The 222,833-nt window shown below is 73.3% G+C and carries 221 protein-coding genes, 1 tRNA gene, 3 pseudogenes and 1 riboswitch (1 of these 226 running past the window's edge); of the genes and pseudogenes, 129 read left to right on the top strand and 96 right to left on the bottom strand.

All coding sequences use genetic code 11. The features are described 5' to 3' along the window. The 3 genes from ACU436_RS27525 to ACU436_RS27515 form a co-directional block, all read left to right on the top strand. Positions 1 to 949 carry the final stretch of a fumarate reductase/succinate dehydrogenase flavoprotein subunit gene (locus ACU436_RS27525; RefSeq protein ID WP_459029860.1) on the top strand. It extends 965 nt beyond the left edge of the window, so only the last 949 of its 1,914 coding nucleotides appear in the window; its start codon lies beyond the left edge, outside the window; its stop codon occupies positions 947 to 949. Further along, complete coding sequence (locus ACU436_RS27520) at positions 946 to 1,701, top strand: succinate dehydrogenase/fumarate reductase iron-sulfur subunit (RefSeq protein ID WP_459029859.1); 756 nt, start codon at positions 946 to 948, stop codon at positions 1,699 to 1,701. The genes ACU436_RS27525 and ACU436_RS27520 overlap by 4 nt, the downstream gene beginning before the upstream one ends. A gap of 98 nt (positions 1,702 to 1,799) precedes the next feature. Beyond that, positions 1,800 to 2,168, top strand: coding sequence for a hypothetical protein (locus ACU436_RS27515; RefSeq protein WP_459029858.1), 369 nt, complete (start codon positions 1,800 to 1,802; stop codon positions 2,166 to 2,168). Between the two features lie 24 nt (positions 2,169 to 2,192). Here ACU436_RS27515 and ACU436_RS27510 read toward each other — a convergent pair whose 3' ends face one another. The 3 genes from ACU436_RS27510 to ACU436_RS27500 are packed head-to-tail and all read right to left on the bottom strand — an operon-like array spanning position 2,193 to position 4,947. Next, positions 2,193 to 3,347, bottom strand: coding sequence for an MFS transporter (locus ACU436_RS27510; protein WP_459029857.1), 1,155 nt, complete (start codon positions 3,345 to 3,347; stop codon positions 2,193 to 2,195). Beyond that, positions 3,338 to 3,532: a hypothetical protein gene (locus ACU436_RS27505; protein WP_459029856.1), complete on the bottom strand. Its 195-nt coding sequence runs from the start codon at positions 3,530 to 3,532 to the stop codon at positions 3,338 to 3,340. Before ACU436_RS27505 ends, ACU436_RS27510 begins: the two co-directional genes overlap by 10 nt. Before the next feature lie 17 nt (positions 3,533 to 3,549). Next, positions 3,550 to 4,947, bottom strand: a complete 1,398-nt coding sequence (locus ACU436_RS27500) for a sulfatase family protein (protein ID WP_459029855.1) — start codon at positions 4,945 to 4,947, stop codon at positions 3,550 to 3,552. A gap of 48 nt (positions 4,948 to 4,995) precedes the next feature. On the opposite strand from ACU436_RS27500, the gene ACU436_RS27495 reads away from it, so the two are divergent. Next, entirely contained in the window at positions 4,996 to 5,736 is a 741-nt protein-coding gene (locus tag ACU436_RS27495) for a FadR/GntR family transcriptional regulator (RefSeq protein WP_459029854.1), read from the top strand. Here ACU436_RS27495 and ACU436_RS27490 read toward each other — a convergent pair. Then, a complete protein-coding gene (locus ACU436_RS27490; protein WP_459029853.1) occupies positions 5,725 to 5,958 on the bottom strand; it encodes a hypothetical protein in 234 nt (77 codons plus the stop codon). The genes ACU436_RS27495 and ACU436_RS27490 overlap by 12 nt on opposite strands. Positions 5,959 to 6,020: 62 nt before the next feature. Here ACU436_RS27490 and ACU436_RS27485 point away from each other — a divergent pair, with 62 nt between their 5' ends. Then, positions 6,021 to 7,997, top strand: a complete 1,977-nt coding sequence (locus tag ACU436_RS27485; protein ID WP_459029852.1) for a S9 family peptidase — start codon at positions 6,021 to 6,023, stop codon at positions 7,995 to 7,997. A 13-nt stretch (positions 7,998 to 8,010) separates the two neighbouring features. Here ACU436_RS27485 and ACU436_RS27480 read toward each other — a convergent pair whose 3' ends face one another. From ACU436_RS27480 to ACU436_RS27465, 4 genes are all read right to left on the bottom strand, one after another. Beyond that, positions 8,011 to 8,910 carry an amino acid ABC transporter permease gene (locus tag ACU436_RS27480; RefSeq protein ID WP_459029851.1) on the bottom strand — a complete coding sequence of 300 codons (900 nt, stop codon included), beginning with the start codon at positions 8,908 to 8,910 and terminating at the stop codon, positions 8,011 to 8,013. Beyond that, the gene (locus tag ACU436_RS27475) at positions 8,907 to 9,557 is read right to left on the bottom strand and encodes an amino acid ABC transporter permease (protein WP_459029850.1); all 651 of its coding nucleotides are present in this window, start codon (positions 9,555 to 9,557) and stop codon (positions 8,907 to 8,909) included. Before ACU436_RS27475 ends, ACU436_RS27480 begins: the two co-directional genes overlap by 4 nt. 101 nt (positions 9,558 to 9,658) lie before the next feature. After that, positions 9,659 to 10,549, bottom strand: a complete 891-nt coding sequence (locus tag ACU436_RS27470; RefSeq protein WP_459029849.1) for a glutamate ABC transporter substrate-binding protein — start codon at positions 10,547 to 10,549, stop codon at positions 9,659 to 9,661. Between the two features lie 23 nt (positions 10,550 to 10,572). Further along, on the bottom strand, positions 10,573 to 11,301 hold the full coding sequence (locus ACU436_RS27465) for an amino acid ABC transporter ATP-binding protein (protein ID WP_459029998.1): 729 nt from the start codon (positions 11,299 to 11,301) through the stop codon (positions 10,573 to 10,575). 136 nt (positions 11,302 to 11,437) lie between these two features. On the opposite strand from ACU436_RS27465, the gene ACU436_RS27460 reads away from it, so the two are divergent. Both ACU436_RS27460 and ACU436_RS27455 read left to right on the top strand, forming a co-directional pair. After that, a complete protein-coding gene (locus ACU436_RS27460) occupies positions 11,438 to 12,124 on the top strand; it encodes a response regulator transcription factor (protein WP_459029848.1) in 687 nt (228 codons plus the stop codon). A gap of 8 nt (positions 12,125 to 12,132) precedes the next feature. Further along, positions 12,133 to 13,575 carry a sensor histidine kinase gene (locus ACU436_RS27455; RefSeq protein ID WP_459029847.1) on the top strand — a complete coding sequence of 481 codons (1,443 nt, stop codon included), beginning with the start codon at positions 12,133 to 12,135 and terminating at the stop codon, positions 13,573 to 13,575. Here ACU436_RS27455 and ACU436_RS27450 read toward each other — a convergent pair. Further along, on the bottom strand, positions 13,553 to 14,467 hold the full coding sequence (locus ACU436_RS27450) for a hypothetical protein (protein ID WP_459029846.1): 915 nt from the start codon (positions 14,465 to 14,467) through the stop codon (positions 13,553 to 13,555). The genes ACU436_RS27455 and ACU436_RS27450 overlap by 23 nt on opposite strands. 84 nt (positions 14,468 to 14,551) lie before the next feature. Between ACU436_RS27450 and ACU436_RS27445 the strand changes: the two genes are divergently transcribed. Then, on the top strand, positions 14,552 to 15,250 hold the full coding sequence (locus ACU436_RS27445; protein ID WP_459029845.1) for a TetR/AcrR family transcriptional regulator: 699 nt from the start codon (positions 14,552 to 14,554) through the stop codon (positions 15,248 to 15,250). Here ACU436_RS27445 and ACU436_RS27440 read toward each other — a convergent pair whose 3' ends face one another. Next, complete coding sequence (locus ACU436_RS27440) at positions 15,251 to 16,225, bottom strand: TAXI family TRAP transporter solute-binding subunit (RefSeq protein WP_459029844.1); 975 nt, start codon at positions 16,223 to 16,225, stop codon at positions 15,251 to 15,253. It lies immediately after the preceding gene. 65 nt (positions 16,226 to 16,290) lie between these two features. Between ACU436_RS27440 and miaB the strand changes: the two genes are divergently transcribed. Continuing rightward, positions 16,291 to 17,763, top strand: a complete 1,473-nt coding sequence (gene miaB, locus ACU436_RS27435) for a tRNA (N6-isopentenyl adenosine(37)-C2)-methylthiotransferase MiaB (RefSeq protein WP_459029843.1) — start codon at positions 16,291 to 16,293, stop codon at positions 17,761 to 17,763. Further along, the gene (locus tag ACU436_RS27430) at positions 17,760 to 18,242 is read left to right on the top strand and encodes an Rv2732c family membrane protein (protein WP_459029842.1); all 483 of its coding nucleotides are present in this window, start codon (positions 17,760 to 17,762) and stop codon (positions 18,240 to 18,242) included. The genes miaB and ACU436_RS27430 overlap by 4 nt, the downstream gene beginning before the upstream one ends. A 92-nt stretch (positions 18,243 to 18,334) precedes the next feature. On the opposite strand, the gene ACU436_RS27425 is transcribed toward ACU436_RS27430, so the two are convergent. Beyond that, positions 18,335 to 19,612: a DUF349 domain-containing protein gene (locus tag ACU436_RS27425; protein WP_459029997.1), complete on the bottom strand. Its 1,278-nt coding sequence runs from the start codon at positions 19,610 to 19,612 to the stop codon at positions 18,335 to 18,337. A 710-nt stretch (positions 19,613 to 20,322) separates the two neighbouring features. Here ACU436_RS27425 and miaA point away from each other — a divergent pair. Both miaA and dapF read left to right on the top strand, forming a co-directional pair. Next, positions 20,323 to 21,231: a tRNA (adenosine(37)-N6)-dimethylallyltransferase MiaA gene (gene miaA / locus ACU436_RS27420; RefSeq protein WP_459029841.1), complete on the top strand. Its 909-nt coding sequence runs from the start codon at positions 20,323 to 20,325 to the stop codon at positions 21,229 to 21,231. A 78-nt stretch (positions 21,232 to 21,309) separates the two neighbouring features. Beyond that, positions 21,310 to 22,134, top strand: a complete 825-nt coding sequence (gene dapF, locus ACU436_RS27415; protein ID WP_459029840.1) for a diaminopimelate epimerase — start codon at positions 21,310 to 21,312, stop codon at positions 22,132 to 22,134. Here dapF and ACU436_RS27410 read toward each other — a convergent pair. Beyond that, positions 22,125 to 23,285, bottom strand: a complete 1,161-nt coding sequence (locus tag ACU436_RS27410; protein ID WP_459029839.1) for an MFS transporter — start codon at positions 23,283 to 23,285, stop codon at positions 22,125 to 22,127. The genes dapF and ACU436_RS27410 overlap by 10 nt on opposite strands. A 120-nt stretch (positions 23,286 to 23,405) precedes the next feature. On the opposite strand from ACU436_RS27410, the gene ACU436_RS27405 reads away from it, so the two are divergent. The 4 genes from ACU436_RS27405 to ACU436_RS27390 are packed head-to-tail and all read left to right on the top strand — an operon-like array spanning position 23,406 to position 27,612. After that, positions 23,406 to 23,912, top strand: coding sequence for an ArsR/SmtB family transcription factor (locus ACU436_RS27405; RefSeq protein WP_459029838.1), 507 nt, complete (start codon positions 23,406 to 23,408; stop codon positions 23,910 to 23,912). Beyond that, a complete protein-coding gene (locus ACU436_RS27400; protein ID WP_459029837.1) occupies positions 23,912 to 25,153 on the top strand; it encodes an FAD-dependent oxidoreductase in 1,242 nt (413 codons plus the stop codon). Before ACU436_RS27405 ends, ACU436_RS27400 begins: the two co-directional genes overlap by 1 nt. A 21-nt stretch (positions 25,154 to 25,174) precedes the next feature. Next, a complete protein-coding gene (gene hflX / locus ACU436_RS27395) occupies positions 25,175 to 26,626 on the top strand; it encodes a GTPase HflX (RefSeq protein ID WP_459029836.1) in 1,452 nt (483 codons plus the stop codon). A gap of 38 nt (positions 26,627 to 26,664) precedes the next feature. Further along, positions 26,665 to 27,612, top strand: coding sequence for a hypothetical protein (locus tag ACU436_RS27390; protein WP_459029835.1), 948 nt, complete (start codon positions 26,665 to 26,667; stop codon positions 27,610 to 27,612). Positions 27,613 to 28,513: 901 nt separating this feature from the next. Here the strand turns inward: ACU436_RS27390 and lexA are convergent. Beyond that, positions 28,514 to 29,251, bottom strand: coding sequence for a transcriptional repressor LexA (gene lexA / locus ACU436_RS27385; protein ID WP_459029834.1), 738 nt, complete (start codon positions 29,249 to 29,251; stop codon positions 28,514 to 28,516). 212 nt (positions 29,252 to 29,463) lie between these two features. Between lexA and ACU436_RS27380 the strand changes: the two genes are divergently transcribed. The 12 genes from ACU436_RS27380 (at position 29,464) to ACU436_RS27325 (ending at position 43,416) form a co-directional block, all read left to right on the top strand. Then, positions 29,464 to 30,069 (top strand): hypothetical protein, encoded by a 606-nt coding sequence (locus ACU436_RS27380; protein WP_459029833.1) that lies wholly within the window; start codon positions 29,464 to 29,466, stop codon positions 30,067 to 30,069. A 158-nt stretch (positions 30,070 to 30,227) separates the two neighbouring features. Beyond that, the gene (gene nrdR / locus ACU436_RS27375; RefSeq protein ID WP_459029832.1) at positions 30,228 to 30,692 is read left to right on the top strand and encodes a transcriptional regulator NrdR; all 465 of its coding nucleotides are present in this window, start codon (positions 30,228 to 30,230) and stop codon (positions 30,690 to 30,692) included. Positions 30,693 to 30,860: 168 nt separating this feature from the next. Then, a complete protein-coding gene (locus tag ACU436_RS27370; protein WP_459029831.1) occupies positions 30,861 to 33,707 on the top strand; it encodes a vitamin B12-dependent ribonucleotide reductase in 2,847 nt (948 codons plus the stop codon). 149 nt (positions 33,708 to 33,856) lie between these two features. Beyond that, positions 33,857 to 34,108 (top strand): type II toxin-antitoxin system Phd/YefM family antitoxin, encoded by a 252-nt coding sequence (locus tag ACU436_RS27365; protein WP_459029830.1) that lies wholly within the window; start codon positions 33,857 to 33,859, stop codon positions 34,106 to 34,108. A gap of 3 nt (positions 34,109 to 34,111) precedes the next feature. Further along, the gene (locus ACU436_RS27360) at positions 34,112 to 34,531 is read left to right on the top strand and encodes a PIN domain-containing protein (RefSeq protein ID WP_459029829.1); all 420 of its coding nucleotides are present in this window, start codon (positions 34,112 to 34,114) and stop codon (positions 34,529 to 34,531) included. A 28-nt stretch (positions 34,532 to 34,559) separates the two neighbouring features. Further along, a complete protein-coding gene (locus ACU436_RS27355; RefSeq protein ID WP_459029828.1) occupies positions 34,560 to 35,264 on the top strand; it encodes a class I SAM-dependent methyltransferase in 705 nt (234 codons plus the stop codon). 1,332 nt (positions 35,265 to 36,596) lie between these two features. Next, positions 36,597 to 37,358 carry an SDR family oxidoreductase gene (locus ACU436_RS27350; RefSeq protein ID WP_459029827.1) on the top strand — a complete coding sequence of 254 codons (762 nt, stop codon included), beginning with the start codon at positions 36,597 to 36,599 and terminating at the stop codon, positions 37,356 to 37,358. Further along, on the top strand, positions 37,349 to 37,795 hold the full coding sequence (locus ACU436_RS27345; protein WP_459029826.1) for a hypothetical protein: 447 nt from the start codon (positions 37,349 to 37,351) through the stop codon (positions 37,793 to 37,795). Before ACU436_RS27350 ends, ACU436_RS27345 begins: the two co-directional genes overlap by 10 nt. 1,346 nt (positions 37,796 to 39,141) lie before the next feature. After that, positions 39,142 to 40,182, top strand: a complete 1,041-nt coding sequence (locus tag ACU436_RS27340; RefSeq protein ID WP_459029825.1) for an MBL fold metallo-hydrolase — start codon at positions 39,142 to 39,144, stop codon at positions 40,180 to 40,182. A gap of 80 nt (positions 40,183 to 40,262) precedes the next feature. Then, entirely contained in the window at positions 40,263 to 41,162 is a 900-nt protein-coding gene (locus tag ACU436_RS27335; RefSeq protein ID WP_459029824.1) for a hypothetical protein, read from the top strand. A 167-nt stretch (positions 41,163 to 41,329) separates the two neighbouring features. Next, positions 41,330 to 41,818 carry a DUF3145 domain-containing protein gene (locus tag ACU436_RS27330; protein ID WP_459029823.1) on the top strand — a complete coding sequence of 163 codons (489 nt, stop codon included), beginning with the start codon at positions 41,330 to 41,332 and terminating at the stop codon, positions 41,816 to 41,818. Positions 41,819 to 41,952: 134 nt separating this feature from the next. Continuing rightward, on the top strand, positions 41,953 to 43,416 hold the full coding sequence (locus ACU436_RS27325; RefSeq protein WP_459029822.1) for a peptide MFS transporter: 1,464 nt from the start codon (positions 41,953 to 41,955) through the stop codon (positions 43,414 to 43,416). Between the two features lie 13 nt (positions 43,417 to 43,429). On the opposite strand, the gene ACU436_RS27320 is transcribed toward ACU436_RS27325, so the two are convergent. Genes ACU436_RS27320 through ACU436_RS27310 form a run of 3 tightly spaced genes read right to left on the bottom strand, consistent with a single transcriptional unit; the run spans position 43,430 to position 45,504 of the window. Then, positions 43,430 to 44,095: a response regulator transcription factor gene (locus ACU436_RS27320; protein WP_459029821.1), complete on the bottom strand. Its 666-nt coding sequence runs from the start codon at positions 44,093 to 44,095 to the stop codon at positions 43,430 to 43,432. Next, positions 44,092 to 45,264, bottom strand: a complete 1,173-nt coding sequence (locus tag ACU436_RS27315) for a sensor histidine kinase (RefSeq protein WP_459029820.1) — start codon at positions 45,262 to 45,264, stop codon at positions 44,092 to 44,094. Before ACU436_RS27315 ends, ACU436_RS27320 begins: the two co-directional genes overlap by 4 nt. Before the next feature lie 9 nt (positions 45,265 to 45,273). After that, the gene (locus ACU436_RS27310) at positions 45,274 to 45,504 is read right to left on the bottom strand and encodes a hypothetical protein (RefSeq protein WP_459029819.1); all 231 of its coding nucleotides are present in this window, start codon (positions 45,502 to 45,504) and stop codon (positions 45,274 to 45,276) included. 161 nt (positions 45,505 to 45,665) lie between these two features. Between ACU436_RS27310 and ACU436_RS27305 the strand changes: the two genes are divergently transcribed. Next, positions 45,666 to 46,190: a hypothetical protein gene (locus tag ACU436_RS27305; protein WP_459029818.1), complete on the top strand. Its 525-nt coding sequence runs from the start codon at positions 45,666 to 45,668 to the stop codon at positions 46,188 to 46,190. Between the two features lie 14 nt (positions 46,191 to 46,204). Here ACU436_RS27305 and ACU436_RS27300 read toward each other — a convergent pair whose 3' ends face one another. From ACU436_RS27300 to aceE, 7 genes are all read right to left on the bottom strand, one after another. Beyond that, positions 46,205 to 47,440 (bottom strand): beta-ketoacyl-[acyl-carrier-protein] synthase family protein, encoded by a 1,236-nt coding sequence (locus ACU436_RS27300; protein WP_459029817.1) that lies wholly within the window; start codon positions 47,438 to 47,440, stop codon positions 46,205 to 46,207. 27 nt (positions 47,441 to 47,467) lie between these two features. Then, the gene (locus ACU436_RS27295; protein WP_459029816.1) at positions 47,468 to 47,710 is read right to left on the bottom strand and encodes an acyl carrier protein; all 243 of its coding nucleotides are present in this window, start codon (positions 47,708 to 47,710) and stop codon (positions 47,468 to 47,470) included. Positions 47,711 to 47,755: 45 nt separating this feature from the next. Next, positions 47,756 to 48,751: a beta-ketoacyl-ACP synthase III gene (locus tag ACU436_RS27290; protein ID WP_459029815.1), complete on the bottom strand. Its 996-nt coding sequence runs from the start codon at positions 48,749 to 48,751 to the stop codon at positions 47,756 to 47,758. After that, positions 48,748 to 49,680: an ACP S-malonyltransferase gene (locus tag ACU436_RS27285; RefSeq protein ID WP_459029814.1), complete on the bottom strand. Its 933-nt coding sequence runs from the start codon at positions 49,678 to 49,680 to the stop codon at positions 48,748 to 48,750. The genes ACU436_RS27290 and ACU436_RS27285 overlap by 4 nt, the downstream gene beginning before the upstream one ends. Positions 49,681 to 49,832: 152 nt before the next feature. Further along, a complete protein-coding gene (locus ACU436_RS27280; RefSeq protein WP_459029813.1) occupies positions 49,833 to 51,098 on the bottom strand; it encodes a PucR family transcriptional regulator in 1,266 nt (421 codons plus the stop codon). 118 nt (positions 51,099 to 51,216) lie between these two features. Next, positions 51,217 to 51,423 (bottom strand): cold-shock protein, encoded by a 207-nt coding sequence (locus ACU436_RS27275; protein ID WP_343941531.1) that lies wholly within the window; start codon positions 51,421 to 51,423, stop codon positions 51,217 to 51,219. A 191-nt stretch (positions 51,424 to 51,614) separates the two neighbouring features. Next, complete coding sequence (gene aceE / locus ACU436_RS27270) at positions 51,615 to 54,398, bottom strand: pyruvate dehydrogenase (acetyl-transferring), homodimeric type (protein ID WP_459029812.1); 2,784 nt, start codon at positions 54,396 to 54,398, stop codon at positions 51,615 to 51,617. Between the two features lie 195 nt (positions 54,399 to 54,593). On the opposite strand from aceE, the gene ACU436_RS27265 reads away from it, so the two are divergent. Beyond that, positions 54,594 to 55,028, top strand: a complete 435-nt coding sequence (locus tag ACU436_RS27265; protein ID WP_459029811.1) for a DUF3052 domain-containing protein — start codon at positions 54,594 to 54,596, stop codon at positions 55,026 to 55,028. A gap of 36 nt (positions 55,029 to 55,064) precedes the next feature. On the opposite strand, the gene ACU436_RS27260 is transcribed toward ACU436_RS27265, so the two are convergent. Beyond that, on the bottom strand, positions 55,065 to 56,648 hold the full coding sequence (locus ACU436_RS27260; protein ID WP_459029810.1) for a phospholipase D family protein: 1,584 nt from the start codon (positions 56,646 to 56,648) through the stop codon (positions 55,065 to 55,067). Between the two features lie 84 nt (positions 56,649 to 56,732). Here ACU436_RS27260 and ACU436_RS27255 point away from each other — a divergent pair, with 84 nt between their 5' ends. Together ACU436_RS27255 and ACU436_RS27250 are read left to right on the top strand one after the other, a co-directional pair. Continuing rightward, complete coding sequence (locus ACU436_RS27255; protein ID WP_459029809.1) at positions 56,733 to 57,194, top strand: peroxiredoxin; 462 nt, start codon at positions 56,733 to 56,735, stop codon at positions 57,192 to 57,194. Between the two features lie 7 nt (positions 57,195 to 57,201). Then, positions 57,202 to 57,273, top strand: a tRNA-Val gene (locus ACU436_RS27250). A gap of 366 nt (positions 57,274 to 57,639) precedes the next feature. Here ACU436_RS27250 and ACU436_RS27245 read toward each other — a convergent pair. The 4 genes from ACU436_RS27245 to ACU436_RS27230 all read right to left on the bottom strand — a co-directional run bounded on the left by ACU436_RS27245 (position 57,640) and on the right by ACU436_RS27230 (position 60,683). Continuing rightward, positions 57,640 to 58,287: a nucleotidyl transferase AbiEii/AbiGii toxin family protein gene (locus ACU436_RS27245; protein ID WP_459029808.1), complete on the bottom strand. Its 648-nt coding sequence runs from the start codon at positions 58,285 to 58,287 to the stop codon at positions 57,640 to 57,642. 3 nt (positions 58,288 to 58,290) lie between these two features. Next, the gene (locus ACU436_RS27240) at positions 58,291 to 58,632 is read right to left on the bottom strand and encodes a hypothetical protein (RefSeq protein ID WP_459029807.1); all 342 of its coding nucleotides are present in this window, start codon (positions 58,630 to 58,632) and stop codon (positions 58,291 to 58,293) included. A 303-nt stretch (positions 58,633 to 58,935) separates the two neighbouring features. Then, positions 58,936 to 59,658 carry a hypothetical protein gene (locus ACU436_RS27235; protein WP_459029806.1) on the bottom strand — a complete coding sequence of 241 codons (723 nt, stop codon included), beginning with the start codon at positions 59,656 to 59,658 and terminating at the stop codon, positions 58,936 to 58,938. Between the two features lie 74 nt (positions 59,659 to 59,732). Next, entirely contained in the window at positions 59,733 to 60,683 is a 951-nt protein-coding gene (locus tag ACU436_RS27230; protein WP_459029805.1) for a helix-turn-helix domain-containing protein, read from the bottom strand. A gap of 71 nt (positions 60,684 to 60,754) precedes the next feature. Here ACU436_RS27230 and ACU436_RS27225 point away from each other — a divergent pair, with 71 nt between their 5' ends. Continuing rightward, on the top strand, positions 60,755 to 61,579 hold the full coding sequence (locus ACU436_RS27225) for an alpha/beta fold hydrolase (RefSeq protein WP_459029804.1): 825 nt from the start codon (positions 60,755 to 60,757) through the stop codon (positions 61,577 to 61,579). Positions 61,580 to 61,616: 37 nt separating this feature from the next. Here ACU436_RS27225 and ACU436_RS27220 read toward each other — a convergent pair whose 3' ends face one another. Then, complete coding sequence (locus ACU436_RS27220) at positions 61,617 to 61,934, bottom strand: thiamine pyrophosphate-dependent enzyme (RefSeq protein ID WP_459029803.1); 318 nt, start codon at positions 61,932 to 61,934, stop codon at positions 61,617 to 61,619. Between the two features lie 35 nt (positions 61,935 to 61,969). Here ACU436_RS27220 and ACU436_RS27215 point away from each other — a divergent pair, with 35 nt between their 5' ends. Both ACU436_RS27215 and ACU436_RS27210 read left to right on the top strand, forming a co-directional pair. After that, on the top strand, positions 61,970 to 62,479 hold the full coding sequence (locus ACU436_RS27215; protein WP_459029802.1) for a hypothetical protein: 510 nt from the start codon (positions 61,970 to 61,972) through the stop codon (positions 62,477 to 62,479). Between the two features lie 3 nt (positions 62,480 to 62,482). Beyond that, complete coding sequence (locus tag ACU436_RS27210; protein WP_459029801.1) at positions 62,483 to 62,836, top strand: hypothetical protein; 354 nt, start codon at positions 62,483 to 62,485, stop codon at positions 62,834 to 62,836. 22 nt (positions 62,837 to 62,858) lie between these two features. On the opposite strand, the gene poxB is transcribed toward ACU436_RS27210, so the two are convergent. Together poxB and ACU436_RS27200 are read right to left on the bottom strand one after the other, a co-directional pair. After that, positions 62,859 to 64,580 carry a ubiquinone-dependent pyruvate dehydrogenase gene (poxB, locus tag ACU436_RS27205; protein ID WP_459029800.1) on the bottom strand — a complete coding sequence of 574 codons (1,722 nt, stop codon included), beginning with the start codon at positions 64,578 to 64,580 and terminating at the stop codon, positions 62,859 to 62,861. Positions 64,581 to 64,589: 9 nt separating this feature from the next. Then, positions 64,590 to 65,753 (bottom strand): PucR family transcriptional regulator, encoded by a 1,164-nt coding sequence (locus ACU436_RS27200; protein ID WP_459029799.1) that lies wholly within the window; start codon positions 65,751 to 65,753, stop codon positions 64,590 to 64,592. A gap of 195 nt (positions 65,754 to 65,948) precedes the next feature. Between ACU436_RS27200 and ACU436_RS27195 the strand changes: the two are divergent. Then, positions 65,949 to 67,208: pseudogene (locus ACU436_RS27195) on the top strand (salicylate synthase); the annotation flags it as partial. Positions 67,209 to 67,259: 51 nt separating this feature from the next. Here ACU436_RS27195 and ACU436_RS27190 read toward each other — a convergent pair. The 6 genes from ACU436_RS27190 to ACU436_RS27165 all read right to left on the bottom strand — a co-directional run bounded on the left by ACU436_RS27190 (position 67,260) and on the right by ACU436_RS27165 (position 73,997). Then, on the bottom strand, positions 67,260 to 67,898 hold the full coding sequence (locus ACU436_RS27190) for a Sua5/YciO/YrdC/YwlC family protein (RefSeq protein ID WP_459029798.1): 639 nt from the start codon (positions 67,896 to 67,898) through the stop codon (positions 67,260 to 67,262). Continuing rightward, a complete protein-coding gene (locus ACU436_RS27185; RefSeq protein WP_459029797.1) occupies positions 67,895 to 68,365 on the bottom strand; it encodes a hypothetical protein in 471 nt (156 codons plus the stop codon). Before ACU436_RS27185 ends, ACU436_RS27190 begins: the two co-directional genes overlap by 4 nt. A gap of 216 nt (positions 68,366 to 68,581) precedes the next feature. Further along, positions 68,582 to 69,604: an ABC transporter substrate-binding protein gene (locus tag ACU436_RS27180; protein ID WP_459029796.1), complete on the bottom strand. Its 1,023-nt coding sequence runs from the start codon at positions 69,602 to 69,604 to the stop codon at positions 68,582 to 68,584. A 216-nt stretch (positions 69,605 to 69,820) separates the two neighbouring features. Beyond that, positions 69,821 to 71,026 carry a serine hydrolase domain-containing protein gene (locus tag ACU436_RS27175; protein ID WP_459029795.1) on the bottom strand — a complete coding sequence of 402 codons (1,206 nt, stop codon included), beginning with the start codon at positions 71,024 to 71,026 and terminating at the stop codon, positions 69,821 to 69,823. Between the two features lie 76 nt (positions 71,027 to 71,102). Beyond that, positions 71,103 to 73,283 (bottom strand): FUSC family protein, encoded by a 2,181-nt coding sequence (locus ACU436_RS27170; RefSeq protein ID WP_459029794.1) that lies wholly within the window; start codon positions 73,281 to 73,283, stop codon positions 71,103 to 71,105. A 72-nt stretch (positions 73,284 to 73,355) separates the two neighbouring features. Further along, complete coding sequence (locus tag ACU436_RS27165) at positions 73,356 to 73,997, bottom strand: NADPH-dependent F420 reductase (RefSeq protein ID WP_459029793.1); 642 nt, start codon at positions 73,995 to 73,997, stop codon at positions 73,356 to 73,358. 77 nt (positions 73,998 to 74,074) lie between these two features. On the opposite strand from ACU436_RS27165, the gene ACU436_RS27160 reads away from it, so the two are divergent. After that, entirely contained in the window at positions 74,075 to 74,470 is a 396-nt protein-coding gene (locus tag ACU436_RS27160) for a winged helix-turn-helix transcriptional regulator (protein WP_459029792.1), read from the top strand. Between the two features lie 164 nt (positions 74,471 to 74,634). Here the strand turns inward: ACU436_RS27160 and ACU436_RS27155 are convergent, their stop codons facing one another. Continuing rightward, positions 74,635 to 76,551 carry a primary-amine oxidase gene (locus tag ACU436_RS27155; protein ID WP_459029791.1) on the bottom strand — a complete coding sequence of 639 codons (1,917 nt, stop codon included), beginning with the start codon at positions 76,549 to 76,551 and terminating at the stop codon, positions 74,635 to 74,637. A 237-nt stretch (positions 76,552 to 76,788) separates the two neighbouring features. Continuing rightward, positions 76,789 to 77,055 carry a hypothetical protein gene (locus ACU436_RS27150; protein ID WP_459029790.1) on the bottom strand — a complete coding sequence of 89 codons (267 nt, stop codon included), beginning with the start codon at positions 77,053 to 77,055 and terminating at the stop codon, positions 76,789 to 76,791. Between the two features lie 93 nt (positions 77,056 to 77,148). Between ACU436_RS27150 and ACU436_RS27145 the strand changes: the two genes are divergently transcribed. Then, positions 77,149 to 77,388, top strand: a complete 240-nt coding sequence (locus ACU436_RS27145; protein WP_459029789.1) for a DUF397 domain-containing protein — start codon at positions 77,149 to 77,151, stop codon at positions 77,386 to 77,388. Between the two features lie 24 nt (positions 77,389 to 77,412). On the opposite strand, the gene ACU436_RS27140 is transcribed toward ACU436_RS27145, so the two are convergent. After that, positions 77,413 to 78,219: an SAM-dependent methyltransferase gene (locus tag ACU436_RS27140; RefSeq protein WP_459029788.1), complete on the bottom strand. Its 807-nt coding sequence runs from the start codon at positions 78,217 to 78,219 to the stop codon at positions 77,413 to 77,415. 131 nt (positions 78,220 to 78,350) lie between these two features. Between ACU436_RS27140 and ACU436_RS27135 the strand changes: the two genes are divergently transcribed. After that, positions 78,351 to 78,863, top strand: coding sequence for a mycothiol transferase (locus ACU436_RS27135; RefSeq protein ID WP_459029787.1), 513 nt, complete (start codon positions 78,351 to 78,353; stop codon positions 78,861 to 78,863). On the opposite strand, the gene ACU436_RS27130 is transcribed toward ACU436_RS27135, so the two are convergent. From ACU436_RS27130 to ACU436_RS27115, 4 genes are read right to left on the bottom strand one after another with little or no spacing between them, the layout of a single operon-like run. Beyond that, entirely contained in the window at positions 78,860 to 80,164 is a 1,305-nt protein-coding gene (locus ACU436_RS27130; protein ID WP_459029996.1) for a TRAP transporter large permease, read from the bottom strand. The genes ACU436_RS27135 and ACU436_RS27130 overlap by 4 nt on opposite strands. Further along, complete coding sequence (locus ACU436_RS27125) at positions 80,164 to 80,688, bottom strand: TRAP transporter small permease (protein WP_459029786.1); 525 nt, start codon at positions 80,686 to 80,688, stop codon at positions 80,164 to 80,166. Before ACU436_RS27125 ends, ACU436_RS27130 begins: the two co-directional genes overlap by 1 nt. Before the next feature lie 9 nt (positions 80,689 to 80,697). Next, complete coding sequence (locus ACU436_RS27120) at positions 80,698 to 81,720, bottom strand: TRAP transporter substrate-binding protein (RefSeq protein ID WP_459029785.1); 1,023 nt, start codon at positions 81,718 to 81,720, stop codon at positions 80,698 to 80,700. After that, positions 81,717 to 82,736: an LLM class flavin-dependent oxidoreductase gene (locus ACU436_RS27115; protein WP_459029784.1), complete on the bottom strand. Its 1,020-nt coding sequence runs from the start codon at positions 82,734 to 82,736 to the stop codon at positions 81,717 to 81,719. The genes ACU436_RS27120 and ACU436_RS27115 overlap by 4 nt, the downstream gene beginning before the upstream one ends. A gap of 337 nt (positions 82,737 to 83,073) precedes the next feature. On the opposite strand from ACU436_RS27115, the gene ACU436_RS27110 reads away from it, so the two are divergent. The 4 genes from ACU436_RS27110 to ACU436_RS27095 are packed head-to-tail and all read left to right on the top strand — an operon-like array spanning position 83,074 to position 87,071. Further along, positions 83,074 to 84,036, top strand: coding sequence for a carbohydrate ABC transporter permease (locus tag ACU436_RS27110; RefSeq protein ID WP_459029783.1), 963 nt, complete (start codon positions 83,074 to 83,076; stop codon positions 84,034 to 84,036). Then, the gene (locus tag ACU436_RS27105; RefSeq protein WP_459029782.1) at positions 84,033 to 84,890 is read left to right on the top strand and encodes a carbohydrate ABC transporter permease; all 858 of its coding nucleotides are present in this window, start codon (positions 84,033 to 84,035) and stop codon (positions 84,888 to 84,890) included. The genes ACU436_RS27110 and ACU436_RS27105 overlap by 4 nt, the downstream gene beginning before the upstream one ends. 26 nt (positions 84,891 to 84,916) lie before the next feature. Next, complete coding sequence (locus tag ACU436_RS27100) at positions 84,917 to 86,266, top strand: ABC transporter substrate-binding protein (RefSeq protein ID WP_459029781.1); 1,350 nt, start codon at positions 84,917 to 84,919, stop codon at positions 86,264 to 86,266. Continuing rightward, on the top strand, positions 86,238 to 87,071 hold the full coding sequence (locus ACU436_RS27095) for a glycerophosphodiester phosphodiesterase (RefSeq protein ID WP_459029780.1): 834 nt from the start codon (positions 86,238 to 86,240) through the stop codon (positions 87,069 to 87,071). The genes ACU436_RS27100 and ACU436_RS27095 overlap by 29 nt, the downstream gene beginning before the upstream one ends. 553 nt (positions 87,072 to 87,624) lie before the next feature. Here the strand turns inward: ACU436_RS27095 and ACU436_RS27090 are convergent. Next, positions 87,625 to 88,377, bottom strand: coding sequence for a Clp protease N-terminal domain-containing protein (locus ACU436_RS27090; protein WP_459029779.1), 753 nt, complete (start codon positions 88,375 to 88,377; stop codon positions 87,625 to 87,627). A 92-nt stretch (positions 88,378 to 88,469) separates the two neighbouring features. On the opposite strand from ACU436_RS27090, the gene ACU436_RS27085 reads away from it, so the two are divergent. Next, complete coding sequence (locus tag ACU436_RS27085) at positions 88,470 to 88,781, top strand: hypothetical protein (protein ID WP_459029778.1); 312 nt, start codon at positions 88,470 to 88,472, stop codon at positions 88,779 to 88,781. On the opposite strand, the gene ACU436_RS27080 is transcribed toward ACU436_RS27085, so the two are convergent. Together ACU436_RS27080 and ACU436_RS27075 are read right to left on the bottom strand one after the other, a co-directional pair. Next, the gene (locus ACU436_RS27080) at positions 88,762 to 90,834 is read right to left on the bottom strand and encodes a xanthine dehydrogenase family protein molybdopterin-binding subunit (RefSeq protein ID WP_459029777.1); all 2,073 of its coding nucleotides are present in this window, start codon (positions 90,832 to 90,834) and stop codon (positions 88,762 to 88,764) included. The two genes, ACU436_RS27085 and ACU436_RS27080, sit on opposite strands and share 20 nt — an antisense overlap. After that, complete coding sequence (locus ACU436_RS27075; RefSeq protein ID WP_459029776.1) at positions 90,831 to 92,195, bottom strand: 2Fe-2S iron-sulfur cluster-binding protein; 1,365 nt, start codon at positions 92,193 to 92,195, stop codon at positions 90,831 to 90,833. The genes ACU436_RS27080 and ACU436_RS27075 overlap by 4 nt, the downstream gene beginning before the upstream one ends. Before the next feature lie 154 nt (positions 92,196 to 92,349). On the opposite strand from ACU436_RS27075, the gene ACU436_RS27070 reads away from it, so the two are divergent. Genes ACU436_RS27070 through ACU436_RS27055 form a run of 4 tightly spaced genes read left to right on the top strand, consistent with a single transcriptional unit; the run spans position 92,350 to position 96,987 of the window. After that, positions 92,350 to 93,582: an amino acid ABC transporter substrate-binding protein gene (locus ACU436_RS27070; RefSeq protein ID WP_459029775.1), complete on the top strand. Its 1,233-nt coding sequence runs from the start codon at positions 92,350 to 92,352 to the stop codon at positions 93,580 to 93,582. Continuing rightward, entirely contained in the window at positions 93,582 to 94,460 is an 879-nt protein-coding gene (locus ACU436_RS27065; RefSeq protein WP_459029774.1) for a branched-chain amino acid ABC transporter permease, read from the top strand. The genes ACU436_RS27070 and ACU436_RS27065 overlap by 1 nt, the downstream gene beginning before the upstream one ends. Further along, on the top strand, positions 94,457 to 96,241 hold the full coding sequence (locus tag ACU436_RS27060) for a branched-chain amino acid ABC transporter ATP-binding protein/permease (protein WP_459029773.1): 1,785 nt from the start codon (positions 94,457 to 94,459) through the stop codon (positions 96,239 to 96,241). Before ACU436_RS27065 ends, ACU436_RS27060 begins: the two co-directional genes overlap by 4 nt. Next, the gene (locus tag ACU436_RS27055) at positions 96,238 to 96,987 is read left to right on the top strand and encodes an ABC transporter ATP-binding protein (RefSeq protein WP_459029772.1); all 750 of its coding nucleotides are present in this window, start codon (positions 96,238 to 96,240) and stop codon (positions 96,985 to 96,987) included. Before ACU436_RS27060 ends, ACU436_RS27055 begins: the two co-directional genes overlap by 4 nt. Positions 96,988 to 97,076: 89 nt before the next feature. Here ACU436_RS27055 and ACU436_RS27050 read toward each other — a convergent pair whose 3' ends face one another. Further along, positions 97,077 to 98,090: a LacI family DNA-binding transcriptional regulator gene (locus tag ACU436_RS27050; protein ID WP_459029771.1), complete on the bottom strand. Its 1,014-nt coding sequence runs from the start codon at positions 98,088 to 98,090 to the stop codon at positions 97,077 to 97,079. Positions 98,091 to 98,201: 111 nt separating this feature from the next. Between ACU436_RS27050 and ACU436_RS27045 the strand changes: the two genes are divergently transcribed. Further along, on the top strand, positions 98,202 to 99,143 hold the full coding sequence (locus tag ACU436_RS27045; protein ID WP_459029770.1) for an NAD(P)-dependent oxidoreductase: 942 nt from the start codon (positions 98,202 to 98,204) through the stop codon (positions 99,141 to 99,143). Continuing rightward, complete coding sequence (locus ACU436_RS27040; RefSeq protein ID WP_459029769.1) at positions 99,140 to 100,378, top strand: M24 family metallopeptidase; 1,239 nt, start codon at positions 99,140 to 99,142, stop codon at positions 100,376 to 100,378. The genes ACU436_RS27045 and ACU436_RS27040 overlap by 4 nt, the downstream gene beginning before the upstream one ends. A 17-nt stretch (positions 100,379 to 100,395) precedes the next feature. On the opposite strand, the gene ACU436_RS27035 is transcribed toward ACU436_RS27040, so the two are convergent. Beyond that, the gene (locus tag ACU436_RS27035; RefSeq protein ID WP_459029768.1) at positions 100,396 to 101,163 is read right to left on the bottom strand and encodes an AraC family transcriptional regulator; all 768 of its coding nucleotides are present in this window, start codon (positions 101,161 to 101,163) and stop codon (positions 100,396 to 100,398) included. Between the two features lie 61 nt (positions 101,164 to 101,224). Between ACU436_RS27035 and ACU436_RS27030 the strand changes: the two genes are divergently transcribed. Then, the gene (locus ACU436_RS27030; RefSeq protein WP_459029995.1) at positions 101,225 to 101,785 is read left to right on the top strand and encodes a class I SAM-dependent methyltransferase; all 561 of its coding nucleotides are present in this window, start codon (positions 101,225 to 101,227) and stop codon (positions 101,783 to 101,785) included. Here ACU436_RS27030 and ACU436_RS27025 read toward each other — a convergent pair. From ACU436_RS27025 to ACU436_RS27015, 3 genes are read right to left on the bottom strand one after another with little or no spacing between them, the layout of a single operon-like run. Further along, positions 101,782 to 102,387: a response regulator transcription factor gene (locus ACU436_RS27025; protein WP_459029767.1), complete on the bottom strand. Its 606-nt coding sequence runs from the start codon at positions 102,385 to 102,387 to the stop codon at positions 101,782 to 101,784. The genes ACU436_RS27030 and ACU436_RS27025 overlap by 4 nt on opposite strands. After that, positions 102,384 to 103,562, bottom strand: a complete 1,179-nt coding sequence (locus tag ACU436_RS27020) for a sensor histidine kinase (protein WP_459029766.1) — start codon at positions 103,560 to 103,562, stop codon at positions 102,384 to 102,386. The genes ACU436_RS27025 and ACU436_RS27020 overlap by 4 nt, the downstream gene beginning before the upstream one ends. A gap of 54 nt (positions 103,563 to 103,616) precedes the next feature. Further along, positions 103,617 to 103,844 carry a hypothetical protein gene (locus tag ACU436_RS27015; protein ID WP_459029765.1) on the bottom strand — a complete coding sequence of 76 codons (228 nt, stop codon included), beginning with the start codon at positions 103,842 to 103,844 and terminating at the stop codon, positions 103,617 to 103,619. A 23-nt stretch (positions 103,845 to 103,867) separates the two neighbouring features. Here ACU436_RS27015 and ACU436_RS27010 point away from each other — a divergent pair, with 23 nt between their 5' ends. Both ACU436_RS27010 and ACU436_RS27005 read left to right on the top strand, forming a co-directional pair. Continuing rightward, positions 103,868 to 104,602: a DUF1990 family protein gene (locus tag ACU436_RS27010; protein WP_459029764.1), complete on the top strand. Its 735-nt coding sequence runs from the start codon at positions 103,868 to 103,870 to the stop codon at positions 104,600 to 104,602. A gap of 45 nt (positions 104,603 to 104,647) precedes the next feature. Continuing rightward, positions 104,648 to 104,920 carry a hypothetical protein gene (locus ACU436_RS27005; RefSeq protein ID WP_459029763.1) on the top strand — a complete coding sequence of 91 codons (273 nt, stop codon included), beginning with the start codon at positions 104,648 to 104,650 and terminating at the stop codon, positions 104,918 to 104,920. A gap of 6 nt (positions 104,921 to 104,926) precedes the next feature. Here the strand turns inward: ACU436_RS27005 and ACU436_RS27000 are convergent, their stop codons facing one another. Both ACU436_RS27000 and ACU436_RS26995 read right to left on the bottom strand, forming a co-directional pair. Next, positions 104,927 to 105,340 carry an SsgA family sporulation/cell division regulator gene (locus tag ACU436_RS27000; RefSeq protein ID WP_459029762.1) on the bottom strand — a complete coding sequence of 138 codons (414 nt, stop codon included), beginning with the start codon at positions 105,338 to 105,340 and terminating at the stop codon, positions 104,927 to 104,929. Between the two features lie 167 nt (positions 105,341 to 105,507). Continuing rightward, positions 105,508 to 105,963: a hypothetical protein gene (locus ACU436_RS26995; RefSeq protein WP_459029761.1), complete on the bottom strand. Its 456-nt coding sequence runs from the start codon at positions 105,961 to 105,963 to the stop codon at positions 105,508 to 105,510. A 169-nt stretch (positions 105,964 to 106,132) separates the two neighbouring features. Here ACU436_RS26995 and ACU436_RS26990 point away from each other — a divergent pair, with 169 nt between their 5' ends. The 3 genes from ACU436_RS26990 (at position 106,133) to ACU436_RS26980 (ending at position 109,161) form a co-directional block, all read left to right on the top strand. Then, on the top strand, positions 106,133 to 107,818 hold the full coding sequence (locus ACU436_RS26990) for an AMP-binding protein (RefSeq protein ID WP_459029760.1): 1,686 nt from the start codon (positions 106,133 to 106,135) through the stop codon (positions 107,816 to 107,818). A 152-nt stretch (positions 107,819 to 107,970) separates the two neighbouring features. Then, complete coding sequence (locus ACU436_RS26985; protein WP_459029759.1) at positions 107,971 to 108,198, top strand: hypothetical protein; 228 nt, start codon at positions 107,971 to 107,973, stop codon at positions 108,196 to 108,198. Next, positions 108,199 to 109,161: a cobalamin biosynthesis protein gene (locus tag ACU436_RS26980; RefSeq protein ID WP_459029758.1), complete on the top strand. Its 963-nt coding sequence runs from the start codon at positions 108,199 to 108,201 to the stop codon at positions 109,159 to 109,161. Positions 109,162 to 109,309: 148 nt separating this feature from the next. Here the strand turns inward: ACU436_RS26980 and ACU436_RS26975 are convergent, their stop codons facing one another. After that, positions 109,310 to 109,903 carry a transcriptional regulator gene (locus ACU436_RS26975; protein ID WP_459029757.1) on the bottom strand — a complete coding sequence of 198 codons (594 nt, stop codon included), beginning with the start codon at positions 109,901 to 109,903 and terminating at the stop codon, positions 109,310 to 109,312. Further along, the gene (locus tag ACU436_RS26970) at positions 109,903 to 110,736 is read right to left on the bottom strand and encodes an SURF1 family cytochrome oxidase biogenesis protein (RefSeq protein ID WP_459029756.1); all 834 of its coding nucleotides are present in this window, start codon (positions 110,734 to 110,736) and stop codon (positions 109,903 to 109,905) included. The genes ACU436_RS26975 and ACU436_RS26970 overlap by 1 nt, the downstream gene beginning before the upstream one ends. A 149-nt stretch (positions 110,737 to 110,885) precedes the next feature. Here ACU436_RS26970 and ACU436_RS26965 point away from each other — a divergent pair, with 149 nt between their 5' ends. The 3 genes from ACU436_RS26965 (at position 110,886) to cobO (ending at position 115,128) form a co-directional block, all read left to right on the top strand. After that, entirely contained in the window at positions 110,886 to 112,442 is a 1,557-nt protein-coding gene (locus ACU436_RS26965; RefSeq protein WP_459029755.1) for a cobyric acid synthase, read from the top strand. Between the two features lie 73 nt (positions 112,443 to 112,515). Beyond that, a complete protein-coding gene (locus ACU436_RS26960) occupies positions 112,516 to 114,504 on the top strand; it encodes a putative cobaltochelatase (RefSeq protein WP_459029754.1) in 1,989 nt (662 codons plus the stop codon). Positions 114,505 to 114,513: 9 nt separating this feature from the next. Further along, on the top strand, positions 114,514 to 115,128 hold the full coding sequence (cobO, locus tag ACU436_RS26955) for a cob(I)yrinic acid a,c-diamide adenosyltransferase (RefSeq protein WP_459029753.1): 615 nt from the start codon (positions 114,514 to 114,516) through the stop codon (positions 115,126 to 115,128). A 3-nt stretch (positions 115,129 to 115,131) separates the two neighbouring features. Here the strand turns inward: cobO and ACU436_RS26950 are convergent, their stop codons facing one another. Continuing rightward, positions 115,132 to 115,407 carry a GNAT family N-acetyltransferase gene (locus ACU436_RS26950; protein ID WP_459029752.1) on the bottom strand — a complete coding sequence of 92 codons (276 nt, stop codon included), beginning with the start codon at positions 115,405 to 115,407 and terminating at the stop codon, positions 115,132 to 115,134. 62 nt (positions 115,408 to 115,469) lie between these two features. Here ACU436_RS26950 and ACU436_RS26945 point away from each other — a divergent pair, with 62 nt between their 5' ends. The 3 genes from ACU436_RS26945 to ACU436_RS26935 are packed head-to-tail and all read left to right on the top strand — an operon-like array spanning position 115,470 to position 118,861. Next, entirely contained in the window at positions 115,470 to 116,441 is a 972-nt protein-coding gene (locus tag ACU436_RS26945; RefSeq protein ID WP_459029751.1) for an aldo/keto reductase, read from the top strand. Beyond that, a complete protein-coding gene (locus ACU436_RS26940) occupies positions 116,438 to 117,802 on the top strand; it encodes a cobyrinate a,c-diamide synthase (protein WP_459029750.1) in 1,365 nt (454 codons plus the stop codon). The genes ACU436_RS26945 and ACU436_RS26940 overlap by 4 nt, the downstream gene beginning before the upstream one ends. 24 nt (positions 117,803 to 117,826) lie before the next feature. Then, positions 117,827 to 118,861, top strand: coding sequence for a patatin-like phospholipase family protein (locus ACU436_RS26935; protein WP_459029749.1), 1,035 nt, complete (start codon positions 117,827 to 117,829; stop codon positions 118,859 to 118,861). Positions 118,862 to 118,878: 17 nt separating this feature from the next. On the opposite strand, the gene ACU436_RS26930 is transcribed toward ACU436_RS26935, so the two are convergent. Continuing rightward, entirely contained in the window at positions 118,879 to 120,129 is a 1,251-nt protein-coding gene (locus ACU436_RS26930; protein ID WP_459029748.1) for an FAD-dependent monooxygenase, read from the bottom strand. Positions 120,130 to 120,213: 84 nt separating this feature from the next. On the opposite strand from ACU436_RS26930, the gene ACU436_RS26925 reads away from it, so the two are divergent. From ACU436_RS26925 to ACU436_RS26855, 15 genes are all read left to right on the top strand, one after another. Continuing rightward, a complete protein-coding gene (locus ACU436_RS26925; protein WP_459029747.1) occupies positions 120,214 to 120,750 on the top strand; it encodes a TetR/AcrR family transcriptional regulator in 537 nt (178 codons plus the stop codon). A gap of 67 nt (positions 120,751 to 120,817) precedes the next feature. Further along, complete coding sequence (gene cobM / locus ACU436_RS26920) at positions 120,818 to 121,642, top strand: precorrin-4 C(11)-methyltransferase (protein WP_459029746.1); 825 nt, start codon at positions 120,818 to 120,820, stop codon at positions 121,640 to 121,642. A 20-nt stretch (positions 121,643 to 121,662) separates the two neighbouring features. Continuing rightward, positions 121,663 to 122,838 (top strand): precorrin-6y C5,15-methyltransferase (decarboxylating) subunit CbiE, encoded by a 1,176-nt coding sequence (gene cbiE / locus ACU436_RS26915; protein WP_459029745.1) that lies wholly within the window; start codon positions 121,663 to 121,665, stop codon positions 122,836 to 122,838. Then, complete coding sequence (cobJ, locus tag ACU436_RS26910; protein WP_459029744.1) at positions 122,835 to 124,559, top strand: precorrin-3B C(17)-methyltransferase; 1,725 nt, start codon at positions 122,835 to 122,837, stop codon at positions 124,557 to 124,559. The genes cbiE and cobJ overlap by 4 nt, the downstream gene beginning before the upstream one ends. Before the next feature lie 27 nt (positions 124,560 to 124,586). Beyond that, positions 124,587 to 124,793 carry a ribbon-helix-helix protein, CopG family gene (locus ACU436_RS26905; RefSeq protein WP_459029743.1) on the top strand — a complete coding sequence of 69 codons (207 nt, stop codon included), beginning with the start codon at positions 124,587 to 124,589 and terminating at the stop codon, positions 124,791 to 124,793. Then, complete coding sequence (locus tag ACU436_RS26900) at positions 124,790 to 125,170, top strand: type II toxin-antitoxin system death-on-curing family toxin (protein WP_459029742.1); 381 nt, start codon at positions 124,790 to 124,792, stop codon at positions 125,168 to 125,170. Before ACU436_RS26905 ends, ACU436_RS26900 begins: the two co-directional genes overlap by 4 nt. Before the next feature lie 188 nt (positions 125,171 to 125,358). Then, a complete protein-coding gene (locus tag ACU436_RS26895) occupies positions 125,359 to 125,952 on the top strand; it encodes a precorrin-8X methylmutase (protein WP_459029741.1) in 594 nt (197 codons plus the stop codon). A 1-nt stretch (position 125,953) separates the two neighbouring features. After that, on the top strand, positions 125,954 to 126,841 hold the full coding sequence (locus ACU436_RS26890) for a sirohydrochlorin chelatase (protein ID WP_459029740.1): 888 nt from the start codon (positions 125,954 to 125,956) through the stop codon (positions 126,839 to 126,841). Continuing rightward, positions 126,841 to 128,070: a uroporphyrinogen-III C-methyltransferase gene (gene cobA, locus ACU436_RS26885; RefSeq protein ID WP_459029994.1), complete on the top strand. Its 1,230-nt coding sequence runs from the start codon at positions 126,841 to 126,843 to the stop codon at positions 128,068 to 128,070. The genes ACU436_RS26890 and cobA overlap by 1 nt, the downstream gene beginning before the upstream one ends. A 6-nt stretch (positions 128,071 to 128,076) precedes the next feature. After that, on the top strand, positions 128,077 to 128,655 hold the full coding sequence (locus ACU436_RS26880; protein ID WP_459029739.1) for a cyclodeaminase/cyclohydrolase family protein: 579 nt from the start codon (positions 128,077 to 128,079) through the stop codon (positions 128,653 to 128,655). An 85-nt stretch (positions 128,656 to 128,740) separates the two neighbouring features. Further along, the gene (locus ACU436_RS26875) at positions 128,741 to 129,529 is read left to right on the top strand and encodes an alpha/beta fold hydrolase (protein ID WP_459029738.1); all 789 of its coding nucleotides are present in this window, start codon (positions 128,741 to 128,743) and stop codon (positions 129,527 to 129,529) included. Beyond that, a complete protein-coding gene (locus ACU436_RS26870; RefSeq protein ID WP_459029737.1) occupies positions 129,526 to 130,737 on the top strand; it encodes an LLM class flavin-dependent oxidoreductase in 1,212 nt (403 codons plus the stop codon). The genes ACU436_RS26875 and ACU436_RS26870 overlap by 4 nt, the downstream gene beginning before the upstream one ends. A 28-nt stretch (positions 130,738 to 130,765) precedes the next feature. After that, positions 130,766 to 130,951, top strand: a complete 186-nt coding sequence (locus ACU436_RS26865) for a 2-hydroxymuconate tautomerase family protein (protein WP_459029736.1) — start codon at positions 130,766 to 130,768, stop codon at positions 130,949 to 130,951. Positions 130,952 to 130,955: 4 nt separating this feature from the next. Then, positions 130,956 to 131,729: an SDR family NAD(P)-dependent oxidoreductase gene (locus ACU436_RS26860; RefSeq protein ID WP_459029735.1), complete on the top strand. Its 774-nt coding sequence runs from the start codon at positions 130,956 to 130,958 to the stop codon at positions 131,727 to 131,729. Positions 131,730 to 131,782: 53 nt separating this feature from the next. Beyond that, a complete protein-coding gene (locus ACU436_RS26855) occupies positions 131,783 to 132,529 on the top strand; it encodes a FadR/GntR family transcriptional regulator (RefSeq protein WP_459029734.1) in 747 nt (248 codons plus the stop codon). A gap of 20 nt (positions 132,530 to 132,549) precedes the next feature. Here the strand turns inward: ACU436_RS26855 and ACU436_RS26850 are convergent, their stop codons facing one another. Beyond that, positions 132,550 to 133,239 carry a GntR family transcriptional regulator gene (locus ACU436_RS26850; RefSeq protein WP_459029733.1) on the bottom strand — a complete coding sequence of 230 codons (690 nt, stop codon included), beginning with the start codon at positions 133,237 to 133,239 and terminating at the stop codon, positions 132,550 to 132,552. A gap of 109 nt (positions 133,240 to 133,348) precedes the next feature. Here ACU436_RS26850 and ACU436_RS26845 point away from each other — a divergent pair, with 109 nt between their 5' ends. From ACU436_RS26845 to cobT, 14 genes are all read left to right on the top strand, one after another. After that, positions 133,349 to 134,836: an aldehyde dehydrogenase gene (locus ACU436_RS26845; RefSeq protein WP_459029732.1), complete on the top strand. Its 1,488-nt coding sequence runs from the start codon at positions 133,349 to 133,351 to the stop codon at positions 134,834 to 134,836. Beyond that, complete coding sequence (locus tag ACU436_RS26840) at positions 134,833 to 135,681, top strand: FAD:protein FMN transferase (protein ID WP_459029731.1); 849 nt, start codon at positions 134,833 to 134,835, stop codon at positions 135,679 to 135,681. Before ACU436_RS26845 ends, ACU436_RS26840 begins: the two co-directional genes overlap by 4 nt. After that, positions 135,674 to 136,201: a flavin reductase family protein gene (locus ACU436_RS26835; protein WP_459029730.1), complete on the top strand. Its 528-nt coding sequence runs from the start codon at positions 135,674 to 135,676 to the stop codon at positions 136,199 to 136,201. The genes ACU436_RS26840 and ACU436_RS26835 overlap by 8 nt, the downstream gene beginning before the upstream one ends. A gap of 16 nt (positions 136,202 to 136,217) precedes the next feature. After that, positions 136,218 to 137,282 (top strand): ABC transporter substrate-binding protein, encoded by a 1,065-nt coding sequence (locus ACU436_RS26830; protein WP_459029729.1) that lies wholly within the window; start codon positions 136,218 to 136,220, stop codon positions 137,280 to 137,282. Positions 137,283 to 137,312: 30 nt separating this feature from the next. Further along, entirely contained in the window at positions 137,313 to 138,155 is an 843-nt protein-coding gene (locus tag ACU436_RS26825) for an ABC transporter ATP-binding protein (protein WP_459029728.1), read from the top strand. Then, positions 138,152 to 139,006 (top strand): ABC transporter permease, encoded by an 855-nt coding sequence (locus tag ACU436_RS26820; protein ID WP_459029727.1) that lies wholly within the window; start codon positions 138,152 to 138,154, stop codon positions 139,004 to 139,006. The genes ACU436_RS26825 and ACU436_RS26820 overlap by 4 nt, the downstream gene beginning before the upstream one ends. 25 nt (positions 139,007 to 139,031) lie before the next feature. Continuing rightward, positions 139,032 to 139,907 carry an alpha/beta fold hydrolase gene (locus ACU436_RS26815; protein WP_459029726.1) on the top strand — a complete coding sequence of 292 codons (876 nt, stop codon included), beginning with the start codon at positions 139,032 to 139,034 and terminating at the stop codon, positions 139,905 to 139,907. Beyond that, the gene (locus ACU436_RS26810; protein WP_459029725.1) at positions 139,907 to 141,283 is read left to right on the top strand and encodes an FAD-dependent oxidoreductase; all 1,377 of its coding nucleotides are present in this window, start codon (positions 139,907 to 139,909) and stop codon (positions 141,281 to 141,283) included. The genes ACU436_RS26815 and ACU436_RS26810 overlap by 1 nt, the downstream gene beginning before the upstream one ends. Beyond that, entirely contained in the window at positions 141,276 to 141,866 is a 591-nt protein-coding gene (locus ACU436_RS26805; RefSeq protein WP_459029724.1) for a carboxymuconolactone decarboxylase family protein, read from the top strand. Before ACU436_RS26810 ends, ACU436_RS26805 begins: the two co-directional genes overlap by 8 nt. Next, on the top strand, positions 141,863 to 142,711 hold the full coding sequence (locus ACU436_RS26800; protein ID WP_459029723.1) for an SDR family NAD(P)-dependent oxidoreductase: 849 nt from the start codon (positions 141,863 to 141,865) through the stop codon (positions 142,709 to 142,711). Before ACU436_RS26805 ends, ACU436_RS26800 begins: the two co-directional genes overlap by 4 nt. Before the next feature lie 153 nt (positions 142,712 to 142,864). After that, a complete protein-coding gene (locus ACU436_RS26795) occupies positions 142,865 to 143,281 on the top strand; it encodes a hypothetical protein (protein ID WP_459029722.1) in 417 nt (138 codons plus the stop codon). Continuing rightward, positions 143,277 to 143,413: riboswitch (cobalamin riboswitch) on the top strand. It overlaps the preceding gene by 5 nt. 34 nt (positions 143,414 to 143,447) lie before the next feature. Continuing rightward, positions 143,448 to 147,137 (top strand): cobaltochelatase subunit CobN, encoded by a 3,690-nt coding sequence (cobN, locus tag ACU436_RS26790; RefSeq protein ID WP_459029721.1) that lies wholly within the window; start codon positions 143,448 to 143,450, stop codon positions 147,135 to 147,137. Beyond that, positions 147,134 to 147,868 (top strand): precorrin-2 C(20)-methyltransferase, encoded by a 735-nt coding sequence (gene cobI / locus ACU436_RS26785; RefSeq protein ID WP_459029720.1) that lies wholly within the window; start codon positions 147,134 to 147,136, stop codon positions 147,866 to 147,868. Before cobN ends, cobI begins: the two co-directional genes overlap by 4 nt. Positions 147,869 to 147,882: 14 nt before the next feature. Then, positions 147,883 to 148,944: a nicotinate-nucleotide--dimethylbenzimidazole phosphoribosyltransferase gene (cobT, locus tag ACU436_RS26780; protein ID WP_459029719.1), complete on the top strand. Its 1,062-nt coding sequence runs from the start codon at positions 147,883 to 147,885 to the stop codon at positions 148,942 to 148,944. A gap of 83 nt (positions 148,945 to 149,027) precedes the next feature. On the opposite strand, the gene ACU436_RS26775 is transcribed toward cobT, so the two are convergent. Both ACU436_RS26775 and ACU436_RS26770 read right to left on the bottom strand, forming a co-directional pair. Beyond that, positions 149,028 to 149,747 carry a DUF998 domain-containing protein gene (locus tag ACU436_RS26775; RefSeq protein ID WP_459029718.1) on the bottom strand — a complete coding sequence of 240 codons (720 nt, stop codon included), beginning with the start codon at positions 149,745 to 149,747 and terminating at the stop codon, positions 149,028 to 149,030. Positions 149,748 to 149,823: 76 nt separating this feature from the next. Then, positions 149,824 to 150,327: a DsbA family protein gene (locus tag ACU436_RS26770; protein WP_459029993.1), complete on the bottom strand. Its 504-nt coding sequence runs from the start codon at positions 150,325 to 150,327 to the stop codon at positions 149,824 to 149,826. A gap of 96 nt (positions 150,328 to 150,423) precedes the next feature. Here ACU436_RS26770 and nhaA point away from each other — a divergent pair, with 96 nt between their 5' ends. After that, entirely contained in the window at positions 150,424 to 151,764 is a 1,341-nt protein-coding gene (gene nhaA, locus ACU436_RS26765) for a Na+/H+ antiporter NhaA (protein WP_459029717.1), read from the top strand. Positions 151,765 to 151,834: 70 nt separating this feature from the next. On the opposite strand, the gene ACU436_RS26760 is transcribed toward nhaA, so the two are convergent. Further along, on the bottom strand, positions 151,835 to 153,151 hold the full coding sequence (locus ACU436_RS26760; RefSeq protein WP_459029716.1) for a DNA polymerase IV: 1,317 nt from the start codon (positions 153,149 to 153,151) through the stop codon (positions 151,835 to 151,837). A 54-nt stretch (positions 153,152 to 153,205) separates the two neighbouring features. Here ACU436_RS26760 and ACU436_RS26755 point away from each other — a divergent pair, with 54 nt between their 5' ends. Beyond that, positions 153,206 to 153,856, top strand: coding sequence for a pyridoxamine 5'-phosphate oxidase family protein (locus ACU436_RS26755; protein WP_459029715.1), 651 nt, complete (start codon positions 153,206 to 153,208; stop codon positions 153,854 to 153,856). Here the strand turns inward: ACU436_RS26755 and ACU436_RS26750 are convergent. Together ACU436_RS26750 and ACU436_RS26745 are read right to left on the bottom strand one after the other, a co-directional pair. Continuing rightward, positions 153,844 to 154,509 (bottom strand): 4'-phosphopantetheinyl transferase family protein, encoded by a 666-nt coding sequence (locus tag ACU436_RS26750; protein ID WP_459029714.1) that lies wholly within the window; start codon positions 154,507 to 154,509, stop codon positions 153,844 to 153,846. The genes ACU436_RS26755 and ACU436_RS26750 overlap by 13 nt on opposite strands. Positions 154,510 to 154,522: 13 nt before the next feature. After that, complete coding sequence (locus ACU436_RS26745) at positions 154,523 to 155,314, bottom strand: SAM-dependent methyltransferase (protein ID WP_459029713.1); 792 nt, start codon at positions 155,312 to 155,314, stop codon at positions 154,523 to 154,525. Positions 155,315 to 155,458: 144 nt separating this feature from the next. Between ACU436_RS26745 and ACU436_RS26740 the strand changes: the two genes are divergently transcribed. From ACU436_RS26740 to ACU436_RS26730, 3 genes are read left to right on the top strand one after another with little or no spacing between them, the layout of a single operon-like run. Then, positions 155,459 to 155,836, top strand: a complete 378-nt coding sequence (locus tag ACU436_RS26740) for a nuclear transport factor 2 family protein (RefSeq protein WP_459029712.1) — start codon at positions 155,459 to 155,461, stop codon at positions 155,834 to 155,836. A gap of 17 nt (positions 155,837 to 155,853) precedes the next feature. Next, complete coding sequence (locus ACU436_RS26735) at positions 155,854 to 156,246, top strand: PPOX class F420-dependent oxidoreductase (RefSeq protein WP_459029711.1); 393 nt, start codon at positions 155,854 to 155,856, stop codon at positions 156,244 to 156,246. Between the two features lie 19 nt (positions 156,247 to 156,265). After that, positions 156,266 to 157,357, top strand: a complete 1,092-nt coding sequence (locus ACU436_RS26730; RefSeq protein WP_459029710.1) for a hypothetical protein — start codon at positions 156,266 to 156,268, stop codon at positions 157,355 to 157,357. A 297-nt stretch (positions 157,358 to 157,654) separates the two neighbouring features. On the opposite strand, the gene ACU436_RS26725 is transcribed toward ACU436_RS26730, so the two are convergent. The 5 genes from ACU436_RS26725 to ACU436_RS26705 all read right to left on the bottom strand — a co-directional run bounded on the left by ACU436_RS26725 (position 157,655) and on the right by ACU436_RS26705 (position 164,894). Then, positions 157,655 to 157,999, bottom strand: coding sequence for a cupin domain-containing protein (locus ACU436_RS26725; RefSeq protein WP_459029709.1), 345 nt, complete (start codon positions 157,997 to 157,999; stop codon positions 157,655 to 157,657). Continuing rightward, on the bottom strand, positions 157,999 to 158,727 hold the full coding sequence (gene narI / locus ACU436_RS26720) for a respiratory nitrate reductase subunit gamma (protein ID WP_459029708.1): 729 nt from the start codon (positions 158,725 to 158,727) through the stop codon (positions 157,999 to 158,001). Before narI ends, ACU436_RS26725 begins: the two co-directional genes overlap by 1 nt. Next, positions 158,724 to 159,344 carry a nitrate reductase molybdenum cofactor assembly chaperone gene (narJ, locus tag ACU436_RS26715; RefSeq protein WP_459029707.1) on the bottom strand — a complete coding sequence of 207 codons (621 nt, stop codon included), beginning with the start codon at positions 159,342 to 159,344 and terminating at the stop codon, positions 158,724 to 158,726. The genes narI and narJ overlap by 4 nt, the downstream gene beginning before the upstream one ends. Next, complete coding sequence (gene narH / locus ACU436_RS26710) at positions 159,341 to 161,008, bottom strand: nitrate reductase subunit beta (RefSeq protein ID WP_459029706.1); 1,668 nt, start codon at positions 161,006 to 161,008, stop codon at positions 159,341 to 159,343. Before narH ends, narJ begins: the two co-directional genes overlap by 4 nt. Positions 161,009 to 161,132: 124 nt before the next feature. Continuing rightward, a complete protein-coding gene (locus ACU436_RS26705) occupies positions 161,133 to 164,894 on the bottom strand; it encodes a nitrate reductase subunit alpha (RefSeq protein ID WP_459029705.1) in 3,762 nt (1,253 codons plus the stop codon). Positions 164,895 to 165,016: 122 nt separating this feature from the next. Between ACU436_RS26705 and ACU436_RS26700 the strand changes: the two genes are divergently transcribed. Both ACU436_RS26700 and ACU436_RS26695 read left to right on the top strand, forming a co-directional pair. Then, on the top strand, positions 165,017 to 166,204 hold the full coding sequence (locus ACU436_RS26700; protein WP_459029704.1) for an MFS transporter: 1,188 nt from the start codon (positions 165,017 to 165,019) through the stop codon (positions 166,202 to 166,204). Between the two features lie 164 nt (positions 166,205 to 166,368). Continuing rightward, positions 166,369 to 166,812 (top strand): hypothetical protein, encoded by a 444-nt coding sequence (locus ACU436_RS26695; protein WP_459029703.1) that lies wholly within the window; start codon positions 166,369 to 166,371, stop codon positions 166,810 to 166,812. A 74-nt stretch (positions 166,813 to 166,886) separates the two neighbouring features. Here ACU436_RS26695 and ACU436_RS26690 read toward each other — a convergent pair whose 3' ends face one another. Continuing rightward, positions 166,887 to 167,231, bottom strand: a complete 345-nt coding sequence (locus tag ACU436_RS26690; protein ID WP_459029702.1) for a DUF6223 family protein — start codon at positions 167,229 to 167,231, stop codon at positions 166,887 to 166,889. Positions 167,232 to 167,479: 248 nt separating this feature from the next. On the opposite strand from ACU436_RS26690, the gene ACU436_RS26685 reads away from it, so the two are divergent. Together ACU436_RS26685 and ACU436_RS26680 are read left to right on the top strand one after the other, a co-directional pair. Next, complete coding sequence (locus tag ACU436_RS26685) at positions 167,480 to 168,631, top strand: sensor histidine kinase (RefSeq protein ID WP_459029701.1); 1,152 nt, start codon at positions 167,480 to 167,482, stop codon at positions 168,629 to 168,631. Positions 168,632 to 168,639: 8 nt separating this feature from the next. Then, entirely contained in the window at positions 168,640 to 169,317 is a 678-nt protein-coding gene (locus tag ACU436_RS26680) for a response regulator (RefSeq protein WP_459029700.1), read from the top strand. Positions 169,318 to 169,321: 4 nt separating this feature from the next. On the opposite strand, the gene ACU436_RS26675 is transcribed toward ACU436_RS26680, so the two are convergent. The 3 genes from ACU436_RS26675 to modA form a co-directional block, all read right to left on the bottom strand. After that, entirely contained in the window at positions 169,322 to 169,813 is a 492-nt protein-coding gene (locus ACU436_RS26675; protein WP_459029699.1) for a hypothetical protein, read from the bottom strand. Positions 169,814 to 169,891: 78 nt separating this feature from the next. Further along, positions 169,892 to 170,443 carry a hypothetical protein gene (locus tag ACU436_RS26670; protein WP_459029698.1) on the bottom strand — a complete coding sequence of 184 codons (552 nt, stop codon included), beginning with the start codon at positions 170,441 to 170,443 and terminating at the stop codon, positions 169,892 to 169,894. Next, positions 170,440 to 171,234, bottom strand: a complete 795-nt coding sequence (gene modA / locus ACU436_RS26665; RefSeq protein WP_459029697.1) for a molybdate ABC transporter substrate-binding protein — start codon at positions 171,232 to 171,234, stop codon at positions 170,440 to 170,442. The genes ACU436_RS26670 and modA overlap by 4 nt, the downstream gene beginning before the upstream one ends. A 165-nt stretch (positions 171,235 to 171,399) precedes the next feature. On the opposite strand from modA, the gene mgrA reads away from it, so the two are divergent. After that, positions 171,400 to 172,443 (top strand): L-glyceraldehyde 3-phosphate reductase, encoded by a 1,044-nt coding sequence (gene mgrA / locus ACU436_RS26660; protein WP_459029696.1) that lies wholly within the window; start codon positions 171,400 to 171,402, stop codon positions 172,441 to 172,443. A 158-nt stretch (positions 172,444 to 172,601) separates the two neighbouring features. Further along, the gene (locus ACU436_RS26655; protein ID WP_459029695.1) at positions 172,602 to 173,678 is read left to right on the top strand and encodes a permease; all 1,077 of its coding nucleotides are present in this window, start codon (positions 172,602 to 172,604) and stop codon (positions 173,676 to 173,678) included. Between the two features lie 183 nt (positions 173,679 to 173,861). On the opposite strand, the gene ACU436_RS26650 is transcribed toward ACU436_RS26655, so the two are convergent. Both ACU436_RS26650 and ACU436_RS26645 read right to left on the bottom strand, forming a co-directional pair. Next, complete coding sequence (locus ACU436_RS26650; protein ID WP_459029694.1) at positions 173,862 to 174,776, bottom strand: alpha/beta fold hydrolase; 915 nt, start codon at positions 174,774 to 174,776, stop codon at positions 173,862 to 173,864. After that, a complete protein-coding gene (locus ACU436_RS26645; protein ID WP_459029693.1) occupies positions 174,773 to 175,375 on the bottom strand; it encodes a TetR/AcrR family transcriptional regulator in 603 nt (200 codons plus the stop codon). The genes ACU436_RS26650 and ACU436_RS26645 overlap by 4 nt, the downstream gene beginning before the upstream one ends. Before the next feature lie 174 nt (positions 175,376 to 175,549). On the opposite strand from ACU436_RS26645, the gene ACU436_RS26640 reads away from it, so the two are divergent. Next, positions 175,550 to 176,707 (top strand): acyl-CoA dehydrogenase family protein, encoded by a 1,158-nt coding sequence (locus ACU436_RS26640; protein ID WP_459029692.1) that lies wholly within the window; start codon positions 175,550 to 175,552, stop codon positions 176,705 to 176,707. On the opposite strand, the gene ACU436_RS26635 is transcribed toward ACU436_RS26640, so the two are convergent. Continuing rightward, the gene (locus ACU436_RS26635) at positions 176,702 to 177,532 is read right to left on the bottom strand and encodes a helix-turn-helix domain-containing protein (protein ID WP_459029691.1); all 831 of its coding nucleotides are present in this window, start codon (positions 177,530 to 177,532) and stop codon (positions 176,702 to 176,704) included. The two genes, ACU436_RS26640 and ACU436_RS26635, sit on opposite strands and share 6 nt — an antisense overlap. 111 nt (positions 177,533 to 177,643) lie before the next feature. Here ACU436_RS26635 and ACU436_RS26630 point away from each other — a divergent pair, with 111 nt between their 5' ends. Together ACU436_RS26630 and ACU436_RS26625 are read left to right on the top strand one after the other, a co-directional pair. Beyond that, positions 177,644 to 178,819: a CynX/NimT family MFS transporter gene (locus tag ACU436_RS26630; protein WP_459029690.1), complete on the top strand. Its 1,176-nt coding sequence runs from the start codon at positions 177,644 to 177,646 to the stop codon at positions 178,817 to 178,819. 6 nt (positions 178,820 to 178,825) lie between these two features. After that, on the top strand, positions 178,826 to 179,656 hold the full coding sequence (locus ACU436_RS26625) for a sugar nucleotide-binding protein (protein WP_459029689.1): 831 nt from the start codon (positions 178,826 to 178,828) through the stop codon (positions 179,654 to 179,656). A gap of 145 nt (positions 179,657 to 179,801) precedes the next feature. On the opposite strand, the gene ACU436_RS26620 is transcribed toward ACU436_RS26625, so the two are convergent. Next, positions 179,802 to 180,017 carry a hypothetical protein gene (locus ACU436_RS26620; protein ID WP_459029688.1) on the bottom strand — a complete coding sequence of 72 codons (216 nt, stop codon included), beginning with the start codon at positions 180,015 to 180,017 and terminating at the stop codon, positions 179,802 to 179,804. Positions 180,018 to 180,403: 386 nt separating this feature from the next. On the opposite strand from ACU436_RS26620, the gene ACU436_RS26615 reads away from it, so the two are divergent. From ACU436_RS26615 to ACU436_RS26590, 6 genes are all read left to right on the top strand, one after another. Further along, positions 180,404 to 181,537: an NAD(P)/FAD-dependent oxidoreductase gene (locus tag ACU436_RS26615; protein ID WP_459029687.1), complete on the top strand. Its 1,134-nt coding sequence runs from the start codon at positions 180,404 to 180,406 to the stop codon at positions 181,535 to 181,537. A 51-nt stretch (positions 181,538 to 181,588) separates the two neighbouring features. Continuing rightward, complete coding sequence (gene pcaB / locus ACU436_RS26610; protein ID WP_459029686.1) at positions 181,589 to 182,716, top strand: 3-carboxy-cis,cis-muconate cycloisomerase; 1,128 nt, start codon at positions 181,589 to 181,591, stop codon at positions 182,714 to 182,716. Positions 182,717 to 182,750: 34 nt separating this feature from the next. Then, the gene (locus ACU436_RS26605) at positions 182,751 to 183,806 is read left to right on the top strand and encodes a winged helix DNA-binding domain-containing protein (protein ID WP_459029685.1); all 1,056 of its coding nucleotides are present in this window, start codon (positions 182,751 to 182,753) and stop codon (positions 183,804 to 183,806) included. Between the two features lie 246 nt (positions 183,807 to 184,052). Continuing rightward, complete coding sequence (locus tag ACU436_RS26600; RefSeq protein WP_459029684.1) at positions 184,053 to 185,018, top strand: GlxA family transcriptional regulator; 966 nt, start codon at positions 184,053 to 184,055, stop codon at positions 185,016 to 185,018. A gap of 149 nt (positions 185,019 to 185,167) precedes the next feature. Beyond that, on the top strand, positions 185,168 to 186,520 hold the full coding sequence (locus tag ACU436_RS26595) for an FAD-dependent oxidoreductase (RefSeq protein WP_459029683.1): 1,353 nt from the start codon (positions 185,168 to 185,170) through the stop codon (positions 186,518 to 186,520). A gap of 12 nt (positions 186,521 to 186,532) precedes the next feature. Further along, entirely contained in the window at positions 186,533 to 187,252 is a 720-nt protein-coding gene (locus ACU436_RS26590; RefSeq protein WP_459029682.1) for a DUF2293 domain-containing protein, read from the top strand. 47 nt (positions 187,253 to 187,299) lie between these two features. Here the strand turns inward: ACU436_RS26590 and ACU436_RS26585 are convergent, their stop codons facing one another. Both ACU436_RS26585 and ACU436_RS26580 read right to left on the bottom strand, forming a co-directional pair. Continuing rightward, positions 187,300 to 188,151, bottom strand: coding sequence for an LLM class flavin-dependent oxidoreductase (locus tag ACU436_RS26585; protein WP_459029681.1), 852 nt, complete (start codon positions 188,149 to 188,151; stop codon positions 187,300 to 187,302). Positions 188,152 to 188,182: 31 nt separating this feature from the next. Beyond that, a complete protein-coding gene (locus ACU436_RS26580) occupies positions 188,183 to 188,566 on the bottom strand; it encodes a nuclear transport factor 2 family protein (protein ID WP_459029680.1) in 384 nt (127 codons plus the stop codon). A 73-nt stretch (positions 188,567 to 188,639) separates the two neighbouring features. On the opposite strand from ACU436_RS26580, the gene ACU436_RS26575 reads away from it, so the two are divergent. Further along, positions 188,640 to 189,077, top strand: coding sequence for a MarR family winged helix-turn-helix transcriptional regulator (locus ACU436_RS26575; protein ID WP_459029679.1), 438 nt, complete (start codon positions 188,640 to 188,642; stop codon positions 189,075 to 189,077). Between the two features lies 1 nt (position 189,078). On the opposite strand, the gene ACU436_RS26570 is transcribed toward ACU436_RS26575, so the two are convergent. From ACU436_RS26570 to ACU436_RS26540, 7 genes are all read right to left on the bottom strand, one after another. Beyond that, a complete protein-coding gene (locus ACU436_RS26570; RefSeq protein ID WP_459029678.1) occupies positions 189,079 to 189,354 on the bottom strand; it encodes a hypothetical protein in 276 nt (91 codons plus the stop codon). A 189-nt stretch (positions 189,355 to 189,543) separates the two neighbouring features. Further along, a complete protein-coding gene (locus ACU436_RS26565) occupies positions 189,544 to 190,611 on the bottom strand; it encodes a LacI family DNA-binding transcriptional regulator (RefSeq protein ID WP_459029677.1) in 1,068 nt (355 codons plus the stop codon). Positions 190,612 to 190,657: 46 nt separating this feature from the next. Continuing rightward, a complete protein-coding gene (locus ACU436_RS26560; RefSeq protein WP_459029676.1) occupies positions 190,658 to 191,548 on the bottom strand; it encodes a carbohydrate ABC transporter permease in 891 nt (296 codons plus the stop codon). Next, a complete protein-coding gene (locus ACU436_RS26555) occupies positions 191,548 to 192,459 on the bottom strand; it encodes a carbohydrate ABC transporter permease (protein WP_459029675.1) in 912 nt (303 codons plus the stop codon). Before ACU436_RS26555 ends, ACU436_RS26560 begins: the two co-directional genes overlap by 1 nt. After that, entirely contained in the window at positions 192,456 to 193,730 is a 1,275-nt protein-coding gene (locus tag ACU436_RS26550) for an ABC transporter substrate-binding protein (RefSeq protein WP_459029674.1), read from the bottom strand. The genes ACU436_RS26555 and ACU436_RS26550 overlap by 4 nt, the downstream gene beginning before the upstream one ends. Then, positions 193,727 to 195,232 (bottom strand): sulfatase-like hydrolase/transferase, encoded by a 1,506-nt coding sequence (locus tag ACU436_RS26545; protein WP_459029673.1) that lies wholly within the window; start codon positions 195,230 to 195,232, stop codon positions 193,727 to 193,729. The genes ACU436_RS26550 and ACU436_RS26545 overlap by 4 nt, the downstream gene beginning before the upstream one ends. Positions 195,233 to 195,754: 522 nt before the next feature. Beyond that, complete coding sequence (locus ACU436_RS26540) at positions 195,755 to 197,506, bottom strand: sigma-54-dependent Fis family transcriptional regulator (protein WP_459029672.1); 1,752 nt, start codon at positions 197,504 to 197,506, stop codon at positions 195,755 to 195,757. 140 nt (positions 197,507 to 197,646) lie between these two features. Between ACU436_RS26540 and ACU436_RS26535 the strand changes: the two genes are divergently transcribed. After that, on the top strand, positions 197,647 to 199,152 hold the full coding sequence (locus tag ACU436_RS26535; protein ID WP_459029671.1) for a flavin-containing monooxygenase: 1,506 nt from the start codon (positions 197,647 to 197,649) through the stop codon (positions 199,150 to 199,152). Positions 199,153 to 199,162: 10 nt separating this feature from the next. Continuing rightward, a complete protein-coding gene (locus tag ACU436_RS26530) occupies positions 199,163 to 199,978 on the top strand; it encodes an alpha/beta fold hydrolase (RefSeq protein WP_459029670.1) in 816 nt (271 codons plus the stop codon). A gap of 216 nt (positions 199,979 to 200,194) precedes the next feature. On the opposite strand, the gene ACU436_RS26525 is transcribed toward ACU436_RS26530, so the two are convergent. Then, complete coding sequence (locus ACU436_RS26525) at positions 200,195 to 201,244, bottom strand: LacI family DNA-binding transcriptional regulator (RefSeq protein ID WP_459029669.1); 1,050 nt, start codon at positions 201,242 to 201,244, stop codon at positions 200,195 to 200,197. Positions 201,245 to 201,347: 103 nt separating this feature from the next. Here ACU436_RS26525 and ACU436_RS26520 point away from each other — a divergent pair, with 103 nt between their 5' ends. The 10 genes from ACU436_RS26520 (at position 201,348) to ACU436_RS26475 (ending at position 212,825) form a co-directional block, all read left to right on the top strand. Beyond that, the gene (locus ACU436_RS26520) at positions 201,348 to 202,832 is read left to right on the top strand and encodes an ABC transporter substrate-binding protein (protein WP_459029668.1); all 1,485 of its coding nucleotides are present in this window, start codon (positions 201,348 to 201,350) and stop codon (positions 202,830 to 202,832) included. Next, positions 202,829 to 203,752: a carbohydrate ABC transporter permease gene (locus ACU436_RS26515; protein ID WP_459029667.1), complete on the top strand. Its 924-nt coding sequence runs from the start codon at positions 202,829 to 202,831 to the stop codon at positions 203,750 to 203,752. The genes ACU436_RS26520 and ACU436_RS26515 overlap by 4 nt, the downstream gene beginning before the upstream one ends. Beyond that, positions 203,749 to 204,642, top strand: coding sequence for a carbohydrate ABC transporter permease (locus tag ACU436_RS26510; protein ID WP_459029666.1), 894 nt, complete (start codon positions 203,749 to 203,751; stop codon positions 204,640 to 204,642). Before ACU436_RS26515 ends, ACU436_RS26510 begins: the two co-directional genes overlap by 4 nt. Next, on the top strand, positions 204,639 to 206,066 hold the full coding sequence (locus tag ACU436_RS26505) for a sulfatase-like hydrolase/transferase (protein ID WP_459029665.1): 1,428 nt from the start codon (positions 204,639 to 204,641) through the stop codon (positions 206,064 to 206,066). Before ACU436_RS26510 ends, ACU436_RS26505 begins: the two co-directional genes overlap by 4 nt. Continuing rightward, a complete protein-coding gene (locus tag ACU436_RS26500; protein ID WP_459029664.1) occupies positions 206,063 to 207,904 on the top strand; it encodes a glycoside hydrolase family 2 protein in 1,842 nt (613 codons plus the stop codon). Before ACU436_RS26505 ends, ACU436_RS26500 begins: the two co-directional genes overlap by 4 nt. Before the next feature lie 304 nt (positions 207,905 to 208,208). Next, positions 208,209 to 208,907, top strand: coding sequence for a hypothetical protein (locus tag ACU436_RS26495; protein WP_459029663.1), 699 nt, complete (start codon positions 208,209 to 208,211; stop codon positions 208,905 to 208,907). Beyond that, complete coding sequence (locus ACU436_RS26490; protein ID WP_459029662.1) at positions 208,904 to 210,052, top strand: S8 family peptidase; 1,149 nt, start codon at positions 208,904 to 208,906, stop codon at positions 210,050 to 210,052. Before ACU436_RS26495 ends, ACU436_RS26490 begins: the two co-directional genes overlap by 4 nt. Before the next feature lie 81 nt (positions 210,053 to 210,133). Beyond that, positions 210,134 to 211,399, top strand: a complete 1,266-nt coding sequence (locus ACU436_RS26485; RefSeq protein ID WP_459029661.1) for an LLM class flavin-dependent oxidoreductase — start codon at positions 210,134 to 210,136, stop codon at positions 211,397 to 211,399. Beyond that, entirely contained in the window at positions 211,396 to 212,184 is a 789-nt protein-coding gene (locus ACU436_RS26480; RefSeq protein ID WP_459029660.1) for an alpha/beta fold hydrolase, read from the top strand. The genes ACU436_RS26485 and ACU436_RS26480 overlap by 4 nt, the downstream gene beginning before the upstream one ends. 230 nt (positions 212,185 to 212,414) lie before the next feature. After that, entirely contained in the window at positions 212,415 to 212,825 is a 411-nt protein-coding gene (locus tag ACU436_RS26475) for a hypothetical protein (RefSeq protein ID WP_459029659.1), read from the top strand. Here ACU436_RS26475 and ACU436_RS26470 read toward each other — a convergent pair. From ACU436_RS26470 to ACU436_RS26460, 3 genes are read right to left on the bottom strand one after another with little or no spacing between them, the layout of a single operon-like run. Next, on the bottom strand, positions 212,822 to 213,628 hold the full coding sequence (locus ACU436_RS26470) for an ABC transporter permease (protein WP_459029658.1): 807 nt from the start codon (positions 213,626 to 213,628) through the stop codon (positions 212,822 to 212,824). The genes ACU436_RS26475 and ACU436_RS26470 overlap by 4 nt on opposite strands. After that, positions 213,588 to 214,394: an ATP-binding cassette domain-containing protein gene (locus ACU436_RS26465; RefSeq protein ID WP_459029657.1), complete on the bottom strand. Its 807-nt coding sequence runs from the start codon at positions 214,392 to 214,394 to the stop codon at positions 213,588 to 213,590. The genes ACU436_RS26470 and ACU436_RS26465 overlap by 41 nt, the downstream gene beginning before the upstream one ends. Further along, positions 214,391 to 214,879, bottom strand: a complete 489-nt coding sequence (locus tag ACU436_RS26460; protein WP_459029656.1) for a MarR family winged helix-turn-helix transcriptional regulator — start codon at positions 214,877 to 214,879, stop codon at positions 214,391 to 214,393. Before ACU436_RS26460 ends, ACU436_RS26465 begins: the two co-directional genes overlap by 4 nt. 71 nt (positions 214,880 to 214,950) lie before the next feature. Here ACU436_RS26460 and ACU436_RS26455 point away from each other — a divergent pair, with 71 nt between their 5' ends. Then, positions 214,951 to 215,802, top strand: coding sequence for an NAD-dependent epimerase/dehydratase family protein (locus ACU436_RS26455; protein ID WP_459029655.1), 852 nt, complete (start codon positions 214,951 to 214,953; stop codon positions 215,800 to 215,802). Here ACU436_RS26455 and ACU436_RS26450 read toward each other — a convergent pair. From ACU436_RS26450 to ACU436_RS26430, 5 genes and pseudogenes are all read right to left on the bottom strand, one after another. After that, positions 215,786 to 216,835 carry an MFS transporter gene (locus ACU436_RS26450; protein WP_459029654.1) on the bottom strand — a complete coding sequence of 350 codons (1,050 nt, stop codon included), beginning with the start codon at positions 216,833 to 216,835 and terminating at the stop codon, positions 215,786 to 215,788. The two genes, ACU436_RS26455 and ACU436_RS26450, sit on opposite strands and share 17 nt — an antisense overlap. Continuing rightward, positions 216,748 to 216,984: pseudogene (locus ACU436_RS26445) on the bottom strand (MFS transporter); the annotation flags it as partial. The gene ACU436_RS26450 and the pseudogene ACU436_RS26445, both read right to left, overlap by 88 nt. A gap of 38 nt (positions 216,985 to 217,022) precedes the next feature. Continuing rightward, positions 217,023 to 217,202 (bottom strand): hypothetical protein, encoded by a 180-nt coding sequence (locus ACU436_RS26440; RefSeq protein ID WP_459029653.1) that lies wholly within the window; start codon positions 217,200 to 217,202, stop codon positions 217,023 to 217,025. 70 nt (positions 217,203 to 217,272) lie between these two features. Next, the gene (locus ACU436_RS26435; protein WP_459029652.1) at positions 217,273 to 218,295 is read right to left on the bottom strand and encodes a TIGR03617 family F420-dependent LLM class oxidoreductase; all 1,023 of its coding nucleotides are present in this window, start codon (positions 218,293 to 218,295) and stop codon (positions 217,273 to 217,275) included. Positions 218,296 to 218,330: 35 nt separating this feature from the next. Beyond that, positions 218,331 to 218,681: an STAS domain-containing protein gene (locus ACU436_RS26430; RefSeq protein ID WP_459029651.1), complete on the bottom strand. Its 351-nt coding sequence runs from the start codon at positions 218,679 to 218,681 to the stop codon at positions 218,331 to 218,333. A gap of 217 nt (positions 218,682 to 218,898) precedes the next feature. On the opposite strand from ACU436_RS26430, the gene ACU436_RS26425 reads away from it, so the two are divergent. The 4 genes from ACU436_RS26425 (at position 218,899) to ACU436_RS26410 (ending at position 222,471) form a co-directional block, all read left to right on the top strand. Then, complete coding sequence (locus ACU436_RS26425; protein WP_459029650.1) at positions 218,899 to 219,963, top strand: Scr1 family TA system antitoxin-like transcriptional regulator; 1,065 nt, start codon at positions 218,899 to 218,901, stop codon at positions 219,961 to 219,963. After that, entirely contained in the window at positions 219,960 to 220,169 is a 210-nt protein-coding gene (locus tag ACU436_RS26420; RefSeq protein WP_459029649.1) for a DUF397 domain-containing protein, read from the top strand. The genes ACU436_RS26425 and ACU436_RS26420 overlap by 4 nt, the downstream gene beginning before the upstream one ends. Before the next feature lie 21 nt (positions 220,170 to 220,190). Beyond that, positions 220,191 to 221,330, top strand: coding sequence for a glycosyltransferase 87 family protein (locus ACU436_RS26415; RefSeq protein ID WP_459029648.1), 1,140 nt, complete (start codon positions 220,191 to 220,193; stop codon positions 221,328 to 221,330). Positions 221,331 to 221,541: 211 nt separating this feature from the next. Then, positions 221,542 to 222,471, top strand: a complete 930-nt coding sequence (locus ACU436_RS26410) for a hypothetical protein (protein WP_459029647.1) — start codon at positions 221,542 to 221,544, stop codon at positions 222,469 to 222,471. A 146-nt stretch (positions 222,472 to 222,617) separates the two neighbouring features. Here the strand turns inward: ACU436_RS26410 and ACU436_RS26405 are convergent. Next, a pseudogene (locus ACU436_RS26405) lies at positions 222,618 to 222,833 on the bottom strand (cytochrome b); the annotation flags it as partial.

The raw sequence follows: 222,833 nt of genomic DNA, 5'->3' as shown, positions 1-222,833 counted from the left end.
GCGTGACGAGGTCGCGCGCGCGATCAACTCCGAGGTCAAGGAGGGGCGGGGGAGCCCTCACGGCGGCGTGTTCCTCGACATCGCGTCCCGGCTGTCGCCGGAGGAGATCCAGAAGCGGCTGCCGTCGATGCACCACCAGTTCAAGGAGCTGGCCGACGTCGACATCACCAAGGAGCCGATGGAGGTCGGCCCCACCTGCCACTACGTGATGGGTGGCGTCGAGGTCGACCCGGCCACGGCGATGTCGAAGGTGCCGGGGCTGTTCGCCGCGGGTGAGGTCGCGGGTGGCATGCACGGCTCCAACCGGCTCGGCGGCAACTCGCTGTCGGACCTGCTGGTGTTCGGCCGCCGCGCCGGCTCGGGCGCCGCCGGGTACGTCGACTCGCTCGCCGGGGTGCGCCCCGCCGTGCGGATCGACGACGTGACGACGGCCCAGGAGCGTGCGCTGCTGCCGTTCTCCAGCTCCACCGAGGGCGGGGAGAACCCGTTCGTCGTGCAGCTGGAGCTGCAGAAGACGATGAACGAGCTCGTCGGCATCATCCGCAAGGCCGAGGAGATGGAGCAGGCGCTCAAGGCGCTCCAGGAGATCGCGACGAAGGCGCGGACGGTGTCCGTGGAGGGCGGCCGCGCGTTCAACCCGGGCTGGCACCTCGCCCTGGACCTGCGCAACATGCTGCTGGTCTCGCTGTGCGTGGCGAAGGCGGCGCTGGAGCGGCAGGAGAGCCGCGGCGGGCACACCCGCGACGACTTCCCCGTGATGGACTCCGACTGGCGGCACCTGCTGCTCGTGCTGTCGGCGAACGGCGAGGACGACGTGAACCTGGTGCGCCAGGAGCAGGTGCCGATGCGGCCGGAGCTGCTGGATCTGTTCGAGCTGGACGAGCTGAAGAAGTACTACACCGGCGAGGAGCTCGGCGGACACCGCGCCGAGGCAGGGGAGAAGGCATGAGTTACGACGCGCACTTCCGGGTGTGGCGGGGGGACGACGAGAAGGGTGAGCTCGTCGACTACCCGGTGGCGGTGAACGAGGGCGAGGTCGTCCTCGACATCATCCACCGGCTGCAGCAGACCCAGGCCCAGGACCTCGCCGTGCGCTGGAACTGCAAGGCCGGCAAGTGCGGATCGTGCAGCGCGGAGATCAACGGCCGGCCCCGGCTGATGTGCATGACCCGGATGTCGACGTTCACCGAGGACGAGGTCATCACGGTCACGCCGCTGCGGACCTTCCCGGTGATCCGGGACCTCGTCACCGACGTGTCGTTCAACTACACGAAGGCCCGCGAGATCCCCAGCTTCGCGCCCCCGCCGGACCTCGAGCCGGGCGAGTACCGGATGCAGCAGGTCGACGTGGAGCGGAGCCAGGAGTTCCGCAAGTGCATCGAGTGCTACCTGTGCCAGAACACCTGCCACGTGGTGCGCGACCACGAGGAGAACAAGGAGAACTTCGCCGGTCCGCGCTACCTGATGCGCGTGGCGGAGCTCGACATGCACCCCCTCGACGCCGCCGACCGCAAGGAGGCGGCGCAGGAGGAGCACGGCCTCGGCTACTGCAACATCACCAAGTGCTGCACCGAGGTCTGCCCCGAGCACATCAAGATCACCGACAACGCCCTCATCCCGCTCAAGGAGCGGGTGGTGGACCGCAAGTACGACCCGGTGGTCTGGCTGGGCAAGAAGATCTTCAAGCGCGCGGGGGCCTGAGGAGCGCGCCGGGCCGTCGGGCGCGCGCTGCCGGCGGGTTGTGGACAACTCCTGCCGAGCACGCCCGGCGGCCCACCCGTGCTCGCTACTCTGCTCGCATGGGGTCGATGGAGGAGCTCGAAGGGCGTGTCACCGCCCTCGAAGGGCAGATGCGGTCCGTTCGCCAGGACGCTGCGTCGGCCCGCGTGCTGGCCGGAGGCGCGGACCGCGACGTGGCCGCGCTCACCACGCGGATGGACGCGCAGACGCGGTTGATGCAGGCCCTGCGCGAGACGCAGGTCGAGGACCACGCCGCGATCGCCGGGCTGAAGGGCGACGTCGCGGGCCTGAAGGGCGATGTCGCGGATCTGAAGAGAGGGCAGGCCGGCCTCGAACACGGACAGGCCAACCTCGTACGCGGCCAGGAGATCATCATCGACCTCCTGCGGCGGAGGAACGGCGGAGGCCCATCGGCCTCGGCGGAGTGAGAGGCGCGGCGACCCGAGCCCGACTCAGCTCCTGATCGGCAGCGGCTCGACCCGCCCGACCAGGAACACGAGCGCGACGACCCCGATCACCAGGACGCCGCCCATGAGGACGAGCGGGGCGACGAACGAGCCGCTGGCCTCGTAGATGAACCCGATGACGGCGGGCACGGTCGCGCCGCCGATGAGGCCGCCCGCGCGCATCAGGCCGGAGAGCGAGATCGCGTTCGCGGGCGTGGGCGAGATCTCCAGCGGGAGTGAGTAGAGCGCGCCGGTGCAGAAGGCGACCCCGGCCGAGGAGACGCTCAGCAGGACCATGGCGAGCACGGGGCTGGCCGTCAACGCCGCCGCGGCGATCGTCGTTCCCGCGAGCAGCCCGCCGGCGATGGGGACCTTCCGCGCGATCGTGGGGTCGACACCGCGGCGGATCAGGTGGTCGGAGAGCCAGCCGCCGAGCAGGTCGCCGACGATGGCCACCAGGCCCGGTACGGCGCCGAAGATGCCGAGTTCCAGCAGGGTGAACCCGCGCTCCTCGACGAGGTAGGACGGGTACCACGTGATGAAGAAGAAGATCGTGGACGTCCGGCAGAACATCACCACGAGCAGGCCCCACACCGTCCGGTAGCGGAAGAGGTCGAGCCAGCGGACCGCCTCCTGCCCGCCCTCGTGCCCCGGACCGGATCCGGTGACGCCGTGCGCCCCGCCGTCCTCGATGTGCCGCAGCTCCTCCGTGCTCACCTTCGGGTGCTGCCGCGGGCTGCGGTAGAACCACAGCCAGAAGAACGCGAACAGCAGCCCGGCGAGACCGGTGGCGACGAACGACCCGCGCCAGCCGAAGCCGGCGATGAGCGCGGTGACGACGGGGATCGAGATCGCCGCACCGAACTCGGACCCGACCTCGTAGGTCCCGATGGCCAGCGCGCGTTCCCGCCGGGGGAACCAGTGCGAGGTGGCCTTGAGGGCGCACGAGGCCTGGGGTGCCTCCCCGACCGCCATCGCGATCCGCACCGCGAACAGCGACGCCGCGCCGCGCACGAGGGCCGTGGCCGAGGTGAAGATGCACCACGCGACCGCCGATCCGAAGTACAGCAGGCGCGGGCTCCCGAGCTTGTCGACGAGCCAGCCCGAGACCGGGTGCATGAAGATCAGGACGAACGCGTAGGAGCCCAGGATCAGGCCCATCGCGAGGGCGAAATGTCCAGTTCGTCCTGCAGGAACGGAGCCGCGACGCCGAGGTTGGATCGGTCGACCCAGGCGACCATCGCGCCGACGAGGAGGACGATCGGAAGGCGCCACCGGATGTTGCGCCGGAGTGCGGAACGGATTCCCGGGCGAGTCGTGGTGTCGCCGCTGACGTCACTGCTCATGGTGGTTCGGCTCCTCGTCATTCCAGGAATGCGGGCTGCACGTGGTACTCGTGGTCCGGAATTCGAGGGAGCCAGTGCGTGGTCCACCGGTCCTCGATCCCCGCACGCCACTCCTCGGCGCGGGCCCGGAGCTCCGCGACGAGGTCGGGGTGTCGGCCCGCGAGGTTGGTGCGCTCTCCGACGTCGGAGTCGAGGTCGGAGAGGAAGACCGCGTCCTGGGGGCCTTCGTGCTCGACGAGCCGGCCGTTCAGCACGAGCTTCCAGTTCGCGGAGCGGATCGCGGTCTGGTCGCCCTGCTCCCACATGATCGCGTCGTGGGGCGAGCGTTCACCGCGGGCGAGCATCCCCATGATGTCGCGGCCGTCGACGTCGTAGCCGTCCAGCGGGACGTCGGCCGCCGTGAGGAACGTGGGGAAGATGTCCATGGCGGCGGCGGGCCGGTCGATGACCTGGCCGGGCGGGATCTGCTCGGGCCACGAGACGATCCCGGGCACCCGGATCCCGCCTTCGAAGAGGCTGAACTTGTGCCCCTTCAGCGCACCGGCCGAGCCCCCGTAGTACGGCTCATGGCTGCCGTCGAGCCAGTTGCGCACCTCGCGGGAGGGGCCGTTGTCGGTCATGAACAGGCACATCGTGTTCTCGCGCTGCCCCTGGCGGTCGAGCTCGTCGAGGACGAGCCCGACGCCGTCGTCCATCGCGCTGATCATCGCCGCCATGATCTGCCGCTGCCAGGGAAGATCGGGGAAGCGGTCCTTGTAGTGCTGCGGCGCGTGCATCGGGTAGTGCGGGGCGTTGAACGGGACGTAGAGGAAGAACGGGCGGTCGTCGTGCGCGCTCTTCCGCACGAAGTCCACCGCGTTCTCGGCGATGAGCTCGGTCAGGTACCGGCCGTCGCGGTAGACCTCCTCGCCGGCCTGCCACAGGTCGTGGGTTGGCGTGCCGCGCCGACGCTCGCCCTGCACGATCGTCTCTCGCTTGTCCCCGCCGTAGTAGATGTGCGAGTAGTAGTCCACCGACCCGGCGTGGAACCCGAACGTGTCGTCGAACCCGTGGTCCTGCGGCCGGCAGCCGGGCGCCCCGCCGAGGTGCCACTTACCGCTCCAGCCGGTGCGGTAGCCCTCGGCGCGCAGCGCACTCGCGAGGGTGGGCACCTCGGTCCGCAGACCCGGTGTGGTGCGGAAGCCGGAGAGGATGCTGCGGACGCCGGCGTTGCCCGGGTACCTGCCGGTGAGCAGGCTCGCACGCGACGGCGAGCAGACAGGGGAGTTCGAGTACCAGCTGGTCAGGCGTGCCCCCGACGCGGCCAGTGCGTCCAGCCGGGGTGTCCGCACATCGGTGGACCCCATGCACGAGAGGTCGCCGTAGCCCTGGTCGTCGCTGACGAAGACGACCAGGTTCGGTCGGTTGATCTGCACGGCCGGCACGCTAACATCGAATCATACGATGATTCAAGGATTGGTCTAATGGTCGACGTGCACGACCCCCTCTCGCGCGGAGCGCGCCCGCACACGACCCACGCGCACGTCGTGGACCACCTCGGGCTGCGCATCCTGTCCGGTGAGGTGCGGCCGGGAACCGCCCTGCCGGTCGAGGCGGATCTGGCACAGGAGCTCGGCGTGAGCCGCGGTGCGCTGCGCGAGGCGGTCCGGGTCCTCGTCGCCAAGGGCCTGCTCGAGGTCCGGCCGCGGACCGGCACCCGCGTCCGGGCGCGGGAGGACTGGAACTTCCTCGACCGCGACGTCCTGCGGTGGCAGCAGCAGACGGATCAGAACCGGCTCCTGCGGAACCTGACCGAGTTGCGGCACGCGGTCGAGCCCGAGGCGGCGCGGCAGGCCGCCGCTCGCGCAGGCGACGACGAGCTGGCCGAGCTCCGCGAGGCGTACGGCGCGATGGAGGCCGCGGTCGCCGACGCGGACGTCGACCGCTTCAACGCCGCCGACCTCGCCTTCCACCGGGCACTGCTCCGGGCGAGCGGCAACGACCTGTTCGGATCACTTGAGCAGGCGATCGAGGTGTCGCTGCGCGAGAGCTTCATCGCGCTGTCGGCCAAGCCGGGCGCGTCGAAGGCCGTACTCCCGCTGCACCGCGCGGTGCTCGACGCCGTCAGCGCCCGGGACCCAGACCTCGCCGCGGTGGCCGCCCACCGCGTGGTCTACGGCGGTCGCGATTCGGCACCGGTGCTTCCGCCGGCCTCAACCGAGTGAGCGCCGCAGCTCCTCCAGCTTCGCCTTCGCCGCGTCCGCGCGCTCGGCCTCCTGCTCCTCCAGGCTCCGGCCGGCTGCGGTGCCCTCCGCGAGCTCGGTGGCCCCCAGCGAGGTGGCGTAGCGGCCCTCGATCTTGTCGCGGACGTAGTCCAGGCTCGGCACGCCGTGCTCGTCGTAGTCGGGTGCGGGTGGTGCGGGTGGTGCGGGGTCCGGCTCGGTCACGGCGGTTCCTCTCGCTCGGATTCCCTTGCCGCCCACGCTACGCCGGCGACTAACGTGACGGCGTGACGATCTCCGAGCGGCCCTACGGGTCGTGGCCCACCCCCATCACGTCCGAGCTGGTCACGGCGGCGGCGGTGCGGTTGGGGGAGGTGCGCGTCGACGGCGCCGACGTGGTGTGGGCCGAGGGCAGGCCGGCCGAGGGGGGTCGCACGCAGCTGGTGCGTCGGGCCCCCGACGGCGCCACCGCCGACCTGCTGCCGGACGGGCGGAACGCGCGCACTGCGGTGCACGAGTACGGCGGCGCGGCGTGGTGGGTGCGCGACGGCGTCGTCTGGTTCGCCGACTGGGCCGACCAGCGGCTGTACCGGCTGGCCCCCGGCGGCGAGCCGGAGCCGATCACGCCGGAGCCCGCGGCGCCGCGGGCGGACCGCTACGCCGACGGTGACGTCGCCCCGGACGGCGCCACGATCGTCTGCGTGCGGGAGCGCCACACCGGGCCGTCCGCCGCGGACGTGCGCAACGAGGTGGTCCGGCTGGCCGCGCACGCCGGGTCGGAGCACACCATGTCGGAGCCGGAGGTGCTCGTGAGCGGCCCGGACTTCGTGGCCGCGCCCCGGCTGAGCCCCGACGGCACCACGCTGGCGTGGCTGCAGTGGGACCACCCGTCGATGCCGTGGGACGACACGCAGCTCGTCGTGCGCGACCTGGAGTCCGGCGAGGAGACGGTGGTGGCCGGCGGGCGGGGGGAGTCGGTCCTGGAGCCCCGCTTCGAGGCGGACGGGTCGCTGCTCTTCCTGTCCGACCGCACGGACTGGTGGAACCTGTACCGGTTCATCCCGGGCGCCGACATCGTCCCCGTCGTGCGCCTCGACGCCGAGATCGGCGAGCCGGCCTGGGTGTTCGGCTCGGCCCGCTACGTCCGGCTCGGCGACGGCCGCGTCGTGTTCGCGCGGTGGCGCGATGGCCGGGACGGGCTCGCGGTCCGCCAGGTCGACGGCACCCTCGTCGACCTGGAGCTGCCGTTCTCGGCGATCGCGGCCGTGCGCGCGGCCGGCCCGGAGGCGGTGGTCGTGGTGGCGGGCAGCCCCACCGCCGAGCTCGGCGTGCACCGGGTCGACGTCACCACCTGCGCGGTCGAGACCCTGCGGCCGCCGCGGGACCTCGGCCTGGAGCCGGCGCAGATCTCGGTGCCCGAGCACATCACGTTCGACTCGGTGGACGGCTCCGGCGAGCGCCGGCGGGCGCACGCGCAGTTCTACGCGCCGGCGTCGGCCGGCTCGTGCGGCCCGGAGAACGAGCTCCCGCCGCTGCTGGTGCAGATCCACGGCGGGCCAACCGGGGCCGCCACGCCGGTGCTGAGCACCAGCGTGCAGTACTGGACCAGCCGCGGGTTCGCCGTCGTCGACGTGAACTACGGCGGCTCCACCGGGTACGGCCGCGCCTACCGGGAGGAACTGCTGGGGGAGTGGGGCGTCATCGACGTGGCCGACTGCCTCGCGGCCGCCCGGCGGCTCGCCGCGCAGCAGCGCGCCGACGGCGAGCGGCTGTGCATCCGGGGTGGCTCGGCGGGCGGGTTCACCACGCTCGCGGCCCTCGCCCGGGAGGACACCCCGTTCGCCGCGGGCGCCGACCACTTCGGCGTCGCCGACCTGGAGGCCCTCGCCGCCGAGACCCACAAGTTCGAGAGCCGCTACCTCGACCGCCTGGTCGGCCCGTACCCGAAGGCCCGCGACGTCTACGTGGAGCGCTCGCCGATCCACCACGTCGAGCGCTTCACGCGGCCCCTGATCGTGCTGCAGGGCGCGGAGGACGAGGTCGTGCCGCCGAACCAGAGCGAGATGATCGTCGACGAGCTGCGCGCCCGCGGCACGCCGGTGGCGTACCTGCTGTTCGAGGGCGAGCAGCACGGGTTCCGCCGGGCGGAGAACATCCGCCGGGCCCTCGACTCGGAGCTCTCGTTCTACGCCCAGGTGCTGGGGTTCGAGCTTCCCGCCGACGAAGGCATCGAGCCCGTCGCGGTGGAGAACCTCGGCCGCTGACCCGCCTGGAGGGTCAGCCTCCCGCGCCCACCTGACCTGCAGCGACGGGAACGGCGGCCGCCGGCTCGGCAGGTGTCTTCCGGGCACGTGAGAGCCGGCGCTCCATGTACTCGGCGAGCTTGCCGAGCGAGTAGTTGATGACGATGAAGATCAGGGCGACCACGAAGTACATCTGGAGCGGGTTCCGCGTCGTCTGAACGATGATCTGGGACTCGCGCAGCAGCTCGGGGTAGCTGATGATGAACCCGAGGGCGGTGTCCTTGAGGATCACCACGAGCTGGCTGATCAGGGCGGGGAGCATCGTGCGGAACGCCTGGGGCAGCAGGATGAGGCGCAGGCCCTGCGAGCGGGTGAGACCGATCGCGGATGCCGCCTCGGCCTGGCCGCGCGGGAGTGAGTTGACACCGGCGCGGATGATCTCACCGATGATCACCATGTTGTACAACGTCAGGCCGATGACGAGGTAGAACAGGGTGTTGGTCTCCCGGCTCGCGCCCGGGAGCTCCACCCCGATCTCCGGCAGGGCACGTGCCGCGAAGAAGATCAGGACGACGACCGGGAGGCCGCGCAGGAGCTCGACCACGCCCACGACGAGCCATCGGTACGAGGGCGCGCTCACGAGTCGGGTGACCGCGATCAGGGTGCCGAGGACCAGCGATGCGATGACCGCGAGCGCCGCAGCGGCCAACGTGTTGCGCAGGCCGAGCCCGATGAGCAGCGCCCACACCTGCGGCATCGCCTCGTTGGTCGGGTCGACCAGCGGGCCCCACTTCTCGGCGGTGAACTGGCCCTGGGCGGCCAGGCGCTGGATGACGACGGCGGCGATGGCCAGCAGGACGAGCGCGGCGACGACCGTGCCGATCAGGGTACGCCTGCGGGCCCGGGGCCCGGGGACGTCGTACAAAGCGCTCATCGAGCGATGGCCACCTTCCGTTCCAGGTAACCGAGCAGCAGACCGGCCGGGATCGTCAGGACGAGGTAGCCGAGTGCCACCCCCGTCAACACGGGAATGGCGGCCTCGCCCAGCGAGCCCGTCAGCTGGACGCCGACGGAGTACAGGTCCCCGCCCACCCCGACAGCACCGACGATCGCGGAGTTTTTGATCATCGCGATGAAGACGTTCCCCAGTGGTGGGACGACCGTGCGGAACGCCTGGGGAAGCACCACCTCGCCCAGGGTCTGGCCGAACGTCAACCCGATCGAGCGGGCCGCCTCGGCCTGACCCGCGCCAACGGAGTTGATGCCGCTGCGCAGCGCCTCACACACGAACGCCGAGGTGTAGAGCGCGAGCCCGACGACCCCGAACCAGAAGAACGGGGCATTGATCGCGATCTCCGGGAGCCCGAACGCGATCATGAACAGCACCACCGAGAGCGGGGTGTTGCGGATCGCGGTCACCCAGCCGGTGCCGACGGCCCGCAGGGGCGGGACGGGGGAGACCCGGAAGCCGGCCATGATCGTGCCGAGCACGAGCGCTCCGATACCGGAGTACAGCGAGATCTGCAGGGTCGTGAGCACTCCCCGCCAGTAGAGCCCGGCGTTCTCCACGAGCACGTCCACCGCGGCGCCACCCCTCTCCGATTGACGGCAGCAGGTCGAACGAGGCCGGGATGCCGACCCGGGACCTCGGCCCGGTCGGCACCCCGACGGTCACGCCTCGATCAGGCGCAGGTGCTGAGCTGCGGCAGGCTGGGCGTGGTCACCTCGGCGATCTGGCCCGCGGTCGACTCCCAGGCCTTGGCGTAGTCGCCGCCCGTCTGGGCCTCCTGCAGCGTCTGGTTGACGAACTCGCAGAACGCGACGTCACCCTTCTTGATGCCGATGCCGTACGGCTCCTTCGTGAACGTGTCACCGGCCAGCTTGAACGCGCCCTCGGAGTCGGCGACGAAGCCGAGCAGGATGACGTTGTCGGTGGTGACGGCGTCGACCTGGTTGGTGCGCAGCGCGTCGGCGCACTTGGAGTAGACGTCGAACAGGGTCAGCTGGCTCTGGTCGACGTACTTCAGGATCTCCTGGGACGGCGTCGACCCGGACACCGAGCAGACCCGCGTGCCCGCTGCGCGCAGCGAGTCGGGCCCGGTCACGGTCGTGTCGTCGCTGCGCACCATCAGCGCCTGCCCGGCCTCGTAGTACGGCCCGGCGAAGCTGACCCGCTCCTTGCGGGCGTCGTTGATGGTGTAGGTGGCCACCACCATGTCGACCCGGTCCTGCTCGATGACCTCCTCGCGGGTGGCCGACGGCGTCTCCACCCACTCGATGCTGTCCTCGGAGATGCCGAGCTTCGACGCGATGATCTTGGCGATCTCGACGTCGAAGCCGGCCGGCTTGCCGTCGAGGCCCTGCAGGCCGAACCCGGGCTGGTCGAACTTGGTGCCGATGGTGATGGAGCCCTGCGAGGCGAGGGTCGCCATCGTCGTGCCCTCTTGGAACGCCGGGGCCGCGTCCGTGCCCCCGCCGGCGGTGTCGGAGCTCTCGCCACCACCGCCACAAGCCGTCATGGTGAGGGCCGCCACCGCGGCGACCGCGGTGACGGTGAGCTGGCGTAGTCGCATGAACACTCCCGGAGTCGGTGAGATCAGTGGGTGAGGATCTTGCCAAGGAAGTCCTTGGCGCGATCCGATCGGGGTTTGGTGAAGAACTCGTCCGGCACGGCGTCCTCGACGATCTCGCCGTCGGCCATGAACACGACGCGGTTGGCCGCACGCCGGGCGAAGCCCATCTCGTGAGTGATCACGAGCATCGTCATGCCCTCCTTCGCCAGGGTGATCATCACGTCGAGGACCTCCTGGACCATCTCGGGGTCCAGGGCCGACGTGGGCTCGTCGAACAGCATGACCTTGGGCTTCATGGCGAGGGCGCGGGCGATCGCGGCGCGCTGCTGCTGCCCACCGGACAGCTGGGCCGGGTACTTGTCCTTCTGGTTGGCGATGCCGACGCGTTCGAGCAGCGCCAGGCCGGCCTTCTCGGCCTCACCCTTCGCCATCCTGCGCACCTTGAGCGGGCCGAGCGTGACGTTCTCGAGGATCGTCTTGTGCGCGAACAGGTTGAAGCTCTGGAACACCATGCCGACGTCGGCGCGCAGCCCGGCGAGGGCCTTGCCCTCCGCGGGCAGCGCCTTCCCGTCGACCTCGATCGTGCCGCTGTCGATCGGCTCGAGTCGGTTGATCGTGCGGCAGAGCGTGGACTTGCCGGACCCGGACGGGCCGAGCACCACGACGACCTGGCCGGCCGCGACCTCCAGGTCGATGTCGCGCAGGACGTGCAGCTCGCCGAAGTGCTTGTCGACGGACGCCATCCGGATCATGGGAGTGTCGGTCACGATGCAGTGCCTCCGGGCATGGCGGGACGCTAGGGCGCGGTGATGTGTCCAGTCCAGCACCTTGAGCAAGCCATAGGGTTGCGCTCCGATAACGCTCTTGGGCTCGGGGAGGATGGAGAACGTGCACATCCTGCTGGTCGAGGACGACGACCGGGTGGCGGCCGCGTTGCGTCCCGCCCTGCACCGCCACGGGATGACGACGACCCGGCTGGCCACGGGGCGGGCCGCGCCGGACCACCTGGCCGACGTCGACGTGGTGCTGCTCGACCTCGGACTGCCCGACGTCGACGGGGTCGACGTGTGCCGGGCGATCCGGGAGCGGAGCGACGTGCCGGTGATCGTCGTGTCGGCCCGGGGCGAGGTGGACGACCGCATCCTGGGCCTGCACTCCGGTGCCGACGACTACCTCGTGAAGCCCTACGACATCGGTGAGCTCGTCGCCCGCGTGCACGCGGTGTACCGGCGTCGCAGGCTCGCGACCCCGGCCGGCCCGGAGGACGTGGTCGAGGTCGGTGCCGTGCGGGTCGACCTGCACACGCACGAGGTCACCGTCGGCGGCCGGGCGGTCAACCTGACCCGCAAGGAGTTCCAGGTGCTCGCCCTGCTCGCCACCACGGGCGGCGCGGTGTGCACCCGCAGCCGCATCGTCGCCGAGGTGTGGGGCCGGTCGTGGGCCGGCGCCAACCGCACGCTCGACGTGCACGTGGCCACGTTGCGCACCAAGCTCGGCAACCCGGAGTACGTGCAGACCGTCCGCGGCGTGGGGTACCGGCTCGGCGGCCCGGCCGCCGGCCCGGCCCCGGAGTAGGCCCGGTCATGGCCGCCCGCCTGCTGGTGATCGTGCTGTTCCTGGTGGGGCTGCTCGCCGCCGGGCTCGGCGTGCCGCTGGCGCTGTCCTACGCGCAGGCCCGCCAGCTCGCGATGTTCACCGACCGCCTCACCGACACGATCTTCTACGCCTCCGTCGCCGAGCGGCCGATCAGGCAGGCCGACACCACGGGACTCGCGGTCGAGCTCGAGCGTTACGAGGAGGTCTACGGCGTCGCGGTCCTCGTGCTCGACGAGGACGGTGCGTTGCTGGCGACCTCGCGGCAGCCCCCGCCGACCCTCGACGCGAACGCGCAGGAGCGGGTGGAGCTCGCGCTCGCCAACCGCCGCTCCGAGGTCTACCCGCTGCTCCTGCCGTGGGACGAGCGCCCGCTGGTGCTCGCCGAGCCGGTGCTGGTGGACACCGAGGTGCGCGGCGTGGCCGTCACGATCTCGCCGACCGACACGCTGCGCGCCGAGGAGCTGCGGGTGTGGTCGCTGGTCGTCGCGGCCGGCCTGGCCGCGCTGGCGCTCGGCGTCGTCGTCGCGCTGCCGATCGTCCGTTGGATCCTGCGCCCGGTCCGGCGCCTCGACGAGGGCACCGGCCGCGTCGCCGCCGCCGTGCTGGCCGGGGCCGACCCGGAACCGGTGGCCGACGGGTCGGGGCCCCCGGAGCTGCGGCAGCTGTCGGTCTCGTTCGACCGGATGACCGAGACCGTGGCGCAGGCCTACGGCGCCCAGCGCGCGTTCGTCGCCGATGCGAGCCACCAGCTGCGCAACCCGCTCACGGCGCTGCGGCTGCGCCTGTCCAACCTCGACGGGCACGTCGACTCCGTCGCGGCCGAGGACCACGCGGCCGCGCTGGAGGAGGCCGAGCGGCTGTCCATGCTGCTCGACGGGCTGCTGGCGCTCGCGAGGGCCGAGCGCACCACCCCACCCGTCGTCGCGGACGTCGACGCCGGCGTGGAGGACCGCCTCGACGCGTGGCGTCCGCTCGCCGAGCACATGGACCTGGAGCTGGTGCGCGGCGGCCCGGCCGGCCTGCAGGTGGTGGCGCCGGAGGGTGCGATCGAGACCGTGCTGGACGCCGTGCTGGACAACGCGGTCAAGTTCGCCCCGCCGGGCAGCGCGGTCACCGTGCGCACGGCCTCCGTCGACGGGCGGGTGGAGATCGCGGTGCGTGACGCCGGGCCCGGGATGGCCCCCGAGGAGCTCGAACGCGCCACCGGGCGGTTCTGGCGCAGCCCGGGCCAGAGCAACACCGAGGGTTCGGGTCTCGGGCTCGCGATCGCCGCCCGCACGCTGGAGGTCTCGGGCGGCGAGCTGGTGCTCGAGCTGCCTTCGGGTGGTGGCCTGCAGGTGGTGGCGAGGTTCCCCCGGCCCGCCGAGGAGGAGGGTGGCGAGGACCCCGAGTTGCAGCAAGGTGGCTTTACTGCAACGGAGCCGCAGTAAAGCCACCTTGCTGCAACCGCCGGGGGAGTGCCGCGCGCAGGACGCCCGCGAGCGCCGCGGCGGTGCCCAGCAGCAGGACGCCGAGGACGGCGAGCGTGAGGGCGTCGGGTGCGAGCAGCGGCTGCCCGCGCAGCGCCTGCCAGGTGATCAGCAGGACGAGGCCGGCGTAGGCGGCCGCGACGATCCGGACGATGTGCACGCGGGCGGTCACGTCGAGCCGGCCCGGCTCCGACGCCGCGAGGCCTGCGGCGAGGAGCGGCAGCAGTTGCAGGGCGTGCATGCCGGCGAAGTGGCCGATGCGCAGGTCGCCGCCGGTGGTGCTCCAGCCGACGAGGAACAGGCCGGGCCCGCCGTCCGGCACGCCCACGGCGTGGCCGCCGTTCGCCGTCATGAGGAACCCCACCGACATGCCGAGCAGACTGACGAGCAACCCGAGCCGCACCGCCGACGCCGTGACCCGGTCGCCGGTCCGCTCGCGCAGGAACCGCAGGGCGATGGCCACCGTCACCAGGTAGAGCAGGGTGATCGTCGCGCCCATGATCGCGAACAGCACCGCGTCGAAGGCGGTGTCGTCGTTGAAGTGGCTGCGCACGCCGCGGGCGGCCTGACCCACGATGATCAGCTGTTCGAGCCCGAAGCCGGCGACGATCAACCAACCGGTGCGGCGCAGGCCGCCCCCGGGCAGCCGGGAGAGCATCCACGCCAGCGCGGCGGCGAACAGCATGATCGAGAGGGAGAACTTGAGGGGTTTGAGCCAGAGCGGGGCACCGAGCAGCACGCGCTGGTCGACGAGAGCGAGGACCACCGTCAGGACCGAGAGAGCCGCCATCGTGATCGTCAGGCCGTAGAGGCCGGGATGCCCGCGCCGGGCGTCCGCGAGAACCGTCCGCATCACCACTCCTGACTGACAGTGTTAGTCTTTGCGAGCGGCGCCAGTATTGCGGCGCCTACCTAACAGTGTCAAGGAGAACTGTCGGTGTCAGTTGAAGGTTCGGTGCGGGAGCGGCGGCGGGCCGAGACCGTGCAGGAGATCAAGGCGGCCGCGCTCGAGCAGCTGGCCGAGGGCGGCCCCGGCGGCCTGTCGCTGCGGGGCGTCGCGCGGGCGGTCGGGATGACGGTGCAGTCGCTGTACCACTACTTCGACAGCCGCGACGAGCTGCTCACCGCGCTGGTGATCGACGGCCACCGGGAGCTGGCCGCCGCCGTCGCCGATGCCACCGAGGCCACCCGCGGCCGGCCACAGCCGGAACGGTTGTTCGCGGCCTCCAACGCCTACCGGCGCTGGGCCCTCGCGAACCGCCCGGCGTTCCTGCTGCTCTACGGCACCCCGGTGCCCGGGTACGAGCCGCCACCGCGCGAGCAGGTGATCGGCGCGGCGGTCAGCCTGGCCGAGCCGTTCCTCGACGTCGTGTTCGACGGCTGGACCGCCGAGCAGCTCGCCGGGGTGCCCCTGCAGCCGGGCGCGGAGCGGCTCGCGGAGGCGGACCCGACCAAGGTGCCGTTGCCGCCCGGTGCGCTGGCCCTGTTCTACGAGCTGCGCGCCCAGATGCACGGGCTCGTGATGCTCGAGCTGGTCGGCCACCTGGCCCCGATGAACGACCACGGTGAGGACCTGTTCCGCGGAATGATCAGCCGTTCGGCCGCGGAGCTGGCGGCGTTGCGCGCCAGTTGCTGATCACGGGTCCTTCTCGCCGCGGAAGAAGCGCTCCGCGCCGGGGTGCAGCGGCACCGGCTGCGTCCCGATCGCGGCCCGCAGGTCGATCGTGAGCGCCGCCGGGCTCACGGCAGCCAGCTGCTCCTGGGCCGCGAAGAGGCCCGTCACCAGCGCGTTCGCCACGTCGTCCGGCATCTCCGCCCGGACGATCAGGAAGTTGCGCACGAGGAGCGTGGTGATCGGTCCGGGAATGCCGTAGGTCTGGGCGGGCACGGTGCCCGCGGCGTACTCCGGGTACGTGGCCCGCACCGGGACGATCAGGTCCTCGAGGTTCAGCAGGCGGATCGGCAGCGTCTGCGCGAGCGTGGTGACGCCGCGCGTGGGCAGGCCGCCGGACCAGAAGAACGCGTCGATCTCGCCCTCCTCCACGGCGGCGACCGAATCGTTGATGCCGAGCCGCATCGCCTGGAAGTCCGTGGCCGGGGAGAGCCCGGCCACGGCGAGCAGCCGTTCGGCGATCACCTGCACGCCCGAGTCCGGTGCGCCGACGGACACGCGGGCGCCACGCAGATCGGCGAGCTGCCTGGCCGGCGACGACGCGGGCACCACGACGTGGACCACGTCGTCGTAGATGCGGGCGAGCGCCCGCAGCGACCGCGGATCGTCCGCGGGCACGCGGGGGAGCCGGTCGGCCGCCGTGTCGACCTGGCTGAACACCACGTCGGCCGCGCGGGCGGCGAGCCGGTCGAGGTTGTCCACCGACCCCGCCGTGGCCAGGACGGCCGGGCGGGCGTCGAGATCGAGCTGCGCGCGCCACGCGTCGGCGAGCGAGTTGCCGAGGTTGTAGTAGACGCCCTGGGTGCCGCCGGTCGCGAGGGTGAGCCGGACGCCCGCGAACCGCGAGGAACAGCCCGACACCCCGATCATGCCGAGCGCGGCGGCGCCGGACAGCAGGCCCCGGAGGACCGTGCGGCGATCCGGTGCGCTCCTCGGCATGGCCGGCATCCTGCCGTGCCGAGCCGGTGCGGTCGACCGGGCGGTCACGGCCTACCCTCGAACCCGTGACCCGCAGCTACACCATCCGCACCTACGGGTGTCAGATGAACGTGCACGACTCCGAGCGGATGGCCGGGCTGCTCGAGGCGGCGGGCTACGAGCGGTCGGCATCCGACGAGGCGGACGTCGTCGTGTTCAACACCTGCGCGGTGCGGGAGAACGCCGACAACCGCCTCTACGGCAACCTCGGCCACCTGCGGCCGGTCAAGGCCGGGCGGCCCGGCATGCAGATCGCCGTCGGGGGCTGCCTCGCGCAGAAGGACCGCGACACGATCGTCCGGAAGGCACCGTGGGTGGACGTCGTGTTCGGCACCCACAACGTGCACGCGCTGCCGGTGCTGCTGGAGCGGGCCCGGCACAACGACGCCGCCCAGGTGGAGATCGCCGAGTCCCTCGAGGTGTTCCCCTCCACGCTGCCCGCGCGCCGCGAGTCGGCCTACGCGGGCTGGGTGTCGATCTCGGTGGGCTGCAACAACACCTGCACGTTCTGCATCGTCCCGTCGCTGCGCGGCAAGGAGCGCGACCGCAGGCCCGGCGACGTGCTCGCCGAGGTGCAGGCCCTCGCCGCCGACGGCGTGCTGGAGGTGACGCTGCTCGGGCAGAACGTCAACTCCTACGGCGTCGAGTTCGGCGACCGCGGCGCGTTCGGGAAGCTGCTGCGGGCCTGCGGCGACGTCGAGGGGCTCGAACGCGTGCGGTTCACCTCGCCCCACCCGCGGGACTTCACCTCCGACGTGATCGCCGCGATGGCCGAGACGCCGAACGTCTGCCCGCAGCTGCACATGCCGCTGCAGTCCGGCTCCGACGACGTGCTGCGCCGGATGCGCCGCTCCTACCGCTCGTCGCGGTACCTCGCGATCCTCGACGAGGTGCGGGCCGCCCTGCCCGACGCCGCGATCTCCACCGACATCATCGTCGGCTTCCCCGGCGAGACGGAGGAGGACTTCCGGGCCACCCTCGACGTGGTCGAGAAGGCCCGGTTCGCGCAGGCGTTCACGTTCCAGTACTCGCCGCGCCCCGGCACCCCGGCCGCGGCGCTGCCCGACCAGCTCCCCAAGGCCGTCGTCCAGGAGCGCTACGAGCGGCTCGTCGCGCTGCAGGAGGAGATCTCCTGGCAGCAGAACCGCGCCCTGGAGGGCCGGGTCGTCGAGGTGCTGGTCTCCACGGGGGAGGGGCGCAAGGACGGCGCCACCCGCCGGATGAGCGGCCGGGCCCGCGACGGGCGGCTCGTGCACTTCGCCCCGGGAGACCTGCCCATCCGGCCCGGCGACGTGGTGGAGGTGGCGGTCGGGTACGGCGCGCCGCACCACCTGGTGGCCGACGGCCCGGTTCGCACCCACCGGCGCACGCGGGCGGGCGACGTCCACGAGTCCGGCACCCGCCCCGGTGGCGCCGCCACCGGTCTCGGCCTGCCGGGCTTCGGTGCGCCCCCTGCCCAGCCCGCGGCGGCCACGCCCGCCTGCGGAGCGCACGCGTGAGCGACGAAGGAGACGAACGCAAGGTGCCCGAGGAGCTCGCCGCGCTCGACGCCGAACTGCGCCGCGCCGAGCGGCGCGCCGAACACCGCATCGACCCCGGCCCGTCGGCGCTCGTGGTCGCCGTGGCGATGCTCGTGCTGATCGGGTCGCTGATGCTGCCGTGGACCGGCTCGGTGCAGGGCTGGGAGGTGCTCGCAGGCCTCGCCGCGCTCGGCCTGCTCCCGCCGCTGTTCGCCGGGACGTCACTCGTGTTCGGCCTGGTCTGCTCCGCGCTCGCCCTCGCCACGCGCTGGTTCGGCCTGGCCTGGCTCGCCGCCGTCGGCTGCGGGTTCTCCGTGGTGACGGGGGTGTGGGCGATCTGGTCGCGGCAGGTCGCGGTGCCCGGTGGCGCCACCGGCCCCGGACTCGGCCTGGTGGTGGCGGTGCTCGCCGTGCTGGTGCTCGCGGCCACCTGGGTGCGGATCGCCACCCGCCGCTGAGCGGGCCCTGGGCCGCTCACACACCAACATGCGCGCTGGCACACCAACTGCAGTTGGTGTGCCAGCACCGAAGTTGGTGTGTGAGCGGGGGGTCAGCGCTGCTGGACCGCCTGCTCCGCCGTCGCCAGCCACTCGCGCCACTGCTCGGCCTGGCTCGTGGCCTGCTCGGCCCGGCGCGTGTCGCCCGCCGCGCGGGCCTTCTCGGCCTGGGCCTCGAACTGGGCCACCCGCTCGCGGAACTGCGCCACGCGCGCCTCGGCCTCCGGGTCGGTGCGGCGCCACTGCCGGTCGGCCGCCTCCCGGACCCTCTCCTCGACGACCCGCAGCCGGGCCTCGAGCGGCCGGATGTCGTCGCGGGGAACCTTGCCGATCTCCTCCCAGCGCTCCTGGATCGTGCGCAGCGCCGCCCGCGCGGCCGCCGGGTCCGAGCTGTCGATCTTCTCGGCCTCCACGAGCAGCGCCTTCTTGGCGTCGGCGTTGGCGGCGAACTCGGCGTCGCGCTCGGCGAACGTGTCGGACCGGCGCGCGAAGAACGCGTCCTGAGCGGTGCGGAAGCGCTGCCACAGCGCGTCGTCGGCGTCCTTCTGCGCCCGCCCGGACGCCTTCCACTCGGCCATCAGGTCGCGGAACCGGGCGGCCGTGGGCCCCCAGTCGTCGGAGTCGGCGATCTTCTCGGCCTCGAGGGCCAACTCCTCCTTGCGGGCCTTGGCCGCCCCGCGCTGGCGGTCGAGATCGGCGAAGTGGGAGCCGCGACGGCGGTTGAACGACTCGCGCGCCTTCGAGAACCGCTTCCACAGCAGCTCGTCGGTCTTGCGGTCGATGCCGCGGACGGTGCGCCACTCGTCGAGGATCGACTTGAACCGGTCACCCGCCTGCTTCCACTGCGTGGCGTCGACGGCGAGCGTCTCCGCCTCGGCCGCGAGGGCCTCCTTGCGCGCGACGGCCGCGCTGCGCTGCGCGTCGCGGGCCGAGCGGGCGGCACCGACGGCGGTCTCGGCGTCGGCCACCAGCGCGTCGAGGCGGGTGTGCAGGCCGACGACGTCGCCGACGACGGTGGCCTCGTCCAGCCCGTCCCGCAGGCTCTTCGCGCTGCTCAACGTGTGCTTCGCGTCGCCGCCGCCCGTCGCGAGCCTGCTGGCGAGCAGCTCGACCTCGGTGAGCATGTCGTCGAACCGGCGGGCGAAATGGGCGAGCCCCTCCTCGGGTGCGCCCGCCTGCCACGACCCGACGACCCGCTCACCGTCGGCGGTGCGGACGTAGATGGTGCCCTCGGCGTCCACGCGGCCCCAGCGGCCGGGGTCCGGGCTCGCCTGGGCGACGGTGGCGTGCACCACCGGCTCGGCGGCCGGCGGCACGGCTTCGGGACTCACCGCGGGCGGTGGCGCCGGGCGAGGGGGCGGTGCCGGGCGGGGCGGCGCGGGCCGCGCAGCCGGCGGTCCCGGGACCGGGCGCGGGCCGGGCGGCGGGGCCGGTCGGGGCTGTGAGGCCGGGGGCGCCGGGGCCGGTGCCGGGGGAGCCTGGGCCGGGGGAGCAGGGACCGGGGGAGCCGCCGCGGGTTCGGCTGCCGCGTCGGTCGTGGTGGCCTCGAGCGGCGGGCCGCCGGGCAGCGGCCCCGGAGCCGGCTCCGTGACCGGGGCGGTGCCCTCCGGGTTCGGACGGACCTGACGGGCCTGACGGACCTGCTCGACCGGGTGAACCGGGCCGTCCGCGGCGAAGGCGGGCGCGGTGGCCGCGGCCTCCACGTCGGCGCCGGGTTCGGCCCCGGCTCCCGCACCGCGGGCCGCCGGGTGTGCGACCTGCTGCTGATCCGGCGTCCGGTCCTCCACCGGCTCCGGCGTTCCGCTCCCCTGATGCTCCGACACGGTCGTCCTCCTCGCTCCGGCCCGCCGCGGGCGGCGGGCGCCCCGTCCGGGGACGGGGCCGTGCACATCGGCCGTGGCCGGTTCCGCGAAACCGGTGGCCGATCGCGATTCAAACAGCTCTGCGGGCCGACCGGAACAGCCCGGACGGGCGCTGAACCCCGGATTGCCCGTCGGTGTCGCCCGAGAGACGCCGAGATGTGCCGCTTACGCTGCGCTCCGTGCTCAACCGGCTGATCGCCGTCGTCGGCCCCACCGCGACCGGCAAGTCCGACCTCGGGGTGGCGCTGGCCCGCGCCCTGGACGGCGAGGTGGTCAACGCCGACGCGATGCAGCTCTACCGCGGGATGAACGTCGGAACGGCCAAGCTCACACCGTTCGAGCGGGCCGGCGTGCCGCACCACCTGCTGGACGTCCTCGACGTCACCGACACGGCCGCCGTGGCCGCCTACCAGCGGGAGGCGCGCGCCGTCGTCGAACGGCTGCTCGCGGTGGGCCGCACACCGGTGCTGGTGGGCGGTTCCGGGCTGTACGTGCAGGCGGTCGTCGACGACCTGGAGTTCCCCGGCACCGACCCCGCGCTGCGTGCCGAACTGGAGTCCGAGCTGGCCGAGCGCGGGCCCGCGGCGCTGCACACCCGCCTCGCCGCGGTCGACCCGGCCGCGGCCGAGGCGGTGCTGCCGTCGAACGGCCGCCGGATCGTGCGGGCCCTCGAGGTGGTCGCGCTGACCGGGAAGCCGTTCCCGGCCCGGCTGCCCACGGCGGGGACGCCCCGCTACGACGCCGTGCTGCTCGGGATCGACCGCCCGACCGCCGATCTCGACCAGCGCGTGGCCCGCCGGGTGGCCCGCATGTTCGCCGGGGGCCTCGTCGACGAGACGCGCGGGCTGCTCACCCGCGGGCTGCGCGAGGGCCGCACGGCGTCGCGGGCGCTCGGCTACCAGCAGGTGGTGGCCGCGCTGGACGGAGCGGGTGATCTCGCCGCGGCGGCCGCCGACACGGTGGTGGCCACGCGCCGGTTCGTCCGCCGCCAGCGCTCCTGGTTCCGGCGCGACCGGCGCATCCACTGGCTGGACGGCGCCGGCCCCGATCCGATCGACACCGCTCTGCGGTGCCTAGGAGCGCCCTGAACATGACACCACCTGGACGCCGCTCGCTACGGCCGGAGTTGTTCAGGACCCTCCTGGGGCGCCACGTAGGCTCGTGACGTGGTGCGATTCAGCAAGGGGCACGGCACGGAGAACGACTTCGTGCTGCTCCCGGACCCCGACGGCGAGCTCGACCTGACGCCCGCCCGGGTCGCCGCGCTGTGCGACCGCCGCCGCGGCCTCGGGGCCGACGGTGTCCTGCGCGTCGTGCGCTGGGCCGCGCTCGGTGCCGGGCCGGCGCCCGAGCCCGGCGTCGAGTGGTTCATGGACTACCGCAACGCCGACGGCAGCATCGCCGAGATGTGCGGCAACGGCGTCCGCGTCTACGCCCGCTACCTCGAGCACCTCGGCTGGTTCCCGGGCGACGAGCTGCGGCTGGGCACGCGCGCCGGGGTGCGCACCGTGCGCGTGGCCGGCGAGGAGATCTCCGTCGACATGGGCCCGGCCGCGGTCGGCCGGGAGGGCACGGCCAGCGTGGACGGCCAGGCGTTCGCCGGCGTGGCCGTCGACGTCGGCAACCCGCACCTCGCCTGCGTCACCGACGTGCCGTTGCAGGGCCTCGACCTCGCCCGCCCACCCGGCCACGACCCCGCCCTGTTCCCGCACGGGGTGAACGTCGAGTTCGTCAGCCCCCTGGAGGGCGACGAGGTCGCCATGCGGGTGCACGAGCGCGGGGTGGGGGAGACCCGCTCGTGCGGCACCGGCACGGTGGCCGCCGTCGTCGCGGTGCTGCGGCACGCCGGGCGGGACACCGGCACGGTCGGCGTGCAGGTGCCCGGCGGCCGGCTGCGCGTCACCGTGGGGGCGGGCACCACGGTCCTGCACGGTCCCGCCGTGCTCGTGGCCCACGGCGAGCTGACGCCGACGTGGTGGGCTCAGGCCTGAACGGCCGCCGGGAGGTCGCGCAGGTGCCGTAGCGGTGAGGCGAGTACCCACACCGGGGAGAGCACCATGCCCACGGCCGTGACCAGCAGTGTCGCCCGCAACCCGAGCAGCTCGCCGAGCGCGCCGCCGAGCAGGCCGCCGAGGGGGATCGTGCCCCAGACGAGGAACCGGATGCTCGCGTTCATCCGGCCCAACAGGTGGTCCGGGGTGACGGCCTGGCGGAAGCTCACCTGCGCGACGTTGTAGACCACCCCGCCGTACGCGATGGCCCCGGTGCCGAGCGCGAACCACGCGAGCCCCGCGCCGGGCGCCGTCAGCGGGAGTACGAGCGCGATCGGTCCGGTCACCAGCAGTGAGGTGACGACGGTGCGCCCCTGCCCGAGCCTTCGGATCCACCGGCTCGCGGTGACCGCGCCGAGCAGCCCGGCCGCACTGCCGGCGGCGAGCACCAGCCCGATCACGGCCGGCGGCTGGCCCAGCTCGCGGGCGAGGAACAGCACCGACACGGCGGCGAGCACCCCGCCGAACAGGTTGGCGGTACCGGTGCACAGCGTGATCGGGCGCAGCAGCGGGTGGCCGAGGACGTAGCGCAGTCCCTGGGCCATGTCGGCGCGCATCGAGCGGGCCGGGTCGCGGGCGGGGACCGCCTCCGGGGTGCGCATCCGCAGGAGGAACGCGGCGGAGACGAGGTAGGTGACCGCGTCGAGCAGCACCGCGGCCGCCGCGCCGACCAGCTGCACGAGCCCGCCGCCCAGCGCGGGCCCGGCCGCTTCGGCCGCGGAGCGCGTCGACTCCAGCTTCGCGTTGCCGTCGACGAGCTCGGCGCGCCCGATGACTGCCGGCAGTACGGACTGGTAGCCGACGTCGAAGAACACGGTGGCGACGCCGGCGAGCAGCGCGACGACGATGAGCTGCGCGAACGTCAGCACTCCGAGCACCCACGCCAGCGGGATGCTCGCGAACAGCGCGAACCGCACCAGGTCGGCGGCGACCATCACCGGCCGCCGCCGCACGCGGTCCAGCAGCACCCCGACGGGCAGCCCCACCAGCAGGAATGCGCCGCGCTCCGCGGCCACCAGCAGCCCCATCTCCCAGGGCGACGCGCCGAGCGCAGTGGCCGCGAGCAGCGGCAGCGCGAGGTGGCTGACCATCGTGCCGACCTGGCTGACCGACTCGCCTGCTCAGAGCAGCAGGAAGTCGCGGTGCCGCCACAGCGTCATCCCCCGATCGTGGACAACCGATTGGAAAGCGTCAATCGGTACGGTTCCCGGATGCCCACGCAGCGCAGGCCGGCCACCGAGGCCGAGATCGCCACGCTCGCCTCCGCCGTCCGGCTGCGGATCATCCGGCTGACGTTGCAGGAACCCCTCACGAACGCCCAGATCGCGCACCGGCTGCACCGGGACCCGGCGACGACGCTGCACCACGTCCGGCGGCTCGTCCGGCACGGGTTCCTGGAGGCGCTCCCGGCCCGCCCGGGCCCGCGCGGGTCGACCGAGATCCCGTACCGGGGCACCCGGCTGTCCTGGTCCCTGGAGGGCGGCGAGGGCGACCCCTCACTCGGCGAGGCGCTGCTCGAGGCCTACCTCGACGAGGTCACCGAGGTCGGGGTCGCGGCGCTGGAACAGAGCCGGCTCGCCGTCCGGCTCGCCCCCGCCGAGGCGGCCGCGCTGCGCGCCGAGCTGAACGCGCTGCTCGACCGGTACGCCACCCGCCCGGAGCCGCCGGACGGCGAAGCGGTGGCCGTCTACGTCGCCGTCTACCCGGGTGCGAGCTGATGGCCGGCTGCGTCGTCGTCGGCGGCGGCCCGGCCGGGGTCGTGCTCGGCCTGCTGCTGGCCAGGTGCGGCGTCGACGTCACGGTCCTGGAGAAGCACGCCGACTTCCGACGCGACTTCCGCGGCGACACCGTGCACGCCTCGACGCTCGGGCTGCTCGACGAGCTCGGGCTGGGGGAACGGTTCGCCGCGCTGCCGCACCGGGTGGAACGCCGCGTCGAGATCGTCTTCGACGACGGGCGGGTCGCCCCGAGGTTCGGCCGACTGCCGGGGCGGCACCGGTACATCGCCCTCGTGCCGCAGTGGGACCTCCTCGGCATGCTCGTCGCCGCCGCGCGGGAGTCGCCGCACTTCCGCATCGTGATGTCGGCCGAGGTCGGCGACCTCCTCCGCGAGAACGGTCGCGTCGCCGGCGTCCGCTACACCGACCGCGAGACGGGCACCGCCCACGAGCTGCGCGCGGATCTCGTGGTGGGCTGCGACGGCCGGCACTCCCGGGTGCGGGAGGAGCTCGGCATCGCGCCGCGCGCCCTCGCGGCGCCGTTCGACTGCCTCTACCTCCGCGTGCCGATGCAGGACGGCGACCCGGACGCCGCGCTGGTCCGGTTCTCCGCGCGCGGCGGCGTCATCATGGTCAACCGGAGCACGTACTGGCAGGTGGCCGTCCTGATCGGCAAGGGCGACCCCGACGCCGTCGGGCTGGTCCGGCGCAGCGTCCGGGAGTTGGCGCCGGTGCTCGCCGACCGGGCGGACGCGGTGAGCGCCGCGGACATCGCCCGGCTGGAGGTCCGCCAGGACCGGCTGCGGCGCTGGTGGGCGGCCGGCGCGCTGTGCATCGGCGACGCCGCGCACGCCATGACACCGGTTGCGGGGGTGGGCATCAACCTCGCCGTCCAGGACGCGGTGGCGGCGGCGCGGATCCTCGTGCCGCCGCTCCTGGCCGGCGCGGTGACCGGCCGGGACCTCGCGGCGGTGCAGCGCAGGCGGATCGTGCCCACCGTTCTGACGCAGCTGCTGCAGCGGGAGACCCAGCGCCGCGCGATCGTCACCCCGGCCCGCGACCCCGACGAGGTGCGGCGCCCGCTGCGGGTTCCGCTGCCGCTGCGCGTCCTGCGGCACGTCCCGGGCTTCCTCGACCTGTTCGGCCGGGTCGTGGCGCTCGGCCTGCTGCCGGAGCACCTGACGGGACCGCTCTCCGCCGCGCGACGCACCGGGAATCAGACACGACGCCCGGGGCGTTGACGTGGGAGCATGACTACCACGATGACTGAACCCGCCCTGTCCACCCCCGCCGACGAGCTGCTGCACCCCACCCGGGGTGACTACGAGCTGGAGGAGCGCAGCTCGCTGCGCCGGGTCGCGGGCCTGTCCACCGAGCTCGCCGACGTCACCGAGGTCGAGTACCGGCAGCTGCGCCTGGAGCGTGTCGTGCTCGTCGGGGTCTGGACCGAGGGCACCTCGGAGCAGGCGAGTGCGTCGCTCGCCGAGCTCGCCCGGCTCGCCGAGACCGCGGGCTCGCAGGTGCTCGACGGCCTCGTCCAACGCCGCTCCCGGCCCGACCCGGCCACCTACATCGGTTCCGGCAAGGTCGACGAGCTGCGCGACGCCGTGCAGGACGCGGGCGCCGACACCGTGATCGCCGACGGCGAGCTCTCACCCGGCCAGCTGCGCCAGCTGGAGGAGAAGCTCAAGGTCAAGGTCATCGACCGCACCGCGCTGATCCTCGACATCTTCGCCCAGCACGCCCGCTCCAAGGACGGCAAGGCCCAGGTCGAGCTCGCGCAGCTGTCCTACCTGCTCCCGCGCCTGCGCGGGTGGGGCGAGGCGCTGTCGCGGCAGGTCGGTGGCCGGGCCGCGGGCGGCGTCGGCATCGGCGGCCGCGGCCCCGGTGAGACCAAGATCGAGCTGGACCGGCGCCGCATCCGCAACCGGATGGCCAAGCTGCGCCGCGAGATCTCCGGCATGAAGCAGTCGCGCGAGACCCAGCGCGGGGTGCGCAGGCGCCAGGACGTGCCGTCCGTCGCGATCGTCGGCTACACGAACGCCGGCAAGTCGAGCCTCCTCAACGCCCTCACCGGCGCCGGCGTGCTCGTCGAGAACGCGCTCTTCGCCACCCTCGACCCCACCACCCGCCGCACATCCACCAGCGACGGGCGCACCTACACGATCACCGACACGGTCGGGTTCGTGCGCCACCTCCCACACCAGCTCGTCGAGGCGTTCCGGTCCACGCTGGAGGAGACCGGCGACGCCGACCTGCTGCTGCACGTCGTCGACGCGTCCGACCCGCTCCCGGAGGACCAGATCAAGGCCGTCCGGGAGGTGCTCGTCGAGATCGGCGAGCAGCACGGCTCGATGGGGCGCGAGCTGCTCGTGGTGAACAAGACCGACGCGGCGGGCGACCTGCAGCTGGCCCGCCTGCGGCACCTGCTGCCGGGGGCCGTGTTCGTCTCCGCCCGCAACGGCAACGGCGTCGAGAAGCTGCGGGAGCGGATCGCCGAGCTGCTGCCGACGCCCGAGGTCGAGGTCGACCTGCTGCTGCCGTACCTGCAGGGCTCGCTCGTCGCCCGCGTGCACACCGAGGGCGAGGTGCTGAGCGAGGAGCACACGCCCGAGGGCACCCGGATGCGCGCCCGCGTCGGGGCGGGGCTCGCCACCGCGGTGCTGCCGTACGCGCGGGTCACGCCCGCCGCGCAGAACGGTTCCGGCAGCTGATCGGTCTCCTCGTCGCACTCGCGCTCGGCGGCGCGCCCGTGCCGGAGCCGCTGTGCTCCGTTTCCGACCCCCGGCTCTCCGAGCTCTCCGGGATGGTCGTGCACGACGGCGGCCTGTGGGGGCTGAGCGACGGGGGCAGCAGCGTGCAGGTCCAGCGCATCGACCGCTCGAACTGCGCCGTGATCGACACCCGCACCGCGGACGTGGATCCCTACGACGTCGAGGACCTCGCCGCCGGGCCGGACGGTGCCCTGTGGGCCGCCGACCTCGGGGACAACGAACGTCACCGCGACACCGTGGCGGTCATCGTCCTGCCCGAGCGCGGTGAGCCCCGGCTCCACCGGCTGTCCTACCCCGACGGGCCGCACGACGCCGAGGCCCTGCTGGTCGACGGCCACGGCCGCCCGTTCGTGATCACCAAGGAGGTCGGGCGGCCCGCGGGCCTCTACCGCACGGCCGAGCCACCCGGAGGCGAGGGCCCCACCCCGCTGCTGCCGGTGGGGGAGCTGAACCTGCCCGCGTCGGACACCCTCGGCGGCCCGGTGGGCGGGATCGGAACCCGGGTGATCACCGGCGCGGCCCTGAGCGCCGACGGCACGGTCGCGGCGGTGCGCACGTACACCGACGCGTGGCTCTTCCCGGTCAGCGGCGGCGACCTGGTGGCCGCGTTCAACCAGACCCCCGTCCGCGTCCCGCTGCCCGACGAGCCGCAGGGCGAGGCCATCGCGTTCGACGCCGACGGCGCACTGCTCTCCGGCTCGGAGACCCGGCACGGCGTGCGCGGCGAGATCCGCGCCGTCGCCGACGCCACCGCGCTCGCGGGCGAACCCGTCCCCGTCGCCCCGCTACCGCCTGCCCCGGACGTCGTACCCGATCCCGGGCAGCCGCCCTGGCTGCCCGCCGCCCTGGGCGGCGGTGCGGTGGTTGGGCTGTTGGTGCTGGTCACGGCCGCGGCGTCGCTGCGCGGCCGATCCCGCCGAAGCTGACGCACGGGGCCGCGGCCCGCTCCGCGACTACCGACCTCCGGGGTGGCGTGGGCGGCCGTCCCCGACGTGGGGGCACGCCAGTCCGTGGACGAGACCATCGCTGCCGGGTGTCTACGCCACTGTCATGTGGTCGCGAATCGCCGCACCGACCGACCGCTTGGAGCTGGGTCCTGTCCCGGGGTTCGCGTTCGAGTTGTCCGGGCGGCAGTAGCTCGATGTCGGGCCCGTGGGCCATGCGGGTCGGTTCCGCGGAACGCACCAGGACCCTTGCCGAGGCCGTGGTGGGTGTGGCGGCGGGACCACCGGATGGTCCGCGCGCCCGGCAGGAACGGGCTCGTCGAGGACTGGCGTGCCTGACAGACGGGGACGGCCGCCGACGAAACCCCAGGGTCCGGTGGTGCACCCAACCCGGCCACCCACCCGAGGCGGCGGGTTCGACGAGCCGGAGCGAACGTGCGCGACGCCGGCGGCGGGGGTCGGGGCAGGGGCGGCCGGTCGGGTACGGCGCGCCCGCCGCAGCGGGATCCCCCGGAGAATCGCCCGCACCGCGCAGTGGTGCGACCCGTGATCGATGCGAGCAGCACCCCGCTGCGGCCGTGGCCGCGCTGAGGTACTTCTCGCAGCGCATGATCGGCCCGAGCAGTACCTCAGTGCGGTGGTCGCGACCGTGGCGTACGGCTCGCCGCAGCCGGCCCGCCCGGTGGAGGTTGCCGCGTTCCGCTGAACGCCCCGCGGTCCATCCTGCGGCCGCCATGATCGACGAGTGCGGTCACAGAGCCGCACCGGTGCGGCCTGACAACCGCGTGCGCTGATCAAGCCAGGGCAGCGCCCCCCGCTTCGGCAACACCCTTCCATCCAGCACGGGAATGCGCCGAAGCGGCGATCATGGACTGCGAGGCCCTCAGAGCCTCCGCAGCACCGCCACGACCCGCCCGAGCACCGTGGCATCGTCACCGGGGATCGGGTCGTAGGCCGGGTTGGCCGGCATCAGCCAGACGTGCCCGTCGCGCCGCTTGAACGTCTTGACGGTGGCCTCGCCGTCGATCATCGCGGCGACGATCTCGCCGTTCTCGGCCACCGGCTGCTGCCGGACGACGACCCAGTCGCCGTCGGTGATGGCGGCCTCGATCATCGAGTCGCCGCGGACGTTCAGCAGGAACAGGGTGCCCTCGCCGACGATCTCGCGGGGCAGGGGGAAGACGCTCTCGACGGCCTGCTCGGCGAGGATGGGCCCACCGGCGGCGATGTTGCCCAGCAGGGGGACCATCGCTGGGATCGGGCGCAGGTCGGTGGCGGCGGTGTCGTCCGCCGTGGCGGCAGGGGTGTCGGTGATCTCCTCCGGCCCGCGGACGTCGACGGCACGGGTGCGGTTGGGGTCGCGGCGCAGGTACCCCTTCCGCTCGAGCGCGCGGAGCTGGTGGTGCACCGAGGAGGTGGAGGTGAGGCCGACGGCGTCGCCGATCTCGCGCACGCTCGGTGGGTAGCCGAACCGCTCGACCCAGTCGCGGATCACCTCGAGGACCTTGCGCTGCCGCGGGGTGAGGCCCGCCGGCTCGGCGGGCGGGTCGGGAAACGTGCTCACCTGAGCGGTCTCGCCGGCGTCGCTGCCGGATCCGGTGCCCGGGTCGTCCCGTGCCATCTGCTGCGCCTCCTCCTCGTGGGCGGCGCGCGAGCCGCCCGCTGGTGTGGGTGGTGCCGCACGGGTGCGGCCGCCACCGTCGTCGCGTACGAAGGTAGCCCCGATCGAGCCTCGCGCCAAACACATGTTCGAACGACACGCCCGCGTTTCTCGATTCTGTCGGACCGCGGTGGTAGACACTTCGCACAGACGTTCGTTCGAACACTTGTTCCATGAGCGGAGGAAGCGGAGGCGGCGAGATGTACATGCGGGGCATGCACGAGCGCGGGATGTACGAACAGGGAGTGGCCCTGCGGCCGGCGCGCGAGCGGCGGGCGGGGGAGCGGCGTGTTCTGCGCCGGCGGGCGAGCGGGCCGCGGCCCGTGCGGCCTCCGGTCAACGCCGTCGCGGTGCGGCCGGCCGAGGCCGAGCGGCCGCAGGTGCCGTCCGGGGCGCGGCGGGTGCCGCTGTCGGTGTCACGGTCCGTGCCGGGTGTGCGCACGTTGGCGCGTCGGCCGCTCGCCGTTTCGGCCGGGGTGGTGCGGCTGCGCCGGGCGCTGGCCGGGCTGGCCGTCACGGTCGCGGCGGCGGCGGTGGTGGTCGTGCTCGGCGTGCTGGCCGACGACGCGGCCGCGGTCCGGGCCGCGGAGGGGGCGCCCGGCGGCCCCGTCGTCGTCACGGTCGGTGTGGAGCGCACCCCGTGGGATGTCGCGCAGCGGCTCGCGCCCGGAGCTCCGGGCCCGGAGCTCGCGGCTCTCGCCGAGCAGATCGTCACCGACAACTCGCTCGGACCGGTGCCCCTGCACCCCGGGCAGGTGCTCAGGGTGACGGTCGACTGACGCTCCGCGGCGGTGATCCAGCGCTCTCGCGCGGATCGTCCCGTTCGGTCGACAAAGCCGCACCGATAGGGGTGTCCTGCTTCCCACGCCCCTACATGTTGTGGTTACACTCGTGTTGTTCGACAACAGGTGGGGTTCTGCAGAAGGGGGACGAAGCGATGCGCTGCCCGTTCTGCCGCCACTCGGACTGCCGGGTGATCGACTCCCGGGAGGTCGACGACGGCCAGGCCACCCGCCGCAGGAGATCCTGCGCGGCGTGCGGTCGCCGCTTCACGACGGTCGAGGAGCCCGTGCTCGCCGTCGTCAAGCGTAGCGGTGTCACCGAGCCGTTCAGCCGAGAGAAGGTCGTCAGCGGGGTCCGGAGAGCCTGCCAGGGCCGGCCCGTCGACGAGGACGCGCTCCAGCAGCTCGCCCACAGCGTGGAGGAGGCCGTCCGCGCGGGCGGCACCGCCGAGATTCCCAGCCACGAGGTCGGTCTGGCCATCCTCGGCCCGCTCCGCGAGCTCGACGAAGTGGCGTACCTGCGCTTCGCGAGCGTCTACCGGTCGTTCTCCTCGATCGATGACTTCGAGAAGGAGATCGCCGATCTACGCAGACCACCGGGCGCCGACCCGCCCGACTGACCGCCCACCCAGCCCGACCGGACCGGCATCCGCCGGCCGGTGATCCGGTATGTCCACCCGAAGCCGGATCACCACGTCGAACAGCACCGCCGCCACAACCGCCGCACCGCAGGAAAGCGCGCATCGTGGACCCCAGCCCGCCGATGCGCGCGCAAGGAGAGGGAGAGCATGACCGAGACCGTCGGCGCCGCATCCGGACGCGGCAAGAGGAGCAGCGCAAAGGGGAAGCAGGCGGGGCTCACCGTCGAGCGGCTCTACACCACACCCGGGGTGCACCCGTACGACGAGGTCACCTGGGAGCGCCGGGACGTCGTCATGACCAACTGGCGCGACGGCACGGTCAACTTCGAGCAGCGCGGCGTCGAGTTCCCGGACTCCTGGTCGATCAACGCCACCAACATCGTCACCAGCAAGTACTTCCGCGGCGCGGTCGGGTCGCCGAAGCGTGAGTCGAGCCTGCGGCAGCTGATCGACCGGGTGGTGGGGGTCTACCACCGCACGGGGGTGGAGCAGGGGTACTTCGCCACCGACGATGACGCCGAGGTGTTCGCCCAGGAGCTCACCTGGATGCTGCTGCACCAGGTGTTCAGCTTCAACTCCCCGGTGTGGTTCAACGTGGGCACCAGCTCGCCGCAGCAGGTGAGCGCGTGCTTCATCCTCGCGGTCGACGACACGATGGAGTCGATCCTCAACTGGTACCGCGAGGAAGGGCTGATCTTCAAGGGCGGTTCCGGCGCCGGCCTCAACCTCTCCCGCATCCGCTCCTCGAAGGAGCTGCTCTCCTCCGGCGGCACGGCGTCCGGCCCGGTCTCGTTCATGCGTGGCGCCGACGCGAGCGCGGGCACCATCAAGTCGGGCGGGGCCACCCGGCGGGCGGCGAAGATGGTGGTGCTGGACGTCGACCACCCCGACATCGAGGAGTTCGTCGAGACGAAGGCCAAGGAGGAGGCGAAGATCCGCGTCCTGCGCGACGGGGGCTTCGACATGGACCTCGGCGGCTCCGACATCACCTCCGTCCAGTACCAGAACGCCAACAACTCGGTGCGCGTCACCGACGAGTTCATGCGGGCCGTCGAGGGCGACTCGGAGTTCGGGCTGCGGGCCCGGATGACCGGCGAGGTGATCGACCGGATCCCGGCCAAGAAGCTGTTCCGCACCATCGCGCAGGCCGCGTGGGAGTGCGCCGACCCCGGCATCCAGTACGACGGCACGATCAACGACTGGCACACCTGCCCCGAGTCGGGCCGCATCTCCGCGTCCAACCCGTGCTCGGAGTACATGCACCTGGACAACTCCAGCTGCAACCTCGCCTCGCTGAACCTGCTGAAGTTCCTCGGTGCCGACGGGCAGTTCGACGCCGGGCGCTTCCAGAAGGCCGTCGAGCTGATCATCACGGCGATGGACATCTCCATCTGCTTCGCCGACTTCCCCACCGACCCGATCGCCGACACCACCCGGAAGTTCCGCCAGCTGGGTATCGGCTACGCCAACCTCGGCGCGCTGCTGATGGCCACCGGGCACGCCTACGACTCCGAGGGCGGCCAGGCGCTCGCCGCGGCGATCACCTCGCTCATGACGGGTGCGGCCTACAAGCGCTCGGCCGAGCTGGCCGGGGTCGTCGGCCCGTACGAGGGCTACGCGCGCAACGCCGAGGCGCACCAGCGGGTGATGCGCAAGCACGCCGCCGCCAACGACGACGTCCGCGCGCTGGTCGCGAGCGCGTCGGTGCACAAGGTCGCCACGAAGGTCTGGCAGGAGGGCCTCGCGGTCGGCGCCCGCAACGGCTGGCGCAACGCGCAGGCCTCCGTGCTGGCGCCCACCGGCACCATCGGCCTGATGATGGACTGCGACACCACGGGCATCGAGCCGGACCTGGCGCTGGTCAAGTTCAAGAAGCTGGTCGGCGGCGGCTCGATGCAGATCGTCAACCAGACGGTGCCGCGGGCCCTGGCCAAGCTGGGGTACCAGACCGAGCAGATCGAGGCGATCGTCGAGTACGTCGGCGAGCACGGCCACGTCGTCGACGCCCCGGGCCTGCGCCCGGAGCACTACGAGGTGTTCGACTGCGCCATGGGCGAGCGGTCGATCGCGCCGATGGGCCACGTGCGGATGATGGCCGCGGTGCAGCCGTTCCTCTCCGGCGCGATCTCCAAGACGGTCAACATGCCCGAGTCGGCCACCGTCGAGGACGTCGAGAAGATCTACCTCGAGGGCTGGAAGCTGGGCCTGAAGGCCCTGGCCATCTACCGGGACAACTGCAAGGTCGGCCAGCCGCTCTCGGTGGGCAAGGAGGCGCGGAAGACGGAGTCGGCCACCGGTGACGCCACACCGGTGGTGGTCGAGGCCCGCCCGGTGCGCAAGCGCCTGCCGAAGAAGCGCCCGAGCGAGACGGTGTCGTTCACGGTCGGCGGGGCGGAGGGCTACCTCACCGCCGGCTCGTACCCCGACAACGGCCTCGGCGAGATCTTCGTGAAGCTCGGCAAGCAGGGCTCCACGCTCGCGGGCGTGATGGACGCCTTCTCGATGTCGATCTCGGTGGGCCTGCAGTACGGCATCCCGCTCGAGTTCTACGTCTCGAAGTTCTCCAACCTGCGCTTCGAGCCGGCCGGTATGACCGACGACCCGGACGTCCGCATCGCCACGAGCGTGCTCGACTACCTGTTCCGCAGGCTCGCGCTCGACCACCTGCCGTACGAGAAGCGCGCCGAGCTGGGCATCTTCTCCGCGGAGGAGCGCACGGCGCAGGTGGCGGGCACCGACTACGGCGCCGGGTTCGGAGAGGTCGACGTGGAGGGCCTGCGTTCCTCGGTCGACGCCGTGCCGGCGGAGAAGGAGGCGGAGCCGAAGAGCGCGGCTCCCGCGCCCGCCGAGGTGGGCAGCTCCACCGAGCTGCTGGAGCTGCGCCTGGGCAAGGCGGCCGACGCGCCGCTCTGCATGACGTGCGGCACCAAGATGCGGCCGGCCGGCTCCTGCTACCTGTGCGAGGGCTGTGGCTCCACCAGCGGCTGCAGCTGAGACGAGCACCGCACGTCAGACCCGGGTCGCCGAGCTACCTCACGTGGCTCGGCGGCTCGAGGCGGGTCGACGACGGCTCCGCGGATCCGGGGTGGCGGCCCGACCTGCACTTGTCTAGTCTGTCTAGACAGAACCTGCGGAGGTGGGCGATGGACGGGCACTGGCAGCTGCAGGACGCCAAACAACGGTTCAGTGAGTTGATCAGGTCGGTCCGGGTCGATGGTCCGCAGTTCGTCACCAGACACGGCGAGGAAGTCGCCGTCGTCATCGACATCGCGGAATACCGGCGCCTGCGAGGTGGCGTGCCGGACTTCAAGGAGTTCCTCCGGTCGGCGCCGGATCTGGACGAGCTGGAGATCAGCCGGTCCGCCGAACCTGCTCGCACCGTCGATCTGGGGTGAGGTGTGGGCTTCCTGCTCGACACCAACGTCGTGTCCGAGATTCGCAAGAAGCAACCCCACCCGGACGTGAGTCGCTGGTTCAACTCGGTGCCGGAAAGCGAGCTGTTCCTCAGCGTTCTCGTCATCGGCGAGATCAGGCAAGGGGTCGATCGACTCGCCCGGCGTGACCCGGCGCAGGCCGAGGTCCTCGACCGCTGGCTAGCTCAGTTGGTCGCCGGGTACGAGGACCGGATCGTTCCGATCACGACCGACGTGGCCGAAGCGTGGGGACGACTCAACGCTCCGGATCCATTGCCGGTCGTCGACGGGTTGCTGGCGGCAACTGCGTTGGTGCGTGGGTGGACCTTGGTCACTCGCAACACCGACGACGTCGCAACGACCGGCGTCGAGCTGCTCAACCCGTTCACCCCGGCGGATCAGTAGCTGTCAGCCTCCCGTTGGCGTCGAGGGGGTGACAGCGTCGCAGTACGACATACCCGGGGAAACCTATGCTCGGCACAGCGAGACCAACCCGTGGAACGAGCAGTACGACAGACCGGCGATCCACGCACTGACCGGCGAGGTCGACGGCCGCGACATCCTCGACGTCGGCTGCGCCGCGGGAGTGCTGACCGCCCAGCTGGTCGGGCGCGGCGCGAGGGTGGTCGGTGTCGACGCGAGCGCAGTGATGCTCGACGTCGCCCGGCGGCGCTGCCCGAAAGCGCGGTTCCAGCAGGCCGATCTCGCCGAGCCGCTGGACTTCCCGGACGACTCATTCGACCTGGTGACCGCCTCGCTGGTCATGCACTACCTACCTGAGTGGGACCCGACGCTGCGCGAGTTCCGGCGCATCCTGAGGCCGGGCGGCGCGCTGGTCATGTCAGTCCACCATCCCGAGACGTGGCGCTTCTTCCAGTTGTCGAGCTACTTCTCAACACAGCTGATCACCGACCATTGGGACATCGGTGGACCCGAGCCGATGGAAGTCCAGTTCTACCACCGGCCACTCAGCGCGATCTTCAATGCGTTGCGCAGTGCGCAGTTCCGCCTGGACGACCTCATGGAGCCGCAGCCACCGCCCGAGATGGAGCAGCAGGATCCGCGAGCATACGCACACCTGACGGCCTCGCCGCACCTTCTGTACTTGCGTGCGGTCAAGCAACCAACGACCAGGTGAAATGAGGGTGTTGCCGAATCGCTGCCGGACGGTCATGAGATGACGTTCCGCTCCGGAGGGCGCGCCGTGCCCGACCGGTCACGGCCTGCCTCCTGCGCTTCGCGTTGGCCTGGCGCGTGTTCGCTGCGGTCGGTCTCGGCCCGTCGCCGTTGGGTGCCTTCGCGTCTATCCGGTGGTCCCGAACCCCACCGTGGCTCCTCGGCGATCGTGGGCGCGTTCGGATCGTCAGTGCGTTCCGCGGAACGTTCCGCGGAACGCTGCGGGGTAGTCCACAGCCTCGACATCGACGTGACGGGCCTCAGTTCAAGATCCAACCCCGCTGGCGTCTACGCCGTCCCGGCGGACAACCGGCCGACCGGGTGCCCGATAGCATCCGGCTCCAGTGGGGCCGCAGGGAACCCGGCGCAGGACGGCAACCGCGTCCGGGTGAGGACCGAGGAGACAATCGGGACCACCGGATAGTGGCGTAGGCGCCCGGCAGCGACGGCCTCGTCCCCAGGCGGGCGTGCCCCCCAGCCGGGGACGGCCGCCCACGCAAACCCCACGGGTCCGGTAGTGAACCCAAGCCGGCCACCATGCCCACCGGCCGGGTCGGCGCCGACGCGGGTGCCGGCATGCGGGACCCGGACAGGGTGTCGATCGCATCCGTCCCGAGGTGAGCGGGCCCGCCCAGGCGAGACGAACCGCTGCGGCGCCGGCAGTGCGGCCGACCGGCAGTGGTCGCGTGCCCACGGTGATCGCCAGTAGCGGTACAACCCCCTGCCCGGCGGGCCACGGCGCCACCGGAGGCGGGTGCCGGCAATGATCACGGCTTCGGTGCGTGGGCGGCCACATGTGGCCGCGGGTGCACCCACCGGCTGATCAGGCCCGAGGCCTGCCGGGCATGATCGGCCACGCGGTGCGGCAGCGGCCACATGCGGCCGTGGATGCACCGATCCGCTGATCAAGCAGGCGGCCCGGCCCGTGGCCACGGACGGTGCTGGATCACCGCGAGCAGCACACCACCGCTGTCGCCACCGCCGTGATGCGCTGATCGGTCGGTCGCTGACACGCCGGTCGCGACGAGCAGTGCCTCACCGCAGGCGCCGCAACCGTGCAGTACTGCTGATCACCGCCCCGGTCGTCACCGCCCTCCGGCCGCGCACGTTCCGCACGACGATGCACGGGTGCCGCGGCCCCGATTCGGCTACACCCTCAAATGCCGCTGTGACACCGGGACTGGCGATCAATGCCCGGGCAGGCCGGGGTGTGGTGGGCGCCACCTCCTGCGGTGTCACGTCCGGACGGGCTGGGGAGTCCTTCCTGGTGACAGGGCCGGCAGGAGGGTGGCTGATGGAGGAAACGATCCTGGTGACCGGGGGCACCGGCACCGTGGGCCGGGAGGTGGTGCGCCTGCTCCGGGACGCCGGGCGGCCACCGCGGGTGCTGAGCAGGCAGCAGGGACCCGGCCTGGTGACCGGGGACCTGGTCAGCGGCGCCGGTCTCGACGAGGCCGTGCGGGACGTCGGCGTCCTCGTGCACGCGGCCACCCGGCCGGGGCGTGACGTCGCCGGTCTGCGGCAGCTCATGGCGGCTGCGCGGCGCACGGGCGGGCGGCCGCACATCGTGCTGATCTCGATCGTGGGTGCCGACCGTGTCCCGTTGCCGTACTACCGGGAGCGCTGCGCGGTCGAGGACCTGGTCATCGGTTCCGGCTTCCCCTGGACGGTGCAGCGCAGCACCCAGTTCCACGCGCTGCTCGATCGGCTGGTCGGCGCGGCTGCCCGGCTTCCCGTGCTGCCGGTGCCGGCCGGAACGGACATCCAGCCGATCGACGAGCGGGAGGTCGCGGCCCGGCTCGTGTCGCTGGCCGGCGCCGAGCCGGTGGGACGGGCGCCGGACGTCGGCGGGCCCGAGGTGCGCGCGTTCGCCGACTTCGCGCGCACGTGGCTGGCGGCCCGCCACCGGCGCCGGCCGGTGGTGCCCGTCCGCGTCCCCGGTCGGGTCGCCCGCGGGTACCGGGAGGGCGGGCACCTGGCGCCGGAGCACGCCGAGGGGCGCGTCACGTTCGCCTCCTACGTCGTCGAGCGGAACGGGAGGGCGGCATGGCGGTGAGCGAGGGCGTGGACCGGGACACGCGGGCGCGCCGCATGGTGGTGGGCATCCTCGGGCTGCTCGCCGCCGGGCACGGGGTGGCCGGGTTGTGGGCGCTGGCCGCGCCGCTGGTGTTCTACGAGGGCTTCCCGCTGCCCGGGCATCCCTGGGTGGCGCTGCTGCCGCCGTACAACGAGCATCTCGTGCGCGACTTCGGCGCGCTGAACCTCGCGCTCGCGGTGGTGCTGGCCGGTGCCGCGCTGCGTGCGGACCGGGCCACGGCGCGCCTCGCCGCGCTCGCGGTGCTGGCGGCCGCGGTGCCCCACGCGGCGTACCACGTGCTGCACCTCTCCCACTTCCCGCCGGCCGATGCGGTGACCCAGACGGTCGGGACGGTCCTGCACATCGCGCTGCTGGTGGTGGTGCTCCGGCTCAGCGCCCAGCTGGAGGCCCGTTAGGTGAAAGGGATGTGATCAGCAGATCCGTGACATGAACCGCACATCGAGGGTGTTGCCGGATCGCCGCTGAGCCGGTCGCGACGGTGCACCGCTGCGGTGGGCGCGCCGTGCCCGACCGGTCACGGCTTGCCTCCCGCTTCGTACCGGCCTGGCATGTGTCCGCTCCGGTTGATCTCTGCGCCCCGCCTTGGGTGGGTGGCCGGGTTGGGTGCACTGCCGGGCCCTGGGGTTGCGTGGGTGGCCGTCCCCGACTGTCTGGCACGCCCGCCTGCGACGAGCCCGTTACTGCTGGGTGTCTACGCGACTATCCGGTGGTCCGGTTCTGCCGCGATGGCCCTCGGCGATCGTCGTGCGTTCCGCGGAACCCTGCTGGGGTTGTCCACAGCCTCGAGATCGACGTGGCCGTTCTCAGAGAAGATCGAACACCGATGAGGCCTACCTCGTCCCGGTGGACAACCGGCCGGGTTCCCGACGGCATCCGGCTCCGGGTCGGGGCCGCAGGGAACGCGGTGCAGCATGGCGACCGCGTCCGGGGTGAGGGCCGAGGCGGCGGTCGGGACCACCGGATAGTGGCGTGGGCACCCGGCGGTGACGGTCTCGTCGGAACGGGCGTGCCAGACAGTAGGGGACGGCCGCCCACGCAACCCCAGGGTCCGGTAGTGGCGCCAAGCCGGCCACCGCGCCCACCGGTGGGGTCGGCGCCGACGCCGGTGCCGGCTTGCGGCACCTCGGGCGGGTGTGGATCGCATCCGGTCGCGAGGTGCGCGGGCTCGCCCACGAGAGATGAACCGCCGCGACACCGCCCGGCGGTCCCGCGCCCACGAATGATCGCCGGCAGCGGTACGAGCGGCTCGCCCGGCGGGGCGCGGGCGCCCACCAAGGGGGGTGGGGCCGGGTGATCGTCGGGATCGGGACCTCACGCTCGTATGGAGGGTGTTGCCGATTCGGCAGCGCCGGCGTTCGGCGATCAAGGCGAAATGGTCGCTAGTCGATCTTCAACAGCGACCATCATCCCTTGATCGACCACCTGACCTGCCACTATCGGGTGCACATCGTCGTTGACACAACCATGGACAACCGATACCGCCGATCACAGGCCTGCGCCCCGGCGGCTAGATCTGGCAACAGCCTCCATCTGCGGCTCATGTCACGATCGTGGCGATCAAGTCGCTCCGAGGTGGCCGGCGCGAGCAGTGTTCCAGGCCCCATCGAACAAATGGGTGAAACCCAGGCCCGAGTTGTTCAGGGCTCCTGGACCCGCCACAGCCGTGTGCAGCTCACCACACCCGCTCGCGAGTGCGGTGGCGCGACGTAGCGTGTCGAGGCGTGACCGGAGGGAGGACCGCGTGATCGTCGACGATGACCCGGCGGGCGACTGGACGGCGCCAGGGGTGTACCGGTGCGCGCCGGGCGTGTACCGCATTCCGCTGCCGCTGCCCAACGACGGCCTGCGCGCGGTCAACGTCTACGCGCTGGCCGACGGCGGCGGCCTGACCCTGGTGGATGCCGGGTGGGCGCTGGCCGAGTCGCGGGAGGTGCTGTCCACGGCGCTCGCCCAGCTCGGCGCCGGTCTGGCGGACGTCCGCCGGTTCCTCGTCACGCACATCCACCGCGACCACTACACGCAGGCGGTGGTGCTGCGGCGGGAGTTCGGCATGCGGGTGGCGCTGGGTCGCGGTGAGCGGCCGGGGCTCGAGGCGATGCGCCGGACGCGTCCCGGGCAGCCGCACCACCGGGAGCAGCTGCTCGGGCTGGGCGCGCACGAGATCGTCCGGGAGCTGGAGCGCCACGTCCCGGCGCCGGTCGAACCGGCCGAGTACGAGTTCCCCGACGACTGGATCGACGACGGCGCCCGGTTCCTGGTGGGCGAGGGTTCACCCGACCAGCGGGAGCTCGAGGCGGTCGCGACGCCCGGGCACACGCGGGGTCATGTCGTGTTCGCCGACCCGGCGGGGGAGCTGCTCTTCGCCGGTGACCACGTCCTGCCGCGGATCACCCCGTCGCTGGGGCTGGAGCCGGCGCCGGCCACGAGCCCGCTCTCGGACTTCCTCACCTCGCTGGAGCTCGTGCGTTCGCGCCCGGACGCGATGCTGCTGGGCGCGCACGGGCCCACCGGGATGCGGGTCCACCAGCGGGTGGACGAGCTGATCGCCCACCACGCGAAGCGGCTCGACACCACGCTCGCCGCGGTGCAGGACGGCCACTCCACGGCCTTCGAGGTGGCCGGCGTGCTGCTGTGGACCCGCCGCGACACCCGGTTCGGCGATCTCGACCTGTTCAACCGGATGCTCGCCACCATCGAGACCGGTGCGCACCTGGAGGTGCTGGCGGAGCGCGAGCTGGTCACGACCGAGGATCGGGACGGCATCCGACACTACACAACGTGATAACGATTCACTCTTCGTAGATCTCTCCCGGCGACTTGACGACCATCCGGTCGTACCCTGTCCGCCATGAAGAGGCGGCCATGAACCGGGCCACCGGGCGTGTGGCCGCCCGCGCCGGCCTCGGGGTCGCCACGTGCGTGCTCGCCGTCGCCGGCGTGGTCGTCGCGACCGACGGCACGACGTTCCCCGCGCTCGACCCGCCCACCGTGGCGCTCGCGCCGGCGGTCGCCGCGCTGGAATGCGCGGCGGCCGGCCCGTACGAGGCCCCGGCGCGGGGCAGCGTCGGCGTGCCGGCCGACTTGCGCCTGTGCCCGAGCGCGGCCCGCACGATCACCTCGCCGGGTGCCGTGCTGGACGGCTGGGAGATCCGTGGCGGTCTCGTGGTGGATGCGCCCGAGGTCGTCGTGCGCCGCAGCCGGGTCGTCGGCGACGGCACGCAGCCCTTCGGCATCGTCACCACCGGCAGGGGCTCGGTCCGGATCGAGGACGTCACGTTGCGCGGTGACTTCCCGGAGGCCGCGATCGGCGGCGACCGCTGGAGCGGGGAGCGGGTGGAGATCACCGGCGTGACCGGTGACGGCGCGCGGTTCGGCGAGTCGGCGCGCCTGCGCAACAGCACCGTGCACGACTTCGCCACGCCACCCGGTCGCGACGCGTCGGCGCTGGTGATCCACGGCGCCGGCCGGGACGTGCTCGTCGAAGACAACAAGGTCGACGTGGGGCCGGGCGGCGGCAGCGCCGTGCTCCTCGATCCGGACGAGATGGTCGGGATCGAGGAGGGGCCGATCGTGATCCGCGGCAACGTCCTCGGCGGTGGCACCTACACGCTCCGCGAGGACGAGCCGGGCGCCCCGTCGGACGTGCGGATCAGCGGCAACCGCTTCCGCCGGGACGCGGAGGAGGCGCCGCTGCGGGTGTCGCCGCGCGCCGTGCTCGAGGACAACAGCTACCTCGACGGCGCCGGCCTGCCCGACTGGTAGAAGCATGCCCCGCTACCGCGACACGCCCGCGACACGCCGGGGGCGGCCGTCGGGTTTGGACGTGTCGCAGGGTACCGGGCAGACTGATCAGCACAACCGAGACCAGCAGATCGGCCACGCGCGAGGACGTAGGGGAAGACGTTCCTCGTCGACGTTGGAGGTCTGCAGTGAACGCACGCGGCGTGGTTTTCATCCACTCGTCGCCAACTGCGGTCTGCCCGCACGTCGAGTGGGCGATCGCTGGTGTGCTCGGTACGAAGGTCTCGTTGCAGTGGTCGCCGCAACCGGCCTCTCCCGGGCAGCTGCGCGCCGAGTGCGGCTGGTCCGGGCCGACCGGCAGTGGCGGCGCGCTGGCGGGCGCGCTGCGCGCCTGGCCGATGGTGCGGTTCGAGGTGACCGAGGAGCCCAGTCCGGGCGTCGACGGTGAGCGGTTCTGCCACGTACCCACGCTCGGCCTGTGGAGCGGGCGGACAAGCGCCAACGGCGACATCGTGGTGGGGGAGGACCGGCTGCGCAGCCTGCTCGACGAGGTGCCGGCGAGCCGCCTCGCGGGCCGGGTGCACGAGCTGCTCGGCTCGGCGTGGGACGACGCGCTCGAGCCGTTCCGGTTGGCCGGTGACGGAGCGGCCGGAACGCTGCTGCACCAGGTCGGATAACGATCCGGACGCCGAGCCGGGCATACCGCACGTTCCGCTCTTCGGCGAGGGGCGCTGCTCCGTTCGGGCGCTAGCATCGCCTCGATCGCGGCGGGGCGATCCCTCGCCGTTCCTCGAGCGGAAAGAAGGAAACGGTGACCGAGACCGTCCAGCCGGCCGGCATACCCAGCCGGACCGTGTTCGGCCACCCGATCGGGTTGGCGAACCTGTTCGGAGTGGAGCTCTGGGAGCGCTTCTCGTACTACGGGATGGTCCTCATCCTGGGGTACTACCTGTACTACAGCCTCGACCAGGGCGGCCTCGCCCTGCCGCAGGCCACCGCGACCGGCATCGTCGGGGCCTACGGCGGCACGGTCTACCTGAGCACCGTGCTGGGGGCGTGGCTCGCCGACCGCGTGCTCGGCATGGAGCGGATGGTCTTCTACGGCGGCGTCGTCGTGATGCTGGGCCACCTCGCGCTCGCCGTGCTGCCCGGGCTGTCCGGCGTCGCGGTCGGGCTCGTGCTGGTGGCGCTGGGCAGTGGCGCGCTGAAGGCCAACGCGTCCTCGCTGCTGGGCACCCTGTACGAGAAGGGCGACCCTCGCGCCGACGGTGGTTTCACGCTGTTCTACCTGGGCATCAACCTCGGCGGGTTCATCGGCCCGCTCGTCACCGGGCTGCTGCAGGACTCGATCGGTTTCCACGTCGGCTTCGGTGCCGCGGCGGTCGGGATGGCGCTCGGCCTCGCCCAGTACGCGCTGTTCCGCCGCAACCTCGGCACGGCGGGCCGGCACGCCCCCAACCCCCTTCCGGCCTCGGCGCGGACGAAGGCGATCGGGATCGGTGTCGCGATCGTCGTGGTGATCGCGCTCGTGGCGGTCAGCGGGCTGGTGACGCTCGCGGCGCTGCCGCGCGTGATCAGCGGCGTCCTGATCCTCGCGTCGGTCGCGTACTTCGCCACGATGCTCTCGAGCCGGAACGTCGGGCCGGACGAGCGCACCAGGTTGCGGGCCTACATCCCGCTCTTCATCGCGAACGTCGCGTTCTGGTCGCTGTTCCAGCAGATCTTCACGGTGCTCGCGGTGTACTCGGACGAGCGGATGAACTGGAGCATCTTCGGCTGGACCGCGCCCTCGTCGTGGATCGGTTCCCTGGAACCGATCTGGATCATCCTCCTGTCGCCCGTGTTCGCGGCGATGTGGACGCGGCTGGACCGGCGCGCGCCGTCCACCCCGCGCAAGTTCTCCTACGGCGTGATCGGGATGGGCGTGGCGTTCCTGGCCTTCCTGATCTTCGCGGGTGGTACCGGGCCCAGCACGCCCGCGGTCGCCGTGCTGGTGATCCTCGGGCTGTTCGCGGTGTCCGAGCTGATGCTGTCGCCGATCGGGCTGTCGGTCACCACGAAGCTCGCCCCGGATTCGTTCCGCTCCCAGATGATGGCGCTGTACTTCTTCTCGGTGGGCCTGGGGACGTCCCTGTCGGGGGTGCTCGCGCAGTTCTACTCGGTGGACTCCGAGTTCGCGTACTTCGGCATCAACGGCCTCGTGGTGATCGTGGTCGGGGTGGTCGTCTTCGCGCTCAGCCCGTGGATCTCCCGCCACATGGAGGGCGTGCACTAGGGCCTAGGTCTCGCTATGGCAGCGCCAGGCCGGCGCGGTACGCGTAGCGCACCGCGCCGGCCCGGTTCGTCGCGCCGATCTTGGCGAAGGCGTTGTTGATGTGCGTCTTGACCGTCGCCTGCCCGACGAAGAGCCTCGCCGCGATCTCGGCGTTGGACAGGCCGTCGGCGATGAGTGTGAGCACCTCGCGCTCGCGGGCGGTCAGCCCGTCGCGCTCCGGCGCGCCCGGGCTCGGCGCACCCTCGGTCCCGTTGACGAGCGCGGCCACCAGCCGGCCCGCGACGCCCGCGTCGAACGTGGACTGGCCCGCGGCCGCCGACCGGATCGCCGCCGCGATCTCGGACCGGCCCGCGTTCTTCGTGAGGTAGCCGCGGGCGCCGGCGGCGAGCGCCGCCGCCACCGAGTCGTCGTCCGCGTACGTGGTGAGCACCAGCACCGCGACGGACGGGTGGTCGCGCGCGATCCGTGCCGTCGCGGCCACCCCGTCGAGCACGGGCATGCGCAGGTCCATGAGCACCACGTCGCACGCGGTGCCGCCCCGCAGCAGGTCGAGTGCCTCCTGCCCGTCGCCGGCAGCACCGGCGACGTCGATGCCGTCGGCCAGCCCGAGCAGGGCCACCAGGCCGTCCCGGACGACGGCCTGGTCGTCCACGACGAGGACGCGCACCCGATCCGTCACGCCGGCACCTCCGCCTCGACCGTCCAGCCCGGCCCGTCCCCGACCGCGTCGGGGCCTGCCCGCAGCGTGCCGCCGACGAGGGCGAGCCGCTCCCGCATCCCGGTGAGTCCCGCGCCGGGCGGCCCGGAGCGCGGGGCCGGTGGTCGCGACGACCCGCCGTTGGCGATCGTGAGTGCGACCGACCCCGGGCGGTACTGCAGCACCATCCGCAGCGGGGCGCCGGGCGCGTGCCGGGCGGCGTTGGTCAGCGCCTCCCGGGCGGTGCCGGTCAGGGACACCCCGACGGCGGCCGGCACCGGGCGGGTGACGCCCCGCACCTCGACGTGAGCGCTCGCGCCGAGGTGGTCGCGGCCGTGGCGCTCGGCGAGCCGGGCGAGCGCGTCCGGGAGCGGCAGCGCGTCGCTGCGCAGGGCGTTCACCGCGGCCCGGGCCTCGTCGAGGCCGTCGGCGGCGAGGCGGCGGGCGCGGCGCACCCGGTCGAGGCCCTGGTCGGAGTCGCCCTCCTCCAGCAGCGCCGTGGCGAGCTCCAGCTGGACGCCCAGCGCCCCGAGCGAGTGCGCGAGCACGTCGTGCAGCTCCCGGGCGATGCGCGTGCGCTCGTCCAGCGCGGCGGCGTGGGCCCGGTCGGCCTGCGCGTTGCGGGCCTGTTCGAGGAGCTGCGCCGTCTCCAGCGCGCGCAGGTGGAACTGGCGCCGGTACAGCCCGGTGAGCGTGGTGAACGCCGCGATCCCGACGTAGAGCCCGACCCGGGCGGCGGGGGCGCCCATGGTCAGCTCCGACGTCGTGATCAGCGCGGTCGCCGCGGCGACGACCGCGAGCGACAGCCCGGGCGGGGTCGATGGCAACGCGGTGAACATCGCGAGCACGACGAAGGTCAGCACCAGGCCGGTGTCGTCGATGCCGGCGGTGAGCGCCGCCGCCGCGGCCGCCACGGCGAGGCCGACCTGGGCCGCCCCCTTCCACCTGCGGTCGCCCGCGAGGAAGAGCACCCAGCCGGCCACGGTCACGCCCCAGCACGCCCACACCCACCCGGCGGGCGGCCGGGCCGTGCCGAGCAGCCCGACGATCAGCGTGGACGTGATGAGCCGGTCCAGCCAGCCCGACTCCGGGCCGCCGGCGCGCAGCGCGGCCCACAGCCGCCGCACCGCGCCACCGACCGCCCCCGCCATCCGTCCTCCCTACCGCCCGTCCCCGTCGAGGTGGCGTGCAACGCCACGTCCGATGGTGCCCCAGGCGTCCTGGCGCTGCCCGACCGCGCGAGCCAGGGGAGTGACGGTGCGGCGCGCGTCGCCCAGACGGCCGGTGCGGCGGGCGACGAGCACGATCACGGCGATGAGCAGTGCCACGCCGAGCGCGACGGCGCCGATGAGCAGCAACCGCAGGAACATGAAGGTCAGCACGGTTTCCATGGGCGGAACGCTAGGAACGCGCGGCGCTGCCCGGGACCGCCCCCGGGTGGAGATGCGGGTGGAGATCGACAGCCCCTCTTCGCCCGGCTCGAGGCTGCCCGGCACACTGATCGTCGACGAGTCCGGAGGGGGGCTGCCGTGGGTGCACGCGGCGTGGGCCGGTGACGCGCTCGGCGACGGCGGTCGCCGCGATCGTCCTGGCGGTCCTGGTGGTGGTGGGTGGCGCCGCTGCGCTCGCATCGCGCGGCGGGTCGGGACCGCCGGAGGTCCCGGACGACGGGGCGGGGTCGAGCGAGGTGGAGCTCTCGGCGGACGCGGCGGAGCACCCGGACGCCGAGGCGGTGCGGGCGCAGCTGCAGCAGCACTACGACGCGATCAACGGACGCGAGTACGAGCAGTGGCGCGCGACGGTGGTGCCGGCGCGGGCGGAGGCGCTGGCCGAGGCGGACTGGCAGGAGGCCTACGCCACCACGGACGACGGCTCGATCAGGGTGGACCGCATCGACCCGGACCCGGAGGGCGGGCTCCTGGTGCGGGTGCGGTTCATCAGCACCCAGTCCACGGACAACGCGCCGTCGGACCTGCCGGTCGAGCGCATCTGCTGGCGCTCCACCCTGCCCATGCGCGGAACGCCGCCCCTGATCGACGTGACCGGGGGCGGCAGTTCCGCGAGGGAGGCTTGCTAGCTCAGGCCGCTGGGTCAGGCTTTCGTGATGGTGATGGCGGCGTTGTGGCCGCCGAAGCCGAACGAGTCGCAGACCGCCGCCTGCAGGTCGACCTTGCGCGGCTCGCCGGCCACCACGTCGAGCTCGACGCCGGGGTCGAGGTCCTCGAGGTTGAGCGTGGCCGGGATGACGCCCTCCTTGATCGAGAGGACGGTGAGGATGCTCTCGACCGCTCCCGCCGCCCCGACCAGGTGCCCGAAGGAGCCCTTCGGGGCCGTGAGGACGGGGTGGTCGCCCAGCGCCTTGCGCACCGCCCGGGTCTCGCCCACGTCGCCCACGACCGTGGAGGTGGCGTGGCAGTTGACGTGCCCGATGTCGGAGGGCTCCAGGCCCGCGTCGCGCACCGACTTGGCGATCGCCCGCGACTGGCCGACGCCCTCCGGCTCCGGGCCCGTGATGTGGTACGAGTCGGCGGTCAGCCCGGCGCCGGCGAGCCGTCCGTACACGCGTGCACCGCGCGCGGCGGCGAACTCGGCCCGCTCCAGGATCATGATCCCGGCGCCCTCGCCGAGCACGAAGCCGTCGCGGCCGGCGTCGAAGGGCCGGGAGGCGCGTTCCGGATCGTCGTTGCGCTGCGAGAGCGTGCGCGACTGCACGAAGCCGGCCACGGTGAGCTGGGTGATGCAGGCCTCCGCCCCGCCGGCGATCACGACGTCCAGCTCGCCGTTGCGCAGCAGCATGAGCGACCAGGCCAGCGCCTCCGCACCGGTGGCACACGCCGACACCGGCGCGTGCACGCCGCCGCGCGCGCCGAACTCGAGGCTCACCCACGCGGCGGGCCCGTTGGGCATCAACATCGGCACGGTCAGCGGCGAGATCTTGCGCAGCCCCTGCGTCTCGAGCAGGTCGTCCTGCGCGAGCAGCGTGGTGACTCCGCCGATGCCGGTCCCGACCACCGCGGCGAGCCGTTCGGGCTCCACCTCGGGCTCCCCGGCGTCCGCCCAGGCCTCCTTCGCGGCCACGACCGCGATCTGCTCCACCCGGTCCAGCCGCCGGGCCTGAACCCGGGGGAGGACCTCGGTGGGCTCGACGGCGAGCGGCGCGCCGATCTTCACCGGCAGCTCGTAGCGGTCGATCCAGTCGTAGTCGCCGTTGATCCGCCGAACGCCGGAGCGGCCGCCCAGCATCGCTTCCCAGGTCGACGCGACGTCCCCACCGAGCGGGGTCGTCGCGCCGAGCCCGGTGATGACGACCTCGACCTCAGACGTCATGACGCCTCCCGGTGCCGCCGCAGCGGGTCACTGGTTCTTCGCGATGTAGTCGACGGCGTCGCCGACCGTCTTGAGCTCGGCCAGCTGGTCGTCGGGGATCTTCACGCCGAACTTGTCCTCGGCCTGCACGGCGATCTCCACCATCGACAGCGAGTCGATGTCGAGGTCGTCGACGAAGGACTTCTCGGCCGCCACCTCGGCGGTGTCGATGCCGGCGACCTCCTCGACGATCTCCGCGAGCCCGCTCAGGATCTCGGTGTTGTCGGCCACGGTGTTTCTCCTTCTGGTGGGGGACTGGGGTTGATCAGGGGGATCCTAGGGACTGACGACGACCTGGCCGGCGAAGGACAGGCCCGCGCCGAACCCGGCGAGCAGTACGACGTCGCCCGGGCGCATGCGCCCGTCGGCGCGCATGTGGTCCAGGGCGAGGGGGATCGACGCGGACGAGGTGTTGCCGGATCCGACGATGTCGTCGGCGACGACCATGTCCTCCCGGGCGCCTTCCTTGCGCAGCTTCCTGGCCACGGCGTCGACGATGCGCAGGTTGGCCTGGTGCGGCACGAAGACGTCGATGTCGGCGGGGGTGAGCCCGGCCAGCTCGATCGCCTTCAGGGCCACCGGGGCGATCTTGGTGGTGGCCCAGCGGAAGACCGCCTGGCCCTCCTGGTGGAGCGTGTTGGTCTCGGCGTCGATGTTGATGGTCTGGGCCATGTCACCGGCGCTGCCCCAGGTGAGCGGGCCGACGCCGACGGACGCCTCGTCGGTGGCCGGACCGATGACCACGGCACCGGCGCCGTCGGCGAAGATGATCGCGGTGGAGCGGTCGGTCCAGTCGAGCCAGTCCGACAGCTTCTCGGCCCCGATCACCAGCACGTGCCGGGAGGACCCGGCGCGGACCAGGTCCGCGGCCGTGCCGACGCCGTAGGAGAAGCCCGCGCAGGCCGCGTTCAGGTCGAAGGCCCCCGGCGCCGGGATGCCGATCCGCTCCGCCGTCTGGGCGGCGGCGTTCGGGATCGGCGTGGGCATCGTGCAGGTCGCGACGATCACGGTGTCGATCTCGGCGGGCGCGATGCCGGCGTCCTTCACCGCCCGCGACCCGGCCTCGGCGGCCATGTCGACCAGCAGCGTGCCCTCCTCCGCGATGCGGCGGCTCTGGATGCCGACCCGCTCGCGGATCCACGCGTCGTTCGTGTCCATCCGCTGCGCGAGGTCGTCGTTCGTGACGACGTTCTCGGGCTGCGTGCTGCCCATACCGAGGAGCCGGGCGCCCGGGACGGTCGGAGCGGTGCGGAGCTGGATCTTCTCGGTCACGTGTCGGCTCCCGCGTGCTCGGTGATGAGGTCGACGGCCCGGTCGAGGTCGTCCGGTGTCTTGAGGGCCAGCGTCGCCGTGCCCTTCAGGTCGCGCTTGACGAGCCCGACGAGGGTGCCCGCAGGCGGCAGCTCGATCACCGCGGTGACGCCGAGCTCGCGCAGGCGGGCCATGCAGGCGTCCCAGCGCACGGGCAGGGTGACCTGCGCGACGAGCCTGCGCAGCGCGTCGGCGCCGTCCGTGACGACCTCGCCGTCGGCGTTGGACAGCAGCGGGCGCACCGGGTCGGCCGGGGTGACCGTCTCGGCGTGGGTCCGCATCGCGTCCTCGGCGGGCTTCATGAAGTGGGTGTGGAACGCACCGGCCACCGGCAGCGGGATCACGCGGGCCCGCTCGGGCGGCGCGGCCGCGAGCTCGGCGAGCGCCGACTGCGGGCCGGCCGCGACGACCTGACCTGCGCCGTTGCGGTTGGCCGGGTCCAGACCCAGCTCGGCGAGCTTCGCCAGCACCTCCTCGGGTTTCCCACCGAGCACCGCGCTCATGCCGGTGGGTGCCAACGCGCAGGCAGCGGCCATCTCGCGGCCACGCACGGCGGCGAGCGACACGGCGGCGTCGGCGGTGAGCACGTCGGCCACCGCGGCGGCGGCCAGCTCTCCGACGGAGTGACCGGCGGCGGGCGCGCCGGCGGGTAGTGGGGCGCGGGCGGTCAGCCGGGCCGCGGCCAGCAACGCGCCGGCAACCACCAGCGGCTGGGTGACGGCGGTGTCCTTGATCTCGTCCGGGCCGGCGGTGGTGCCGAGCCTGCGCAGGTCGAGACCGGTGCTGTCGGACCATCGGGCGAGCGTCTCCTCGGCCGCGGGGTCGTCGAGCCACGGGGCGAGCATGCCCGGGGTCTGAGATCCCTGGCCGGGTGCGAGCAGGGCAATCACGGGACGTAGGAAACCGGGATGCGGGTCGTGACCGGAATGCGTCGAGCCCACGAACTCGGCGCGCAGGTTTTGGAGGGTTCCTCCAACGACATCCCCGGCGTGATCCGGTCAGGTCCGCCGTGGCGCCCGCCGGTTTGTCGGATCTCCGCAGCTCAGCCGGGGACCACCGGATCCCGACCCGCCTCGAGCCGCGCTGCGAGCACGGCGATGCGCAGCACCAGCGCGTCGCGCGGGTCGGCCGGGCGGAGCCCGGTGAGCTCGGTCACGCGCCGTAGCCGATACCTCACGGTGTTCGAGTGGACGAAGAGCGCGCGGGCACATGCCTCGAGCGCGCTGCCGCTCTCGAGGAACGCCGCGAGCGTCGTCAGGAGCTCCCCGCCGGCCGCCTCCACCGGGTCGATGACGTGGGCGACGAGCCTGCGGTGCGCGACCGCGTCGCCGACGAGGGCGCGCTCGGGCAGCAGGTCGTCGGCCGCAACCGGGCGGGGCGCGTCCGGCCGGGCTGGGGCCGCCCGCAGGCCGGCGAGCGCGTCGCGGGCGCTGGCGTGCGCGCCGGGGAGGTCGGCGGCCCGCGGTCCCACGACGACCGGACCGGGACCGAACGCCTCGACGACCGTGCCGATGTCGCCACCGGTGTCAAGGCCCGGTGGCTCGGACAGCAGCACGACGAGGCGGTTGCCCTGCACACCGACCAGCACCGACTGGCCCGATCGGTCGGCCTCGCTGCGCAGCTCGGACAGCAGTTCCTCGTGGGTCTCCGGGGCCGGGCTGCCGACCACCACGCGCAGCGGATCCGTGGGGTCCCAGCCGAGCGCGGACGCGCGCGAGAGCAGGCCGTCGACCCAGCTGCGCGCCGTGTTGCCGGAGTCCGCGCCCGGGCCGCGGACCACCGCATCGACGACGAGGGCCTCGACCCGCGCGTCCCACGCGCCTCGGCTCTCCGCCTCGCCGGCGTACACCGTGGCGGCCGCGAACGCGATCTCCCGGCCGAAGCGCAGCACCCCCTCGACCAGCGCGCGGCGCTCGGCCTCGTCGGCCGCGAGCGGCGGCAGGTGCTCCTCGAACACCTCCGTCGCGATCCGGACGAGATCGACGGTCTGCGACAGGGTCAGCCGGCGTGCGAGGTCACGCGGTGCGATGCGGAACGCCTCGGCCGTGAGCGGCGGCGCTGCGTGCGATTCCCCGGGGTGCTGCGCTTCGGCCCCGTGCTTGCCGATCCACGCCACGAAGTTGGCCACACCGGTCTGCGTGACGAGCTGGACGCCCGCGCGCAGGTCTGCCGACAGGCGTGCGAACCACGGATGGCGCCGCGCCATGGCCGCGAGACAGGCGGAAGCCAGGTCACCCGCGGCCAGTTCGAGCTTGCGCAAGGTGGCCGGGGACACCCCGGAGGGCGTCCGCGCCCCGTGGTCGGTCACGCGGGCAGCATCGCACGGGGCACCGGCCCCGACGTCAGCGGTGGATCGGCGGGCCGCCGCCTCGACGGCCCGGACGGACGAACCGGCGCTGCGGCGCCGGGACTGCGGAGATCGGCTCTCAGCCGAGCGGAGTGACCTTGGTGGCTTGCGGACCCTTCTGCCCCTGCTCGATGTCGAACGACACCCGCTCGCCCTCGTCGAGGCTCTTGTAGCCGTTCTTCTGGATCGCCGAGTAGTGCACGAAAACGTCTGCACCACCACCGTCAGGAGCGAGGAAGCCGTAGCCCTTCTCGCTGTTGAACCACTTGACGGTGCCCTCTGCCATTCCCGCTCTCCTCGTGCTGGTGCCGGGGCACTGCCCCCGGCCTCGCGCCGCCTGGCGCTCAACGTTGTGCGCCCCGGTCGGGACGCCGTTCGCGATCACTCGCGGCCGGCGTCGCGCCGGAGCGTATCGTGTTCGGGCCTCCCTGCCGAGAGTCAATGACCAGCCTTTTTCACCTTTTGCTATGCCACGTCCTAAGCGACACCGCTGTCGCTCGTCTGCGGTCCGGCCGCCTGCGGATCGTCGATCCGGTACTTCGCGGCGGCCTCGGCCACCGCGCCGCGGTCGAACTCGCCGCGCGCGGCGAGCGCCTCCAGCGCCGCCACCGTGAGCGACTCGGCGTCGACGTTGAAGTGCCTGCGCACCGCGGGCCGGGTGTCGGACAGGCCGAACCCGTCGGTGCCCAGGCTGGTGAACGGCGCCGGCACCCACTGGCGGACGAGGTCGGGCAGCGCCCGCATCCAGTCCGAGGTCGCGACGACCGGGCCGCCCTCGCCCAGCGCGCGGGTGATGTAGGGGACGCGGGGCTCGGCGTCCGGGTGCAGCAGGTTGTGCTGCTCGCACTCGACCCCGTCGCGGCGTAGCTCGCCCCACGACGTCACCGACCACACCTCGGCCCCGACACCCCACTGTTCGGCCAGCATGTCGCGGGCCTGCAGGGCCCACGGCAACGCGACGCCGGACGCGAGCAGGCGCACCTGCGGGCCCTCGGCGCGCGGGCTCGCCGCGTACCGGTAGATCCCGCGCAGCAGCCCGACGACGTCGAGGTCCTCGGGCTCGGCGGGCTGGACGTACGGCTCGTTGTAGACGGTCAGGTAGTAGATGATGTTCTCCGGGTCGTCCCCGACCATGCGCCGCAGCCCGTCCTTGACGATGTGCGCCACCTCGAACGAGAACGCCGGGTCGTAGGCGACGACGGCCGGGTTGGTGGACGCGAGCAGCTGCGAGTGCCCGTCGTTGTGCTGCAGACCCTCACCGGTGAGCGTGGTGCGGCCCGCGGTGGCGCCGATGAGGAAGCCGCGGGCCATCTGGTCGGCGGCCGCCCAGATCGAGTCGCCGGTGCGCTGGAACCCGAACATCGAGTAGAAGACGTAGACCGGGATCATCGGCTCGCCGTGCGTGGCGTACGACGTGCCCGCCGCGATGAACGAGCCCACCGAGCCGGCCTCGTTGATCCCCTCGTGCAGCAGCTGGCCCTCCTCGCTCTCGCGGTAGGCGAGCATGAGCGAGGCGTCCACCGACGTGTACTGCTGCCCGTTCGGGTTGTAGATCTTCTGGGTCGGGAACATCGAGTCCATCCCGAACGTGCGCGCCTCGTCCGGGATGATCGGCACGAACCGGCCGCCGATCTCCTTGTCCTTGACGAGCTCGCGCAGCAGCCGGACGAACGCCATCGTGGTGGCGACCTCCTGCTTGCCGGAGCCCCTGCGCACGACCTCGTAGACCTTGTCACCCGGCAGGACCAGCGGCTTCGCCGCCGATCGCCGGGAGGGCACCGGGCCACCGAGCGCGCGCCTGCGCTCCAGCATGTACCGGATGGCCGGGTCGTCGTCGCCCGGGTGGTAGTACGGCGGCAGGTAGGGGTTCTCCTCCAGCGCGGCGTCCGAGATCGGGATGCGCTGCTCGTCGCGGAACTGCTTGAGGTCGGCGAGCGAGAGCTTCTTCATCTGATGGGTGGCGTTGCGCCCGGCGAAGCTCGGGCCGACGCCGTAGCCCTTGATGGTCTTGGCGAGGATCACCGTGGGCTGGCCGTGGTGCTCCAGGGCGGCCGCGTACGCCGCGTGGACCTTGCGGTAGTCGTGCCCACCGCGCTTGAGGTTCCAGATCTCGGCGTCGGTCATCGGCTCGACCAGCGACTTCGTGCGCGGGTCGCGCCCGAAGAAGTGGTCGCGGACGTAGCCGCCGTCGTTCGCCTTGTAGGTCTGGTAGTCCCCGTCCGGGGTGTTGTTCATCAGGTTGATCAGGGCGCCGTCGCGGTCGGCGTGCAGCAGGGCGTCCCACTCGCGGCCCCAGATCACCTTGATGACGTTCCAGCCCGCGCCGCGGAAGAACGCCTCCAGCTCCTGGATGATCTTGCCGTTGCCGCGGACCGGGCCGTCGAGCCGCTGCAGGTTGCAGTTGATCACGAAGGTGAGGTTGTCGAGCCCCTCCGTGGCCGGGATGTGGATCAGGCCGCGGGACTCCGGCTCGTCCATCTCGCCGTCGCCGAGGAACGCCCACACCCGCTGGTCGGAGGTGTCGCGGATGCCGCGGTCGTGCAGGTAGCGGTTGAACCGCGCCTGCATGATCGCGTTCATCGGGCCGAGGCCCATGGACACCGTGGGGAACTCCCAGAAGTCCGGCATCAGCCGCGGGTGCGGGTAGGACGGCAGCCCGTGGCCGGGCCCACCGTGCGAGAGCTCCTGGCGGAAACCGTCGAGCCGGTCCTCGGAGAGCCGCCCCTCCAGGTACGCGCGGGCGTAGATGCCGGGGGAGGCGTGGCCCTGGATGTAGACCTGGTCACCCCCACCCGGGTGATCCTTGCCCCGGAAGAAGTGGTTGAACCCGACCTCGTACAGGGTGGCCGACGAGGCGTAGGACGAGATGTGCCCGCCGACCCCGATACCCGGCCGCTGGGCGCGGTGCACCGTCATGGCGGCGTTCCAACGGATCCAACGCCGGTACGCCCGCTCGGTCTCCTCGTCGCCGGGGAACCACGGCTCCCGGTCGGTGGCGATGGTGTTGACGTAGTCCGTGCTGGTCAGCGACGGTACGCCGACGTGGCGCTCCCGGGCCCGCTGCAGCATCCGCAACATCAGGTAGCGGGCACGCTGCTGCCCCGCGGCGTCCAGGACCGCGTCGAAGGAGTCGAGCCACTCGGCCGTCTCCTCGGGATCGATGTCCGGCAGGTGGGCGGCGAGCCCGTCGCGGATGACGTGCACGCGCCGCGGACCCGTCCCGGAGGTCCGGGCACTGCCGTCGGTGTTCTGGCCGGTCAAGGGATCTCCCTGCCTTGCTTCTGTCTCGGTCGGTGATGTGTGTGCTCGTCCCCTATCGTGCCCCTCGGCGCTCGATCTCGTAACGAGTGGTTGCGCGTCGGACAGTCGTCGTGTTCGGATTCCGCAACCAACGGGGCCGGAGTCGGGGGACAGGGCACCGGCAATGAGCACTGCACGAGGCAAAGGGGTACACGCGTGGTCACCGCGGATGATGCCGGACGCACGTCCGACATCGCGGGAAAGCTCGGCGTCGAGTCGGGCATGGTCGTCCAGGAACTTGGCTGGGACAGCGACGTCGACGAGGCGGTGCGCGACGCCGTCGAGGAAAGAGCGGGGGACGAGCTGCTCGACGAGGACGCCGTCGATGTCATCGACCTCGTCCTCATGTGGTGGCGCGACGGCGACGGGGACCTCGTCGACGCGCTGATCAACGCGATCGGTCCGCTCGCCGAGAACGGGGTGATCTGGGTGCTCACACCCAAGACCGGCCACCCCGGGCACGTGGAGCCAAGCGAGATCGCCGAGGCCGCACCGACGGCCGGGCTCTCGCAGACCTCCAACGTCACCGTCGGCGAGAGCTGGGTGGGATCCCGGCTGGTGTCGCCGAAGGCGGCCAAGCCGAGGCGCTGAGCGGAGCTTGTCGGAGCGAACGGACGGCGCTGAGCGTCACCACCGGCCGCGCGCGCGATCCCGCCACGGTCGCCCGTCCGGGTCGTAGGCGGTCCGGTACACCGGCACGGCCCACAGTCGGGTGAAAATCGACATCCGTTCGGGTCGGTGGCGGCGCAGCCGCCCCGGAGGGCGCGGCCCGACCCGGCCGCCGTCGTGCCAGGCGTCGAGCGCGGTCACCGCGGCCTCGACGGTGCGCACGGCCTCGTCCGGGTCGAGCAGGTCGGCGTCCTCGTGCGGCTCGCGGTCGAGGTGCTCGCGCAGCAGCGTGAGCCGCAGGTCGCGGGCGAACCGCCGCGCCCCGTCGCCCAGCCCGCCCGGATCGCGCGGATCGCGGTCGTCGCGTTCCTCGTCGAGCACGGCGACCGACAGTTCGCTGTCGTGGCTCCAGGAACGCCGGTTGAGGTTGGCGCTGCCGGCGCACGCCCAGGTGTCGTCGACGACGGCGACCTTCGCGTGGACGTACACCGGGGTGCTGTCGTGGTTCTCGAGGTCGTACACGTGCACCCGGTCGGGGGCGGCGCGCTCGCACACCTCGATCGCCTGCATCCGGCCCACCTGGTTGGGCGGCAGCGCGAGCCGCCCGTCCACGTCCGGATGGCGGGGGACGACGACCATGACGTGCAGCCGGGGGGTGCGGTGCAGCGCATCGGCGAGCAGGCGTGCGATGTGCGGGGACCACATGTACTGGTCCTCCAGGTAGATCAGCCGCTCCGCGCGGCGGAAGACCTTCGCGTAGCCCCGGGCCACGGACCGTTCGCCGCGCGGGGCGAACGGGTAGCCGGGCCGGATCGCGGGGTAGGTGCGCAGCACCTGGACCGTCGCCCGCCCGGCGGGTGACGGATCCGGTGGCCGCCCGGGCAGCGGGTCGGCCCGCATGTCGGTCTTCGTGAACCGGTCGCGCAGCCACGCGACCGGGTTGTGGACGTCGACCGAGTGCGGGTCCTCCCAGCGCTCCCGGAACACCGCGTCGATCAGCCCGACGGCCGGACCGCGCACCTCCAGCTGCACGTCGTGCCACGGCGGTCGGTCACCGTAGGCCGCGGCCATCGGGGCGGCCTGCGGGTCGCCGAGGTGGGTGTGGTCGTCGCGGCGCGAGCGGCTCAGGTCGATGCCACCCGCGAACGCCACGTCCCGGCCCGGGGCGTCAGGTCGGCGCAGCACCACGAGCTTCTGGTGGTGGGAGCCCGCCCACCGCACCCGCGCGTCGAGCAGGACCTCGCCGCCCGCAGCGCGCACCTCCGCACCGAGGAGGCGGTTCTCGGGCCCGTTGTAGGACAGCTCGTCGGCGTGCGAGCGCCACACCAGACCCTTCACGATCACCCCGCGGCGCGCCGCGTCGCAGAACAGCTCGCCGACCGTCGGTCCCTCGGGGCAGAGCAGCTCGTCGGCGTCGCCCGCCCAGTCGGTGAAGAACAGGTGGTCGCCGGGGCGCAACAGCGCCACCTCCGCCGCCAGGCGGGCGAAGTAGGCGCTGCCGTGCACGTGCACCCGGACGTCGTTGCCGGCGCACCAGTCCGGGTGCCGGTAGGCGGGGTTCCCGCGCTCGTGTCCTGTGAGGAACCACTCCGCCGCCCCCATCCGCACCTCCCGTCCGCACCGCGAGTGACCTCGCCCGACTAGGCTCCTCGACGAACGCACCGCTCGCAGCGAGGAGATCTGCTCATGGCGCCCGAGGTCGGCACCGAAGCACCCGACTTCACGTGCAAGGACCAGAACAACCAGGAGGTCACGCTCTCGTCGTTCCGCGGCGCGCGCAACGTCCTGGTCGTCTTCTACCCGTTCGCCTTCTCGGGGATCTGCACCGGCGAGCTGTGCGCGATCCGGGACGACCTCGGCTCCTTCCAGAACGACGACGTCCAGGTCCTCGGCGTGTCCGTCGACCACGTGTTCGCGCTGAAGGCCTGGGCGAACCAGGAGGGCTACCAGTTCCCCCTGCTGTCGGACTTCTGGCCGCACGGTGAGGTGGCGAAGACCTACGGCGTGTTCAACGCCGACCGCGGGATGGCCGTGCGCGGCACCTTCCTGGTCGACAAGGCCGGCATCGTGCGCTTCGCCGAGGTGAACGCCCCCGGCGAGGCCCGCGACCAGCAGGCGTGGAAGAAGGCGCTGGCGTCGGTGGCCTAGCGCACCGGGGCGCGTAGCTCAGCGGGAGAGCACTCGGTTTACACCCGAGCGGTCGCAGGTTCGAACCCTGCCGCGCCCACGTGACCTGCGGAAACGCAGGTGGTTGATCTGTGGTGTCTGCTGGTCCGGGAGCCGAGTGGTCATCAGATGAAGCGCGGTGTCGGTCGTTCGGGCGGTGACTTGCGACGAATGCTGGGCCTGGATGAAGCCGCCGGGATCTGCGATATCGCTGGTCGGAGGGCTCGAGCAGGTGGTCGGTCCGTGGCCGGCGGCTCGTCATCGGCTGCGGCGGGGGGACAGGGACTGCTCGCAGTGGAGGCGTGGAGCCATTCGTGGTGCGAGACGACGGCTACCGTGAACATCTCCGCCCTCTGCTACGGACGAGGGAACGCTGCGACGACGGCCCAGGCGACAGCGGGCGGGGTGCCGAGGCGGGGATAGGCCCTCACCCGTCGGAAGCGAGGGAGGTGTGCCATTCGGCGAAGAGGCTCGTCAGTTGCGGGATGGCGTCGGCGCTGATCCCGTCCTCGGCCCAATCGGCGTCGGTCAGCCGTTTGATGGCGTTCAGAGCGTCGAGGAAGGTCTCGATTGTGAACCCGGCGTCCTTGGCGGCAGCGAGGTGCAGCAGCGTGTCTCGCGTGTAGTGGCGCATCAGTGCGTGCACGTCGTAGAAGTCGCGTGGGCGTGCTCGTCCCCACAGCGCGAGCAGCTTGTCCGCAGCCAGGTCGTCCGGGTGCAGCACCGGTCCGACGTCAAGCATGACGCGGGGCTGGAGACGGCCACCATCGGCGAAGACCTCGACCGTGCACTCGCTTCCGTCGGCGGGGTCGACAGCGACGAAGCGGTGGTCAGCGGGAGGTCGGTCGGCGTCGCGGGACTCCAGACCGCGATCGCGGAGGGCTGCACGCAGCGCAGCGGTGACGTGGCGTGCTTCTGCGTCGTCGATCTCAGTGAACAGATCGACGTCCTGGGTCGCCCTGTCGACGAAGCCGTGGGCGATCATCGCTCCGCCGCCGGCGAGCGCAACGGTGTGCGCTTCGGGCAGCGCGGACGCGGTGCGAACGATCAGATCTTGTAGGGGATGGAGCGGCATGGTTCAGGCGGCGGCGCGCGAGTTGTCGATCAGCGGACGCCAGGCGGACCGAACCCGGCGCGGCAGGTACATGCGGTCCCAGACTTCGACGAGCCCGGGGCCGTCGACCAGCCGGGTGATGTCGTCCAGGTTGCCTTCGACGAGGACGATCTCGTAGAGGTCCCGGCGGCGGTCGAGGTCGGCAATGTCCCAGCGGACCTCGCGAGGGTGAGGGCCTGACCAGAACAGGGACGCGGGTAGGCCAATGGTTCCCGTCGTGGGACCGTGCAGGTCGGTGAGGGCACGCGGCACCTGCACGTCCCGGATCCACCCAGGACGCGCTGCGGGTTGCTGCGTGTCGGTCACGGGTTCATGGTGCCGTACGTGGTGGTCACAGAGCGAGCCGCCGCGACGGGGAGCCATGTCGCCCGCGCTGCGCCGTGGAGCCAATCGTGGGTGTGAACCGCCGTCGAACAGGGTGCCTACGGGCGACTCCAGTGGTGCGGTCGGGCACCGTTGTTGCAGGTAGATGTCTTGTGTGGTGCTGCCTGCACCTTTTACACCCGAGCGGTCGCAGGTTCGAACCCTGCCGCGCCCACCGGTCCGACCAGGACAATTGCAACGCGCTGACCTGCAGCTCCGCTCTCGTGGTGCCCGATGGCGGGCGGATCAGCTCGAGGTACGGCCGGCGGAGCGGTCCCGGTCGAGGAGGTCTGCGGCGTACAGCTCGATGTCTCGCAGGCCGACGCCCCGCCCGCTGGCCCGCAGCCGGCCGACCAGCGGCACCACCTCGTCGGCCCACCAGCGCTGGCCCAGCTCGCGCGGGCCGATACCGGTCAGGCCCCGGCGGAACCCCCAGGCTTCGGCGGCGTCGGCCAGCCGCGCCCAGTCGGCGGGACGATCCAACCACAGCTCGGAGCGGGTGTCGTCGGGCAGCGACACCCGCATCAGGAACTCCCGCTCGGCCGCCTTGCTGGCCAGGTGCGACAGCCTTAGGCACGCCATCGCGTACGCCGTGGTGCAGATCCGACGGACGATCGCCGGCACGCTGTGCTGCTCGCGCTCCCGGGCCACCGAGACGCGGTGGTGCCCGTCGACCACGAAGTACATCTCGCCGAGCTGGATGAGATTCACCCGAGGCAGCGCGATCCCGCCGGCCACGGCATCCGCGACCGACCGGTGACGCGCCCGCAACGCCCGGTTCACCAACCGGAACCGCGCGTCGAAGTCCCCGGCGCGCCCCACGGTGCCGACGATCCGGTCGGTGCGCACGTCGTCCGGGTAGACGATCATGTCGCCGTCCCGGCCCAGCGCGGCGATCGCGTCCGAGAAGACCAGCGGCGCGCGGCCGTCCGGGTCGTCGCCGCGCAGGTCCCGCAACCACCCACCCATGTCCCCATTTTAGGGCGCACTGCGGCCCACCTCGTGACTCTGTGAACTCGTACGTGGTCGGGCAACGCTGCGGCCTACCTGGTTTCGCCGAAGGTCCGCCGGTAGGCGCCGGGGGTGGTGCCGAGGTGCGCCCGGAAGCGGCGGCGCAGGTTGACCGCCGAGGCGAGTCCCACCCGGGTGGCGATGGCTTCCACCGGCAGGTCGGTCCGTTCCAACAGCACCCGCGTCGCGTCGAGGCGCCGGCCGAGCAGCCACCGGCCCGGGCTCGTGCCGAGCTGTTCGGTGAACCGCCGGGCGAGAGTTCGGCTCGACAACCCGGCGTGTTCGGCGAGGCGCACGACGGTCAGGCTGTCGAGATGTGAGGTGGCCCAATCCAGCAGTGGCGCCAATGACTCGTCCGTGCTGGCGGGGGCGGGTCGGGTCACGTACTGGAGCTGGCTGCCCTCCCGGTGCGGCGGCAGCACCATGTTCCTCGCGATCTCGGCGGCGAAGGCCGCGCCGTGGTCGGAACGGACGAGGTGCATGCACAGGTCGATGCCCGCACCGGTCCCCGCGCTGGTCGCCACGTCGCCGTCGTCGACGTAGAGCACGTCCGGGTCCACCCGCACCTCCGGGAAAGTGGCGGCGAGTTGGGCGGTGTGGCGCCAGTGGGTGGTGGCGCGGCGGCCGTCGAGCAGTCCGGTCTGGGCGAGGACGAACGCCCCGGTGCAGATGGCGGCGATCCGCGCGCCGCGCTGGTGGGCAGCCCGCAGCCCCTCGGTGACGGCCGGTGGCACCGATCTGCCCGGTGACTGCCAGCCGGGGATGACCACCGTGTCCGCCTCTCGCAGGGCCGCCAGCCCCGTGTCGACGAGCATCGCGTAGCCGGCGGTGGTGAGCAGCGGGCCGGGGTGCTCGGCACAGACCCGGAAGGTGTAGTGGGCCGGCAGGTCCTGCCTGATGGTGCCGAAGACCTCGGCGGCGCAGGCCAGTTCGAAGGGTGACTGGGGCGAGGTGAGCAGGGCCACCACTCGATGACGGGCCATGACCGTAATGTACCCACAGATGTCTTTTCAGACTCTCGGCCGTAGGAGGCCCCGCGGGCCACGCTGGTCCCGTGGGTGAAACGACTGAACCGGGCGTGCGGAGGACCACGGTCCAGGTCGATGGCGAAACGGCCAGCTATCTGACCGTGGAGCAGGACGGCCCGGTCGTGTTGCTGCTGCACGGGACGTACTGGAGCCGGGTGTGGCTTCCGGTGCTGGGTCGCCTCGCGGAGGCGGGACTACGGCCCATCGCAGTCGATCTCCCCGGGCTGGGGCGCTCGGGAGGCGAGCTCACCCTGGAAGCGGCCAAGGTCCCGGCCCTCGCGGATTGGGTGACGCGATTCGTGTCCGCGCTGAAGCTCTCCGGGCCGATCGCCGTGGGGGCTCATGACATCGGCGGCGCCATCGGCCAGCACCTCCTGGTCCACGATCGACTGGAGGTGTCCGGGCTGGCCTTGGTCAACTCGGTCACCTACGACTCCTGGCCGGCGCCCCACGTGGCCCGGTTCGGGGACCCGGAGGCCGCCGATGGCCTTCTCGACGCGCGACGGCAGGCCGTGACCTCGGCGCTGGCCGGTGCCGCCACCGAGCAGCTGATCGCCGAGTACCTGGATCCGTGGACCGATCCGCGGGTCCGCCGCTCGTGGCTGGCCCTGGCGGGCGCGGCCGACAGCCGCTACACCCTCGATCTCGTTCCGGCGCTGAAGCGGTCCACCACGCCCAAACTGCTGATCTGGGGCGAGGACGACCCCTTCGAGTCGGTGGAGTACGCCGAGAAGTTCGCCGCGGAGATCCCGCGGACCACGCTCGTACGGATCCCGGAAGCGGACCACATCCCCACCGAGAACGCACCCGGCCGGATCGCCCGCACCCTCATCGATTTCTTCACGGCGTAGTGGTCCGTGGAGCGCACTGGACGCCGACCGGACGGTCTCAGAAGATCTGGCGCATGTTCGTCCGGGCCAGGTCGATCAGCTCCGTGCCGCGCCCGGAGAGCACGGTGCGGATCGCGAACAGCGCGAACCCCTTCGCCTGCTCCACGGTGATGGTCGGCGGGATCGACAGCTCCTGGCGTTCGGTGACCACGTCCAGGATCGCCGGCCCGTCGTGGGCGAGGAACTCGGTGACCGCCTTCGGCAGGTCGGCCGAGTGGTCGACGCGCCACCCCGGGACGCCGAGCGCGTCGCCGACGGCGGCGAAGTCGGGGTTGTGCAGGTCGGTGCCGAAGGTGACGAAGCCGGCGGCCTTCATCTCCAGCTCGACGAAGTTCGGCGAGGAGAACCTGGGTGGGCACCGACCGCCTTGCGATGACTTCTGAAAAAGTTCAGAATGATGGTGTGGCGACCGAGGTGCAGTGGAGCGAGTTGCAGCGCGACCCGAAGGGTGTGGCGGCGCTGGCCGACCGGGGCGACGTGCGAGTGCGACGTCGGGACGGCGTGCCACTGCTGCTGGTCCGCGAAGACTCCGCTACGTCGGCGGCTGACGGCGCGTTGAGCGCGGCGCGGGCGTTGCGCAACGCCCTTGCGCACCTTTCTGGTGAGGCGGCCGCCGAGGTGCTGGTGGAGGAGTTCCCGTGGGCGGACCTGCTGTCAGTCGCGGATCGGCTGCAGTTCGTTTCGGACTTCGTGCGCGCGGTCGGCGCGTCGGCCGAACTGGGTCGGTGGTCGGTGTTGGCCCAGGTCCTGGTGGAGTGGAAGTCGACCGCGGCCGTTCACGCCGATCCCGCGCTCGTGGCCGAGCTGTCCCGACCGCTGGATGACGATCTCGGGCCAGTGCCGGCTCCGACCGGGGAGTGAGCGGTGCCGGCAAAGCGTGGTGACCGGGTTGCGCCGCCAGCGCGACCGGACGGGTGGGAGGCGCGGTTCGCGACATCGGAGGCGGCGAAGGGGTGGGAGGAGCTGTGCCGGGTGGCGCAGGCGAACACGTGGGAGGCGTGGGTCGTGCTGACCGAGCGGCCCACCCGGGCGGAGAACCCGGCGCGTCAGCACCGGCTCCGTGGTCAGCTCGCCGAGCGGCAGGTGGGCGGCCAGGTGTTGGCGCAGTGGCAGTACGAGGTCACTGCGGGCGGCCGGATCTGGTACTGCCCGGATGAACAGAGGCGAGTCGTCCGGGTCGTCGCCGCGAGCCCGTCACACCCGAAAATCACGGAGTAGCTGAGATCCGACCGGGACGGATTCAGAAGATCTGGCGCATGTTCGTCCGGGCCAGGTCGATCAGCTCCGTGCCGCGCCCGGAGAGCACGGTGCGGATCGCGAACAGCGCGAACCCCTTCGCCTGCTCCACGGTGATGGTCGGCGGGATCGACAGCTCCTGGCGTTCGGTGACCACGTCCAGGATCGCCGGCCCGTCGTGGGCGAGGAACTCGGTGACCGCCTTCGGCAGGTCGGCCGAGTGGTCGACGCGCCACCCCGGGACGCCGAGCGCGTCGCCGACGGCGGCGAAGTCGGGGTTGTGCAGGTCGGTGCCGAAGGTGACGAAGCCGGCGGCCTTCATCTCCAGCTCGACGAAGTTCAGCGAGGCGTTGTTGAACACCACCACCTTGACCGGCAGCCGCATCTGCCCGAGCGTCACCAGCTCACCCATGAGCATGGTCAGCCCGCCGTCGCCGGCTAGGGCGATGACCTGCCGGTCCGGGTAGGTGGCCTGGGCGCCGATGGCCTGCGGGAGGGCGTTGGCCATCGATCCGTGGTTGAACGAGCCCAGCAGGCGACGCCTGCCGTTCATCCGCAGGTAGCGGGCGGCCCACACGACCGGCGAACCGACGTCGGGGATGAGGACGGCATCGTCGGCCGCTCCCTCGTCGAGCAGGCGGGCCAGGTACTGCGGGTGGATCGGGGCCGCTCCCCGGCTCGGGGTGGCGAGGCCGTCGAGCTCCGTGCGGGTGCGGCGGTAGTGCGTGAGCATGGTGTCCAGGTGCTTGCCGGATCGCTGCGCGTCCAGCCGCGGCAGGAGTGCCTCGATGGTCTCCTTGACCCCGCCGACCAGGGGGACGTCGACCTTCGTGCGCCTCCCGAGCTGCTCACCGCGCAGATCGACCTGGACTGTGGTGGCGTTCCTGGGGAAGAACTGCTGGTAGGGGAAGTCCGTGCCGAGCATGAGCAGCGTGTCGCAGTGCTCCATGGCGCGATAGCCGGAGGAGAACCCGAGCAGCCCGGTCATGCCGACGTCGTACGGGTTGTCCGGCTCGACGGACTCCTTGCCGCGGATCGTGTGGACGACCGGCGCCTGGAGCGTGCCGGCGAGCCGGACGAGCTCGGCGTGCGCTCCCCGGCAGCCGGCGCCGGCGAGGATCGTGACGTTCGACCCGGCGTTCAGCACGCGGGCCGCGGCGTCCAGCTCGCCGGACTCCGGCACGACGCTCGCCCGCGCGCCCGTGATCGACTCGGGTTTCGCGTCCGTCCTGGCCAGGCCGATGTCGCCGGGGACGACCAGCACCGCCACCCCGCGCCGGGAGAGCGCCTCGCGCATGGCGATCCGCAGCAGCCGTGGCATCTGCGCGGGATGCGCGACGTGCTCGGCGTAGACGCTGCACTCCCGGAACAGCTCCTGGGGACGGGTCTCCTGGAAGTAGTTGGACCCGATCTCCTCGCTCGGGATGTGCGCGGCGATGGCCAGCACGGGCACCCGGGAGCGCTGCGCGTCGTACAGCCCGTTGATCAGGTGCAGGTTGCCGGGCCCGCAGCTGCCGGCGCACACGGCGAGCTCGTCGGTGAGCCCGGCCTCCGCGCTCGCGGCGAATGCGGCGGCCTCCTCGTGCCGGACGTGCACCCACGCGAGCTCCGGGCGGGTCCGCAGGGCGTCGGTGAACCCGTTGAGCGAGTCGCCGGGGATGCCGTACACGCGGCGCACCCCGCTGGCCATCAGGGTGTCGGCGATCAGCTCGGCAACGGTGGACATGTCGTCTCCTCACACGTGGACCGGGACCTCGACGGTAGCCGCGCCCACCCCCGGTCGTCCCTCCCGGAAGTGCAGGGCGATGGCGAACTCGAAGCGAGCGGCCGGGTCGTCCATGTCGTCGCCGAGCCGCTCGCGGAGCCGGTGCAGCCGGTACCGGACCGTCTGGGGATGCAGGTACAGGCGTTCGGCGATGGCCTGCGGCCGGCCCGGGTTGTCCAGCCACGCCCGGAGGGTCTCGACGAGCCACCGCTCGCGGTCCGCGTTGCGGTCCGCGAGCGGCCCGAGCCTGCGTCGCGCCAGCTCGTCGGCGGCGTCCGGTGCCGCGTGGACGACGACCGCGACGAGCTCGTCGGACCAGCGGACCGGGCCGCTCCGCACGAGCGCACCACTCGCGACGAGGCTGAAGAGCTGCCGCGCACGCCGGAACGACCGCGGCAGGTCGGTGACCGTCCCGGCGGAACCGATGGAGGCGTCCCTGCCGGCGAGGACCAGCGCGACCCGTCCCGTCGGGCCGACGACGACCACGGCGCCGTCGTACGTCCCGGCCAGGACGTCGTCGTGCATCTCGAGTCCCGCCGTGTCGCCGTGCACGACCGCTGCCACCACGGGCTCCGTCCAGCCTTCCTCGGCCGCCGCCGGGGTTCCGTCGAGCAGCGCCTGCAGCCGGTTCTGGCGGTCCCGCGCCCTGAGGTGCGACGCGGTCTCGATCGCGTCCGAGTACCCGCGCACGGAGTCCGCGGTGAGCTCGTCCACGCAGGCGAAGTGGGCCTGTGCCAGCACCATCGCCGTGTCCGCGTCGACACCCACCTCGTTCGCCACTCGCCGCACGTGGGCCCAGGCCACCCGCGACCCGATCCGGTAGGCGGCGGTCAGCTCGTGCAGGGCCACCCCGGCGACCGCCGCGGCGGCCCCGAAGGACCGGTGCAGGGCGCTGCCGTCGGTGTCCGCACCACCGCTCAGCCGGTCGAGGACCCGCCGGAACGTCGCGTCGATCAACTCGCGGCGCACCGCGGTGTCGGCCCGCTCGGCGATGCCGGGGAACTCGGCGACGACCTGCGCGTCGGTCTCCTCGCGGAGCAGCTCGTGGTCGAGCGTCAAGCGGCGGAGGAGATCGGTGACGCCCGGACGGCGGGAGACGTCGCCGATCGTGGCCTCGATGTCGAATCCACGCACCTCGTGATCGTACGAATCCTCCGAGTCCGCTGCCCGGCGCGCCCGGATCGCGCTGCCCATCGGCGCCGTCTCATAGGAAACCTATGAGGGGGCGGTGCGACTTCGCGGCGAGCACACGTGTCGGCGGGGGCGCGGACGGCCGTAGCGTTCCGGTCGTCGCCGGCCCCGAGGTGGGGCCGAGAGGGAGGGGCAGCCATGGTCGAGCGGATCGTGACGCAGCCGATCGAACCGTCATGGGCCGTCCCGAACCTGGTCGATGCGTGGGGCCGAGGCGAGTACGTCTTCTACGAGAAGGACGGCGTGTGGTCCGCCGGCTTCGGGATCGACGCGGAGGTGTGGGTCGACGACACCGGCGCCCACCTGCGCTCCCCGTCCGCCGCCCTCGACCTGCCGCCGTCCGGTGCGCCCTACGACCAGGTCGACGCGCTCCTCGGGGAGCTGGCGGCGGGCCCGTGGGAAGCATTCGGGTGGGTCAAGTTCGAGGCCGGGGGCTCCCGCCCCGAGGGGCGGGTCGTGCACCTGGTCGTCCCACGGACGCAGGTCCGGTTCTCCCGCTCCGGCGCGGTGGTCCGCGGACCGGACCCCCGCACCGTCGATCGCCTCGTCGACGCCCTGCACCGGCAGCACGCGGGGTGGGCGCCGGCGGGAGTCCGCTTCGATCAGGAGGCGGGCGCCGTCGAGTACACCGAAGCGATCGAGCGGGCGCTGTCGGCGATCCGGTCGCGGACCGTGGACAAGGTCGTCCTGTCCAGAACGGTCCCGGTGGATGCCGATGTCGACCTCGTGGCCACCTACACCGTGGGGCAGGGGCGCAACCCGTCGGCGCGGTCGGTCCTGCTGTCGATGCACGACGTCGAACTGGTGGCGTTCTGCCCGGAGACCGTCGTCAGCGTCGGACCGTCGGGCGCGTTCGTCAGCGAACCGGTCGCCGGGACCCGTGCCTGCCCGCCGGACGCCGCGCTGGCGGCCAAGCTGCGGACGGAGCTTCGCACCGACCCGAAGGAGGTCTACGAGCACGCGATCTCGATCCGCGCGATGCTCGAGGAGCTGGCGGATGTCTGCGCCGATGACGGGCCGGTCGCCTCGGACCTGCTGTCGGTGCGGCGCCGCGGGCCGGTCCAGCACCTCGCCACCCGGGTCAGCGGCCATCTCGCCGCGGGTCGGACGGCATGGGACGCGTTCCAGGCGCTCTTCCCGGCCGTGACGGCGACCGGTGTCCCGCGCGACCAGGCCCGCACCCTCATCGAGGAGCTCGAACACTCGCCGCGAGGGCTCTACGGTGGTGCGGCCGTCCACGTCGAGCACGACGGCACCTTCGACGCCGCGCTGATCCTCCGGGCGGTGCTGCGCGAGAACGGGCGCACCCACCTGAGGGCGGGTGGGGGCATCGTCCCCGGGTCGGAGCCCGCCCGCGAGCTCGAGGAGACCAGGGAGAAGCTGCGCGGCGTCGCCGACGCGTTGGTCGCGCGGCACCCGGCATCCGGCCGGAACCGGACGAGTGGCGGGTCAGGCGAGGAGGCGGCGGAGGGCCCGCTGCGGATCGCCACGGATCGCGGCGGTCTGCGCGCCGTCCCGGACGACCTCCAGGCGGCCCCCGCGCCCGACCCGGACGATGGCCGCCGACCCGATCCGGTCCGGGTCGCGTCGTCCACGGTCGCCGTCGAGGACCAGCAGCCGTCCGCCGAAGGCGGCATCGGCGGTGGGGGCGTCGCACGCGACCGGTGAGCCCGTGCGGTTCGCGCTGCTGAGGTAGAGGTGGCCGCGCTCGTCGAGCAGCGGACGGACCGCGTCCGCCATCGCGAGGGTGGCGGCGAGCCAGCCGTCCTTCGTGGAGGGTCCGAACCAGTCGGGACCGGAGCCGTCCACGGGGAGGAGCAGGTTCAGCAACAGCTCCGCGGACAGGCGGCGGGCGAGCTCGATGCCGGCCTCGTCGAGGTCGAGATGCGGTCGGAGCATGGCGAGGTCGGCCACCGCGACGCCGGCGGCCTGCTGTCCCGGGCGGCCCTTCGCCCGGTTGACCGCGGCGGCGTCCGTCGCGGCCAGCGCGTAGCCGAGCGGGCTCGGCATCGGCACGACGACGGGAACACCGGCGTCCAACCGGTTCCCGGCGAGCTGGAGGTCGGCACCGCTCGTGCCGACTATCACGATCGACACCCCACTCGGGAAGCACACCCGCCCGGGCCCGGCGATTTCAAGGGGGATGGCGAGTACTCGTCACCCGGGTGCGGGCGGTGTCCACCCGCGGCGAGCCGCCACGATCCCCGCTTCGAACCGGGACCGCGCGCAGCCAGCAGTGCACCCGTGGTGAGCTGGCGCAGCCGCGCCCCTCGACCGAGCATCTCCCGCATCGCCACCGATCCGCGCGCGAGCATCGACTCGGTCAACCCGTTCGCCACCAGGACGCTGGGATCGTCGAAACCCACGTACTCGTACCGCGCTCGCCCGAGCAGCTCGCCGGTGACGACGTCCCAGATGTGGCGGGGCGTCCCGCGCACCACCCGGGTGCTCGCCCGCTCGTCCCGCCGCGCCGGGGCGGCCACGGCATCCAGTGCCGCGGCGAGCAGCTCCCGTGCCCCGGCGTCATCCGCCGCGGACCGATCCGTCCGGACCACGGATGGGATGGTAGCGACCGGGGGCGGGGCGGTTCCCATCATCAGCTGTGGCTGGGCGCCCTTGGGTGGGCGCTGCCGCGATTCTCGGTCCGATCATGACGGGCTGAACGTGGCGAGATGCTGTGAATTGCCCTCCGGAGGGCGATCGCAAGCATCTGATCAATGGGAAGCGCTGGCCTGGGCACCGGATGATCACGCGGCAGCGGCCCGAGGACACTAGCCCTGCGAACTCGCCACCTTCTGCAAGGTAGGCCGCAGCTCGTCGAGCAGCCAGTCGACGGCGACGACGTTCGGGGCCTGGAGGGCGACGGCCTGGTCGAGGGTGAGTGGCAGGTAGTTGCCGTCCTGGACGGGGCGGAGCTGGCGCACGAGGGGGTTGTCCTCGAACCGGGCGCGGTCGTCGGTGCCGGCGAAGGTCATGAACAGCACGTCGGCGTCGTCGAGGAGGCCGACCTGTTCGTAGGAGACGCCGACGGTGCCGGGTGCGAGCGCGGCGGTGGCGGGGGCGTTCCGGAAGTACTCCGGGACGTTCAGGCCGAGGGAGCGCATGAACACCGTGGACAGGTTCTGCTCGCCGACGACCATCGGCAGGATGTCGCCGCGGGCCTGGCCGAAGAGGTAGGTGCGCTCGGCGAGCCCGGGGAGCTCGGCGCGCAGGGCTGCGACGGTGGCGTCGGACTCGGCGATCAGGGCTTCGACCCGCTCGCTCTCGCCGATCGCCCGGCCGATCTGGCGTGCGTCGTCCTGCATCGACGAGCCGTACAGCGACTGCTGGTAGACGGCGACCGGCGCGATGCCGGAGAGCCGCTCGTAGCTCGCCCGGTCGAGGACCAGCGGCGACGAGACGGCGAGGATCAGGTCCGGCCGGTACGAGGCCACCTTCTCGATGTTCACGCCGCCGGTGCGGTCCTGCTCGATGCCGAGCACCTCCTCCGACAGCGGCGTGCGGACGTACGGGAGGTTCGGATCACCGGTGCCGTCGGGGCTGTAGTTGCGCACGGCACCGACGATCGGCGCGCCCACGGCGTCGGCGATGGCGATGTCGTTGTAGCCCAGCGCCACGATCCGCTGCGGCTTCGCCGGGATCGTGGTGGTGCCGTAGGCGTGCGTGATCGTGACGGGGAACCGGTCGCCCGTGCCGGCCGCCGACGGTTGCGGCGGGTCCGGTTCGCTGGTCCCGCACGCCGTCAGGGCGAGCGAGCACACGGCGGCGAGTGCCGCCACGATCGCGGGGCGCATGACTCTCCTCGAGTTCGGAATTGGCCAGGCTAAGCTAACCAGTCGCGAGTCGGGGCCTGCGCGGACCCACCACGGGAGCGGTGGACGCACGGATCCCGGGCGAGCGGGCCGACTGCCCGCTGGTGCTCGTCACCGGAACCGAAGACGCGGTGCGGCCGTCCGGACCGATGGCGCAGGAGGTGCTCGGTCGTCGGCTCAGCGCCGCGGACGAGCACCTCAGCTCCCCGTGCCGTACAGCTCCCCGATGATCGTCCTGGCCATCTCGGCCGCCGGGTCGCGGCCGTCCGGGGACGGGGCGAGCGACGTCCAGACCACGACCGTGGTCCCGCGGCCCGGGTCGTACCCGGCGAACGTGTTGAACCCCGGCAGCTCGCCGGTGTGCCCGTAGAACGGCCCGAACCGGGCCAGTGCGAGGCCGTAGCCGGGTCCGTCGGGAGCGGCCGGGTCGACCGGCTGGACGCTGTCCAGCCGAGCCTTCTGCAGGGCCGGGCCGAGCAGCCCGCCGCCGACCAGCGCCTCGACGTAGCGGGTGAGATCCTCGACCGTCGAGATGCCGGCGCCGGCGGCCCACGCCCAGGACGGGTTGGTGCCGGTCACGTCGAGCGGGGCCAGCGTGCCGTCGTGGGCGGCGGCCTGCTTCTCCGGCGACAGCACGTTCGACCCGACCGTCTCGACGTTGGTGCCGTAGCTGTAGCCCTGTGGGTGCGGGTCGGGCAGGGCCGCGGACGTGGTGGCGGGGAAGGACGACCCGGCCAGGCCGAGCGGGTCGAGGACGCGCCGCTGGATCTCGGTCTCGAGGGGGTTGCCGGTGAGCTGCTCGACGATCCGGCCGAGCAGGGCGGTGTTCGTGTTGGAGTAGTAGAAGCCCGCACCCGGCGGGAACTCCGGCGGCATCGCCAGGCCGATGGCGATCAGGTCCTCGGGCGCGTACACCGTCCCGGGCGCGGTGTCCATGGTGGCGCTCAGCTCGGGGGACGTCGTGTAGTTGCCGAGCCCGCTGCGCATCGTGAGCAGCTGCTCGATCGTGATGTTCTGCCCGTTCGGCACGTCGGGCCGGTACTTCGCGACCGGGTCGTCCATGCGGAGCAGGCCCTCGTCGACGAGCTGGAGCACCACCGTGCCGGTCCAGGTCTTGGTGACGCTGCCGATGCGGATGTGGTCCTCGATGCGCACCGGCTCGGTTCCGCGGAACGTCCGGGTGCCGACCGTGATCGTCCAGTCCCCGAGCTCGGGCGAGCGCACCTGCACGGCCGCGCCGGTGACCAGCATGTCCGCGGCGAGCCGTTCCAGCTCCGGCTGCAGCGTCTCCGCGTAGGCCGGCACGTCCGGGGCGGCCGGGGGAGGGGCGGCAGGCTGCTCGGCGCACGCGGTCAGGGCCAGCAGGGCGGCAGTTGCGAGGCCGGCGGCGGCGCGCGAGATCATGGTCAGGTCCTCTCGCCGGTGCTCGGCCTGGGGACGCTAGACCCGTCGTGTGCGCCGGCATACCGACGAACGGCCGCTACCGATTCGACGAGGTGAGGGCCCCGTGCAGCCGGGACAGGTCGTCCGCCAGGCCGTGCAGCCAGCCCCACACGTCGACCACCCGCAGCGCGTCGGAGGGTGCGCGTCCGTACTCGGCGGCCGGTGGGTGCGGGGAGAGCCGCGCGTGCAGTCGGCCGCTGTCGTCGGTGGGTGCCGCGGCCGTGGTCGCCAGGGTGGTGGCCGTGACACGCAGGTCGTGCGCCACCACGGCGGCCGCACCGGTCAAGGCGGCGCCGACCGCGGGCCACGGCAGCGGGCCCGGTGCCGGGTAGCGGCCCCGCAGGAGGTCGGCGTCCTCGACCAGCCGGTGGCTGACCCCGAGCACCGCCAGCCAGTTGACGTCCGGCCCGGCCGAGGCGGGTGCTCCTTCCGAGCGGAACTGGGCGTACGTCGCGTCGAGCAGCGCCAGCAGCTCGGCCAGGTCCGTACGACGCCGGGCCGGCGCGCTGGTCAGCTCGCGCGCCGTGGCGACGACGTCGTCCGCGCCCGCCCGCAGCACGGCGGCCGCGCTGCGGCGCACCTCGCCCGCGCCGCCGCGGGGCCACACCGCCGCGCCGATGAGCGCACCGATCAGCCCACCGAGGATGACGTCGAGCATGCGGGTCTCGGCGAGGTGCCACGTCGAGGGCGCGAGCTGGGCGAACACCACCGCGACCACGACCGTGAACCCGGCCTGCCCGGCTGCCGGCCCGAGCAGCGGTCCGGCCGCGAAGCCCACCGCCATGATCACCGGCAGGAACCACGCGTAGATCTCCGTGCGGTCACCCACTACGACGAGCAGGACACCCGCGACGACGGCCCCGACGATCACGCCCGCGAACGCCGGGCCCAGCGCCGCCCGGCTGGCGACGAGCGACGTGCGCATCAGGGTCAGCGTTGCCAGCATCACCCAGAAGCCGTGCGAGATGTCGGGCAGATCCGCGACGACCCGAGCCGCGGCGAGGCCCACCGCGAGCCGCACAGCGTTCTGGAAGTAGACCGAGCGAGGGGTGAGGTGCACCTGGAGCCGGCGCCACCACCGCTTCGCCGGGGAGTAGCCCAGGTAGGCGAACGTGGCCGGCGCGACCACGCCCCGCGGCGCGGAACCGGCCACACCCAGGGCGGCCCGGGTGCCCACGACGACGGATCGCGTCGACTGCGCGGTCATCACGGCCTCCGCGCCGACGCGCAGGTGGCGCCGCGAGATGTCGTCGTGGGTGGCGAGGATCGTGGCGCGCCGGCTCAGGAAGCCGGCCAACGCGTTGTCGAGTGGTTCGAGCGCCGGCGCCTGCCCGGAGCCGCGCAGCGGGGGCGCACACGCCCCGAGTGCATCGCCCACGGCCGCGACCAGGCGAGCCACGGCCTCCCTGGCCTGCGGGCGGAGGGCGGGATCGTCGAGCAGGGCGACGAGGCCCGTCAGCCGGACCGTGACCGACTGGAGCGCGATCGCGGCGATGCCGAGGCTGCGGTCGTGAACGCCCGGCCCGACCGGCCGTTGCGTGCGCGGCACGCGGTCGAGCCGCAACGCCTCCACGGCATCCACCGCTGCGGTTGCGCACCCGCCGAGCCGGCCCCGGTGCGCGGGCTGGCGCGACGCCGCAATGGCGACCGCGTACCGCCCCACCGGCTCCATCGCGCCGGCCAGGCGATCCGCGAAAGCGCGGGGCGCCGGGGCCGGCCACAGCACCCGGTCCGCCAGCGCCAGCAACCCGACCCCGATCACGAGCCCCGCCAGGCGGGCCGGCAGCGAGTCCGGATCGTAGGGCGGGAAGCAGGGCAGGATGTAGAGCAGTTGCAGGCCGTTGGCCAGCCCGGCGATCCGCGGACCACCGACCGTCGAGAACGCCACGGCAAATCCGACGAGCAGCATCCCGGCCGCGGCGGCCCACACGTTCACCGCGAGGACCGTCCCGAGCGTCACGAGCACCAGCCCCGCCGGCAGCGCGCCGACCAGCAGCCACGTGCGCTCGGCCGGGCTCCCGTCGATGTCTGACAGGAGGCCGAGGGCGATCGCTGCGAACAGCGCGTAGAGCGCCGTCACGGACTCGCCGAGCAGGTATTGGCACGCGTAGAAGCCAAGGCACGCAGCCACGGTCACGCGCGCGGCACGGCGCACCGCCGCGAACCGGGGATCGCGGCGCCGCAGCCACGGCCGGACCTCGGTGAGGATGGCAGGCATGGAATCACCCCGTCGCGCGACGCGGCACATACCGTGGCGCACGTGGCCGGCACGCGTCCAGCCCGGGAAGGTTCAGTGCGCCACGGAGAGTCCGAACGGGACCGGTCCGAGCGCCCGCACGAGCGGGCGGACGAGCAGGACGAACGCCTCCGTCGCCCGGGCCGTGGCGAGATCGCCCAGGTCGACGACCCACTCGGGCCGCCAGCCCAGGTCGGTGAGCAACGCCGCGGCGAGCCGCCGGGCCGCGTCGTCGTCACCCGAGACGAACGCCGATGCCGGTGTCGTGAAGGCGGCGGGCGTGACCATCGCCTCCGCCGGGCCGACCGTGTTGAGGGTCTTGACGACGCGCGTGTCCGGGAGCGCTCGTTGGATCTCCTCGGCGAGGCTCGACCCGGGGTGGCGCAGCGAGGCGGCGAACCCGTCGGGTCCCTGCACGACCGCGTTGGCGACGTCGACGAGGACCGAGCCCGCGAGCTGCGGCGCGAGCGGGCGCAGGAGGCCGACGGACTCGACACCCGGCGTCGCGTTGACGACGACGTCGGCGTGCTCGGCCGCTGCGGCGAGCCCGGTGAGGGGCACCGGGACGGTCCAGCCGGCCGCGCGGCGGGCCGGGTCGCGGGATCCGGCCGTGACCGCGTGTCCGGCCCGGGCCAGCGCCCCCGCGAGGGCCGTGCCTACGTTGCCGGTGCCGAGGACGGCGATGGTGGCTGTCATGGCCGCGACGCTATGGCCGGGGTAGAACGGGCGGGAGTAGGCACTTCGAAGATCCCAGGGCACCGGAAGGAGCCGAGGTGACCACACGGACGGCCGCTGAGCGGCAGGAGGCGCGGCGGGCCGAGCACCGGGCGGCGGTTGCCGCCTGCCCCACGCAGGAGGTGCTCGGGCGGCTCGGTGACAAGTGGGTGCCGCTCGTCCTCACCGCGCTCCGCGGCGGGCCCCGCCGCCACGGCGAGCTGGCCCGCACCGTGGCGGGCGCCCGGCAGAAGGTGCTCACCCAGACGCTGCGCGGGCTGGAGCGCGACGGGCTGGTCGCGCGGTCGGTCACCGCCACCGTGCCGGTGCGCGTGGACTACGCGCTCACGCCGCTCGGCCGGGGGCTGCTCGGGGTGGTCGACTCGGTGGCGCGGTGGGCGGACCGGCACGTTCCGGAGCTGCACGCGGCCCGCCGCGTCCACGACGGCGAGTAGGACCCCGGTCGCCGTTCCCAAATTAGGGGAGCCTGGCCTCAGTGATCGTGGCTGTGGTTCGGGATGGAGCGGGGCGGCAGGTCGGGGACCGGGAACGCCACCTTGAACGGATCGCCGAGGTCAGGGCCGGGACCCGCAGCGAGCACGGGCACGGGCACCGACGCTCAGCCGTGGTGGTGCGGCGCCGGGACGTCGAGTGCCGGGCTGCGGTCGAAGAAGCCCGTGGGCTGCAGGAGGAAGCCGACGTGCTGCACCGGCATCACCGGCCAGTCCTCGAGGCGGGCGACGTGGTGCGAGCCGAACGTGTACCACACCACCACGTCGCCGTCGGTCACGTCGCGGTCGGCGGCGGTCCAGCGGGGGAGGCCGTCGCCGCCCGCGTGCTGGTTGGGGTAGTCGCCCGCGGCGTGCCGCTCGTCCTCGGCGTACGGGGTGACCCAGAGGTGGTGGGCCATGAACCCGGCCCGGTGCATGACGCTCGCCTCGGGCCGCACGAACGGTACGACGGTGCCGTGCGGCTTGAGCGCGTACGCCGTGGGCTCGCCCACCGCGTTGCGGGCCCCGCTGCTGCGCACCTCCCAGTACCGGGCCCGGTCCAGGCTGGCCCGCCGCCGCGCCCCGAGTTCGCTCGTGAGCTGCGTGGCGGTGGTGCGGAAGGCGTTGCCGAGCGGGTTGTCCGGGCCGGCCGGGTCGGTGACGGTGTCGACCTCGTGGACCGAGTTGGCGGTGCCGTCGACGTCGAAGTCCAGCCGCATGTTGAACACGTGCTGGTGGATCGGGGCGTAAAGCCCTTCGGTGGTGAGCAGCTGGCCGTGCGTGGGGGTGGTGCCCGGCGGTACGGCGCCGGTGGACATGATCCCGGTGAGCTTGACGTCGAACTCGATCGATCCGTCCTGGTAGAGGTACCAGAAGAAGCCGTACTCGTAGTTGCCGACGGTCGCGATGAACGACACGACGAGCCGCCGGCCACGGCGCACCTCGGTCTTCTCGGTGCGGAAGTCGGTGTGCTTCCACAGCAGGCCGTGGTCCTCCTCGTGCAGGCACACGGCGTTGGGGATGGTGAGCGGGTTGCCGTCGGCGTCGGCGAGGACGGCGTCGAAGTAGCGGATCTCGCCGAGGCAGTCGCAGCCGAGCTCGAGCGGGTTGGCGAGGGTGCCGATGTTGTACTCGCCGGCGTCGAAGGCGTTCTTGCGCCGGTGCGTCGGCGCCGGGTCGCCGTAGGGCACCACCATCTCGGACAGCGACGCGCGGTGCAGCACGGGCCGCTCGCGGCCGCCGTCGACGTAGTGCACCGTGTGCAGGACCAGGCCCTCCCGCGGGGTGAACCCGACCCGGAACCGCCACTTCTGCCAGCGCACCTCGTGCCCGTCGATCTCGAACGACGTGCCGTCGGGCTGGGTGATCGAGACGGGCTTCAGGTCGGTGCGCGGCGCCACGTCGGCCGCCGTGTAGTTGCCGGGCCGCTGCGGGACCGGCACGACGCCGTGGTCCTCGATCTTCACGACGCGCCCGGCGAGCGTGTCGACGTAGACGACGAGGTTCTCCACCGGGTGGGCGTAGCCGTTGTCGTCGGGCCCACCGATCTTGACCCACACGAGGGCGCGGACCAGGCGACCCTCCTCCTCGTCGCCGTAGTGCCCCGCCGACCAGGGATCGACCATCACGCCGTCGAACTCCGTGACCCCGCGCGCCCGCAGCGCCTCCTGCACGCCCGGGTCGGACTTGACGATCTCCTCGCAGGCGAAGAACTCCTCGAGGATCACCTGCGGCTGGACGCCGGGCACGTGCTCCCACCGCGTGACGGCGGAGTCGGACAGCGAGACGGTGGCCTCGTACGTGCGCCCGTCTGCCCGGTCGAGCACGATCGCGGCGGCTTCGCGGGGTACGGGCGTGCCTCCGGCGCCGTGTTCGAGCACGGCTGCCTTCGCCGGCTCGCGGAGGGTGAGCGAGACGAACCGGGAGGTCGGGCCGACGTGGCCGGCACCGCGCAGCACGGTGGCCGCCGCGGTGATCTCCGCGGCCGAGAGCGGCTCCAGCGGGTGCGTGACGGTGGTGGGCAGGCGCTCTCCGGTGGCGGTCACGGATCCTCCTTCGCGGGGTGCGCCTCTCACTGTCGTCCGCGCCACCCGCCCGGACCAACCGCGGATCGGTGAGCGGGAACCCGCCTGTCCGCACGTAACGAACGGACAGCGGGCACGGAGTCAACCAGGCGTCTGCGGTGATCCCCCCGGCCGCGGGCGCATCCGGCCGGGGTTCGCTCCGACCGGCGGCAGCACCCGCCCTGCCCGGGCGGGTGCTGTTCGCTGCTCAGCGGATGGTCAGCGCAGGATGCGCTGACGGACGCCCCGGCGGGTGGTGTGGGTGCGCTCGAGGATCGCCGCGCAGAGGAGGCACGGGTGCCCGTCCGGCTCGACCATGGGTGCAGCGGCGACCATGTGGCCGCACAGCGCCTGGTAGTGGCCGTCGCTGCGCCGGGCCGCGGCCGCCAGTTCGGCGTCGGGCACTTCGTGGGCGCGGGAGTCGACGGCGCAGGTGACGGTGATCGTGTCGGTAGGGCGCCAACCTGGTTGATCGCCACCGCTCATGGCTACGAGTGTCCCTACTCCGGCTTGCGGATGCAAGCACGGATGCAAGTACATTTGCCAGGCACGTCTGTAACTACATTCGGGGAGGCGCATATGCACCGGATCGAGGACAACGGCATCCCGGCGGATCGGCTGGGCGCCGTGGCGTGGCGCAAGAGCAGCGCCAGCAACCCGAGCGGCGACTGCATCGAGGTGGCCGCTCTGGACAGCGGTGCCGTGGCGGTGCGCAACTCCCGTGACCCCCAGGGACCCGCGCTGGTGTACACGCGGGCCGAGATCGACGCCTTCATCAAGGGTGCCAAGGACGGCGAGTTCGACGACCTGACGGCCTGACTTTTCACCCGATCGGGACCGGGGTCAGGGCACGCGTCCGATCCCGCCCGCGTAGAGCGTGTGCACCGGGCTCTCGGCCGGGGTGTCCTCGTCGGGGCGCCAGTCGTTCGCGTGGACGAGGCCGGGCTCCACGAGCTCGAGCCCGCCGAAGTAGCCGCGCAGCTCCTCCCACGTGCGGAAGCGGCCCGAGCCGAGCCCGCCGTGCAGGAACGCGCGTTCGAGGGCCAGGGCGCGCGGCTCGTCGTCGTAGAGGAAGTGCGAGAGGAGCAGGTAGCCGCCGCGTGCGAGCCGTTCCCGGACGGCGGCCACGATCGCGTTCGGGTCGTCGTCGTCGGACAGGTGGTGCACCACGCCGGAGAGCAGCACCGCGAGCGGGGCGTCGGGGTCGAAGATCTCCAGGGCGGAGACCTTCTCGAAGAGCGCCCCGGGCCGGCGCAGGTCGGCCGTGACCACGGCGGTCTGCTCGCTGGTGGCGAGCAGCGCCCTGGCGTGGGCGAGCACGACGGGGTCGTTGTCGACGTACACCACGCGCACGCCGGGATCGATGGCGTGGGCCACCTCGCTGACGTTGCCGCCGCTCGGCAACCCGGAGCCGATGTCGAGGATCTGCCGGATGCCGGCCTCGCGCACCAGGTAGGACACCCCGCGCCGCAGGAAGGAGCGGTTGTCCTTGGCGATGTCCCCGACCTCGGGCACGACGTTCCGCATGGCGTCGGCGGCGCGCCGGTCGACGTCGAGGTGCTCCTTTCCGCCCAGCAGGTGGTCGTACACGCGGGCGACGGAGGCGCGGGACAGATCGACGTCGGACCGCACGGGCGGCTCGTCGTCCACCGATCCTCCTCCGCCCGTCCCGATGCGCCGGCCGACCCTAGCGTGATCATCCTGGGCGGAACAGGTGTGACCGGCGGTCACACCGCGTAATCCATCGACACATGCGCATCTCACCGCCGTAGGGTCGTGACGTGGATGTCGCCGCCTTGCTGACCGACGCGTTCTCCCGGATCGGCGAGGAGGTGCACGGCGCCGCCGACGGGTTGTCCGCGGATCAGCTCGCCCACCGCGTCGACGCCGAGGCCAACTCGATCGCCTGGCTGGTCTGGCACCTGTCCCGGGTGCAGGACGACCACGTGGCGGGGGTGGCGGGCAGCGAACAGGTGTGGACCACGCAGGGCTGGGCGGACCGGTTCGCCCTACCCTTTCGGGCGGGCTCGATCGGCTACGGCCACTCCTCGGACGATGTCGCGCAGGTGCGGGTGGAGTCGCCGGACCTGCTCACCGGCTACTACGACGCGGTCGCGGCGCGCACGATGGAGTACGTCGGCGGCCTCACCGATGCCGATCTGGACCGCGTGGTGGACGAGGCGTGGGACCCGCCCGTCACGCTCGGCGTCCGCCTGGTGAGCGTGATCGACGACTGCGCCCAGCACGCCGGCCAGGCCGCCTTCGTGCGGGGGATCCTGCTGCGCCGGCGCTAACCCAGCGCTGCCGGGAGGGCCGTGGCGAGCTGGGGGAAGGCGATCATGAGCACGAGCAGCAGCATCTCGATCGCGACGTACGGGGCGATGCCGCGGAAGATGTCGGCGAGGTCCAGCTCGGGCACCACCGACTTCATCGTGTAGAGGTTCAGCCCCACCGGCGGCGTGATCACGGCGATCTCCAGGTTCACCACCAGCAGCACGCCGAACCACAGCGGGTCGTAGCCCAGCTCCTCGATCGCAGGCACCAGGATCGGGGTCACGACGAGCAGCAGCGACGCGGCGTCGACCAGGCAGCCGAGCAGCACCAAGACGATCATGATCCCGATGAGGATGACGGCGGCCGGGACGTCGAGGCCGACGATGAACGCGGTGAACGCGTCCGGCACGCGAGCGAGCACCAGCATCTGCGTGAACACGAACGCCGATCCGACGATCGCGAGGACCGCCGCCGTCACCTGCGCCGTCGACACGAAGATCCGCTTGAGGTTCGGCCAGCCGAGCTTGTGGTAGATCGCCCCGGTGACGGCGAACGCGGCGAGGGCGCCGACCGCGGCGGCCTCGGTGGGCGTGGCGACCCCGGTGTAGATGGAGCCCAGCACGAGCAGGATCAGCAGCAGCGCGGGGGAGATGCGCCCGATCGCGACGAACCGTTCCCGCCAGGTGAACCGGTCCGGGTCGACGGGTGCGCTCTCCGGCGAGACCTTCGCGCGCACCACGACATAGATGATCATCATGGCGGCGAGCACCAGGCCCGGGACCAGCCCGCCGGCGAACAGGTCGGCCACGCTCTCGCCCGTGATCGACGAGTACAGGATGAACATCAGGCTCGGCGGGATCAGCATCGCGAGCGCACCGGACGCCGCGACCGCACCGCTCGCGAACCCGGGCCGGTATCCCCGGTCCAGCATCTCCGGCACGGCCATCCGGCCGATCACGGCCACCGAGGAGATGCTCACCCCGGACATCGCGCCGAACACGGTGGACGCCCCGATCGCGGACGCGCCCAGCCCGCCCGGCACGCGGTTGAACCAGCGGTGCGCCGCGCCGAAGAGGTCCCGCCCGAGCCCGCTCACGGCGAGCGCCTCGCCCAGCAGGATGTAGAGCGGGGCCGCCACCAGCGCGTACTCCTGCAGCTGCGACACCAGCGCGAGCGGCACGAGCTCGACGGCGGTGAACCCGCCCAGCCCGAGCAGGCCGGCGACCCCGGCGACGCCCAGCGCCACGAAGATCGGGGTGCGCAGCCCGATGAGCACCAGCAGCAGCACCACCGCGAGCGCGACGATCACACCGTCGCCCATCACGCGACCCCCTGCGCCTCGGCGGGGGCTTGCGCCGCACCCGGTTCCGGTTCCGGCGGCGACGCCGGGAACAGCAGTGCGACCAGCACGAGGAACACCCCCGAGACGGTGAGGACGGCGTCGGGCACCCAGAGCGGGATGTTGAACGTGCCGGCGCCGGTGAGCCCGCCGGCGAAGGACACCGTCATCGAGCGGAAGGAGGTGGCGGCGACCACGAGACCGAGGAACGCGGTGGCCACCGTGGTGACGACGTCCGCCACCCGGCGCGTCCGCGCGGGCAGGGCGCGGTACAGCAGGTCCATCGAGATGTGGTGACCGGTGGCGTACAGGTGCGGCACCGCGAGCATCGTGGCGACGAGCACGCCGGTCGAGTTCAGCGGGTAGGCCCAGTCGGTCGGGGCGGCGAACAGGTAGCGGGCCGCGACGTCGTAGGTGATCGTCAGCATCATCAGCCCGATGACGACCATCGCGACGACGGCCATCGCCCGGGTGCAGGCCAGCACGGCCCGGCGGAGTGCAGGCACTTGTTTCTCCTACGCCTCGTTGATGAGGGCCACGGCCCGGTCGGAGACGGCGGGGTCGCCGATCAGGTGCTCCCACCGCCCGTACACGGGCCGGACCGCCGCCCGGAACGCATCGAGCTCCGCGCCGCCGGGCTCCACGATCTCGACGCCGCCGTCGAGGACGGCCTTGATGTAGTCGCCCTCGTGCACACCGACCATCACCTCGGTGCCGTCCCGGTAGAGCGCGCGTCCCGCCTCGTCGATCGCGGCGCGCAGCGCGGGCGGCTGGTCGTCGTACCAGCCGGTGCGGCAGTAGGCGTCGAGGGTGTAGGCGCCGACGTGCGCCCGCGTCCCGAAGCGGACGATCTCCTGGAGGTCGCGGGACACGACCGTTCCCAGGTAGCTCATCAACCCGTCGATGGTGCCGCGCTCGAGCGCCTCGAAGACCTCCGACGAGCCCATGAACACGGGCGCGCCGCCCATGGCCTTGACGGTCTCGCCCTCGATCTCGCCGGCCACCCGGATCCGCATGCCGCGGACGTCCTCCGGCTCCAGGATCGGCTTGCCGACCGTCCAGATGTACTCGAACGTGCAGGGCATCCCACCGAGCAGGCGCACCCCCTGCCGCGCGAGCTGCTCGTTGACCAGCGCGAACAGTGGGCCGTCCGGGGCGATGGCACGGCGCTGCTTCGCGTAGTCCTCGGCGCCGAACGGGAGCTCCATCGCCCCGAGGATCGGGTAGCTCGACGACACGTACGAGCTGGTCTGGAAGATCACGTCGGCGACCCCGAGCAGCAGCCCGGGGAGGAGCTGCTCGGCACCGAGCAGCGCGCCGGAGTTGTACATGTCGCAGTTCAGGCGGCCCCCGCTGGTGGTGGCGACGGTGTCCATGAAGGTCTGGATGCCGGGGTAGAGGTCGTCGTAGGACTTCGGGATGTAGGTGGCCGTGGTGACGGTCTCGGTGCCGGCCGCCTCGGCGCGCGCGCAGCCGGCGAGCCCCGCGACCCCCAGCCCGGCGGCGGCGAGGAAGGCCCGGCGCGCGAGGCCGGTCACCCCGCCACCCCGGCCAGAGCCGGGAGCACGTCGTCGGTGAGGCGGCGCAGGCTCGCCATCACCCGCTCGTGGGGGAGCCCGGGCCATTGCGGGCGGAGCAGGATGTGGCCCGGGCCGATCGTCTCGATCAGCTCGGCGAGCCGGTCCCGGCAGGTCCGGGGCCCGCCCAGCACGAACCGGCCCCGGCGCAGCTCGTCGAACTCCCGGTCGAAGCTCTGCGACTCGGGCAGGATCGCGTCCTGGCCCCACGCGCGGTAGGTGCGGTACTTCGCGGCGAGCGCCTCCCGGACGTCCTCGACGGCCTCGTCGTCGGACGCGCCGACGTACACCTCCTGCACCACGTTGATCTCCGCCTGCCGGCCGTTCTCGGCGCACCGCTCCCGGAAGAACGCGGCCTGCGTGCGCATGTGGTCGGCGTCGACGTGCGCCGCGGCGGCGATCCACGGCAGCCCGGTGCGCGCGGTGCGGGTGAGCGCCGAGTCGGTGTGCCCGGCGAGCCAGATCGGGGGGTGCGGCCGCTGCACCGGGCGCAGCACCGGCCGGATCCCGTCGAGGCGGCCCGCCTCGCCGTCGAAGTGCACCTCGTCCTCGGTCCACAGCTTCCGGACCAGGTCGAGGTTCTCCCGGAACCGGCGCAGCCTGCGGTCGCGCGGGATGCCGAACGCGTCGAACTCGACGTCGCGGTAGCCCAGGCCGGCGCCGACGACGAGCCGCCCGCCGGAGATGATGTCCAGCGTGGCCAGCTGCTCGGCGAGGTCCACCGGGTGCGCGAGCGCCATCAGCGTGATCGCGGTGCCGATGCGCAGGTCGCCGGTCTCGGGGATCAGCCTGCCCAGCACGGCGAGCGGGTGCAGGTACTGGACCTCCTCCGCCAGGTAGTGCTGCGTGGCCCAGACCGAGGCGAAGCCGTTGTCGCGGGCGTGGTGCACCTGCTCCACCTGCTCGGCGAAGCGCGCGCCCGCGTCGTCGCCCGGCGGGAACTGGCTGCACAGGACCAGGCCGAAGTGGGGGACCACCGTTGCTCCTCCGTCGAGTGTCAGAACGCCGTGCCACCCTCGGTGACCGGTCGTTGGGTGTCAAGGAAGAGGTCTGATGTGTTGAGCACCGCGGCGCCCGTGCCCGGCGACGAGGCGGTAGTCAGGCCGGGTCCGGCCATGTAGGGTGCGTGATCCAGATCTCCGGCTGTCTTTCTGGTGACGCCCGGATGAACTGTGCAGGGATCGGGGGAACCGCACATGAACGGAACCTGACGTAATTCCGTGCAAATCGGACGCCGGTGGTTGCGTGCTCGGTACGGCCGCACCGGCGGCTTAGTGTGGGCGCGCACCGACAACCGGAGGACCTCTCCCTGCCATGGCCACAGCAACCTCTCCGCCGGATTCCCAGGTCCGGCGGGCCGGAACGCACCGGACGCTGCGCCTGCGCCCGCGCGCCCGCCGCCGCAACCAGCTGCGGAACTGGTTGCTCTTCGCGCTTCTCGCCGGCCCGAACATCGCATTGCTCGTGGTGTTCACCTACCGCCCGCTGCTGCAGTCGTTCTTCCTCTCGACGCTGCAGTGGAACCTCGGCTCGCCCACCGCGATCCCGGTGGGCCTCGCCAACTACACCGACTTCTTCGCCGACCCGGGCACCCCGCGCCTGCTCGCCGTCACGGCGATCTTCACGCTCGCCACGGTCGGCGGTGGCATGGTGCTCGGCCTGCTGCTGGCCGTCCTGCTGAACCGGAGGCTGCGCTTGCGCGGCGCGGCCCGCACGATCGTCGTGGCCCCGTACGTGCTCTCCGGCGTGGCGGTCGGGCTGCTGTGGCTGTTCGTGTTCGACCCGAACTTCGGCGTGTTGTCGGCGCTTCTGAACGTGCTCGGCATCGGCTCGCCGGATTGGTACACCGACCCGCAATGGGCGCTGGTGATGGTCATCATCGTGTACCTCTGGAAGAACGTCGGGTACGTGGCGCTCATCTATCTCGCGGGATTGCAGGCCGTGCCCCGGGATCTGCTCGAAGCGGCCTCCCTGGACGGCGCCACCCCGTTCCGGTCGTTCGTTTCGGTGGTGCTCCCGCTGCTCGGGCCCACCACGTTCTTCCTCAGCATCACCACGTTGCTGACGTCGTTGCAGTCCTTCGACATCATCCGCGCGATGACGAACGGCGGCCCGCTCGAGGGAACGACCACGATGATGTACTCGATCTACCTCGAGGGGTTCGCGAACGGGCGGGCCGGCTATTCGTCGGCGGTCGCGACGATGCTGTTCCTGGTGCTCTTCGCCATCACCGTGGCGCAGCTGCGCTTCGTGGAGCGGAAGGTGCACTACTCATGACCACGGACACGGCGCCCGCCTCCGCTCCGCCGCGGCACCCGCGGCCCGCCGTCGGCGGCTACGTCACGATGCTGATCGCCGTCGCGGTGATGGTGCTGCCGCTGGTCTGGATGGCGCTTGCCAGCTTCAAGGGCCTGGACGAGCTCTACCGCCTGCCGATCCAGTGGCTGCCGGACTCGCTCGCCCCCACCAACTACGGCACGGCCACGCAGACGGTGCCGTTCGGCTCGTTCTTCGTCAACAGCACGATCGCCACGGTGTTCGGCGCCGGGCTGAAGATGATGCTCGGGTTCATGACGGCCTACGCGCTGGTGTTCGTCGGCATCCCGTTCAGCAGGTTCTTCTTCTACGTGGTGGTGTGCGCGCTGCTCGTGCCGCAGCAGATCGTGCTGATCCCGAACTACGCGCTGGTGGCCCAGCTCGGGTGGCTCAACACCTACCAGGGACTGATCATGCCCGGCCTGGCGAGCGCGTTCGGCACGTTCCTGTTCCGGCAGCACTTCCTGACCCTGCCCCGCTCGATCCTCGAGGCGGCGGAGATCGACGGTGCCGGGCACTGGCGGCGGCTGTGGCGGTTCGTCGTGCCGCTCTCCGGGCCCACGATCGCGGCCGTCGGGCTCGTCTCGATCGTCACCGAGTGGAACGACTACCTCTGGCCGCTGCTGGTGATCGACCGGCCGGAGATGATGACGCTCCCGGTCGGGCTGACGCTGCTGATGAACTTCGACGGGGTCACCGACTGGGGCGTGCTCATGGCCGGCACCGTCCTGGTCACCGTCCCCGTCCTCGCCGTCTTCTTCCTCCTCCAGCGCAGGATCGTCGCCGGGCTGGTCGCCGGCGCCGTCACCGGCTGATCCGTCCTCCCCCTGGAAGGCTCCACATGACCCCACCCGATCTGTCCCGGCGCGGGCTGCTGCGCCTCGGCGCCCTGCTGGGCGGCTCGGCCGCGCTGGCGGCGTGCGGCGGGCCGACCATCTCCGACTCCGGCGGCGCGGCCCAGGCCGACATCGACTGGTCCGGGGTGCAGCCTGCCTCCCAGATCACGTGGTGGAGCAACCACCCGGGCCAGTCGATCGAGCTGGAGAAGGAGTACATCCGCCGGTTCCAGGAGCAGAACCCGGGGATCACCGTCAACCTGGTCACGGCGGGCAAGAACTACGACGAGGTGGCGCAGCGGTTCCAGGCCGCCGCCGGCACCGACAACACCCCCGACCTGGTCGGCGCCAGTGACGTCTGGTGGTTCCGCTACATGATCAACGGTCAGATCATCCCGCTGGAGGGGTTGGCGCAGCACCTGCAGATCGACACCGCCGACTACAACAAGACGCTCTACGACGACTACGCGTTCAACGGCCAGCACTGGGCGCTGCCGTACGCCCGCTCCACGCCGCTCTTCTACTACAACCGCGACGCCTGGCAGCGCGCCGGCCTCCCGGACCGCGCACCGGAGACCTGGGACGAGTTCGAGCAGTGGGCGCCCGCGCTCGCGCAGGTCGTCGGCCGGCCGCCCCTGGGCCTCGGGACGGCCACCTCGTGGGCGGCCTGGTGGTTCTGCAACTTCATGTGGGGCCGGGGCGGCGCGTACTCGCAGGAGTGGACGATCACGCTCGACAAGCCGGAGACCCTGGACGCCGCGGAGTACGTCCGCGCGCTGGTCCACGACAAGAAGGCCGCGGCCCCGACCCAGGGCGGCGACGACGGGTACGTCGCGGACTTCTCGGCGGGCGTCACCGCCTGCACGATGGCGTCCACGGGATCGCTGCGCGCGATCATGGAGCAGGCGCAGTTCGAGGTCGGCACCGGCTTCCTGCCGAAGGGCCCGGTGGGGCCGGGTTGCCCGACGGGCGGCACCGGCATGGCGATCGCGTCGTCCAGGACACCCGAGCAGCAGCTCGCGGCCGGCATGTTCCTGAAGTTCCTCACCGAGCCCGACCAGACGGCGAACTTCTCCGCCGGCACCGGCTACATGCCGGTGCGCACCTCGGCGGTCGACAGCCCGGACATGCAGGCGGTGTTCGCCCAGACCCCGCAGGCCCGCGCGTCCGTCGACCAGCTCGCCACCACCCGCGTGCAGGACTGGGCGCGCGCGTTCGTGCCGTCGGGCGACCAGTACCTCACGACCGCGATCCAGAAGATCGTCCTGCAGAACGAGAACCCGGCCACGGCGTTCTCCACCGCCGCCACGGAGATCAAGACTTCGTATGAGCAGAACGTTGCCCGGTACATCTAGGCCGAGCGACCGGCTCCCCGAGTCCCTGCGCCCCGAGCCGGGCCGCATCCGCACCATCGCGCACCGCGGCGACTCGTCGTCGGCACCGGAGAACACGATCCCGGCGTTCGACGCCGCCGTGGCCGCCGGGAGCGACCTCATCGAGATCGACGTGCGGATCGCGGCCGACGGCGTGCCCGTGGTCATCCACGACGCGTCGACGCTCCGGACCACCGGCATCGACCTGGACGTGTCCCTCACCGGCTCCGAGACGCTCGCGGCCGCCGATGCCGGCAGCTTGTTCGGCCCCGGGTTCGCCGGCGCCCGGGTGCCGACGGTCGACGAGGTCGCCGAGTGGGGTGCCGCGCACCCGGGCGTCGGCTGGCTCGTGGAGTTCAAGGGGAGCTGGACCGCCGCGCAGATGGCCGGGCCGGTCGCCACCCTGCGGCGGCACGGCCTGGCGGGCCGCACGATCCTGCAGGGCTTCGAGGAGGAGACGGTCGCAGCGGCGCGAGATGCCGCCCCCGACCTGCCGCGGGCGCTGCTCGTCATCCGGCGTGCCGACCTCGACGGCCTGCCCGGGCGGCTGGAGGAACTCGAGGTCGCAGGCTGCAACCCGAGCGGCCGGCTGCCCATCGAGATGCCCGGCCTCGCCGGCAGGCTCCGGGAGGCCGGCTACAGCGTCTACCCCTGGACCCTCGACGAGCCGGACGAGTGGGGCGCCGCGGGCGTCGCCGGCGTGGACGGGGTCATCACCAACCGCCCCGGCCCCTTCCGCGCCTGGCACAACCTGCGCTGGAACCCACCGGGTGAGCTGGCGTCGTAGGGGCCGTCGGGCCGGGGTCGGGTCACGCCGCAGCGTCGCACACAGGCGCTCACCGGGCCGTCCCCGACGCGGGGGCACGCCCGTCCGGGGACGAGACCGTCACTGCCGGGTGCCCACGCGACTGTCCTGTGGTCGCGAATCGCCGCACCGACCGACCGCCTGGAGCCGGGTGCTGTCCCGGGGCCCCGCGTTCGCGCTGACCGGCACGCAGGGACTCGATGCCGAACCGGTGGACGAGTCGGGGCCGGTTCCGCGGAACGCGCCCGGACTCTCGCCGAGGCCGTGGCGGGTGTGGGGGCGGGACCGCCGGACAGTCCGCGCGCACCCGGCAGCGACGGGCTCGTCGCGAACCGGCGTGCCGGACAGCCGGAGACGATCGCCAACGCAGCCCCCGGACCCGGTAGTACACCCAACTCGACCACCCACCCCAGGCGACGGAGTCGACGAACCGGAGCGAATGCGCGTGAGGCCAGCGGGGGCGGGGCAGGCAGCGGCCGGTCGGGTACGGCGCGCCCACCGCAGCGGTTGGGACATTCGCTCCGCGTATCCACGCCTACTCCTCGGCCGGCAGCCGTGCGCGGATCTTGGCGAGCTCGGCCGTCACGTAAGCCTCCACGCGCCGTAGGCCGAGGCCGAGTGCGCTCAGCCGGTCGGTGGTGACGCCCGTGGTGGCCAGCGTGCCCAGGAGGATGTGCTCGGTTCCGATGAAGTTGTGCCCCAGCCGCCCCGCGGCGTCCGCGGTGTTGTGCAGCGCCTGCTGCGCGTCGGTGCTCAGCCGCAGGCGGTAGAGGGCCGCGACGTCGGCTCGCGGGTCGTGCGCCGGGTGCGGCCGGATGTCCTCGGCCGTGACGTGGAGCGCGGTGCAGATCTGCTCGTCGCTGAGCCCGGCCTGGTGGATGGCCGTGGCGCCCAGCCCTTCCGGCTCGCTCAGCACGCCGGCGACGAGGTGGTGGGGCTCGACCTGGTCCGGTCCGGCCCGGCCCGCGACCAGCAGCGCGTTGCGCGCGCGCAGCGTGCAGCGGGAGAAGAGCTGGCCCTCCGGGATCGGGTCGGAGCCGTCCCATCGGGGCACGAACCGCTTGCGCACCGCCTGCTTGGAGACGCCCATGTGCGCGCCGATCTGGGTCCAGGAGAGCCCTGCGCGGCGGGCCTGGTCGACGAAGTGGCCCAGCAGGGCGTCGGCCTGGTTGTCGAGCTCGGCCGAGACGGCGGCGGCGATGGAGAGGTGGTCCAGGGGGTCGCCGTCGGGGCGGAGGCTGCGCACGTGGGCGATCAGGGAGTCCAGGGAGACCGGGGATGTGGTCATGCGACAACCCTAGGTTGTCGCGCACTGAAATGACAACCTGGGGTTGTCGATTCTGTCGCGGGCCCGTCGCCGGATGGGGCAGTATCGAACGGGTGATCGTGCAACTATCGACCGCGGGCGCCGTCGTGCAGGATCCCGACGACCTCGCCGACCTGCGCCTGGACACCGACCTCGACGCCGACGGCCTGCGGAAGGCCCTCGCCACGACGGGCACCGGGGAGCTGTCGGACGGCGACACGGCGTTGCTGGACGTGGCAGTGCTCCGGTCGCTCGCCGTGCTGCGCCCGACCGCGCCGGGCTGGTCGGGGCGGTGGAAGGCCATGATCGAGGACGTCCGCGGCCGGGGCATGCTCTCGGCCGACGGGCGGTCGGTGCGGGTGCCCGTCAGCCGAGCGCCTCGATGATGCGCTCCGGGGTGAGGGGGAGGTCGCGCACCGGCACGCCGAGCGCGCACCGCACGGCGTTCGCGATCGCCGCTGCCGTGGGGCCCTGCGCCGCCTCGCCCGCACCGAGGCTCGGCTCGCCGGGCCGGTCCAGCACCTCGACCGTGACCGCCGGCACCTGGCTGAACCGCAGGATCGGGTAGCTCGACCAGTCCGTGCCGCTGGGGCCGTCCCGGTCGAAGCGGACCTGCTCCAGGAGCGTCCAGCTGGTGGCCTGCACGGCGCCGCCCTCCATCTGGTTCACGAGCCCGTCGTGGCTGATCACGCGGCCCGCGTCGACGGCGACGACGAGTCGGCGCACGCGCACCTCGTGCACCGCCTCGATCTCGGCGACGACGGCGCAGTAGGCGCCGATGCCCTTGTAGCGCGCCACCGCGATGCCGTGCCCGCCGTCGGGTCCGGCGTCCCGGTCCGCCCAGCCCGCGGCCGTCGCGGCCCGCTGCAGCACGGCGCGCGCCCGCGGTTCGGTGAGGTGCGCCAAGCGGTACGCGAGCGGGTCGGCACCGGCCCGGGCCGCGAGCTCGTCCATGAACGACTCGATCGCGAACACGTTGAGGAACGCGCCGAGCGACCGCAGCGCCGACGCGCGGGGTGCGGCGGCCCGGCTGAGGTGGCCGACCACCTGGCGGGCGGGGAAGGCGTAGATCGGGTCGGCGTTGCGCAGCGACCCGCCCGCGGGCAGCGGGGGATCGGCCGCCGGCGCCGTGGCCGCACCCGCGACGTCCGCCGCGGCCCGCAGGTCCGGGGTCCGGCCGGAGCCGGGCCGGGACGTGTGCCCCTGGCTCCAGGTCTCGTGCCGCCACGTCCGCACGCACCCGTCGGCGTCGACGCCCGCGGCCAGGTCGGCCACCATCGCCGGCCCGAACGGCGCCGCTCCCAGCTCGTCGGCCCGGCTCCACACCACCTGCACGGGGCGGCCCGGGACGGCCCGCGCGAGCAGCACGGCGTCGAACGCGGCGTCGTCGGCGCCGTTGTGGCCGTAGCAGCCCGCCCCCTCGACGTGCCGCACGACGACGTCGTCGGGGGGCAGGTCCAGCGCCTGCGCGATCGCGCGGCGCAGCGGGTGCACGCCCTGGGTGTGGCTCCACACCCGCACCCGGCCGTCCGTCCAGACCGCGACGCCGCAGCTCGGCGCGACGGAGGCGTGCGCGAGGAACGGCTTGCCGTAGGACGCCCGGACCTCCGCGACCACCGCCTCGGCGCCCGGCCCGGGCTCGTCGATCGCCACGGCGTGCTCGGTGGCCGTCCCGCGCAGCCACCGCCGCACGTCGGAGACGTCGGGTGCCGCGGGGACGTCCCAGCGGGCCGCCGCGGCGAGCGCGGCGGCGGCGCGGACGGCGACCTCCTCGCGCTCGGCGACGACGCCCAGGAAGCTGCCGTCGCGCACGACGGCCGTCACGCCGGCCGCCGCGCCCGGGTCGACGCCGGTGAGCACGGCGCCCCCCGCGGGCGGGCGTACCACCCGCCCGTACAGCTGGCCGGGGAGCCGCAGGTCGTGCACGTACCGCGGCCGGCCGAGGAGCTTGTCCGGCAGGTCGAGCCGGGCGAGATCGCGCTCACCCGGCGGCTTCGGGTGGACGCGCCCGTCGGCCGCCCGGTCGAGGAGCCGGGCGACGTCGAGGTCCCAGTAGCCGACGCCGCTGCCGTCGGGCGCGCGGACCTGCCCGTCCCGCACCTCGAGCCGCGCCGCCGGGACGTGCAGCTTCGCCGCCGCCGCGGCGACCAGCACGGCCCGGGCCTCGGCGCACGCCTGCCGCAGCGCGGCACCGGCGTCGGACAACGACATGCTCCCGGCCGTGACGCCACCGTCCGGGCCGCGGTCGGTGCGGGCCGCCGGGGTCCGCACCCGGGCCGGGTCGACGTCCAGCTCGTGGGCGGCGATCGCGGTGAACGCCGTGAGGATGCCCTGGCCCAGCTCGACCTTCCCGGCGGAGACCGCGACCACGCCCGGCTCGGACAGGTCGAGCCACGCATCGAGCCGGGGGTTCACGGCGAGCACGCGCGGGACGTTCACGATCCCTCCATCCGCTCGGCGGCGCGCAGCACCGCCCGAACCATCCGGTTGTGCGCGCCGCACCGGCACAGGTTGCGGTCGAGGTGGGCGCGCACGGCCGTCTCCGTGGGCCGCGGCTGCGCGGCGAGCAGGGCCGCGGCGTTCACGAGGATCCCGGAGACGCAGTACCCGCACTGCGCGGCCTGCCCGGCGAGGAACTCGTCCTGCAGCGGATGGGGTCCACCCCCGCCGAGCCCTTCGACGGTGACGACGTCCTTGCCGGCCACCGACTCGACCGGCGTGTCGCAGGACGGGACCGGATGCCCGTCCACCAGCACCATGCACGCGCCGCACTCGCCGCTGCCGCAGCCGAACCGGGTGCCGAGCAGGCCCAGGTCGCCCCGCAGGACGTACAGCAGCGGGGTGCCGGGCTCGGCCGGGGTGGTGACCGGGCGACCGTTCGCGCGGAAGCCGACGGGGAGGAACCGGTCGTCGACGAATCCGTCCGCGAGCACGGTGTCGACGTCGAGCGGCGGGCCCGTCCCGTGCCGGTTGCGCAGCTCGACGAGCGTGGCGAGCGCCGCCCGGTCGACCCGCCCGTCGGGGACGAGACCCTCGGCGGGGTCGGTGAGCGTGGCGACGTAGCGGGCCGCCGAGCGGCCGTCGAGCCCGAGCCTGCGTCCCGCCGCGGTCCGCGCGACGTCGTGCAGCTCGCCGGCGACCAGCCGCGCCGCGGTGCCGGTGAGCACCCCGGCGAGCGCGGCGACGGCGCTGCCGTCGGCGTCGACCGCGGGCCCGTGCGCGGCGAGGACCGTACCGAGGTAGGGGCCGACCGCGGTGGCCCTGGCCAGCCGGCGCGCGCCCGCCGCCTCCGCGCGCAGGTCGCTGCCCGCGTTCAGCACGGTGACCGCGCACCGGCCCGCGAGCAGCGCGTCCGCGCGCCGTGGCGTGGCGCCGAGCGCCTCCACCGGGCAGTCGCCGACCGCGCGCAGGCCCTGGCGGGCGAGCAGTTCGACGGCGACGAACGCGAACCCGGACCCCGGGACGTCGACGGCGAGCGTGCCACCGCGCAGGCCGGCGGGCGAGCGGCCCGGGGCGGCGAAGAGCGACAGGCCGAGCCCGCGGTCGATCGCGGCGAGGACGCGGACGTCGCCGGTGCGGCCCAGCGGGTTGCCGGCGACGAACCGGTAGGCGAGCACGTTGTCCGGGCTCGTGAGGGCCGCGTCGAGCTCGCCGGCCAGCAGCTCGGCGAACTGGGCGGGCGACGAACCGGCCGGCACCTCCTCCACGGCGAGCCCGGCCGCGTGCAGCGCGCCGGTGACCCGGGCGACCTCCAGCAGCACGGACGGGCTGAACGTGCCCAGCCGGAGCAGCGCGGTCATACCTCCGCACCCTAGCCTGAAGCGATCGAGCCGCAACCGATTGCTGTCCAACCGCCTGCAGTCTCTTGACACGATGCGACGTCACCACCACGATTCGGGATCGCAATCGGTTGCAGTGCTGGAATCGTTGCAGGGCCGGACCCCAGGAGGCGTCGTGCTCACCCGACCCCGCTCCCGGCTGCGCGCGGCCGGGGTCGCCGCCGTCCTCGCCGTGACCCTCGCCGCCTGCGGCACCCCGCCCTCCGAGGCGAACGCCGACGGGCCGGTCACCATCGGGATCTCGCTGCCGCTCACCGGTGACTTCTCCCAGCCCGGCACCCAGGCCGAGCGCGGCTACCGGGTGTGGCAGGACATCGTCAACGCCGAGGGCGGCCTGCTCGGCCGTCCGGTGGAGCTGAACATCACCGACGACGCCAGCAGCCAGGACACCACCGTCGCGAACTACACGCGGCTCATCACCCAGGACCGGGTGGACCTGCTGCTCGGCACGTTCTCGTCACTGCTGAACTTCGCGGCGTCGGCGGTGGCCGAGCGCAACGGGATGCTCTTCGTGGAGCCGGCGGGCGGGGCGCCGAGCATCTTCGAGCGCGGCTTCCGGTACCTGTTCTACGCGCAGCCGGCCACCGCCCCGCGCCAGGCCGAGGTCTTCGTGGAGTGGATCGCCTCACTGCCCCCGGACCAGCGGCCGAAGACCGCCGCCTACCCGGTGCAGGACGACCCGTTCACCACGCCGGTGATCAACACCATGCAGCAGGCCCTCGAGGCGCTGGGCGTGCAGACCGTCTACAGCTCGGTCTACCCGGCCGACACCACCAACTTCCAGCCGGTCGCGAGCGCGATCGCCGCGGCGCGGCCGGACCTGGTGGCCCAGGGCGCGGTGTTCGAGGACGGCGTCGGCCTGGTCCGGTCGCTGCAACAGCTGGGCTACTCGCCGCCGATCCTCTTCCAGACCTCGGCGCCGAGCAACGCGGGCCAGTACAGCGACGGCGTCGGCATCGCCAACACGGAGGGCGTCTTCTACACGGTGAGCTGGAACGAGCGGGCGAGCACGCCGCGAAACGCCGACTTCGTGCAGCGCTACGCCGAGATGTACGACGGCGAGACGCCCGCCGAGGACGCCGCCGACGCCTTCGCCGCCGGGCAGGTGCTGCAGGCCGCCGTCACCGCCGTCGGGCGGATCGACCAGACCGCCCTCGCCGACTGGCTGCGCGCCAACCAGGTGGAGACGATCCTCGGCACGCTGAGCTGGGACGACACCGGCGCGCCGGAGTCGAAGTTCCTGCTGGCCCAGTGGCAGTCCGGGCACGTGGAGATCGTCGCGCCCGCCGACCGGGCCACGACCGACCGCATCGTGCACCCCAAGCCGGCCTGGGGTCAGGGTCAGTAGTGCAACTCGTGCAGGCGATCGTCCTCGGGTTCCTCATCGGCGGGGTCTACGCCCTCATGGCGTCCGGGCTCACGCTCGTCTTCGGCGTGCTGCACGTGATCAACGTGGCGCACGGGGCGTTCCTGGTCCTCGTCGCGATGCTCACCTGGTGGCTGTGGTCGACCACCGGCATCGACCCGATCCTCACCTCGCTGGTCATGACCCCGCTGATGTTCGGGGCCGGGTGGCTGCTGCACCGCACCGTCATCGCGCGGATCCGCGGCTCGTCGGCCTCGATGTCGGTGCTGCTCACCTTCGGGATCGCGCTCGCCATCGAGGGCGTCCTCAACGTGACGGCGGGCAACAAGTTCCGCTCCGCGACACCGGCCTACTTCCAGGAGTCCTTCTTCGTCGGCGGGATCGCGCTGCCGAAACCGCACGTCTACGGCTTCCTGACCGCGCTCGTGGTGCTGGGCCTGCTCTACGTCGTGCTCACGCGCACCTGGACCGGACGCGCGATCCGGGCCACGGCGCAGAACCCCACCGGCGCCGCGCTCGTCGGGGTCGGCGCGGCGGGCACCGCGGCGCTCGCGTTCGCGATCGGGGCCGCCACCACCGGCGTCGGCGGGTCGATCCTGTCAGTGCTCTACCCGTTCTTCCCGGCGTCGCACTACGACTGGATCTCGCGGCTGCTCGGGATCATCGTGCTCGGCGGGCTGGGCAGTCTCCCCGGGGCGCTGGTCGGCGCGCTCGTGCTGGGGCTCGCGGAGACGCTGACCGCCACCTTCGTGTCGCTGCAGTGGTCCACGCTCGTGTTCTACGTCGTGATCATGGCCGTGTTGCTGGTCCGGCCGCAGGGCCTGTTCGGGTCCCGGCTCCGCGAGGACGTGGCGACGTGAGGAGGCTCGCGGATCCGCGCGTGCTGCTGGTCCTCGCGCTCGTGGCGTACCCGCTGATCCGGCCCTACGACGCCTACCCGCAGGTCGTGCTGCTGCTGGCGTTCCTGCTCGCCACCCAGGCCGTCGGCTGGAACATCATCTCCGGCTACGCCGGCTACATCTCGCTCGGCCACAGCGTGTTCCTCGGGCTGGGCTCCTACACGGCCGGGATCGTCGGTGCGCAGACCGGGCTGAACCCGTTCCTGCTGGCCCCGCTGGGCGGGCTCGTGGCCGTCGCGGCGGCCGTGCTGGCCGGATCCGTCGTGCTGCGCACCCGCGGCAGCGCCTTCGTGATCATCACGATCGCGCTGCTGCTGTCCACCCAGGTCATCGCCACCAACTGGGACGCGCTGACGAACGGCTCCGACGGCATCACGCTCGCGCTGCCCACCTGGTCGCGCGACATCCTCAACCTTCCGTTCTACTTCGCGCTCCTGGCGCTGATGCTCGCGAGCATCGGGTTCAGCGCCTGGATCCGGCGAACGAAGTTCGGCACCGGCCTCGTCGCGATCCGGGAGGACGAGGGCAAGGCCGCGGCGATCGGCGTCGACACCACCCGCTACAAGATCGCCGCGTACGGCGCGAGCGTGTTCGTCAGCGGGATGGCGGGCGCGGTCTACGCCTACTTCCTGACGTTCCTCAACCCGATCGGCGCGTTCAACATCCTCGGCAGCGTGACGATCGTGCTCGCGGCGCTGGTCGGCGGCCGGGGCACGCTGTGGGGGCCGGTGATCGGCGCGTTCCTCGTGCAGATCGCGAGCGAGCTCGCCACCGTGTACGGGGGCGGCACCCAGAGCCGGGTGCTCGTCTTCGGGCTCGCGCTGGTGCTGGTGGTGCTGTTCCTGCCGGCGGGGCTGCTGCCCACCGTCGAGGCCTGGTGGCGCCGGCGGCACCCGCAGGAGGTGACCTACACCGACCACGCGGGCGCGCTGGCCAAGCACGGGATCAAGGTGCGGGCCCCCGCGCCCGAGCGGCCGGCCGGGCCGCTGCTGGAGGTGAGGGGCGCGACCAGGCGCTTCGGCGGGCTCGTCGCCGTGGACGGGGCCGACCTGCGGGTGGACGCGGGCAGCATCACCGCCCTGATCGGGCCGAACGGATCCGGCAAGACCACCCTGTTCAACCTGGTCACCGGCACCATGCGCGCCGACGCGGGGGAGATCTGGTTCGACGGGCGGCGGATTGACCGGCTGCCGCCGTGGCGGCGTGGGCACGCCGGGATCGGGCGCACCTTCCAGGTGACGCGGCTGTTCAAGGCGATGACCGTCCTGGAGAACGTCGTGGCCCCGATGCCGGACGCACGCTTCAGCACCATGCTCGCCGGCGCCGTGAGCGGCCACGAGGCGGAGCGGGCGCGCGAGCTGCTGGCGTTCGTCGGGCTGGAACGGTTCGCCGACCAGCGGGCCGGCGCGCTCTCCTACGGCCAGCAGAAGCTCGTGGAGCTGGCCCAGGTGCTGATGATGGAGCCCAAGCTCGTGCTGCTCGACGAGCCGGCGGGCGGGGTGAACCCCGGGCTCGTGGCGCGGCTGGCCGAGATCGTGCGCGACCTCAACTCGCAGGGCGTCACGTTCCTCGTCGTCGAGCACAACATCCCGCTGGTGCTCGACCTGTGCGACCCGGTGGTGGTGTTCGAGCGCGGCCGCCCGATCGCCGCCGGCCCTCCGGCGATGATCCGCAACGACAAGGTGGTCCTGGACGCGTACCTGGGCCACGACTGGTCGGAGCAGAAGGCGGTCCCGCGATGACCGTGCCACCTGCGGTTCGAGGGGGCGCCGTGCTGACCCTCGCGGGCGTCACCGCCGGGTACGGGGGCGGGGACGTGTTGCGGGGGGTCGATCTCGTCTGCGCCCCTGGCACCATCACCTGCATCGTGGGCCCCAACGGGGCCGGCAAGTCCACGGTGCTGCGGGTCGTCTCCGGGCTGCTGCGGCCGCGGGCCGGTTCGGTCGGGTTCGGCGGGCGGCCCATCGGCGGCCTGCCGCCCGAGGAGGTGCTGCGCCGTGGCGTGGCGCAGGTGCCGCAGTCGCAGGCGCTCTTCCCCGGCATGACCGTGCGCGAGAACGTCCTGATGGGCGGCTACCTGATCCGCCGCGACCGGGCCCTGCTGCGCACGCGCTACCGGGCGATCGAGCGGCGCATCCCGATCGTGGCCGAGCGCGCCGGGGACCCGGCGGGCAACCTGTCGGGCGGCCAGCGGCGGATGGTCGAGATCGGCCGCTGCCTGATGCTCGCGCCCGGCCTGATCCTCTTCGACGAGCCGTCGCTCGGGCTCGACCCGCGCAGCCTCGCCGCCGTCGCCGCGCTGATCCGGGAGCTGAACGCGGAGGGAGCGACCGTGCTGCTGGTCGAGCAGAACGTACGGCTCGGACTGGGCCTGGCGAGCCACGGCGTCGTGCTGGAGGGCGGCCGGGTCCGGCTGCACGGCACCGCGGCCGAGGTGCTGGCCCACCCCGAGATCGCCGACCTCTACCTGGGCGGAGCGCCGACATGACGGCCGGCGAGCCCCAGCGCACACACCCACTCGGCACCGCACACATGCCCCGCCATCTGTGCGGCCTCCGGTCGATGTGTGCGGTGGCATCAGGCAGGCGGGGCCGTCGAGTCACGCACCACCAGCCGCAGCGGCAGGCTGATCGTCTTCGCGACGGCGGGCGCGCCCTCGATCTGCTCCAGCAGCAGGCGCGCGGCCTCGACGCCGAGCTCGTGGGTGGGCACGTGCACGCTCGTGAGCGCGGGCCGCAGCTCGTCGAGGAAGGGCATGTCGTTGAACCCGGTGAGCGAGACGTCCTCGGGGCAGCGCAGCCCGGCGGCCCGGATCGCCCGCAGCGCGCCCAGCGCGATCAGGTCGTTGCCGCCCACCACCGCCGTGGGGCGCTCGCCTCCCTCGGCGAGCAGGGCCGCCATCGCGCGCTCGCCGGCGTCGGCGGTGTAGGACTGGCACTCGACCAGCCGGGTGTCGAGCTCGTGGGCGGCCACGGCGTGCCGGTAGGCCTGGCCGCGCCGCAGTCCCGTGGAGAGCGTGGTGGGGCCGGCGAGGTGCACGATCCGGCGGTGGCCGAGCGCGACGAGGTGGTCGACGGCGGCCGTCATGCCGGCCGGGTCGTCGCCGGTGACGAGCGGGTAGAGCGCGTCGTCGGTGCCCCGGTTGACCAGCACCGCGGGGACGCCGCGCTGGTGGGCCGTGACGAGGAGGGGGTGGTCGCGGCGGCCGGTGGCCAGGATGAAGCCGTCGGCCTGCCGCCCCAGCAGCGCCTCGAAGTGGGCGGCCTCGCGGTCGGGGTCGTTGTCGGTGTTGGCGACGAGCGCGGTGTAGCCGCGGGGGAACAGCACGTTCTCGATGCCGCGGACGACCGGCGGGAACAGCGGGTTGGTGAGGTCGGGGATCAGCACGCCGACGGTGTAGGTGCGGCTCGTGCGCAGGCTGCGGGCGGTGGCGTTCGGGGTGTAGCCCAGCTGGCGGGCCGCCGCCAGCACCCGGCGGGCGGTGGCCTGGTTGACCTGGCCGCTGGTGACCGGGTTGAGCGCCCGGGAGGCCGTGGCCTTGTGGACCCCGGCCACCCGCGCGACGTCCGACATCGTCGGGCGCTTCGTCATGCGGCAACGGTACCGCAGCAACCGATTCGCATCAGACGCCCGCCCATCTTCGATTGACAGCCCTTCTGGCTAGGGGCAAAGTCGACCGCAACCGATTGCAGTGCGAGTGCGATGGGAGCCCGACCCATGACAGGTGTCCGGATCGGCTGGATCGGCACCGGCCGGATGGGAGCCGCGCTCGTCGAGCGGCTGCTCGACGCCGGGTGCGACGTCGCGGTCTACAACCGCACCGCCGCGAAGGCGCAGCCGCTCGCCGAGCGCGGGGCCGAGGTCGTCGCCCGGCCCGCCGACCTCGCCGACCGCGACGTCGTGTTCGTGATGGTGGCGGCGTCGGCCGACCTGGAGGAGGTCACCAGCGGCGACGGCGGCGTCCTCACCGCGCCCGACCACGCGCCGGGAGTGCTCGTCGACTCGTCCACGGTGTCGGTCGAGGCCTCCGCGGCCGTTCGGGCGGAGGCGGCGAAGCGCGGCACCGAGTTCCTCGCGGCACCGGTCAGCGGCAACCCCAAGGTCGTCGCGGCCGGGCAGCTCACGTTCGCCGTGTCCGGTCCGCGGAAGGCGTACGACCGGGTGGAGCCGCTGATCGCGCTGCTCGGGCGCGGGTCCACCTACGTCGGCGACGGCGAGGTCGCGCGGCTGGTCAAGATCTGCCACAACGTGCTTCTCGGCGTCGTCACCCAGTGCCTCGCCGAGATCACCGTGCTCGCCGAGAAGGGCGGCACCAGCCGCGCGGCGTTCCTCGAGTTCCTCAACGACTCCGTGCTCGGCTCCACGTTCACCCGGTACAAGTCGCCCGCGTTCGTGAACCTCGACTTCGCCCCGACGTTCACGATGCCGCTGCTGCGCAAGGACTTCGACCTCGGCCTCGACGCCGCCCGGGAGCTGGAGGCGCCGATGCCGGTCGCGTCGGCCACCGCGCAGCTCGTGGCGTCGGCGGTCGGGGCGGGGCACCTCGACGAGGACTTCGCCACGCTGCTGCTGGAGCAGGCGCGCCGGGCGGGCATGACGCTCGATCCGGAGGACGTGGCCGTGGACGACGGGCTCGCCCCGTGACCCGGCCGATCGCGGCGCCCGGGCACGGCGGCGTCGACTTCGAGACGCGGGTCGACTTCGCCCGGCTGCGCGAGTACCGGCTCGCGCGGGCGCGGGCCGCCCTCGAGTCGAGCGAGTGCGGGGCATTCCTGCTGTTCGACTTCTACAACATCCGCTACACCACCCAGACCTGGATCGGTGGGGCGCTCGGCGACAAGATGAGCCGCTACGCGCTGCTCACCCGGGGCGGCGAGCCGACGCTGTGGGACTTCGGCTCGGCGGCGCGCCACCACCAGCTCTACGCGCCGTGGCTGCGGCCGGAGAACTGCCGGGCCGGGATGCTCGGGCTGCGCGGCGCGATCGCGCCCGACGCCGGGCTGATGGAGTCGGCGGTCACCCAGATCGCGGGCATGCTGCGCGACGCGGGCGTGGCCGACGAGCCGGTGGCCGTCGACATCGTGGAGCCGCCGTTCCTGTTCGAGATGCAGCGCCAGGGCCTGCACGTCGTCGACGCCCAGCAGCTGATGCTGGACGCCCGGCAGATCAAGTCGGCCGACGAGATCATGCTGCTGGCCCAGGCCGCCGCGATGGTCGACGGCGTCTACCAGGACATCGTCGAGGCGCTCAAACCCGGCGTCCGCGAGAACGAGATCGTGGCGCTCGCGAACAAGCGGCTCTACGAGATGGGTTCCGACCAGGTGGAGGCGATCAACGCGGTGTCGGGGGAGCGGTGCAACCCGCACCCGCACAACTTCTCCGACCGCCTCATCCGCCCTGGCGACCAGGCGTTCTTCGACATCATCCAGTCCTACAACGGCTACCGGACCTGCTACTACCGCACGTTCGGCGTCGGCAGCGCCACCGCCGCCCAGCGCGACGCCTACACCAAGGCGCGGCAGTGGATGGACGCCTCGATCGAGACGGTCAAGGCGGGCGTCGGCACCGACGAGGTGGCGCGCGTGTGGCCGGCGGCCACCGAGTTCGGCTTCGCCGACGAGATGGCGGCCTTCGGGCTGCAGTTCGGCCACGGCCTCGGCCTCGGCCTGCACGAGCGGCCGATCATCTCCCGGCTCAACAGCCTGGAACACCCCATCGAGATCCAGACCGGGATGGTCTTCGCGCTGGAGACCTACTGCCCCGCGACGGACGGCTTCTCGGCGGCCCGCATCGAGGAGGAGGTCGTGGTGACGGAGGACGGCCCGAGGATCCTGACACAGTTCCCGGCGCAGGAGTTGTTCGTAGCGAACAGGTACTAGCCCGATCGCCATAGTGCTCACGCCGGGCCGAAGACCTGCGCCGGGGTTGTGCCCAGCACCCTGCGGAAGGCCGCCACGAAGGCGCTCGGGGTGCGGTAGCCCACCCTCGTGGCCACGACACCCACCGCGACGCCGGTGGCCAGGAGCCGCAGGGCCGCGCGGATCCGTGCCCGCGTGCGCCACTCGCGCAGGCCGTAGCCGGTGGCGTCGTGGAAGAGGCGGTGCAGCGTCCGTGGGCTCGTGCCCGCGACCCGGGCCAGCGACTCGATGCCGCGGTCGTCGGCCGGGTCGGCCAGCAGTGCGTCGGCCACCCGGCGGGCACGGTCGTCGGCGGGCAGGGCGAGCTCGACCGACGCCACCGGGGCGGGCACGAGCTGGTCGAACAGCACGGCCTCCGCGCGGGCGCGTTCGGCGTCCCCCAGCTCCGCCCGGCCGAGATGCCCGATCAGCGCGGCGAGCAGGGGAGCCACCGCGAGCGCGGTGGGGCGGTCGAAGCCCGCCGGGGCGCGGTCGGGCCGCAGGTAGAGGCTGTGCATCGCGGTGGCGGTGGCCGCGGCCGTGGTGTGCCGGACGCCGGCGGGGATCCACAGCGCGCGCGTGGGCGGGAGCGCCCACATGGTGTCGCCCGCGGAGATCGACAGGACCCCGCTCTCGGCCCACGCGAGCTGGTGCGTCGGGTGGACGTGCTCGGCGAAGCGGCGGCCGCGGGCCAGGGCGAACCGGCCGACGAGCGCCGCACCCAGCGGGGGGCTCAGCAGGCCGGACGGGTGGCCGGAACGCGACACGGGACGGCAGGTTAGCCGGTGCCGGACAGCGCGTCCTGGCTCTAGCCTCGCCAAGGTGCCGATGAACCTGCTGCACCGCCGGATCTGCCGCTCCGACTCGTGGGCCACCCGGATGCACTCCCAGGTGCTGCCGTGGGTGTGCCGCACGGTGCCGCTCGACGGCGACGTCCTCGAGATCGGGCCGGGTTACGGGGTGACCACCCGGTGGCTGTCCGAGAAGGGCGGCCGGCTCACCGCGGTGGAGGTGGACCCCGACCTGGCCGAGGGCGTGCGCGCGAGCTTCGGGGACCGGGTCGACGTGCACACCGGGGACGGGGCGGACCTGCCGTTCCCCGAAGCGTCGTTCGACACGGTCGTCTGCTTCACGATGCTGCACCACGTGCCGTCGCCGGAGCAGCAGGACCGGCTGTTCGCCGAGGCCGCCCGCGTGCTGCGCCCCGGGGGCGTGTTCGCGGGCCTCGACAGCCGGCTCAGCCTGCGGTTCCGGATGATCCACATCGGCGACACGATGACCGTCGTCGACCCGGGCGGCCTGCCCGACCGCCTCCGCGCCGCCGGACTCGCCGACGTCGAGGTCGACGCCGCCCCGCGGGCCTTCCGGTTCCGCGGGACGCGTTCCTAGAACCAGCCCTGCTCCTGCGCGGTGCGGTACGCCTCGGCCCGGGTGGGGACGCCGAGCTTCGCGGTGATCGCGGCGAGATGGTTGCGGACCGTGCCCTGTGACAGGTGGACGCGGCGGGCCACAGCCGCGACCGGGGTGTCGGCGCCGGCCTCCCGCAGGACGTCCAGCTCGCGCGGGGTGAGCGGGCACGGGCGCGCGGTGAGGGCGTCGGCGGCCAGCGCCGGGTCGACGTAGCGGGCGCCACCGTGCACCCTCCGGATCACGTCGGCGAGCGTGCCGCCCGGTGAGCCCTTCGGGAGGAACCCCTTGGCCCCGGCGGCGAGAGCGCGTTGCAGGTGCGGCGGGCGGCCGTGCCCGGTGAGGATCACGACCGCGCAGGCCGGTGCCGCCGTCGCCAGCTCCGCGGCCACCGCGATGCCGTCGAGACCCGGCATCTCCAGGTCGACCACCGCGACGTCGGGGTGGTGTGCCACCGCCGCGTCGACGGCGCGGCGGCCGTCACCCGCCTGCGCGACGACCTCGATGTCGGGTTCGAGGCCGAGGAGGGCGGCGATCGCGGTGCGGATCAGCTCCTCGTCGTCGGCGAGCAGCACGCGGATCACGACGTGCGCACCGGTAGCACGGCGTCGAGGGTGAACACCCCGTCGGTCACGGCGGTGCGCAGCCGACCCCCGGACCTCGTGAGCCGGTCCGACAGGCCGTCCAGGCCGGAGCTGTGGGCGTCGGGGCGCGCGTCGCCCGCGCCGTCGTTCGCGACGGTGAGCCGCACCTCGTCCGCGCCGCGCACGAGGTCGATCGTGCACCACCGCGCCCGGCTGTGGCGCAGCACGTTCGTGCCGGCCTCGCGCACGGCCGCGGCGAGGACGGTGGCGACGGTGTCGGGGAGCGTGCCGGGGTCACCGCTCACGGTGCACCGCACACCCGACGAGCCCAGCACCCGCGCGACCGCGTCCAGCTGGGCGCCGAGGTCGACCGCCCGGTAGCCGTGCACGACCTCGCGCATCTCGCCGAGCGCCGCGGCCGCGAGCTCGCGCACCTCACCCGCCTCCCGGCCGGCGCGCTCCGGGTCGACGGCGGCGAGCCGTTGGGCGAGCTCGGCCTTCAGGGCGATCACGGAGAGGTGGTGGCCGAGCAGGTCGTGCACGTCGCGGGCGAACCGCAGCCGTTCCTCCGTGATCGCGAGCCGGGCCCGCGCCTCGCGGCCGTCGCGGGCCTCGAGGACCAGGTGCCAGAGCACGACGGGCAGGCCGTGGATGGCGAGCAGGCTCACGCCCATCCCCGCCGTGATCAGCGCGAACGTGGCGGGGGAGCCACCGGTCACGGCTCCGATCACGGCGGACAGCGCGGTGGCCAGCACGCCCGCGACCACCGCGAGCGCGGTGCGCATCAGCAGCGGGACCGACGCGACCACCGAGGCGCCCAGCCACGCCCAGGTGTCCCAGCCCTCCGCGCCCCCAGAAGCGACCGGAGCGCCGACCGGGGCGGCGAGCGGCACCGACCCGAGCGCGGCCACCAGGAAGGCGACGACGTACCGGCGGCGGCTCGGCTCCGCGAGGCCCGGGGTGGCCGCGGCGTAGAGCGCAGCGGCCTGCGTGGCCGCGACGGCGAGGATCCCGAGGCTGCCGAGCACCTGCCACAGGGGGCGTGCCTCGAAGCGCAGCACCCCGATCCCCGGCCAGATCACCGTCGAGGCGACCGCGACGACCAGCGACCCGAGGACGGCCGCCCGCGCCCGGCCGAGGCGGGGGTCGGGCGCGGACGGGCGGTCGGACGGCACCACGGGATCATGCCCGGTGGCGGGCCTACCGCGGGGTGCGGACCTCGAACCGGCTCACCGGTCGGCGCTGCGCCGGGCCGCCCCGGCGGCCGAGTCGCCGAACATCCACAGCATCGGCGGCCACAGCCCGACGAACAGGGCCCGGCGTTCCGCGTTGCCCCGCTCGTCCTGGTCGACGGTCTTGGCGCGCACCCACAGCCCGATGCAGAGGCCGATCGAGGCGACCGACGCGGCGCGGCAGGCGAGGGCGGCGCTGCTCAGCAGGGCGGCGTTCGGGAGCATGCGCGGCGGGTACCCGAGCCCCCGTGCCGCTACGCCCTCGCTCGCGCCGCGCCCCGGGCGGCCTCGCGCACCGGGCCGCGATCGTGCTGCGCTGGCCGCTCGGCCTGGCCCGGGTGAGCTGGCGCTACCTCTGGCGCACCACGCCGATGCACCGCACCGAGACGACGATCGACGCGACGACGGCGGACGCGTCCGAGCGGCCCTGGACCGTCCCGGCGGACCTGGTCGACGACGACCTGCAACGCATCGAGGACGGGGTGGGTCCGCTGCTGCACCGCCGTTACTCGGTGTGGATCGCGGGGGCGCCGCTACCGCCGGAGCAGGTGATCGGGCGCTTCTCCGGCGACCCGAACTGCGGCGCGCCGACCGAGGTCGCGGTCTTCGAGAAGGTTCACGGGGCCGGCGGGGAGATGCGGGTCGGTGACGAGTTCCTCATCCGGATGCCGGGCCCGTGGGACGGTCCGGTGCGGGTGGTCGGCATGGGGCATGCGTCGTTCCGGCTGGCGACCCTGCGCGGGCACCTGGAGGCCGGGCAGATCGAGTTCCGGTGCCGGGCCGAGGGCGGGGAGATGCTGTTCGAGATCGAGTCGTGGGCCCGCTCCGGCGACCGGCTGTCGGACGTGCTCTACACGCGGCTTCGGCTGGCGAAGGAGATCCAGCTGAACCTCTGGGTGGAGACGTGCCTGCGGCTCACCCGGGACGTCGGCGGCAGGCCGCGCGGCGGGGTGCGGATCGATACCCACCGGGCGGACGCCTGACCGGTGCGGGTGTGGGGGCCCGGGGGCCGGGGTACGCGGGATCTCATGGCGCAGCGCGACTACGAGGAACACCTCGGGGCGCCCGCGGGCGACCGGGACGGCCTCGACGCCGGCTACTCGCCACCGGACCGGCTCCACCTCGCCGGTGGGGGCGCCGCACCGGAGACACCCGGCTCGATGGCGGGCCTTCTTCCCGGCACGCCGGTGAGCGAGCCGGCCGATGGGCTCGGCGCCGAACGGATCGACAGGCAGCCGGGGTCCGGGGGAGCCGCCGGGGTCGACGGCCGGCGGGACGCCGGGCCCGACGCGTGGCGGTGAGGTCGGCTACTCGGCGCAGCTGCGGGTGATGCGGGCGATCTCGCCGTCGAGGTCCATCCGGTCCGCCTCCGTGCCGACCGGCACCATCTCGAGCGTGGCGTCCACGAAGGTCCGCAGCAGGTCCTGGTCGACCTCGAGCACCGCGCGCCCGTCGTGGGACCGGATCTCGATCTCGACGATGTCGTAGCCCTGCACGGTGAGCGGCTGCATCCGCACGTCGCCCTCGCCGGCCGGTTCCTCGAGCGCCTCGATGACGAGCTCCCGCCCGATCAGCCACTCGACCCACCGGTCGTGCCTTGTCCGCACCGCGAGGGAGACCGCGAACGGGTCGTACGCGCTGTAGCTCCAGCGGGTCACGACCGGTGCCGGCTGACCGTGCAGCACCGTGAACATGTCCTGCTGGACGAGGTCCTTGCTCATTACTCGTTCGCCCCCCTGGGCACTGGGGCCGCTCTCTCGTGCGGCGGCGTCACCCTCTGCATCGCAGCATGCCTCAGGAACGCAGCACCCGTGGGGTGACTTCACCCGAACAAGCGAGTAAGTACTCGTTGCAGCACGCAGTGTGAGCGGTGGCTGCGCCGGCGGGGTTACGGGCGCTCGGCCGTCACGACCCAGATGCCGTCGTCCCCGGTGCGTGCCGGCTGGGCGAGGCTGAGGGTGAGGCGTTCGCCGTCGGCGTTGCGCACGTCGACGCTGGTGCCGTCCGGACCCGGGTACGCCTCGGCGTCGGGCCAGTCGTGGGCCGCGGCCGCGTAGGAGATGGCCACCTCGGAGGGGTCGAGCAGCCACGGCTGCGAGCCGCGGTCGACCTCCGCCTGCAGGCCGGCGGCCTCGGCCGCGGTCGCCGCGGGCCAGGGCAGCACCACGTCCGCGGCCGGGGGTGCGGACTCGCTGGTCGTGGGCGCCGGGCCGGTCCCGGCGGGAGCGCTCGTGCCCGGGGTCGCGGTGAGGGTGCATCCGGCGAGCAGGAACCCGGCGAGCAGCCCGGCGACGATCCTTCCGGCGACGATCGGGCGGGAGGAGCGTCGGCCGGTCGGAAGCACCGCGTCACCGTAGGCCTTCGAAGCGTGATCGTGGGCGGCTACGGAGCGGCGCGTCCGAGGGACGGCGGGTGGCGGGGCCCTTCCGTTCGGGGGTGAACGAGTGCGGTGCGAAGGTCATAAGGTCGGTCGTAAGGTCTCGTCGGCAGCGCGGCTACTTCGAGGTGGGGTCATGAACCGGTCCGCAGAGAGCTTTTACGCAGCCCGCGAGTTCCTCGTGGCGCACCGCGAGGACTACGACACGGCCTATCGTGACTTCTCCTGGCCCGAGATCGACGAGTTCAACTGGGCGCTCGACCACTTCGACGCCGTCGCCGCCGACCCCGAGCGGGGTGCCGCCCGCGCGCTCTGGATCATCGAGCAGGACGGCAGCGAGGCGCACTGGACGTACCGCGAGCTCGCCGACCGCTCGAACCAGGTGGCCAACTGGTTGCGCGGGCACGGCGTCGCCCGGGGCGACCGGATCATCCTCATGCTCGGCAACCAGTTCGAGCTGTGGGAGACCCTGCTCGCGGCCATGAAGCTCGGTGCGATCGTCATCCCGGCCACCACGCTGCTCACCGCGTCCGACCTGCGCGACCGGCTCGACCGCGGCGGGGCGAAGCACGTCGTGGTCGGGGGCACCGACGCCGGCAAGTTCGACGACGTCGAGGGGGACTACACGCGCATCGCGGTGCGGGGCGCGCCGGAGGGGTGGCTCGACTACGCCGACGCCGCGGCGGCGCCCACGGAGTTCACCCCGGACGGCGTCACGCGCGGCACGGACACCCTGCTGCTCTACTTCACGTCCGGCACCACGGCCAAGCCGAAGCTCGTGGAGCACACCCACGCGTCCTACCCGGTCGGGCACCTGTCCACGATGTACTGGGTCGGCCTGCAGCCCGGCGACGTGCACCTGAACATCTCCTCGCCGGGCTGGGCGAAGCACGCCTGGAGCAACGTCTACGCGCCGTGGATCGCGGAGGCGTGCGTGCTGGTCATGAACTACGCGCGGTTCGACGCCGAGACCGTGCTCGGCGTGCTCGACCGCTGCAACGTCACCAGCTTCTGCGCGCCGCCCACCGTGTGGCGGATGCTCATCCAGGCCGACCTGTCGAGCCTGCCGAACCCGCCCGCCAAGGTCGTCGGGGCGGGCGAGCCGCTCAACCCGGAGGTGATCGAGCAGGTCGAGAAGGCGTGGGGCATCCGCATCCGGGACGGCTTCGGGCAGACCGAGACCACCCTCCAGATCGGCAACCCGCCGGGGCAGCTGGTCAAGCCCGGCTCGATGGGCCGCCCGATCCCGGGCTACCCGATCGCGCTCCTCGACCCCGCGACCGGAGAGCCGGGGGACGAGGGCGAGATCTGCATCGACCTGGCCGACCGTCCGCTCGGGCTGATGGTCGGCTACCAGGGCGACCCCGAGCGCAACGCCGAGGCGATGGCGGACGGCTATTACCACACCGGCGACGTCGGCTCCCGCGACTCCGACGGCTACATCACCTACGTCGGCCGCTCCGACGACGTCTTCAAGGCCTCGGACTACCGGATCAGCCCGTTCGAGTTGGAGAGCGTGCTCATCGAGCACCCCGCGGTGGCGGAGGCGGCCGTGGTGCCGTCGCCGGACCCGGTGCGCCTCGCCGTGCCGAAGGCGTACGTCGTGCTGGCGGCGGGGCACGAGCCGACCGAGGAGACGGCCCGGTCGATCCTCGAGTTCGCGCGGGAGAACCTGGCGCCCTACAAGCGGATCCGGCGGCTCGAGTTCGCGGCCCTGCCCAAGACGATCTCGGGCAAGATCCGCCGGGTGGAGCTGCGCGGGCGCGAGACCGAGCTGCACTCGGACGGGGCCACCTCACCGGTCGGTGAGTACACGCTGTGACGGCCGCGCCCAGCGGGCCTCGCCGTCCGACGATCGGTAGTGAGCAATGCTATGACTGACGTCACCTGCGGTCGAACGTGCGATATCGGCCGTTCGGCGACCGCGGGCTCCAGCCGGAATAGCTGTCCTGACCTGCGGGTGTTGAACCGGTTGTGACGCAATCAGAGACGCCAGGCGGGATCGCCGACGTCATGGCCGGCATGCCCGAGGTGTGGCGCCGGCTACTCGCTGCGCACCAGCCCGACCGCCTGGGCCGCTGCGCGTCCTGCCGCACCGCCAGCGGCTCCGGGGAACGCTGGCCGTGCTCGCTCCATCAGATCGCCAGCGAGGCGCAACGCCTGCACGGGCTCCGTCTCGGGCAGGCGGTCGCGGGCGACTGAATGGCGCCGATGTGGGTCCGGCCGGCCGGGTTGCTCCTGGGGGCGCTGGCCGATGCGCTGGTCGGCGACCCGCACCGCGGGCATCCGGTCGCCCTGTTCGGTCGAGCCGCCGGCGCGCTCGAGGCGCGCTGCTACGCCGACCGGCGATCCGGGGGAGCGCTGTACGCGGCCGTGCTCGTCGGTGGGGCCGCCGGGCTGGGGGCGCTCGCCGAGCGGGCCACCGTCGGCCGCCCACTCGCCGGCGTCGCGCTGACCGGCCTGGCGACGTGGGCCGTGCTCGGCGGGTCGTCCCTCGCCGGGCACGGGGCCGGGCTGGCCCGCGAGCTCGGCGCGGGCGATCTCGCGGCCGCCCGCAACCGCCTGCCGTCGCTCTGCGGGCGCGACCCGGCGGCCCTCGACGCTGCCGGAATGGCCCGCGCGGGCACCGAGTCCATGGCGGAGAACACCTCCGACGCGGTGGTGGCGCCGCTCCTGTGGGGCGCACTCGCCGGCATGCCGGGCCTGCTCGGCTACCGGGCCGTGAACACCCTCGACGCCATGGTCGGCTACCGGTCCCCGCGGTACCGGCACTTCGGCTGGGCGTCCGCGCGGCTCGACGACGTGGCCAACCTGGTACCGGCCCGGGTGTCGGCGCTGCTCTTCGCCGCGTTCGCGCCGGTGGTCGGCGGATCGTCGCGGAGCGCACTGGCCGCATGGCGCCGCGACGGCCCGGCACACCCCAGCCCGAACGCCGGGCCGGTGGAGGCGGCCGCCGCCGGTGCCCTCGGCGTGACGCTCGGCGGGCGCACCGTCTACCCGCACGGGGCGGAGGAGCGGCCCCGCCTCGGCGCCGGCCCGCCGCCCACGCCCGCGGATCTGGCGCGGGCGGCCCGCCTGTCCCGGCTCGTCGGCGCCGCTGCGGCGGTCCTGTCGGCCGCGCTCGCCTCCCTGCTCCGGCGCGGCGAGGCGGGCTGCCCGCGGTGATGACCCCGCGGTTTCGGTTCGTGGTTGCTGTTGGTGCAGCATTGGGCAACCGGTACTCGAGATCATGGGTGACCGGCGACGCGGTCCCTGCTCGCGGCGCGTGATCGGTTCGAGCGGTACGTCAGCGCGGTGGCCGGCGCGGGCGCTCCTAGGAATCCGCGAGGGCGTTCCAGAACATCAGCTCGTAGCTCTGGAACAGCCGCGCGTACCGGCGGGCGGCGCCCGGATCGAGGGCGCCGGCGTCGAGTCCCGCCTGCACCACGGCCACCGCCTGGTCGTCCGGTAGCGGGGTGGCGAAGAAGTCGAAGAACGCGCAGGCGTCGTCGCCGAACCCGTAGTGCTCTCGCATCCCCCGGGCGATCGCGGCGCAGTACGTGCCCCACGCACCGAAGTTGGTGGTGAGCGCGACGGCCACCTCCGCCGGGCGTGCGTTCAGCGCCAGCCAGGCGAAGTACGCGGGATAGGCCTGGCAGCCCGCGCGGGGTTCGTAGGCCCGGGCGGCCTCCTCGCCGCCCGCGAGCCCGCTGAAGTAGGCCCGGGCGGCCGGGTCGTCGGAGCGGGCGGCGAGGGTGTGCAGGCTGCGCCAGTCGCTGGGCACGATGTGCAGCTCCTCGGCCGCGATGGTCGCGAACACCGAGCGTGGCGCGGCACCCTCGGCGACCAGCGGCGCCAGCCGGTTCTCGGCGTCCCGTGGCGCCAGCTCCGCCTGCACGGCGTCCAGCAGCTCGCGTGCTCTCGCCATCAACGACCCCCTTCGCCGTCCGTGGGCTCGTCCTCCCCGGCGAGGGCGCGGCGCAGGGCCGCCCGCTGGGTGCGCCGGTCGGGGCCGTGCTCGTCGCCGCGACGTTGCAGGAGCTCCAGCCGCACGAAGTAGCCGAGCGCGAACAGCGCGATCACGCCGAACGTGAGCCACTGCAGGGCATAGGAGAAGTTCGTGAACGGCGCGCTGCCACCGCTGGTGGGGGCGACGGCGAGCGGCCGGAGCACGCCCGGCTGCCCGTCGGCGAGCTGCAGGAACCCGGGTTCGAGGTGGGCGCCGGTGGCGGTGGCGAGGGCGCGGGAGTCGGCGGCGTAGATCTGGTGGTGCCCGTCGGTCTCGATCGGGGCGCGCTGCTGCGGGTCGGACTCGTCGAGCCGCAGCCGGGCCGTGAGCGTGACGGGACCGGCCGGCGGCGGCGCGTACTCCGGCACCGAGGCGCCGGACGCCACCTCGACCGATCCGCGGTTCACGGCGAACACGCGCCCGTCGTCGGTGCGCAGCGGGGTGAGCACCTCGACGGCGGGCTGCCCGTAGACCACGCGCAGCCGGACCAGCCCTTCCCCGTCCGGGAGGTACGTGCCGGTGACGGTGACCTGCCGCCACTCGTCGTCGGACGCCACCGGCTCCCCGGGGGGCACCAGCTCCTCGAGCGGGACGGGGGCGGTGGCGGACGCGATGTCGATCGCGCGCTGCTGGGCGTCGCGTTGCGCCTCCCGGCCGAACTGCCACGGGGCGAGCAGGGTGAACGCGGCGGCCGCGAACCCGATCACCGCCACGACGAGGGCGATCCACCCGGGACGCAGGAGGAACTTCACAACCCGACGATACTCAGCGTCCTCCGCCGGGACCCCGCCACACGCCTCGACGGCCCAGGCCCACGCTGAGCGCACCGGCGAGCCCCGCCCGAGTACGCCCGGTACGAGGACGTCTCGCCGGCACCCTCAGCGAGAGCCTGGATCCGCCGATGCGCGCAACGGGATCCCGGCGGGGGACACTGGCGGGCGTGCACGGAGCTCTGCTGGTGGCGGGTACGACGTCCGACGCGGGCAAGAGCGCCCTGGTCACCGGGATCTGCCGGCTGCTCGCGCGCCGGGGTGTCGCGGTGGCGCCGTTCAAGGCGCAGAACATGTCGAACAACTCCGTCGTCACCCCGGACGGCGGCGAGATCGGCCGCGCGCAGGCGGTGCAGGCGCTCGCGTGCGGCCTCGCGCCGAGCGTCGCGTTCAACCCCGTGCTGCTCAAGCCGGGCAGCGACCGCAGCTCGCAGGTCGTCGTGCGCGGGCGGGTGGACGGCACCGTGAGCGCGCGGTCCTACCAGGAGCGCAAGGCGGCGCTGCTCGACGTCGTCGTCGCGAGCCTGGCCGACCTGCGCGGCCGCTACGACGTCGTGGTCTGCGAGGGGGCCGGCTCGCCCGCGGAGATCAACCTGCGGGCGCACGACATCGCGAACATGGGCCTCGCGCAGGCCGCCGACCTGCCGGTCGTGGTCGTCGGCGACATCGACCGCGGCGGCGTGCTCGCCCACCTCTTCGGCACGCTCGCCGTGCTCGGCCCGGCCGACCAGGCGCGCATCGCCGGGTTCGTCGTGAACAAGTTCCGCGGCGACCCGGCGCTGCTCGCGCCCGGCCTCGACCAGCTCGCCGCGCTCACCGGCCGGCCCACCCTCGGGGTACTGCCGTGGGAGGAGCGGCTCTGGCTGGACGCGGAGGACTCGCTCTCCGCGGTGGCCGACGGCGTGCTCGGCCGGCCCGCGCCGCCGCAGGGGTCGCAGTGGCTGCGGGTGGCGGTGGTCCGCCTGCCGCGCATCTCCAACTCGACCGACGCCGAGGCCCTCGCGGCCGAGCCGGGCGTCGCCGTCCGGTACGTCACCGAGCCGTCCCGCCTGACCGACACCGACCTCGTCGTCCTGCCCGGATCGAAGGCCACGGTCAGCGACCTGGCCTGGCTGCGCCGCACCGGTCTCGCCGACGCCGTGCTCGACCACGCCCGGGCCGGCCGTCCGGTGCTCGGCATCTGCGGCGGGTACCAGATGCTCGGGAGGCGGATCGTCGACCCGCGCCGGGTGGAGGGCGGCGACGCGGAGGGGCTCGGCCTGCTGGACCTGGAGGTCGCGTTCGACGCCGACAAGCACCTGGGCAACCCCACCGGCACCGCCTGGGGCGAGGCGGTCGGCGGCTACGAGATCCACCACGGGCGGGTCGTGTCCAGCGGTGACCCGCAGCTGGTCGACGGCGAGGGATCGGATGCCGGCGCGGTGCTCGGGACCCACTGGCACGGCCTCCTGGAGAACGACGGGTTCCGCCGCGCGCTGCTGCGCCGGGTCGCCGGCCACGCCGGCCGGACCGGCTTCGTCCCGGCCCCGGACACGTCCTTCGCGGCACAGCGCACGGCGCAGCTCGACGTGCTCGCGGACCTCGTCGAGACCCACCTCGATACCTGCGCACTTGAACATGTCATCAATCACGGTGTGCCCGCGGGCCTCCCGGTCGTGACCACCGGTCTGGCAGGCTCGGCAACGTGAGCGGAGCTTGCGGAGCGAACCGAAGTCACGGCGCCTGCGCGAAGCGCCGCCCGAGCGACAGCGAGGGCGTGCGTTGAGCGGTACGCAGTTCCCCTTCTCCGCCCTCGTCGGCCACGACGACCTCCGGCTCGCGCTCCTGCTCAACGCCGTGCACCCGGGCGTCGGCGGGGTGCTGGTGCGCGGGGAGAAGGGCACCGCGAAGTCGACGGCCGTGCGGGCGCTCGCCGCGCTCCTGCCCGAGCTCGACGTGGTGCCCGGCTGCCGCTTCGGCTGCGCGCCCGGTGGGCCCGACCCGGCCTGCCCGGACGGCCCGCACACCGCCGTCGCCGCCACCGAGACCCGCCCGGCGCGGCTCGTCGAGCTGCCGGTCGGCGCCACCGAGGACCGGCTGGTCGGCTCCCTCGACCTGGAGCGCGCGCTCTCCGAGGGTGTGCGCGCCTACCAGCCCGGCCTGCTCGCCGACGCCCACCGCGGCGTGCTGTACGTCGACGAGGTCAACCTGCTGCACGACCACCTGGTGGACCTGCTGCTCGACGCCGCCGCCATGGGCCGCGCCCACGTCGAGCGCGACGGGGTGTCGGTCTCGCACGCCGCGCTGTTCCTGCTGGTAGGCACCATGAACCCGGAGGAGGGCGAGCTACGGCCCCAGCTGCTCGACCGGTTCGGGCTCACCGTCGACGTGCGGGCGGCTCGCGACGTCGAGACGCGCGTGGAGGTCGTGCGCCGCCGGCTCGCGTTCGACGCGGACCCCGCCGGTTTCGCCGCCGCGTGGCAGGACGAGGAGACGGCCACGGCCCGGCGGATCGCCGAGGCCCGGGAACGGGTCGGCACCGTCGCGCTCCCGGACGCGGAGCTACGCCGCATCGCCGCCGTCTGCGCGGCCTTCGACGTCGACGGCATGCGCGCCGACCTCGTGATCGCCCGCGCCGCCGTCGCCCATGCGGCCTGGCGCGGCGCCGACGCCGTCACCGAGGAGGACGTGCGCGTCGGCGCCCGGCTCGCGCTCCCGCACCGGCGCCGCCGCGACCCGTTCGACGAGCCCGGCATGGATGGGCAGGCCCTCGACGACGCGCTGCGCGACGCGGCCGATCAGGAGGAACCCCCGGACGGCCCGGACGACGGCGGGCCCGGCGGTGGGGGTGCCCCGGAACCCGGGGAGACCCCGGCCTCCGGCTCGGACTCCGACGCCGGGGCCACCCCACGACCGGCGGGGGACGGCGGGCCCCAGGCCGCGCCCCCGGCATCCGCGCCCTTCCGGGCGCGGCTCCTGCAGGTGCCGGGGATCGGCGAGGGCGCCCCCGGCCGCCGGTCGCGGGCCCGCACCGACACCGGGCGGGTGGTTCGCCCTTCCGGCGTGGCGCCGCGCCGCGCCGCCGACCTGCACCTGCCCGCCACGATCGCCGCGGCCGCCCCGCACCAGCGGCGCCGCGGCCGCACCGGCGCCGGGCTGCGGCTGCACGCGGCCGACCTGCGCAGCGCCGAGCGCGAGGGCCGGGAGGGCAACCTCGTCCTCTTCGCCGTGGACGCCTCCGGCTCGATGGCCGCCCGGCATCGGATGGCGGCCGTGAGTGGTGCGGTGCTCTCGCTGCTGCGCGACGCCTACCAGCGCCGGGACAAGGTCGGGCTGGTCGCGTTCCGGGCCGGCGGCGCCGAGCTGGTCCTGCCGCCCACGTCCAGCGTGCCCACCGCCCAGACCCGGCTGGCCCAGCTGCGCACCGGCGGCCGCACCCCGCTGGCCGGTGGGCTGCTGCGGGCGCGGGCGGTGCTGCGCGTCGAGCGGCTGCGGGACCCGCGGCGCCGCGCGCTGCTCGTGCTGCTCACCGACGGCCGTGCCACCGTCGCGGCCCGCCCGGGTGGCGACCCGGTGGCCGACGCCTGCCGCGCCGCGGGCCTGCTCGCCGCCGACGGGGTGGCGACGATCGTGGTCGACTGCGAGAGCGGCCCCGTCCGCCTGGGCCTGGCCGCCCGGATGGCCGCGGCGGCGGGCGGCGTGACGCTGGGGCTCGCGGAGCTGTCGGCCGACCAGGTCGCGGGCGTGGTCCGCGCCGCCCGAGCCGCGTAGGAGGGCAACATGCCGCAGGGGCAGGTCACGGCCGTTCCGGCCGACGGGCTCACCACCCGCCAGCGCCGCAACCGGCCGCTGGTCGTCGTGCACACCGGGGAGATGAAGGGCAAGTCGACGGCCGCGTTCGGGCTCGCGCTGCGGGGCTGGAACCAGGGCTGGTCGATCGGGGTGTTCCAGTTCGTGAAGTCGGCGAAGTGGAAGGTCGGCGAGGAGGCCGCGTTCCGAGCGCTCGGCCGCGTGCACGAGCAGACCGGCGAGGGCGGGCCCGTCGAGTGGCACAAGATGGGCGAGGGCTGGTCCTGGACGCGCAAGAAGGGGTCCGAGGACGACCACGCCGCCGCCGCGGCCGAGGGCTGGGCCGAGATCCGCCGCCGCCTCGAGACGCGGGCGCACGACCTGTACGTGCTCGACGAGTTCACCTACCCGATGAAGTGGGGCTGGGTGGACGTGCGCGAGGTCGTCGAGGTGCTCGCCGCCCGGCCGGGCCGCCAGCACGTCGTGATCACCGGCCGGGACGCCGCGCCCGAGCTGATCGAGGCCGCGGACCTCGTCATGCGGACCAGCAAGGTCAAGCACCCGATGGACGCCGGCCAGAAGGGCCAGCGCGGCATCGAGTGGTGAGGGTCAGGCCACCAGATCGCCGTACTCGTCGGGATGCCGCTCGACGTACCCCTTCACGAACGGGCACACCGCACGCACCTTGCGGCCGTGGGCGCGCACGTCGTCCAGCGCCCCGCGCACCAACGCGCTCCCCACGCCCTTGCCCTCGAAGTCGGGCATGACCTGGGTGTGGACGAACGTCACGATCCGATCGGAGGCGCGGTACTCGGCGAACCCGGCCAGCTCGCCGTCGATCCGGGCCTCGTAGCGGTGCTGCTCTGGTGCGTCGGTGACATCCACGCCGTCCGACGCTACTGCAGGTCCACGAGCGGGAGATCGTTCGGCAGGAGTAGACAGATCGCATGGAGTACACGCGACTCGGTTCGACCGGTCTGCAGGTCTCGCGGATCTGCCTCGGCATGATGAGCTACGGCTCGCCGAGCTGGCGGGAGTGGGTCCTCGACATCGACGCCTCCCGGCCGCTCGTGCGCAGCGCCGTGGACGCCGGGGTCACCTTCTTCGACACCGCCGACGTCTACTCGGTCGGCGTGAGCGAGGAGGTCACCGGCACGCTGCTGCGCGAGTTCTTCCCGCGCAGGGACGACTACGTGCTCGCCACCAAGGTGCACGGGGTGATGAGCGACCGGCCCAACGACCGCGGGCTGTCGCGAAAGCACATCATGGCGAGCATCGACGGGTCGCTGAAGCGGCTCGGCACCGACCACGTCGACCTCTACCAGATCCACCGGTGGGACCCGCACACCCCGATCGAGGAGACGATGGAGGCCCTGCACGACGTCGTGCGCGCCGGCAAGGCCCGCTACATCGGCGCCTCCAGCATGTACGCCTGGCAGTTCGCGAAGGCGCAGCACACGGCCGACCTGGCCGGCTGGACCCGCTTCGTCTCGATGCAGGACCACTACAACCTGATCTACCGCGAGGAGGAGCGGGAGATGCACCCGCTCTGCCTCGACCAGGGCGTCGGCGTGATCCCGTGGAGCCCGCTGGCCCGCGGGCGGCTCGCGCGGATGCCGGAGCAGCGCACCACCGTCCGCTCCGGCAGCGACCCGATCGGCGACCGGATGTACGGCGAGGCCGACGACGCGGTCGTGCAGGCGGTCGCCGACGTCGCCAAGGCCCGTGACCTGCCGCTCGCCCAGGTGGCGCTCGCGTGGATGCTGCACGGGGAGGCGGTCTCGGCGCCGATCGTCGGCGCCACGAAGCCCGGTCACGTCGAGGACGCGGTCGCCGCGGTCGACGTGGAGCTCACCGACGAGGAGATCGCCGCACTGGAGGCCCCCTACGTGCCGCACCCGGTGCTCGGGCACCAGTGACGGCGCGGGCGATCGCGGTCGCCGCGCCCTCCTCGGGCAGCGGCAAGACCACGGTCGCCACCGGGCTCGTCGCGGCCCTGCGCCGGCGGGGCACCGCGGTGGCGCCGTTCAAGGTGGGGCCGGACTACATCGACCCCGGCTACCACACGCTCGCCGCGGGCCGCCCCGGCCGCAACCTCGACCCGGTGCTCGTCGGCGCCGACCGGATCGCCCCGCTGGCCCGCCACGGGTCGGCCGGCGCGGACGTCGCCGTGGTCGAGGGCGTCATGGGCCTGTTCGACGGCCGCATACCCGACGGCGCCGGATCCACCGCCGAGGTGGCCGGGCTGCTCGGGGCGCCGGTGCTGCTGGTCGTCGACTGCCGGGGACAGTCGCGCAGCCTGGCCGCGTTGTTGCACGGCTTCCGCTCCTTCGACCCCACCCTCCGGATCGGTGGGGTCGTGCTGAACCGGGTGGGCAGCGCGCGGCACGAGGAGGTGTTGCGGGCCGCCGCCGACGAGGCCGGGCTGCCGGTGCTCGGCGCCCTGCCCCGCCGGGACGCCCTCGAGGTCCCGTCCCGCCACCTCGGGCTTGTCCCGGCGGCCGAGCACGGGGCCGCGGCCACCGCGGCCGTCGACGCCATGGCGGAGCTGGTGGCCGCCCACGTCGACGTGGACGCCGTGGTCGGGCTGGCGACCCCGCTGCCGGCCGGTCCGGTGTGGTCGCCGGCGGACGCGGTCGGGGCCGCGGCGGATCGGACCGAGCGGCCCGTGGTGGCCGTGCTGGGCGGCCCGGCGTTCACGTTCGGTTACGCCGAGCACGTCGAGCTGCTGGCCGCGGCGGGAGCGGAGCCGGTCACCGTCGACCCGCTGCACGACGCCGCCCTCCCGCCGGGCACGGGCGGGCTGGTGCTGCCGGGCGGCTTTCCGGAGGAGCACGTCGCCGGGCTGGCGGCCAACGCGTCGCTGCTCGCCGCCGTCCGGGAGCTGGCCGCGGCCGGGGCGCCGGTGCACGCCGAGTGCGGTGGGCTGCTGTACCTGTGCGAGACGCTCGACGGCACCCCGATGTGCGGCGTCCTGCCCGCCGCGGCGACCCGCGCCGAGCGGCTCACCCTGGGCTATCGCGACGCCGTCGCGCTCGCCGACTCGGTGCTGCACCCGGTCGGCGCCCGCGTCACCGGGCACGAGTTCCACCGCTGGTCGGTCGCCCCGCGGGCCGGGAGCCCCGCCGCCTGGGGCTGGCGTCGGGCGGAGCCGGAGGGGTTCGTCGCCGGCGGCGTGCACGCGTCGTTCCTGCACACGCACCCGGCAGGGGATCCGGCCGCGGTGGGGCGCTTCGTCCGGAGATGCGATCGCCCGGCGTCGCTTGCTACCGTTCAGTAACCGACGCTCAATGGGGAGGTCGCCGTGCAGAACACGCTCACTCCTCGCTCCCGCCGCCGCCACACCCCGCGGGTCGGCCTCGTGCTCGGCGCGGGTGGCCTGCTCGGGTCGGCCTGGACGGCGGGCGTGCTCTCCCTCCTCGCCGAACGCCTCGACCGGCCCCTCGGCGACCTCGACCTCGTCCTCGGCACCAGCGCGGGCGCCGTCCTCGGTGCGGCGTTGCGGTGCGGTATGGACCTACCGGAACTGCTCGCCCACCAGCGCGGCGCCGACCCGGCAACCACCCCCGACCGCGGACCCGACGAGCTGCCCGAGCTGCGCGCGATCGAGCGCGAGTCCGGTGACGGCCTTCCGCCGGTGCCGCTGCCCCGGATCGGCTCGCCGCGCCTGCTCGCCACCGCGGCCGTCGCGCCGTGCCGGGTGAACCCCGTGGTAGTCGCGTCCGGCCTGCTGCCGCTCGGGCGGGCGCGCATGACCTCCATCGCGGCGATGGTGGACGTCCTGCAGGCCCGCGGCGGTTCGCGAGTTGACGGGTGGGTGCCGGGGCGCCCCCTGTGGGTCGTGGCCGTCGACTACGACTCGGGGCGCCGTGCCGTGTTCGGGCGCGCGGGCGCCCCCGCGGCGTCCGTGGCCGACGCCGTGCTCGCCTCCTGCGCGATCCCGGGCTGGTTCGCGCCCCAGGTGATCGGCGGGCGGCGCTACGTCGACGGTGGCGTCGCCTCGGCCACCTCCCTCGCGCTGCTGGCGCGGCCGGACGCGCCCGTGCTGGACGAGGTGTACGTCCTCGCGCCGATGGCCGGCTACGCCTACGACCGCCCGACCGATCCGGTCGCGGTCGTCGAGCGCCAGGTCCGCCGGCTGCTCACCCGCTGGCTGGACGCCGAGGTGCGGGCGGTGCGCGCGCTGGGCACCCGGGTCACCGTGCTGACCCCCGGACCCGAGGACCTGCGCGCCATGGGCGGCAACCTGATGAACCCGCGCCGCCGCCTCCAGGTCCTCGAAACGGCCCTCGCGACGTCGCCCGGTGCGCTGGACGCCGGCCGCAGCACGGCTGCCTGATTGCAGGAAGGCCACTTTCACGCGTTGTCGTTGCGGGAAAGTGGCTTTGCTGCAACGGGGCCAGGCACCGGACGGGCGTAGTCGGGCAGCGGGAAGGAGCGCGCGGCCTCGTCGACCCGCCCCATGAACAACCGCTTCAGCGGGCCCAGGTGGGGGAGCGCGGCGAGGAAGCGATCGCGCATCCAGAGGGCCGCGCGCGTGCGCGGGATCAGGGTGGCGCCGCCGGACGTCGCGAGCTTCTGGTTGCGCTCGACGAACGGGCGCAGCGCCCGCTCGTACGCGGCGAAGGCGACGTCGTGGTCGCCCCCGGCCGCGGCGAGCTCACCGGCGAGCACGTACGCCCCGACCAGCGCGAGGCTGGTGCCCTGGCCGGACAGTAGCGCGGGCGCGTACGCCGCGTCACCGACCAGCGCGACCCGGCCCGCGCTCCAGGCCGGCATCCGGATCTGGCTCACGGTGTCGAAGAAGAAGTCGTCCGCGGTCCGCATCGCGGCGACGAGCCGCGGCACCTCCCACCCGCCGCCGGGGAACGCCGCGGCGACGACCTCCCGCTGCCCGGCCACGTCGCGGGGGTCGACGGTGAACCCCGGCGGCGTGGCGAATGCCAGCACCCCGACGAGCCCGGCCTGCCCGCGCACCGCGTAGCAGCCGGCCATCCGCCCGGGCGTGTTGTGCGCGAACACCTCGTGGTCGAGTCCCCGGCGGTCGTCCACGGAGAACCCGGCGAAGGCGAAGCCGAGGTCGTGCCGGAACCCGGTCTCGGGCCCGAACGCGAGCGCGCGGACACCCGAGTGCAGGCCGTCGGCCCCGATCACGAGGTCGACGGTGCGCGGCGGCGCGTTCCGGAACGTCACGCGCACGCCGTCCGCGCCCTGGTCGAGCGCGGTGATCGAGTCCTCGAACAGGTACTCGACGTCGTTCCGGGTGCTCTCGTGGAGCAGCTGGGCGAGGTCGCCGCGGGGCAGTTCGACGTCGCGGCCCTCGGGGCTTCCCGTGAAGTCCTCCGGCGTGATCCGGGCGATCACCCGGCCGCGGGCGTCGACGAACGTCGTGCCCTGCGTGTCGACGTGCGCCTCGCGCAGCGCGGGCAGCAGGCCCATGCGCTCGACGACCTCGGTCGCGGTGGCCCGGACGTCGATCGGGTAGCCGCCGCCCCGGACGGTCGGGGCGCGCTCGACGACGACGGGCCGGAAGCCGTGGTGGCGCAGCCAGAAGGCGAGGGCGGGCCCGGCGATGCTCGCGCCGGAGATCAGGACGGTGCGGGTCATGGGATCCTCCAAAGATGCCTACTTGCCGCACGGTAAGCACGAACTGACCGGGCGGCAAGTAAATATCCGGGTAGGCTTCCGGCCGTGCCGCGCCGCAACGCCGACACGCGGGAGGACATCCGCGCCGTCGCCATGGACCTGTTCGCCGAGAACGGGTTCGAGCAGACCAGCCTGCGCCAGATCGCCGAGCGGCTCGACATCACCAAGGCCGCGCTCTACTACCACTTCCCGTCCAAGGACGACCTGCTCGCCGAGCTCGCCCGGCCGATGGTCGAGGACCTCGAGGCCTACGTCGCGCACGCCCGCGGCGCCCGGCCGGACGACGCGCCCGACCTGCTGCGCCGCTACCTCGAGCTGTGCCACCGCAACCGCAAGCTGCTGCAGGGCGTGCTGCGCGAACCGGCGGTGCTCTCCCGGCTCGGGGTGCTCACCGCGGTGCTCTACCGCCGCCTCGAGGTGGACCGGGCGCTGGTCGGCAGCGACCGGCCCGCCGACCGGGTCCGCGCCGTCATCGCCTTCGGCGGGCTCCAGGACTGCGCGGTGCTGATGGGCGACGAGCCCCTCACGAGCTACGCCGACGCGGCGGTCGCGTCCGCGCTGCGGGCCTTGCAGCCGGCGTGAGTGCGCAACGTCGCACTCCGCCCGGCCGGATGGACTCCGCGCCGCCCCGCGGCACAGACTGACCGGCGTGGAGAGCGGGAGGGTGTCGTTCGTCGGGGCCGGGCCGGGTGCGGCCGACCTCATCACGCTGCGCGGGGCGCGGCGCATCGCGGAGGCCGACGTCGTGATCTGGGCGGCCAGCCTCGTCATGGCCGAGACCGTCACCGAGCACGCACGGCCCGACGCCGAGCTCGTCGACTCGTCGCAGATCGCGCACGAGGACGTCCTCGCGCTCTACCGGAGGGCCGCCGCCGAGGGCCTGAAGGTCGCGCGCGTGCACTCCGGCGACCCGTCGCTGTGGGGCGCGGTGCAGGAGCAGTACGACGCGGCCGAGGAGCTCGGGCTCGAGGTGGAGATCGTGCCCGGGGTGTCGGCGTTCGGGGCGGCCGCGGCCGTCGCGGGCCGGGAGCTGACCATCCCGGAGGTCGCGCAGTCGGTGGTGCTCACGCGGCTGGAGGGCGGCAAGACGCCGATGCCGCCCAAGGAGAAGCTGCGGGAGTTCGCCCGGCACGGCACCACGATGGCGATCTTCCTGTCCGCCGCGCGGTCCGGCCAGATGGTCACCGAGCTGCGCGCGGGCGGATACCCGGACGACACCCCGGTGGTCGTCGCCCACCGCACCAGCTGGCCCGACGAGCTGACCCTGCGCTGCCGCCTGGACGAGGTCGAGCAGGTCTGCAAGGAGCACAAGCTCTGGCGGCAGACGCTCTTCCTGGTCGGCGCGGCCCTGGACGCGGCGGGGACGCGCAGCCACCTGTACCACCCCGGGCACTTCCACACGTTCCGCAAGCCGGAGAGGGCGGCCCGCGAGGCCCTGCGCGCCGCGCGTGCCGCGGCCCGCCCGGGCCCGTGAGGCACGGGGCGCGCATCACCGTGATCGGGATCGACGGGGAGCCCCTCGCCGAACCCGCGCGACTCGCGCTCTCCCGCGCCGACGTCGTTCTCGGGGCGGCCCGGCACCTCGATGCCGTCCCCGTTCCGCCGTCGGCCTCGCGGGTCGTGCTCGGGCCCGTCGAGCCGGCGCTGGAGCGGTTGGCCGGGCGCTGCGCCGTCGTGCTCGCCAGCGGGGACCCGGGCTTCTTCGGCATCGTGCGGTTGCTGCGGGAGCGCGGGCACGAACCGGTGGTGCTGCCGGCGCGCTCCAGCCTGCAGTTGCTGTTCGCGCGCCTCGGCCGCCCGTGGGACGACGTCGCCGTCGTGAGCGCCCACGGGCGGGACCTGCGCCCCGCCGTCAACGTCTGCCGGGCGCGGCCCGCCGTCGCCGTGCTCACCGCACCGGCCGCCGGACCTGCGGAGATCGGCGCCGCGCTGGAGGGCTGGCCGCGCACGCTCGTCGTCGCCGAGGACCTCGGTGGGAAGGGGGAGCGGATCGTCACGCTGCCCGCCGCCGAGGCCACGGGCCACGCCTGGCACCCGCCCACGGTCGTGCTGAGCCTCCGCGACCCGGACGCCGTGCCGGCCCGCGGCTGGTACGCCGGCGGCGAGCCCGTCCCGCCCGCGGGCGGGTGGGCGCTGCCGGACGACGCGTTCGACCACCGGGCCGGCATGATCACGAAGGCCGAGGTCCGGGCGCTCGTGCTGGCCCGGCTCGCCCCGCGTCCCGGCGCGCTGGCGTGGGACGTCGGCGCGGGCTCCGGGTCCGTCGCCGTCGAGTGCGCCCGGCTCGGCGCGGCCGCGCTCGCGGTCGAGCGGCGGGCCGACGACGCCGCGCGCATCGCGTCCAACGCGGCCGCCCACGGCGTCGACGTCCGCGTCGTGGCGGGCGAGGCCCCGGCGGCGCTGGCCGGGCTGCCCCGGCCGGACGCGGTGTTCGTCGGCGGGGGCGGTCCCGAGGTGGTCGCCGCCGCGGCGGCGACCGGGCCGGAGCGGGTCGTCGTGGCGCTCGCCGCGCTGGACCGGATCGCACCCACCCGCGCGGCGCTGCGGGCCGCCGGCCTCACCGTGGACGGCGTGCAGCTCGCGGCGTCCCGGTTCGCGGACCTGCCTGGCGGCTCCGTCCGGCTCGCCGCCACCAACCCGATCACGATCCTCTGGGGAGTCCGCCGATGATCGCCCTGTTCGCCGTGACCGATGCCGGGCGGCGGGCCGCGGCCGAGCTCGGCCCCGCCCTCGGCGCCCGCCTGCACGCCCTCGACGAGCTGCCCGGGCTGTGGCCCCGGCTGGACGCCGCCGTGTTCTTCCTCGCCACCGGCGCCACCGTGCGGCTGGTCGCCCCGCTGCTCGGGGACAAGCGCACCGACCCCGGCGTGGTATGCGTCGACGAGGCCCGCCGCTTCGCCGTCGCGCTCACCGGAGGGCACGAGGGCGGGGCCAACGCCCTGACCGAACGGGTCGGGGCGCTTCTCGGCGCCCAGCCGGTGATCACGACCGCTTCGGACGCAACGGGGACCGCGGGGATCCACGACCTGGCGGCCGCGCTGGACGCGGTGGTGGTCGGTGACGCGGCCGCGGCGGGCCGAGCCCTCCTGAACGGCGAGGCGGTGGTGGAGAACCCGCTCAGGTTCCCGCTCCCCCCGCTCCCGCCACCCGCCCCCGAATCGCAGCATGGTGGCTTTGCTCCGGTTCAATCGGAGGAAAGCCACCATGCTGCGACAGCGCAGGGGCATCGCGTCGTCGTTTCCGATCGCGTTTGGAGTGGCGTCACCCGGCTCGTGCCTCGCACCCTCGTCATCGGCATCGGTTCCGCTCGGGGTGTGGCTGCCTCCGCCGTCACCGCCGCTCTTCGGCGCATCGAGACCTCTCACGGGTTCGACCTGCGGGCCGTGCTCGCGTACGCGAGCCTCGACCTCAAGGCGGACGAGGCCGGGATCCTCGCCGCGATCGCGCCCGCGCCGCTGCGGACGTACCCGGCGGAGGTGCTCGCCGGCGTCGCCGTGCCGAACCCGAGCGAGGTCGTACGGGCGGAGGTCGGCACGGCGAGCGTCGCCGAGGCCGCCGCTCTGCAAGCGGCCGCCGAGCTGGGCGGTGGGGCTCCGGTCGAGCTGGTGGTCGAGAAGATCAAGGGGGAGAACGTCACGGTCGCGGCGGCGCGGATCCGGCCCCGCGGCCGGCTGGCGATCGTCGGGCTCGGGCCGGGGGCGGCCGACCTGCGCGTGCCCCGCGCCGAGGCCGAGCTGCGCCGCGCCTCCGTGGTGGTGGGGCTGGACCAGTACGTCGAGCAGGTCCGCCACCTGCTCCGCCCGGGCACCGAGGTCCGCGCGAGCGGGCTCGGCGACGAGGAGGAGCGCGCCGCCGACGCCGTCGCGCTCGCCGCGAAGGGCCGCGCGGTCGCGCTGATCGGCTCCGGCGACGCGGGCGTGTACGCGATGGCGAGCCCCGCGCTGCAGGCGGCCGGGACCGACATCGAGGTCGTCGGGGTCCCCGGGGTGACGGCCGCGCTCGCTGCCGCCGCGCTGCTCGGCGCCCCGCTCGGGCACGACCACGTGCTGATCTCGCTCTCGGACCTGCACACCCCCTGGCCGGTGATCGAGCGCCGGGTCGCCGCCGCCGCCGGGGCCGACCTCGTGACCTGCTTCTACAACCCGCGCAGCCGGGACCGGCACTGGCAGCTCGGCGCCGCCCTCGACGCGCTGCGCGCCCATCGCCCCCCGGAGACGCCCGTCGGCGCCGTCCGGCAGGCGGGACGGCCGGGGCAGCGGGTCTGGACGGCCCCGCTGGCCGGGTTCGACCCGGCCGAGGTCGACATGCTCACGACCGTGGTCGTCGGGTCCTCGGCGACGCGGATGGTGGCGGGGCGGATGGTGACGCCCCGGGGTTATCGCTGGGGCTGAGTGGTATCAACGCGATACCATGCCCTCATGGCGATGACACTGCGTCTCACCGACGAGGAGACCGAGGCCCTGCGCACTCAGGCGGAGCGCGAGGGCCGATCGATGCAGGCCGTCGCGCGGGCCGCCATCAGGCGGTACATCGAGCAGGATGACCACGACGCGCGCGTGACCGCTTCAGCGGCTGCTGGAGCGAACCGCTATGCGGAAGCCCTACGCCGGCTCGGTGAGGTGTGACCGAGTACCTCGATCCCGACGACCTCCTGACCATCGCGCAGTACGCGGTCGACGGCGACGTCGCGGTCCGCGACCACGGGCTCCTCGCATCCGCGGCGGCACGCCCGCAGGCCAGCGCGTTCGGCGCTGACGCCTATCCGGAGCTGCACCTCAAGGCTGCGGCGCTGCTGCACTCGCTGGCCCGCAACCACCCGCTCGTGGACGGCAACAAGCGGCTCGCATGGCTGGCGACCTACGTTTTCCTGGACATCAACGGTCAGGGTCCGTTCGCGACCCAGGATGACGTGTTCGACCTCGTCCTGGCCGTCGCCTCCGGCACCCTCGACGACCTGGAGAAGATCGCGGCGCAGCTCGCGGCCTGGTCGCCCGGAGTCTGACCGGTGCGACCTCGCGCACGCCGTGGGGGAGCGGCGGCCGCGCCGGGTTAGGCTCGACCGGCTGCGTGGGAACCCGGTGCGACTCCGGAGCGGTCCCGCCACTGTGATCCGCGAACCCGCGGCAGCCAGACCTCGCGCGGCGCCCACCGCCGACCCCGTCCGGGCGTGGACACCCGGGGAGGAGCATCGTGAACGCGCGCGCCGCCGTGCATCCGATCGAGCAGGAGTCGTACGCGATCCTGCGCAGCAGGCTCGACACCTCCGACCTGACCCCGCTCACGCGCGCGGTGGTCGAGCGGGTGGTGCACACGAGCGCCGACACCACGTGGGCCGGTGATCTCGTCGTCGCCGAGGCCGCCCTGCTCGTGGGCCGCGAGGCGCTGCTCGCGGGGGCGCCGCTGGTCGCCGACGTCCGGATGGTGGCCGCCGGGATCACGGCGCGGCCCGCGGTGGTCGCGCTCGACCTCGCCGAGCACCCGGAGCCGGGGCTGACCCGCTCCGCGGCGGGCATCCGCGCCGCGGTCGCGCGGCACCCCGAGGGTGCCGTGTGGGTGATCGGGAACGCGCCGACGGCGCTGGCCGAGCTCGTGCGCTGTGCGGGTGCGGGCCTGGTGCGCACGCCGCTCGTGGTCGGCCTGCCGGTCGGGTTCGTCGGGGCGGTGGCCGCGAAGGCCGCGCTGCGGGCGTCCGGGCTCCCGGCGGTCAGCAATCGCGGCGAGCGGGGTGGCGCCGCCGTCGCGGCCGCCGCCGTCAACGCGCTGCTCTACGCGGAGGTGGACTGAGGTGGCGTCGCCGCTGCTGCTCGTCGGCCACGGCACGGTCGACGCGACCGGTGTCGAGGAGTTCGTCGCCTTCACCGGCCGCATGCGCGGGCTGCTCGACACGGACGGCGGGGCGGACGTGGCCGGCGGGTTCATCGAGCTGTCGGCGCCCACGGTGCACGAGGCCTGGACGGAGCTGGCCGGGCGCGGGAGCACGACGATGGCGGCCGTGCCGATGGTGCTGGTCGCGGCGGGCCACGCGAAGGGTGACATCCCGGCGGCCCTGCAGCGCGAGGTCGTGCGCGACCCGGCCACCGCGTACGTCTTCGGCCGCCCGCTCGGGCCGCACCCGCTCCTGCAGCAGGTCGTGGCCGAGCGCGTCGCCGAGGTCGCCCCGGCCGGGGAGACGGCGGTGCTGCTCGTCGGCCGCGGCTCCACCGACCCGGACGCCAACGCGGAGATCTGCAAGGTCGCGCGGCTGCTGCAGGAGGGCCGCGGGTACGACTTCGTCGAGCCGGCGTTCGTCTCCCTGACCGGCCCGGACGTGCCGGGCGGTCTCGCCCGCTGCCGGGCGCTGGGTGCGCGGCGGGTCGTGGTGGCGCCCTACTTCCTCTTCGACGGGGTGCTGCCGCGACGGGTGGGCGACCAGGCCCGCGCGTTCGCCGCGCAGCACCCGGACGTCGACGTGCGGGTGGCCGGGCACATCGGCAACTGCGCCGAGCTGGCGGAGCTGGTGTTGGAGCGCTACCACGAGGCGTTGCACGGTGACATCCGGATGAACTGCGACACGTGCGCCTACCGCGTGCTGCTCCCCGGGTTCGAGGACAAGCTCGGCGCCGCGCAGACGCCCCACCACCACCCGGACGACCCGGCACACGGTCACGGGCACGGCCACGTCATCGCGGGATGATGGCGCACGTGGATCCCTATCTCGTCGGGCTCGACCTGGCCGGCCGGCGCGTCGTCGTGGTGGGCGGGGGTGGCGTAGCCCAGCGCCGCCTCGGTGGGCTGCTCGCCGCCGGGGCGGACGTCGAGGTCGTGGCGCCGGAGGTCACCCCGGCCGTCGAGGCGATGGTCACCGCCGCCGAGGTGCGCTGGACCGCGCGCGGGTTCCGCCGCGGGGACCTGGAGGGCGCCTGGTACGCCATCGCCTGCACCGACGACCCCGCCGTGAACGCGCAGGTGGGCGCCGAGGCGCAGGAGCGGCGGGTGTTCTGCGTGCGCGCCGACGATTCCCCGCGGGGCAGCGCGGTCACCCCGGCGGTCGGGCGCCACGGCGCGCTCACCGTCGGCGTGCTCGCCGGGCGCAACCCGCGCCGCTCGGCCGCGGTGCGCACCGCGCTGGTCGAGGCGCTGCACGCCGGGGTCGTGGACGACGCGGCGGAGCCGGTGCGGCCGGGCGTCGCGCTGGTGGGTGGCGGGCCGGGCGACCCGGAGCTGGTCACGGTGCGCGGGCGGCGGTTGCTGGCGCGCGCCGACGTGGTGGTCACCGACCGGCTCGGCCCGCGCGACCTGCTGGACACGCTCGCCCCGCACGTCGAGGTCGTCGACGCGTCCAAGATCCCGTACGGCCGCGCGATGAACCAGGCCCGGATCAACGAGCTGCTGGTCGAGCACGCCCGGGCGGGGAAGTTCGTGGTGCGGCTCAAGGGCGGGGATCCCTACGTCTTCGGCCGCGGTTTCGAGGAGGCCCTCGCCTGCGCCGAGGCGGGGGTGGCGGTCACCGTTGTGCCCGGCGTGACGAGCGCGTTCGCCGCGCCCGCCGTCGCCGACGTGCCGGTGAGCCACCGCGGCGTGGCGCACGAGATCGTGGTGGTGTCCGGGCACGTCGGGCCGGACGACCCGCGCAGCCTCGTCGACTGGCCCGCGCTGGCCCGGCTGCGCGGCACGGTGGTGCTGCTCATGGCGGTGGAGCGGATCGGTGCCTTCGCCGAGGCCCTGATCGCGGGCGGTCGCCCGGCGGACACGCCCGTGGCGGTGGTGCAGGACGGCACCATGCGGATCCAGCGGTCGCTGCGCGCCACCCTCGCCACCGTCGCGGACGCGGTGCGGGAGCAGGGGATCAACCCGCCGGCCGTGGTCGTCGTCGGTCCCGTGGCAGGCCTGGCCGCCGGCGAGGTGACCGCACGTGGTACCTGATCCCCCATGTCCGAACCGGCAGACTCCCTGCTCGACCTGACCGTCGGCGACCTACTCGGATCCGTCGCCGCCCGCACCCCGGCGCCCGGCGGGGGTGGGGTCGCCGCGCTCGCCACGGCGATGGCCGCCGGGCTCACCGGGATGGCCGCCCGGTTCGGCGACGGCCCGGCAGCCGAGCGAGCCGCCGAACGGGCCGACGAGCTGCGGAGCCTGGCCGCCCCGCTGGCCGATGCCGACGCCGCCGCCTACGGGGGGTTCCTGGCGGCGGTCCGGCTCCCGCGTGACGAGCCCGGCCGGGCCGCGGCCGTCCGGCGGGCCCGGGAGGACGCGATCGCCGTTCCGGTGGCGATCGCCGGCGTGGCGGGCGAGGTCGCCGAGCTCGCGGCCGACCTGGTCCGCAACGGCAACCCGCAGCTGCGCGGTGACGCGGCGGCGGCCGTGCATCTCGCCGCCGCGGCGGCGGCGACGGCGGCCGAGCTGATCGCGGCCAACGTCAAGGGCGAGCAGGGCGTCGCCGAGCGCGACCGCGCCCGCGGGCTCGCGGTGGTGGCCCGCCGCCTCGCGGATCAGATCGCCCGCGACTGAGCGTCCCCATCCCGATCTGTCGGTACCCCTTGCCCTGATCAACCCTAATTATTAGGGTAATTGGAGCGCAGGGAGGTGGGAGGGTATGACGACCGTGACCGGGGTGGACCGCCTGGTCTTCTTCCACGACGCGGATGTCGTCGACCGCTCGCCGGGGGTGTTCGGACGCCTCGGCGAGGACGGCGACCTCGACATCGACGTCCCCCGCTACCCGGGCTTCGAGGGCGCCTTCGACGCGCTGGACCGCAGCTGGGAGTCCTGGGACGGCGCCCTGGACCTGGCGCACCACTTCCGCCACACCCTGCTCGACGGTGCGGACCCGCGCCCGACGCACGTGGCGGGCGCCGGCTTCGGCGGGTGGGTGGCGCTGGAGCTGGCGCTCATGGCGGGGCGGTCGCTCGAGTCGCTGGTCCTGGTGGCGCCCTACGGCGTGAAGCTGTTCGGCCCGATGGACCGGGAGTTCTGCGACGTGCTGCTGCTCGACCCGGCCGAGCAGGTCGAGCTGGGGTGGGCCGATCCGCGGCGGTGCCGGGACCTGCGGATGCCGGGTTACCCGGCCGACCTCCCCGATGCCGAGCACGAGATCGCGTTCGCCGAACGCGCCACGCTGGCCCGCTACATCTGGAAGCCGTTCCTGCACAGCCGCGGGCTGAGCCGCTGGTTCCAGACGATCGACGTGCCCACGCTCGTCGTCGTGGGCGCCGAGGACCGGATGCTGCGCGCGGGCCACAGCCGGGAGCTGGCCGAGCGGATGCCGCGGGCCACCTACGTCGAGATCGCCGACGCGGGCCACTACCCGTACCTCGAACAGCCGGCGGCGTTCCAGGCGGTGGTCGCCGACTTCTACAGCCAGGTGAAGGGAGCCCGGCGGTGAGGTTCTTCCACTTCAGCGAGATGCCCTACCCGTACGTGCCGCCCGAGGTCGAACAGGCCCACGGCGGCCTGAAGTACTTCCTGCCCAACCGGTACTACGACCCGGTTCTCGGGCACGACCTCTACCAGCGCTACCTCGACGAGTACGAGCTTGCGGACCAGCTCGGGTTCAACCTGATGGTGAACGAGCACCACCAGTCGGCGGCCACCCTGCACGTGTCCGCGACGTTGAGCGCGGCGTCGGTCATCGCGCGGACGCGCCACGGCCGGATCCTGGTGCTGGGCACCCCGCTGCCGCACCGGTCGAACCCGGTGCGCGTGGCCGAGGAGATCGCGTTCCTGGACAACGTCAGCGGCGGCCGCATCGACTGCGGCTTCGTCCGGGGTGTGCAGGGGGAGACCTACCCGTCGAACGAGAACCCCGCCCGGAACATGGACATGTTCCTCGAGGCCCACGACCTGATCAGGGAGGCGTGGCTGCAGCGGGACATCTTCTCCTGGGAGGGCGAGCACTACCAGTACCGGTACGTCAGCATCTGGCCCCGGCCGTACCAGCAGCCGGCGCCCCCGGTCTGGGTCAGCGGCACGACGCCGCGGCTCGTCGAGTGGACCGCGCGGCAGGGCTACACCCTGTGCAACCTGCTGGGCACGTACGAGGACACGGCCAACTCGTTCCGGCTGTACCGGCGCACCGTGCAGGCGCAGGGCCGGCCGGAGCCGGGGCCGGACAAGTTCGCCTACCTGTCGCTCTGCCACGTCGCCGAGACCGAGGAGAAGGCGCGCGAGGTCGGGCGGAAGCTGCTCTGGTACCTGAAGGCGGGCAAGCAGCGCCTGGGCGCGGCGGTCCCGCCCGGCTACTCCTCGCCCGCCGCGGCGGTGGCCGCGATGCGCGGCACGCTCGGCGCGATCCGCAAGCAGTCCTTCGAGCAGCTCGTCGACGAGGGCATCGCGCTCGTCGGCACCCCGGACCAGGTCGCCGACAAGATCCGCCACCTGTACGAGACGACGGGCGTCGGCAACCTCATCCTCATGAACCAGGCCGGCGAGATGACCAGCAACGAGGTGCGCGACAGCCTGCTGCTGTTCCACGACAAGGTCCTGCCGAGCGTCCGCGACCTGGGCGCCAGCTGGGAGGACGACGACACCGGCTGGCGTACCGACTCCGACACCCGACCCGTGGCGCCGGTCCTCGCCAGCGCCGTGTCCTGATCCCGGATCCCACCAAGGAGGCAACACCGTGCCACGCATCATCGTCCAGGCCGTCGAGGGCCGCACCGCCGAGCAGAAGCGCCGGCTCGTCGAGTCGGTCACCGACGCCGTCGTCGACGCCTACCGCTGCGAGCCGAAGACCGTCACGATCGTCATCGAGGACATCCCGCCCGGCAACTTCGCCAAGGCCGGTGTCCTCGCCTCCGAGGGCTGAGGCCGTGTTCGACCCGGGCCTCGCCGGGTGCCGCGCGCTCGTCGTCGGTGCCGGGCAGGGCATCGGGCTGGAGACCGCGGCGCTCCTGGCCCGGCTCGGCGCCCGGGTCGGCATCGTCGACGTCGACGTCGAGCGGGTCGCGTCCGCCGTTCCCGGGCTGCCCGGTGCGGGCCACGCGGGCTTCGCCGCGGACGTGCGCCGGCGCGACGAGGTCGGCTCGCTCACCGAGCAGGTGGCGGACCGGCTGGGCGAGGTCGACGTGCTGGTGAACGTCGTCGGCCTCGGTGGGCCGGCCCGTGAGTTCGCGGCCATGGACGAGTCGGTGTGGGACGACGTCCTGGAGGTGAACCTCCGCCAGCAGTTCCTGGTGGCCCGGGCGTTCGTCCCGGGGATGCTGGCCCGCGGGCGGGGGAGCGTCGTGGTCGTCTCGTCGATCAACGCGACGATGTCGTCCCCGCTGCGGGCGGCGTACGGGGTGGCGAAGGCCGGCCTCGACTCGCTCGTGCGCACCCTCGCCATCGAGTCGGCCCCGCACGGGGTCCGCGTGAACTCGGTTCGGCCCGGCGCGACGGCGAGCCCGCGGCGGCGGCACCTGGCGGAGGGGGAGCTCGGTGCGCTGTACCGGCGCGAGATCCCGCTCGGCCGGGTCGCCGAACCGGTCGACGTCGCCAACGCCGTGGTCTTCCTCGCCTCCGGCCTCGCCCGGCACATCACCGGGGAGTCGCTGGTGATCGACGGCGGGGCGACCGTCCGGTACAGCCAGCCGGCCGGCAACTAGCGGCGGGGGCGGGCGGATGCCGGCGACGGAGCGCGACGGGGGAGGATGGGGGCGTGACAGGCGCCGTGCTCGGATCCTCCCGGCCGCGGGCGGTGAAGCTCACGGAGGCGATCGCCCGGCGGATCGTCGACGACGTCGTGGCCCGGGACCTGCCGGCCGGGGCGGCGCTGCCGCGCGAGGCGGAGATGGCCGAGCTGTACGGCGCCAGCCGGGCCACGGTGCGCGAGGCGCTGCGCATGCTGGAGGCCAACGGCCTGGTCCGGGTCCGTCCGGGCCGGTACGGGGGCCCGCAGGTCGGCGAGGCCGACCCGGTGGCGTTCGGCCGCTCGCTGACCTGGTTCCTGCAGCTGCGCCGCACCCGGTTCTGGGAGCTGCTGGAAGCCAGGGTGATCATGGAGCCGATGATGGCCGCGCTCGCCGCGCAGCGCCGGCCGGCGGCGGCGATCGGGGAGCTGCGGGCCGCGATCGACGCGCACCGCGAGCTCGGCCCGGACGACCGGGCCGGGTACCTGGCGGCCACGCAGGACTTCCACGGCCTGATCGCCGGGATCTCCGGCAACGGGGTGCTCGACCTGTTCGGCCGGTCCCTCAAGGAGATCTACACCGAGCGGGCGATCGCGGAGGACCGGCCGGCGGCGCGCCGGGACGAGGTCCTTCGGGAGCACGCGGCCGTGGTGGACGCGATCCTCGCGGGCGACCCGGCGGGGGCCGAGCGGGTGATGCGCGAGCACATGGAGCAGCTCGCGACCGGGTTCGTGGCCCAGTACGGCGACCTGCGCAACGAGATCGTCGGCTGGTAGCCGGCGGGCCCGCCCCGCCCTCAGGCCGAGTCGGCCTGCTCGGCCATCGCCTGCTCGACCACGAGGTAGGCGCTGTGGATGTGCCGGCTCCACGCCTCCTGCGCCGCCTCGGCCTCGCGGGCGGCGACCTTCGCCACGACGCCGGCGATCTCCCGGATGCTCTGGGCGGGGCGTCCACCGGTCGACAGGGACCGGGCGCGCAGCTGCGCCAGCCTGCCCTGCAGCACGTTGGCGTGGTCGCGCAGGACGTCGTTGTCGGCGCCGCGGTAGAGCACGTCGTAGAAGTCGTACTTGCGGTGCAGCATCGCGGTGACGTCGCCGCTGTCGTGTGCGGCCTTCAGCTCGGCGAAGGCGCGCTCGAGCTCGCCCAGCTGTTCCTCGCCCGCCCGCTGGGTGAACAGCCGGATCGCGAGGCCTTCGAGGGCCTGGCGCAGCTCGTAGAGCGACCGCGCCTCCTTCTCGGTGATCCGGCGGACGGTGGGCCCCTTGTGTGGGCGCATCTCGACGAAGCCCTCCGCCTCCAGCTGGCGGTACGCCTCGCGCAGCGTGTTGCGCGAGACGTCCAGCTGGGCGCACAGCTCGCGTTCGACGAGCCGCTGGCCGGGGCGCAGGACCCCTTCCATGATCTGGTCCCGGATCGCCATGACGGTCTGCTCCCGGATCGGCGAGGCGATGTGCTGGACCCGGGACAGGCGGGAGGGCGTCGTCACGACGCGCACTCTAACACTGACTGTGGGGCAGTAGGATTGACCAATTGTAGGGCAATTGGATAGCGTCGGACCGCGACCGCACCCGCACTCCCACGAACAGAGGTCGTCCATGAGCGAGAGCCGCCCCGCCGAAGGGCTCTTCATCGACAACGAGACCGTGGCACCGGGCTCCGGCGAGCACTTCGACGTCGTCGACCCGGTCTCCGGCCGGTGCTGGGTCCGCGCCGCGGCCGCCTCGGCGGAGGACGTCGACCGGGCCGTGCGCAGCGCCCGGCGCGCCTTCCGCGGCGAGTGGGCGGACTACCGCGCCGCCGACCGCGCCGACTTCCTCATCCGGTTCGGGCAGGCCGTGGCGGAGCACGCCGAGGAGCTCGCCGACCTGCAGGTCCGCGAGAACGGCAAGCTCATGCGCGAGATGCACGGGCAGGCGAAGCTGCTGCGGGAGTACTTCAACTTCTACGCGGGCCTCGCCCAGATGCCCACGGGCACCACCAACTCGCTGCACGTGCGCGACATGGTCAACTACACGGTCCGCGAGCCGGTGGGCGTCGTGGCCGCGGTGACGCCCTGGAACTCGCCGCTGCTGCTGCTCGCCTGGAAGCTGGGCCCGGCGCTGGCGGCCGGGTGCACGGTCGTCACGAAGCCGTCGGAGGTCACGCCGGTCTCCACCGTGCGCGTCGCCCGGCTGGCCGCCGAGGTCGGGTTGCCGCCCGGTGTGTTCAACGTCGTCACCGGCCTCGGCCCGACCGGGGCGGAGCTCACCGCGCACGCCGGCGTCGACAGGATCGCGTTCACCGGGTCGACGCCGACGGGGCGCGCGATCGCGGCCACCGCGGGCGGTCGCCTGGCGCGGGTCTCGCTGGAGCTCGGCGGCAAGTCACCGAACATCGTCTTCGACGACGCGGACCTCGACGGCGCGGTCAACGGTGCCGTCGCCGGCATCTTCGGCGCGAGCGGGCAGACCTGCATGGCGGGCTCGCGGATCATCGTGCAGGACACCGTGTACGACGAGGTCGTCGACCGGCTCGGGAAGGCCGCCGACGCGATCACCGTGGGAGACCCGCGCTCGCCGTCCAGCGAGATGGGCGCCGTCGCGTGCCGGACGCAGTACGACAAGGTCCTGCACTACGTCGACATCGCGCGGTCGGAGGGGGCCCGGCTCGTCGCAGGCGGCGCGCGGGCCGAGGTCGAGGGGCACCCGGATGGCCTCTTCGTGCGGCCGACGGTCTTCGCCGACGTCACGAGCGACATGCGCATCGCACGCGAGGAGGTGTTCGGCCCGATCGCGGCGGTGCTGCGCTTCCGCGACGAGGCCGAGGCCGTCGAGATCGCCAACGACACCGAGTTCGGCCTGGCCGCCGGGGTCTGGACGGGGTCGGTCGCGCGCGCCCACCGGGTCGCCGGGCGGCTCGAGGCCGGCACGGTGTGGATCAACAACTACCGCAAGACCTCCTATGCCACCCCGTTCGGCGGGTACAAGCAGAGCGGGCTCGGCCGCGAGAACGGCGCGGACGCGCTGCGCGAGTACACCGAGGAGAAGAGCGTCTGGGTGGACGCCGGCCAGGGCATCAAGGACCCGTTCAACCCCCGGGCATGAGTACCTCGCTCGCGGTGGACCTGCGCCGCCACCCGTGCACCGTCTTCGGGTGCGAGGTCGTCCTCGCCTCCGTCGGGGCGCCGGCCACCCCGTTCGCGCAGGTCGAGGCGCGTCTTCGGCACCTGGAGCGGCGGTTCTCCCGGTTCGTCGACGGCAACGAGCTGGCCGTGCTGGGCGGCGCGGCGGGCCGGTGGGTCGAGGTCGGCCCGGAGATGGAGCGCCTGCTGGCGCACGCGCTGCGGGTGGCGGTCGAGAGCCACGGCCTGGTCAACATCGCCGTGACGCCCGCGGTGCGCCGGGCGGGCTACGTCGCGCCGTGGCCGTCGGCGTGGCGCCCGGCCGAGCCGCCCGCCGCCGTGCCGGCGCTGACCGAGGTGCTGGAGCTGCGGCCGGGACGCGCCCGCCTCGCCCGCGGGTCCGCGGTGGACTTCGGCGCGCTCGCCAAGGGGCTCTGGGCCGACGACGCCGCCGGGTGGCTCGGCGACGACGCCGCCGCGAGTCTCGGCGGGGACGTGGCGGCCCGCGGCGGCGGCCCCTCGGCCGAGGGGTGGCCGATCGGCCTGCCCGGCGGGCGCACCCTCCTGCTCCGCGACGGGGGCGTCGCCACCAGCGGCACGTCGAAGCGCGCGCAGGGCGGGCGCCACCACGTCATCGACCCGCGCACCGGCCGGCCCGCGCGGTCGGGCCTGCGCGAGGTGACGGTCGTGGCCGGCTCCGCGACCACCGCGGAATGGCTGGCCACCGCCGTCCTCGTCGCCGGCCCGGGATCCGCCCCGGCGCGGCACCCGGACGTGGTCGCGTGCTTCCCGATCCCGGACGAGCCGGGAGGGCAGCGGGATGGCTGAGCAGGCGGCGGGAAGCCTCGTCTCGCGCGCGGAGTTCGCGCGCGCGTTCCGGCGGGTGCCCGGGCCCGTGGCCGTCGTGCTGGTCAGGACCGTCGACGGCCCGGTCCGCGGGATCACCTGCACGTCCGCGACCGCGCTGTCGGGCTCACCGCCGATGGCCGCGTTCTCGGTGGACGCCAAGACGGCGTTCGCCGAGGAGGTCCGGCGCGCGGGGCCTTACAGCATCAACTACCTCGCCGCGGACCGGGACGGGTGGGCGGCCGCCTTCGCGCGCGGCGACGCGTCGCTCGACGCGCTCGTCCCCGTGATCCGCGACGGCCGCGGTGGGGCGCCGACGCTCGCGACCGGCACCGCCGTGGTGCTGGAGTGCGAGGTCGCCGACGTCCTCCCCGGTGGCGACCACTGGATCGTCACCGGGCGGATCGCCCATGCCAGGACCCAGTCCGACGCGCCCGCCCTCGTGTACGAGGCGGGGCGCTACGGGCGCTTCTCCACCTGCTCGACGTCCACCTTCCACTGACGAAAGGTTCGGCGCGATGTTCCGTTTCCCAGTCCGGGCGACGATCGCCGCCGCGGCGCTCTCGCTCCTGGCCGCGTGCGGCGGCAGCGGCGGTTCCCCTGCGGGCGAGCTGAAGGAGGTGACGATCGGGAGCCAGCAGGTCGCGGCCGACGCCGGGCTGTTCATCGCCGACTCGCTCGGCTACTTCGAGGAGGCGGGGCTTCAGGTCTCGTTCGAGCGCATGAACGACGCCTCGGCCATCACGAACTCGCTGGCGACCGGCCACCTCGACGTCGCCGCGGCGACGATCACCCCCGGCACCTTCCAGGCGGGCGCCAAGGACCTCGGCATCAAGATCGTCGGGGACAAGAACTTCATGGCACCCGCCCGCGGGTCGCTCCCGGCGATGTCGGCGACGCGGCTGGCCGTGCGCCCGGAGTTCGACAAGGGGGACCTGCGGGCCACCCTCGAGTCGCTGCGCGGCCACAAGCTCGCGATCCACAGCGACCTGTCGATCCAGATCGTCTACCTCGACATGCTGCTGCAGGAGTACGGCTTCTCGCGCACCGACTTCGAGATCACCCCGGTGCTGTCGCCGAACCAGATCTCCGCGCTGTCGAACGGCGCGATCGACGCCGCGGTGATGCAGGAACCCTTCTTCACCCAGGCCGTCGACCGCGGGATCGCCAGGCCCGTGTCCGACATGACCGAGGAGCTGCCCCCGAACGGCGCCAGCACCACCGCCCTGCTGTACGGCAAGGAGTTCATCGCCGACCACGACACCGCCCAGCGGTTCATGACGGCCTACGTCCGCGGCGTGCGCACCTACAACGACGCGATGTTCCACGGCAAGGACCGGGACAAGATCGTCTCGATCATCGCCGACGCCGTGGGGATCCCCGCCGAGGACATCGCGGGGACGAACCCGGCCGGCCTCGACCCGGACCAGGCGATCAGCCTCGACTGGATCAACACCTGCCAGCAGTTCTACCGGGCCAACGGGATGCTCGACGTCCAGGTCGACGCGGCGAAGCTCGTCGACACCTCGTTCCGCGACGCGGCGATCCGGGAGCTCGGCCCCTACGCGCCACCCGCCGCCTGACGCCAGACCCCGACCGAGGAGTACACCGACGTGCACCCAGAGAACGCGGTCCCGGCCGTCCGCATCAACGGCCTGCACAAGACCTTCCTGACCCGCCGGGGGGACGCCGTCGAGGCCATCAGCGACGTCACGCTCGACGTCGCCCGGGGCGAGGTCGTCGCGGTGATCGGCCCGAGCGGCTGCGGCAAGAGCACGCTGCTGCGCGTCCTCGCCGGGCTCGACCGGACCTACGGCGGCGAGGTGCACCTCGACGTCAGCGGGGCCGGCCGGGGCGGTGACGGGGCCCGGCTGGCCGCCGCCACCGTCTTCCAGGGCGACTCGACGCTGCCGTGGCTGACGGTCACGAAGAACATCACCGCGGTCGGGCTCGCGAAGCTGGGCCTCTCGGCCGCCGACAAGAAGCGGCGCGCCGACGACGTCGTGGCGCTCGTCGGCCTGCAGGAGTTCGCCCACGCCTACCCGTACGAGCTGTCGGGCGGCATGCGCCAGCGCGTCGCGATCGCGCGGGCGCTGGCCACGGAGCCGCACCTGCTGCTCATGGACGAGCCGCTGGCCGCGCTGGACGCCCAGACCCGGCTGGTGATCCAGCAGGAGCTGCTGGGGATCTGGTCGACGACCCGCTCCACGGTCGTCTACATCACCCACGACATCGAGGAGGCGGTGACCCTCGCCGACCGCATCGTCGTGCTGTCGGCGCGACCCGGTCGCATCGACATGGTCCGCGAGGCCCCGCCGAAGGCCGGGATGGACGTGGCGGAGCTGCGCCGCGACAAGGCCTTCGGCGACCTCGTCGTCGAGCTGTGGCAGGCGATCGCCGGCTCGGTGGGCGATCGCCTCACGCCGGACCGGGCCGGGATGGAGGTGGCGACGTGACGACGCTCAGCACGGTGGTGAGCCGGGTGCAGCGGCCGGAACCGCGCGAACACACGGCCCGGGAGCTGGTGCGCGGGCGGCAGCGGGAGCGGCGGCGCAAGCTGCTCTGGGGCGTCCTGACGCCGGTCGCGCTGCTGCTGCTCTGGGAGCTGGCCAGCCGCACCGGGCTGCTCGACGAGAACTTCTTCCCGGCGCCGTCGACGGTCCTGCTCGAGTCCCTGCGCTACGTCACCGACTCCGACCTGCGCGATGAGCTGCTGGACAACGTCGCGGCGTCCGGGATCCGGCTCGGGCTCGGGTTCGTGCTGGGCGCCCTGCTGGGGATCGTCGTCGGCCTGCTCATGGGCCTCGTCCCGGTGGTGCGGTACGCGCTCAACGCCGTCATCACGGCCACCTACCCGCTGCCGAAGCTGGCGCTGTTCCCGCTGATGATCATCTTCTTCGGGATCGGCGACGCGAGCATGGTCGCGCTGGTCACGCTCGGCGTGTTCTTCATGGTCTGCATCAACACCGTCGGCGGGGTCACGTACAGCCCGCCGATCTACGCCGACGTCGCGCAGGCCTTCGAGCTCCCGCGCACCACCCGGCTGCTGCGGGTGACGATCCCCGCGGCCATCCCCTCGGTGATCGGCGGGCTGCGGCTGGGATTCGGCCAGGCGCTGATCATCGTCGTCTCCACAGAGTTCGTGAGCGGCCAGGACGGCATCGGCTACATCATCTGGAACTCCTGGCAGGTGCTGAACGTCTCGGCGATGTTCGTCGGGCTCACGATCGTCGGCCTCGTCGGCTGGCTGGGCTCCAGTGTGATCAACATGCTCGGCCGCCGCCTCGTCCCGTGGCAGGACGACTAGCCACCCCCACCCGGAAGGATCAACGTTGCCCTCCTCCCTCCACGCCCACGACGTGCGCCACGACGGCGTGACCACCCACTACCTGGACTCCGGAGCCGGCGACGACCGGTCCGTCCTGCTGCTCGTGCACGACGGCTGGTTCGGCGCCGACGCGCGCACCCTCTGGTCGCGCCTCGCCCCCGAGCTCGCCGCGGACTTCCGCGTCGTCGCGCCCGACATGCTGGGGTTCGGCCGCACCGACAAGATCGTCTACTACGACCGGTCGATGTACGCCTACCGCGCCGCCCACCTGGGGTCGTTCGTCCGCGCCGTCTGCGGGCCGGACGCGCGGGTCCACGCGGTCGGCACCTCGATGGGCGGCTCGATCCTGCTGCGCGACGCCGTCGCCGCCACGCCGAGCATCCCGGTGCACAGCGTCGTGAGCGTCTCGGGGTCGGGCGGGCCGTGGCGCTCGGCGTTCGGCGCCGAGCAGCTGGGCCGCTACGCGGGCACCGTCGAGGACATCGCGCGGGTCATGGACCACATGGCCGGCGCCTTCGACGGGCGCGCCGCGGTCATCGCGGACCGGCAGGCCAACACCGAGCGCCGCGGGCACGTGCAGTGCCTGCTCGCGGGCACCGTCACGCACCCGGCCGGGTCGGCCCCGCCGCCGCCCGACGGCTGGCCCGCGCCGCTGCGCGAGCTCACCGTGCCGGTCACGGTCGTCGCCGGTGCCCAGGACCCGCTGCTGGAACCGGACTGGCAGCGCCACCTCGACGGCCTCTCGCCGCTGCTGGCCACCCGGGTGCTGGACGCCCGGCACGCGCCGAGCCTCGACCGTCCGGAGCTGCTGGCGCAGGTCGTCCGCGACCACGTCCGGCGCTCCGCCGAGCCCGTACTCGCACACGAGGGGAGCCGGTGATGGCGCAGGTGGAGGGCCAGGCCGACGTCGTGGTCATCGGTGGCGGGGTCGCCGGCCTCGGCGCCGCGGCATCGGCCGCCGAGCAGCTGGGGCCGTCGGGCACCGTCCTGCTGCTGGAGAAGGCGGACGCCGCCGAGGCCGGCGGCAACACCCGCTGGACCGACGCCTACTTCCGCCTCGAGGACGTGTACGAGCCCGCGGCCGGGTTCGTCGAGGACATGACGTCCTTCTCGCGCGGGCTGACCGACCGCGCCTACGTCGAGGCGCTCGTCGAGCGGTTGCCCGAGGCGATGGAGTGGGTGCAGAGCCACGGCGTGCGGTTCCAGCGGCGCGCCACCTACTTCGTCACGGCCTCGCGCCCGCGGATGATGCCGGTGGGTGGCGGCGAGTCCCTCGTGCGCCGGCTCACCGACGCCTGCGAGAAGGCCCAGGTCGACGTCCGCTACGGCGCACCCGTGAGCGCGATCGACCCCGCCGGTGCCGGCTACGAGGTGACCTTCTCCGGGACCACGGTCACCGCCCGGACCGTGGTCGTCGCGTGCGGCGGCTTCGAGGGCGACCCCGACCGGCTGCGGCGCCACCTCGGCGACGCGGCCGCCGGCATGAAGCCGATCGCGCCCGGGGGCCGGTTCGACACCGGCGAGGTCATCGACCTGGTGCTGGCGCTGGGGGCCGCCGGGGGCGGCGAGTGGGCCGGCTTCCACGGCGAGCCGGTGGACGCGCGCAGCACCCAGCCCGAGGCGTCGGTGATGGTCTTCCCGTACGGGATCCTCGTCGACCGAGACGGCAGCCGGTTCCTCGACGAGGGCACCGGCACGGTCGACGAGACCTACGAGGACTGCGCCCGCGCGATCCTCGCCAACCCGGGCTCGTGCGCGTACTTCGTCTCGGACGCGTCGTTCCTGCAGGTGCCGGGGATCGAGCGGGGCCTGCTGACGGACCGGGCGCCGATCCGCGCCGACAGCCTCGCCGACCTCGCCGCCGAGCTGGGCCTCGACGCGGCGGCCCTGGAGGCGACGGTCCGGGAGTACAACGCCGCGGTGGTGCCCGGGCCGTCCGACCCGAGCCGGCCCGACGGCCGGCACACGGCGGGCCTGACGCCGCCGAAGTCGAACTGGGCGGTGCCGATCGAGACCCCGCCGTTCCTCGGGATCCCGCTCGTCACCGACATCGTCTTCACCTACGGCGGCATCGCCACCGACGCGGGCGCCCGCGTGGTGGACGCCGCCGGCAACCCGGTGCCCGGCGTCTACGCGGCGGGGGAGTGCACCGGGATCTACCACCACAAGTACCCGGGCGCGACGTCGGTGATGCGCGGCCTCGTGTTCGGCCGGGCCGCGGGGATCGCGGCGGCCCAGGAGGCGGGCCGTGGGTGACGGCGAGCGGCTGCCGCGGCTGCGTCCGGACGACCTGGACGGCGCCCAGCGCGACCTGCACGCCACGTTCGTCGGCGGTCCCCGGCAGAGCCAGGCGGGCTTCTTCCCCGTCGCCGACGCCGACGGGGTGCTGAGCGGGCCCTACCGGGCGATGCTGCTCAGCCCGGCCGCCGGGGCGCCGCTGGAGCGGCTCGGCCGGGCGGTCCGGTACGAGGTCGGGCTGCCCGACCGGGCGCGGGAGCTGGCGATCCTCACGGTCGCGCGCCTCACCGACAGCGAGGTCGAGTGGCAGGCCCACGAGCGGCTCGCGCTGTCGGTGGGCGTGCCGGACGCGACGGTCCGCTCGCTGTGGGCGGGCGCGCCCGCCTTCGGCGATGACGACGACGGGGAGCTCGACGCGCTCGTGCACGGGTTCGCGCACCAGCTCCTGGCGGACCACCGCGTCGGCGACGCGACCTTCGCGGCGGCCCAGGAGACGTTCGGGCGGGCCGGGGTGTTCGAGCTCGTGACGACGATCGGCTACTACCAGACGATCGCGCACATCAACAACGCATACGCGCTGCGCCCGGCGGAGCGCCCGTGAGCGCCGAGCTGGCGGGCCGCGCGATCGTCGTGACCGGCAGCGGGCGGGGCCTGGGCCGGGCCTACGCGCTCGACGCCGCCGACGCCGGAGCCGCGGTCGTGGTCAACGACGTCGACGAGGACGCGGCGCGGGAGGTCGTCGCCGCGATCCGCGCGCGGGGCGGGCGGGCCGCGGCGAGCGTGCACTCGGTCACGGACCCGGGTGCCGCGGACGAGGTCGTCTTCACCTGCGTCCGCGAGTTCGGCCGCCTCGACGGGCTGGTCAACAACGCCGGGGTCCTCACCGAGGCACCCGCGTGGGAGACCACCGCGGAGCAGAGCACGGCCATGGTCGAGGTCAACGTCCTCGGGTCGATCCACTGCGGCCACGCGGCGATCCGCCGGATGCGCGCGCAGGGCGGCGGGTCGATCGTCAACGTCACCTCGGGCACCCACCTCGGGCAGCCGGGGCTCGCGGTCTACGGCGCGACCAAGGGCGCCATCGCGTCGCTGACCTACGGCTGGGCGCTCGATCTCCACGGCACCGGCGTTCGCGTCAACGCCGTCTCCCCGCTGGCCGTCACGCGGATGAAGCTGCCGCCGCACGACGGTCACGCGCACCCCGAGGACGTCGCCGCCGTCGTGCGCTACCTGCTCAGCGACCGCTCCGCGGCGCTGACCGGCCAGATCGTCCGCCGGGCCCGCAGCGAGCTCGGGCTGATCCGGCACCCCGCCATCGGGACGATGCTCACCGGGAACTGGACGATCGACCGCATCGCCGACGCGTTCGAGACCGGGCTGGCCGACGAGCTCGAACCCGTCGGCTTCGGCGGCCACCTGGTCCGGCCCGGCTCGCACGGCCGCTGACGCACCCGTGTCGCTCCTGGCCCGGCGTCCGCCCTCGATCGCGGGCACTTCGCACATCCAGCATGGACTTCGCATAGGGCCGGGCTTGTGTGAAGTCGATGCTGGGTGTGCGAAGTCGGCCGGCGTCTCGCATACTGGGACAGATCTGCCGGTGTGGTCGACCTCAGGCGAGCGCTCGAGCCCGAGCGGGCACCGCGGCCGGCGGCCGTCGCGTCGAGCGCTCCGGCCGGCGCCGTGATCAGCACCTGCTCGACGAGCGGCGGGGTGAGCCCGCCCTGCTCGGCGATCGTCTCGGCCCGGCCGGCCTCACCGATCCGGAAGTCGGCGATCGAGCCGCGGTTCGTGCCCGTCGCCGCCCCCGCGCCGACGCACAGCAGCACGAAGCCGACCCACGCCGCGATCGCCCACCACGGGTGCCGCGCGCTCCACACCGCCGCCCGCACCGTCCCCCCGCTCCCGATCACGCGTCGAGCGTTCCGCCTCCGGGGCGCCGGGTCACTGCGGTGCGCCGGTCATGACGGGGTGGGGCAAACCCCCACCGGGAAGGTCGGCATCCTCACGACGCGTTGACCGCCGGACCCGCCGTGTGTTCCAGTTCTCCGGGACGGCAGTGCAGGAAGCCGGTGTGACTCCGGCGCGGTCCCGCCACTGTCACCGGGGAGCACCCGGGAGCCAGACACTCGCTGCCGTCACGACTCCGCCGAGCAGAGGGCGCGGACCCTCGGGAGGAACGCCGATGACGCAGCCCGTGCTGCTGCTGTCCACCGCCGACACGGAGCTGCTGGCCGCCCGCGGGTCGGGCGCGCTGTACCGCACCGCCAACCCGGCCCGCGTCGAGCCGGACGGCCTGCCGCCGTTGCTCGACGGCGTCGCCGTCGTCGTGCTGCGGCTGCTCGGCGGCCGCCGGGCCTGGCCGGAGGGTGTGGACGCGCTCGCGGCGTCCGGGCTGCCGGTCGTGCTGCTGGGCGGGGAGGCGGCGCCGGACGCGGAGCTGATGGCCGCGTCGACGGTGCCGGCCGGGGTCGCGTCCGAGGCGCTCGGATACCTCGCCGCCGGTGGCACCGCCAACCTGCGCGAGCTGCACCGGTTCCTTTCCGACACCGTGCTGCTCACCGGCGAGGGGTTCGACCCGCCCGCCGCGATGCCCGAGTTCGGCGTCCACGGCGCCCGCACGCAGGACCCGGCGAAGCCGACCGTCGGCGTGGTCTTCTACCGGGCGCACGAGCTGTCGGGCAACACCGCGTTCGTCGACGTGCTGTGCGAGGCGATCGAGGCCCGCGGCGCGAACGCGCTGCCCGTGCACTGCGGCTCGCTGCGCGGGGCGCAGCCCGAGCTCATGCAGCTGCTGGGCGGGGCCGACGCGCTGGTCGCCACCGTGCTGGCGGCGGGCGGCACGGTCGCGGCCGGCGCGAGCGCCGGTGGTGAGGAGGAGTCGTGGGACGCCGGCGCGCTCGCCACCCTCGACGTGCCCGTCCTGCAGGGGCTGTGCCTGACGACGTCGCGGGCCACCTGGGCGGCGTCGGACGCCGCGCTCTCGCCGATGGACGCCGCGATGCAGGTCGCGATCCCCGAGTTCGACGGCCGCCTGATCACGGTGCCGTTCTCGTTCAAGGAGACCGAGCCGGGCGACGACATCCCCGTCTACCGCGCCGACCCCGAGCGGGCCGGCCGGCTGGCCGGTCTCGCCGTGCGGCACGCCCGGCTGCACGCCACGCCGGTGGCCTCGCGGAAGGTCGCCGTGGTGCTGTCGAGCTACCCGACCAAGCACTCCCGGGTGGGCAACGCGGTCGGGCTGGACACCCCCGCGTCCGCCGTCGTGCTGCTGCGGGCCCTGCGGGATGCCGGCTACGCGGTCGGCGACTTCCCGGAGGACTCCGACGAGCTGATCCACTCGCTGATCGCCGCAGGTGGTCACGACGTGGAGTGGCTCACCGAGGAGCAACTGGCGGCCGCGCCCGCGCGCGTCCGGCTCGCCGAGTACCGGCGCTGGTTCGACGCGCTGCCGTCCGCGCTGACCGACGGCATGCGCTCGCAGTGGGGCGAGCCGCCGGGCTCGCTGTACGTGGACGGGGACGACATCGCGCTGGCCTCGATGCAGTTCGGCAACGTCGTCCTGATGATCCAGCCGCCGCGCGGGTTCGGGGAGAACCCGGTGGCGATCTACCACGACCCGGACCTGCCCCCCTCGCACCACTACCTGGCCGCCTACCGGTGGCTCGAGGAGGAGTTCCGTGCCGACGCCGTGATCCACCTCGGCAAGCACGGAACCCTCGAATGGCTGCCCGGCAAGGGCCTCGGCCTCGCCGCCGAGGACGCCCCGGACGCCGTGCTCGGCGAGCTGCCGCTGGTCTACCCGTTCATCGTCAACGACCCCGGCGAGGGCACCCAGGCCAAGCGCCGCGGCCACGCGGTGGTCGTCGACCACCTCGTCCCGCCGATGGCCCGCGCCGACACCTACGGCGAGATCGCCAAGCTCGAGCAGCTCCTCGACGAGTACGCGGCCGTCCAGGCCATGGACCCCGCGAAGCTCCCGGCCCTGCGCACCCGCATCTGGGAGGTCGTGACCGCGGCCCAGCTCCACCATGACCTGCACGTCGACGCCGCGCCCGGCGAGGACGACTTCGACGACTTCGTCCTCCACATCGACGGCTACCTCTGCGAGGTCAAGGACGTCCAGATCCGGGACGGCCTGCACATCCTCGGCGGCCCCCCGGAGGGCGAGGCCCAGGTGAACCTGGTGCTGTCGATCCTGCGGGCGAGCCAGGTGTGGGGCGGGAAGGCGGCCCTGCCCGGCCTCCGGGCCGCGCTGGCGGAGTGGGCGGGATTGGACGAGCAGGCGCTCCTCGCAGCGCCCGGCGCCCAGGTTCAGGAAAGCCACATTCCTGAACCTGCAGTACAGGAATGTGGCTTTCCTGAACTTCAGCGGCTGCTCGCCGTCGCCCCCGGGCCCGCCGTCACCGGGGCCGATCTCGTCGATGTCCTCGAAGGGGTCGCTCGGGCACTCGTCGCCGGCCTGCAGCAGCGCGGCTGGCGCGAGCCCGCGGCCGTCTGCGCGTCGCTGCTGGGGGAGGAGATCCCCGCCGTCGTGGCGGTGCTGGGGTTCGGCTGCGCCGAGGTCGTGCCGCGGCTGGACCGCACCACCGACGAGGTCGCCGCCGTCCTGCACGCCCTCGACGGCGGGTACGTCCCGGCGGGGCCGTCCGGCTCCCCGACCCGCGGGCTGGTGAACGTCCTGCCGACCGGGCGCAACTTCTACTCCGTCGACCCGAAGGCGATCCCCTCGCGGAGCGCGTGGGAGGTCGGGTCCGCCCTCGCGGAGTCGCTCGTCGCGCGCCACCTCGCCGACACGGGGTCCTACCCGAGCAGTGTCGGGCTCACGGTCTGGGGCACGAGCGCGATGCGCACCCAGGGTGACGACCTCGCCGAGATCCTCGCGCTCATCGGCTGCCGCCCGGTGTGGGACGACGCGTCGCGCCGGGTCACCGGCTTCGAGATCGTCCCGCTCGATGAGCTGGCCCGGCCCCGCATCGACGTCACCGTCCGGATCTCCGGCTTCTTCCGCGACGCGTTCCCGCACGTCATCGGCCTGCTCGACGACGCGATCCGGGCGGTCGCCGAGCTGGACGAGCCGTCCGACCAGAACTTCCTGCGCGCCCACGTCGAGGAGGACGCGGCCGGGCACGGTGACCGCCGCCGCGCCACCTCGCGGATCTTCGGGTCCAAGCCGGGCGCGTACGGGGCGGGGCTGCTGCCGCTGATCGACGCCCGCAACTGGCGCAGCGACGCCGACCTCGCCGAGGTCTACGCGGTGTGGGGCGGCTACGCCTACGGCCGGGGCCTGGACGGGCGCGAGGCCCGCGCCGACATGGAGCAGTCGTTCCGGCGGATCGCCGTGGCCGCGAAGAACCAGGACACCCGCGAGCACGACATCGTCGACTCCGACGACTACTTCCAGTACCACGGCGGCATGGTCGCGATGGTCCGTGCGCTCACGGGCCGCTCGCCCGCGGCGTACGTCGGCGACTCGGCGGTGCCGCAGGCGGTGAAGACGCGCACGCTCGCCGAGGAGACCAAGCGGGTCTTCCGCGCCCGCGTGGTGAACCCGAAGTGGATCGCGGCGATGCAGCGCCACGGCTACAAGGGCGCGTTCGAGCTGGCCGCCACCGTCGACTACCTGTTCGGCTACGACGCCACGGCCGGCGTCGTCGACGACTGGATGTACGGGCAGCTCGCCGAGAGCTACGTGTTCGACGAGACCAACCGCGCGTTCATGGAGAAGTCCAACCCGTGGGCGCTGCGCGGGATCACCGAGCGGCTCCTGGAGGCGGCCGACCGCGGCATGTGGGCCAAGCCCGACGACGCCGTGCTCGACCGGCTCCGCCAGACCTACCTCGACCTCGAGGGTGACCTGGAGGGTGCGGAATGAACACGCTCGTCGGTGTGGGGGTCGGGCCCGGGGACCCGGAGCTCGTCACGGTCAAGGCGGCCAACCTGCTGGCCAAGGCCGATGTCGTCTTCGTCCCGGTCGCCGACTCCGGGGAGACCGGGCGCGCCGAGCAGACCGTCCTCTACTACGCCGAGGCCTGGCGGGTGGAGCGGGTGGTCTTCGCGTTGCACGACCGGGAGCACACCGAGCGTCGCGAGCGGGCGTGGGACGCCGCTGCCTCGCAGGTGGCGGCCTGGTTCGCCGCGCGTCCCGGCAGCACCGCCGTGTTCGCGACCATCGGCGACCCCTGCGTCTACTCCACGTTCAGCTACCTCGCCACGTCGGTCCGGCACGTGCTGGGCGAGCTGGACGTGCAGCTCGTCCCGGGGATCACCGCGATGCAGGACCTGGCCGCCCGCTCCGGGACGCCGCTGGTGGAGGGCCGTGAGCCGCTCGCCCTGTTCCCGATGACGGCGGGCCCCGAGCGGTTCCGGGAGGCGTTGGAGCGCGGCGACGCCGTCGCCGCGTACAAGTTCGGCCGGATGCTGCCCGAGACGCTCGCCGTGCTCCGGGAGACGGGCCGGCTCGACGAGGCCGTGTACGGCGAGGGCCTCGGCCTGCCGGAGGAGGACATCCGCCCGGCCGCCGACCTGGACCCGGACGGGCAGGGCCCCTACCTGGCCACGTTGATCGTCCCGCCGAAGCGCACCGGCCGCGGCGGATCTCTGTGAACGGGGAGGCGCCGATGGACCTGCTGGCCGAGACCGTCGCCGCGATCGCCCCCTCGGACGGCGCCGCGCGGGCGACGGCCGCCGAGCGCCTGGACCGGATGACGAAGCCGCGGGGCTCGCTGGGCCGGGTGGAGGACCTCGCCGTCACCCTCGCCGGCATCGCCGGGACGTGCCCGCCACCGGTGCCCGAGCCCGCGGCGGTGGCCGTGTTCGCCGCCGACCACGGGGTGCACGCCCAGGGCGTGACGCCGTGGCCGCAGGAGGTCACCGCGCAGATGGTGGCGAACTTCCTCGGCGGGGGAGCGGTGGTGAACGCGTTCGCCCGGCGGCTCGGCGTCGAGGTGTGCGTGGTGGACGTCGGGGTGGCGGCGCCGCTGGACCAGGCTCCGGGACTGCTCGCGCGCCGGGTGGCCGCCGGCACCGCCGACCTCGCCGCCGGTCCCGCGCTCACCCACGAACAGGCGCGCGCCGCCGTCGACGTGGGGATCGAGACGGCGCGCGACCTGGTGGCGGCCGGCAACCGCTGCCTCGTCACGGGCGACATGGGCATCGCCAACACCACCGCGGCCGCCGCCCTGATCAGCGCCTTCACCGGTGCCGGCCCGGCGGATGTGACCGGCCGCGGCACCGGCGTCGACGACGCGACCCTCGCCCGCAAGACGTCCGTGGTGGCCACGGCGCTGGCCCGGCACCGGCCCGACCCGGCCGACCCGCTCGGCGTGCTCGCCGCGTTCGGCGGGCTGGAGCACGCGGCGCTGGCCGGGTTCCTGCTCGCCGGCGCGGCCCTGCGCGTGCCGGTGCTGCTGGACGGGGTGAGCGCCGGAGCGGCCGCGCTCGCCGCGGCCGCCGTCTCCCCGGACGCGCGGGGCTACTGGGTGGCCGGCCACCGCTCGGCGGAGCCGGGCCACACCCGCGCCCTCGCCCACCTGCACCTCGACCCGCTGCTCGACCTGGGCATGCGCCTCGGCGAGGGCACCGGCGCCCTGCTGGCCCTCCCGCTCCTCCAGGGCGCCGCACAGGCCCTCCAGGACGTCGCCACCTTCGACGCCGCCGGGGTGACGGAGAAGCCGGTCTGACGCTAGCGCCCCGAACAACTCGGGCCTACTGCGCGACGCCCAGGCGGCGCCGCTCGCTACGGCCGGAGTTGTTCAGGACCCTCCTAAGGGCGCGGGGCGACCGTCGGCCCGCCCGGATTCGGGGCGTCCGCGGCCCGGCGCCACACGGCGGGCCAGGACACGCGCACGAGCTGCACGGCCAAAGCGGCCACGACGGCGACGTAGAAAGCGAGCACCATCCGCTGGAGGATGCCGCCGACGTCGACGGGGCCGTAGATGCCGGGCACGAGGTCGTTCAGCCGGCTCGCCACGTATGCCGCGGCGAGCACGGCGGCGGCGATCGAGAGCGTGCGGACCGTGGAGACGACCGGCGCCCATTCCGGCTTCTCGGCGAGCCGGACCGCGGCCGCGACGCCGGCGAACGACAGGAGGGCGAGGATGCCGGCGCCGGCGAACTGGTGCACCCAGCCGGCGAAGGTGAGGATCCGCGGCGCGTCGTCGGCGGGGAAGACCGCGGCGAGCACGAGGCAGAGCGCCCACACCGCGAGCAGCACCGTGGGTCGGCCGGCCATCCGGACGCCCGACCGGGCCAGCCCCGCCAGCACGGCGAGGGTGCCGACGGCCAGCGCCACCGCGGCGGAGAAGAACAGCTGTTCGCCGCCGTCGACGAACGCGTAGTAGCTGAGCGGCACCGAGATCGGGTTGACCTCGCGGAAGTGCGTGACCCCGAGGTAGATCATGATGATGGTCGCGCGGGCCAGCGCGAGCAGCGCGATCACCGCGAAGACCAGCGGAGCCACACCCAACCGGCCTGATCGCTGCACGCCCCCCATGGTGTCCCCCCGTCGCCCCACCCGTGGTCATGCGAACGCGGCGCGCCGGGTGATCTGTTCCCGGTGGTCAGCGCGCGAGGCCCACCGGTGCCGGAGCGGTGGTCTCCAGCGCCTCGAGGAGGTGGTCGACCGTGATCGAGCCGCGGTAGATCTCGCCGTTGACGAACAGGGTGGGCGTGCCGCGCACGCCGCTGCGGACACCGGAGTTGAAGTCGGCCTCGACCCGGTCCTCGACGAACCGGGTGTGCGGCCACGTGACCTTTTCCGGCGGGACGCCGAGCTCTTCCGCGTAGCGGCGCAGGTCCTCCTGCCGCAGCTGCGGTTCGTCGCCCGAGTAGAGCTTGGCGTGCATGGGCCAGAACTGCCCCTTGAGCGCCGCGCCCTCCGCGGCGACGGCCGCTGACAGGGCGAACGGGTGCAGCTCGGCCAGCGGGAAGTGCCGGAACACGAAGACGAGCCGCTCCCCGAGCTGCTGGCGGACCTCTTCGATGATCGGGTACGCCCGCCGGCAGTAGGGGCACTCGAAGTCGCCGTACTCGACGAGCGTGAGCTCCGCCCCGAGGACGCCCAGGAGGTGGTCGTAGCTGCCGATCCGCGGTTGGAGAGGAATCGTGACCTCCGTGGGCGTGCTGCTCGGGGCGGCGGCCGCCGATGGCAGGATCGCGCCGTGACGGTGACAACTCTAGCCGAGCGCGGCGACCTCAGTCGTGCCGCGCGCGACTTCCTGCGCACCGAATCCGGCTCGGCCGTGCTGCTCCTCACCGCAGCGGTGGTCGCGCTGGCCTGGGCGAACCTCGGTCGCGGGTACGAGGACTTCTGGCACACCGAGGTCGCGTTGACCTTCGGCGCCACGGAGCTCTCGCTCGACCTGCGGCACTGGGTCAACGACGGGCTCATGGTGCTGTTCTTCTTCAGCGTCGGGCTGGAGATCTCCCGGGAGATGGTGCTCGGCGAGCTGCGCGGTGTCCGGGCGCTCGCGGCCCCGACGATTGCGGCGATCGGCGGGCTGACGGTGCCCGCGCTGCTGTTCCTGCTGTTCAACGCGGGTGGTCCGGCGTCGGGGGCGTGGGGCATCGCGATCTCCACCGACACCGCCGTCGTGATCGGCGTGCTCGCGCTCGTCGGCCCGCGCTGCCCCGATCAGCTCCGCGTGTTCCTGCTCGCGCTCGCGATCGTCGACGACATCGGTGCCGTCGCCGCGATCGCGCTCTTCTACACCGAGGACGTGCAGATCACCTCGCTCGTGTGGTCGGTCGTGCTGTTCGCGGCCCTGCTCGGGCTGCGGTTCGCGCCGTTCTGGCGCACCCCGATCTACGTGCTGATCGGCGTGGTCATGTGGCTCGCGGTGCTGGACTCCGGGGTGCACCCCAGCGTGGTCGGGGTCACCATGGGCCTGCTCGTCAACGCCTACGCGCCGCGCCCGCGGGACGTGATGCGCGTGCAGGTCCTGGGCACCAGCTTCCTGCTCGACCCCAGCCCGGAGCGGGCGATGGCCGCACAGGCGGCGGTCACGGAGGCGGTGTCACCCAACGAGCGGCTGCAGCTGCGCATCCAGCCCTGGAGCAGCTACGTGATCGTGCCGGTCTTCGTGCTCGCGAACGCCGGCGTCGTGCTGACCGGCGAGACACTGGCTGCAGCCGTCGCCTCCCCGCTCACCTGGGGGATCATCGTCGGGCTCACGGTCGGGAAGCTCGTCGGCGTCACGGCAGGAACCTGGGTGGCGCTGCGCACCGGATGGGGTCGCGTGCCCGACACCCTGCGCTGGGGCCAGATCGTCGGCGGCGCCGGGCTCGCCGGCATCGGGTTCACCGTGGCGCTCTTCGTCACGGAGCTCGCCCTGACCGACGAGGAGCTCATCACCGACGCGAAGATCGGCATCCTGACCGGCTCGCTGCTGGCGGGCCTGATCGGCTGGCTGATCTTCCGCCTGGCCGGCGAGAGAGGAGGCCAATGCGCCCCGACAGGCCTCCCGGTCCTGCCACCCCGCCCCTGGCGCCCACCCGCATGACCAGCAGCGTCATGGCTCCATAGTGCTGTTCTGAGGGCCTGCTGGACGACACTATGGCTCCATAGTGCGTTCAGGCCAGGCTCGCGAGGGGGTCGGCCCTGGCCAGGGCGGCATCGTCCTCGGCGAACGTGCGGGCCCGGCCGGGACCCGTGCTGCGGGTCTCGAACCGCACCGTGACGCGGCCGTGGCCGGCGCCCTGCACCCACCCGTGCCCGTGCTCGGTGTGGGTGGCGTCGTCGCCTGGGCGCCAGGGGCGGTTGGCGGTCGGCTGGTCGTCGGGCTGCGCGGGCTCGGGCACCTCGAGGGGCACCGGGGCGGGTTCGGCGGCCGGTTCGAAGAGGGCGGGCGGGGGGTCGTCGGTGAGCCCCGCGAGGGAGACGCCGATCAGCCGCACCCCGCCCTCCGGCACGGCGGCGCGCGCGAGCCGCTGGGCGACGGCGGTGAGGGCGACGAGGTCGGTGCTGGCGATGCCGGCCGTCTCCGACCGGCTGGACGTGGTGAAGTCGGCGCTGCGGACCTTCACCGTGACGGTGCGCGCCGCCCGCCCGGACGCGACGAGCCTGCGGTGGGCGGCCTCGGTCATCCGCGCCACGGCGTCGTGGACGGCGGCCATTGCGGTGAGGTCGGTGTCGAACGTGGTCTCGGCGCTGACCTGCTTGGCCGCGCCCCGCGGTGCGACCGGTCGTTCGTCGACGCCGCGGGCGAGCCGGTGCAGCTCGGTGCCGATCGCGGTGCCGAGCAGGCCGTGGACCTCGCGCAGGTCCATCGCGGCGAGCTCGCCGATCGTGTGCACGCCGAGCTTGTGCAGCCCGGCCTCGGCCACCGGGCCGACGCCCCACAGCGCGCGTACCGGCAGCGGCGCGAGCACCTCCCCCTCCTCCTCGGGCGCGACGACCCGCAGCCCGTCGGGCTTCGCGAGCTCCGAGGCGATCTTCGCGAGCTGCTTGCCCGACCCCGCGCCCACCGACGCCGGCATGCCGGTGGCCGCGCGCACGTCGGCCCGCAGCCGGACGCCGAACCGTTCCACCTCGGCCGCGGACGCCCCGGCCAGGTCGGGCGGTTCGAGGAACGCCTCGTCGATCGACACCGGCTCCAGGACCGGCGAGGCGTCCGCGAGCACGGCCATCACGCGCGAGCTCAGCTCCTTGTAGAGGGTGAACCGCGCCGGCAGCACCACGGCGTGCGGGCAGAGCCGGCGGGCCTGGCCCATCGGCATGGCCGACCGCGCCCCGAACACGCGGGCCTGGTAGCTGGCGCCGGCCACCACGGCGCGCGGCCCCAGGCCGCCGACCAGCACGGGCCGGTCGCGCAGCGTGGGGCGGGTGAGCTGCTCGGACGCGGCGAAGAACGCATCCATGTCCAGGTGCAGGACCCAGCGCGCGCCCACGTGACCCATTCTCCCTTTACGGACCGACAGCTCCGGCCGTACCGTCCTGGAGACGTGGCCACCGCAGAGATCAGCCCCGACCTCCGGACCGAGATCACCAGCGCCGCAGAGCTGGAATCCCTCGTCGGGCCGCCCATCAAGGCCGTCGCCGAGAAGGTCCGCCCGTCGCTCGACGCGATCGACCGGTTGTGGCTCGACCACTCGCCGCTCTGCCTGATCGGCACCGGTGACGCGCAGGGCAACCTCGACGTCTCGCCGAAGGGTGACCCCGCAGGGCGGATCGCCCACGTGATCGACGACCACACGCTGGCGATCCCGGACCGCCCCGGCAACCGGCGGGTCGACGGCTACCACAACATCCTCGCCAACCCGCACGTCGGCCTGCTCTTCCTCGTCCCCGGCCGCAACGACACGCTGCGGGTGAACGGGCGGGCGCGGATCCTGCGCGACGCCCCCTACTTCGACGAGCTGGTGGTGAAGGGGCACCGGCCGCTCCTCGCGCTCGAGGTCGCGATCGACGAGGTCTTCTACCACTGCGCGAAGGCGTTCATGCGCTCGAAGCTGTGGCAGCCCGACACGTGGGACCACGCGGCGATCCCGTCCACGGCGCGCATCTCGAAGGCCCTCGTCAACAAGGACGCCCCGCTCGAGGAGCTCGAGAGGTACTACGGGGCGGCGTACGCGGAGAAGCTCTACCGGGCCTGACCGAGCATCCCGTCCCCGCGCTCCTCGGTGACCGCGGGCCGCGCGCCCGTCCCCGCGACGGCTGCGTGGTAGCCGGCGGCAGGGTGCAGGTCGGCGAGCCACAACGGCTCGCGCGGCGCGTCCTCGCCGGTCCATCCGAGCACCCCCGCCGGCCCCAGCGTGATCGCCGACATCGGCGCGGCCAGCCCGGTGCCCACCGCCTTGAGCAGCGCCTCCTTGCGCGTCCAGAGCGTGAAGAAGGCCTCCGCGTCGGCCGCGGTCTCCCGCGGGGAGCAGACGTGGTCGGCCATCGCCGGCAGGTCGGCGAGCTCGCGGACCTCCTCGACGTCGAGCCCGACGTCCCCGCCGGGGTGCACGGCGACGCCGACGAGGTCACCGGCATGAGTCAGCGAGAACCCGGGCCCGCCGAGCAGGACCGGCTTGCCGTGCTGCTCGCCGCAGCGGCAGGTGCGGTCGAACTCCAGCGCGGCCGGGGGCGTGCCGACGGCGTCGGCGAGCACCAGCCGCACTAGCGCGTGCGCGGCGAGGTAGCGGGCCCGGTCGGCGGGGCGGCGGAAGCGGTGGAGGCGTTCGCGCTCGTGGCCGTCCAGCAACGCGACCAGCCCCGCGGCCCCCTCGGGGGCCAGCGGAGCGGCCCACCACACGACGGTCACGCGAGCTGCTCGGTCAGGGCTTGCGGCCGACGCCGGCATAGGCGTCGATCGGGTCGCTCCGGCCGACCTCCACGTCGTCCGGGCGCCACTGGGTGAGCGGCACCAGCCCGGGTTCGACCAGCTCGGTACCCGCGAACCAGCCGCGGACCTCCTCGACGGTGCGCAGCTGGTAGGGCGATCCGAGCTCGGCCTGCGCCTGCGCGCCCCGGACGACCGCCTCGCTGGTGCTGGTGCACTCCCAGAGCGCCAGGTAGCTGCCGGACGGCAGGTCCTCGATCACCCGCGAGATGATCGAGCGGGCCACCTCGTAGTCGGGAACGTAGCCGAACACGCCCATGAACATCACGGCGATGGGCCGGGAGAAGTCGAGGATTTCCCGCGCCTGCTCCGTGATGCGAGCAGGCTCGTGGTAGTCGGCGTCGATGTACTTGGTGACGCCTTCGGGGGTGGTGTTGACCAGCAGCGCCCGGGCGTGCGCGAGCACGAGCGGGTCGTTGTCGACGTAGACGATCTTGGCGTCCGGCGCCACCGACTGCGCCACCTCGTGCGTGTTCTGCATCGTGGGCAGGCCGGTGCCGACGTCGAGGAACTGGCGGATCCCGGCCTCGCCGGCGAGGTGGCGCACCGCGCGGTTCAGGAACTGGCGGGACTTGAACGCCATGTCGACGATCTCCGGGAACACCGCGCTGACCGCGTCGGCGATCTCCCGGTCGGCGGCGTAGTTGTCCTTGCCGCCCAGCCAGTAGTTCCAGATCCGGGCCCCGTGGGGAATGTCAGGGCGGACGTCCGGAAGGGGTTCGGTCACGTTCGCGACCGTAGCGCAAGGGTTGCGGGGCGTGATCACCCGATCGGGGCGGGGGCGCCGCCGCATTACCTCCGAGGTGATCGACCGGGGCACCTCGCCCGGGCGAGGCTTCTTCCTGTCAGCAGACGACAGGGAGGAACCACGATGACCACCACGACCCCCACCGCCACCCTCGTGCAGCGCTACCTCGCCGCGTGGAACGCGAGCGACCCGGCCGAGCGGCGCGCGGCGATCGAGGCGGTGTTCGCCCCCGACGCGCGCTACGTCGACCCGCTCGCCGACGTGACCGGCACCGAGGCGCTCGACGCCCTGATCGCGGGCGCGCAGGAGCAGTTCGCCGGTATGCGGTTCAGCCCGGTCGGTGACGTCGACGCCCACCACGACGTGTGCCGCTTCCGGTGGGGCCTCGGCCCGGAGGGCGCGGAGCCGCTGGTGATCGGCTTCGACGTCGCGACGGTGGGCGCGGACGGCCGCATCACGGGCGTGCAGGGTTTCCTGGACAAGGTGCCGGCCGGCGCCTGACCGGTTAGCGTCGGGGCGTGGAACTGCCCCGAGGCCTGCACGACCTGCTGCAGCGACCGAGCCTCTGCTTCGTCGCCACCCTCATGCCCGACGGGTCACCCCAGCTCACCGAGACGTGGGTCGACACCGACGGCGAGCACGTGCTGATCAACACCGTCACGGGCTTCCAGAAGACCCGGAACATCGAGCGCGATCCGCGGGTCGCGCTGACGGTCGCCGATCCCGACCAGCCCACCCGCTACTACGGGGTGCGCGGCCGGGTCCTCGGCGCCACGAGCGACGGGGCGGTCGAGCACATCGAGAAGCTGGCCCGCCGCTACCTCGGCGGGCCGTATCCCTGGTACGGCGGCCGCGACCAGGAGCGCCTCCTGCTCACGATCGCGGCCGACAGGGTCACGACGCCGGGATGAGAGAGGACGGTGCCAGGAGATGACGCGTCGGGTGAACGGCGAGCTGTTGCTGGTCGGCAGTCTGCCGGCGGACTCGACCGAGTCGGCGTTCCGGGCCGGCGCGCAGCTGTTCGGGGACCTGGTCTTCGCGCTCCCCGACGGGGAGACCGGGCCCCGGGCCGCGTGGGTGGGCTACGAGCGGGAGCGGCTGGCGCGGCCGAACCCCGACGTCGTCGTGGTCGAGGAGACCGCGTCGCCGACGGGGATCCCGCGGCACGCCCACGAGACCCCGGTCTTCGGGGTGCGCGCGGGCGTCGGGGAGCTGCACTGGGACAGCTGGCCGCGCATCGACGACGCGATCGCCTCGTACGCGGTGTTCCGGGACCTGCGTGAGCAGGGGGTGATCCCGCCGCGGGTGCGGTTCCAGGTCGGGCTGCCGTTCCCGGCGAGCGCGCTCAACGCGTTCAAGGCGGACTTCGCGCGCGACTACCCGATCGCCGAGCGCGCGTTCGAGGACCTGGTGGCGCGCGAGCTCGTCCGGCTCACGGAGGCGATCCCGCCCGGGGACCTCGCGATCCAGTGGGACATGGCCTACGAGACGCAGGACGTCCACCGGGTACTGGCGTGGACGCCGGAGGGTGCCTGGGAACGCTTCGCGCGTCCGGTGCGGAACCTGACCCACCTGATCCCGCACGAGGTGCTGGTCGGCTACCACCTCTGCCTCGGCACCTTCCCGGACTGGCCGATGTACGAGCCGCACGACCTGGATCTCCTGGTCCGGATGGCCAACTACGCCGTCGCGGAGTCCGGGCGGCCGGTCGACTGGCTGCACATCGCCGGGCCCCGGTACCTGCGCAGCGAGGACCGGCGCTTCTTCCGGCCCCTGGCCGACCTCGAGGCGGGCGATGCCCGGGTGTTCCTGGGCATCGTGCTGCCGCTCGACGGCGCTCCCGGTCTGCGCCGGCGGCACGCCACCGCGTCCCGGTACCTGGATGACTTCGGCGTGGCGATGTACTGCGGTTTCGGCCGGCAGCCGGGACGGGACGGCCAGGAGACCATGCGCGAGCACGCCGACACCGTCCGCGCCCTGCACGCCGCTGGCCAGGAGCGTGCTGAAGGGCCTCGGCGGTAGCGAGCGGCGTCCAGGTGGTGTCATCGCCAGGCGGACGACCGGGCCGATGCCCGCTCCTCGCGGTGGCCCAGCCGGTCGGTGGGCCTGCTCGATCGACCGAACCGGGACCTGACGCTCACACAGAGGGCGTTGCCGAATCGGCCGCGCCGGCGTTCGGCGATCAAGGCGAAACGGTCGCTAGTCGATCTTCAGCAGCGGCCATCTGCCCTTGACCGCCGCCCTGGCCTGCCGTTATCGGGTGCACATCGTCGTTGCCGCAACCATGCGCAGTATTCCGGGGTCCTTTCCAGCGCGCTCCTAGGCCTGACGACCGCCGTGCTTGGCCACGGTGAGCAGGACCGCGGCGTCCTCCAGCGCCTCGAGGCTGTGCGAGTTCGGTGGGACGACCAGCAGGTCGCCGCGCCGGCCCTCCCACGCGTCGTCGCCGCTCACGATGCGGACGCGGCCGAGCAGGACGTGCACGGTGGCCTCGCCGGGGCTCGCGTGCTCGGCCAGCTCGCGGCCGGCCAGGAGCGCGATCACCGTCTGGCGCATGACGTGCTCGTGCCCGCCCACGGCGGTGTGCGCCGCCCGGCCCGCCGGCGCCCGGCGGGCCGCCTCGAGCTGCTCACGGGCGAGCGCGTCCAGCGAGAGCTTGCGCATCATCCGGTCCTTTCCCAGCCGCGCCGCGGCGGCCGGACCATGGGGCCACCGCTTCGGGAGCGGTAGACGATGTAGGGCCGGAACAGGTACTGGACCGGCGCGGTGAACGCGTGCACGAGGCGGGTGAACGGCCAGATGGTGAACAGCAGCATGCCGATGAGCGTGTGCAGCTGGAAGGCGATGCCCGCGTGGGTCATCGCCTCGATGTCGGGCTGCAGGACGAACAGCGACCGGAACCACGGGGCGACCGAGAGCCGGTAGTCGTGCTCCTCGCCGCCCGCCGCGCCGAGGAGCGTGGTCGCCAGCCCGGCGGCGATCGCCGCCACCAGCACGACGTACATGAGCTTGTCGTTGCGGGTGGTGGCCATGAACACCGGTCCGGTGGTGCGCCTTCGGTAGATCAGGATCCCGACGCCGACGAGCGTGCAGAACCCCGCGATCCCGCCCAGCAACAGCGCCTGGACGTGGTAGGCGGCCTGGGAGACGCCGACGGCGTCGGTGAGGCTCTTCGGGATGACCAGGCCGATGAAGTGGCCGATGACGACCACGAGGATGCCGAAGTGGAACAGCGGGCTGCCGATCCGCAGCAGCCGCGACTCGTACAGCTCCGAGGACCGCGTGGTCCAGCCGAACTTGTCGTAGCGGTACCGCCAGATCGTGCCCGCGGCGAGGATCGCGATCATCACGTACGGCAGCACGCCCCAGAGCAGGACGTCGAGAGCGGTCATCGGGGTCCTCCCGTCGGGAACGGGGTGAGCTCGAGCCCGACCTCCTCGCGCGGCGGGCCGCTGCGCGCGAGCGCCTTCGCCGCGGCGACGTCGGCGGGGGAGGGGCCCGGCAGGAGCGCGCACACCGCTTCGACGGGGGCGGCGTACGGGGTGGCGGCGTCGACCAGGGCGAGCCGCAGCAGCTCGACGCCCGCCCGGTGCTCCTGGAGCAGGGCGAGCCCGTCGGCGAGGTCGGTGGTGGCCGCGTACTCCAGCACGGCGGGCAGGAAGTCGGGCAGCTCGCCGCCCGCGAGCTCGACGCCCGCGGCGCGGTAGCGCTGCTTGAGCGCGGCGAGCGCGCCGCCGCGGCGGCGGGTCTCGCCGTCGCTCCACCACGTGAGGTAGAGGCAGCAGCGGCGGCGCCGGTCGAACACGGCGACGTAGTGCTCGGCGAGCGTCCCGGGTGGGGTGAGCGCAGCGTGGTCCAGGAACGCGGTCAGCCGGTCGCGTGGCCGTCCCGGCGGCAGCGCGTCCACGGCGCCCCGGAGCAGCGGGTGGAGCTGCCGGACCGGCTCGTCGGGGTACTGCAGGCAGATCGACGCCGCCTGGAGGGCGATCGCCCGGTCTCCCGCCTTCATCGCCCCTCCTCCCTGCGCGGCGGGAAGAGCCCGGGCGGGCGGCCCTTGCCGTCCCAGTTGAGCAGGTTGATCCGGGCACCCGGCTCGCTCGGGTCGGCGAAGGCGTCGCTGGTCTGCCGGTCGCGCAGGGCGTGGAAGGTCTCCACCGACACCGGCGTCGGGCGCCCGGACGCCTCGCCGAACGGTCCGCTGCCGACCATCCCGGGCCCGCCGTCGACGTCGAGGCTGCAGCCGATCTCCTCGAGCTGGTGGGCCTCCCCGGCGTAGGCGGTGGGGATGACGTAGCGCTCCTCGTACTTCGCGATCGCGAGCAGCCGGTACATCTCCAGGACCTCGCCACCGGTCATCCCCACCGACGCCGCGACCGACTCGCGGCGCGGGCGGCCCAGCGTCACGTCGCGCATGTACGACCGCATCGCCGCCAGCTTCTGGAGCACGGCCCGGACCGGCTCGACGTCGCCCGCCGTGAACAGCTCGGCCAGGTACTCGACGGGGATGCGCAGCGCGTCGATCGCGCCGAACAGGTTGCCGGCGTCCTCGCCGTCGTGGCCGGTCTCGGTGAGCCGGTCGACGACCGGGGAGAGCGGCGGGATGTACCAGACCATCGGCATGGTCCGGAACTCCGGGTGCAGCGGCAGCGCGACCCGGTAGTCCTTGGCCAGCTTGTAGACCGGCGAGCGCTGGGCGGCGGTGATCCAGTCCTCGGCGATGCCCTCGTGGCGTGCGGCGGCCATGACGCGCGGGTCGTGCGGGTCCAACAGCAGGTCGAGCTGTGCGTCGTACAGGTCGTGCTCGTTCTCGACGGACGCGGCGGCGGTGACGCGGTCGGCGTCGTAGAGGAACAGGCCGATGTAGCGCAGCCGGCCCACGCAGGTCTCGCTGCACACCGTCGGCAGCCCGACCTCGACGCGCGGGTAGCAGAACGTGCACTTCTCGGCCTTGCCGGTGCGGTGGTTGAAGTAGACCTTCTTGTACGGGCAGCCGGTGACGCACATCCGCCAGCCGCGGCACTGGTCCTGGTCGACGAGGACGATCCCGTCCTCGGCCCGCTTGTACATCGCGCCCGACGGGCACGACGCCACGCACGACGGGTTCAGGCAGTGCTCGCAGATGCGCGGCAGGAAGAACATGAACGCCCGCTCGTAGTCGAAGCGGACCTTGTCCTCGGACTCGCGGTGGATCCGCTCGACGATCGGGTCCCGCGGCCCGTGCTCGGGTGCGCCGCCGAGGTCGTCGTCCCAGTTGGCGCTCCACTCGACGGCCATGGGCTCGCCGGAGATCAGCGACTTCGGTTGCGCGACGGGGAAGTCGTCGCCCAGCGGGGCGTCGGTGAGGTTCTCGTAGTCGTAGGTCCAGGGCTCGTAGTAGTCGCGGATGTTGGGCAGGACCGGGTTGGCGAAGATCGACAGCAGTTTCTTGAACCGGCCGCCGGCCTTGAGCGTGAGCCGGCCGCGCTTGTTGCGGACCCAGCCGCCCTTCCAGGTCTCCTGGTCCTGGTAGCGGCGGGGGTAGCCCTGGCCGGGGCGGGTCTCGACGTTGTTGAACCAGACGTACTCGACGCCGCTGCGGTTGGTCCACGCCTGCTTGCAGGTGACCGAGCACGTGTGGCAGCCGATGCACTTGTCGAGGTTCATGACCATGCCCATCTGGGCCATGACCTTCATTCCCGCCTCCCCGGAACCTCTACGGCGCTTGCGCGGGGTACGCACGTCACGAAAGTGGGTTGATCGTGGTCGCCCGCCGTCACGTTCCCCTGAGGTTCCGTTGGATGACGGGGTCCATTTGCGATCACTGATACCTCACCTCCTGCGATCGGCGGCGGATCACCGTGACCTCGTCGCGCTGGTTGCCCGTGGGCCCGAGGTAGTTGAAGGCGAACGACAGCTGGGCGTAGCCGCCGATGAGGTGCGTCGGCTTGACCAGGATCCGGGTGAGCGAGTTGTGGATGCCTCCGCGGCGGCCGGTGGCCTCCGACTTCGGCACGTTCACCACCCGCTCCTGGGCGTGGTAGACGAACACCGTGCCGGCCGGTAGCCGGTGCGTGACGATCGCCCGTGCGACGAGCACGCCGTTGCGGTTGACGCCCTCCACCCAGTCGTTGTCGCGCACCCCGATCGACGTCGCGTCGGCCTCGTTCATCCAGACGACCGGGCCGCCGCGCGACAGCGACAGCATGAACAGGTTGTCCTGGTACTCGGAGTGGATCGACCACTTCGAGTGCGGGGTGAGGTAGCGGACGGTCACGGACCTGCCGTCCGCGTCGAGCCGCCCGGGGGTGCCTTCGCCGAAGAGGCGGTGCATGTCCAGCGGAGCCCGGTAGATCGGGAGGGCTTCGCCGAACTCGTGCATCCAGTCGTGGTCGAGCAGGAAGTGCATGCGGCCCGTGAGGGTGTGCCAGGGCTTGTTCCGCTCCACGTTGACGGTGAACGGGGCGTAGCGCCGCCCGCCGGTCTCGCTGCCCGACCACTCCGGGCTGGTGATCACCGGCACCGGGCGGGCCTGGGTGTCGGCGAACGTGATCCGGCGTTCCTCGCTGCCCTCCGCGAGGTCGGCGAGCCGGGTGCCGGTGCGGCGCTCCAGCTCGCGGAACCCCTGGACGGCGAGCCGGCCGTTGGTCGTCCCCGAGAGGGCGAGGATCGCCTCCGCCATCTTGGCGTCGGTGTCGACCGCCGGGCGGCCGTCCCCGGCGCCGCCGAGCATCACGCCGTTCTTCGCCGAGAGGTGGGCGAGCTCCTCGTCGGGCCGGTAGGTGACGGCCTTGGTCGTCATGCCGAGCCGGTCGAGCAGCGGCCCGATGCTCGCCAGCTTGTCGGCGATCGCGGTGTAGTCGCGCTCGACCACCACCAGGCCGGGCATGGTCCGTCCCGGGACCGGCTCGACCTCGCACCAGCGCGTAGCGCCGGCGGAGCGCGCATCAGCGCTGCGCCAGTCCCGCGCCCGCCCGCCCGGCTGCGCCGTCTCGCCGGGCGTGTCGTGCTGCAGCGGGACGGCGACGACGTCGCGCCGGACACCCAGGTGCGTGCGTGCGAGCTCGGAGAACCGGCGGGCGATCGCGTGGAAGGCGGCGAAGTCGGTGCGCGTCTCGAACGGCGGGTCGATCGCGGGCGTGAACGCGTGGACGAACGGGTGCATGTCCGTGGTGTTGAGGTCGTGCTTCTCGTACCAGGTGGCGGCGGGGAGCACGACGTCCGCGAGCAGCGTGGAGCTGGTCATGCGGAAGTCCAGGGCGAGCAGCAGGTCGAGCTTGCCCTCCGGCGGGTCGTCGCGCCAGGTGACGTCGCGGGGCCTGCGGTCGGGCGGGGTCTCCTCGGCGAGCACGTTGTGGTGCGTGCCGAGCAGGTGCCGCAGGAAGTACTCGTCGCCCTTCGCGGAGGAGCCGAGCAGGTTCGCCCGCCACAGGGTGAGGCAGCGCGGCCAGTTCCGCGGCGCGTCGGGGTCCTCGATCGCGAACTTCAGCCTCCCCGACCGCAGCTGGCCGACCACGTACGCCCCGACGTCGCCGTCGCCTGCTTCGTCGGCGAGGTCCAGGGGGTTGCGGTCGAACTGCGGGTAGGAGGGCATCCAGCCCAGGCGGGCGGACAGCGCGATCGTGTCCATCGTGTGCATGCCGGCCAGGTGCCCCTGCGCCAGCGGTGAGGTGAGGGCGTCGGCGCGGTAGCCGTCGTAGCGCCACTGGTCGGTGTGCGTGTACCAGTAGGCGGTACCGATCATCTGGCGCGGCGGGCGGGACCAGTCGGTGGCGCCCGCCATCGTGGCCCAACCGGTGATCGGCCGGCACTTCTCCTGCCCGACGTAGTGCGCCCACCCGCCGCCGTTGCGCCCCATCGACCCGGTGAGCAGCAGCAACGACAGGACGGCCCGGTAGGTGGCGTCACCGTGGAACCACTGGCAGATGCCGGCCCCCATGATGATCATGGTGCGACCCTCGGACTCCTCGGCGTTGCGCGCCATCTCGCGCGCAACCCGGGCGGCCTGCTCGGCCGGGACCGAGGTGATCGACTCCTGCCAGGCGGGGGTGTACGGCTCGCCCGCGTCGTCGTACCCGGCGGGCCACTCGCCGGGCAGGCCGTCGCGATACACGCCGTACTGGGCGAGCATCAGGTCGAACACGGTCGTGACGAGCCGGTCGCCGACCCGGTGCACCGGCACCCCGCGGCGCAGGACACCACCGGTGCCGTCGAGGGCGTCGAAGCGGGGGAGCAGGACTGTGCTCACCCGCCCCGCCGGCTCCGCAAGCTCTGCCGGCTCACCATCCCCCGAGGCCACCTCGCCGCCGTACAGCGTGAGCCGGGGGGCCACGTCACCGAGCTCGAGGTTCCACCGGCCCCGCCCGGAGTCGGTGTAGCGGAAGCCCATCGACCCGTTCGGGACCACCGGCTCGCCGGTCCGGCCGTCGAGCAGCACGGTCTTCCACTCCGCGCCCGCACCCGCGTCGCCGAGGTCGGCGGCGGTGAGGAACTTGCCCGGTACGTGTCCGCCGTCCCGCTCCTCGAGGGTGACCAGGAACGGGAGGTCGGTGTAGCGCTGCGCGTAGTCGACGAAGAACGGCACGCGCCGGTCGACGAAGAACTCCTTGAGGATGACGTGGCCCATCGCCATCGCGAGCGCACCGTCGGTGCCGGGCTGGGCCGGGAGCCAGGTGTCGGCGAACTTCGTGTTGTCGGCGTAGTCGGGCGACACCACGACGACCTTCTGGCCCTTGTAGCGCGCCTCGGCCATCCAGTGCGCGTCGGGCGTACGGGTGATCGGGACGTTCGAGCCCCACATGAGCAGGTAGGAGGCGTTCCACCAGTCCCCGGACTCCGGCACGTCGGTCTGGTCGCCGAACACCTGCGGTGAGGCGACGGGCAGGTCGGCGTACCAGTCGTAGAACGAGGTCATGCAGCCGCCGACCAGCTCGATGAAGCGCGAGCCGACCGCGTGGCTGACCATCGACATCGCCGGGATCGGCGAGAACCCGGCGATCCGGTCCGGCCCGTGCGCCCCGATGGTGTGGACGTGCGCCGCCGCGACGATCTCCACCGCCTCGTCCCACGAGACCCGCACGTGCCCGCCCTTGCCGCGGGCGCGCTGGTAGCGGCGGCGCTTCTCCGGGTCGGTGGTGATCTCCGCCCACGCCAGCACGGGATCGCCGAGGCGTTCGCGCGCCTCCCGGTACATCTCGACCAGCACGCCGCGGGCGTACGGGTAGCGGACCCGGGTGGGGGAGTAGGTGTACCAGGAGAACGCCGCGCCGCGCGGGCAGCCGCGGGGCTCGTACTCCGGGGAGTCCGGCCCCACCGACGGGTAGTCGGTCTGCTGGCTCTCCCAGGTGATGATCCCGTCCTTGACGTAGACCTTCCACGAGCAGGATCCCGTGCAGTTCACCCCGTGGGTGGAGCGGACGACCTTGTCGTGGCTCCACCGGTCCCGGTAGAAGACGTCGCCCTCGCGGCCGCCCTCCCGGTACACGGCCCTCAGGTCCTCGGACGTCTCGCGCCGGGTGAAGAACCGCCCGGTCCGCAGCAGGGCGTCGGCTCCCGGCCCGTCGGTCCCACCCGTTCGGGTCATGGTCGCCCTCCGCCTCGCCTGGCCTTTCACCGTGGCACTCATCACACTGCCTCTCAAGCGGTGGGGACGGAACCGACCGAGGTCCCCCCGACCGTGTCCGTCGGCGCGCGGAAGGAGACGCCATGACGGCTCGCGACGAGGTCTCTCCCGCGCTGATGCTGACCCTGGCCACCGCGGGGTTCGCGGTGACGTTCTGGGCGTGGGCGCTGCTCTCCCCGCTGGGCGCGAGCCTGCGCGAGGAGCTGGCCCTCACCTCGTTCGAGCAGTCGCTGCTGGTGGCGGTGCCGGTGATCGTCGGTTCGCTGGGTCGGATCCCGGTCGGGGCACTCACCGACCGGCTCGGGGCGCGGCGCATGTTCCCGACCGTCGCCCTGCTCACCGTGTTGCCGGTGCTCTACCTCGGACACTTCGCCGACTCGCTGGCCGCCTACCTCGTCGGCGGCTTCTTCCTCGGCCTCGGCGGCACGACGTTCGCGATCGGGGTTCCGTTCGTCAACTCGTGGTACCCGCCCGCCCGCCGCGGCCTCGCCCTGGGCGTGTTCGGCGCCGGGATGGGCGGCACCGCGATCTCGGCGTTCTCCACGGTGCAACTGGCGGCCGCGTTCGGACCCAGCTTCCCGTTCGACCTGGTCGCGGTCGTGCTCGTGGTCTTCGCGGCGGTCGGCTACCTGCTGCTGCGCGACCGCCCCGACCGGCCGCTCCCCACCGAATCGATGGGCGCGCAGCTCGGCGCAGCACTGCGGATGCCGGTGGCGCTGCAGCTCGCCTTCCTCTACGCCGTGGCCTTCGGGGGGTTCGTCGCGTTCAGCGTCTACCTGCCCTCCTACCTCGGCACGGCGTACGGCCTGGAGCGTGGCGACGCGGCACTGCGCACCGCGGGTTTCGTCCTGCTGGCGGTCGCGATGCGGCCGCTCGGCGGCTGGCTCTGCGACCGCTTCCCACCGGTGCCGGTCCTCACGAGCGCGTTCGGGGCGGTGTGCCTGCTCGCCGTCCTCGCCTCGTTCGAGCTGCCCCTCCTCCCGCTGGGGACGATCGTGTTCCTCGGGCTCGCCGCGGCACTGGGCGTCGGGACCGGCGCGGTCTTCGCGGTCGTCGCCCGGCTGGTCGAGCCCGCGCGCGTCGGTGCCGTGACCGGCCTCGTCGGCGCGGCGGGCGGGCTGGGCGGGTTCTTCCCGCCGCTGGTGATGGGGCTGGTCTACGGGGTGCTCGGCGACTACTCGCTCGGGTTCGTGCTGCTGGCGCTCACCGCCGCCGTCGCCGGTGCGCTCACCGTGACGGTGCTGCGCAGGCGCGTCGTCGCGGCCGCGTAGCGCTCGGTCATGAGTGTCAGGTCCCGGCCGGCGTGCGGCCGGACAACCGCATGCGCTGATCAAGCGTCGCCGTCGCGGGACGAGAGCCGCTTTCGCCGGGGCCTGGGACCTGCCACCGTTGGGGCGGGGCGTGCGGGCGCCGTCCCGCCCAGGAGGTGATCCGGATGCACAGCGACGGACGGCTCTTGGTGGCCGCGGTGCTGATCCTGGTCGTCGGGGCCGCGGTCCTCGGCTTCGCCGTGCACGATCGGCACGTCGAGCGCGCGGAGGCCGGGGGCGCGGCGCTGTGGCCGACGAGCGCGGTGCTGGTCGAGGAATCCGGGCGGAGCGGCCTGTACGGCGCATGGCTCCCGGTGCAGGTCGACGCGCGGTGGACCGACCGGGCGGGCATCCGGCACACCGGGGCGGTCACCGTCGACGTGCCGGTCGCCGCCGGCGCCGTCGTGGAGATCTGGATCGACGCCGGCGGCGGGGTCGTGGAGCCGCCCGTGCCGCCCAGGAACGCCGGGCTCGCCGGAGTCGCGGCGGCCTGCGCGGTGCTCGCCCTCGGCGGCTCGCTCCTGTACGCGCTGGCGTACGCGGCGCGGTCGCTCACCGACCGGCGGTGACGCAGGCCCGCGGCGGGCGAACCCGAGCTCGTACAGGATCCGCCGTTCCGCGCCGCCCGGGAACTACCGCGGGCTCACGACCGCCCTGCGTGCAGCGATCGGCGGGAGCGGGCCAGTGCCAGCGCGCCGAGGAGCGTGCCGACCAGCCCCAGCGCAACCGCCGCGACCGCTCCGGCCAGCCCGTTCCCGGTCCCCAGCCCACCGGCGGCGTTGGCCCCGTGTAGCCCACCGACGACCACGCCGAGGAGCCCCAGCACCAGGGACACGCCGGCGAGGCGCCCGTTCCGGCGGCGGAGGGCCACCCCGGCGAGGACCACGGCGGCCAGCCCCACGACGGCGGCGGTGGTGGGCACGGCCCGCCCGACCCCGAGCTCGTAGCCGGCGGCCATCGGTGCGGCGAGCAGGTACAGGGTGGACATCGCGGGTCCCTTCGGTCGGTGCCCCCGCAGCGGTGGCTGCGGGCGTCGGCCCCGATCGTGGGAGCCGAGCGGGGCGCGCGCGTCGGGCCGCGGTGGTGTTTCCCGGCTGATGCCGTCGGCGTACGGTCAGCCGCCGGTGGTAGGCGGCCTCGACCGGTGCGGTAGCTCGGGCGTACCGCGACGGGTCGATGCGCCGCCGTACCCGGTCGGCGCACCATGGTCGCGAGGGCGGGAGGCTGATCGGCATCATGCGGGTGGCGGCGTACCGCGGCGCCGCGTCGCCGGTCGTGTTCGACGCGTGTCTCGGCGCCTGTGTGGCGGTCGCGGTCCTCGTCGCCGCGGTCGTCGAGGCCGGCCGGGTGGACGCCGGATCGGTCGTGCTGGCGGCGGCCACGGGGACCGCGGTCGCCCTGCGTCGCCGCTACCCGGTCTCGGCGTTGGTCGTGCTCAACCTGCTGAGCCTGGCCTGGTTCGCCCTCGCACAGCCCGGGCGGCTGATCGTGCTCGCGCCGCTGATCGGCTGCTACACCCTCGCGGCGGAGCGCGGCTGGCGGTGGGGTCTCGGGGGTGCCGCGCCCACCGCGCTGGTCGAGATCCTCGCGATCCGGGTGGTGCTCGGCGACACCGAGACCGTCGGCGTCGTCCCCGTCGTCGCGCTGCTGGCGGCCACCGCGGGCAGCGCGGGCGCGGCCGTCGGCTACTACCGGGCGGTGCTCGCGGCCACCCGGGCCCAGCTGGCCCGGGAGACCCAGAACCGCGAGGAGCGGGCGCGCCGGCTGGCCGCCGAGGAGCGGTTGCGCATCGCGCGCGAGCTGCACGACGTCGTCGGGCACGCCATGGCCACCATTAGCGTGCAGGCCGGGGTCGGCCTGCACGTCATCGAGCAACGCCCCGGGCAGGCCCGCGAGGCCCTGACCGCGATCAAGCGGATCTCCGACGACGGCCTCACCGACGTCAAGACGATCCTCGGCATCCTGCGCGCCGACGCCCCGGCGGGAGAGGACCCGCGGGCCCCGCGCAGCGGGCTCGACCGGCTCACCGACCTGATCGACACCGCCGAGGCCGGGGGGCTGCGGGTCGAGCTGGACGTCGCGGGCGACCCGCGACCGCTGCCCGCCCCGGTCGACCTCGCCGCCTACCGCATCGTCCAGGAAGCGCTGACCAACGTGCTGCGGCATGCCGGCGCGCACCACGTCCGGCTGACGCTGGAGCACGGGCCGTCCCGGCTGCTGATCCGGATCCGCGACGACGGGGCCGCCACCGGCGCGGACACCGGGGGTGGGCACGGCATCGACGGGATGCGCGAACGCGCCCACGCGCTGTCCGGTCGGTTCACCGCCGCCCCGCACGCGGAAGGCGGCTTCGAGGTGTGCGCCGAGCTGCCGCTCCCCCCGCGATGATGTCCACCATGCGTCCCATCCGTGTGCTCATCGCCGACGACGAGGCGCTCGTGCGCGGCGGCTTCCGGGTGCTCATCGAGACCGAGCCCGGCATGGACGTGGTCGGTGAGGCCGCCGACGGGGCAACCGCCGTGGAGCTGACCCGCCGGACCCGCCCCGACGTGGTGCTGATGGACATCAGGATGCCCGCCGTCGACGGGCTGCGCGCCACCCGCGAGATCGCCGCCGACCCGGACCTCGGCGGCGTCCACGTGCTCATCCTGACCACCTTCGACCACGACGAGTACGTCATCGAGGCGCTGGGTGCCGGAGCCGCGGGCTTTCTGATCAAGAACACCGAACCCGTTCAGCTGCTGCACGGGATCCGCGTCGTCGCGGGCGGCGAGGCGCTCCTGTCGCCGGGCCTGACCCGTCGGCTGATCGCCCGGCTCACCGACGCTTCCGCCGGCCCGCGGCTGAACCCGCTCGCACTGGACCAGCTCACCGCCCGCGAGAAGGAGATCGTCGGGCTGGTCGCGCACGGGCTGAGCAACTCCGACATCGCCACGGCCCTCACGATCAGCCACGCCACCGCGAAGACCCACGTCAGCCGCGCGATGGCCAAGCTGGGCGCCCGCGACCGCGCCCAGCTGGTGGCCCTCGCCTACCGGCACCACCTCGTCGAACAGCCGGACCGGGAGGCGTGAGCCGTCAGCCGGTGCCGCCGAAGTGGCGGCGCGCGTCCTGCTCGGAGATGCCCAGCCCGCCGGCGATCTGCGCCCAGGACGCCCCGGTGACACGGGCGTGGCTGACGGCCAGGGCCAGCAGCTCGCCGCTACGGTGCTGCACCCTGCACAGTTCGGCGATCATGGCCACGGGGCTCTCCACCGTCATCGCGTCGAGCCGGGTGAGCATCGAGCTCACGGCGTGGGCGACCGCGGGCTGGCGGGCCGTCGTGAGCAGGTAGCGGGCGTGCAGCTGCTCCCACTCGTCCACCGCGGCCCGCTCGCCCGCATCCGTGGGCGGGTGCTCGCCGGGCCCGAGCCACGACATCGCGCCGGTCGGCCCCGAACAGGAGCAGGCCGCCACGTAGGCGACGAACTCGGTCACCTCGACCGTGCCCGGCTCGATCACCGAGCCGTCCTCCAGCTTCCACGCGCCGAAGCCCTCATGGCCGCCCAACCGGCCGAGGTACCTGCCCATCGCTGCCTCCATGCTCGGACACGGCCGATCCCCGGCTGCCAGCATCCGACTCCGCATCTGCGGAGGCAACCCCGTCAATCAATCCGAGGAATCGGAACGGATCACGCGGAGCTCGATGACGTCGCTGACGTACCGGCCGCCCTTGACGTCACCGGGCACCACGAGCCGCGGCCGTGGCAGGGCCGCGCCGTCCTCGGCGGTGGCCAGGAGGATGCCGCGGTTGCCGAACTCGGGCGAGATCTCGCCGTAGGACACCAGCGCCGCGTACCCGTCGGACCCGATCGCGAGCACGCCGAACGCCAGCTCGTCGTGCTTGGCGTCCGTGGTGGCCAGCGCCTCGATCGGCAGCAGGTCGGCGAGCAGCACCCCCTGCTCGGTGTGGCTCTGCGGCCCCGACCCGCTGCCGTACTGGACGGTCACGGTCTGCTGCGGCAGCCCCGCGAGCTCGTCGACCCGCAGGTCACGTGGCTCGCGGACGTCGCCGGCCAGCCGGACCACCCCGGCCGCCGGTTGCTCCTGCACCGGCGGGGGAGCCGGCGCGACGGTGGCGGCGGTCCCGCAGCCACCCACGAGCAGCGCACCGAGCAGGAGTCCGGCGAGCCGCGCGAGCCGCGGCGTTCCGCTCGTCACGGGGTGCCGAACCCGGCGTCCTCCAGCGACTTCTTCCCGAACTCGCCGGTCACGAGCTCGAGGAACGAGCGGGCGAGGTCGGGCTGGGGCGCGTTCGCCAGCGCGGTGATCGGGTAGTTGTTGACCGCCTGGTCGGCCTCGGGGAAGTCGACACCCTCCACCGAGTCGCCGGCCGAGCGCACGTCGGTGACGTAGACCAGTCCGGCGTCGGCGTTGCCGGTGGACACCTTCCCGAGCACCGACTTCACGTCCGACTCCTCGCTCACCGGCGTCAACGTCACACCGGTCGCCTTCTCGACCTTCTCCGTGGCCGACCCGCACGGCACCTGCGGCGCGCACACCACCACCGTGACGTCCGGCCGGGCCAGGTCGGCGAACGTGGCGACCCCCTTCGGGTTCCCCGGCGGGGTCGCGATCTGCAGCACGTTGGTGGCGAACAGGGTGGGCTCGCCGGCCGCCTGGCCGGCGTCGGTGACCGTCTTCATCGTCGACTCGTTCGCCGACGCGAACACGTCCGCCGGGGCTCCGTTGACGATCTGCTGGGCGAGGTCCGAGGAGCCGGCGAAGTTCAGCCGCACCTCCACGCCCGGGTTGTCGGTCTCGAACCGGGCCTTCAACTCGGTGAACACGTCGGTCAGCGACGCCGCCGCGAACACGTTCAACGCCCGCGCCTCCGGCGCCGCCGCCCCTGCGGCCGGGTCGCCCGCCGGCTCACCGCCACCGCCGCCGCACCCGGCCAGCACCGCCACCATCACGGCGGCGAACAGAACATGCAGTCGGGTCCTCACCATCAACCTCCCTCACGACACACACCTCCGGTCCGCATCCGCGGAGAGGCCGAAGCGATCTTTCCGCATCCACGTATCCCGGTCAGGCATCGTCACGCAATCGCAACCAGGTGGCCGAGCCCGGGCAGGCGTCGCGTCGCCGTGTGGGGAGGGGACGATGATGTGCTCATGACCTACGTCGCCGACCCCGCGCGGTACGACCCCGATGGCTCCGGACGCCCGACCTTCCGCCGGTGCGGTCGCAGCGGGCTCGACCTGCCCGCGATCTCGCTCGGGTTGTGGCACAACTTCGGCGACGACAAGCCGATCGAGACGCAGCGGGCGATCCTGCGGCGCGCGTTCGACTCCGGCGTCACGCACTTCGACCTCGCCAACAACTACGGGCCGCCCTACGGCAGCGCCGAGAAGAACTTCGGCACGATCTTCGCCCAGGACTTCCGCCCGTACCGCGACGAGCTGATCCTGTCGACGAAGGCGGGCTACGACATGTGGCCCGGTCCCTACGGCCAGGGCGGTGGCTCCCGGAAGTACCTGCTCGCGAGCCTCGACCAGTCGCTCGCCCGGATGGGCGTCGACTACGTCGACATCTTCTACAGCCACCGCTTCGACCCGAGCACCCCGCTCGAGGAGACGATGGGGGCGCTCGACACGGCCGTCCGTTCCGGGAAGGCGCTGTACGCCGGCATCTCCTCCTACAGCGGTGAGCGCACCCGCGAGGCCGCGGCCATCCTGCGGGAGCTGGGCACACCCCTGCTGATCCACCAGCCGTCGTACTCGATGCTCAACCGCTGGATCGAGGAGGACCTGCTCGACGCTCTCGGCGAGACCGGCGTGGGCTGCATCGCCTTCTCCCCGCTCGCCCAGGGAATGCTCACCAGCAGGTACCTCGACGGCGTACCGGCGGACTCCCGCGCGGCGCAGGGCAAGTCGCTCTCGCCCGACCTGATCAGCGGCAGGGCCTTGGAACACATCCGTGCGCTGAACGGGATCGCGCGGTCCCGCGGCCAGTCCCTCGCCCAGATGGCCATCGCCTGGACCCTGCGCGACCAACGCGTGACTTCGGCACTGGTCGGCGCCAGCAGCGTCTCGCAGCTCGACGACAGCCTCGGCGCGCTCGCCAACCTGGAGTTCAGCGCCGCGGAGCTGGAGGAGATCGAGCCGCACGCCGTGGACGGCGGCATCAACCTGTGGGCGCGCTCGGCGGAGCGCTGACGCGCGGCGGCTGCGTCGCGTTCCGCGGAACGCGGTGGATGGCCCCCGGACCGCGTTCCACGTGACGCACGGCTCACGGCGGGGAGGCGGCGCCGGGTTACCGTCCTGGACGACAGACGATGATGTTCTTGAGGCCGGTAACCGGAGCGAGTTCCTCGATGCATGACGCCGCAGAGCGCAGGTTCTGGTTCGGCCGTCCCCAGGTCACGTTCGCGATCGTGGTCGTCGGCGTGGCGGCGGTGTTGTTGCTGTGGGCGAAGTGGCTTCCGTACGGGCAGCGCATCGGGACCCTGGCGACGGAGCGGGTGTGGTCGGGATCCGACATCCTGTCGGTTGGGGGAGTCCGGCCGGGGGATCCGCCGTCGTGGCAGGCGGCGGTGTCGTTCACCGCGGCGTACGCGGATGCCGTCTGGAAGGCGCTCGTGGCGGCGGTGCTCATCAGCGCCCTGATCCAGGCGCTGGTCCCGCGGGGGTGGTGGGCCGGCACCCTCAACCGGCGGCACCGGGTGTCGAGCGCGGCCGTCGGTGGGCTGGTGAGCACGCCGTCGATGATGTGCACGTGTTGCACGGCGCCGGTCGTCGTCGGGTTGCGGCGCGAGGGCGTGGGGACCGCGGCGGCGGTCGCCTACTGGCTGGGCAACCCGCTGCTGAACCCGGCGGTGCTGGTGTTCCTGCTGCTCGTCGCCCCGTGGCAGTGGGCGGCGACCCGGCTGGTCGTCGGTGCGCTCGTCGTGGTCGTCGGGGCTGCGGTCGTGGCGCGCGTGGTGGAAGGCCGACGGGCCCCGGCGGTGTCCTCCGTCGTTCCGACGGAGGTGGAGCGGGCCGACCGGGCATGGGTTGCCGGGGCGCCGCGGCGGCTGTTCCGCGCGCTCGTGCGGCTGGTCGTCGTCCTCGTGCCGGAGTACGTCGTCATCGTGATGGTCGTCGGGGCGTTCCGGGGATGGCTGTTCCCGATCGACGCCGGGGCGGGCGTCGCGGTGGTCCTCCTCGCGGCAGTGGTGGGCGCGGTCATCGTGATCCCGACCGCAGGTGAGATACCCATCCTGACCGGGCTCGTGCTGGCCGGGGTGGCGGCCGGCCCGATCGGCGCCCTGCTCCTGACGCTGCCCGCGGCCAGCCTCCCGGGCGCCGTCATGGTGGGCCGGTCGCTGGGGTGGCGGACCACGCTGGCCACGGGTGTCGTGGTGGTGCTGGGCGGTGTGCTCGGCGCGGTGGTCCTCGAGCTCCTCGGCTGAGCGGCCGTCCGGACGATTTCGGGCCTTTCCTGCCATCTGGCCGCCTGCTTGCGGAGCGAATCCCGGCGTGACGACGATGCCGTTTGTCCCGACGAAGGAGAACTGCATGCCCGACGGCGAGTACCTCTGGTACGTCCCCAACACCGTCGAGGTGGGACGCGAGCGTGCCTCACCGTGCAGGTCTCACCGTCCGGCCGTCGGGCCCGGACCGGCGATGCCGACGATCGCGTCGGTGATCTCGCCCCAGAGTTCGCGGGGCAAGCCGTGACCCATCCCCGGAAATGTGCGCAGCCGCGCTCCGGGGATGGCTTTGGCGGTGGCCCGGCCCGCGACGGGCCGGCACACGGGGTCGCTCCCGCCGTGAACGACGAGCGTCGGTGAGGTCACCGCCGCGAGCTGCGCACGGCGGTCGCCACCGGCGGCGACCGCCGCGGTCTGGCGGCGGATCGCCGCGGGGGAGGCGCGCCCGGGAAAGCTTTCGACGGCGAGCGCGCGCAGGCGCTCGGTATCGGTGGGACAGCCGGGGGAGCCGACGATCGCGTCGAGGGCGATCAGCTGCTGTGCGAGCGACGCCGCATCGGGAACCGGGGCCCCGAGGGCTTTGACCATCCGCAGCACGGTGCCGGGACGGGGCATCCCGATACGCGGTGCCGGGCCGGCCGCGATGGAGGTCAGCGAGCGCACGCGGACCGGGTGCCGGGTGGCGACGACCTGCGCGGTTGCCGCGCCGAGGGACATGCCGACGAGGTGGGCCGAGCCCCAGCCGGCGTCGTCGAGGACGCTGACCGCGTCGTCGGCGAGGTCGTCGAGGGTGTAGACGGCCGCGGCCGAGGGACGTAGCCACATCAGCAGGTCGCGCGGCGGCTCGAGGTGGTCGAATCGCGTCGACGCGCCGGTGTCGCGCTGGTCGAATCGGATCACCTCGAACCCGCGGGCGAGGAGCTCGCTGCAGAACTCCGGTCGCCAGTCGAATCGCTGGCCGCCCTGGCCGGCCAGCAGGAGCAGCGGTTCGCCGGCCTCGCCGAGCCGTTCGTAGGCGATCTCGACGTCCTGGTCGCGCCAGCGGCGGCGAGCGATGCCGCTGAGCGTGCGGGTCATGGTGTCCTCCTGGTGGCGAGGTCGAAGGTGGTGCTGAGCTCGCCGGCGTAGAGGTCGAGGTCGAGGTCGGGGTGCGCGGTGAGCTGCAACAGCACCCCGTCGACGGCTTGACCGACCGCGACCGCCATGGGGCGGGTCGCGAAGTCCCGGAACACGCCCTCGGCCTGCCCGCCCGCGAGCAGCGCCTCGATGTCGCGCACCGCGGGGTCGACGATGCTGTCGGAGAAGACGAGCCGTCCGTCCGGTTCCCGGCAGCTGATGGCGATGTCGAGCAGCGCCCGCATGTGTGCGCGGTGGTCGGCGAGGAAGCGGATGCGTTCGGTGATGTAGGCGATCAGCCGCTCGCGAGGGCCGGCGGCGGCGGCGACCTTCGGGCCGACGAGGTCGCGCGCCACGGCGAACACCTCGCCGACCACGGCGGAGATCAGGTCGTCCTTGCCGGCGAAGTGGTAGAGGAGCACGCCCTTGCTGGTGCCGGCGCGCGCGGCGACCAGCGACAGCGAGGCGTTGGTGTAGCCGCGCTCGGCGATGACCTCGATGGCGGCCGCAACCAGCTGCGCCCGGCGCTGTTGCTCGAGGTAAGTGGGCTTTGACCGCACGGTAAGAATTTAGACGGCAAGGTCAAATCTTGGCAAGGATCAGGTGCCGGGTTGGCGATCGTCAAAGTCGGACAGCCGGTCGCGCTCTTCCCATCGGCGACACCACGACGTGTTGGACGGCGGAAGGGCGGGCCCTTACGGTCGCGGAGTCGACACGATGGGGTGAGGCGGAGCATGACCGAGGTGGCCGCGAGCGGCGTGCGCGCCGACGGGGATGAGGCACTGGGTGCGGTTCGCCAGGGGCGAGCGGTGTTCGAGGGGGCGGCGCGGCGCGCCGAGGAGGAGCGGACGCTCCCGGCCGACGTGGTGGAGCTGTTGCGCGGTCAGCGGTTGTTCTGGCTGAAGACCCCGAGCGAGCTCGGTGGCAGCGAGCTGGACCCGGTGGTGTTCTGCGACGTGCTGGAGGAGCTGGCCTACTACGACGCCTCGGCGGCCTGGGCGGCGATGGTGGGCAACGGGACCACCGGGGTGGTGGCCGGGTGGCTCGCGGCGGAGGGCGTCGCCGAGGTGTTCGCCGACACCGGTGCGGGCCTGCCGGTGTGCGCGGGGCAGTTCACGCCGCGCGGTACGGCGGTCCCCGTCGACGGTGGCTACCTGGTCACGGGCCGGTGGAGCTTCTGCAGCGGCATGAACCACGCCGAGTGGCTCGTCGGGGGCTGCCAGGTCGCGGGGCGAGACGGTGTGCTGCTGGCCGCTGTGGTGCCGAAGTCCGAGGCGACGGTGCACGACACGTGGTTCGCGGCCGGGCTGCAGGGCACCGGGAGCGGGGACTTCTCCGTGACCGAGGTGTTCGTCCCCGCCGCGCGGACCGTGGACCTGCTGCGGCCGTCGGCCCTCCGCGGGGGCGACCTGTTCCGGCTCGACCCGCTGCTGTTCGTCTCCAACGAGCTGAGCCCCGTGGTCGTGGGGATCGCCCGCCGCGCCGTGGACGACATGGTGGCGCTGGCGGCCGGGACCGCCCGCGGCGGCGGCGCGTTGAGCGAGCGTGCCGTGTTCCGCAAGAGCCTCAGCCGCGCGGAGTGCCGGCTGCGTGCGGTGCGGCTGCTGTACCGGGCCGCGGTGGCGGAGACGTGGGCGGCGGCGGGCCCCGGCATGGACGCGGCGTTCGTGACGGGCGTGCGGGCGCAGCACACCTTCGTGGTGGAGGAGTGCGCGGACCTGGTCGGTGACATCTTCCGGTACGGCGGCGGCCGCGTGCTGGCATCGAGCCATCCGATGCAGCGGCACCTGCGCAACCTGACCGGGGCCGCCCAGCACGTCTACGTCACCGACGAGAACTACGAGCTGGCCGGCGGGGCCAGGCTCGCCGGCGCGGCCCGGGGTGCGTCATGAGATGGATCGGAGCCGGCTGGCGCCGAGGAGCCGGCCGACGGTTCGGGCCGTCCGCTCGTCCACGGGGAGGAAGACGACGAGTTGCTGGGCGTCCGCGGGCAGTTCGAACGTCTCGCGCTGCAGCTGGAGGTCCTGTCCGTCGGGGTGGTTGAGCCGGAGCGTCCCCCGCCGGGGCACCAGGTGGCGGTTCAGGCGGCGGGTGAAGTCGGGGCCTGCGACGGGGGTGAGCTCCGCGGTGAGCCAGTCGGAGTTCTCGACCGACGGTGCGAGCCACAGGTCGAAGGCCTGCTCGTCCGCGACGTCGTCCCAGTCGGTGAAGAACGTCCGGGCGCGGGGGTCGGTGAAGACGTAGCGGGTGAGGTTCGGAGGGTCGGCGTCGAGCAGCCCGGTTCCGCTGGTGATCGACTCGAAGCCGCGGGTGCGGGCGAGGATGTCGCCGAGCCGGTTGGTCACGATCGCGATCCCCGGTTCGAGGAGGCGGAGCGTCTTCAGAACGGAGGGTCGTACGTGGCGGTGCGGTGGGGTGGGCCGGGCGCGCGCGAAACAGCCGTCACCGGTGATCTTCGCGAGGTAGCGCAGGTGGTCGCGCTCCGAGGGGTCGAGGCCGAGCGCGTCGGCGAGCGCGTTGATGACCGCCGTCGACGGGTTGCGGTCCCGGCCCTGCTCGATTCGGGTCAGGTACTCGACGCTGATACCGGCCAGCGCGGCGAGGTCCAGCCGGCGCAGACCGGGTGACCGCCGGCGGCCGCGGTCCGGCAGCCCCAGGGACTCCGGCTGGATGCTGTCGCGCTTGGCGCGGATGAACTTCCCCAGCGGCTTGCCCATGCCGTGAGCGTATGGGCGCTGCCAGCCGGTCGGCATCGCTCAGGCTGGCCCCGCGGGGGCCACCCTGACGACGGCCTGGTTGCCGCCGTGGTCCGGCCCGATCGTGGGGGCATGGAGAACGGGCACCGGACGGGTCAGGCGCTACTGCTGTGGGGGTTGCTGGTGGTGGCGGCGAACCTCAGGGCGAGCCTGACCGGCGTCGGGCCGCTGCTGGATCGCGTGCAGGCCGAGCTGGGCCTGGCTCCGGCCGTTGCGGGCCTGCTGAACACCGTGCCGTTGCTGGCGTTCGCGGGCCTGTCCCCGATGGTTCCGCGGCTGGCCGCGCGCTGGCGACCCGAACGGCTCCTCGCGGGTGCGCTCGTGGTACTGACGGTCGGGATCGCGGTCCGGTGGGTGCCGACGGCGATCGGCCTGTTCGGGGGGACCGTGCTGATCGGGGCCGGGATCGCCGTGGGCAATGTGCTGCTGCCGAGCCTGATCAAGCGTGATTTCCCCACCAACGTGGGCCTGCTGACCGGCGCGTACGCCACCGTGATGGGTGGTGTCGCCGCGGTGGCGTCCGGTGTGGCGGTGCCGATCAGCCAGGTCGCCCCCGGCGGTTGGCGGACCGCGTGGGGTTGCTGGATCGTGCTCGCACTGGTGGCTGTCGTGCTGTGGCTCCCGCAGCTGCGGAACCCGCGGCCGTCCTCGGAGGGGATCCGCCGGCACCGGTTGCCGTGGGGATCGGCGCTGGCGTGGGCGGTCACGGCGTTCATGGGACTGCAGTCGCTGGGCTTCTACGTCGTCATCACGTGGCTGCCCCAGGTGTTCCAGGACAGCGGAGTGAGCGCGGTCGCGGCGGGGTGGCTGCTGTTCCTGTTCCAGGCAGTCGCCGTGCTGACCGGCCTGGCCGTGCCCGCCGCACTGCGGTGGGCACGTGACCAACGAGTGCTGGCGACGCTCAGCTCGGCGGTCCTGCTCGCCGGCTACGCCGGACTGCTGGTGGCGCCGGGATGGGCGCTCCTGTGGAGCGTCGTCCTCGGGCTGGGCGGCGGAGCCTGCCTGGTGCTCGCACTGGCCTTCCTCGGCCTGCGCGCCGACGACGCAACCGCGGCGGGCGCGTTGTCGGCGATGGCGCAGTCGATCGGGTACCTGCTCGCCGCCGCCGGACCGGTGATCTTCGGGCTGCTGCACACCGTCAGCTCCGGCTGGCGTGCACCGATCCTCCTGATGTGCGTTGCGGCGGCCGCTCAGGTGGTCGTCGCGGTGACGGCGGGCCGGGGGACCCTGCGGCCGGCTGTAGCGTGACCGGCGATGACAGTCCTCGTCGTTGGTGGCAGCGGATTCCTCGGCGGGGAGGTTGCCCGGCAGGCGATGGCTGCCGGAGGTCAGGTCGCAGCGACGTACCTGACGCGACCGACCGGGGTGCGTGGCGCGGTGTGGCACAAGGTGGATGTCCGGGACCACCAGCAGGTTGCCGACCTGGCGATTGCGTCCAGGCCGAACGTGGTGATCAACGCCGCCTATCGGAAGGCCGACTGGGCCAGCACCGCCGACGGCGCCGTGCACGTCGCCCTCGCCGCGGCCTCGGTGGCTGCGCGACTCGTTCACGTCTCCAGTGACGCGGTGTTCTCCGGTGCCGCGATCCGCTACGACGAGACGTCGAGACCCGACCCGACCACTCCCTACGGCGCTGCCAAGGCCGCAGCCGAGACCGCGATCAAGGCAATCAGCCCATCCGCGGTGATCGCCCGTACCTCCTTGATCATCGGCGACGGGGGCTCCGTCCACGAACGCCGAGTACACGCCCTGGCCGCCGGCCGGACGACGGGAGTGCTGTTCACCGACGATGTGCGCTGCCCCGTCCACGTTGCCGACCTGGCTGCAGCACTTCTGGAACTCGCAGCATCCGACCATGCCGGCATCCACCACATCGCCGGAACCGACGCGGTGAGCCGTCATGAACTGGGCACCCTGATCGCCGGCCGGGACGGCCTCGACGCTGCCGCGTTGCCCGCCGGCCGGCGAGCCGATGCCACCTTGCCCGGTCCGGTCGACGTACGGCTCGACTGCACCATCACCCAGCAACGCCTGCGCACCAAGCTGCGCGGCGCCCGTGAGTTCCTCGGCCGCCACATCGAGTAGACGCTCGATCGAGGGCTGCGCGGCCCGACACCCGAGAACAGCACCTCGACCGGCAACGGCAGCCCGCCGACCCACGTCGCCGCAAGGTGTCTGCGCGCGGTACCGCCGGTCCCGTGGACGCGGGACCGGCGGTACCGGTTGTGGATCAACCGGTGCGCCGCACCGGGTTGATCCGGCGGCCCTGGGCGGCGCGTGCGCGTCCCGAGGAGCCTGCGTGGACGGCTCCGGTCGGGGCGTCCTTGCCCGCGCGGCCGCGGCGGGCCGCTCGGTTGGCCGGCGCCGCGTCGGCGTCGGCCGTGGTCGGTTGCGCAGCGTCGTCGTCGACCGCGCTGAACAGGGACGGGAGCAACGGATCGGTCATGGGGGCCTCCTGCAGGGTGACGGGGCCGGCGCAGCAGAGCCGAGGCGGCGCCCGGATCTGATCCAGGGCCGGCCGGAGTGGCTGGGACGGGAGCGGCGGGGCGGGAAGCCCGGGCCGTGCTTGCCGCGTGGGGCGGCCGTCGCTACAGGCGCATGAGAAGGACGATAGGCCCGTCCGGAGGGGGTCGCCACGGAATTACGGGCACGGCCCAGCATCCCCCGCCGGAAGTCCGCCGAGCAATTCGGCGGCCCAGCTCCACGCTGCGCGTACCGGCCGACGACCCGAGTACGCCCGGTACGAGGGCCGCCGCCCGGCACGCGCAGCGAGAACCTGGATCCACCGACTTACCCAGCGAACTTCCGGCGGGGGACGCTAGCGTCGGCGGCGTGACCAACATCGACACGGTCGTGGTCGGAGGCGGGATCGCGGGCGCCTCGATCGCCTACGAGCTCGCCGCGAGCCGCTCGGTCCTCCTGGCGGAGGCCGAGACCGCGCTCGCCCGGCATTCGACGGCCCGCTCCGCCGCCACGTACATCCCGGGCCACGGCGCGGGGCCGCTGCGCGCGTTGGTCGTGGCGAGCGGCCCCCGGTTCTCCCGCCTCGAGGCCGAGCTGGAGGCGCCGCCGCTGCTGTCGCCGCGCGCGGTGCTGCACGTCGCGTTCGACGCCGACGGTGAGGCGCAGCTGGCCACCGAGCTGGCCGAACAGGCGGGCGAGCCCGGGGCGCCGGTGGCGATCGAGCCCGCCGAGGCGCTGCGGCGCTGCCCGGTGCTGCGGCCGGGCGCCGTGCGCGCGGCGGCCGTGGTGGAGGGCTCGGCGGACATCGACGCGGAGGCCCTGCACCAGGCCTACGTCCGGGGACTGCGCGGGCGCGGCGGGACGGTCCGCACGGGCGCGCCCGTCACCGGGGTGGAGAAGCGCGGCGACGGGTGGCGGGTGCGGGCGGGCGCCGAGGTGATCGACGCCGCCGAGGTCGTCGACGCGGCGGGCGCGTGGGCGGACGTCGTCGCGGGGCTCGCGGGCGTTCCGCGGATCGGGCTCACGCCGTACCGGCGCACGATCGCCGTGGTCCGGGTGCCCGATCCGGCCCGGCTGCACGGGCCGGACGGGGCGAGGCTGCCGATGGTCGTCGACCCGCTCGAGAGCTTCTACTTCAAGCAGGAGGGCGACGGGCTGCTGGTCAGCCCCGCCGACGAGACGCCGGTGGACCCGCACGACGCGCGCCCCGACGAGCTGGACGTCGCCACGGCCCTGGAGCGGGTCGAGGCCGCCACCGGCCTCGGCCTGCGGTCGGTGCGCACGGCGTGGGCCGGGCTGCGGTCGTTCGTGCCCGACCGGCTGCCGGTGGTCGGGGCCTGGCCGGGGCAGCCGGGGTTCTGGTTCTGCGCGGGCCAGGGCGGGTCGGGGATCGAGACGGCGCCGGCGCTCGCGGCGTTCGCGGCGGCGGTGGTGACCGGTGGCCCGATCCCGTCGGACGTCCCGCTCGAACGGGAGGCGTTCGCCCCGACGCGGCGGGCCTGACCGAGGGACCGGCCGCACGCCCGGGTTCGCCGAGGCCGTACGGTCCGCGTCATGACCAGCGCGCTCTTCGACCCGCTGTTCGGGGCCGACCGGGTGGCCGCCCGGCTCGACGACGCCTCGTGGGTCGCGGCGCTCGTCGCCGTCGAGGTGGCGTTGTCGCGGGCCGCGGCCGAACACGGGATCGTCCCCGCCGCCGACGCGGACCGGATCGAGGCGGCCGCCGCCGGGCTCCGGGTCGACCCGGCGGCGCTGGGCCGGGCCGCCGTCGAGGGCGGCAACCCGGTGATCCCGCTGGTGCGGATGCTGCGCGCCGCCGCGGGGGAGGCCGGGGGTTCGGTGCACCCGGGTGCCACCAGCCAGGACGTCATGGACACCGCCGCCGTGCTGCTCGTCGGCTGGGCGGGTGAGGTCGTGCTCGACGACCTGCGTGGCGCCGCCGACGCGGCGGCCGACCTCGCCGGGCGCCACCGGGACACCCCGATGATCGCGCGCACGCTGGGGCAGCAGGCGCTTCCGACGACGTTCGGGCTGGTCGCGGCCGGGTGGTGTGCCGGGCTGGATCGGGCTCGGGCGCGGCTCACGGAGGTGATCGCCGCGTTGCCCGTGCAGGTGGGTGGGCCGGTGGGCACGCTGGCGTCCCTGCACCCGCACGGTCCCGCGGTGGCCGCGTCGCTCGCCCGCGCGTTGCGGCTGGCGGACGCGGCACCGTGGCACACCGAGCGGACCCGGATCGGGGAGCTCGCCGGGGCCCTCGCGGTGGCCGCGGGCGCGTGCGCCAAGCCGGCCACCGACGTGGTGCTGCTCGCCGGGACGGAGCTGGGGGAGGTGTCGGAGGCCGCGCCGGGCGACTCGTCGTCGATGCCGCACAAGCGCAACCCGGTCGCGGCGGTCACGGCCCGCGGGGCCGCGCGCAGGGCGCCCGGCCTCGCCGCCGTCCTGCTCGCGGCGGCCGACCACGAGCACCAGCGGGCGGTCGGGCCGTGGCACGCCGAGTGGCAGACGCTCGGCGAGCTGCTGCGCGCCACGGGGGGAGCCGCCGCCCGGCTGCGGGTCTCCCTGGAGGGGCTCGGGGTGCACCCCGAGCGGATGGCCGCGAACCTCGCGCTCACCTCCGAGGTGAGTGGGCCGCCCGGCCACGCCGGGGATCTGGTCGACCGGCTGCTGGCCCAGCGGCCCTGACCGGACCGTCGGCGCGGGCAGGCAGACTGCGCCCGTGACCGACCGCGTGCTGTCCACCCGCGAGCTCAACCGGGCCGTGCTGGCGCGCCAGCTGCTGCTCGAGCGCGCCGCGCTGGGCCCCGAGCAGGCCCTCGAACGGGTGGCGGGGCTGCAGACGCAGTACGCCCCGTCCGGCTACGTCGGGTTGTGGTCCCGCCTCGAGGGCTTCCGCCGCGAGCTGCTCACGGAGGCGTTGCTCGGCGGCCGCGTCGTGCAGGCCTGGGTGATGCGCTGCACCATCCACATGGTCTCGCCGTCCGACTACTGGCCGTTCACGGAGGCGGTGCGGGAGGCGCGGCGGGAGTGGTGGCGGCGTGCCCACCCGATCTCGGGCTCGGTCGACATGCCGGCGGTCGCGGCGCAGGTCCGCTCGTACCTCGCCGACGGGCCGCTCAAGCAGGCCGAGATCCAGAAGCTGCTGAGCGCGCAGGGGCATCCCCGGGAGGTGTGGCCGGGGGTCCAGCTGTGGGTCGACCTGGTGCGCGTGCCGCCGGCCGGCACCTGGCCCACCCCGCGGGCACACGTGTACGGGCTGGCGGAGCACACCGTGCCGATCCCCGATCCGGCGCCCACGCAGGCGGGCGCCGCGGAGTTCCTCGCCGCCCGCTACCTGCGCGGGTTCGGGCCGGCCTCGGCGGCCGACATCGCCTCGTTCTGCGGGTGGAACATCACCGCCACGCGCGAGGTGCTGGCCCGGATGGCGCTGTGCCGCTACCGCACCGAGACGGGTGGCGAGCTGGTGGACGTGCCGGGGGCGCCGCTGCCGGCCGCCGACACCCCCGCACCCGTGCGGTTCCTCGGCCAGTGGGACGCCAACCTGCTGGTGCACGCGCGGCGCGCCCAGATCCTGCCGGAGGAGCACCGGCCGCGGGTGTTCGCCCGGAACATCCCGCAGTCGGTGCCCACGTTCCTCGTCGACGGGCAGGTGGCCGGCACCTGGCGCTACACCGACGGGGAGGTGCGGTTCGAGCCGTTCCACCGGCTGGACCGCGACGTGGAGCGGGCGGTGGGGGCCGAGGCCGCCCGGCTCGCCGCGTTCCACGTGGGGTGATCGGTCCGGTGGCCGGCGATGGCGCGTAGCTCGGCGAACTGCCGTTCCTGGTCCCGGTCCCGGTAGGCGCCGGGGAACCCGGCGGCGGGATCGCCCGGACGCGCGATCGAGAGTGCGATGACGGCGGCGACGAGGGCGAGGACGATGATCGCGGTGGTCATGGCAGTAATTTTCCGCCCGGCAACATGCTGCCGACAGTGGCAGAACTGACTACCTCAATTAAGATCCTGCCACTACACTGTCGGCATGTTGTCCACGGTCGCCGCGCTGGTGATCCCCCCGGCCACCCCGTTCGAGTTCGGCACGATCTGCGAGGTCTTCGGCATCGACCGCACCGCGGACGGGGTGCCGCCGATCGAGCTGAGGGTGTGCGGAGAGGTGGCGGGGCAGCCCATCCGCACGTCGGTCGGCGTCGACATGGTCCCGTCCCGCGGTCTCGACGGGCTGCGCGGCGCCGACCTCGTGGCGATCTCGGCGACGCGGGCCCGGGAGTTCTCCGACGAGGTGCTCGACGCGGTGCGCGACGCCGCCGCGGCGGGCAGCACGCTGCTGAGCGTGTGCTCGGGGGCGTTCGTGCTCGGGGCGGCCGGCCTGCTCGACGGCCGGCCGTGCACCACCCACTGGGACACCGCCGACGAGCTGCGCGAGCGGTACCCGCGCGCTCGCATCGACCCGGACGTGCTGTTCGTCGACGACGGCAACCTGATCACCAGCGCGGGCACGGCCGCCGGTATCGACGCCTGCCTGCACCTGGTGCGGCGGGAGCTGGGCAGCGCCGCCGTCAACGTGATCGCCCGGCGGATGGTCGTGCCGCCGCAGCGCGACGGCGGGCAGCGCCAGTACATCGAGCAGCCGGCGCCGGTGTGCCGGTCGGACGGGCTGGCCCCCGTGCTGGACTGGGCGCTCGAGCACCTGGAGGTCGAGCACTCGGTGTCCGACCTCGCGCGCCGCGCCCGGATGTCGGACCGCAGCTTCGCGCGGCGATTCGTGGCCGAGACCGGCACCACCCCGCACAAGTGGCTCACGCTGCAGCGGGTGCTGCGGGCGCAGCGGCTCCTGGAGGACACCGACCTCGGCATCGACGACGTCGCGGAGCGTTGCGGCTTCGGCAGCGCCGCGCTGCTGCGCCACCACTTCCGCAAGGTGGTCGGGGTGGCGCCGGTCGACTTCCGCCGCACGTTCGCGGCGCGGGCCGCCCTCGTCGGAAGCTGAGGGCGCGACATCCGACGGTCCCCGGACGGAAGGACCTGCGACTAGGGTCGGTCCTACGTACACCAGCTGCCGCGCACCCGACGAGGCGGCCCCCGGCCGTTCGGCCGGCTCCCCGACTGATGCCTCCACCACCACAGGAGATGAACCACATGCAGCAGCGACAGGCCCGGGTCGCGGTGATCGGAGCGGGCCCGTCCGGTCTGTATGCCGCCGCCGCCTTGCTGGGCGCCGACCAGCCGCTCGTGGTGGATGTGCTGGACCGGCTGCCGGCGCCGTACGGCCTCGTCCGCTACGGGGTGGCACCCGACCACGTGAAGATGAAGTCCGTCATCCGCGTGTTGCAGCGGCCCTTCGACCCGGCCCAGATCGAGTTCCTGGGTGGCGTGCACATCGGTGACGACGGGGTGCCGCTGGACGTCGTGCGGCAGCACTTCCACGCGGTCGTCCACGCCACGGGCAGCTCGGTGGACCGCGGTCTCGGCGTGCCCGGCGAGGACCTGGCCGGCTCGCTGGGCTCGGGGGCGTTCGTCAGCTGGTACTGCGGACACCCCGATCACACGAAGCTGCAGCCGCTCCTCGACCACCCGGGCGTCGCCGTGGTCGGCGCGGGCAACGTCGCGCTCGACGTGGCGCGCGTGCTGGCGAAGACCGCCGACGAGATGGCGGAGACCGACATCCCCGGCCCGGTGCTCGACGTCCTGCGCTCGAGCGCGGTCCGCGACATCCACGTGCTGATCCGGCGCGGGCCCCAGCACATCCGCTTCACCCCCGCGGAGCTGCGCCAGATCGGCGAGCTGGCGGGCGCCGACGTGCTCGTGCACGACGAGGGCCTGCTCGCCGCGGGGATCGAGGAGCCGGAGGACCGGCGGCACCGGCAGATGCTCGACATGCTCTCCGGGTGGTCGGCGGGCGAGCCCACCGGCAAGCCGCGCCGGATCCACCTGCGCTTCCTGCGGTCCCCGGTGCGGATCGTCGGATCGGACGGCCGGGTCAGCGGCGTGGTCGTCGAGCGCAACGTGCTTCGCGACGGGCGGGTCGTCGGCACCGGCGAGCACGAGACCCTCGACGTCGGGCTCGTCGTGCGGGCGATCGGGTACGACGCCGAACCGATCCCCGGGCTGCCGTTCGACGCGGCCACCGGCACCGTCCCGAACGAGGGTGGACGGGTGGTGCGCGACGGGAAGCCGGTGCCCGGGGCGTACGTCACGGGCTGGATCAAGCGCGGCCCCACCGGGGTGATCGGCACGAACAAGTCCGACGCCGTGGAGACGGTCGCCGCGTTGCTGGAGGACCTCCCCGGCCTGCCCGACCCGGTGCATCCCGACCCCGCGGCCTTCCGCGCCGCGCTCGCCGGCCACGGCGTGCGTCCCGTGGACTGGACGGCGTGGCTGCGGGTCGACGCGGAGGAGGTGCGCCGCGGCGGGCTTCGGGGTGCGGAGCGGGTGAAGGTCGCCGAGCTGGCCGAGATGCTGGACACCGCACACGGGGCGACCACGGGCTGATCGGGAGGGGGATTGCCTTCACGGCGGCGGCGCGTCGAGGGCGCGGCGCGGGACGAGCAGGCGGCGGGCCGGCAGGGCCGGCCGCCGGAGCTGCTGGTGATCTCGTCCGTGCGGGACTGGACCTGCACCGGCTGCGGTGCGCAGAACGGCGACCTCCTCGTGATGGAGGACGCCGGTCCGCTCTGCCTCGCGTGCGCCGACCTCGACACCCTCGTGTTCCTGCCCGCGGGCGACGCCGCGCTCACCCGCAGGGCGAAGCGGGCGAGCGCCCTGTCCGCCGTGGTGGTCCGGTGGACCCGGTCCCGCAGGCGCTACGAGCGGCAGGGGATCCTCGTGGCGGACGCGGCGCTGCGACAGGCCGAGGAGAGCTGCCTCGCCGACGAGGACGCGCGGCACCGGCAGCGGGAACGTGACCGTGAGCGCCGGGCCCGCCAGGACGTCGAGCTCACCGCACGGATGGCCGGGGAGATCGGGAAGCTGTTCCCGGGGTGCCCGCCGCGGCGGGCCGAGGCGATCGCGGCGCACACCGCGCTGCGGGGCAGCGGCCGGGTCGGGCGCAGCGCGGCCGGTCGGGCCCTGGAGGAGAGCGCAATCGTCAGTGCGGTGGTCGCCTCGGCCCGGCACGAGGACACCGAGTACGACGCGCTGCTGATGGCCGGCGTCCCGCGGGACGAGGCCCGGGCCCGGGTGCGGCCGGTGGTCGACGCCACGCTGGACCGCTGGCGCGAGTGATCCCCACTCCGGCCCAGGGGAGCGATCGGCACCCTCGCGCTCGGCGATCAGCCGGCGATGAGGCCGGCGCCCGCGGTCAGGCGGGCCAGGTCGGCGTCGGTCCACGGCGCTCGGGTGATGACGCCGATGTGCTCGACGCCCAGCACGCCCAGGGCCGCGCAGCGCTCGGCGAACGCCTCGGGCGTCTCGTCGGGGTGCAGCGCAGTGCCGACGGTGGTCTCGATCTCCGCCCGCGGCCGGCCGATCGCCTCGCACTCGCGCGCGAGGACGTCGAGCTTGCGGCGCAGGGTCACGCCACCGTCGGGGATGTCGAAGAGGTTGCACGCGTCGGCGTAGCGGGCCACCAGCGGTAGCGTCTTCTTCTCGCCGTGCCCGCCGACCAGGATCCGTGGCCGGTGCGCGGGCGTGGGGTGGTTCAGGGGTCGTTCGGCGTGCACGTGCTTGCCCTCGAACGCGGAGTCGTCGCCCGCGAACATCCGGTGGGCCAGCCGCAGCGTGTCCTCCAGCCGCTCGAACCGCTCGGCCAGCGGCGGCATGGGGATGCCCATCTGCGCCGCCTCCTGCTCGTGGTAGCCGGTGCCGACGCCCAGCCAGGCGCGCCCGCCGGACAGCGCGGCGAGCGTGCTGACGGCCTTGATCAGCAGTGTGGCGGGCCGGAACGTGATGGGGCTGACCATGGCGCCCAGCCGCACCCGCTCGCTGCGGGCCGCGAGCCAGCCGAGCGCGGTGTAGGCCTCGAGGTGCGGGTCGGTGGGGTCGGTGCCGGGGGCGTACTGGACGAGGTGGTCGGGCACCCAGACCGTGTCGATCCCGCCCTCGTCGGCGGCGCGCACGATCCCGGCCAGCGGGGTGTGGTCGGCGGTCGTCGGGAACTGGCTGATGCTCAGGCTGACGCGCATGGGAGGCCTCCTCGGCCGATGAGGTGGTGGGTCAGGCGGGCGGGGTGACCATCGGGCTCAGGTGCACGCCGGCCATCAGCCAGCGCCCGTCGCGGCGGGCCGCGATGTGGGTGCCGCGGAACCGGCCGCCCGCGGGGGTGCCCTGGTAGGTGGCTTCCTGCGTGCGGACGCCGATGGCCACGGCGGTGTCGCCGTAGTCGCGGACACGCACGTCGTCCCAGTTCAGCGCCTGGATCCGAAGGGCGCCGGACCGGTAGCCGGCGAACCACTGCTCGCGCTCCAGGACGAACCCCGCGGGCCCGACCAGCGTGAAGTCGGCGGTGCTCATCGTCTGGAGGGCGTCGACGTCGCCGCGCTGCTCGGCCTCGGCCCAGCGGCTGCCCAGCTCGCGGATGTCGTTCTCGGTGGTGGTCATGCCGAGAACGATAGGCATCTAACGGTTAGGCGTCAATACGTTAGATGTCGAACGCTTCTGCTAGGCTGCGCCCATGCCTGGACCGCCACGGGGGATGCCGATCGGACGCCGGCTCGCGAGCACGGCGAAGGAGGTCAGCCGCGCCTTCGGCGAGGCACTCGCCGCAGCGGGGGGCACCGAGCACATCTGGCTGATCCTGCTCGCACTCAAGACCCGCGAGAACGCCAACCAGCGCGCGCTCGCCGCAGCCGTCGGGATCCAGGGGGCCACGCTGACCCATCACCTCAACGGGATGGAGGAGGGCGGGCTCGTCCGGCGCCGGCGCGACCCGCAGAACCGGCGCATCCACGTGGTGGAGCTGACGCCCGACGGTGAGGCGGCGTTCCACCGGATGCGCACGGCCGCCGTCGACTTCGACGAGCGGCTGCGGGGCGACCTGTCCGACGACGAGCTGGAGCGCGCCGACGCGGTGCTCGCCCGGCTCCGCGCCAACGTCGCCCGGGAGCCGTGAGCTAGCAGGGCTCGACGGAGACGACCGTCGGCACGGCGCCGAGCCGGTCGGCGAAGGTGTCGCACTCGGCGGCCGTGAGCGACACGGTGCAGGTGACCGAGCTGTACGGGACGCCGTCGCGGACCTCGACGGCGAACTCGCGCACGGGGAACCCGCATGCGCGAAGCGCGGTGCCGATGTCGAGGACGCCTTGCATGCCGCCGGTGGTCACGATCTCGCGGCGGCGCTGGAGGCGCGGTGCCCCGGTGTTGCGGGGGGAGTGGTCGAGAACAGTCATTTCTTCGGCTCCGGATTCCACGGATGGTGGGTGCCGAGCCAGGCCTCGGAGGTGGGGGAGCGGGGCGCGCCGGCGGCCTGGCTCAGCCGACGCGCGGCGGTACTGCCGCGGCGAGGGCGAGGGCGATGCGCATGACTCCAGCGTAACCCTCGTCACGTCCGCAGGTGTGCCGGGTCGACCCCGCGTGTCTCAGGGCGTGGCCCGTCCGAAGGGGAGGGTGGCGTCGTGGAGCAGATCGGGCTCGACGAAGGCCGCCCCCGCCATGCCGGCCGTGCTCTCCCGCACGATCAGCTCGAACCCGACGGCGATCTCACGCGGTGCGTGGGTGCCCTCCTGCTGCGCCGACAGCGACGTGACGGCCGCCCGGGCGATCGCCGCCCGGTCGGGGGAGATCGAGGTCAGGGTGGGCGTGGATGCCATGCCGTAGGGGATGTCGTCGAAGCCGGCCACCGCGACGTCCTCGGGGACCCGCAGCCCGTGCAGGTGCAGCGAGCGGATGGCGCCGAGCGCGACCCAGTCGGTGACGCAGAAGACGGCGTCCGGGCGGGGCCCGGGGCCGGCGAGGATCGCGTTCATCGCGGCCTCGCCCGCCTCGCCGCGGTTGCTGGGAACGGGCCTGACGAGCTCGGGGTCGACCTCGAGCCCCCGCTGTGCCAGCGCGGTGGCGTACCCCGCGAAGCGCTGGCGGTCGGTGCCCACGGTCGAGTTGCCGATCATCGCGACGCGGCGCCGGCCGAGATCCAGCAGGTGCGACACCGCGAGGCGGGCGGCCGCCACGTTGTCGACGACGATGTGGTCGGCAACGCCGCCGGCGGGCCGTTCCCCGAGCAGCACCAGCGGGGTCCGGTCGCCGCGCCGCCCGATCTCGTCGGGGGCGACCCGCAGCGGGCTGAACACGAGCCCGTCGACGCGCTGGGCGAACCGGCCCGCGAGGACCGCTCGCTCCTTCTCGGCGTCGCCGCGGGTCTGCTGGATCAGCACCACCCAGCCCTGCTCCTCGGCGGCCTCCAGGACGTGCATCGACAGCGACGCGAAGTAGGGCATGTCGAGCTGCGGCACGACGAGGGCGATCATCCCCGCCCGGCCGCGGGCGAGGTTGCGCGCCGACAGGTTGGGCCGGTAGCCCACCTCCTCGATCGCTGCGAGCACCTTCGCCCGCATCGCCTCCGAGACGTGGACGTACCCGTTGATGACGTTGGAGACGGTCTTCATCGAGACGCCGGCGCGGTCGGCGACGTCCTGCAGACGGGGCTTCATCCGGCCGGTGCACCGACGAGCATGGCGCCCAGGATAGAGGCGCGCGTCACTTCAGCCCCGTGTGCGCCATCCCGGCCACGATCTTGCGCTGGAAGACCACGAACACGGCGACGACGGGCACGAGTGTCACGATGCTCATCGCGAACATCTGGCCCCACTCCGACTCACCCGACGCGTCGAGGAACGAGCGCAGCGCCAGCGGCACGGTGAGGTTCTCCGGGCTGGACAGGTAGATCAGCTGGCTGAAGAAGTCGTTGTAGGTCCAGATGAACGAGAAGATCGCGGTGGTCACCAGCGCGGGCCGCAGCAGCGGCATCACGACACGCAGGTAGATCTGGAAGGGCCCGCAGCCGTCGATCCGGGCCGCCTCGTACAGCTCGCGCGGCAGCCCGCGGATGAACTGCACCATCAGGAACACGAAGAACGCGTCGGTGGCGAGGAACTTCGGCACCACCAGCGGCAGGAACGTGTCGATCCAGCCGAGGTCGCGGAAGATCGCGTACTGGGCGATGAGGGTGACGTGGTGCGGCAGCATGATCGTGGCGAGCATGAGCGCGAAGAACGGCCCGCTTCCGATGAACCGCATCCGGGCGAACGCGTAGGCGGCGAGCGAGCAGGACAGGATGTTGCCGATCACCACGCCGGTGCACACCAGCAGCGAGTTCAGCAGGTAGACCCAGAACGGCAGGCCCGGCCCGTCCCAGCCCTCGGCGTAGTTCGTGGCCGTGGGCGCGGCGGGCAGCAGCGACGGGGACGTGAAGATCTCCGCCGGTGTCTTGAACGAGCTCGCCAGCATCCACAGGACCGGGTAGAGCATGATCGCCGCGCCCAGGCAGAGGCCGGCGTGGGCGAGCAGCCTGCGTCGGCGCCGGCGGGCTGCGGGAGCGGGGTCGGCTGGGGCGGCCGGGGCCGTGCGGGTCGTCGTGATCGCGGCCATCAGCGCAGCCCTCCCGGCTCGTCCTCGGTGAACACCCAGTACCGGCGGAACAGGAAGTTCAGGCCGGTCAGGACACCGATGATCAGCAGCAACACCCATGCCAGCGCCGCGGCGTAGCCCATCTCGAAGTCGCCGAACGCGCGTTGGTACAGGTAGAGCGTGTAGAACAGCGTCGAGTCGGACGGGCCGCCGGTGCCGCCGGAGACGATGAACGCCGGCGTGAACGCCTGGAACGCCCCGATCGTCTGCAGCACCAGGTTGAAGAAGATGATCGGCGACAGCAGCGGCAGCGTGATCCGCACGAAGCGCTGCCACGCGCTCGCCCCGTCGATCGTCGCCGCCTCGTAGACGTCGTCCGGGATCTGGCGCAGGCCGGCGAGGAAGATCACCATCGGCGCCCCGAACTGCCAGACGCGCAGCACCACGAGCGTCAGCAAGGAGTACTGGGGGGACGACACCCAGCCCGGGCCGTCGATGCCGACGAGCGCGAGGACGTCGTTGACCAGGCCGTCGCGGCCGAAGATCTGGCGCCACAGGATGGCGACGGCGACGCTGCCGCCGAGCAGGCTGGGCAGGTAGTAGATGGCGCGGTAGGCCGCGAGCCCGCGCAGGCCCCGGTTCAGCACCACCGCGACGAGCAGGGCGAACACCAGCTCCAGCGGTACCGACAGCGCGACGTACCCGAAGGTCACGCGCAGCGCGCTCCGGAACCGCTCGTCCTCGGCGAGGCGGGCGTAGTTGTCCCACCCGACCCACCGGGGGTCGCCGAGCAGCGCGTAGTCGGTGAACGAGTAGTACAGCGACATCAGCATCGGCCCGAGCGTGATCCCGAGCATGCCGACGATCCACGGCGCGAGGAAGGCGTACGCGGGCAGGCTCCCGCGCAGGCGGGAGGCGGTCCCCGCCGTCATGACGAGAGGATGCGGTCGGCCTCGTCGACGATGGCGGTCGCCGCGGCGGCCGGGTCGGACCGCCCGAAGCCGACGTCCTCGTTGTGGCGTTTGAACGTGTCGAGCAGCTCGCCGTACCCCCGTGGCCATGCCGGGGGCGGCGGTCCCACCTGGCCGCTGACCGCCTCCACGAGGGCGACCGCCTTGCCCGCGGCGGAGCCCGGGTCGGCGCCCAGGAGCTCGCGCGTGCGGGGCGACGGCGGGATCCCGAGCGTGATGCCGATGGCCTGGTTCGCGCGCTCGTCGTTGACCAGGAAGTCGACGAGCTCCGCGGCGCGTTCCGCATCGCCGGTCTCGGAGGAGACGCACCAGAAGTCGAGCGCCTTGACGAACTGGCCCGAGAGCGCCCCGTCGGAGCCGGCCGGAGCAGCGACGACGTCGAGCGGGTCCGGCACGAGCGGCTGGTAGAAGGTGGCCTGCTGCACCCAGCCGAACTCGATCGGGGACCGCCCGGCGGTCAGCGTCGAGGTCTCGAACGTCGTCGACTCCGTGGTGATGTCGGCCGGCGGGGCCGCGCCGTCGCGGCGCAGCGCGTCCCAGAAGGTGAGCCACTCCTCGATCACGTCCCGGCCGACCGCCAGGGCCCCGTCGGCGGTGAACAGGTCGGTGCCGTGCTGGCGGGCGAAGACGTCGAAGATCTGGATGTTGCCGCAGACGTCGGCGGTGCCGTACCGGCCGTCGCCCGCCGCGGCCGCGAACGACCGCGCGAGCTGCGCGAGGTCGTCCCACGTCCAGCCGGTCTGCGGGACCTGCAGGCCGACCGCCTCGATCTGGGCCCGGTTGACGAACGCCGCGTGCGTGATCGTGCTCTGGCCGATCCCGTAGAGGCCGCCGTCCACCGCGCCGCTGTCGGCGACCGGTTCGTCGAGGTCACCGAGCCGGATCCGGTCCTGGACGCCGGCCAGGTCGAGCAGTGCGCCACGCTGGGCGTACTCGGTGAAGTAGCTCATCGACATCCGGAAGACGTCCGGGGCCTGGCCGCCCGCGGCCTGGGTTGCGAGCTTGTCCCAGTAGTCCTTGAAGGCCGCCCGCTCGGCCGCGACCTGTGCGTCGCGGTGGTCGCCGGAGAACGCGGCGAGCGCCTTGTCCATCGCCTCGTGCACGGGACCCCCGCCGTACCAGGCGACGCGCAGACCCGCGTCCGAGCCGCCGAAGCCGCATGCGGTGGTGGAGGCGGCGAGCAGGGCGGCGGCGCCCAGCCCGAGGAAGCCCCGCCGGTCGATCCGTGTCATGAGTGCTCTCCCGTCGTCGTCGAGGGGCGGGCCCAGCGCCAGTTGTGGGGCACGGTCTTGGGGCGGTACGCGCCGGTCGGCAGGTCGTCGGCGACCCGCACCATCCAGCGCGCGAGGAGCACGAGCAGCGCGTCGCGGACGCCGGCGAGCTCCGGGTCGTCGAAGAGGTTGTGCAGCTCGGCGGGGTCGGCGTCGAGGTCGTAGAGCTCCCCGGCGCCGTCGGCGTCCATCAGGAGCTTGTGCCGGCCGGCCCGCACCATCCGCTGCCCGCCGCTCTGCGTCACCGAGTTGAGCTCGTCGAAGGTGGCGCCCTCGTAGGGGAAGTGCAGCGGCGGGCGCTCGTCGGCCCCGTAGCCGACGCCGCCGTAGCCGAGCTCGGCGTAGATGCTGTCGAACTCCCCGGGCGGCGGGTCCTGCCCGGCGAGCAGCGGTGCGAGGCTGCGGCCCTGCACGCCCTCGGGCACGGCCGCCCCGGCCAGCTCGCACAGGGTCGGCAGCACGTCCACCATGGACACCAGCTCGGCGCGGCGGGGTTGCGCCGCGATCCCCGGCCCCGTGAACTGCAGCGGGATCCGCACCAGGCACTCCGGCATCCCGGCGCCCTTGCGCTGCAGGCCGTACTCGCCGACGTAGTCGCCGTGGTCGGACAGGAACACGATCACCGTGTCGTCCGCGCGCGGGCCGAGGTGCTCGACGAGCCTGCGGATCTGGTCGTCGAGCAGCCGGAGCATGCCGAGGTAGTTCGCCCGATAGCGGCGCCACCCCTCGTCGTAGCCCGGCCGTTTCTCCTCGACCAGCTCCCGCAGCCACCGGTACTTCGCGGACCGGCCGGGGATCGCCTCCGGGCCGGCGACCCGGTCGGGCACCTCGTCCTCCGCGAACATCCCGAAGTACGGCTCGGGGACCTGGTAGGGGTTGTGCGGCTCCGGGAACGACACCCACAGGAACATGGGCCGGTCCGGGTCGGCCTCGTCCATCGCCTCGACGGCCCCCGCGGCGATCCGGTGGGGGAGCTGCCGCTCCAGCGGGAACGGCGTCGGCTCGGGGTGCACGCCGTGGTCGAGGTCCTTCAGCCAGGCGTCGAACTCCGCGTCGCCGGCGCCGCCCTCGGGCCCGCCCGTGTGCATGTAGGGCCCGCGGAAGGAGTCGAAGTCGTCCGGGCCGCGGTACATGTGCGGCTTGCCGACGAAATGCGTGCTGTAGCCCGCCTTGCGGACGACGTCGAGCAGGTCCTCGGCGAACGTCGCGGCGTTCGGGGTGCTGTTCTGCCGCACCCGGTGCGCCGTGGGGAAGCGGCCGGTCAGCAGGCTCGTGCGCGCCGGCACGCAGGCCGGGTAGCTGGTGTAGGCGCCGGGGAAGGCCGTGCCCCTCGCCGCGAGCGAGTCGACGAACGGCATCGTGTCCAGCCCGAGGCCGCCCGCCGCGGTGAAGTCGGCGCGCTGCTGGTCGGTCATGATCAGCAGGATGTGGGGCGCGACGGGGCGTGCCGGATCTGAGGACAAGGCGTCTCCGCACAGGTGGGGACCGGGTGGTCACGCGGAGTTCTAGCAGCGATTTACAGCGCTGTAAACCCCCGGCGTGAGGACTGAGCGGCGCGTTCGCTCGCACCTGTCGAACGACGGCTGAGCACACGTCGGCATCGTGATGTGCCCTTGCCCGGGCGTGGGGCCGCGAGTGGGCAGGCCTCGCGCGCTGTCGTGGACTTACCTCGGGAGCACGCGTGGGCATGTGGCGCGTTGCGCGCGCCGGTACGGACGGGGCCGGGTGGGAGAACTACCGATCCGGTGGGCGCTCTGCCCGTTTCATGATCAGATAGACCCCATGAGTCTCAGACCAAGATCCAACCCCGAAGGTGTCGACATGATCATGGACGCGCCGGCGCGGCCGGGCGTGATCGCTGCGAGACCACGCTGAACGTCCTCGTCAGGGCAGTTTCCCGCATCTCGGATCGATCACCAGGCGCCGACCCGCGCGAGCCCCGGCCCTAGCGTCCGAGAGTGCCGTTCGCTCCGCACACCGCAGGATCAGACGGTGATCCCGTACTGCCGGATCTTGCGGTAGAGGGTGGAGCGCGCCAGGCCGAGCGCGGCGGCCGCGGCCATCCGGTTGCCGCCGGCCTCGTGCAGCGCCCCCACGATCGCGTCGAGCTCGGCCTGGTCGACGGGGCGCAGCGGGCCGCGTGCCGTGCTCTGGCAGAACGCGGGCAGGTCGGCCACGTCGATGCGGCCCACCGGACGCCGGCGCAGGGCGGCCGCGAGCGCGTCCCGGAGCTGGGACACGTTGCCCGGCCAGTCGTAGCGGCCCAGCAGCCGTTGCGCCTCCCGGGAGAGCCGAACCTCGCGATGCGGGGCCAGCTCGGCGAGCAGGGCGTCGACCAGGTCGGGCAGGTCGTGGGAGCGGTTGCGCAACGGCGGCACCGTCGCCGACGTCCGGAACAGGGCGAGCAGCGCGGCGGGCGCGGACTCCGCGGCGGTGGCGGCGATGAGCGGTGGCCCGTCGGCATCGCCGGCGAGCGCGTCGAGGAGCGCCTCCACCGCCGCGCCCGGCAGGCGGTCGACGTCGCGGAGGACGGGCAGCACCGGCGGCGACCCCGGCCGCAGGATCCGGCGGGCCACGTCCGTGGGCGCGGCCTCGACCTGCCCGGGCTCGATCGCGACCACCCGGCCGGTCTCGTACAGCTCCGAGAGGAGCGTGAACCGCCCGGTCCCGGGTTCACCCAGGACGAGGACCGCGACGCCCGCCTGCAGGGCCCGCGTCACGGTCGCCGCGGCGGCTCGCCACGCGGGGCTGCTGCTCCGCGCCACCTGCACGGGCTCGGCGCGGACCCGGCGACCGGCCGGCCGGGCGGGGACGCGGGCTGCCTCGTCGTGCACCGAGACCACCCCGACCATCCCGGCGACGGCGCCACCGGCCAGCACGGTCGATCCCCGCAACCGCACCCGGGTGCCGGACGGCAGGTCGAGCCAGTCGTCCACGGCGGGGTGGCGGACCATGACGAACCGGACGTGGTCCTGCAAGGTCGACAGGTCGCCCGGGACGAGCAGCGTCTGCATCGGCGAGTTCGCCATCACGGTCCGCTGCCCGACGGCCAGCACGGCCTGCCGGGTGCGCGCGTCGACGCGGGAGTAGACGTCGAACAGCGCCTGCTGCTGCTGGTTGCGGTCGGCCAGCAGGTTGTTCTCGATGCTCGCGGCCGCGGAGCGGACGAGCGAGTGCATGACCGGCGACGAGTTCTCGCTCAGGCAGCTGATGTCCAGCACGCCGTCGATCCGGCCCGTGAAGGGATCCCGCACCGGGGCCCCGGCGCAGGCGTAGGGCTGCAGGCTCTCGACGAAGTGCTCGGCGCCGACGATGTGCACCGAGTCGCCGAACTCCAGTACCGTGCCGACGCCGTTGGTGCCGACCGCCCCTTCCGCGTAGCCGAATCCCTGCGCGAAGTACATGCGGTCGGCGATGCGGCCGATCCACGGGCTGGTGTCCGCCCGGACGAGGAGCCGGGCCCGGTTGTCGGTGAGCGCCACGCACACCGGGATGTCCGCGAGCTGCTCGGCAAGCTGCTCGACCACCGGCCGCGCGCAGCGGACGAGGCGCGAGCCGAGGTCGAGATCGGCGTGGTACTCGGTGGTGACGACGCTCGGGTGGACGCCGCCGGCGGCGCTGCGTCGCCAGGACGCGGCCACGTGGCCGGGCACTCCGCGCAGCTCCGCCTCGGCGCACTCCAGCAGCTCGGCGCGGGCGGAGGTGAGCAGGAGCCGGCGATCCGCGAGGTCTCCCATGCGCCCGCACCTCCTCGTGCCCACCCCATCGTGCGCCCCCGGTCAAGTGCGGGCACTGTCCGATTTTGGGACGGCCCCGTCGTCCGGAGATCTCATACCGTGATCTTGACCACGCCTGATCCTCCCTCGAAGGTCGAGCCATGACGACAGCACCAGAGACAGCTCCCGAGCACGACATCCAGGACGCCGGTCACGTCGACGTCCTCGTCGTCGGCGCCGGGGTCTCCGGGATCGGCGCCGCGCACCGCCTGCGGGACGCGTTCCCCGAGCGGACGTTCACCATCCTGGAGGCCCAGGACGACCGCGGCGGCACCTGGTGGACGCACCGGTATCCGGGCGTGCGCTCGGACAGCGACCTGTTCACCTACGGGTACCGGTTCAAGCCGTGGCGCGGCCCGTCCATCGCGGCGGGGGAGGAGATCCTCGAGTACCTCGACGAGGTCATCGACGAGCACGACCTGCGGCCGCACATCCGCTACCGGCACCGGGTCGCCACCGCGAGCTGGTCCACGGAGGACCACCGGTGGACCGTGGACGTCGCCAGGGAGGACACCGGGGAGCGCCTGCGCTTCACCACCGACTTCCTGTGGATGTGCCAGGGCTACTACAACCACACGAAGCCCTACCAGCCCCGGTGGGAGGGCATGGACCGCTTCCAGGGCGAGATCGTGCACCCGCAGAGCTGGCCCGACGACCTCGACCACACCGGGAAGCGGGTCGTCGTCATCGGCTCGGGGGCCACCGCGGCGACGCTGATCCCCGCGATGGCGCAGGACGCCGCGCACGTGACGATGCTGCAGCGCTCGCCGTCCTACTGGCTCGCCTCGCCGATCACCCATGAGCTCGCCGCGACGCTGCGCCAGCTGGACATCCCGGAGGAGTGGACGCACGAGATCATGCGCCGCCAGTACATGACGCAGTTCAACTGGCTGGCCCGGACATCGCTGGAGGCGCCCGACGAGGTGCACGCGTACCTGATGGACGCCATCCGCCCGCACCTGCCCGAGGGCTTCGACGTCGAGAAGCACCTCACCCCGACCTACCGCCCGTGGCAGCAGCGCATCGCGATCGTCCCGGAGGGCGACATGTTCGCGGCCATCCGGGAGGGGAGGGCCTCGATCGTCACCGACACGATCGACGAGTTCACCGAGAAGGGCATCCGCGTCGGCTCGGGCGAGGAGATCGAGGCCGACATCGTGGTCACCGCCACCGGCTTCAACCTGTCAGCGTTCGGGGACGTCGCGTTCGCCGTCGACGGCGAGCCGGTCGACTTCACGCAACGGATCACCTGGCGCGGCATCATGATCAGCGGTGTGCCGAACATGGCCTACACGTTCGGCTACTTCCGGCACAGCTGGACGCTGCGCGTGGACCTGGTCGGCGACCTGGTGGGCCGGCTGTTCGGGCTCATGCGCGACAAGGGCGCCACCACGGTCGTCCCGACCATCCGGCCGGAGGACGCCGACATGGCGCTGCGGCCGTGGTCGGACCCGGAGAACTTCAACGCCGGCTACGTCATGCGCTCGCAGCACGTGCTGTTCAAGCAGGGCGACCGCGAGCCGTGGACGCACATGCTGGAGCACGAGGAGGAGCAGGAGATCCTGCCGAAGGCCGATCTCGACGACGGGTCGCTCGCCTACCACTGAGGAGCTCGCCATGCCCCGCAAGGCCGTCCGTACCGGCGTCACGCTGAACTACGAGGTGAGCGGCGAGGGAGAGCCGCTCCTGCTGATCATGGGAACCTCCGGCGCGATCCCGCTGTGGGCCGAGCTGCGGCCCCGGCTCGCCGAGCGCTACCGGGTGATCGCGTTCGACAACCGGGGGCTCGGCGGCAGCGAGCGCGGCGCGGGTCCGATCACCGCCGCCTCCATGGCCGAGGACGCCTCCGCGCTGCTCGAGGCCCTCGACGTACCGAGCGCCCACGCCATGGGCTGGTCGCTCGGGTCGGCGGTGGTGCAGGAGCTCGCGCTGGCGCACCCGCAGCAGGTCGCCTCGGCGGTGCTGCTCGCCACCTGGGGGCGGTGCGACGGCTTCCAGCGCGCGGTGCTGTCCGCGTTCCGGCTGCCCTACGTCGTCGGGGACATGGAGGCGGCGCTCGCCGTGTCCGGGCTGGCGTTCTCACCCGAGATCCTGGACCGTCCGGACTTCGCGCAGCTGATGGAACCGATGCTCCCCGCCTTCCCGCAGAACGAGGAGCAGATGGCGGTCACCGTGGAGCAGTGGGACGCCGACCTCGCCCTGGACACGATCGACCGCGTCGGCGGGATCGAGGCACCGACCCTGGTCGTCGTCGGCGAACAGGACCTGCTGACCCCGCCCCGGCAGGCGAAGGCGGTGGCCGACGCCATCCCGAAGGCCCGCTTCGAGCTGGTGACCGGGCCGGGGTCCAGCCACGGCGTGCACATCGAGCGCCCCGACGACGTGGTGCGCATCGTCACCGGCTTCCTCGACGAGCACCCGATGCGGCCCTGACCCCGGCGATCATGAGGTGGTGTGCGGCGCCACCGGAGACGGATGTGGCGGCCATGATCACGGCTCTGGTGCGGGGGCGGCCGCATACGGCCGTGGATGCACCGATCGGCTGATCAAGCCCGGGGTGCGGCGCGACGACGGCAGCCGATTCCCCGGCAGGGCGCTGCAATCGGCGTCTTTCTCTCGGCGCGACTCGGGCCGATCAAACCCGGGTCGTCAGGACCCGGGCCCGTCCGGCCGCCCGCCCGTCGACTCCCGGACCACGAGCCAGTGCTCGACCACGATGCGGCCGGCGGGGCGGGCACCGGTCCCGTCGATCCGCTCGACCAGGACGTCGAGCGCGGTCCGGGCGATCCGGCGCCGGTCGAGGTGCACGGAGGTGAGTGTCGGGTTGGCGTAGGCGGCCTCGGTGACGTCGTCGAAGCCGACGACGGCGATGTCGTCCGGTACGCGCACGCCGCGCATCCGCAGGGCGTGCATGACGCCGAACGCGAGCATGTCGCTGAAGCAGAACACGGCGTCCGGCGGCCGGGCCGCGGCGAGCAGCCGCTCGGCTGCCTCCGCACCGTTGTGGCGCAGCAGCCGCCGGGTGGGGACGGCCAGGCCCTCCTCGCGGATCCCGGCGTCCGCCAGGGCCGTCCGGTAGCCGTGCAACCGCAGCGATCCCGTGCTCGTCGTGTCGCCGAACGGCCCGCCGACGGCCGCGATCCGGCGCCGGCCCAGCCCGAGGAGGTGCTCGGTGGCCTCGCGGGCGGCGGCGACGTTGTCGATCGCGACGTGGTCGACGGAGGCGGGGAGGTCCCGTTCGCCCAGCAGGACCATCGGGACGTTGCGGGCGGCGGCCGCGATGCTCGCGGGATCCATCGCGAGCGGGCTCAGCACGATCCCGTCGATGAGGTGGTGGCGCAGCCCGCGCGCGATGAGTGCCTCGCGGTCCTCGTCGCCGTCGGTCTCGTCGATGAGGATCGTGAGGCCGCGTTCCTCGGCGGCTTCGGTGAGGTGGCTGGCCAGCTCGGCGAAGTACGGGGCGGAGAGGTTGGGCACGGCGAGGGCGATCACGCCGGTGCGGCCCGTGCGCAGCGTGCGCGCCGCCGGGTTGGGCACGTAACCGAGCAGGGCGATCGCCCGCTCGACCTTGTCCCGCAGTTCGGGTGAGACGTGCTCGTAGCCGTTGAGGACGTTCGACACCGACTTCTGCGAGACCCCCGCGACGCGGGCGACGTCGACCATCCGGGGCCGTGCGCCCCCCTCCCGGCCGTTCTGCACCCGCTCACCGTACCGGATCTCTTACTTCGTAGTACAAGTTCTGACTGCTGCCCTTTACATCGGCATCTACTTCGTAGTAAACCTGCGCCGCACGATCGCCGACGTGACGAGGCAGGTGTCCGTGGAGAGTCCAGGAAGACCGCTGACCCGGCGCGCGCTCCTGCGCTCGGCGGGCCTCCTCGCCGGGACGGCAGCGCTCGCCGGGTGCGGCGCCGCACCGTCGTCGGCCGGCGGGGCAGGCGGCGCGGCGTCCGGTACGCCGGGCGCGCTGCGCTGGTGGGATCACTTCGCGCCGCTCGAGAAGCTCCAGCGCTCCACGTTCGGCCGGTTCGAGAAGGGCGGCGGGCCGCCCGTGGAGTACACGGTCTACAACCCCAACGAGCAGAAACAGGCCCTGCAGCTCGCGTTCGGCAGCCGGCAGCTGCCCGATGTCTTCTCGCTCGCCGGGCTCAGCGTCCCGCCGTCGCTGCTGCATTCGCAGGGCTGGTTCTCCCCGCTCACGACGGCCGACGCGATCCGCGCCGGGTTGCCCGAAGGCATCGTGACGGAGGGGATGCACAGCTTCGACGGCGCGCTGTACTCGTTCCCGATCTTCACCCCGCGCCAGTACGAGACGCTCGTGTGGTTCAACCGGGAGCAGGTCGTGCAGGCGGGGCTGGACCCGGAGTCGCCACCCGCCTCGTGGGACGACCTGCGCGCGGCCGCCCGCGCCGTGCAGCGCAGCGGTGTGGCGTCGGGGGTCGTGCTGCCGCTCCAGTTCCCCGACCGGCTGTCCGCGTTCGTCCTCGAGCTCGCCCAGACCGCGGGCTTCCCGGGCACCCGGGGCGAGGGCCTGAACGGCCTCGACCTCACCACCGGGGAGTACCGCTTCCACGACGACGCGTTCGTCGCGGCGATCGAGCTCCTGGTGTCCTTCGGCCGCGACGGCACGATGTTCCTGGCCAGCACGGCCCTGGACGCGCGGTCGGCGCGCGTGCGCTGGGCCGCCGAGGGCGGGGCCTTCTTCCTCGACGGCCCCTACAACGCCGGTGTCCTCGCCGGGAAGTTCCCGAAGGTCCTCGAGAGGGTCGGGGTGGGCCCGATCCCCACCCCCGACGGGCGACCACCAGTGCTGACCCGGCCGCCCAACGACGGCACGTTCTGGGTGTCCGGCCAGTCCGGCGCGGTCGAGGCGGCCTCGGCCCTGCTCGAGCTGTTCGTGAGCAGCGACTACCAGCGCGGCCTGGCCGCCGCGATGGACCAGCCCCCACTCGACCTCGGCGTCGTCGCCGGATCCGACGCGCACCCCACGTACAAGCGCTGCATCGAGATGTTCGGCGAGCACGTCTTCCTCGGCCCGGCCGTCACCGCGCGCAACCCGCGGGTGGCCGAGGTACTCGCCGCGATGAAGCCGGTGGAACCGGGGCTCGGGGAGATCGTCCAGGGCATCGCGAGCGGGCAGATCACCGACGTCCGCGGCCGGCTGCGGCGGCTGTCGGACGACACGGCGGCCGCCCGCGACGCCGCCGTCGCCGAGGTCGGCGGGGGCGTCAGCGTGGCCGACTGGGCCTTCCCGGCCTGGCGACGCGGAGAGGACTACGCCGCATGACGACCGTTACCATCGCGCACACCGGCCGCCGGCTGTGGCAGGCCCGCTGGCCCTACCTCTTCCTGGTCCCGACGGCCGTGCTCTACGGCCTCTTCACGCTGTGGCCGATCGTCGCGAGCTGGTGGTACTCGTTCCTGTCCTGGAACGGCTTCGACGGCGACAAGACGTTCGTCGGCCTGCAGAACTACCGCGAGGTGCTCGCGGACCCGCTGTTCTGGAACTCGTTCGGGATCACGATGCTGTTCATGGTCGTCACGGTCCCGCTGCGGGTGGCGCTCGGCCTGGCGATCGCGCTGCTGCTCAACCACCCGCGGTTGCCGTTCCAGCGGCTGTTCCGCACCGCGTTCTTCCTGCCGGTGGTGACGACGACGGCCATCGTCGGCGTGGTCATGCAGTTCGTCTTCGACCCGTCCGACGGCCCGGTGGCCGAGGTGCTGCAGGGCGCGGGCGCGCCGGGGGTGGACTTCCTCGGCTCGCCGCACGCCGCGATCTGGACCGTGATGGCCGTGCACACCTGGAAGTGGGTGGGGGTGACGATGATCTACTGGCTCGCCGCGCTGCAGACGGTGCCGCGCGACGTGCTCGAGGCCGCGCAGGTGGACGGCGCGTCGGGTTGGCAGTCGTTCCGGCACGTGACGGTGCCGATGCTGATCCCGTTCTTCGTCATCATCACGCTGCTGACGATCGAGCAGAACCTGCAGATCTTCGACCTGGTGATGACGATGACGGGCGGCGGCCCGTACTACGCCACCGAGGTCATCGAGCTCTACATCTACCGCTGGGCGTTCGCCGCCACCGTCCCCGAGCTCGGGTTCGCCTCCGCCGCCGCGGTGGTGCTCGGCCTGGTCCTGCTCGTGGTGGGGATCGCGCAGCTGCTCGGGGTGCGGGCGGCGCGCCGGATGGCCGGAGGGGACGCATGATCGCGACGGATGCCCGACCGCGCGCGGCGCGGCGGGAACGGGCGCGGCCGGTGCGCGGCCGCACCCGGCGCAGCCCGCTGCTGTGGCTGGTCACGTTGCTGCTGCTCAGCTTCGCGGCGGTGTGGATCTACCCCTTCGTGTGGGTGCTCTCGGCGTCGGTGAAGGGTCAGCTGGAGGTCTTCTCCGCGGGCCTGCAGCTGCTGCCCGAGGCCTTCGAGTGGGAGAACTACGCCCGGGCGTGGGTCGACGCCGACTTCGGCACGTACATGCTCAACACGATCCTGGTCACCCTGTTCACCGTGGCGATCGTCGTGGTGCGGTGCGCGATGGCGGGCTACGTGCTGGCGCGCTACTCGTTCCTGGGCCGCAAGTTCGTGGTCGCGGTGCTGGTCGGCACGCTGTTCGTGCCCGCCGGGTACACGATCATCCCGGTCGTCGAGATCACGCAGCGGCTCGGCCTGCTCAACTCCCTGACCGGCATGGTCCTCGCACTGGCCGGGGGCGGGCACGTCGCGGCGGTGCTGCTCTACATGGGCTACTTCCGCGGCATCCCGCGCGAGCTGGAGGAGGCCGCCGTGATCGACGGCGCCGGCTTCGGCACGGTGTTCTTCCGCGTGATGCTGCCGCTGGCCGGTCCCGTCACGGCCACCGTCGTCGTCCTGACGTTCCTCGCCACCTGGAACGCGTTCCTGCTCCCGCTGGTGTTCACGTTCAGCCGCCCCGACCTGCGGACCCTCGCCGTCGGGATGCAGGCGTTCGTCGGGGAGAACTCGGTGGACTGGCCCGGCATGGCCGCCGCCGCGATCCTCTCCCTCGTCCCCATCGTCGCCCTGTTCCTGTTCCTGCAGCGCTACTTCTTCGAAGGGATCGCCGGAGCCGTGAAGTCGTGAGTGGCCCGAATGTCCTCCTGATCTGCACCGACCAGCAGCGGTTCGACGCGCTCGGCGCCTCCGGCAACCCGCACATCGCCACGCCGAACCTGGACCGGCTCGCCGCGGAGGGCGTGCTGTTCGAGAACTGCTACGTGCAGAACCCGGTCTGCGCGCCGTCCCGGGCCTCCCTGATGACCGGGCGGTACGTCTCCACACACGGCCTGCACGCCAACGGCGTGGACATCGCGCCCGACGCGGAGATGTTCACGAAGCTGCTCGCCGACGACGGCTACGACTGCGGGCTCGTCGGCAAGTTCCACCTCGGCGCCTGCTTCGCCGGACGGTCCGAGCCCCGGCTCGACGACGGTTTCCGGGTGTTCCGGTGGGCGCACGACCCGTACCCGGGGTCCTCGGAGAACGCCTACCACCGGTGGCTGCGCGCCGCGCACCCCGACCTGTTCGCCCGGGCCCGTGCCGGCGAGGTCGGCTGGGACACCCTGCCCACCGAGGCGCACTACAGCCATTGGATCGCCGACGAGACGATCGACTTCCTGACGTCGGGCCGGCCGGACGGCACGCCGTTCTTCTTCGTCGCGAACTTCTTCGACCCGCACCACGGGTTCGGCGCGCCGCCGGAGTACCGGGAGCGCTACGACGCGGCCACGCTGCCGCCGCCGGTGACCGCGGACGGCGAGCTGGCGGCCAAGCCGCCGGTGTTCACCGAGGCGTCGAAGGACTCCTACGCCGGCCACGCGCGCGGGTTCGCCGACTACACCGCCGCCGAGCTCGCCGAGGTCCGCGCGCAGTACTACGCGATGGTGACGCTCGTCGACGCCGAGGTCGGCCGGATCCTCGATGCCCTCGACGCCGAGGGCCTCGCCGAGGACACCGTGGTGGTGTTCACCAGCGACCACGGCGAGATGCTCGGCGACCACCAGCTCATGCTGAAGGGCCCGTTCCACTACGACTGCGCGGTCCGCGTGCCGCTGATCGTGCGGTGGCCCGGCCGGTTCGCCCCCGCCCGGCGCGCCGAGCTCGTGCAGTGGGTCGACCTGGCGCCGACCTTCCTCGACCTCGCCGGGGTCGGGCCGTCGCCCCGGCACCAGGGCGCGAGCCTGCGCGGGCTGCTCACCGGCGAGGACACCGCGTGGCGCGACTGGGCCCTGTGCCAGTACCGCAACAGCGGGCACGCCTACGACCCGCCGGTCCACGCGACGATGCTGCGCCACGACCGCTGGAAGCTGGTCGTCCACCACGGTGGCCCGGCGAGCGGGCGGGAGCGCACCGGCGAGCTCTACGACATGGCCGCCGACCCCGACGAGCTCGTGAACCGGTGGGCGGACCCCGCGCACCGCGAGGTCCGGGTGGAGCTGCAGGAACTGCTGATCGACGTCCTCGTGGGCATCGAGGACCGCAGCCGGCCCCGGCTGTCGCACTGGTGAACGGAGAGAACGTGCACGAGCAGTACCCGCGCCCCCAGCTGGTCCGCCCGCAGTGGCAGGACCTGTGCGGAGAGTGGGGGTTCGCCTTCGACGACGCCGACGCCGGGCGCGGCGCGGGCTGGGCGGGCGCGCCGGACCCGTTCGACCGGACGATCACCGTGCCCTACCCGTACGAGTCGGAGCTGTCCGGGATCGGGGACCCGAGCCCGCGGCCGGTCGTCTGGTACCGGCGGGAGGTCGAGCTCGCCGGGCCCGGCCCGGGCCGGCGGGTGCTGCTGCACTTCGGGGCCGTCGACCACGCGGCGCAGGTCTGGGTCAACGGGGTGCACGTCGGCGGCCACGAGGGCGGGCACACCCCGTTCTCCTTCGACGTCACCGACGCGCTGGTGCCCGGGCCCGTCCAGCTGGTCGTCGTCCGCGCCGAGGACCACGCCGACGACGTCACCCAGCCCCGCGGCAAGCAGGACTGGCTCGACGAGCCGCACGGCATCTTCTACAAGCGCACCACCGGGATCTGGCAGCCGGTGTGGGCGGAGACCGTCCCGGACGTGCACGTCGACGAGCTGCACTGGACGCCGGACGTCGCCGGGGCCACCGTCACCTGCGAGGTGGCGCTGTCCCGCCGCCCGGCCCGGCCCGTGCGGCTGCGGGTCCGCCTCTGCCTGGGCGAGGAGGAGCTCGCCGAGCACACGGTGCGGGTCCACGACACGCACTCCCGCTTCGACGTGGGCATCCCGGCGGCGCGCCACGACATGCACCACGGCCGGCTGCTGTGGTCCCCGGAGCGGCCGACGCTGATCTCGGCGGACGTCGAGGTGCTGGACGAGGGCGGGGCGGTCTTCGACCGCGTCGGCTCCTACTTCGGTTTGCGCAGCACCGGTGTCCGCGACGGCCGGTTCCTGCTCAACGGGCAGCCGCTGTTCCTGCGCCTCGCCCTGGAACAGGGCTACTGGCCGCAGTCGCACCTCGCCGCCCCGGGCCCGGACGCCCTGCGCCGGGAGGCCGAGCTGATCAAGGAGCTGGGCTTCAACGGCATCCGGATCCACCAGAAGGTCGAGGACCCGCGGTTCCTCGCCTGGTGCGATCGCATCGGGCTGCTCGTGTGGGACGAGATGCCGAGCGCGTTCGAGTTCGCGCCGCGCGCCGTGGAGCGGGTCGTGCGGGAGTGGATGGAGGTGGTGCGCCGCGACCGCAGCCACCCCTGCGTCGTCACCTGGGTACCGATGAACGAGAGCTGGGGCGTCTGGCACCTGGCCGAGGTGGCCGAGCAGCGCCACCACGCCACCGCGCTCTACCACCTCACCAAGGCCCTCGACGGCTCCCGCCCGGTGATCTCCAACGACGGCTGGGAGCACACCGAGAGCGACATCTGGGGCGTGCACGACTACGCCCCGCACGGTGAGTCGCTGCGCGAGCGCTACGACGGGCCCGCGGCGGTCGACCGGGTGCTGGGTGACCGCCGTCCCGGGCGGAAGAAGGTGGTGCTCGCCGACCCCGTCGACCGCGGTGGGAAGCCCGTGGTGCTCACCGAGTTCGGCGGGCTGAGCTACGCCCCGGCCGCCGGTGAGAAGTGGTTCGGCTACGGCACCGTCGGGTCGGCGGAGGAGCTGGCCGGCCGCCTGCGTGAGCTCGTCGACGCCGTGCTCGACAACCCCGAGCTGGCCGGCTTCTGCTACACCCAGCTGACCGACACCGAGCAGGAGCGCAACGGGCTGCTCACCGAGGACCGCGAGCCGAAGCTTCCGGTCTCCGTCGTCCGGGAGATCCTCACCCGCCCGTCGCGGGCCGTGCCGCCGGAGGAGGTCGACGCGAACCGCCGTCGCGCCGTCGGGGGCTGAGCCGGAGCCGCGGCAGGCGGGGCGGCGGTCGTGTAGCCTCCCCGACCAATTGTCACCCGTTCGCCGCACATGCTTCACCCGAAAGGGCTCTTCGTTGCCGCCTCAGCCTCCACCTGGCCGTCCGGACGGACGGCCCCACTTTCCGCAGCCGGGGCCGCCGCGCCGGCAACCACCCCCGCCGGCCGGCCCCGCGCCCCCGCCGCCCCACGGGTGGCACCCTCCGCCTCCGCCCGGCCCGCCGGCCGCGCCGCAGCCGCCGGCCCCGCCGACTAGGGACACCGGCCGCGCCCGGAAAAGGGGCGTCGTGGTGCTCTCGATCCTCAGCGCCCTCCTCCTGCTCGGAGGCGGCGTGCTCGCCGCGGCCCTGTTCGCCGACGCCCAGGGGCAGGAGGTCAACGAGGCGTTCCTGCCCGAGGCGTGGCACGACATGCCGGCCGACAAGTTCTTCCCCGAGCGTCTCGGCGTCGTGCGCGACGTGCCGTCGTGGACTCGGCAGGGCATCGACGGGGCGACCGAATGTGCTCGCCCCGCGCTGGAACCGCAGCTCATCGAGGCGATCGAGGCGTCCGGGTGCAAGGCGGTGCTGCGGGCGACCTACGTCGACCCGACCGCGACGCTGGTGGCGACCATCGCCGTCGTCGTGCTCGGATCCGGGTCCGACGCGATCGATGTGTACGGCGCGTTCGACCCGGGCGCGGAGTATCCGGGTCAGCTGGTGAAGCCCTACCCGGTCCCGGGCACCCCGGCCGAGCGCTGGTCCGACGACGGGCGCGGCGGCATGGCGATCGGGCCGATCGAGTCGTTGAGCGTCGACTACCAGCCTTACCTGGCGGTCGTGGCCGCGGGCTACGCGGACGGCCGGCCCGTGGAGGAGCTGCCCGAGCAGTGGGACGACCTGTCGCCGGGCACCGACAACGAACGCAGCCTCGACACGATCGCCGACCGCGCCATGCAGTCCTACGCCAACGACCTGTTCGTGACGATCAAGGAGCTGTCGCAGTGACCCCGCGGACCACCACGAGGAGCCGGCGCGCCGCATTGGCGGTGCTGGCGGTCGCCGCTCTGACGCTGGGCAGCCCGGCCACGGCATGGGCGCAGGAGCCCGGGTGGGAGCTGGAGGCGATGTCGGTGCCTGCGGCGTGGTCGGCGTCCAGGGGGGCGGGCATCACCGTCGCCGTGGTCGACACCGGTATCCAGGTGGACCACGAGGCGCTGGCCGGACGCGCCGAGGAGGGCCCCGACCAGCTGGGAGGAGCCGATCCCGGCGCGCCGGGCTACGGCACGCACGGCACCGCAATGGCCTCGCAGGTGCTGGACGTGGCACCCGAGGCGCGGGTGCTGGGCCTGCGGGTGATCACGGACGAGGCCGAGGACGCGGCCGGGACGGAAGCGGGCAACCCGGTGGCGGCGGGCATCCTCGCCGCGGTGGACGCGGGGGTGGGCGTGATCTCGCTGTCCCTCGGCACCCGGGAGTTCCAGCTGATCAAGTACTCGGACGGCGTGGCTGCCGCCATCAACGACGCCGCGGCGAAGGGCATCGTGGTGGTGGCCGGAGCCGGCAACGAGGCCGAGACGACCAACGAGGTCTCCTACCCCGCCAACAACGCGGGCGTGATCGCGGTCGGTGCCTCGGACCGCTCCGGGAGGCACGCGTCGTTCTCGAACGTGCACAGCTACGTCGACGTGCTCGCGCCGGGCGAGGGGGTGAGCGCGGCCGACGTCACGACGGGCGGCCGGTCGGCGGTCGACGGGACGTCGTCATCGACGGCCTATGTGGCGGGGATCGCCGCGCTGCTCAAGTCGGCGCGCCCCGAGCTGGCGGGCAGGCAGGTCGAGCAGGTCCTGCGGGAGACGGCCTCGCGCCATGGGCGGGGGCACGACCCGTCGACGGGATACGGCGCCGTCGACGCGGCGGCCGCGCTCGAGGCGGCCGGGGAGCTGGCCCCCCAGCCGGCGCTGCTGCCCGCCGCGCCGCACACCGGACCCGGCCACCTGGGGCCGGGCGACGACGGCATCCCGCCAGGGGTCGCCCAGCCCGTCGATACCGAGGGCCTGGTGGTCGCCGGGATCGCCGCGGGCCTCGGCGTCGTCGTGGCCTGCGTCGCCGTGCTCCTGTTCCGCCGTGGTCGGCGGCCGGTAGGAAATTGACATGTAGCTAAGCGAATGATTCACTCGAAGAGGATCGCGACCGTATCGCTGCCGCTACGTCCGCCTCATGGAAGGACCTCCATGAAGTCGATCTTCTTCCACCTCATGCCCTATCGGGATCTCCCGGAAGACTTCGAGAAGAAATACGAAAGTATTTGGGTCACCCCACCGAACTCGGTTCTGTGTGATCCGCAGAAAGTGGCGCAGTACTACCAGTGGAACCTCGACGAGCTGGAGCTGGCCGACCGGCTCGGGTTCGACGGCATCGGGGTCAACGAGCACCACCAGAACGGCTACGGCTTCATGGCCTCGCCCAACCTGATGGCCGCCTCGCTCGCCCGGCGAACCCCGAACAACAGCGCGCTGATGGTGCTGGGCAACACCCTCGCCCTGTACGCGCCGGCCACCCGGGTGGCCGAGGAGTTCGCCATGCTGGACGTCCTGTCGAACGGGCGGCTCGCCGCCGGTTTCCCGGTCGGCACCTCGATGGACGTCAACTTCTGCTACGGCGTGCCGCCGACGCAGACCCGGCCCCGGTTCCGCGAGGCCGAGGAGCTGATCATCCAGGCCTGGACCCGCCCGGGCCCCTTCAGCTTCAACGGGGAGTACAACCAGCTGCGTTACGTCAACCCGTGGCCGCAGCCGCTGCAGAAGCCGCACCCGCCGGTGTGGCTCGCGGGCGGCGGCTCGGTGGAGACCTGGGAGCTGGCCGGCAACCGCGACTACACTTACAGCTACCTGTCCTTCTTCGGCGCCAAGTTCGGCAAGAAGCTCATGGACGGCTTCTGGGAGAAGATGGACGAGATGGGCGTCGAGCGCAATCCGTTCCGCGCCGGGTTCGCGCAGCTGATCTGCGTTTCGGAGACCGACGAGCGCGCCGAGCAGGAATACCTCGAGCACTGCGCCTACTTCTTCAAGAAGTGCCTGCACATTCCGGGATACTTCTTCGAGGCGCCCGGTTACCGCACCCGCAAGAGCACCGAGTTCGCGATCAAGACCAACCAGCCGGGAGCCGTCGCGGCGGCCGCGGCCCTGGAGAAGAACTGGAAGACGCTCACCGAGGAGGGTTTCATCGTCGCCGGCAGCCCGGCCACGGTGGCCGATCGGCTCATCGAGCTCGCCAAGACGCTGCGGGTGGGCAACCTGCACGCGCTGCTGCAGGTCGGTTCGATGCCGCACGAGCTGACGAAGAAGAACATCACGCTGTTCGCCGAGGAGGTCATCCCCCGGATCCGCCACATCTGGGACGACGAGGGCTGGACCCACAACTGGTGGCCCACGGGCGCCGCCGTCCGTGCCGTGACCGGGTCGCCCGCCGGGGCGCAGGCCGGGCAGGGGGAGCGATGACCATCACCGCGCCCGCAGGGGTCGAGGAGCGCACCGTCGACGTCGGCCCGATCCGGGCCCGCGTCCTCGTCGCCGGCACCGGCGACCCGGTGCTCTACCTGCACGGGGCCGGCGGCCTCGTCTGGGACCCGCTGCTCGAGTCGCTCGCCGCCGGGCACACCGTCCACGCCGTCGAGCACCCCGGCGCCGGGTCGTCCGACGACCTCTCGCACCTGCCCGGCATCTGGGAGCTCGTGCTGTTCTACGACGAGCTGCTGGACGTGCTGGGCCTGGACTCCGTGCAGGTCGTCGGCCATTCCTTCGGCGGCATGGTGGCGGCCGAGCTGGCCGCCAACAACCCGCGCCGGGTGAGCGAGCTGGTGCTCATCGCGCCGATCGGGTTCTGGCGCGACGACGCCCCCGTCCCCGACATCGCCGCGGTGCCGCCCAAGGCGCTACCCGGGCTGCTGCTCGCCGACCCGGAGGGGCCGCTCGCGGACGCCGTCGTCCCACCGGCCGACGACCCGCAGTCGCGGTTCGAGGTCGCCATGCGGATGGCGAGCATCCTGCACTTCATCTGGCCCATCCCGGAGAAGGGCCTGCACCGGCGCATCCACCGGATCACCGCGCCCACCCTGATCGTCTGGGGTGCGCAGGACAAGCTCGTCAGCCCCGTCTACGCGGAGGAGTTCACCTCGCGCCTGCGCGACAGCAGGCTCGTGCTGATCGACGGGGCCGGGCACCTGCCGCCGCTCGAACAGCCCGCCGTGGTGCGCGACCACGTCCTCGGCTTCCTCGACGGCTGAGTTGTCCGGAAGCGGGACCGGCCGTAGCGAGCTGCGGAGGCTCGCGTGGGGTGATCGCCAGTTGGGGTGTGGGGGCGACAGATCTGTCGCCCCCACACCAGTTCGGGCGATCATGATCCCTCTGGTGACCCGGTCGCCGAAGCGGGCCTCGCAGCGAGCAGCGAGGTGGCCGCCTCCTCGGTTCTGCGGAGGCGGCCCGGCGTCGCGGCGGCGCCGGTACGCTCCCGGTCATGCCCGCTCCCGACGACATCGAGTCCCGGGTCGCCGCCCTGGAGGTCCGTCTCGGCCAGGTGTCGGCCGACGTCCAGGTCGCCCGGGACGACGCCGCCGCGGCGCGCCACCTGGCGGCCGCCCGGGATCGGGACCTCGCCGATCTGGCCGTCAAGGTCGACGCGAACCGCGCGGCCGTCAATGCGCTCGGCGAGCAGACGCGCGAACGGTTCGACGCGATCGACCGTCGCTTCGAGGCCGTGGACGGCCGGTTCGACGCCCTGGAGCACAAGGTGGACGACGGGTTCGCCCGGATCGACGAGGAGTTCCGCAAGGTGGACAACGGGTTCATCGAGATGCGCGGCAAGTTCGGCATGACCGCGGCGGGGCTCGAGCGGATCGCCGCGCTCCTCGAGGAGCGCGGCCGCTAGCGCACCAGCTTGCCCATCAGCGACGCGGCCCCGAGGATCCCGAGCACGGCGGCGCCGACGAGCACACCGAAGTCGGCCCAGAGGTTCGCGGGGGCCCCGACGAGCAGCCCGCGCAGGGCGTTCACCAGGTAGGTGAGCGGGTTGACCTGGCTGATCACCTGCAGCCACGTCGGCATGATCTCGATCGGGTAGAGCGCGTTCGAGGCGAAGAACAGCGGCATCGTCATGAGCTGGCCGATGCCCATGAGCCGGTCGCGGGTGAGTGCGACGCCGGCGATCGCCATGGACAGGCACGAGAAGAAGCCGGCGCTCAGCATGAGGGCGATGCCGGCCGCGATCAGCTTCAGCGGGTTGAGGGTGATGCCGACGCCGAGCAGCAGCGCCACCGGCACGAGGACGACCACCGGGGCGAGCCCGCGCAGCCCGGCCGCGAACGCCTTGGCCATCACGATCGCCGCCCGCGGGGTGGGCGTGACCATCACCTTCGTGAGGATGCCGGCGTCGCGCTCCCAGATGATCTGGATCCCGAAGAAGATCGCGACGAACAGGGCCGACTGCGCCAGGATCCCGGGCGTGAGGTACGCCAGGTAGGACAGGTCGCCGGTCGGGATCGCGCGGATCCGGCTGAAGATCTGCCCGAACACGAGCAGCCACAGCACCGGCTGCACCATGCGCGTGAAGAGCTCGGTGTTGTCGCTGCGCAGCTTCTGCAGCTCGACGATGGCGAGTGTGCCGGTGCGCGAGGCGAGCAGGCGGACCGGCTCAGCCCAGCTTGCGCGCGGTCGTGCGACTGCGACGGACATTCCTCATCCCCTCTGGGCTGTGCTCGTCGAGCCCGGCGCCCGCGTAGCGGCGGAAGACGTCCTCGAGCGTGGCATCGGGGCCGATCCCGGCGCGCAGCGCGGCGGGGGAGTCGACGGTCTGCAGCCGGCCGTGGTGCATGAGCGCCACGGTGTCGCACAGCTCGTCGGCCTCCTCCATGTAGTGCGTGGTGAGGAGGACCGTCATGCCGTGCTCGGTCCGCATCTGGCGCACCCGTTCCCACACCCCGGCGCGCGCGATGGGGTCGAGGCCGACCGTCGGCTCGTCGAGCACGAGCAGGGCGGGGCGGTTCACCAGGGCCTGTGCGAGCTCGAGGCGGCGGATCATCCCGCCGGAGTAGGTGGAGGCGCGGCGGTCGGCCACCGTGAGCAGGTCCATGGCGTCCAGGACCTCGTCGACGCGGGCCGCCCGCTCGGCGCGGGGGACGCCGAACAGCCGCGCGAACCACGTGACGTTCTGCCGCCCGGTGAGCGCGGCCTCGATCGAGAGCTGCTGCGGCACGTAGCCCAGGTGGCGGCGGACGTCGGTGGCGCGGCGCCGGACGTCGAGCCCGAAGACCCGCACGCTGCCCTCCTGCACCGGCAGCAGCGTGTTCAGCACGCGGATCGTGGTGGTCTTGCCGGCGCCGTTGGGCCCGAGCAGGCCGAACACCTCGCCGGCGTGGATCTGGAGGTCGAGGTGGTCGACGGCCACGGTCTCCCCGAAGCGGTGCACCAGGCCGGTGCACTCCACGGCCGGCACGGTCATCGCGCTCGCTCCAGGTCCCGCAGCTCCCCGGCCAGCGCCTCCAGCGCGTCGATGCCGGCGGCGAGGTCGGCGAGCTGGCGCGGCGTGAGCCGGTCGAGCGCCTCGTGCAGCACGCCGCGCCTGCGGGCCCGGGCGGAGTCGAGGGCGTCTCGCGCCCGCGGCGTGACGGTCAGCCGGCCGACCCTGCGGTCCTGCGGGTCGGTCTCGCGCACCAGCAACCCGGCCGCGACGAGCTGCGTGACGATCGTCGACACGCTGTTGGGGGCGAGCCCCAGCTCGTGGGCGATCTCGGCGACCGATCTGCCCTTGCGCTTGCCCACCATGAAGAGCACCTCGCGCTGCGACGTCGATACGTCGCGTGGCGTGTCCGGCGTGCTAGTGACGACCGGCCCGGCCAGCCTGCGCAGCAGCCGGCGCACCGCGCCGACCGCCGGCATCAACGTCTCGGAGACGGTGTCCGCGGTGGGTGCCGTCGGGGTGACCATGTCGCAAATATACCTCTGAAACAGAGTAGATCTGCTACAGATGCACTGTGATCGTGTGATAGGCAAGCACCATGACCACCGTCGCCGTCACCGGCAGCAGCGGGAAGCTCGGCCGCCACGTGGTGCGCCACCTCCAGGAGCACGGCTACCGGGTGGTGGCGCTCGACCGCGTGCCGGACCGGGAGACGGCGGCCGCCGTGTCGGTGCGCGTCGACCTCACCGACCACGGCCAGGTCCTCGAGGCCCTCACCGCCGTCGACGACCGCCACGACGGCGTCGACGCGGTCGTGCACCTCGCCGCCATCCCCGCGCCGGGCCTCACCACGAACGCGGCGACGTTCTCGAACAACGTCACCGCCACCTACAACGTGTTCGCCGCCGCCCGCAGCGCGGGTGTCCGCAACGTCGTGTGGGCGTCCAGCGAGACCGTGCTCGGGCTGCCGTTCGACGTGCCGCCGCCCTACATCCCGGTCGACGAGGAGTACCCGGTGCGCCCCGAGAGCACCTACTCGCTGGTCAAGAGCCTCGAGGAGGAGATGGCTCGGCAGTTCTGCCGGTGGGTGCCGGACCTGAAGATGATCGGCCTGCGGTTCTCCAACGTGATGGACCCGCAGGACTACGCGCGCTTCCCCGGCTTCGACGCCGACCCGGCGCTGCGCCGGTGGAACCTCTGGTCCTACATCGACGGCCGCGACGGCGCCCAGGCCGTGCGCCGCGCGCTGGAGCACGAGGCAACCGGCGTGGACGTGTTCGTGATCGCCAACGCCGACACCGTGATGTCACGGGCCAGCGCCGACCTCGCCGCCGAGGTCTACCCCGGTGTGCCGGTCACGAAGGAGCTCGGCGAGCACGAGACGATGTTGTCGATCGACAAGGCACGCCGGGTGCTGGGCTACGAGCCCCAGTTCAGCTGGCGCGCGTAGCGTCGAGCAACGCCGGGTTGAACCGCCGCCACGCCACGGCCGTGAGCACGACCATCCCGCCGAACGCGATCCAGAACGGCGCCGTGATGCCCAGGCCGCGGGCCACGAACCCGCCGCCGAGCGCGCCCAGGGCCGCGCCGCCCACCGAGAACAGGAAGTACCCGCTGTTGACGCGCCCGCGCAGCGCGTCGGGCACCACGCGCTGGCGCCAGGACACCGAGAGGACGCCCCAGAGGCTCGCGTGCACGCCGAAGACGACCATGGTGGCGACGGCGACCCACGGCGCGCGGGCGAGGGCCAGCGACAGGTGGGTGCACGTCTCGATCAGCAGCCCTGCGCGCAGCAGCAACGCGGTGCCGAACCGGCGCTGCAGCCGCGCCGCCGCGACCGTGCCGGCGATCCCGCCCACGGCGCTCGCCGCGAGCAGCAGCCCGAACCCGATCTCGCCGAGCCCCAGCCGCTCGCGCGCGTAGAGCACGAGGATCGCGAACGCGCCGACCAGCGTGACGTTCATGAAGCACAGGCAGATCGCCAGCATCCGCAGCACCGGGTGGCCCAGCAGGGCGCGCATGCCGGTGGCGATGTCGTGGCGCAGCGGACGGTGCGGTTCGTCGTGCACCGGCCGGAAGCGGCCCTGCAGTGTGGCCAGGAGCAGCGCCGCCACGAGGAACGTCGCGGCGTTGAGGCCGAACGGTAGCGCCGCGGCCGTGACGAACAGCGCGGCGCCCAACGGCGGCGCGAGCAGGTGGTTGCCGACGAGCTGGACGCCCATCAGCCGGGCGTTCGCCCGCGGCAGGTCCTCCGCGGCCACGACGGCGGGCAGCAGCGCGGTGCTCGCGTTGTCGGCGAGCGTCTCCATCGCGCCGACCAGGAACAGCGCCGCGTACACGACGGTGACCGTCGCGACGCCCGTCGCGACCGAGACCGCGAGCCCGCCGACGACAGCGCCCGCACCAGGTTGACCAGCACGATGAGCCGGCGCCGGTCGAGCCGGTCGACGTAGACGCCGGCCGGCAGCGCGAAGAGCAGCCACGGCAGCTGCTGTACGAACATCGCGCCCGCGACGAGCGCGGGGTCCGAGGTCAGCGACGCCAGCAGCAGTGGGCCGGCGGCGAGCGCCACCCCGTCGCCGACGTTCGAGACGGCGGCGGCCGCCCACAACCGCCCGAACCCCGCCCCCACCCGGTCAGGGTCGCGACAGGGTCAAGCGGTTTGGGAGATCAGCGGTGGGCGCGGCGGCGGTAGGTCACCTGGCGCGACCCGACACCCGCGAAGTACAGGGCGAGGCAGAACAGGCCGGCGGTGACGAGCAGCGTGCTCGTGATCACCTGGACGGAGATGCCGACTAGTTCGAAGACGAGGGCGAGACCGAAGAGAATTGCTGCGGCGACAGCGAGCATCGTGACTCCTTCTGCAGGTCAGTTGGCAGATCTGTTCCCGTTCCGGAACGACTCCAACCTGCGGATGGCCTCACGCCCGGCGAAGCTCCTCCGTGGCCGCCGCGAAGAGGGCGGCGTCGTGGGGGTACGGGGCGTAGAAGGTGAACCGGTCGGCGAGGCCGCCGAACCGGGCCAGGAGCGCGGCACCCAGCCGGTCCGGCTCCGCTCTCACGGCGAAGGCCGCGAGGACCTCGTCGTCGATCAGCTCGCCCATGCGCCGCCACCGCTCGGGGTCGCTGCCGCGGGAGAGCCGGTTGAGCTCGACGCCCAGCTCGCCCCACCCGTGCAGGTCGAGCACGGGCCGGTAGGAGGGCGTGCTGCCGTAGAAGGCGATCTGCTCGCGCACACCCCGTTCCGCGACCGCCATCTCCTCCTCCGTGGTTCCGGAGACGACGAACCCGGAGAACGCGATCGTGAACTCCTCCCGGGTCCGCCCGCTCGCCGCGAGGCCCTCGGCGAGCACCGGGAGGGTGTGCTCGCGCAGGTAGCGCTCGGTGGTGAACGCGTGGGGGAGCAGCCCGTCGCACACCTCGCCCGCCACGCGCGTCATCTGGTCGCCCACGGCCGCGAGGTACACCGCGGGCGGCCCGTACGGGCTCGGCGCGGGGGAGAAGAACGGCGTCATGAGCGTGTGGGAGTAGAACTCGCCGCGGAACGCGAGCCGCTCGCCGGTGTCCCAGGCGGTCCAGATGGCCTGCAGCGCCTGCACGTACTCCCGCATGCGGCGCGCCGGGTGGCTCCACGGCATCGCGAAGCGGCGCTCGATGTGCGGCTTGACCTGGCTGCCCAGCCCGAGCAGGAACCGGCCCTCCGAATGGACCTGCAGGTCGCCTGCGACGTAGGCCGTGCTCATCGGGTTGCGCGCGAACGCGACGGCGATCGCGGTGCCCACCGCCACCCGCGAGGTGTGCTCGGCCACCGGCATCAGCGGCAGGAACGGGTCGTGCGGGCCCTCGTAGCTCCACAGCCCGTCGATCCCGGCGGCCTCCTGCTCCCGTGCCTCCGCCGCCAGCTCGGCCAGCCCCGTGCCCCGCAGCATCGCGTCGACCCTCATCGGATCAGTGGATCACGATTCGCGGCGCGGTGCTGCTACTGGGGCACGGTGCACCGCGCGATCGCGGCCTCGACGTCCTGGTGCACCAGCCACTGCTGCTGCAGCCCGAGCAGCGACACCACCCGCCAGGCCGCGCCGGGACGGGGGCACACCACGTGTGCCGCGCCGCCGCGCGCTTCGAGCGCACCCACCGCGCGCTCGACGCAGTGCACGCCGGCGGCGGCGAAGAACTGCACACCCGTGAGATCGACGAGGACCGACGGGGACCCGATCGCGAGCGCGCGCTCCAGCGCGTCGGTGAGCTCCGCACGGGTGCCCGTGTCGACGTCGCCCGTCACCCGGACGGCGACGTACCCCTCGCCCGGGCAACCGTCGATCTCGGCCACGAACACCCCGATCGGACCCCTTCTTTCCGCCCTGCCGTATCACCTGAGCACCCAGCGTGACCCCGCCTGCACGGCAGGTCAATACCGCGATGGCAGGAAGATCACCACGACCCGGTGATCTCGGCAGGTGACCGAACACGCAGCGCAGCCGGGGTGGGAATCCCACCTCTGCCGTTCCCGATGCCACGATCGGTCATCGGCCGGACGCGGAGGGCGCATGGGGGCGAAGCGGAACGGGGCGTCGATCAGGCGTCGCATCCTGGCACGCAGGTTGCGGGAGCTGCGGGAGGGAGCCCGGCTGACACTCGACGAGGCGGCGCCCGCCCTGGACACGTCCGCGAGCAGGCTGAGCCGCATCGAGAACGGCCAGCAGAAGGCCGACGTGCACCTGGTCAAGAGCATGCTCGACCTGTACGACGCCGGTGACCAGTGGGCCGAGATGCTCGAACTGGCGCGGGAGGCGGCGAAGCCCGGCTGGTACCGGGCCTACGGACGTGGCGACGATACCTACATCGGCTACGAGACCGAAGCTGTGCGGGTGCAGGAGTACTCGCTGGGGTTCGTCCCTGGCCTGCTGCAAGTGCCGGAGTACGCCCGCGCGTTGTACGACTCGTCGATGGTCATCCGCACCGCCGAGGGGCGGGAGCGCGCTCTGACCGTCCGGATGATCCGGCAGGAGCGCCTGCGGTCGGCAGACGACCCCCTGCACCTCGTGACGATCATCGATGAAGCGGTGTTGCGGAACCCCATCGGCGGCATTGGTGCCCAACGAGCCCAGCTCGCCCACCTGGTGGCTGCGGCCGCGCTCCCCACGGTTGAGCTTCAGGTGCTTCGGGCTGCGCCCGGCGCGCATGGTGGGCTCGGATCCGGGTTCGTCATCCTCAACTTCGGCGACCTCGATGAGCCCGACATGGCGTACGTCGAGCACGCGCTCGGGGCGACGCATCTGGTGAAGGAGCCCGACCTTGTTAGGGCTAGACTCGTATTCGATCAACTGCGGTCGCTCGCGCTGGCTCCGGCCGAATCGTTGGCCTTCATCTGCCGAGTGGCCGCTGAGCTGCAGACCGCGGAGGGCGATGCCGTGCAACAGAATGAACTGCACTGGCAGACCAGCAGCTTCAGCGGTGTGAACGGCAACAGCTGCGTCGAGGTCGCGCCCACCCCCACCGGCGTGGCCGTCCGCGACACCAAGGACCGCGGCCGCGCCCCCCACCTGCACTCCGCCGGCGCATGGCGGAACTTCATCACCGCCGTCCGGAACGGGGAGTTCGACCGCCCATGAGTACGCGCGTGCCCGCTGACGTCGTCTGGATGCGCAGCAGCACCAGTTCCGGCGACGACGCCGTCGAGATCGCCCGCCTGCCCGGTGGCGGGGCCGCGTTGCGCCGCGCGGGCGACCCGGACTGCGAGCCGCACGTCTACACGGCCGCCGAGTGGGACGCCTTCGTGAAGGGCGTCGACGCCGGCGAGTTCGACCTCCCCGAGTAAGTGCGCCCCGCCGGGGCCCACTTGCGCCCCCTCCTCGTCGGGGCCGCCGCGCTGGTGCTCGTCGCGCAGGCCGTGGTGCTCGCGCTCTGGCCGGGCGCGCACGCGCTGCTGATCGACCTGCAGGTCTACCGCGCGGGCGGGGAGCACGTGCTCGCCGGCGATCCGCTGTACGCGGGTGGCGTGCTGCTGGACCTGCCGTTCGTCTACCCGCCGTTCGCCGCGGTGCTGTTCGCGCCGCTCGCGCTGCTGCCGCTGGACCTGCTCAAGCTGCTGTGGACGGGTGCGGGGATCGCGCTGCTGGCGTACGTGGTGCGCCGGTGCGTGCCCCGCGCCGGGTGGCCGGTGGCCGTGCTGCTCGCGGTGGTCGCGACGGCGCTCGACCCGGTGCGCACCACCCTCTACCTCGGGCAGATCAACATCGTGCTGCTCGCCGTCGTGGCCGGTGACCTCCTCGGCAGGCCGGGAAGCCGCCTGCGCGGGGTGGGGGTCGGCCTCGCCGCGGCCGTGAAGCTGACGCCGCTCCTGTTCGTCCTGTACCTCGTGGCCACGCGGCGGTGGCGGGCGGCGGCCACGGCGATGGTGACGTTCGCGGCCGCCGCGGGGCTGGGGTTCGTGCTGGCGCCGGCCGACTCGGTGCGGTTCTGGATCGAGGGCACGTTCTTCGCGGCCGACCGGATCTCCGACGTCGCCGGCCCCAGCAACCACTCCCTGCACGGGCTGCTCGCCCGCCTGGGCGTCGACGGGCTGCCGTGGCTCGCGGGCGCGGCCGTGGTCGGGGCCGTCACGATCGTGCTCGCGGTGCGGGCCCACCGGCGCGGGGACGAGGTGCTCGCGCTGACGCTGTGCGGGCTCGGCTCCGCGGGTCTCGCGCCGTTCGCGTGGTCGCACCACTACGTGTGGGTCGTCCCGCTCGCGGTGCTCCTCGGCGCCCGCGCCATCTCGGGCGACCGGTGGGCGGCGGCCGGGCTGGCCGGGGTGCTCGCCGCCACCGTCGCGGTCGTGACGGCGCTGCCCGGCCCGCTGGTCGGCCCGATCCCGGCCACCGGCCTGATCTCCTTCTGGCCCGACGCCTACGTCGTGCTCTACCTGGCGGTGCTGGCCGCCACCGCCCGCTCGCACACCAACTTCGGCCGTCACACACCAACTGCAGTTGGTGTGTGAGCGCCAGTGTTGGTGTGCGAGGACCACGGTTGATGTGTGACGCCCCGGCGGCGTCCGCCCCGCAGCCGTCGCCCCCACCCACCCCGCTCACACACCAACTTCGGTGCCGACACACCAACTGCAGTTCGTGTGCCAGCACCAGAGTTGGTGTGTGAGCGGGCAGTTCGTCCATTCCGGCCCGCGAGAGCACCGTGCCGGGGATGCTCCCCACGTGGACATTCCGCGTCTTGTCGTGCGTCGCCAGCTGCTCGCTGCCGGGTGGACCGACCACGAGCTGCGTCGGCAGCGGCGATCCGGAGAGCTCCTCGGCATCGGCCGGGGCGCCTACCTGCCGGCTCCGGGCACGCCGCCTCGGTTCGAGGTCTGCCACGCCCTGCTCGCGGCCGTGCGCGACGAGCGCGAGGCCGCCGACGGCGTGCTCTCCCACGTCTCGGCCGCCGTGCTCCACCTCATGTCGACGTGGGGGCTGCCGCTCGACCGCATCCACCGCACCCGCGACCGGCGCACCGGTGGCCGGGTCGGCGAAGGCGTCCACGTGCACGCCGCGCCGCTGGGTCCCGACGAGGTCGTGGAGATCGGCGGCCTGCTCGCCACCGCACCCGCCCGCACCGTGATCGACATCGCCCGGACCGCCGGCCTCGACGCCGCGGTCGCGGTGGCCGACAGCGCCCTGCACAGGCACCTCACCGACCCGGACGAGCTCGCCCGGGCCGCCCGCCGCTGCACCGGGTGGCCGGGGGCACCGCAGGCCCGCCGGGTCATCGCGCTGGCGGACGGGGGCAGCGACAGCGTCGGCGAGTCCCGCAGCCGGCTCGCGATCCAGCGGGCGGGCCTGCCCGTGCCGGTGCTCCAGTGGAAGGTGGAGGGCAACGGGAGGGTGTACGAGGTCGACTTCGGCTGGCCCGAGCTGCACACCGTCGGCGAGTTCGACGGGATGGTCAAGTACGGGCGGCTGGTGAAACCGGGCCAGGACCCGGCTGACGTCGTGGTGGCCGAGAAGCTGCGTGAGGACGAGATCCGCGACCTCGATCTGCGGGTGGTCCGCTGGATCTGGCCCGAGATCGACGACTTCGACCCGGTCGCCACACGCCTGAAGCGCGGCTTCGCCGCCTCGCCGGCCGGGGCGCGCTGGCGGCGATGACCGCTCACACACCAACCCTTGCGCCGGCACACCAACTGCAGTTGGTGTGCCAGCACCGAAGTTGGTGTGTGAGCGCTCGATGTGCCGGCCGGATACGACGAGGGCCCCGCCGGTTCACCGGCGGGGCCCTCGTCGTATCGACTCTCCTACTGCTGGCTGATCGTCTCGCGCTCCTCGGAGCGGGCCTCGATCTCCGGGGGCTGGTGCCCGTTGCGGGCGGCGGCCTCGGCCTCGGCCAGCTCGGCGCGGGCCTGTTCCAGGGCCGCGGTCTCCTCGGGTGAGTCGGGTGTGAGCAGTGAGCCGGGGACCGGGGCGCCGCCCATGCCGAGCTGGTTCATCCGCTTGGGCACCGGGGCGCCCTG

It is taken from the genome of Pseudonocardia wallangbongensis (assembly GCF_054486945.1).
Note: the sequence above shows the minus strand (reverse complement) of the source record. Positions and strands in the feature narration are given on the sequence as shown.

What these genes read in the sequence shown, in the direction of transcription:
- ACU436_RS27260 (WP_459029810.1), bottom strand. Translation starts at nt 56,648, where the DNA reads ATGGGGGCGGCGGAGTGGTTCCTCACAGGACACGAGCGCGGGAACCCC.
- ACU436_RS26620 (WP_459029688.1), bottom strand. Translation starts at nt 180,017, where the DNA reads ATGACCGATCCGTTGCTCCCGTCCCTGTTCAGCGCGGTCGACGACGAC.
- ACU436_RS26420 (WP_459029649.1), top strand. Translation starts at nt 219,960, where the DNA reads ATGAGTACGCGCGTGCCCGCTGACGTCGTCTGGATGCGCAGCAGCACC.
- ACU436_RS26930 (WP_459029748.1), bottom strand. Translation starts at nt 120,129, where the DNA reads ATGACCCGCACCGTCCTGATCTCCGGCGCGAGCATCGCCGGGCCCGCC.
- ACU436_RS26680 (WP_459029700.1), top strand. Translation starts at nt 168,640, where the DNA reads ATGCGTCCCATCCGTGTGCTCATCGCCGACGACGAGGCGCTCGTGCGC.
- ACU436_RS27090 (WP_459029779.1), bottom strand. Translation starts at nt 88,377, where the DNA reads ATGACCACATCCCCGGTCTCCCTGGACTCCCTGATCGCCCACGTGCGC.
- ACU436_RS27255 (WP_459029809.1), top strand. Translation starts at nt 56,733, where the DNA reads ATGGCGCCCGAGGTCGGCACCGAAGCACCCGACTTCACGTGCAAGGAC.
- ACU436_RS26595 (WP_459029683.1), top strand. Translation starts at nt 185,168, where the DNA reads ATGCAGCAGCGACAGGCCCGGGTCGCGGTGATCGGAGCGGGCCCGTCC.
- ACU436_RS27380 (WP_459029833.1), top strand. Translation starts at nt 29,464, where the DNA reads ATGAGCGGAGGAAGCGGAGGCGGCGAGATGTACATGCGGGGCATGCAC.
- ACU436_RS26730 (WP_459029710.1), top strand. Translation starts at nt 156,266, where the DNA reads ATGACGCGTCGGGTGAACGGCGAGCTGTTGCTGGTCGGCAGTCTGCCG.
- ACU436_RS27170 (WP_459029794.1), bottom strand. Translation starts at nt 73,283, where the DNA reads ATGCCTGCCATCCTCACCGAGGTCCGGCCGTGGCTGCGGCGCCGCGAT.
- ACU436_RS26625 (WP_459029689.1), top strand. Translation starts at nt 178,826, where the DNA reads ATGACAGTCCTCGTCGTTGGTGGCAGCGGATTCCTCGGCGGGGAGGTT.
- ACU436_RS27105 (WP_459029782.1), top strand. Translation starts at nt 84,033, where the DNA reads ATGACCACGGACACGGCGCCCGCCTCCGCTCCGCCGCGGCACCCGCGG.
- ACU436_RS26945 (WP_459029751.1), top strand. Translation starts at nt 115,470, where the DNA reads ATGGAGTACACGCGACTCGGTTCGACCGGTCTGCAGGTCTCGCGGATC.
- ACU436_RS26685 (WP_459029701.1), top strand. Translation starts at nt 167,480, where the DNA reads ATGCGGGTGGCGGCGTACCGCGGCGCCGCGTCGCCGGTCGTGTTCGAC.
- ACU436_RS27365 (WP_459029830.1), top strand. Translation starts at nt 33,857, where the DNA reads ATGGACGGGCACTGGCAGCTGCAGGACGCCAAACAACGGTTCAGTGAG.
- ACU436_RS26875 (WP_459029738.1), top strand. Translation starts at nt 128,741, where the DNA reads ATGACGACCGTGACCGGGGTGGACCGCCTGGTCTTCTTCCACGACGCG.
- ACU436_RS27465 (WP_459029998.1), bottom strand. Translation starts at nt 11,301, where the DNA reads ATGATCCGGATGGCGTCCGTCGACAAGCACTTCGGCGAGCTGCACGTC.
- ACU436_RS26565 (WP_459029677.1), bottom strand. Translation starts at nt 190,611, where the DNA reads ATGAAGCCCCGTCTGCAGGACGTCGCCGACCGCGCCGGCGTCTCGATG.
- ACU436_RS26435 (WP_459029652.1), bottom strand. Translation starts at nt 218,295, where the DNA reads ATGAGGGTCGACGCGATGCTGCGGGGCACGGGGCTGGCCGAGCTGGCG.
- narH (WP_459029706.1), bottom strand. Translation starts at nt 161,008, where the DNA reads ATGAAGGTCATGGCCCAGATGGGCATGGTCATGAACCTCGACAAGTGC.
- ACU436_RS27220 (WP_459029803.1), bottom strand. Translation starts at nt 61,934, where the DNA reads ATGAAGGCCGCCGGCTTCGTCACCTTCGGCACCGACCTGCACAACCCC.
- ACU436_RS27495 (WP_459029854.1), top strand. Translation starts at nt 4,996, where the DNA reads ATGGTCGACGTGCACGACCCCCTCTCGCGCGGAGCGCGCCCGCACACG.
- ACU436_RS26580 (WP_459029680.1), bottom strand. Translation starts at nt 188,566, where the DNA reads ATGACCACCACCGAGAACGACATCCGCGAGCTGGGCAGCCGCTGGGCC.
- hflX (WP_459029836.1), top strand. Translation starts at nt 25,175, where the DNA reads ATGACTGAACCCGCCCTGTCCACCCCCGCCGACGAGCTGCTGCACCCC.
- ACU436_RS27315 (WP_459029820.1), bottom strand. Translation starts at nt 45,264, where the DNA reads ATGGCGGGGGCGGTCGGTGGCGCGGTGCGGCGGCTGTGGGCCGCGCTG.
- ACU436_RS27045 (WP_459029770.1), top strand. Translation starts at nt 98,202, where the DNA reads ATGGGAGCCCGACCCATGACAGGTGTCCGGATCGGCTGGATCGGCACC.
- cobO (WP_459029753.1), top strand. Translation starts at nt 114,514, where the DNA reads ATGCCGCAGGGGCAGGTCACGGCCGTTCCGGCCGACGGGCTCACCACC.
- ACU436_RS26540 (WP_459029672.1), bottom strand. Translation starts at nt 197,506, where the DNA reads ATGGGAGACCTCGCGGATCGCCGGCTCCTGCTCACCTCCGCCCGCGCC.
- ACU436_RS26880 (WP_459029739.1), top strand. Translation starts at nt 128,077, where the DNA reads ATGTCCGAACCGGCAGACTCCCTGCTCGACCTGACCGTCGGCGACCTA.
- ACU436_RS26740 (WP_459029712.1), top strand. Translation starts at nt 155,459, where the DNA reads ATGACCACCACGACCCCCACCGCCACCCTCGTGCAGCGCTACCTCGCC.
- cobA (WP_459029994.1), top strand. Translation starts at nt 126,841, where the DNA reads ATGGCGCACGTGGATCCCTATCTCGTCGGGCTCGACCTGGCCGGCCGG.
- ACU436_RS26575 (WP_459029679.1), top strand. Translation starts at nt 188,640, where the DNA reads ATGCCTGGACCGCCACGGGGGATGCCGATCGGACGCCGGCTCGCGAGC.
- ACU436_RS26830 (WP_459029729.1), top strand. Translation starts at nt 136,218, where the DNA reads ATGTTCCGTTTCCCAGTCCGGGCGACGATCGCCGCCGCGGCGCTCTCG.
- ACU436_RS26480 (WP_459029660.1), top strand. Translation starts at nt 211,396, where the DNA reads ATGACCATCACCGCGCCCGCAGGGGTCGAGGAGCGCACCGTCGACGTC.
- ACU436_RS26655 (WP_459029695.1), top strand. Translation starts at nt 172,602, where the DNA reads ATGCATGACGCCGCAGAGCGCAGGTTCTGGTTCGGCCGTCCCCAGGTC.
- nrdR (WP_459029832.1), top strand. Translation starts at nt 30,228, where the DNA reads ATGCGCTGCCCGTTCTGCCGCCACTCGGACTGCCGGGTGATCGACTCC.
- modA (WP_459029697.1), bottom strand. Translation starts at nt 171,234, where the DNA reads ATGGTGAGGACCCGACTGCATGTTCTGTTCGCCGCCGTGATGGTGGCG.
- ACU436_RS26690 (WP_459029702.1), bottom strand. Translation starts at nt 167,231, where the DNA reads ATGTCCACCCTGTACCTGCTCGCCGCACCGATGGCCGCCGGCTACGAG.
- ACU436_RS26725 (WP_459029709.1), bottom strand. Translation starts at nt 157,999, where the DNA reads ATGCGCAAGCTCTCGCTGGACGCGCTCGCCCGTGAGCAGCTCGAGGCG.
- ACU436_RS27110 (WP_459029783.1), top strand. Translation starts at nt 83,074, where the DNA reads ATGGCCACAGCAACCTCTCCGCCGGATTCCCAGGTCCGGCGGGCCGGA.
- ACU436_RS27505 (WP_459029856.1), bottom strand. Translation starts at nt 3,532, where the DNA reads ATGAGCAGTGACGTCAGCGGCGACACCACGACTCGCCCGGGAATCCGT.
- ACU436_RS26510 (WP_459029666.1), top strand. Translation starts at nt 203,749, where the DNA reads ATGATCGCGACGGATGCCCGACCGCGCGCGGCGCGGCGGGAACGGGCG.
- ACU436_RS26425 (WP_459029650.1), top strand. Translation starts at nt 218,899, where the DNA reads ATGGGGGCGAAGCGGAACGGGGCGTCGATCAGGCGTCGCATCCTGGCA.
- ACU436_RS26475 (WP_459029659.1), top strand. Translation starts at nt 212,415, where the DNA reads ATGCCCGCTCCCGACGACATCGAGTCCCGGGTCGCCGCCCTGGAGGTC.
- ACU436_RS27515 (WP_459029858.1), top strand. Translation starts at nt 1,800, where the DNA reads ATGGGGTCGATGGAGGAGCTCGAAGGGCGTGTCACCGCCCTCGAAGGG.
- ACU436_RS26840 (WP_459029731.1), top strand. Translation starts at nt 134,833, where the DNA reads ATGAGTACCTCGCTCGCGGTGGACCTGCGCCGCCACCCGTGCACCGTC.
- ACU436_RS26465 (WP_459029657.1), bottom strand. Translation starts at nt 214,394, where the DNA reads ATGACCGTGCCGGCCGTGGAGTGCACCGGCCTGGTGCACCGCTTCGGG.
- ACU436_RS26675 (WP_459029699.1), bottom strand. Translation starts at nt 169,813, where the DNA reads ATGGGCAGGTACCTCGGCCGGTTGGGCGGCCATGAGGGCTTCGGCGCG.
- ACU436_RS27130 (WP_459029996.1), bottom strand. Translation starts at nt 80,164, where the DNA reads ATGGGCGACGGTGTGATCGTCGCGCTCGCGGTGGTGCTGCTGCTGGTG.
- ACU436_RS26530 (WP_459029670.1), top strand. Translation starts at nt 199,163, where the DNA reads ATGCCCCGCAAGGCCGTCCGTACCGGCGTCACGCTGAACTACGAGGTG.
- ACU436_RS26455 (WP_459029655.1), top strand. Translation starts at nt 214,951, where the DNA reads ATGACCACCGTCGCCGTCACCGGCAGCAGCGGGAAGCTCGGCCGCCAC.
- ACU436_RS27030 (WP_459029995.1), top strand. Translation starts at nt 101,225, where the DNA reads ATGAACCTGCTGCACCGCCGGATCTGCCGCTCCGACTCGTGGGCCACC.
- ACU436_RS27480 (WP_459029851.1), bottom strand. Translation starts at nt 8,910, where the DNA reads ATGAGCGCTTTGTACGACGTCCCCGGGCCCCGGGCCCGCAGGCGTACC.
- ACU436_RS27440 (WP_459029844.1), bottom strand. Translation starts at nt 16,225, where the DNA reads ATGCCGAGGAGCGCACCGGATCGCCGCACGGTCCTCCGGGGCCTGCTG.
- ACU436_RS27400 (WP_459029837.1), top strand. Translation starts at nt 23,912, where the DNA reads ATGGCCGGCTGCGTCGTCGTCGGCGGCGGCCCGGCCGGGGTCGTGCTC.
- ACU436_RS26965 (WP_459029755.1), top strand. Translation starts at nt 110,886, where the DNA reads ATGCGCGCAACGGGATCCCGGCGGGGGACACTGGCGGGCGTGCACGGA.
- ACU436_RS27175 (WP_459029795.1), bottom strand. Translation starts at nt 71,026, where the DNA reads ATGATCTCGCGCGCCGCCGCCGGCCTCGCAACTGCCGCCCTGCTGGCC.
- ACU436_RS27405 (WP_459029838.1), top strand. Translation starts at nt 23,406, where the DNA reads ATGCCCACGCAGCGCAGGCCGGCCACCGAGGCCGAGATCGCCACGCTC.
- ACU436_RS27075 (WP_459029776.1), bottom strand. Translation starts at nt 92,195, where the DNA reads ATGACCGCGCTGCTCCGGCTGGGCACGTTCAGCCCGTCCGTGCTGCTG.
- ACU436_RS27510 (WP_459029857.1), bottom strand. Translation starts at nt 3,347, where the DNA reads ATGGGCCTGATCCTGGGCTCCTACGCGTTCGTCCTGATCTTCATGCAC.
- ACU436_RS27310 (WP_459029819.1), bottom strand. Translation starts at nt 45,504, where the DNA reads ATGGAAACCGTGCTGACCTTCATGTTCCTGCGGTTGCTGCTCATCGGC.
- ACU436_RS27275 (WP_343941531.1), bottom strand. Translation starts at nt 51,423, where the DNA reads ATGGCAGAGGGCACCGTCAAGTGGTTCAACAGCGAGAAGGGCTACGGC.
- ACU436_RS26555 (WP_459029675.1), bottom strand. Translation starts at nt 192,459, where the DNA reads ATGACGGCGGGGACCGCCTCCCGCCTGCGCGGGAGCCTGCCCGCGTAC.
- ACU436_RS27055 (WP_459029772.1), top strand. Translation starts at nt 96,238, where the DNA reads ATGACCGTGCCACCTGCGGTTCGAGGGGGCGCCGTGCTGACCCTCGCG.
- ACU436_RS26485 (WP_459029661.1), top strand. Translation starts at nt 210,134, where the DNA reads ATGAAGTCGATCTTCTTCCACCTCATGCCCTATCGGGATCTCCCGGAA.
- ACU436_RS27235 (WP_459029806.1), bottom strand. Translation starts at nt 59,658, where the DNA reads ATGGGTGGGTGGTTGCGGGACCTGCGCGGCGACGACCCGGACGGCCGC.
- ACU436_RS27145 (WP_459029789.1), top strand. Translation starts at nt 77,149, where the DNA reads ATGCACCGGATCGAGGACAACGGCATCCCGGCGGATCGGCTGGGCGCC.
- ACU436_RS26975 (WP_459029757.1), bottom strand. Translation starts at nt 109,903, where the DNA reads ATGGCGAGAGCACGCGAGCTGCTGGACGCCGTGCAGGCGGAGCTGGCG.
- ACU436_RS27455 (WP_459029847.1), top strand. Translation starts at nt 12,133, where the DNA reads ATGGCCGCCCGCCTGCTGGTGATCGTGCTGTTCCTGGTGGGGCTGCTC.
- ACU436_RS27245 (WP_459029808.1), bottom strand. Translation starts at nt 58,287, where the DNA reads ATGCCGCTCCATCCCCTACAAGATCTGATCGTTCGCACCGCGTCCGCG.
- ACU436_RS27050 (WP_459029771.1), bottom strand. Translation starts at nt 98,090, where the DNA reads ATGACGAAGCGCCCGACGATGTCGGACGTCGCGCGGGTGGCCGGGGTC.
- ACU436_RS27005 (WP_459029763.1), top strand. Translation starts at nt 104,648, where the DNA reads ATGGCGCAGCGCGACTACGAGGAACACCTCGGGGCGCCCGCGGGCGAC.
- ACU436_RS27520 (WP_459029859.1), top strand. Translation starts at nt 946, where the DNA reads ATGAGTTACGACGCGCACTTCCGGGTGTGGCGGGGGGACGACGAGAAG.
- ACU436_RS27410 (WP_459029839.1), bottom strand. Translation starts at nt 23,285, where the DNA reads ATGGTCAGCCACCTCGCGCTGCCGCTGCTCGCGGCCACTGCGCTCGGC.
- ACU436_RS26600 (WP_459029684.1), top strand. Translation starts at nt 184,053, where the DNA reads ATGTTGTCCACGGTCGCCGCGCTGGTGATCCCCCCGGCCACCCCGTTC.
- ACU436_RS26470 (WP_459029658.1), bottom strand. Translation starts at nt 213,628, where the DNA reads ATGTCCGTCGCAGTCGCACGACCGCGCGCAAGCTGGGCTGAGCCGGTC.
- ACU436_RS26705 (WP_459029705.1), bottom strand. Translation starts at nt 164,894, where the DNA reads ATGACCCGAACGGGTGGGACCGACGGGCCGGGAGCCGACGCCCTGCTG.
- ACU436_RS27095 (WP_459029780.1), top strand. Translation starts at nt 86,238, where the DNA reads ATGAGCAGAACGTTGCCCGGTACATCTAGGCCGAGCGACCGGCTCCCC.
- ACU436_RS26440 (WP_459029653.1), bottom strand. Translation starts at nt 217,202, where the DNA reads ATGCTCGCTGTCGCCGCAGCAATTCTCTTCGGTCTCGCCCTCGTCTTC.
- ACU436_RS27370 (WP_459029831.1), top strand. Translation starts at nt 30,861, where the DNA reads ATGACCGAGACCGTCGGCGCCGCATCCGGACGCGGCAAGAGGAGCAGC.
- cobN (WP_459029721.1), top strand. Translation starts at nt 143,448, where the DNA reads ATGACGCAGCCCGTGCTGCTGCTGTCCACCGCCGACACGGAGCTGCTG.
- ACU436_RS27180 (WP_459029796.1), bottom strand. Translation starts at nt 69,604, where the DNA reads ATGCGCCCCGCGATCGTGGCGGCACTCGCCGCCGTGTGCTCGCTCGCC.
- ACU436_RS27345 (WP_459029826.1), top strand. Translation starts at nt 37,349, where the DNA reads ATGGCGGTGAGCGAGGGCGTGGACCGGGACACGCGGGCGCGCCGCATG.
- ACU436_RS27230 (WP_459029805.1), bottom strand. Translation starts at nt 60,683, where the DNA reads ATGGCCCGTCATCGAGTGGTGGCCCTGCTCACCTCGCCCCAGTCACCC.
- cobI (WP_459029720.1), top strand. Translation starts at nt 147,134, where the DNA reads ATGAACACGCTCGTCGGTGTGGGGGTCGGGCCCGGGGACCCGGAGCTC.
- ACU436_RS26630 (WP_459029690.1), top strand. Translation starts at nt 177,644, where the DNA reads ATGGAGAACGGGCACCGGACGGGTCAGGCGCTACTGCTGTGGGGGTTG.
- ACU436_RS26585 (WP_459029681.1), bottom strand. Translation starts at nt 188,151, where the DNA reads ATGCGCGTCAGCCTGAGCATCAGCCAGTTCCCGACGACCGCCGACCAC.
- ACU436_RS26650 (WP_459029694.1), bottom strand. Translation starts at nt 174,776, where the DNA reads ATGACCCGCACGCTCAGCGGCATCGCTCGCCGCCGCTGGCGCGACCAG.
- narI (WP_459029708.1), bottom strand. Translation starts at nt 158,727, where the DNA reads ATGACCGCTCTCGACGTCCTGCTCTGGGGCGTGCTGCCGTACGTGATG.
- mgrA (WP_459029696.1), top strand. Translation starts at nt 171,400, where the DNA reads ATGACCTACGTCGCCGACCCCGCGCGGTACGACCCCGATGGCTCCGGA.
- ACU436_RS26835 (WP_459029730.1), top strand. Translation starts at nt 135,674, where the DNA reads ATGGCTGAGCAGGCGGCGGGAAGCCTCGTCTCGCGCGCGGAGTTCGCG.
- ACU436_RS26570 (WP_459029678.1), bottom strand. Translation starts at nt 189,354, where the DNA reads ATGACTGTTCTCGACCACTCCCCCCGCAACACCGGGGCACCGCGCCTC.
- ACU436_RS27165 (WP_459029793.1), bottom strand. Translation starts at nt 73,997, where the DNA reads ATGACAGCCACCATCGCCGTCCTCGGCACCGGCAACGTAGGCACGGCC.
- ACU436_RS27335 (WP_459029824.1), top strand. Translation starts at nt 40,263, where the DNA reads ATGAACCGGGCCACCGGGCGTGTGGCCGCCCGCGCCGGCCTCGGGGTC.
- ACU436_RS26990 (WP_459029760.1), top strand. Translation starts at nt 106,133, where the DNA reads ATGAACCGGTCCGCAGAGAGCTTTTACGCAGCCCGCGAGTTCCTCGTG.
- ACU436_RS26560 (WP_459029676.1), bottom strand. Translation starts at nt 191,548, where the DNA reads ATGGCCGCGATCACGACGACCCGCACGGCCCCGGCCGCCCCAGCCGAC.
- ACU436_RS27470 (WP_459029849.1), bottom strand. Translation starts at nt 10,549, where the DNA reads ATGCGACTACGCCAGCTCACCGTCACCGCGGTCGCCGCGGTGGCGGCC.
- ACU436_RS26700 (WP_459029704.1), top strand. Translation starts at nt 165,017, where the DNA reads ATGACGGCTCGCGACGAGGTCTCTCCCGCGCTGATGCTGACCCTGGCC.
- pcaB (WP_459029686.1), top strand. Translation starts at nt 181,589, where the DNA reads ATGACCAGCGCGCTCTTCGACCCGCTGTTCGGGGCCGACCGGGTGGCC.
- ACU436_RS26535 (WP_459029671.1), top strand. Translation starts at nt 197,647, where the DNA reads ATGACGACAGCACCAGAGACAGCTCCCGAGCACGACATCCAGGACGCC.
- ACU436_RS27300 (WP_459029817.1), bottom strand. Translation starts at nt 47,440, where the DNA reads ATGACGTCTGAGGTCGAGGTCGTCATCACCGGGCTCGGCGCGACGACC.
- ACU436_RS26640 (WP_459029692.1), top strand. Translation starts at nt 175,550, where the DNA reads ATGACCGAGGTGGCCGCGAGCGGCGTGCGCGCCGACGGGGATGAGGCA.
- ACU436_RS26550 (WP_459029674.1), bottom strand. Translation starts at nt 193,730, where the DNA reads ATGACACGGATCGACCGGCGGGGCTTCCTCGGGCTGGGCGCCGCCGCC.
- ACU436_RS26905 (WP_459029743.1), top strand. Translation starts at nt 124,587, where the DNA reads ATGGCGATGACACTGCGTCTCACCGACGAGGAGACCGAGGCCCTGCGC.
- ACU436_RS27150 (WP_459029790.1), bottom strand. Translation starts at nt 77,055, where the DNA reads ATGAGCGGTGGCGATCAACCAGGTTGGCGCCCTACCGACACGATCACC.
- cobT (WP_459029719.1), top strand. Translation starts at nt 147,883, where the DNA reads ATGGACCTGCTGGCCGAGACCGTCGCCGCGATCGCCCCCTCGGACGGC.
- ACU436_RS27450 (WP_459029846.1), bottom strand. Translation starts at nt 14,467, where the DNA reads ATGCGGACGGTTCTCGCGGACGCCCGGCGCGGGCATCCCGGCCTCTAC.
- ACU436_RS26515 (WP_459029667.1), top strand. Translation starts at nt 202,829, where the DNA reads ATGACGACCGTTACCATCGCGCACACCGGCCGCCGGCTGTGGCAGGCC.
- narJ (WP_459029707.1), bottom strand. Translation starts at nt 159,344, where the DNA reads ATGAAGGCGGGAGACCGGGCGATCGCCCTCCAGGCGGCGTCGATCTGC.
- ACU436_RS27000 (WP_459029762.1), bottom strand. Translation starts at nt 105,340, where the DNA reads ATGAGCAAGGACCTCGTCCAGCAGGACATGTTCACGGTGCTGCACGGT.
- ACU436_RS26845 (WP_459029732.1), top strand. Translation starts at nt 133,349, where the DNA reads ATGAGCGAGAGCCGCCCCGCCGAAGGGCTCTTCATCGACAACGAGACC.
- ACU436_RS26810 (WP_459029725.1), top strand. Translation starts at nt 139,907, where the DNA reads ATGGCGCAGGTGGAGGGCCAGGCCGACGTCGTGGTCATCGGTGGCGGG.
- lexA (WP_459029834.1), bottom strand. Translation starts at nt 29,251, where the DNA reads ATGGCACGGGACGACCCGGGCACCGGATCCGGCAGCGACGCCGGCGAG.
- ACU436_RS26695 (WP_459029703.1), top strand. Translation starts at nt 166,369, where the DNA reads ATGCACAGCGACGGACGGCTCTTGGTGGCCGCGGTGCTGATCCTGGTC.
- ACU436_RS27100 (WP_459029781.1), top strand. Translation starts at nt 84,917, where the DNA reads ATGACCCCACCCGATCTGTCCCGGCGCGGGCTGCTGCGCCTCGGCGCC.
- ACU436_RS27350 (WP_459029827.1), top strand. Translation starts at nt 36,597, where the DNA reads ATGGAGGAAACGATCCTGGTGACCGGGGGCACCGGCACCGTGGGCCGG.
- ACU436_RS26635 (WP_459029691.1), bottom strand. Translation starts at nt 177,532, where the DNA reads ATGGGCAAGCCGCTGGGGAAGTTCATCCGCGCCAAGCGCGACAGCATC.
- ACU436_RS26460 (WP_459029656.1), bottom strand. Translation starts at nt 214,879, where the DNA reads ATGGTCACCCCGACGGCACCCACCGCGGACACCGTCTCCGAGACGTTG.
- ACU436_RS26980 (WP_459029758.1), top strand. Translation starts at nt 108,199, where the DNA reads ATGGCGCCGATGTGGGTCCGGCCGGCCGGGTTGCTCCTGGGGGCGCTG.
- ACU436_RS27015 (WP_459029765.1), bottom strand. Translation starts at nt 103,844, where the DNA reads ATGCTCCCGAACGCCGCCCTGCTGAGCAGCGCCGCCCTCGCCTGCCGC.
- cobJ (WP_459029744.1), top strand. Translation starts at nt 122,835, where the DNA reads ATGATCGCCCTGTTCGCCGTGACCGATGCCGGGCGGCGGGCCGCGGCC.
- poxB (WP_459029800.1), bottom strand. Translation starts at nt 64,580, where the DNA reads ATGTCCACCGTTGCCGAGCTGATCGCCGACACCCTGATGGCCAGCGGG.